This window comes from Flavisolibacter nicotianae (assembly GCF_003628535.1).
GTDB classification, from domain to species: Bacteria; Bacteroidota; Bacteroidia; order Chitinophagales; family Chitinophagaceae; genus Flavisolibacter; species Flavisolibacter nicotianae.
Window position 1 is genome coordinate 227730 of the sequence record NZ_RBCI01000002.1, and the last position, 230686, is coordinate 458415.

Genomic DNA, 230686 nt, shown 5'->3' on the forward strand with positions numbered 1-230686 from the left:
CGCGGCGTTCTTTTGCGATGGGGAAAGGAAGAGCTGGTTGGAATGGCGGGAATTTTCCCGGCTTCACGTAGGTCGATGTGATTGTGATTACAACATTTTTTCATGTGTCGTGGTTTTCGCAGCCTTTTTACCGTACATTTGCGCTCCCTTACCACCGAAAACCCAAACCATATCTTAACCTATGCAAAAGTTTTTACATTTCGAGATCACCATGGCTGTCAAAGACAGGCCGAAAACGTTCCAGGTCATTACCCTTATGCTATTGGCCTTTTCAATAACAGTTATCCTTGTTAACTCGGTTTCCCGCCTTTCTTCTCTTGATGTAGCAGGAAAACAGACCCTGGGACAAGCCCCCGTGACACCGTATGCCGGGTTTGTTACCTCGCCGGCCCACCACCTGGTCACGCTAAAAAAATAAAACCCTCCGAAGAGGGCTTTACTGCAACTGAATTGTTGTCTCGTTGCTTACAGGGTGTTGAAGTTTTACTGACCAGGGTAACGGGTTGGTGTTGTTTCAATAGGTCCTTATCAGTCACGTATAATCGTTTTCTTTTCCACCACTCTGTTTGTACTACCACCACCACTTAACAGGGCTACCAGCAATACCACAAACACAAGACCACCAATCACCCACAACCAGGGAAAACTGCTACCGCCGCCGCCTGATTTCGTAATATCCACATTTACATCGGCTCCACCATTCTGTGCCATTGCCATCACGCTCATCAAAGCGGATAAAACAAGAAAAGAAAGTCGTTTCATATAAGGTATTTTACTTAGTAGATTAAAAGACCGTGCCAGAATAGCCGCAATTCGTATGGACCAATCTGGGCGGCAAAGGTTTTGCTGCGTAAATAAAAAAACGCATATGAAAAAGTTCCTTCTGAGCTTCCTTGTTGTGGTTGCACTCGGGTTGACCGCTGCCGCGCAAAACAAGGAAGTAAAAGCCACTGACAAAAAAGTAAAAGTGGAAACATCTGTGGCCAAATCCAAGGTCAAAAAGACATCCACACCCAAGCAAAAAGTGCACAACATCCTTCATCCCAAACGCAAAAAGTACAGCGGTGTAAAAGTGAAACACGAAGCAAAGAAAGACTGATCCGGCCAATGCTGTTTTGCCAGCGAGGCTGCAGCCGCACCACCACTTGGTGCGGTTTGTTTTTAGTTGCCGGCAGTCCCTTCAATCGGTTTTCCGTTTAAAAAAGGATCCGTCGCGGGATGGAGAAAAATAGTACATGGCCGAGATCCCAAAGAAAGTCACATCACTGGCCGAATAACGGCCGCTGTAAAAGTACTGGCCAAAAACAACGTTGAAGTGCAGCCGGTCGTTGTGTGCATATTCGATACCGGATGTGAGCTCGGTCATGAAGTTTTCTCTTGCATGGAAAATTCCGCCGATGCCGGCGGTAAATGTATTGGTGAATTTGCCCTGCTGAAACACGTTGAGGTTAGGACGTAGCTCAAGATAAACGGAACTGTCCCTGCCGGGCATTGATGCCATGGTGGTTTTGCCAATGTCGATACCCATGCTGAAAACGCTCCACTGGCGGCCGATCTCGAGTGCAAGGTTGCTTTTTTCGGCAATGGTGCCAGCCGAATTGGTCAGGCTGGGCGCCAGCGAAATATAGGTCTGCGCGAAGCTGCAAGGCGAAAACAGGGTGCTAAGAAAAAGCAGGATGACAACCTTCATCGGCATGATTTGAACAGAAAAATAAAACGCTTTCTTTTCAAAAGAAAGCGTTGTCTTGCTGCTGCCGGCGAAAAGAAAAGCCGCTACTTAAACTGCAGGTTCAGCGAAACGATGTCCGAGTTCAGCCCGGTAGTCCGGTTGTAGTGCCCGTACCGCAGTTCCAGTGCACTGATGCGCTGCACATGAAAGACACCTGTGGCCGGCGTCAGCCGGAAGCCGGCGCCGTAGAAATGGCTGTTGAATGCCGACAGATCATAATTGCTGGTGTAATAGGTTTCCGAAGGCGAGTGAACTTTATACGGTGCAAAATAATTCACGCTGTTTTGTTTGTAATAGCGGTAAAACGGTGTCAGCGAGAAGAAAGGCGAAAGTTTCATCGATGTCTCGAACTGGGCCGTGTGAGCTGTAAGGCCCCAATCGTCGTGATAAAACCGGTAAAAGCTGCGCAGGATTAACTTGTCGCCCACGAAATAGTTGGCGCGGAAACCCAACGGGATTTTTAATCTTGTGTCCGGTAGGTTTTCAATCGCGACGTTCCCATCAGTGAAATAAATACGGTGAAAAGGCAGCCCCAGGTATCCCTGCTGGTAAACAACGTCGGCAATAAGGGCCAACTGCAGGCTGGGGTTGATAATCTGCGAGTATGAAAACGAGCCGCTGAACGAGTTGCGGCTGGCGGTGGCATAATCATCGCCTCTTTCTTCTTCACGGGTTGTGGGTATAACGCCGGAGCGCAGCTCAATGGGATAAATCAATTTCAGGTTGTCGAGATAAGCCTGCAGCCGGGCACTGAACTCGCCGTTGCGGTTGGCTGTTTTTTGGGCAAACAGCACATTTGCACCGATGGACCGGTAGTCGAATTCGTTGGAAAAGGAAAGGCCCGCGCCAACGGTCGTGCCCTTTGCATTGTTTTCAGCCATCCAGCTCAGCGAAGGATAAATGCGGGTGTCGGCGTGCGAAGGAGAGGAGATGGTGTAAGGATTAATCTTGTCGGAAGAGGCAGACGTATAATGGTCCATGCCCACTTCCAGGTGAAAGCTGTGTTTGATATCCTTACGACCCCATTTGACAAATTTCAGGTCGACGGTATTGGAATAGTCCGTGAGGTTTTCGGTGCCGATGCCACCTGTGACAGCGGAGTTGTTTCCGTCCTGCCGGTAGTAGCTCGAAACGAGGTTGGCTTCTTCAAACGTCAGTTTGCGAGGTTTGTACGTACTGGTATCTTTTTCTGTCTGTCCAAACAAAGCCACGAAACTGAGAAAAAGCCCGACTACGGATAAGCAGATTTTTTTCATGTAAAATCGTTGAAGTATATGTGTACAGGTTCGGCTTCGAGCAAAGAGTATCAAATGCCGTCCAATCGCTTGCTGCTCAGTTGCAGCCGCAGCCGCCGCCGGTTTTACCACCGTTGGCGCCGGATGCTCCTTCGCGGTAGGTTTGAAAACTCATTTCGGTTTTTTCCACCTTGCGGGCAGCCAGTGCCATTTCGTTGTCATTGAGTTTGTTCTTCTGGTATTCCTTTACCGTTGTGCACGAAGACAGCACAAAAATGACCAAAGCCAGAAAGGCTGGTAAAGCACTGGGGAAGCAGCGGGCCTTTTTCATTGTAAAATTTTAATGTTGTTTGACGTGAAAAGCCTGTTCTCTTCATCGATGATGATGCAACTCAATCCCCTGATCTGGTTGATCAGGTCCAATCCCACCTTTACGCCCATGATCATGACCGGCGTGGCCATGGCATCGGCGATTTCGGCATTGGGACTGATGATGGTGACACTCTTGATCCCGTGCACCGGCAAACCGGTTTTAGGGTCGATGGTGTGCGAATAACGCTTGCCGTCGATCAGCGCATATTTTTCATAGTTGCCCGATGTGGCGACGGACATGTTGGTCAGTTCAACATAGGAAAATGGTTGCCGTGCCGAGGCCGGATCAGCTATGCCGATGGTCCAGGGTTTTTCGTCGGGCTGGTATCCCCAAACCGTAAGGTCGCCAGCTGCATTCACCACGCCGCTTTGCACACCGCGTTGTTGCAGTACGGCCTTGGCCATTTCAGCCGCATAGCCTTTACCAATTCCGCCGAAACCAATCCGCATTCCTTTTTCCTTTAAAAAGACCGTGCCCTTTTTTTCGTCCAGTAGGATGTTGCGGTAATTAATCAGCCTGACCATTTCTTTTGCCGTGGCCGCATCGGGCAACGAGGTCATCTGCTGGTCGAAGTTCCAAAGCCGCTTGTCGATGGAGCCGTAAGTAATATCGAAAGCGCCCTGGGTAATTTCGGAAATGCGCTTAGAACGTTGAATCAGGTCGAACACTTCTCTGTCCACCTTTACGGGTTTTACCCCGGCAAAGCGGTTGATCAGTGCTGTTTGGCTTTCTTCGGTATAGGTCGTGAACAACGATTCGATACGGCGGATTTCTTCTACCGCTGCCGCGATGTGTTCTTTTGCTCTTTCGGGATTTTTTTCCACCACGGTAATTTCAAAGCGGTTGCCCATCAACTTGAGCACCTCTTTGTGCGCTGCAGGCGCCTGTGCCAAACGGCTATTGGTTGGCATGAACAAGCGTTTTCAGCTGGCCTGTAAAATCGTCGGGTGAAACATTCGGATAACCATCCCACGACTTTACCACCTTGCCGTCTTCTGTCAGCAAAAGCGTAAGCGGGAAGTTGCCTTGCGGGTTGTATTGATCAGCCAGTTTTTCGTTTAGTTTCTGCTGGTCTTTGGGGAGTTGGTTTTTCTTTAGGCGTGGAAAGTCTGCATTTACCAGTTCAAGGTTGGATTCGGCAAAGTCCTCAAACGGTTTGCTTTCAAAAATTTCCTTGTGCAGCCGGATGCAGGGAATGCACCAGTCGGAACCGGAAAACGAAAGCAGGATGTATTTGTGTTCTTCTTTTGCTTTCAGCTTTGCCTGGTCAAAATCGGTTTGCCATTTTGGGGCAAAATTCAGAAAGAAAAAAAGCGATAGAAAAGGGAAGGCCTTCATAAAAAATGGGTTTCCATAAAACTAACGATCACTACCCGCAAAAAAGTATAACGAAATGCAGATTAACAAACCTGTAATGGCAGCTTAGCGTTTTTTTTTACACCCCGGTGCATTGACCCGGTGAATGAATGCAAGGGAGTTGGAATGTTGAATTGCTGTGGAGTGCTTATTTTGTGTCAACCGAAGTACAAGAGATGTGACCCGATTTCGGTAACCACCGTATGTTCAGACACAGAGGAAAAAGCAGAACGCTGATACACAACCTGAGACTTGCTTCCCTTTTATCGTTCGTAGCCGGTATCGTCAATGTGAGCGGCTTGTTTGCCGTGCAACGACTCACTACCAATGTCACGGGTCATTTTGCCTATTTTGCCGATGAGATGGCCAAAAAGAATTTTACGACGGCCCTTGTTTACCTGCTTTACATCGTTGCCTTTTTTTTGGGTGCATTTTGTTCCAACCTGCTGGTCGAGATCATGTCCAAACAAACCATCCGTTTTGTCAATACCATACAGGTGGGAGTGGAGATGGCGATCCTGGCTTTCATTGCTTTTCTGCACCCGCAAACCGTTGCCGCCGCTGCAAACATCATTGCCTGCCTGCTCCTGTTTGCCATGGGAATGCAAAATGCACTGGTGACGACTCTTTCCAATGCCGTGGTGCGAACGACACACCTCACGGGCTTGTTCACTGACCTGGGAATCGAGGTTTCACAACTCTTTTTTTACAAAAAGACCGAGCAGCGCAGGCAGCTCGCCTCCTCCATTAAACTGCGGCTGACGATCATCTGCTTTTTCTTTCTGGGCGGAATCACCGGCGGCTTTGGTTACCTCGTGTCGGGGATCAGTGTTTTGTTGCTGGCGGTGGCTGTATTGGCCATTGCACTGGTGTACGACAGTGTGCGGCTCCGGATCGTTACGATCAAACGCCGGTATCGGAGCTGATGCCAGCCTTTTGCGACTTCAGCGACTGTTTGAAAAAAGGAGCGACCGGTGATCTCTATTCCGCCTTTGCCATGTAGAGCCAGGCTTGTTTCCCCGATGCCAGCACCACGCTTACCCGTTGGTAGTTGGCTGGTTCATACCTGTCTGCCTGCAGCAGTTCTTCGCTTGTGATTTCGAAAACCATTCCCCGAATGCCGTCGTTTGGTTTGTCGGAACGCACGGCAGTGGATTGGTTCCTGTCTTCGCCCTTGGCGAGAAACGCTTCGTCGCTGATCTCGATTGCGGCAACGCAGTAGCCATTCAAGGCATCGCTGGTTCCATGTAAACGTCTGCCGAAAAGCGCTAGTTGCACTGCTTCGTTTTGCAAGGTCCCGTATGAAAAAAGGAATTCGTTCATGGTGGTTGTGGTATCAGTCCCGGTCCCTATTCTCCCCGGTAAGGATCTTTGATTTTCTTCGCCTGGTACCGGAAGGATGAAAATTTTACCGCGCAGTTTTTCCCGGTTGGCGACTGTGCCAGGAAGCCGACCCGCACGTTGTTGGAGCCTTCGAATTGCAGGTGCCGCACCAGGTACCAGCTCTTGTTGTTGGTTGAATAGTACAGGGTGATCACGTTCCCGGCTTTGGCCACTTTGTAATAAACCTTGTTGGCATTGAGCTGGACGGAATTGCAATCGTCGGAAACCGTTTTGGTGACTACGCTAACTACCCGCCTGGCACCGGTGTAGTCTTTTTCAAAACAAAATTTCACCCAGTTCAGGCTGTCCTGCACCAGCACAATGGCGCCGCCGTCCCATTTGCTGGCAAACGCATGTTCAATAGACGCGGAGAGCACAAAATTTTCATCGGCCCTGAACAACAGTTTTGGCGCATTGTCGGTGTTGTAGCTCGCATTCGGATCCCTGAACATATCGGTTTTTTCGCCGGCCACGATGGTCAGCGTGGTGTTGTTCAGCGCATATTGTTCCGGTGGATTTTCCCATCCCAGTTTCCGCGGAAGGCCAACGATTCGCATGCTGTCTGCCGTTTGTGCAAGGCAAACCTGCGCTGACAGGAGAAGAAATAGCGTTAGCAGTTGGCAAGCAAAACGTTTTTTACGCATAGCTGCAATCGTGTTCTGTTTTTTCTTTTGAAGAAGGTTTGTTGCTGGTTAAAGATAATCCTTCAGGATAGATTGCCGCAAGGCAAGCCTGCGGTAATGATTAATGGTTGCTTGCGTTCGCAAGCAGATTCACAGTTCCCTGTTGAATTGCTGCCGCACACGGTTCGTGGCATTGAACAGGCACTGGTTTCTATTGGTTCATGCGTTTGCGGGCTTCCATGCACCAGGTGAATTCTTCCAAAAACAATTTGGCCCGCTTGTCGGTTGTTTCCTTGTCAACCGGCACGCCGTCTTTATTGTACGCATCCTGCACTTTGGGAACGCGGAAGACGGCCGGTGTCACGAGGGCGCCAATTTTCAGGAACAAAAAAGCAAGCGACGGACCAACCTGCGAGCCGCCAAAGGCACCGGCCGAAACGGTCGCAATGCCAATGGGCTTGCGCTTCCATTCGGGGTATAAAAGATCGATGGCATTTTTGAGGGCAGCCGGGTAGCCGCCGTTGTATTCCGGTGTGACGATGATCACGCCATCGGCCTTTGTGATTCGTTCGGCAAACTGCAGCACAGCAGCCGGTGGGTCTTTCATAAACCGCAGGCGTTCGTCGAAGACCGGGAACTGGTATTCGTTCAGGTCGATCAGGTCAACAGTGCCCAGCGAATGTTCCGTCACGTACTGTTTCAGGTACAAAGCCACACGGTGACTGTTCCTGCCAATGCGGACACTGGAAGAGAGTAGCGCAATTGAATACATACAAGATGGTTTGTCGGTGAAATGATTTTTTGCTGTTTGGAAAACAGGCTGTTGCAAACAGTTGGCCGATACGTCAAGGTAGGCATCTTTCTGCGAACCGGTGGTTTGTCTTTCTGCAATCCCGGGTCTGTGTGGCAAAGGATTGCCGGGAAATGGAGCTGCAAAAAACCGCTGAAAACGTGAACGGAGAGGGTGGTGGCAGCGCGGTCATAATTGCCCTTCCGCCTGTGACGGCAGGCGCCTGTCGAATTTGTTTACAGCTTATCTTCGCTTGGCTTACACAGGAAATGGTGTCTTCCTGACCCAACCGCTCCCCGAGCTAATGGCGCCTACAAATAGTCCTGTCATTACTCATAAATCTATTTGTAGGATGGATAAATACCAGTATTCGTTTGAACAGTTGAAAATTGCACGGCACCTGCTTTACTGGACGGTGCTGATTCTTCCCGTGGCTATCGTGGTGGGCTCTCTGGTGGCTTTGTTTCTTTGGCTGCTGGACCTGGCCACGGCAACACGCTGGCAAAACACCTGGCTGCTTTTTTTGCTTCCCCTGGCGGGCCTGCTCATTACCTTTCTCTACCGGTTTTACGGAAAAAATTCCGATGCGGGTAACAACCTCATTATGGACGAAATCCACAAACCGGGCGGCGGCATCCCCACGCGGATGGCCCCGCTGGTCCTGTTCTCAACCGTTGTAACGCACCTCTTTGGCGGCTCTGCCGGCCGGGAGGGAACAGCGGTTCAAATGGGGGGCAGCATTTCCTCTCTTTTTTCCAAATGGTTCAAACTAAAACACCGGGACAAGCGCATCCTCCTCATGGCAGGCATGGCAGCCGGTTTCGGGGCCGTGTTCGGAACACCCGTAGCCGGGGCGGTATTTGCCATGGAAGTGCTGGCCATCGGACGCATAAAATACGATGCCCTGCTGCCTTGCCTGATTGCTGGTCTGGTGGCCGATATTACCTGTTCTGCTTACGGCATTCACCACACGCAATATAGGATTGCTTTTGTGGGGCACACGCACCAGGTATGGTCCTGGCTCCCCGTTTCGTTTGACCTTTTGTTGCTGGGCAAAGTCATCGTGGCGGGAGTTGCATTTGGGTTTGCCGGCTTTCTTTTTGCCGAAACCTCGCACCTTCTCAAGGAAGGCGCTGCCAAATACGTTCGCAACAAATGGCTGCTGCCGGTGGTCGGAGCGGCCCTGGTTATTAGCACCAGCTATGCACTGGGAACCTTTGATTACCTGGGATTGGGCGTCACCAACCCGCGGGGAGGCGTCAGCATCGTTTCGGCTTTTACACCCGGCGGTGCCGCTACCTGGAGCTGGCTCTGGAAATTGCTGCTGACGGCCCTTACGCTCAGTACGGGATTTAAGGGCGGGGAAGTAACGCCGTTGTTTTTTATCGGGGCAACACTGGGAAATACGCTGGCGGCGATCAGCGGTTCGCCGGTCGATCTTTTTGCGGGTCTTGGCTTCATTGCGGTTTTTGCAGGAGCCACCAATACGCCACTTGCCTGTACACTGATGGGGATCGAGTTGTTTGGCGCCAACAACGTGGTGTATTTTGCCGTGGCCTGTTTTACCGCTTATTATTTCAGCGGCCATTCAGGCATCTACGGCTCGCAACGGCTTGCCGTATCAAAATTTCATCTCACCCACACCGGGGAGCGCACCCTGAAACAAATGAAGCAGGAAAAAGCGGCAGTAAGCAAAAGGAAACAATAACGGCTGGAAAAGCTGGAATGGCAAACCATACCAAACAATTCGCCAAAGCGTTTATATCTTGTCCCCGCTAAATGCCAGTCAATGAAAAAAATCCTGTCTATTATCCTTTGTCTGCCGCTCACCGTCCTTTCGCAGGACTTCCACTTTTCGGCAAGGCTCGGCCTCGCCAACTACCACGGCGACCTGACGCGAAAAACCATCAACCTTGCCGGTACAAAGCCCCTGTTTTCACTGGGCGCCCGGTACGACCTTTCGGAACACCTGACCGCCAGGACCTATTTCAGCTACACCTCGCTGCAGGCCGACGATAAAAAAGGAACAGACGAAATGAAGGCCCGCAACCTGAATTTTAAAACCAGGCTTTTTGAATGGGAACTGTCCGGCCAGTATAATTTTTTTAGCCTGAACAACGAATGGTGGACACCCTATGTGTTTGCCGGCATCGGCGTTTACCATTTCAATCCCTATACCACCGATGCGGACGGGGCCCGGGTCTTTCTGCAACCCCTCAGCACCGAAGGGCAGGGCATTCGGACGGGTTCGTCACCTTATAAGCTGACGCAATTCAGCATACCTTTTGGTTTGGGTGCCGATTATTCGCTAAACGAGGACATGCGCCTCGGGCTCGAGTTCGGCTACCGCAAACTGTTTACCGACTACCTCGATGACGTCAGTACCACCTATGTGGATCAGAATGCCCTGCTGCATGCCAAAGGCGACAAGGCGGTGGAACTTGCCTGGCGGGGCGACGAGGTAAACGGGGCTCCCTATCCAACCGACGGCACCCTGCGGGGAAGCCCGAAAGCAAAGGATGGTTATTACTACGTGGCGCTTACTTATACCGTCCGTTATTTCTTCGACAAGTACAAGGCTGTTGCGGGAATCCCTTCGGGGAAAAGGGATAAAAAAGTTGGCTGCCCTGCTACTCGGTTTTAGCAGAACAGCCAGTAGCCGCCTTTGGTTTTTTTGTAGAAAGCGACAAAGAAAGCCGTCGGCAGTATGCAATGGAAAACAGTGACAAGAATTGCCCATTGCCTGCTGCTTACTCTTAAAGACCTAAAAGCCGCCACGGCCCCCCAGGATTTTTCCCAGTAACCCGCCGGTGCTGCGCATACCACCGCCGCCACTGAGCATACCAATCAGCGAGCCAAGACCGCCGCCACCCAACATGCCCCCGAGGCCACCGCCTCCGCCGAGCATACCGCCCAGCGCACCGCCAAGGCCTCCTGTGCCGCCGCGCCGTCCGAGTCCGCGGGAGATCATGCTGCCGATCAGCATGGGTGCGGCAATGCTCAACACGCTTTTCAGTAACCCGCCGGCGTTGATACCGGCCTTTTGCAGCTTTTCCTGCAAGCCGCCCCCAAGCAGGGCTTGCGGTTGCGCCGGTTCGCCACCGGCTGGCGCAGGCGACGCCGGCTGCTGGGCCACTTCGTCGAGAACGGAAAGCTGCTCCTGGTTCAGGCCAAGGTAGCTGCTGATCTTGTGAATGCTTTGTTCTTCAGCTTCCGAGTAATCGCTGTCGGATTTGGCAAAGGCCAGCAGGTCGGTCACCAGCGAATATTTAAGCTGGCTGTTTTTCAACACATCCAGGCACTGGTTCAGTTCTTCACCCGAAAGTTCGGTGGCTGCCCGGCGCACGACATCCTGCTGTTCAGTTGAAAGTTGGGCCGCTTCGGCCAGTTGCTGAATGTAAGCCAGTTCTTCTTCTGATGCCTGCCTGTCGGCTGTGGCCAGCGACGCAATGGCGCCGAGGTAAGCGCCTTTTTCCCTGTCGCTATAGCCTTCCAAAACGGTTTGATGCTCTGACATGATGAATGATTTGTGGGATCACAGAAAAAATAAGACCGCGGTGGCAGGCGCCGGCCGGAAAGTGCAAAAGGCTGGCACAGTTGTTACGGGTAAGGTTTGGAAAAGATTTTTACGATACGTGCAGCCAAATGCACGCTTTTTTTGTTCTACTAGAAAAACACCTTTTATGCTGGCAACGTATAAGCTACCTCGCTTTCTCGATTACCTCTATACCAACTACCATCGTTATTACGAACTGTATGTCGGTCGGTTAATGGAACTTTTTCCCAGTGATGAAGAAACGGAGAACACCCTTTACATCCAGGACGAAGAAAAAACCAGCAAGGCCGATAACGAAGAGATCTATCACTTGTGGATGGCGTTTCATTGATTTGAAAACAGGCAAGGCAGGGCTCCGCTTTACAGGATGTGATTTGGTTCGCATGTTCTTTGCAGCAGTCGTTGTGGTACGCGTTGACTGATGACTGAACCCTGAACATGAAATTACCTTCTTCGCTGCGGGCTTTGCAGGCCTACAATTTCCGGCTTTATTTTTTTGGACAGGCGGTGTCGCTTGTCGGCACCTGGATGCAACGCATCGCTGTAAGCTGGCTTGTGTACAATGTAACCCATTCTGCTTTTTACCTGGGACTGATTGGTTTTGCCGGGCAGATACCCATGCTGGTACTGTCGCCTTATGCCGGTGCGTACGTGGACCGCCACAGCCGGTACCGTACTTTATTGGTTACACAGGTTGCTTCCATGATCCAGGCAGGGTTACTGGCGCTGCTGGTGTTTCTTGGCTACTACCATGTGCTCACCATCCTTCTTTTAAGCCTTGCGCTGGGCGTTATCAATGCATTTGATACGCCGGCGCGGCAGGCACTGATGATCGTGCTGGTGCAAAACAAAAAGGACCTTCCCAACGCCATCGCACTGAATTCTTCCATGGTGACCCTGGCGAGGCTGGCAGGGCCGGCGGTGGCAGGCATTCTACTGAGTTCATTTGGTGAAGACATTTGCTTTGGCCTGAATTTTCTCAGCTTCGTTGCCGTCATTGCTTCGCTGCTGCTGATGAAGCTCCATTTGCCCGAACGGAAGAAGCATCCGGATCCCATCCTGAAAGGATTGAAAGAAGGATTTGTGTACCTGCGCCGGCATCGTGGACTGCGCTCGGCCATTGCGCTGATGGCGTTTACCTCCTTTCTGGCGATGCCTTATACCAACCTCTTTCCCTTATATGCGCAAACCATTTACAAAGGCAATGTGGCCACCTTTAGCTGGATGAACAGCATCGGGGGCCTGGGTGCTTTGCTGGGTGCCATGTACATGGCCAGCCGCACGGAAAAAACCAATCTTTTACGCCTGATTGTTTTTTCGAGTCTCCTGTTTTGCCTCTCGCTTACCTTTTTTGCATACACGACACAATTGACCGTTGCCCTGTTGTTTATTTTGATCGGCGAAGGCGGCATGCTGGCACAGATTGCTGCCACCAACACCTATGTGCAGACCCGCGTGGAGGAGAGCATGCGTGGCCGGGTGTTGAGTTATTACGGGATGGCTTTCCAGGGAATGCAGCCTTTGGGAAGCCTGGTTGTTGGGTGGTCGGCGCATGCCCGGTCTGCGCCTTTCACCGTGATGCTCGAAGGTGTCCTGGGACTGCTTGCAGCCCTTGCATTCATTCCCACACTGCGGAGGATTCGAAAAAGAGAAGACCGCGAACGGTTAAGGAATAGTCCCGGGTAAAATGGCCTGCAGCCGGTCAGATCCATTTGTTCATGATGGAAAGAATGAGCAGGATGGCAACGATCAACATCAGGATCGAGAATCGCACTTCGGGTGAAAGTTTGGAATCTTTCATACAGCATCGTTCCTGCAAGGATTGTTCCACCGGAACTGTTTTTTCTTTTGCCGGAAAGAAAAGTTTTCGCCGACCGCTGTATCTTTCCTGCATGCTGCGATCCGGTTTTTTCGTTTTCCTTTTTTTATTTTTTTACATGGCAATGGCACAGCCGCAAACAGACAGTTCTTTTGCTTCGGTGCTTCACACAAATCAGCAAAGTTTGTTTCAACAGGTGTTGCGGAATCCCGAACGCTACCGCCTGCAGATCATCTATACACAGATCAACCGCGACCGGCAGAACAAGCCCGTGTTTGCCAATTATTATTTTCATTACGACCCGTCGCTTTATTTCAACCCGGCCTCCACGGTGAAAATGCCGCTGGCGTTTTTGGCGCTGGAGAAACTGAAAGGGTTGAAGAAAAAAGGCGTTGACAAAAACACAACCCTTCTTTTCGACACCAGCCAACCCTGGCAGCGGCCGCTGTACAAGGACACGTCGGCCGCCAATGGCCATCCGACAATTGCGCATTTTATCAAGCGGGCTTTTTTGATCAGCGAAAATGATCCCTATAACCGGCTTTATCAATTTGTCGGACAGGGCGAGACCAACCGCCGCCTGCACGAAATGGGTTACGCCGATGTGCGCATCACCCGCCAGTTCATGGGACTCACGCCGGAACAAAACCGGTATACCAATCCAATCCGTTTTGTGAATGGCAGTGGCGAAACCGTTTATGTCCAGCCACCGGCCTACAACACCGATTCGTTCGACTTCAGCAAGCCAATCAGGGTCGGCAGGGCCTACCTGGAACGGAACGACAGCCTGGTGAATAAGCCCTTTGATTTTACGGTACACAATGCGCTTTCGCTGGGCACGCTGCAACAGTTGCTGCAATCGGTTTTGTTTCCGCAATCGGTGAGGGAAAAACAGCGGTTCAATTTATCCAAAGACGATTACACCTTTCTTTACCGCTACCTCTCGCAGTTTCCGTCCGAAACAACCGATCCCAAATACGACACAGCAGCCTTTTACGACAGCTATGTCAAATTCTTTTTTCGCGACAGCACCCGCCGCCTGCCTGCTGGCGTACGGGTCTTCAATAAGGTCGGGTGGGCTTATGGTTTCCTGACCGATGTGTCGTACGTGGCCGATTTTACGCACGGCGTTGAATACATGCTGGCCGCAACACTGTATGTCAACAAGGACGAAATTCTCAACGACAACAAGTACGAATACGAAACCGTTGGCTGGCCGTTTTTGTACCAGTTGGGACAAACAATTTATCAATACGAATTGAAGCGTCCGCGAAAGTTCCGGCCCGATCTTTCAGCATTCAAATTGCACTACGAACACCGCGACCCGGCCGACAAGCGGCCATCATTGAAAGAAGTGGACAATTAAATTCACTCCGCCTTCTCTTCGCCCTTTTCTCCCAGCTTGACAATGTCGCCGCTTTTGAAAAGGATTTCTTTCAGCGTGGTACACCATTTTTCTTTTTTGCGCAACAGAAATTCGAGGTCCATGCCGAAGTGCTTGAACTCTTCCTGCTGGGCATTCTCCATGATGGCCTTGGCTTCTTTGTCTTTTTCAACCGAGATGCGCTGTTCGTACCAGTTGATGGCTTCCACTTCTTCGATCAGCGAAGCAAACATGCGGGCCAGCGTACGGGTTTCCTGCGACAGTTCTTCCGGTGGTTCGTGGTATTGGTCAAAAGGCATAAAAAAAGTTTGTGAGGAATGATAACAAACATCGGACCCGGCCACAGAAATGCATTGCGTTGACCGGTTGCAAATGGCAAGGACGCTTGTAAAGGCACGGCATTTGACGCGTGTGATGCATGCAGCAAAAATTTCAATCGAATGGCAGAGGCGACGGGTATGTGCATGTGCGTGGTGCAAGGGAACACAACCTGAAAAATGTCAGTCTTCAAATTCCCCGCGATGCGCTGGTGGTCTTTACCGGTGTTTCCGGTTCGGGTAAATCTTCCCTTGCCTTTGGAACCTTGTATGCCGAGGCGCAGCGGCGTTACCTCGAGTCTGTTTCACCCTATGCACGGCGGCTGTTTCACCAGATGCCCGTGCCGGTGGTGGATGAAATTGACGGCCTGCCGCCGGCCGTGGCCCTGCAGCAGCAACGCGGTGGCACCTCCACACGTTCGTCGGTAGGATCGGTGACCACCATCTCCAACCTCTTGCGCATGCTGTATTCCCGTGCCGGTGAATATCCCAGAGGTCAGGGCATCATTTACGCCGAAGCGTTTTCGCCCAACACACCCGAAGGCGCCTGCCCGCAATGCCACGGCCTGGGGCGCATTTACGAGGCTACCGAAGAATCCATGGTGCCCGACCCGGACCTCACCATCCGCGAACGGGCCATCGCCGCCTGGCCCACGGCCTGGGGCGGACAAAACCTCCGCGATATCCTCATCACGCTTGGTTACGACGTGGACATTCCCTGGAAAAAGCTGCCGAAAAAAGACCGCGACTGGATCCTCTTTACCGACGAACAACCACAGGTGCCGGTGTACCCCGGCTTTACGCATGAAGAGGTGAAGCGGGCCATCAAACGCGGCATGGAACCGGGTTACATGGGTACGTTTAGCTCTGCCAGGCGCAACCTGTTTTACACCTTTGCTAACACCCAAAGCGCCATGATGAAAAAGCGGGTGCAGCAGTTCATGGTGAGCAGCGATTGTCCCACCTGCAGGGGCAAGCGGCTGCGGCCCGAATCATTGTCTGTAAAATTTGCCGGTTTGGATATCGCCGACATGTCGCGGCAGCCCCTGAAAAAACTGCTTTCCCTTTTTCGGCCTTATGCCGATGGGAGCGCCGCCGGAATCGCCAAACACCTGAAAGAACAGCACGAGGAAAAAGGCATGGTGGCGCAGCGCATCGCCGAAGACCTGGTAGCAAGGTTGAATGTCCTGCTCGATCTCGGTCTTGGCTATTTGACCCTTGAGCGCAGCACGCCAACCCTGTCTCCCGGCGAGCTGCAACGGTTACGGCTGGCCACCCAGGTGCGCAGCAATTTGTTTGGAGTGGTCTATGTGCTGGACGAGCCCTCTGCCGGTCTGCATCCTTCCGATACGGAAGCTTTGTTGCGGGCACTGGACAGGCTAAAGGCTTCCGGTAATTCGCTCTTTGTGGTGGAGCATGAACTGGATGTGATCCGTGCTGCCGACTGGATCGTTGATGTAGGTCCCGCAGCGGGAGAAAAGGGCGGTGAAGTGTTGTACAGCGGGCCAATGGAAGGGTTGCGGGAGGTAAAGATTTCCCGCACACGGGAGCACCTGTTCAACGGCCACGCCTTTCCGGATACAACGTACCGGAAGCCAGCGGGATGGCTCAAACTTGCTGGCGTCACCCGCAACAATCTTTACAACCTTGACGCGGCCTTTCCCCTCGGTGTGATGACGGCCGTTACCGGTATTTCGGGGTCGGGCAAATCAAGCCTGGTAAGCCAGGTGCTGGTGGAACTGGTGGCGGATTGTCTGGGACACGAATTGCCAGCCGAAGAAGAGGAAGGCGATCCGCTGCAGCAGGAAACCGTGCAGACGTTGGGCGGCAAGATCACCGGCGGCATGGAAACCATCCGGCGCATGGTACGGGTGGATCAAAAACCCATTGGCCGTACGCCGCGTTCCAACCTGGCCACTTACACCGGCTTGTTTGATGGTGTGCGGAAACTGTTTGCATCCACCAAAATGGCCCGCAGCCGGCATTACGACGCCGGCCGCTTTTCGTTTAACGTGGGCAAGGGCCGTTGCGACAATTGCGATGGCGAAGGCTTTGTGATGGTGGAGTTGCTTTTTCTTCCCAGCGTGTACGCTCCCTGCCCTGTGTGCGGCGGCACCCGCTACAATGCCAAAACACTGGAAGTAACCTACAGGGAAAAAAACATTGCCGACGTACTGCGCATGACCGTGGATGAAGCGCTGGAATTTTTTGCCGATGAACCCCTGATCTGCCGTGCCCTGCAGATGCTGCACGAAGTGGGCCTTGGCTATTTACGGTTAGGCCAGCCTGCTACAGAGCTTTCGGGTGGCGAGGCGCAACGCATCAAGCTAGCCACTGAACTGCAACGTCTCGGCAAGGGTAATACACTTTATATCCTGGACGAACCCACCACGGGCCTCCACCCCTCGGATGTGGAAAAGCTGGTGGTGCAACTGAACCGCCTGGTGGATGCCGGCAATACAGTGATCGTGGTGGAGCACGACATGCACGTGATTGCGCAAAGCGACTGGGTCATCGACATCGGCCCCGGCGCCGGCGAAGAAGGCGGCCGCATTGTTGCGCAAGGCACACCGGTCGACGTATCCAAAATAAAGGAAAGCAAAACAGCACCCTACTTGGCGCGGACGCTGGATCCCCGGGCACAAACGTGATACCCAAACGTCAATAGGTGGTGCTGCTTTTGTGAGATGTAAAAAGTGAAACGTGAGACCGCAGTGAACGGCAATCGAAATGATCCTCCAGATTGACGTCTGGGGTCTAACGTTTCGCGATTGTCTGAGAGCGGGCTAGTGCCAGGTTGGTGTAGCCTCCTTCCCTGCAAGTAATTCTTACCGCAGCAAAGCCACCGTTCCTTTTTTGGTGATCGTTTGACGGGTATTGGGATCGGTGTATTGCAGCAGCCAGGCGTATACACCGATAGGTGCTTTGTTGTTGCGGATCTTACCGTCCCAACCCTCGTTGGGTTGCGATGTGTGGAAGACCACGCCACCCCAGCGGTCCACTACCTGGAAGCGATAGTTCACTGCGGGGCATTCAAAAGAGGGCTTGAACCGGTCGTTCAGGTAATCGTTATTGGGCGTAAAGGCCGTGGGCACGTAGGACACGCATTTGCAGGTGGTAAAATTTACATGAAAGCGTTTGTAGTCGAAAGAGCATTCGTTGCTGATGCGGATGGAGTAAAGCCCTGTGTCTTCAATTAGACGCTGCGGTGTTTCCATGTTGTTTTCCCACACATAGTCCATCGCTGTGGGCTGCGATACATCCAGTTGCAGGCGGTCGCCGAGGCAAAGACTCGTGTCTTTGACCGAGGCCGGTACCCGCACGGCGCTATTGTCCTGCAGGATGACCTGCTTGCGTGACGTATCGACTATACACCGGGTATACACATAAGCCGTTACATTGTAAGCTCCTGCCGCGGAATAAATGTGCTGTGGCGTCAGCGATCTCGAGGCATTCATCTCTCCGGATGCGGGGTCGCCAAAATCCCAGCGCACGGAGTCGACCTTGTTGAGCAGGAGCGAAAACGCCACCGGCTGATCCCTGCACGACTTGCGCTGCACCGTGATCCCGTTTTCTTTCAGCGAGAAGCTGCCGGACCGGATATAATTGTAGTTCAGAAACCGGTATTTCTGTCCCACTTCGACGGCATTTTTTTTATAGACCGCACCCGGTGCTGCCTTGTTGGGTTCTTCAATCACGGAGAGGTACAGGTCCTGTTCATGCGTGACCACATCCCGCATGCTCACGTAGATTTTTCCGTCGGGGCCTACCTGCAGGCAGCGGTAAATATTGTAGCAGTCGTGCGGCGTGCAGCCCGAGCGGTCGGCCCGGTCGTTCATTTTGTAGAGGGTCGCTTCAATCTGCGCCGGCGTGCCTGCATTGAGATCCAGCTGATAAATGTTGTGTTGTTCCAAACCCGGATCCGATTTTTCATGGGAACCAAAATAAAGCCTGGAGCCGTCGGGAGAAATTTCGCCGTCTTCGAGTGTTTTACCTGCCGGTATCCGGATTTTCCGCGGGTTGGAAACAAGGCCTGTGGCGTTGTTGAAGTCAAAAACAAAAATGGCGTTGGCGTTAATGGCCGGCATGATTAGCCGCTCACCGTTGGCGGAAAATTTAAGGTTGCTCCAGCCCTGGTCGAATGTAGGCGGAACAATGGCTGGCGCAAAGGCCGATGTGACAGCGTTCGGCTGTACGCCGCCTGCCGTTACCAGAAAGGCACTGAAAGCCCCGTTGTCGTAGCTAACGATCCAGGTGTCTTTCTGATTGCAGTGCGCCGTGCCTGCCAGCAGCAGCGCCTTGTTTTTTTTCAATACGGTAAAATAGTCGGTGGGAGACGAGGACGGGTAAACAATTGCGCCACTTCCAAAATTTGCCTGGGTGTTGATGGTGAGATAAAGCAGCTCGCCGGGATGCTGACCCTGGGTGGAAATGCCAAAAATATAGTACAGCGAATCGTTGGTGGGGTAAGGGCAGACCAGGGGCATGGCCTGGCCGGCCAAGGGCCAGCGCCAGTTGTCGGGCAGGATGGGCTCGTGGTTGCTGTTCCAGACGGTAAGGCCGTCGGTATAAAATTGCAGGTAACCGAATCTGCTGCTGATGGCCGATGCAAATCGCGGGGGCGGAAGACTGTCGGTGGTAATGGGCGTATAGCCAAGCGGGGTGGGGGGATCGGTGTTAAAGCTCAGTCCCGCATGGTGACCGAAAAGCCAGTTGTTGTTGATCTTTTGGGCATGTGTCCAAAGCGTGAAAACAGTCAAAAGAAAAAAAAGAAACCTGCCTCTCAAGTGCGTTTAGTTAAGGTCTGGAAATGGCAGCGCTGCTGCGTTTCTGCCTTTAAATGTAAGACGCAGCTGGCGATGTTGCGAATCGTGTTTTCCCGGCTGTGCATTTCCGTGAACGAACGGTCGTTAGGGACGGATGAATTGTAAAAAACCGGCTTCAATTGAAAGGTCGGCGGACCAGGGAGTTGCGCAGGCTTTTCGTAAGAAGCCGTTGCGCTGCTTTCGAAGGAATGATTTTTTTAATAGCTTCGGCCAATGGCTACGATCGAACACGAGAATGTTGTCCCGCCCCGGCGGCGCAGTAACGCTTTCCGGCGTGTTGGCTGCATTTTTTCGCTGGTGCTGCTCCTCCTCCTTTTTGGGTTTGTCTGGTGGCGATACTATTATACGTACAGCGACGGCACCCGCTTTGGATTGCTGCAAAAGTTTTCGCATCGCGGCAATCTGTTTAAAACCTACGAAGGCGAAATGATCCTGAGCAGTGTCAGTGGAAACCAGAATGTACCGGTGGCCTCGGAAAAGTTTTATTTCACCGTTACCGATAAAGAAGTGGCCCAAAAGCTGAACGACCTGCAGGGGCACCACGTTACGGTGCATTACATGCAAAAGAACAATGCCGCCTTCTGGCGTGGCGACAGCGAATACATTGTCGACAGTGTGCGGGCCGAACGCATAGACCAGTAAGCGAAAGCGCCTGTCTTTGTCTCGCGGTCATCCGCTAAACCGTGTGTGCCAGGACGTCAGGAACAAAAAACATTTCTTCAGCCAGAAGCCGTCCTGTCAATTGAAGCGACTGTTTTTTCACTTCATGCACCGGAATCTGCAGTCCCGTTGTTTGCCCGTTTTTCCGTGTGAATGAATGCTGTTTTTTGCGCATTCAATTCACACAAAATGAAAAAAATCCTCTACACCATTTTTCTCTGTGCTCCCGCTTTTTTTGCGCAGGCACAGCTTACCGATTTGCAAAAACTGGCCGACAGCCACACGCCTCGCTTTGGCGTAAAAGTGGGTACTAACTGGTCTTATCTTTCCGGCAGTGCCGACGGGTTTACGGCCAATAACAAAACCGGTTTCATGGTCAGTGCGTTTTATTCGCCGGCTTCTCACACGGGACGCGGCTTTCGTTCGGAACTGGTCTTTTCCCGCCAGGGTTACAGCTTCGATGATGGCGGCAAGAACACCAGTGTGCTGAACGACTACGTTTACCTGCCCCAGTTGGCCACCTTTGGCATTGGCAAATTTTTCCAGTTGCAGGCCGGCGCCCAGGTTGGCTTTTTGTTGAATTCGAAAATGAGCGGCGCCAAAGACAGCACCACCACGGGACTGATGAACCGCATCGACTACGGCTTTGCTGCTGGCGTGGAATTGAACCCGGTAAAAGGCGTGTTGATCGGGGGCCGTTACAACCTCGGATTGGGTAAATTATACAAGCAGTACGAGCAGGGCGGCAGCACCACGCCCATGCCCTTCCCGCTGCCATTTAACCCCGATAAAACCGATATGAAAAACGGTGTGGTGCAGCTGTTTATCGGTTACCGTTTTTAAACCCGTTATTTCACTTCTGGACCAACCCTCCTTTGCGGAGGGTTTTTTTATTTGGTACCTGCCGCCGGAAAAGAATATGTTCTTCCACTTCGATGATTTTGCCGGGAAACACAGGCGGTCACAACGCAAGAAGAAGAGCACCAATCATTTTCAACAAGGCGGTGAAAGATCCAATTTGTTTCGCTATCTTTCAGAGACCGATCTTCTTTCAGCACTACTGCTTACCTGATACCGTTTATTCTTCCCCGAAGACAGCCTTCGCAATTATTTTTTTAACCTAAACCGAAATGACCATGAAAAAGGTTTTTTACGTTTTGCTTCTGCTGCTATGCGCTGCTTTTTTCACACAACTCCACGCACAGGTTCATTTGAAGGCCGTGGCACCTCCCGGTGACCTTGGCGGACAGATCATCGGAGACTCAAAACAAAAAGGACATGAAAACGAAATCGAGGTGCTCTCGTACAGCCAGGGTGTTGCGGGCTGCACACCCAACCTTTCGAGGGGCGGCCTGAATGCCTGCAGGGCATCGGTTGGCAGCCTGAATTTCATGATGCAGTTTAACCCGGGACTGAACCAGTTGCGCTCCATGGTCCTTTCCGGCAGGCGCCTGCAAACGGCTGATTTTGTTTTTGAAAAAGCGGCTGGTGATCAGAAAATGGTTTACTACAAAATCCACATGGAAGATATTGCTGTTGTGGCCGTGCAGGAAAGCGGCAGCAGCGAACTACCCATGGTTTCGGTGGAATTTGCCGCAGCCCGCATTGCCTGGGCCATTTATGCGCAAGACCAAACCGGCCAGACAAAGCTGGTGAACAAGGTCGGGTTTAATGTTGCGACCAACACGTTCTGGTCCTACAGTTTTTGAGCGCAATGCCGGCGTTTTATTTCACGCTGACTTCTAAAACATTTCAGATGAAAACATTGAAACAACTTGCCTTGCTGGCCCTCTTTTTCCCAGCGGCTTGCCTGCATGCGCAACAGGCGAAGCAAACAGCAAAGGCTGTACGCGACCTGCCCTTTGCACAATCGATTCCCCGGCTCCGGCAGGCGTCCGATCTGATTGAGAGGGCAACCATTCCCGCCATTAAAAAACCGGTCGTTGTTCACCTTGATCTTGCGGCAGAAATAAAAACGATAAAGGATGAATGTCCTTACCTGCTGGCGCAACAGCCAACGCTGCAACTTTCCGGAGAAAGAACCGACAACCGGTCGGTCAATCTGGAATGGGAAACAACCAATGGCTGGAACAATTATTCATTTCTGCTCGAACGTTCGCTGGACGATACCCTGCATTTTGAAACCGTCAATTCGGTTTGGGCAAAACCTGTTGCCGGCATTAAAGACTGGTACCGCCAGCCCGACGAAAATGCCTACAACAAGATCTCGTATTACCGGGTGCAACTGCAGCTTCGCGACGGCAATTGGCTCTATTCGAACATCGCCCCGGTGAAAGGATATGCAACCGGCCTGCTGAAACTTTATCCCAACCCCGGTTCCGGTCCTGTGGTCATGACGCTTTACAGCGAAAAGGAAGGCGACGCTGTTGTCAAAACCTTCGATGCTGCAGGCAAACTGGCTGTTCAGCAAACCGAAGCGGTGGTGGCGGGATTCAATACAAGGGAATTGAACGTCTCGCGGCTGGCCGGTGGATTTTACACGGTGAAAGTGTTTCTGCCGGATAAAACGGAACAATCGGCACGCCTGGTCAGACAGTAGGGACGGCAGACGGGAGACGTCAAACGTCAAATGAAAGGGGAAATAAAAGTCGTTTTAACAGGTGGCTGCCCCCTTTGCTTGTACTTGCGTTCGTCCGGGGGCGTTGCAGCATGAAGTTGGTTTTTACGTACAGGGCGGGCTCTCTCCATCTCGCGAACGGCTGTCTCCCGTTTGGCGTCTCACGTCTCACATCTCACGGTCCTTAGTCCTCCTTACAGGACCTGTGGTGATGGGCAAACCATTATTACGCGGGGAAATAAATTTCAAACGTGGTTCCCTGGTTCACTTCACTGTGCGCCTGGATAATGCCGTGGTGATTGTCCACTACTTTTTTGCAGATGGTTAAACCAATGCCGGTGCCCTTGTAGCCCTGGCCTGTATGCAGCCGTTGAAACAGGCGGAAAACGCGGTCGGCATGCGACTGTTCGAAGCCTAGTCCATTGTCACTGAAAAGCAGCTTGACGTAGCGCTTGCTGGTCTTGTGTTCCGGTATGCCAATTTCGGCCACGTTCACCAGCGTACTGTCGATGGTAATGACGGGTGGTGTTTTTTCCTTTTTGTACTTCAGCGAATTGCTAAGCAGGTTTTTGAAAAGCTGCTTGATCTGGAAGGGCAGGCCTTTGATCACCGGCAGGTTGGCAAACCGGATTTCGGCACCTGTTTCCACAATTTCTTCATCGAGGTTTTGCACCACTTCCGTGACGATCTGATTGAGATCCACTTCCTCGAATTTCTTTTCGCTGCTGCTCGTGTGCGAATAATACAGAAGATCGTTGAGCAGGTTTTGCATACGGTCTGCCGACTGCTTGATCTTTTCAAAATGCACCTTGTTTTCCCTGTATGGCACCTCTTCGTCATTCTGCTCGATCATCGACGTATAGGTGAGGATTTTTCGCAGCGGTTCCTTCAGGTCGTGGCTGGCAATGTAGGTAAAGGAGTCCAGCTCTTTGTTGGACAGTTCCAGTTGATGGTTTTTCTGTTTAAGCTTGTTGTTCAGTTTTTTGAGGCGCACCAGGAGCTTTTGCGTCCGCTTCAGGTAGCGGCTGTTTTTTTCGTAAGAGAACACCAGGATCACCACGGCAAAAACAATCAGCAGGATAGCATAAAAAGGTGTGAGGAATGTATACCTGCGGTTTTCCTGCTCGCGGTTGCGGTGCCATTCGTCGGCATGTACTTCAATGCCCTGCACGTAGTGCCGGATGCTATCCATGGTGGCTTTGGTTCGCCGCAGCAGCATCTGTTTCAGTGCCGGTGTGAGACTGGGATCGTCAAATTGTGAAAACAGGTGAGTGAACGTGCCGAAGCGAACAGCGACAAAGGTTTGCAGCGCATTGAACCCCGGGCGTTCGTTCGGACCCGTCAATGCTTCGATGTCGTTCAGCAGGTTTTTGGAGCGGGCATAAGCGCCGTAATACGGGTCGAGAAAAAGCGAATCTTTTGTCAGCAAAAAACCACGCTGCGCCGTTTCGGTGTCGATCAGGGAACCGAGTAATTGTTCCAGTTTTATTTTCAGCAAATTGGTACGATTGATCTCCCGCTGCGATTCCAGAAGGAAGTGAATCTGTTGGTACAACAGGGCTGAAAGTGCCAACAGCGCAAGGGCTGTAAGAAGGAAAATGCGTTTTGCGGTTTTGCCGGATAACTGCATGATGGTTTTTGGATTTGGATGAATGCTTGTTGCCTAAGAACAAAAAACAAATCGTCATTCCATACACCACCGGTAACAGGGTATTCCACGATTCTTAAGCAGGGCGCAAAGAACAAAAATGGTTCCAAATTCTTTTCCCGAATACAAGGCGGCGGATTCCTGTTCGATGGTTGATGATCGACGTTCGGCGGCAAGGATTTTTGCGGATAGCCCCAAAACCAGTCAACAAAAGCCTTGCGGTTTGCAACAGATTGTGAATATCTTTAAGCTTATCAAAATAGAAATTTATGAGAAACAAACTTCTGGGCCTTTCTCTTGGTCTTGCGATTTTTACCACGTTTGCAGCCTGCGCACAGGGCGATAAGAGCAACCGTCCCAGTCCGCCTGCAACGGCCACGGGAAAAATCGGTAACGCCACCATCACGATCAACTACAGCAGTCCTTCCGTTCGCGGTCGCAAGATCTGGGGCGAGCTGGTGCCCTACAACAAAGCCTGGCGGGCCGGCGCCAACGAGGCAACCACGTTTGAAACAAGCCAGGCAATTAAAGTGGAAGGCAAAGACCTCCCGGCCGGCAAATACACCCTTTTTGCCGTTCCCGGCGAAAACGAGTGGCAGTTCATTTTCAACAGCGAAACGGGGCAGTGGGGTATCAAGCGCACAGGTGAGGCCAATTTCGACGCGGCTAAAAACGTGTTGACGGTTTCGGTAAAACCCAAGGCGTCTTCAACCATGAACGAAAAGCTGCTCTACCAGGTTACCGGGCAGGGCTTTGTGCTGAAATGGGATCGCCTCGAGGTGCCGGTCAGCATCAGGTAAAAAACGTTGCAAATTATTTTTTTGATCAAGTCTCCGGGAGGAGACTTTTTTGTTTTCCGGTGCCGCCGCCGGTTTGCCTTCACAGGCACAATTTGTGTTGACACAATACAAGACAAACAATTTGTAGACTGTAAAAAATTTGTATATGGCAGAACTTCATGTGCAAACGAAAAAAAACAATACGTCGAATTCGATGTGGATCTGGATCGTACTGGCCCTGGTTATTGCGGGAGCGGTGATTTATTATCTCGTCAGTCGCAACAAAGCCGGTACGAACACGGCAGCGCCGGCCAACACGACAGGTGCCATTGAACCGTCGGCCAATCCATTAAGTATCGAAAACATCCTGCAACAGCAAAACGCAGCGATGTACTTCTGTTAAGAACACATTTGATAACCGAAAGCAGTGCTTTCAAAAACGACGAACAGATTATGGATACGATGAAACACAGGCGTCTCCAGGAACTGGACCACTCCGATTTTGAACTGGTGAAAGGCGACCCCGACATCCGCGGCTGGGACGTGAAAAACGTCACGGGCCAAAAGATCGGTGAAGTGGAAGAGTTGATCGTGGATGCGCAAAAGAAAAAAGTGCGGTATATGGTAGTCGACCTCGACGATAACGAGCTGAAGCTGGAACACCGTAAAGTGTTGATCCCGATCGGCCTGGCAGAACTGCACAAAGAAGATGACGATGTGCTGCTGCCCGCCGTCACCATTGACCAGTTAGGGGCCCTGCCTGCTTACGATAAAGACAGTCTCGACGAAGAGACCGAGCGGCGGGTCTGTAACTCGCTGGGCCGTGACACGCAGGCACTGGCCAGCCGCATCATGGCAGCAGAAGAGCGGCCGCAGGTTGCAAAGACAGCGGAACACGACAAGGCTCCTGCTACAAGCCAGGACGATTTTTACCAGCACGATTATTTCCACGACGACAATTTGTACAAACACCGCCTGCACGAAACAACGGCGGCAAAAACTAAGGAAGAATCCGAGTACGAAAAAGGCCTGCGGCTCTGGGAGATGCGCAGCGAAGGGGGCATCATAGCCGGCAGTGAGGCAAAGCAAAAAGAGCGGGAGGTGAATGAAGAAGCCCACCTCGAAAAAGTGCGCAACCGGCGCAAATCGTACGAAGAGCGGCGCGGCTACCCCGAACGGGAGCGGCAACGCGACGAGACCGATTATCGAAAAGACAACACGATCATTGGCAGGATTCGCGACGAAGGATTGCGGGATGCCTAAACAAAAGCGGTAGCACTGTCTGCCGCTTTTGTTTTGAATACAAGAAAAGCGGTGCGGATTTTTTTGCACGACGGGTTCGTAAAACCTGCAGTCAATTTTATTTGCTGACGTACATCAATGGCATTTAACCATACCCCGCACTACCTTTGCCCGTTTAACCCTTGATTGTATGAGCAGAATAAAAGCCTTCGCAGCCTACGACGCTGCTTCTCCTTTACGTGATTATGAAATCAGCCGCCGCGAACCGGGTCCACACGATGTGCAAATCGATATTTTATACTGTGGCGTGTGTCACTCCGACCTGCACCAGGTGCGCAACGAATGGGGCGGTACCGTTTACCCACTGGTTCCCGGTCACGAGATCGTGGGCCGTGTGTCGGCCGTTGGCAGCGATGTCACCCGGTTCAAAGTCGGCGACCTGGCCGGTGTGGGCTGCATGGTAGACAGTTGCCGCGAATGCCCCAAATGCAAAAAAGGGCTGGAGCAATATTGCGACAACGGCTTCACCGGTACCTACAATTCTTTCGAACGCAATGGCAAAACCCTTACCTATGGCGGCTACAGCAAGGTGATCGTCACGACGGAAGATTTTGTGCTGAATATATCCGGCAAACTGGACCTGAAAGCCGTGGCGCCCCTTCTCTGTGCGGGCATCACCACCTATTCGCCGCTGCGCCACTGGAAGGTGGGCAAGGGCCACAAAGTCGGTGTGCTGGGCCTTGGCGGATTGGGACACATGGCCGTGAAGTTCGCCGTTTCGTTTGGGGCGGAAGTAACCATGCTTTCGCACTCCCCCTCGAAGCAGAAAGATGCCGAACGCCTCGGCGCCCATCGCTTTGCCCTGACCTCCGACAGCGAGACGCTGAAAAGCCTCGCCGGGTATTTTGATTTTATCATCGATACCGTGTCGGCACCGCACGATTACAATGTTTACCTCAACCTGCTCGATACGAACGGTGTGTTGATCTGCGTGGGAGCGCCACCCGACCCTGCGCAGGTAGCAGCCTTCAACCTCATTATGGAACGGCGCAGCATTGCCGGTTCGCTCATCGGCGGCATTCCCGAAACACAGGAAATGCTCGACTACTGTGCAGAGCACAACATTGTTTCCGATGTGGAGATGATCGCGATGCAGGATGTGAACGAGGCCTACGAACGCATGCTCAAAGGCGACGTGAAATATCGCTTCGTGATCGACATGGCGACATTGTAAGTATTTTTCTTTGCTGTGAAAGCTGCACCGCACCGGTGCAGCTTTTTTGTTTGTGGCAATGGGAGCCGTCAGCCATTTGCGATTCGCTGTCAGTTGTCAGCCAATAGTTATCAAATCTCCATGACTGCTTACTACCTACTGTCAACTGTCAACTGTCCATTGCCGAATGCTAACTGCAATCCATCCCTATTGAAAATTGGCGTAACTTTTCTCTTGCCAATCGACTGCACTCGTGGAAACGCATGTTACATCACGTTAAAACCTGTTTTATGCGCCACAAAACAGCTTACTGCCTTGCCCTGCTGCTTTCACTGTTTTTTGGTTTTGCCTCTGTTGCGCAGGCCGTCGCCGGCGTAACCGTGGGATCATCACGCCAGATCAGAACAACCAAAAGCGGGAACAAAGTGGATGTGCTGAAAACCGAGTTGCTTCGGTTCAACATTTGCCCGACACGCGGTACACTGGATCTGCTTGAAAAGCTCAACCCGCAATTAAAAACCGATACCTCCGTTGCGGAAGGAACTTCCGTTATACTGCCCCTGCTCAACGATGTGGACGATGCCGTGCAGCAGAAAATGACGGCCTTCCTGGCAGATGATAACGCGGTGAGCAAAACAGGGAATGCCCTGTTGCTGAAAAACAGCAAGGCCCTGCGCACCGTTCTTACGCCCTGGCTGAAAAACCGGCCGGATTCCAGCCCGTGGATGATCGAATTACGCGACATCAATTTGCTCTTGCAAAAAATAACGGGGCAAAAAACGCCTGTGCTCCGGAAGTATCACACCGATATTCTCAACAGCGAAATCGAGCGGTTCACCCGTTACCTTTCCGGTCAGCCGGCGAAGCGTCCGCCGGTGGGCTTCGATACAGCTTATGTCCGTTCGTTCCGGGATTATTTTTACCAGGTTGCCGGGCCTTATTATTCCGTTTTGCCATCCATGGGAATGCGGTCAATGCGAACAGGCGGTTCGGGACTTGCCGCGGTCAAGCCGGCTCGCTTTCTTTTTAACGGGCACCTGCCCGACGATGCGGCTACCGCTGTAGATGTATGGATTCATGTACTGGTGCCCGTCCTTATGCAAAGCAAGTTCAAATACATCGATTCGATGAATCAATACTGGGTGTATTGCCTGAGTCAATTTCAATTCGATAACCTGAACCAGAAGCTGGCAGCAATGACTCCTACGGAGAAAAGAACCCTGGCGGTGGACAGGCTCCGAACGTTCATTACCGTTGCCGACCTGGAACGGGTAAGGGCTCTTTGCCCTTCGCCGGCTTCGGTGACGGCCAAGCGCATCGACACCCGGTTTGCTTACCATTTTATCGTGGTTTCGCTGAACAAAAAAAACATTCTCATTCACGACTGGCTCGACCTGGCAAAGTATTCTTTTCAATTGCAGGACGGGAAATATGGCCTGGGCCTGTATCAAAACATTAACTGGGCTCCATGAGTCGACCACGCAATTTCAAACTGCGCCTGCTGCTGGTATCTTTTGCCGTTACGGTGGCGCTTTCGTTTTTGGCCCGCCTGTTTGCGCCGGCCGGTTTAATCAGTTGGCGGGAAACAGCTGCTGCCGCACTGGTTTCACTGCTTGTGTTTCATGGCCTCACCGTCTTCTTCGAAAACAAAAGCAGGAAGGTGGTTGTGCGATACCTTTTGCTGGCGCTCCTGGTTCTTTCTTCCGGCATTTATTTTTACGCGGCCAAAACCCTCCTGTGTGACGATGTCGTTGTCGGCACAACGTTGAGCGAAGACTTTGCCAACGAACGAAGCCTCGCCATGAACCAGGGGCGCACCAAATGCGACATCTTCGGCTACGTAGCCGAATCGGACCCGCGGCGGATCTGGACGGATGTGGATGATTCCAACCTGAAGCTGCGGGTTTCGTACGTTGCTTTCGTGGTTTTCCTGATCGCCTTTTTCACGCATCTGACAGAAGAGATTTTGCGGCGCAGCCTGTTCAAAGACAGCAGTGGTTTTTTGGAGGATGGCGATGCCGTTTTTATTTCCTACAACCACGGGAATGCGGCAGAGGCTATGCAGGTAAGAAATGAGCTGGTCAAAAACGGCATCAAAACCATCATCGATACCGAATCGATGCCGGCCGGCTACGCGATTGAAAAATTCATTGCGGAGTCCATTCAACAGTCACAGGTTATTTTATCGATTGTGTCGGAAGAAAGCATTCTTTCCGGGTGGGTGGCAACGGAAACCATCAACACGTTTTTTCTCCAGTTGTTCGACACGGACAAAAAGTTTATCGCCTGCTACCTCGACGAATCGTTTCTGAAGGACGATTTTCCGGAAAAAGCCTACGCCGCCATTGATGCAAAACTGGAAGCCATCAATCAAAAAATTGATGCGGGCAACCGGATAATGGTCAACCGCAGCGACCTCACAGATCAAAAAGACCGGCTGTTCAAACTCCGGCAAAATTTAGCTGATATTCTGCGTCGGCTAAAGGCCTCTAAATGCATCGATATCCGTGGTGAAAAATTCCGCGAAAATGTACCGCCACTGGTAAAAGAGATCAAGGCGGTGCTTGAGGCGTAAAGAGCAGTCAGCAATCGGCAATTGAATTTCCCCGACTGCTGACTGCCAACAACTGCCTGTTTTCTTTTTACGACGATTATTTGTCGTACGGAACCACGGTAGTGTTGTCTTTCACACCCAGGTCCGTCCACAACGTCGTGGCCATTTCGGCTAGTTGTGCCGACATGCCGGCCAGCGTGTTGATCTGTGCCCGCTGGTCCGGCGGCATTTTTTCATCACCCGCAAAATGCGCCATGGCGCCGTTGCGCAGAAGGGGCGATGCAAAGGCTGCAAGATCCGGCGGCACACCAAGGCGGTTGGTGAGGTAATACTGGAAATACCCGTCCAGGTGCTGGCTCAGGAAGGCAGCTGAATAATCTGTAAAGCTCATGTCGCCGGGAAGCGTCGTGGCGATGCTTTGCACGGTGTTGGTCCTGATCTCCAGTTTTTTGTTCTTGACCGTCACGATCCGGTAGGGACTTGGTGGTGTGACGAGCGAGCCGGTTTCGATGTCGTAGAGTTGCTTCCCATCCTGCACGTAACCTGTAATGTCATTGGCGTGGTAGTGGCCTGTGAAAATGATTCGCAAGCCGGCGTCCATCAGTTGCTTCACCCGTGTTTGCCAGTTGTCGACCACATAGCCCGGATCGAGTTGCGTTTGTCCGGAATAGTGCTCAACCAGGTTGTGGTGCATTAAGCCAAATACGGTTACGCCTTGCTGCTTTGCCTGTGCCAGTTTTTCCAGTGCCCAGGTCATGGTCGCGTCTTTGATCCGGCCGTCTGCCTTGTCGCCTTCAGGCCCGTAGGTCTCGTATTCGCTGGCATCGATGGAAAGAATCCACAGGTCGTTGTACGGCTTCGCCAGGTAGCTGAGCGAGGCCGGGTCCCGGTCTGTCTGATCGTAGCCAAAGTTTTTGTAAATGGTGGTAAAGTCGGCCACCTGCGTTCGCGGAAGCTGCGTGTAACCGGCACCGTCGTATTGCACGGCTTTGGCATTGTTGATATCGTGGTTGCCGGGGATCACGAACACCTTTGTTCCGCGGAGGCGAAGCTGATCGAGGTAGCCAGCAACAGCCTGGTGACTGACCAGTTCACCGTCTTTTGTCAGGTCGCCCGGAACAAGAAGAAGATCGGGTTGCAGGGTTTTTAAGTCGGAAACCACCTGTTGAAAAATCCAGGAGCTGAATTGCACCAGTTTGGGATCCTGGGCAAGGTAGTCCTGGAACGGAGCCTGGTTTTCGGCGCCGTTTCGCAGGAGCGACGGGTCCATGTAGTGGATGTCGGACACTACGGCGATCTTGATATGCGGGCCACCCTCGCCGGTTAACACCTTGCCCCCAGCGGCACTGATAGTGGAAGAAGGTTGCGGTTCAATGATCTCCTTCTTGCAGGAGAAGGCCAGGATGCTGAGGCAGATCATCCAAAGCCAGCGTTTTTTTGTCATAAAAGGAAGTTTTGAGATGAACATTTAGGCCGTGCTTTACCGGGCGGCCATCGCCGGAATGCAGTGGTGCGGAAGCGCAACGAAACCTGTCTTCAAAAGGGATTTTGTTTTGCCGGGCAATGAATGGTTGGCGGTACCGTCTCCTGCACAGGACAAGCAGTTCGATTTTGGTTGCTGCGCCCTGCAAGGACTGCCGTGAATCGTGGTAACGGGTTGCCAGGGCTACAAACATAGATTGGGGAGATGCCTGGCACAATGACCGCTGTCAGCTAACCGGCTGATGAAAAAACGGTGCCGTAAAGCCCAGCCGGAAGCAGGGAGAGGGAAACCGAAAAACAACTACTGGTTACTGTTAACCCGTTGCGGTCTCCGTATGTATTCGCATTGGATTACGTGCTTTTACGAGGGGCTTTTGCTTTGTTTTTTTGCACGCCGTGTCTTTACTTTGCGGCATCCTAATCCGATCCTATGAAGAAACATCTTGCAAAGCAGGCGTTGCTACTGCTTTCTGTCTTTACCCTTTCGAAAGGGTATGCTAACCAACTAACCGTTTGCAACAGCAGTTGCGACTACTCCACAATCAGCAGTGCTGTGGCAGCCGCCGGAAATGGCGACACCATCCTGCTAAAAGGACAAATCACCGAAGCTGGTATTACGATTTCAAAAAACCTCACGTTCATTGGCGAAGCAATGGCATCAACCATCGTGCAGGGAAGTGAAGTGCGGGGCACGGCTGTGCACCGGGTTTTTTACATCACCAATGGTGCTAACGTCACGTTTCGCGATCTCACCGTTCAGCACGGGCGGGAAGGAATGCCCGACCCGGCCAATGCCGGTGCTGCCGGTGGCGCCTTTTTGATTGATGGCAGCGGTACCACGCTGACCCTCGTGAATGTAACGGTAAAGAATAACGACAATGCTATTTCCGGTGGTGCCGGTGGTGCCATCGGCCTGTTTGGCTCTGCCACCAACCTGAATGTTTACAACTGCCGGGTAGAAGGAAACACCTCGCTGGGATCGGCCGGCGCTTTCTACCTCACCGCCACAAACGGCGCTGTCACGGCCAAGAATACGGTGTTCGACAACAACACCGCGGGAGGCGGATCGGGCGGCGCTATTTTCCTGGGCAGCACCATTCTCTCGTCGTTTGCCAACTGCACATTTTGCAACAACACGGCCAGCGGGACCGGCAACGGCGGAGCCGTTTACGGAAACGGTGTAGCGCCAGAGTTTACGAATTGCACTTTCAATAACAATACGGCTACTAACCAGGGCGGCGCCTTGCGGATTGGACCGGCCACACTAACCAATTGTACGTTTTTCCAGAACAGGGCTTCGGGCCAGGGTGGTGCAATCTACCGGGGCGGCATCAGCGGCGGCACCTTGTCGATCGTGAATTGCACGATCTACAACAACACGGGAGAAACTGGCGGCGGACTTTGTTACAACACATCAACCGGCGCGATCAACCTTGTGAACAGTGTGCTGGCCGCCAATACCGGCAGCGACCTGTTTGCCAGCAATTCTTCCAACCTTGGTGTCAATCAAAAAAACTATGTGGCGGGCAACAGCTTTGCCGCCGGCTCGGCCGACTTCGACTATACCAGCGGCGCGCTGAACATTTCTTCCGCACTGGTACCCAACGGGGGCTTAACGCCAACACTGGCCGTTGGCGCCGGCAGCGTGTTGATCAACAGCGGCGTCTCGTCGGTGAGCGACGTTACCGTTTTGCAAAAAGACCAGCGCAATTTCGACCGTGCCGGCATCGTCGATATCGGTGCTTACGAAACATCGGGCAGTGAAGGCGTCTCCATTTCGTACATGCCGTTAGCGAATACCAGTTCGGTTGCCAGCCGTTCTTTACGTACCACCATCTCCGATGAAACCAATGGGATACCGACGTCGGGTTCCTATGTTCCGCAGATCTATTACAAAAAGAATAATGGTAGCTGGTACAATTCTGCCGGAACGCTTTCGTCCGGGAACAGCACCAGCGGCACTTGGGATTTCACCATCAACTATGCCTACTTGGGCGGTGTAACCAGCGGCGATGTGATCAGCTATTTTATCACGGCACAGGACAACGCCACGGGATCGTATGCCAAATCGAACCTGAGTGGCCTGGTGGCCGCCGATGTACTCACGGTAAGTACGGTGCCAAACACCCCCGAGACCTACACGATTAGTGGTGCTACGCTTCCCATCAGGCTTCTGCGTTTTGCTGCCAGCCGGCAGGGCAACAACGATGCCCTTGTGTCATGGGACGTTTCGGAAGATCCCGACGCCGAATCGTACGAGGTCCTGCGCAGCAGCAATGTGGCAAACCTTCAAACGGTAGCAACACTTGCCGCGAAGGGCTTGTCGTCCTATTCATTCACCGACAGGAACCAGGCGGGAACGGTGTATTACCAGTTGAAAATGTTGACGGATGACGGGAAGGCCCGCTACAGCCAGGTGGTCAGCGTAAGTTTTGGCCGGAATGCAGCGGTGCAACTGCTGCCCAATTTTGTGACGGCCGGACGTGCCACGCTGGCGATCACTGCGCCATCCGCCGGCAAAGCCGAATACATTCTCGTCGATGTGGCCGGAAGACAGGTGCAGCGCAAACAATTGGCACTGACAACCGGGAGCAACAGCTTTACACTGCCGCTTGAAGCACTGGGCAACGGGCAATACTTCCTGCAGGTACAACTGGAGCCGGGTAAGGTGCAAACGCTTCCGTTGATCAAACAATAAGGTGGAAAAATGAATGAAAGCCCTGCAGCACATGCGGGGTTTTTTTATTGGCGGGTGAAGGACGTTTCTGCAGGATAAAAATCTTTTAGGCTGTCTTCCTTCTTTTTGTAGTTTCCGTTTCACTGGCTAGCCAGTTGTACACAAGTAAATGAGAACCCTGCTGACAATATTGATTCTTTCTGCCTTGACATGCAAAGGGCAGAATACTACGACTGACGTAAAAAACTCTCAAACATTCAAAAGCTTCTATTCTGCAATCAGGCATCAGTTTATTCTTATTGACAGTTTACGGGAAGCCAACTACGATTCAGTTGAGGCGGCAAACGACAAATTGGTTCAAATTATCAAGTCATACAAAGCAGCCATATTCAATTTTCCAGATACGCTTGACTATGACCTGATTTACCTGGCCAAGTCTTCTGATAAGAAGTTGGCATTACTATCATGGGACACAAGGACAGGCGGAACTCTCATTGCGTTTACGACGATGGCCATCTTTAAAACACCACAAGCAATACGGACCAAAATGCTTGCCGATACCACTAATGAGACTATGCCTTACACGTACATGCACTATAACTCCATACATACTATCACTACTGCTGACGCAAAAAATATTTATTTGGCCTGGGGTAACGGACAAGGTTCCACAGCACTGCCTTGGCAGGAATTACGAACATTTTCTATTACAGAAAATCAGCTAACAGAGCCAGAAATTTTTCCTGATAAGACTTCTAGTGTCTATGTTGAATTTGACTTACATGCTTTTAAAGACGACCAAAAAGTGCCAGTCATCAGAATAAAAAACAGCGGCAAAACATTTCAGGTTCCAATTGAAGGAGAAAGACAGGGCTTTTCAGGAAAATACAAAACTTATATTTTTAATGGAAAGGTGTTTACAGCAAAATGATTTGCAAGCATACAGCAGTATTTGCCGGAATACGGCAGGCGGATAGACGATAAACAACATGAATTCCCTTTAACTTTAAAACATAGGCTAAGCTGATGTGGGATAAATATTCGTACTTCGGTCAGCTCTAAAACGTGAACAACAAGCTAAATCAACCAATTTGAAACGAAAAGACTTTCTGCAAATGACAACAATGGGACTCGGTGCCCTGATGCTCCCGGACTACCTGTTTAGTAAGCCGGTAGATGCGGCCCGGTTCCTCGACAGCGGCATCGACACCAAAGCCAAAAAAGAGCTGGCAGATGCGGCGCTGGCCCGCGCCAAAAAGAGCGGTGCCACCTACGCCGATGTACGCATCGGCCGCTACCTCACACAGTCTGTCACAACACGGGAAGCGAAAGTGCAAAACATCGCCAACAACGAATCGTTCGGCGTGGGCATTCGTGTCATCGCCAACGGCACCTGGGGATTTGCCGCTACCAATGAGGTGACAAAGGAAGGCGTGCAAAAATGTGCCGACAGGGCCGTGCTGCTGGCAAAAGCCAACGCCAGGCTGCAAAAGGAGCCTGTAAAGCTGGCACCCCAAAAAGGCCTGGGCGAACGCTCCTGGAAGACTCCCATCGAAATCAATGCGTTTAAAATTCCGGTGAAAGAGAAGGTCGACCTGTTGATGAAAGTAAACAGCGAAGCCCTGAAAGCCGGTGCGAATTTTATCAACTCTGCACTCTTCTTCGCCAACGAACAAAAATATTTTGCGTCCACCGATGGCTCGTACATCGACCAGGACATTCACCGCCTGTGGCCCACGTTTACAGTAACCGTAGTGGACAAGCAAACAGGCAAATTCAAAACCCGTGATGCCCTGAGCGCACCCATGGGCATGGGCTACGAATACCTGACACCGAAAGCGTCGGAAAAAATCGCCGGTCCACAGGGCTTGGTCCTGTACCGTTATGCCTACGATATGGTGGAAGACGCCGTGCAGGCCGCCAGGCAGGCCAAGGAAAAGCACACGGCAAAAAGCGTAAAGCCGGGTGAATACGACCTGGTGCTCGATCCCAATCACCTCGGACTGACCATTCACGAATCGGTGGGACACCCGCTGGAACTGGACCGCGTACTGGGTTACGAAGCCAACTATGCAGGCACCTCGTTTTGCACGCTCGACAAATGGAAATCCGGCAACTTCAATTTCGGCAGCAAGATCGTCAACATCGTTGCCGACCGCAAACAGCCACATTTTTTAAACACCGTTGGCTACGACGATGAAGGCGTTCCCGCCAAAGAATGGGACCTTATAAAGGACGGCATCTTGGTCAATTACCAGGCAACAAGAGACCAGGTGCAACTGCTGGGGCAAACCGAGTCACACGGCTGCAGTTATGCCGATAACTGGGGCAGCGTTCAGTTCCAGCGCATGCCCAATGTGTCCCTTCGCCCGGGCCGCGAACAACTGAGTGTGGAAGACATGATCAAAGGCGTGGAGAAAGGCATTTACATCCTGGGACGCGGATCGTATTCCATCGACCAGCAACGCTACAACTTCCAGTTTGGCGGGCAGGTGTTTTACGAAATCGAAAACGGGAAGATCACCGGCATGCTGGACGACGTAGCCTACCAAAGCAACACACAGCATTTCTGGAACCAGTGCGTGCAGATCTGCGACGAAAAGGACTACCGCTGCTTCGGCACCTTTTTCGACGGCAAGGGACAACCCGGCCAGGTGAGTGCCGTATCGCACGGCTGCAGCACCAGCCGCTTTGCAAAGATCAATGTCTTGAACACCAATTCTTCTAAAACTGCTTAATCTGAAAAGATGTCAATGTTGAACGAACAGGAAGCTAAAAAGCTGCTCGATAAAATTCTTTCTTACGCAAAAGCCGATGAAGTAAGTGTGACCATCACCGGCAGCCGCGTAGGTAACATCCGCTATGCACGCAACACGGTTTCGACCAACGGCGAAACCGACAATCTTTCCTTTGCGGTGACATCTGTTTACGGCAAGCGTTCCGGCACCGCCACCGGAAACGAATTCGATGATGCCGCCCTGGAAAGAACCGTACGCCGTTCCGAAGAAATCGCCCAGCTGGCGCCGGAAAGCCCGGAGTTCATGACTGCTCTTCCGCCCCAGCATTACCAACAGGGAATGAACTATTCCGAAAACACAGGCCGCATCGATCCAGTATTTCGCGTTGACGCCGCGCTGGCCAGCATCCAGGAATGCGTGAAGAACAAAGCCACTGCAGCCGGCTACCTGGAGGACACCACGTCCTTTAAAGCGATTGGCAACAACAAGGGGTTGTTTGGCTATAACAAAGAGACGTCCGGCGAGTTTACCGTAACGGCGCGAACGGCCGATGAAAAAGGTTCGGGCTACGGCGTGAGCTATTTTACCGATGCGGCAAAACTCGATACGAAAGGCGCCACGGAAGTGGCCGTGAAAAAGGCGCTTGCCTGGAAAGATCCAAAAGAGCTGAAGCCAGAGAGGATGACCGTGGTGCTGGAGCCGCAGGCAGCTTACGACCTGCTGTCGCTGCTGGTTAACGCCATGGATGCCCGCAGTGCCGACGAGGGCAGAAGTTATTTTGGAAAACGCGGTGGCGGCAATCGCATCGGCAGTCAGTTGTTCCAGGATAAGGTGACGATCTTTTCCGATCCGTTTAACGCAGAGAATCCATCAAGCCCGTTTTTTGCCGATGGCCGTCCGCAGCAAAAAGTGACCTGGGTGGAAAACGGCGTGCTGAAAGCATTGCCTTATTCTCGTTACTGGGCCGCACAAAAAGGCGTGGACGCCGTGCCGCCGCCGGAAGGCTTCATCATGCAGGGTTCCGGCCAGTCGCTGGATGACCTGATCAAAGCAACGGACAAAGGCGTGCTGGTCACCCGTTTTTACTATATCCGCCTGGTGGACCCGCAAACGCTGGTGTTTACGGGACTGACCCGCGACGGGACGTTTTCCATTGAAAACGGCGAGATTAAAAACGGGATCAAGAATTTCCGTTTCAACGAAAGCCCTGCCGCCATGCTGGCAAACCTGGAAGCGGTGGGTAAGCCGGTACGCATTCAGAACAGCATGGTGCCGCCGATGCGGATCAGGGATTTCAATTTTACCTCGTTGTCGGATGCTGTCTAAAGCGGAAGGAGGAAACCTGCCCTTGCCGGTTTCGCCGATCCCCCGTTATCTTGTCGCCGCCAAAACAAATTGCCATGCAGGAATCTCTTTTTCCTTCAACAGTTACACAGAAATTATATAACGAACGGGCTATTCTGATCGGCACCTTCGTTGGTGGTCCGCTGGCCGGCGGCTACCTGCTCGCACGGAACTTTGCTGCACTGAACCAACCCGGCAGAGCCGGGAAAACATGGATGGCAACCATTGGCGTGTTGCTCCTGCTCATTGCTTCGTCCTTCATTCCCCTGGCAGACAAGATACCGCCTGTTGTATACGGTTTTGCGCTTGGATGGACAGCCCATTTTGTCGCAAGAAAATACCAGGGAAGCAACCTTGCGCTACACCGGGAGAACGGAGGCCAATTTTACAGCACGTGGCGTGCAGTTTTCACAGGAGTTGTTTCCCTGCTGCTCCTGGTTGGATTTGTACTGGGACTTTTTTATTTGCAAGACCAATTAGCCGGTTAAAAAAAACGCGATGACACAGGAACAAATCAGTGAACACATTATTGCCAAAGAAAAAGAATGGATGGAGGCGTGGATCATGAAAGACGAACACGTGTTCAACATCCTCTTATCCGACGATTTTCTCTTAAGCAGTGCCCGCGGACATTTCATGACCAAAAAAGAATGGATCAGCGGTGCAATGGGTGCATATACCTGTGAGAGCTTCGACTGGAAGGAGATCAGGGTACGGGTGTATGGCAATACCGCCGTGGTAAATGCGCTTGCAAAGCAGCGGGCCAAAGTGGGAGAGAGCGACTGGAGCGGCCGGTTCATGCTCACCGATGTGTGGGTGTTGCAAAACAACGAATGGAGGGTCGTGGCCCGGCAGGGAACAGGGCCGTTGCCGGTGGAGGAATAATGCCATCTTAAAAATGATGTATAGAATTTAGCAAGCAGTAGGCCGTATGCAGTTGGCAGTCGGATTGCCCCTTGCCTGTTGCTTCCTGCCGACTTGTTCCTACTCGAACCATCCAGTTGAAAATAGTTTTCTTGCGGGCTGCCTTTCCGGCGCCAGCCGGTCTTTTCTCCAGCAGCCCCTGCGGGATTGGTCGAAATTGTTTTTATTTTTTTTTGCCTTGCGGTGTGAAGTCTGTCGCAGGCGGGTTAATTTAGCACTGTATCGCCCCCTGTGCAGCCGCACGGGAACTTTTGCCTCGGTTTTATTTCAATGCATTTTATGGGTCAACGCCGGCCGCCGGCGTGTTCCGCTTGTCCGGTACGTGTACACGGGCAAGACCGGTTCGACATAATTGGAAAGATTCATTTTTCGCCAACGCAAAATCTGAAAGCCATGAGACTGTCTGATTTTCTCCTGTTAACCGAAGACCAAAAAAAATGGACTGTTCTGCACCAGGGTGTGCTCATTGGAAAACGGAGCAGCGCCAATTGCAGCGTCTTTCTTTTCCAGGTCAATCATTTTTACGCGGAAATGTTTTGCAACCGGCATAATAAAGCCGTCGAAGAATACCGTGTATTTGCAGGAACGGCAGCCTTGCATCCGTACCTGGAGTCGATACCACTGGACGATCTGTTCCGCTAGGGTAACGCACCGTTTTGCCTGCCGGGTAATGCCGTTGCAACAAAGCGAAGGTTGCGGGTTGCGCATGGAATGTTTGCTGTCAACGCGGCAGGAAGGAGTGTGCGCTATTCGCTGCTGGAGATTTCGGACTTTCCGTCGGAGGCAGACAATCCCTCGCTTTAATACGCCCATGGCTGCTGCGTTTACCGAAAAACCATCCCAAACTATTTAGCAAAAACCTACATTTGTTTCATCGCCTGTAACGCGGAAGACCCACGCATGTGGGATGCGGAAAAGAAAAAGAGGGGACCTCCGAAACAATCAATCGACATGACGCAAAAAGAAAAGCTACTCCAGAAATTTACCGAAGAATACAATCGTCTCAACGAACAGCAACGCACAGCCGTTGACCAGATCGAAGGGCCGGTGATGGTGATTGCCGGACCGGGCACAGGGAAAACACAGATCCTGAGTGCACGCATCGGGAAAATCCTGCTCACCGACGTGGGCACGGAACCCGGCAACATTCTTTGCCTCACTTATACCGACTCGGGGGCCGTGGCCATGCGGCGGCGGCTGCTGGGTTTTATCGGTCCCGATGCCCACCGTGTCAACATTGCCACGTTCCATGCGTTTTGCAACGATGTAATCCAGGACAACCTGGGCCTGTTTGAAAAAACAGCGCTTGACCCGATTTCCGACCTGGAGCGCATTGAGCTGATGAAGGAACTGATCGATGCATTTCCCAAAGACCACCCGCTGAAGCGTTACCGCGGCGATGTGTATTTCGAGATGACCAGCCTGCAAAGCCTCTTCAGCCTGATGAAGCGGGAAGGATGGACGGCTGATTTTATCTGCGGGAAAATTGATGCCTACCTCGATGACCTGCAGTACCGCGAGGAGTACATCTGCAAGCGGGCCACCAAAGAGTTTAAAAAAGGTGATGTACGCTGGGACAAGATCGCGGAACAAAAGGAAAAAATGGAAAAGCTGCGGGCCGCCTGCGGCGAGTTTACAAGGTTCCAGCAAATGATGCGCAGCCGCAACCGCTACGATTTCGACGACATGATCAACTGGGTGATCAATGCCTTTGAAACCGACGAAGACCTGCTGCGCAATTACCAGGAGCAATTTCAGTATATCCTTGTGGATGAATACCAGGATACATCGGGCAGCCAGAACAAGCTGGTACAGTTGCTCATCAACTACTGGGACAAGCCCAACGTTTTTGTGGTGGGCGACGACGACCAAAGTATCTACCGTTTCCAGGGCGCCAACGTGGAGAACATGATGGAGTTTGCCACGGCGTATGAAAAGGATTTATTGAAAGTGGTGCTGGTGAACAACTACCGTTCGACACAGCACATTCTCGATATCTCCAAAACACTCATTGATAACAACGAGGAACGGTTGGTGAAGAAGATCGACGGCCTGAGTAAAGAACTCATCGCCAGGAATGCGGAGCTGTCATCAGTCATCTCTCATCCGCCATCCATTCTTGAATACGAAACGCAACGCGACGAAATGATCGGCACGGTGCTGAAGATCGAAGAGCTGACCCAAAAAGGTGTGCCCGGTAACAGCATTGGTGTGATTTATCGCGAAAACAAATACGGTGATGAGCTGGTGAACTACCTGCGCCTGAAAGGCATTCCGTACTACAGCAAACGCAGTCTCAACATCCTCGACCAGCCGGTGATTCAGCAGCTACTGCTGGTGCTGAATTATCTCTGCGCCGAACACGATATCCCGTACAGCGGCGATGAAATGTTGTTTGAGATCCTGCATTTTGAATGGTTTCAAATTCCGTCCATTGAAATTGCCAAGGCCAGCATGCGGGTGTCGGAGCTGAATTATAAAGGACAGAAAACATCGCTGCGCCGGTGGCTTTGCGAAGAAGCTTCACGGCCGCAGATCGACCTTTTCGATACCGGCCTGCAAAGCGGGTTGAAAGAAGCCAGCGCAGTGATGGAAGGGCTCATCAAAGCCGTCTCGAACGAAACCGTGCAAACACTGTTGGAGAAGGTGGTTCGCGAAGCAGGCTTTCTTTCCTACATCGTTCACAACGAAGAAAAAAACAGGTTGCTGCAGTATCTCACCGGCTTTTACGATCACGTGAAGGAAGAGACGCGGCGCCACCCGCTGCTGCCGCTGCAGGAGTTCATGAACCGCATTGAGCTGATGCGCAAAGAAGGACTTGTTCTTCCGCTGGTACAGGTGAGCGGCAACGAAAAAGGCGTGAACCTGATGACGGCACACGGCTCCAAGGGACTGGAATATGACTACGTTTTTTTTGTTGGCAACGCATCGAATTGCTGGGAGAAAAAGCGCAAGCCATTCAGTGGCTTTTCGTTTCCCGATACACTGTTTGCCACGGGTGCCAAAGGCAACGACACGGAAGAACTGCGCCGCCTGTTTTATGTGGCGCTTACCCGGGCTAAACGGCAACTGTACATTTCCTACGCCAATTATACCAACGAAGGCAAGCAACTCGAAGCAACGATGTTTCTTGCCGAGATCCAGATGGAGCATAACCTGCCGCTGCAAAAAGTGCCGGCAGACGAAAGCCGGCTAGCGGAATTCAGCGTGCTGCAGTTCCAGCAGTCTCCGGCGCCGGAAGTGGCGCACCTGGACGATGAAATCGTAGACCGCGTGGTGCAGAATTTCGGCATGAGCGTGTCGTCGCTGAATGCCTACCTGAAATGCCCGCTGGGTTTTTACTACCAGAACATCGTTCGCATTCCATCGCCCCGCAACGAAGCCATGGAGTTTGGCTCGGCCGTGCACTTTGCACTGGAAAGCCTGTTCAACAAAATGAAAAAGACAGAGGTCTTTCCGGTGCTGGACGATTTTCTCCAGGACTTTACCTGGTACCTGAAACGTCACCGCGAAAGCTTTACCAAGGAGCAGTTTGCACGGCGGCTGGAGTATGGACTGGAAATCCTGAAAAATTATTACAACACCTATGTCACCCAATGGAACAAGGTGGTGGTAGTGGAGCTGAACATGCGCAACCAGATGCTGGATGAGATCCCGCTTCGCGGCGTGATCGACAAGATCGAGTTCAACGGGAAAGAAGCGACGGTGATTGATTACAAGACCGGCGATCCCGAAAAATGTTCCGACAAACTGGCCCGTCCCGGCAAGGAGCCCAACGGCGGCGACTACTGGCGGCAGGCGGTGTTTTACAAAATTCTTTTGGACCTCTACCCCAAAGACTGGAACGTGACCAGTATTGAATTCGATTTTGTTGAACCGGACAAAAAGAAAACCTATCGCAAGGAAAAAGTTTCTGTTTCTTCCATCGATATCGACCTGGTCAAACAACAGATCAGGGAGGTGTGGTTAAAGATCCAGCGCAAAGATTTTTACACCGGTTGCGGCAAAGACGATTGCCACTGGTGCAATTTTGTAAAGACCAACAAACTGGCCATTGCCCTGCACGAACTTAAGGAGGAAGAGGAAGTGAGACGGTTTATGCGAGCCGTGTAAAACCGCATCCCGGGCCTTGGCCCCTCGATCCCCTAAAGGCCTCCCCAAACCCCTCCAGGGAGGGGCTTACAACCGCACAGACCCTTGCTTTTGTACGATACTTCAAAGCCTCCATCATACTTTAAGGTGGAGGCTTTTTGCTGCCGTTGGGCGTCCTCGCCAACGGCTTTCTTTTTGCCCCGGCGGGGCATCGTGTTAATAGAAAGAGAGAGTAGTAAAGAGAACGAAGCTCCGTAGGAGCGGAATAAATTTTATGGTGCCGGCGACAAAATATCTATGAAGCTCCCGTTGCGTCGCACTCTTCAGCGTTCGGAACGCAGCCGGGCAAAAAAGAATTCCATCCCTCGAAGGGATGGAATTCTTCTGCAAACAAACGCATCTTGCATAAGCCGGTCCTGTGCGTAGCAGTCCCTTCTGCTTGAGGAGAGGGTAAGGTTTATTGCTTTGTCGTTCGCATCTCGTCCAGTTTTCTTCTCTCGGCTTCGATGGTTGCCTGCTGGGTTACCTGTGTTTCTTTGTTCTTGCGAAGCTCTTCCTGCAGGCCGGCGATTTTTTTATTCAGGTCCCTTTCTTCTTCCTGCAGGTTCTGGAGTTTTTTCTCTGCCTTCTTCACGGTTTCATCCTGCGTCTGTACATCAAGCGTGTGTTTGTATGTTGCCGTTTCGGAGGTAAAGCCGTTCAAAAATTTTTGGGCGGCCGTGTACACGGCAGGGTCCGTGGCATCGCTCACAAAATTTTCTGCGCCTTTGCTGGTGAGGAGGTACATGACCGACTGGTTGTCGCCCTTGCTGCCGCGGCGGTCGACTTTAAAATAAAGGTCGACCAACTGCAGGTTGTCGCCCTTCAGCGCCACACCTTTGAAGGCGTAAAAGCCATTCACTTTGTTTTGCTTCCAAAACAGCGAGCCTTTGCTCTCCGGCTCAAAGCCAATTTCTTTGAGCTTGGTGAGAATAGTGCCCTCGGCCACCTCCGCGCTGTACGGCAGGTAAAGCATCAGGGCCTGCTGGTTTGCTTTTGCGAATTTAACCGACGTGCTGACGGACTGCGCAGAGGCATGCAGGCCGAAGAAAAACAGTGCAGCAGAAAGGATGGTTTTCATCTATCGTTTTTGCCCTAAATATAATTGCTGTTCTCTTTTTTCGCGACGTATTTAACAAGCGTTATATCGGCGGTAAAAAACCGTCCCGATCACCGCAATAGATGCTGAAAGGCGCCTGTGGACCATTGCATCCGAAATGCGGGACGTCCACTTACCTTTAGCAAATCAATCTTGTGTATGACCAAAGAAACACTTCTCGCCGAACTGGAGCAAACCACCCAAGCTCTTTGCGACCTTCTGCTTTGCTTTACACCGGAGAGCTTTCATCAAAAGCCTTCCGGAAGCGGGTGGTCGGCCGCACAGGTGGCCGATCACCTGGTGAAGGTGTATGCGTCCACAAACGGGGCGCTGCACAGCGAATCCATTCCCACCAACCGTCCACCCGATGAAAAAATTGCGTTGCTGCGACGGGCAATGGAAGACACCGGCACCAAACGGGTAGCACCCGAACGAGTACAGCCGTCCGAACAGGGCGGTGATCCTTCCACGCTTGCCAGCCAACTGCAGGCGCAAGAAGAGGCCTTGCGTAAAGCCATCGCCGTGGCCGATCTAACGGAAGCCTGTACCCAATACCGGCATCCGTCGCTGGGCACGATGACAAAAATGGAATGGGTGGCGTTCAACAACTATCACACGCAACGCCACATCAAACAACTACAGCGCTTTCTTGGAAATGTACTTGCATAAAAAAAGGTGACGGGAGAACGTCACCTTTTTTGCGTTTGGTTCGCGGGCTTTATTTCTTTAGCGTGGTCTCAAACAGTTTAAAGACACGCTTGTATTCATCCGTCCAACTGCTTGGCTCTACAAAGCCGTGGTCTTCCAGCGGGTAAGGGGCCAGTTCCCAGTTGTCCTTGTGCAATTCGATGAGGCGTTGCGTAAGCCGAACGATATCCTGGAAGTGCACATTCACATCCACCATGCCGTGGCACATCAGCAGGTTGCCTTTCAGTCCCTCCGCATAGTAAATTGGCGAGCTGCGTTTGTAGGCGAGACTGTCGTTGTAGGGTTCGTTGAGGATGTTTGACGTGTAGCCATGATTGTAATGTGCCCAGTCGGTTACCGAACGAAGCGCCGCTCCCGAGTGAAACACGTCGGGCTGTGTAAACATGGCCATCAGCGTCATAAAGCCACCGTACGAGCCGCCGTAGATGCCGATGTTTTTCGGGTTGACACCGTGTTTTTCTACAAGGTATTTCACGCCGTCCACCTGGTCGCTCAGGTCTTTTCCGCCCATGTGGCGGTAGATGCCTGTGCGCCAGTCGCGGCCGTAGCCGGCACTGCCGCGGTAGTCGATATCGAGCACCGTGTAGCCATTATCGGCAAGCAGGTTGTTGAACATGTATTCGCGCTGGTAAGTGCTCCACCATTTGTGTACGTTTTGCAAATAACCGGCACCGTGCACGAAAATCACCGCGGGCCTGGACGGGTGCGGATTGGACGGTTTGTAAAGCCTTGCATAAACCTGTGCGCCATCACTGGCAGTAAAAGTGACGATCTCGGGATCCCGCCATGCATAGGATTTGAACTCGTCGGATTGCGCAAGGTTGGTTAGCTGGTGCCATTTCCTTCCCGGCTTTGCTTCCTGCAGGTACAATTCCCAGGGCTTGTTGGAATACGAATACCGGATGGCAAGCCATTTCTCATCCGGCGAAAGTGCAACATCGTTGTTACCGGTTTGCGTGGTCAGCCGTTCCGGTTTACCGCCGCTCACCGGCAGGCGGTAATACTGCATATCGCCGGGGTGCGGCTCGTTGCTGTTGAAATAAAAATAGGTTTTGTCCCTGGAGAGATGCAGGTTCGAGACCTCAAATTTGCCGCTGGTGAGTGGCGTGGTTTCGCCTGTTTCAACATTGGTTTTGTAAATGTGCGAATAGCCGGTCTTCTCACTTTGGTAGGCAAGCATGTTGTTAGTAATCCAGTACAGGGATACCGGAAAATCACCAACACCGGGGCCCGCCACCCAGGCTTCATCACGCTGGCGGTCGATCGTTTTTAATTTGCCAGTGACAGGATCCAGCAGGACAATCCAGCGATCCTTGTTGTCGGTGGAACGAATGTCGACAGCCAGGGCGGTCCCGTCTTCGTTCCATTCCAGGCTGCGAAAGCCAACGGTCCGGGCCAGCGGCTTTTTTTTCGCCGTGTCTTTTGCGGGATAGTCTTTCACATAATCCGGCATGTCGGTAATGCCGGGCAGGTTGTCGGTTTTAACCTGGTAAACGGTGTCTTTTTCACGATCAAAAAGATAAAGCTCCGTGGCACTCAGCGGCGCACCCACTTTTGTGCGTCCGGGGATGTCGGTGGTAAAACCCGTTTCGGTAACATAATTGGGAATGATGCTGTTCTTTGCATTGGCTGCCGGCCGGTTGAGGCGATAGGCAACAAAGCGGCCATTGGCGGAAATTGCCGGGGCGAACAAATTTTTTTCTTCGAGATAAATAGTGCGGAGCTCTTTTGGCTTCAGGCGCTTGTTGATGGCATCCGTTGAGTCTTTCTTTTGCTTTCGCTCACGCACCACTTCCGACATAGCAATTGCTTCCTGCTGCAGCCATTTTTCCTGGGTGTTCTGCACGGGTTCTTTGGGTGCGGTGCCGCGTTGAAAATTAGTGAGCTGTGTTGTCTGTCCTGTGGCGATATCCCAGGCGTAAAGATTTTGTGTCCGGCTGTAAACAAGTTTTGAATCGTTGTCGATCCACTGGGGCGACGATTCGCTTTCGGTGGTGTGGGTGATGCGCCGCTCTTTGTGGGTTTTGGCATCAGCATAAAACAAATCGCCGTCGAGGGTATAGGCATAGGCTGTCTTGTGCTTGTTGTACACGATGCTGTTCAGCGAGGGGATGCGTTGCCGCATTTCGTAGCCCGCTTTTTTAGGCGTTCTGTCGGTAAGGGTGATGTAGTAAACCGAGTCCGATTCGCTGTTCGTGGGGTTCCAGCTAAAGAAAAGAAACCGGCCATCGGCACTCCAGTACGCGTTCGACGGCGATGTGCCGATCCACTTTTGGTCACGCATGATTTTTTCCACCGTGAGCGGTGAAAGACCCTGTGCCGAAAGGCAATGGGTCAACAAAAACAACAGGGCAAGGGAAACAATTTTCTTCATTCGAATGACTGATTGAAATGGTGAGTTGAAATCCCTAAAAATAAAAAGATTCAGGGTTGAAAGTTCTACATTCGGTTTTTTAAATCCTGTTACAGCATGAAACATATTGCGACCGTTTTTCTTTTCTTTCTTTTCGCACCGGCACAACACCTGCTTGCACAAAACAGGGACTCCGTGATGGTGCAGCAGATTGTTCGCGAAGCGACCACCAACTCGCAACTACAGCCCCTGGCGCACCAGTTGCTCGACGGCATTGGTCCGCGGCTGGTGGGCAGTCCCAAAATGAAACAGGCCAACGACTGGGCCGTGTCCACCTATCAAAGCTGGGGTATCCCCGCCCGTAATGAGCAATGGGGCGAATGGCGCGGTTGGGAACGCAGCATCAGCCATATCGATATGGTGGCACCCTGGGTAAAAAGCCTCGAAGGAACGCAACTTGCCTGGAGTCCTTCTACGAAGGGCAAAAGCATTGCGGCCGAAACCATCCTGCTCCCCGAGGTTGCCGACTCGCTGGCTTTTGTGGCCTGGCTGCCGTCGGTAAAGGGAAAATTCGTGCTGATCTCCATGCCGCAGCCGACCGGGAGACCTGACTATAACTGGCAGGAGTTTGCCACCAAGGAATCGTTTGAGAAAATGAAAAAGGAAAGGGCTGATCAAACCGAAGCCTGGCGCAAACGCCTCCAACGCTTTGGCTATACAGGCCGCGGTGCCCTGCCCAAAGCACTGGAAACGGCCGGTGCCGCCGGCATCGTGATGAGCAACTGGAGCAATGGCTTTGGCGTGAACAAGATCTTCAGTGCGTCTACCAAAAAAATACCGACCGTTGACCTGTCACTGGAAGATTACGGCCTGCTCTATCGCCTCACCGAATCCGGACAAAAACCGAAGATCAGCGTGCAGGTCGATTCGAAGGAACTGGGTGTGGTGCCCACCTTCAACACCCTCGCAGAAATCAAAGGAACAGAGAAGCCCGATGAATACGTGATCCTTTCGGCACACTTCGATTCCTGGGATGGCGGTACCGGCGCTACCGACAACGGCACGGGAACACTGACGATGATGGAAGCCATGCGGATTTTGAAAAAAGTCTACCCCAACCCCAAACGCACCATCCTGGTGGGTCACTGGAGCAGCGAAGAACAGGGGCTGAACGGATCGCGGGCTTTTGTGGAAGACCACCCGGACATCGTGCAAAAGGTGCAGGCAGTCTTCAACCAGGACAACGGTACAGGACGGGTGGTTAACCTGTCCGGCCAGGGTTTTTTAAACGCCTACGACTACATCAACCGCTGGTTGTCGCGGGTGCCCGACAGCATCCGCAGCCAGGTTCAAACCTCCTTTCCCGGCGTGCCGGGTGGCGGCGGGTCCGATTTCGCTTCTTTCGTGGCCGTGGGTGCACCGGCCTTTTCGCTGAGTTCTCTCAACTGGTCGTACGGCACATACACCTGGCACACCAACCGCGATACCTACGATAAAATCGTATGGGATGATCTTCGCAGCAATGCCATCCTGACCGCCATTCTTGCTTATATGGCCAGCGAAGATCCGCAAACCACGTCGCGGGAAAAAAGTTTGCTCCCTGTTAATCCGCGCACTGGCGAACGCACAGCATGGCCGAAGCAGGCAAAGGCTACCCGCAAGGGAGGACTGGATTAATGAGTAACGAGTAATGAATAGAGCAATCTCTAATTCACTATTCAACGTTGGGGATTATTTCTATCATACGACAGCTACCCGTGATTGTTCCGGGTAGCTGTTTTAATTTCGGGAACTGTTATGATTCAATTTGATTTTACTGGTAAAACCGTATTGATCACCGGCGGTTCGAGAGGCATCGGAAAGTCCTGTGCGCAGTTGTTTGCAGGTGCAAATGCCAATGTGGTCATCACGTATAAATCGGCAAAAGCCGAAGCGGAAAAGATCGTGCGGGAACTGGGCACACCTGGTCTACACGCTGCCTTTGCGTTAGACGTGGCGCAGCCGTCGATGATTGAATCCGTCTGGCAGAAAATACTTCAGCAATACAACAGTATTGATATCCTGGTAAACAATGCCGGCATCTTCACCGAACACAAAATTCTCGAAACCGATTTCCGGCGCTGGCAGGATGCCTGGCAGCAAACGCTGGCCACCAACCTGGTTGGCGTGAGCAACCTTTGCTTTTTTGCTGCCCGCCACATGAAGGAAAAAGGAGGCGGCAAAATCGTAAACATCTCTTCCCGCGGTGCCTTTCGCGGCGAGCCCGATCACCCGGCATACGGCGCATCAAAAGCCGGACTGAATGCCATGAGCCAATCACTCGCCATTGCGCTGGCACCGCACAATATTAGCGTTGGCGTGATTGCACCGGGCTTTGTCGAAACCGATATGGCCAAAGAATACCTGGAAGGCGAAGAAGGAGAAAGGATCAAACGACAAAGCCCACTAAACCGGGTGGCAAGTCCCGAAGAAGTCGCACGTGCAGTCGCCGTGTTTGCCAGCAACGGCACCGAGTTTATGACGGGTGGGATCATCGATGTCAACGGCGCTTCGTATTTGCGCAGTTGACTGTAACGAGCAACCATGAAAATTTGCCGCATCAAAGAAACCTGTATCTACGTAACCGATCTTGATCGGACAAAAGCGTTTTATGCCGGTAAGCTCGGTCTTCCGGTTATTTCCGTTGTGCCCGATCGTCACATTTTTTTCAGGGCCGGCGAGTCGGTGCTGCTTTGTTTCATCGCGTCCAAAACAGAGCAGGAAGGCGAACTGCCGCCGCACGGGGCAAGAGGTAGCATTCACTTTGCTTTCGAAGTTAGCGGGGAGGACTATCCCGCCGTTTTGCAAAACATAAAACAGGCAGGCATCACCGTTTTACACGAGCATACCTGGAAACAAACCCTGCGTTCGTTTTACTTTCACGACCCCGATGGCAACCTGGTAGAAGTGTTGGAAGAAGGTCTTTGGGATGAATAGCGTTTTCACTCCGATGCCGGATAGCAGGATATGGGGCTATTTTCTGTCAACAATATCTCAATATTCCAATCTCCCAATATCCTGCCATGAAACTGAAACCGGGCTAAATCCTCCGGCCGGCGAAATTTCTTCTGTTATAGCCGCACTTTCTTCTGCCGAAACCTGTTTCTTTGCTGATCGGTAAAACGTTTCACCAGACCCCCTTTAGACTTTATGGCATTACTTGAAAAGCATTTGTTCGTCGACGAATCCACGATACCCGGTGCAGGAAAAGGCCTTTTTACCTCGGTTGCTATCCCCAAAGGAACCCGGATCGTTGAGTACAAGGGCCGGCGAACGACCTGGAAAGACGTGAAGGACGACAGCACCAACTATTACATTTATACCATCACCCGCAACAACGTGATCGATGCTCAGAAAACCCTGTCTGCGCTTGCACGCTATGCCAACGATGCCCGTGGCCTCGTCCGGGTAAAGGGTCTTACCAACAACTGTGTTTATGTAAACGACGATGGACGTGCCTACATTGAGGCGGTTAAAAACATTCCGGCCGGTGCCGAAATTTTTGTGGACTATACCCAGGATTACTGGAAGGTGCTGAAGGAAAATATCCGTGCCGAGAAAGAAGCGGCAAAAAAAGCGCAGAAAAAAGCGCCTGTTAAAAAGAAAGCAACGGCGGGAAAGAAGGCAGCTTAGTGGCAGGCGGGACTTGTCAAACGTCAAATGTGAAACTGTGGACTCTTTAGCCTGCGATGTACTCACGTTTCACCGGTTTATGTTCTGCCCTGCCAGCGGATTGCTATATGATAATTGGTCGCCTGTTTTGAAAATCAAACTTTTTAAAGACGCAGGCATGATCGTGAATCGGTTATTGGATCTTCACTATTGCTAATTGCTTACTGTAAATTACCTGCACGCCATTATCCGAATCATTCGGTTTAAAAAATTATCAGTCGTTCAACGTTGCCTTTTTTCGCGGGTCGCTCTGGCTTGGGGCCTCTTCCAGTTGAACGGGAACCCGTATGGCTTTTAACCCGCTGATCGACTGCAATTCTTCCACCTCCAGTAATTCGATTGTGCCCTGGACCAACGCCTGTGTTTTCAGGTAATCGATGTACTGCATGTATTCCTTGGCTTCGTCGTCGTGCGAATACACGATGGCAATGGTGCCCGGCTGGGTCAGGCGTTCGTTGGTGCCTTTGATCAGGGCTTTGTCAATTCGCTTTTTGAGAATTTCATAGTGCGCATGGTGTACGCCGTCCACATCGAATTTGCGTTCGGCATTGCGGAACCGAATCGAGATGGGCTCGTTGTACACCAACACCAGTTGCGTGGTTTGCAGCGGCAGGTGAAGGCTGGCACTCATGCGGTGCACCTGCCTGGCCGCTTCTGCCAGAAAGGTGAGTTGCCACAGCCGCAAATTTTTCAGGTGCACCGCATGGTATTCCCTGCTTGGAACGATGGACTGGCCGATATAGAGGTTGAAATCCACGCCGTCTGTTACAAACCGCTCGAAGTAATGCGGATACAGCGTTTGCATCGTTTCTTCTTCCTGCTCCAGGAAATGCACGATGCTGTTGTTGATCATGGTCACACTCTCTTCAAACTTCTGGCGGCTTTCGTTCAGCAGGCGAAGCGGGTTGTCGGTCCGGCGGAAATACTCCTCGATCTCCGGGGTAAAATCCGGTGCCACCTTGGCCAGGTACTGAAACAATTCGACCACTTCGGTTCGGAGGAACTGCTGGATAACCTGTTCGTCGGCGGCAAACAGGTAATTGGCAATGCTGCCCGTATAAGCATTGCTGCGGGTCTTTATTTCTTGTATCAGCGGATAGTTGAGTTGGTCCTGTACGCTGGTCAGCAGGTTGTTCACCCACTGGAGTTGCTGCAACAGGTCTTCCTGGATGGCCCGGTTTCGTTCGCCGGACGAATTTTTTATGTCGATGGCACCGTACAACGGGTAGACCTGTTCGAAAACCACCGACTCCATTTTGGCTGCGTCGCCGCTGTGTTGCTGCAGCAGGTAGCGGATGGCCGCGTTGTTGAATTTCCATTCTACCGACGACTGCACGGCCGTGAAATGTTCTTTCACCAGGGCCGTGATCCTGTTCTGCACCTGCTGGCGGTATTGCTGCATGGCTGTTTGCAGGATTTCGCGAACGTGTTCCAGTTGACGAAGCATGGTCTTCTCAATCAGCCTTCCTTTGCTGGTAACAATTTCCAGGCTGCCAATTACCTTTCCATCGTTGTAGAGGGCAGTGAGCAGGGCACTTTGCCACCCGTCGTTTTCGAGTTGCCGGTCCACCAGGTTGCCGTTGCCTTTTTCCCTGCGAACGTCCTGGTCATGCCAGTGGCGGGCCCGCCAAAAATAATTCGGACGTTTTTCCAGCGCCTGGGCCAGGTGTTGCGAAAACGCGATGACGTCGCCGGTATCGCGAATGGTGCGCAGTAAAATGCTCGCAAAATTCACCGTCGGCAATTCCACTTCGTTGTTCGCATCATAAAACGCCGTAAAGCCGATGTCGGCTTCCTCCAGCCGGAGCAGGTAGCGAATCTGCTGCTTTAGTTCGTGGAGCGACTGCGGGTTTTCGAGGCTGTCGCCTTTTTGCAAAATGTTCCGGATGTTGTTGACCGTTTCCCGTTCGGATACTTCGCGGATGCGGGTGATGACAAGGCCTTCGAACAGGAAGCGGTCCAGCGGTAACAAGGTGGCGAGTTCGGGATATTTCACCAGGTCGCGTACATGGTGGCATTCCAACAAAAAATCTTCGGGCAGGGGCGGGATGTCGTGCGAGGTGGAAATGTCGATGAAGCGGGAATCCCATTCCAGTTCGAAATAGTTGTGGATGTTGTGTTCCCGCTCGGGGTAGGCACAAAGGAAAGCCTGTCCGCCGATCAGCTCAATATCGTACCATTTTTTTAAAATGAGTTTGTAGGCAAGATTGACCTTAGCAAAGGCGATGTTTTTTTCCACCTGCGGATCCAGCGGCAGCACGTAGTTGTCGTTGCTATCCAGGTAGGTCTGCCGGAAGAACAACGACGCGTAAATCACTTTGCTTGAGAAGGGCATGGCCACGGCGTTGAGTTCTTTTTCTTTGCTGAAGCCGGCCGGGAAAATCGTGGTCATGGCTTCTTCGATCAGCGACTGGTGTGGCGTCAGCGCGGCATAGTCACTGATAGGCTGCAGCAATTCGGGAACCGCACAAAACTTCCGGTACAGGTCCGCGCAGATACGGGCCGCCACGGTGTCGCTGCCTTCGCTGGCTTCTTTCCATAACCGCAACAGGGGCTGAAAAGAAACACAGCTTCGCAATAGTGAAAGTTGATTGTAGATCGTCCCGGTCATTGGCGGCTAAAAGGTGCTGACATAAATGTAAGATTTTTAATGTGATGCTGCGTGCCGCGGTTGGCAAGGGCATAATGCCTTCACGAAAGCTTTGCGGTGTTTTTTTGCTAAACCATTCTTCAGCAGAGGGATGCATTCTCCGTCCGGAAAGCCTGTAAGGCTTGCCTGTTCGTAACTGCCGAACTCCAAACGTAGAGAAATACGAGGGGGCTGAAAGGCGAAACAGCGGCTGCACAGACAGCTTTGCACAAATGGACAGCGGTTTGCTATTCCATGCGGTCTGTTGCCCACACGAAAACCATTTTACAGGAACATGCGCTCCAGTTGGTTTTTGCTGAACTCGACATAGGTGGGACGTCCCGAGGGTGTGGCATTGGGTTGCCGGCAGGCAAACAGGTCTTCTGTCAATTGGTTCATTTCCTTTTCAGTCAGCACCGTGCCGGGCTTGATGGCTTGCTGCCAAGCCACAGTGCGAAGCAGCATTTCCCGACGCGGCAGTTTCAGTTCGCTGCTGAAGTGCTTGTAATGTTCCAGGATGCTCTCCAGGGCCGCCTTTTCGTTGCCGGCAAGGAGATCGGCCGGTGTACCCTGGATCACAAAGCTGCTTCGTCCAAACGGCTCGATGGTGTAACCCAGCTTTTGCAGGTCGGGCAGGAGTTCTGCCAGTAAAACGACGTCCTGCGGCGCCAGTTCCACCGACACGGGGAACAGGCTGTTTTGCGTGGCCACGGCCCTTCCCAATGTAGCTGCTTCGAAGCGTTCGTAAAGGATGCGTTCGTGCGCTGCCTGCTGGTGAACGAGGTAAAACTTTTCTGCCGTTGGCAACAAAATAAACGTGTTGAAAACCTGCGTGGGAGAACCGGTGGTGAGCGTCGCCTGTTGGTGCGTGGTGAGCTGTGTTGGCTCGGGCATCGCGGTTTCTTCCAATTGCATCAATTGTTTTGTGAGTGACACAAAACCGGAAGATTCGTTCTTCACCGTGGCCCATTCACCACCCACGATCCGGTGTGCCTGGTTGGCCTCGGTAAATGTTTGAAATATGGTGGACGACCGTGTCGCCGACTGTTCTCTTTCGGTAAAGGGCTTTTGCACGGCATCCAGTCCCTGGATGGACGCGTCAAGCTCAAAGTCGAGCGTGGGAGTGATGCTGAACTGCGCCAGCGAATGTTTTACGGCCGCCTGCACAAAAGCATACACGATCTTTTCGTCCTCGAATTTGATTTCCTGCTTGGTCGGGTGCACGTTTACGTCCACCTGCGTTGGGTCGAGGTCGATGAACAACACGTAGGCAGGGAACGAATCGCTGGAGATAAGGTCCTGGTAAGCCTGCATGATGGCATGGTGCAGGTAGGCGCTCCGGATAAAGCGGTTGTTGACAAAAAAGTACTGGTCGCCCCTTGTTTTCTTGGCAGTTTCGGGCTTGCCGATAAAGCCGTGCACATTGAGGTAGTCCGTGTTTTCTTTTACCGAGACCAGTTTAGCGCTGTAGTTGTTTCCCAGCAGTTGTACGATGCGCTGCTTCAGGCTTCCGGCTTCGAGGTGGAAAAGCTGCTGGCCGTTGCTGGTCAGCGAGAAAAAGATGTTGGGGAAGGCCAGCGCCACCCGGATAAATTCATCGATTACGTGGCGCATTTCGGCCGCGTTGCTTTTTAAAAAGTTCCGTCGTGCCGGCACGTTGAAGAAAAGGTTCTTCATGCAAATGCTGGTGCCCACGGGGGCGGCCACGGGTGTTTGCTTTTTTACGAGGCTGTTCTCGATTTCGATGCAGGTGCCCACTTCATCCTGTTCCCGCCGGGTGCGCAGCTCCACCTGTGCCACGGCTGCAATGGAGGCAAGCGCCTCGCCGCGGAATCCCATGGTGCGAATGTGAAAAAGGTCGTCGATGTTCCTGATTTTGGACGTGGCATGCCGCTCAAAGCACATGCGGGCATCGGTCTCGCTCATGCCGGCGCCGTTGTCCACCACCTGGATCAGGGCTTTGCCCGCATCGTTCAGGAACAGTTTGATTTCGGTCGCACCGGCGTCCACCGCGTTTTCCAGGAGTTCTTTCACGGCGCTTGCAGGGCGCTGGATGACCTCGCCGGCAGCGATCTGGTTGGCAATGTTGTCGGGAAGAAGTACAATTCGATCAGCCACAATTATCTCGTCTTATGTTTCAAAAATACAGGTTGGGTGCGGATTTGGAAAGAATAGGGAAGAATCCTTAGTGGCGAAAGGTTTTTCCACAAATGCTTTTGCATTTGCGGACCCATGCCTAATTTGCCCATCCAATCCAATGAAAAAACCAATGAAACACCTGTTCTACGGTGCTGCAGCCTTGCTGCTGTTTTGCACCGCCTGTCAAAAACAATCACTGACAGAAAATTTATCAACACCGGCCAGCGCCAACCCGTTGCCCGGCTCCGTGCAATACACCATACCCAAAGGCGGGCACTACGCCACCAACAACAATTACAAGCCGGTTGACCTGAGCGAACTGCGGTTCACGGTTCGCTTCGACAGTTCCTGCGTGTACCAGACCGCAGATCAGGCCAACCAGTGGGACATTAACAAACTCTATGGCTTTGCCGATAACAACGCCAACCACCAGGAGTTCAGTGCCCGGATTGGCTGGCGCTGGAGCGAAGGCGCCCTGCGCCTGTTTGCCTATACCTACAACAAGGCCGTTCGCGACTCGAAGGAACTCGCGGTTATCCCGGTTGGCCAGGATGTGCATTGCGCCATCAAAGTGGCGAAGGATCGCTATGTTTTTTCGGTGGACGAAAAAAGCGAAACCATGCCGCGGTTAAGCACCACGGCAACCGCACAGGGCTACCAGTTGTATCCCTATTTCGGCGGGGACGAAGTGGCGCCGCACGACGTGCGGATCTGGATCAGGGAGGAGAAGTGAGCACCGTGCTTTCAGCGGAAAGTCAATTATTGGGAATTGCTTTTTTGTTCAGAATCATCTGCTAAATTCGGACACCTGCATAGCGACTGAACAGTCGCTTTTAGCCGTTATTTATTCGTGAGCGGAAGAGTCTTGTAAACCAGGTCTCCGTTTTCCGTAATGCCGGTTATCGTCACCTCGTAATGTCCCGGAATATCGTTGGTGAAAAACGGAAAGGTGAATTGACCCGTTGCCAATTCGTTGCCGTTCCAGTACAAGTCAAAACGCCGGTCAACAAAAGAAGGATTGTTACTGCTTTTTTGGTTGTAACTGACCAATGGGAACAGGGCTGGTTTAGCATACCCTTGCCGGTAGAACTTATACACATTGCCCTCAGTGGTTACGAAGTCCTGGTGAATTTTGCTGGACGAATGAATGTGAATGACACCCGTTCCGCCTCTTAGTCCGTACATACTGGCGTCGGAACCTTTTAGCACTTCGATGAAATCAATTTCTCTTGGGTTCAACGTATTTAAAAACTGAATGACAGGGCTGGAGGCTGCACCTTCTCCGGCGGGCAATGACACCTGGACGCCATCCATGAACACGAGCGGTTCGGAACTGGCTGTTACACCGGCAAAACGGTCAGGGCCATAAAACACAACAAAGCCATTGATGATTTGAACACCCGGCATACGCAACAATCCGATACCGATATTTCCCATGCCCAATTTCACTAACTGTTCAGACGTCAGGACGGACCCTGTTGAAGAAATTCTTCGTGCATCCTCCGCATATGGCTTGCTTTGTGATTGTAAACTGACGGGGGTTAACCACCCGGTTCCTCCCGCAACCAGTGTCGTATCGGCGTGCTGCCGTAAAAATGCTGCTCTTTGTGTCGGCGAAACAATCACCCGTTGTTTTAAGAAAGCCGGTGTTTGAAACGGTGGAAAAGAAGTGGCCTCCAGCTCAATCCTTGGCTTTTCCACTTTGTTTTTTGTGGCATTCACCTGGATCATAAACTGTGTGCTGTCCATGTATGCTGAAAGCGGAAACGAAAACTGGCCGGCAGCATCTGTGGTATCCATTGCAAAAATGCCATTGCCCGCCTTAGACAGAAGGGTAAGGACCTCGTTCGGCACGGGGCTGCCCTGGGCAGTGAGTAACCGTCCGTTGATATCGAAGAAACGCTCCGTAACGGAGGTCGCTGTTTGACCGGGTTCCATTTTTCGATTCTTGTAAAAAGGCCGGCTGCTCAGTAACAGCAAATCAATATCCTCTTCCGATAACGTCGTCAGGTGTGCCAGGTCCCAGTTTGTAATGCCTGTTTCAATCGCTTTCTGAACAAGTGAATTACCCATCAACGCTTCCGGGGCAATCACAGCATCACTGTTGCTGACGGCCACCGTCAATGATGCCGTGACCGGCCGGTTGTCAGTTGTGGAAACAGTTGTTGAAAGAGTGGCCTGAGTTCTCCTGGCGTAGGTGGGTTTATCCAAACTTGCTGCCACATTCAAATTCCCCTCTTTCACATAATAACGCCGCTCACTCAAAAGGTTGAAATTCTGATCAAACAAAAGAAAAGTGGTTATTCCCTTTGGTAAAACAGTCGTTTGTATATCGGTTTCATACGAACCATACCCGATGCTTGCAAAGCATAAACTATCCCTTGCCACACCCAACAGATAGGTCACTGCATCTTTCCGGTAAATCGAGTCTTCCAAAATCGTTCTTAGTTTGAGCGTTTTACCGGAAACACCGGCAACCGATAATTGTCCTGCATAGCGATTGAATGATGGAAGCGGGAAGGTGTACTCCTTTTCTTTGTACGTAAGAACAGCTTTGTATTTCCTGTGGAAGTAAGGAAAAAAATCCGCCTTTGTAAGTCCGAATTTGTTCGCGGTAAACGTTGCAACAACGGTATCGCGGCTGTCTTTGATCGACCCGCTCAAGGGTAAGGGGTTGCCATTTTTGTCGTGTAAATAAAGGCCCAGTGTTGTGTTCAACCCGGTTACAAGCGAGCCTCCTTCCGGGAACATTTCAATGCTCACCTGCTGTTCGCCGGCAGCGCTGTTCAGTGATTTAGTAGCGACACGAACAGGCGCCGGGTTGACCAAGTTGATGATATACACAGGTGCCACAGCGGCGTTTTGCGGCTCACCATTGCTGATGGAACTGGTATAGGCTCTTACCCAATAATTGCCGGTGGGAAGCGCTTCGGGCAAAACCAGTTTGCCATCTGTTTGCTGCCCGCGGGCATTTAAAATCGACCTTGTCCAAACGCTGTCCTTTTCATCTACCAGATCAATCAACAGGGATCCGGACTGCGTGCTTATTTTCTCGGAAAAGGAATGAACCAAAAAAGCCCGGAACCATACCGCTTCGCCAGAGGCATAAATGGTTTTGTTGGTTGTCAGGTACGCTTTTTCGCTCTTGTCGGCCTTTATCTTTTTCAAGAATGTACCGGAAAAGGCATCCAGTGCATCCACGTTACTTTGCTGGCAAAAGGCAGTGCTGCCGTATAGCAGTAAAGGCAACAGGTAAACGTTCAACTTCAGTTTCATATAGCAAATTGTAAAGGATAGCAAAAGAGCATAAGGTAAAGAAAAATCCCTATAGGTTAAAGCAACCAGGCGATTGTTTGAAAACCTCTACCGGGAAGGCAAAGCTTTTCTACCAGGTGCGCTCCGTCGGACTGGAGCCCAGCGACGTTGTGCTTACCGGAGCTGCCGGTCAGCGACCTGCTCTTCGTGATGCCCGTTTCCCTATTTGCCACGGATCCGCCAACCAGTGGGGCATCAACAAGCTTTACGGATTTTTTTGAAGCACCGGGTACGAAGGCCTGAAGGATAAAAAAGCGCCTCCTGCCACTTTGTATCCTGGAGTCGGAGTGGTTCAGCGCATTCCCTACTTTTGCACAAATTTCAAAATGATGGACGCTGTGTTTGATTTTTCGAAACCCGTCGCGATCGGCTCCGACCATGCCGGCTTTGAATACAAAGCAGGAATCGTTGCGTTTCTGCAGGAAAAAGGCCTGGCTGTAAAAGATGTTGGTACGCATTCTTCCGAGTCGACCGACTATCCCGACTATGCCCACCCGGTGGCCGAAGCTGTGGAGAGCGGCGAAGCGGCCGTGGGTATTCTCGTTTGCGGCAGTGCCAACGGTGTGGCTATCACGGCCAACAAACACCAGGGCGTACGGGCCGCCATTTGCTGGCTTCCGGAGATTGCCTCGCTTGCCCGCCAGCACAACAATGCCAACATTATTTGCCTGCCCGCACGGTTTGTATCACCTGCCGATTCAAAAATAATGGTGGCAACTTTCCTGGAAACTGCGTTCGAAGGTGGCCGCCACCAGAACCGGGTAAGTAAAATTGCCTGTATGTAACGCCGTTTTTCTAACCCTAATTAACATCTTACATCCACAACAAAACTTCAAATTCGCCGCATGAAACAACTAGCGATCCTGCTGCTCCTCGGCAGCACTACACAGGTCTTTGCGCAAAAGGTGGCCAAGCCCGATGCGTTTGCAAAGACCATCACGGCCGCCGATGCCAAAAAGCATCTTTACACGCTGGCCTCTCCCGATATGGAAGGCCGCGAAACCGGTACTGCAGGCCAGCGCAAGGCTGCCGCCTACATCGAGAATTATTTTCAGCAACTGGGTCTCCAGCCCGGGAGCAGCACCGGCTACCAGCAGCCTTACACCCTTTACCAAGATACGCTGCTGGGGGCTACGGTGGAAGTGAACGGCAAAGCCTTCGAACTGGACAAGGACTTCGCACCCGGCTTTAACAACATCCAGGCGACCCTGAAACTGGGCGAAGTGGTGGTGATGGGTGCCGGTGCCGCCGACTCGCTGAAAGGTGCCGACCTTGCCGGCAGAGTGGTGATGGTGATTGGCAATGCCAACATGCCCTTCTTTTTACAACTGGCCAAAAAAGGCCCTGCTGCCATTCTCTCCGTTAGTCCCAACTTTCCATCCAGCCGTCCCACCAGCCGCAAGGGACGTGCAGGCATCCATGGCTTCCGCAACGCCATTGCGCCGCAGCAGTATGTCATTTCCGAAAATGTAGCCAAAGCCATTGCCGGCCCCGTATACGACGCGGTGAAAGCAGCCGGTAATTCGGTGCAACTGGCGAAAGCAGAAGTGTTGCTGGAAACAAAGAAAGCCCCGATCAATGGCACGGCCAGCAATGTAGTGGCCATGCTGCCCGGCACCGACCTGAAAGACGAGTACGTGGTGATCAGCGCACACTACGACCACGTGGGTATCGTAAATGGCAAGCTGCATCCCGGCGCCGACGACGATGGCTCGGGTACGGTAGGCGTGCTGGAAATTGCAGAAGCATTTGCCAAGGCCAAAAAAGAAGGCAAAGGGCCACGGCGCTCGATTGTGTTCCTGGCCAACAGCGGCGAAGAAAAAGGGCTGCTCGGATCGGAATACTACAGCGATCATCCGCTGTTCCCGCTTGATAAAACAACCGTTGACCTGAACATCGACATGATCGGCCGCAGCGACCCGGATCGTGCCAAAGGCGACTCTACCAACTATGTTTACGTGGTAGGCGACGACAAGGTGAGCTCAGACCTGAAACCGATCAGCGAAGGGCAGAACAAGAAATACCTGAACATGGAGCTCGACTACAAATACAACGATCCCAACGACAAGGAGCGCATTTACTACCGCAGCGACCATTACAATTTTGCCCGCTACGGTGTGCCCATCATTTTTTATTACGATGGCATGCTTCGCCCCGATTATCACAAACCAACCGATACGCCGGACAAGATCAACTACGACCTGTTGCGGAAAAGAGCGCAACTGGTTTTCTATACCGCCTGGGAAATGGCCAACCGGAACGCGATGTTGAAACGCGACCTGCCGCTGCCAACCGCCGGACGCTAAAAACAAAAAGCGACTTCACTCTGAAGTCGCTTTTTTGTTGAAGACATGGCACGAAACCGTGGCGTGGATAATGAATAATGAATTGTAAGAGTTGCATGTCGTTTCTTTCAATTAGACAGCGGTACTCTGAATCGCTTTAGCTGCATGAAACTCCGTTTCATGGCAAGTGAAAGGTTCCTTTTTCTTTTATTCTTACCTTCGAATGAGATGTCAAATGCAGTCAAAATATTGCCACACTACACATACGATGATTACGTGCAATGGGAGGGAAAGTGGGAGCTCATTGACGGTATTCCGCATGCCATGAGCCCTGCGCCGACGCCGAGGCACCAGGTGATTGCCGTGAATCTTTCGGCAGAATTTCGCGTCGCACTGAAACGATGCAAGTATTGCAAGGTTTCGCAGCCGGTTGACTACAAGGTGGCAGAGGACACGATTCTGCAGCCTGATATGTTGATTATTTGCGGGGACACTTCCAAGGCTTACCTCGACTTTCCACCTGCTTTGGTAGCAGAAATCTTATCGCCTTCTACAGCGTTAAAAGACAGGCACGGAAAATTTGCCCTTTATGAGCAGCAAAAAGTACCTTATTACATCATCATCTCTCCTGATTCAAACGAAGCAGAGGTGTATGTGCTGGAAGAGAGCAGTTATGTCTTAAAACAAAAAGGAAACGCTTTCACCTACTCCTTCTCGCTCGAGAAGGATTGTTCTGCAACGATTGATTTTTCCGAGATCTGGAAATAGGAGCGGAGACCTGAAACGATAAACGTGAAACAGGAGTGCATTCTAAGGTAAAATGTCTCCAGTTTCACGTCTCACATTTGTCGTTTTGCTTTCCTTGCCTACCAGCCGAGGATATAGGCAAACACGAGCGGCGCAACAATCGTGGCGTCGCTTTCGATGATGTATTTCGGTGTGTGGATATCAAGCTTGCCCCAGGTGATTTTTTCATTGGGGTGCGCCCCGGAATACGAACCGTACGAGGTGGTGGAATCGGAGATCTGGCAGAAATAACTCCAGAACGGGATTTCGTGCATCTCGAGGTCCTGGTACATCATCGGTACAACGCAAATGGGGAAGTCGCCGGCAATGCCGCCGCCCACCTGGAAGAAGCCAATGCCCTTGCCGCTGCTGTTGTCTTTGTAATAGTTGGCCAGCCACACCATGTATTCAATCCCGCTTTTCATCGTGCTGGCGTTGATCTCGCCTTTGTACACATACGACGCAAAGATGTTTCCCATCGTGCTGTCTTCCCATCCGCCGACAACGATCGGCAGGTTTTTCTCGGCCGCTGCAATCATCCAACTGTCTTTCGGGTCGATCTGGTAATCGTCTTTCATCACGCCGCTCAGGAGCAGTTTGTACATAAACTCGTGGGGGAAGTACCGTTCGCCTTTCTCGTCGGCCTCTTTCCAGATCTTGTGGATGTGGCGCTGAATCCGGCGGAAGGCTTCTTCTTCCGGGATGCAGGTATCGGTGACGCGGTTTAGCCCTCTTTCCAGCAAATCCCATTCTTGCTGCGGTGTCAAATCGCGCCAGTGGGGGATGCGTTCGTAATGGTTGTGGGCCACCAGGTTCATGATGTCTTCTTCGAGGTTGGCACCCGTGCACGAGATGATGTGTATTTTATCCTGGCGGATCATTTCGGCCAGGGAAATGCCCAGTTCGGCCGTGCTCATGGCACCGGCCAGCGTAACCATCATCTTGCCGCCTTCGGTCAGGTGCAGTTCGTATCCTTTTGCCGCATCCACCAGGGCCGCCGCGTTGAAATGGCGGTAGTGATGGGTGATAAATTGCGAAACGGGTCCTTTGTTCATTGCCTTTCCATTTTAGGCGGCAAATGTAGGCCAAAAAAAAATCCCGCCTTTGTGTAGACACACGCTGCGGGACAGTTTACACACCAAAACTAACGAGTTGATCCGTGAGGCAGAATTCGGCTAAACGCCAAAGACTTTTTTGTTTCGTGTTTGACGTTTCTCGTTTGCCATTTCTTGCCTAGGACTTGCGAACTTTTTTATACGTCATCCAGGAATTGCCGATCGATTTCAAGGTGATTTTTGTATCACCGTTTTCCACGGTGGCAAAATAGGATGTGCCGTTTTCGTCCGACATTTCAAACAGGTCGGAGATCCAGTAGCTGTCGTAAGATTTTTTCAGGTTGGCCTGCAAGGTAACGGGCAACTGTACGGGTGAAATGTTCTTGGTAGCGGCTACCAGGTTGGCGTTGACATCGTAGTAAGCAGTTACGTACTGGCCGCTCATGGTGAAGTCGGCTTTGTAGTACGTGCCGCAATCTTTCCACTGCACATCGGCAGCGTGTTTGAAGGATGCATTGAACGAGTTGACCACGGCAGCAGACAATTTAATGTCCTGCGCATTGGTGTCGATGGAACCGGTCGATAAAAGAGCGGTTAAGGCGATCAGAAGAAGTTTCATAACAATGGTTTTACTGGTTTATGAATGTTGTTTTTGTCGTCGGTTGTTCTATCAATGTGACGAAACAAAAGTAGATTGGGTTACATCCGTCGGCAAGCGAATTGTGACGACCGGAACGTCCTGTTAAGCCTCTTAACAATGGTTGCAAAATTGTTAAGTCGTATGAATTGTACTTTTATCGGGATGAACTACCTCGCCCATGCGTATCTGTCGTTCAACAGGCCTTCCGTGCTTGTTGGAAATATGATCGCCGACTTTGTAAAAGGGCGGCAGAAATTAGGATATACGGCAGCGGTCCAGCAGGGAATCGAGTTGCACAGGGCCATCGACAACCTTACCGATACGCATGCTGCCACTGCAAAAGCAAAAGAGATTTTCCGCCCTCACTATCGTTTGTACAGTGGGCCCATCGTCGATATCGTTTACGACCATTACCTCGCCACCGACGAAACGGTTTTTTCCGACCCGTCTTTGCTGGCATTTACAACTGGTGTTTATCAAACACTGGAAGACGAAGCCGTGCACCTGCCGCTTCGTTTTTTGCCGGTGCTTACCTACATGAAGCAGGAGAACTGGTTGTATCATTACCGTACACCCGATGGCATCCGCAAGAGCCTGCGCGGACTGGTGCGGCGGGCCAGCTTCATCCGCGACAGTGAAACGGCCTTTGCGCTTTTTCTTGCCCACTACGCAGAATTGAAGCAGTGCTACGAAGCCCTTTTTCCCGATGTTAAACAAATGGCAAAACAGGCACTGGACAGACTTTCTCCCGAATTTTAAGGTTGATAAACGTGGCCGATAGTTAGCTTTGTCGCCTAAAATCCACTCGAATGAATAAAATCCTATTCTGTTGCCTTTTGCTGCTTGCGCAAGTGGGTTTTGCGCAAACATCCGTGAACACAACGACAACTGGTCAAACGTCTCCTGCGTTTAAATTGCCGGTGCTCGACAAGTCGCCCATGGACATGAGTTACTATCCCGCCAATTATCCCGTGCTGCGCATCCAGGACAAAGCAAATGAGCCATTGGTGGCCCGGGTGATTTACAGCCGTCCGCAAAAAGAAGGAAGAACCATTTTTGGTGGCCTGGTCGAATACGGGCAGGTGTGGCGACTGGGTGCCAACGAAGCAACAGAACTGGAGCTGTACCGCGATGTAAAGGTGAAGGATAAGAAATTGCCGAAAGGCCGTTACACCTTGTATGCGATACCGACGGAGACCCAGTGGACCATCATCTTCAACAAAGACACGGACATCTGGGGCGCTTTCAAGTACGACCAGAAAAAAGACGTGCTGCGGGTGGATGTGCCGGTGCAAAAAAGTCCAACGGTGGTTGAACCATTTACTCTTTCGTTTAACAAATCGACCAACGGCGCGGATATGATCATGGCCTGGGATGAAGCCATGGTGACAGTGCCGTTCTCGTTTAAATAAATTGTTTTTTAAAGTGCAGCGTCCTGCCAGGCGGCGGGACGTTTTATTTTCTGACGGATGGCACCGGTAAATACAGATGGCTGTGTTCTGTGTACATCCGGGCATCTGAGAAAGTCCATTGCTTTAATCTGGTCCTAATTTCGCAGGTGACAGGTAAATCATAAACGATGACGATCAGGCAAACGATTTTGAAATGGCTTTATCCGCTGTTGATGTGGGGACGAAAAAAAAGCACGGGAGATAAACTGTTGCACAATGAAAACAAAACAGCAGCGCCGGTTTCCTTTTATTCGCTCTCTGCAGTGCTCAACAACGGCCGGCCGCTTTCCTTCGAATCCTTGAAGGGGAAAAAAGTGCTGCTGGTCAACACGGCCAGCGACTGCGGCTATACTGCCCAATATGCAGACCTGCAACAATTGTATGCGCTGGCCAAAAACAATCTTGCGATCATCGCATTCCCCGCGAATGATTTTAAAGCACAGGAAACAGGAAGCGATGCGGAAATTGCCCGCTTTTGTTCCGTCAATTATGGCGTGGAATTTCCCCTCGCCCAAAAAGCCGTTGTGGTGAAAAACAATGCGCAGCACCCCGTTTATCGATGGCTCACCACTCCTTCGCTGAACGGCTGGAACAGCCAGGCGCCAACCTGGAATTTTTCCAAATACCTGATCAACGAAGAAGGCCTGCTGACGCATTTTTTCGATCCGGCTGTTTCTCCTTTGGACCCGGTTGTGCGAAACGCTATCCGCGGATAAACTGGCACCGCATTCAATAGAACAAACAAAACAAATACATGAGCACAAGCGATTGGATTGGCACAGTTGGCGTATTCCTGATTCTGGTTGCCTATTTCTGTAGTACATTTCGGTGGATGTCGTCGCAGAGCCGCGTCTTTTTTGCCCTGAACACCATTGGGGCGGCCATGACCTGCTTTGCCTCGTACCTGATTCAATACTGGCCGTTTTTTGTGCTCGAAGGCACCTGGACAATTGTATCGTTTATCGGATGGATCAAGGCAAAAGAATGAATGTGTATTTTATCAGCGGATTGGGCGCCGACAGGCAGGCGTTTGAAAAAATCAGGCTTCCGGAGCGCTACCGTATTCATCACCTGGACTGGATCAAAAACGAAAAGAACGAAAGCCTGGAAAGCTACGCCAGGCGATTGGCAGCACATGTCGATACCAGCCGTCCGTTTGCCCTGGTAGGCCTGTCGATGGGCGGAATGATTGCCACCGCCATGACGCAATATATCCGTCCCGCAAAAACGATCCTGATCTCCAGCCTGGGGTCGCCGGCCGAATTTCCCCCGCTGCTGAAGTTTGCCCGCCTGACCCACATCCACCGGATCATCCCGGCTTTCCTGTTCAACCATCCCAATGTGTTTGCCCATTTTTTCTTTGGGGCCAAAAGCAAAAACGAAAAGCGCATCATGGACTACATCATCACCCGCTCCGATGCCCGGTTTGTGAAATGGAGTATCGGCGCCATTCTCAACTGGAACGGCAAGGCAAGGCCACACCATCTTTATCATATCCACGGCGAAAAAGACAAGATCCTGCCCATCCATTATACACGGCCCACTGCCGTGGTGAAAAACGGTTCGCACTTCATGGTGTGGACAAAAGCTGCGGAAGTTTCCCGCCTGCTGGCCGCGGCCCTTGCCTGAAGCGGCGCAAGCCGTTCGTGCCTCGCTAATCTTTCCTACTTTTGCTGACTGTTATTATGAAAATTCACAAAGAAGGTTTCGGATCCATTTTGGTTGCCGCTGTTGTTGCCGCCCTCGTCATTGTACCGACGGTGCTGTTCGTCTTGCCATCTTACCCCGTTCTCGGCTGGCTGACAATTGCCGTGATCATTGCATTGTTCCTGTTTATCATTTCATTTTTCCGCATTCCTGCCCGCTCCCATGCAAGCGGCGACGACCTGATCGTTGCCCCCTGCGATGGAACCGTGGTGGTGATTGAAGAAGTGGATGCTGATGAATATTTCACCGACCGCCGCCTGCAGCTTTCCATTTTTATGAGCCCGCTGAATGTGCACGTGAACCGCAACCCGGTGAGCGGCGATGTGATGTACAGTCAATACCACAAGGGAAAATACCTGGTTGCCTGGCATCCCAAATCATCTACCGAGAATGAGCGCCACTCGGTGGTGTACAAGCAGGACGGAAAGGAAATGCTGGTGAAGCAGATCGCCGGTGCGCTGGCCAAACGCATTGTCAATTACCTGAAGCCCGGCGACAAAGTAGAGATGGGCGAGGAGATGGGCTTTATCAAGTTTGGCTCCCGTGTGGACCTCCTGTTGCCGCTTGGTACAAAGATCGACGTGAAGATCAACCAGAAGGTGAAAGGCGGTGTAACGGTGCTGGGAAAATGGTAAGCAGAGCGGATTAAATTTCCTACCTTACTTATTCAAATAACGGGTTATGAAAAAATACTTACTCGTTTTTATTGCGCTTTTCCTCACAGCCGCCGTGGTGACTGCCACGGTGCTGAACAGCAGCAAAAAAGTCAATGCCAAAAAAGAGGCCCGGAAAGAATGCACGTACAAACGTTCGCATTGTTCGCGGTCGCTGTCGGTAGCCTGCTATTGACATGAAGTCCCGCTGCCGGCGGGACTTTTTGTTTTACAGCAAAATGGTATTCGGCAGATAAAGCAGGTGCGCAAGCACCTTTTTAATTTTTTGCCTGTGCACAAAATCCCATCTTTTTTTGCCGGAATATTTTACAGCAAATCTTTCAGTTCATTCAAATGGTAAATGGTGTAGGTGGGCTGAATGTCCTGCGCCACGCGGTTGTAGTTGACATGCACGGCATCCATGCCCACGGTAAAGGCGCCTGCAATATCCACATCCAGGGTGTCGCCGATCATCAGGCTTTCTTCCACGGCGGCGCCGGTCAGGTTCAACGCGTACTCGAAAATTTCTTTTTGGGGTTTGAGGCTGTTGCTTCCTTCCGATGTGACAACCACTTTAAAAAAAGGCGCAAGGCCGGAGCTTTGCAGCTTGGCATGCTGGGTTTCTTCAAAGCCATTGGTGATGAGGTGCAGACGGTAGCCTTTTTCTTCCAGGTAGCGCAGCACCTCGATGGTGTCGGGAAAAAGTATGGTGCGGGTGGGCAGCAGTTGCAAAAACAGTTCATTCATCTGCTGTGCCAGCTCTTCATCGTCGATATTGAAATCGAGCAGGGATAGCCACATGCGCTTGAGGCGCAGCTCGTCCTGCCGGATGTTGCCCGTGCGGTATGCGGCCCATAACCGGTCGTTGTGTGCCAGGTAATTTCGATAGAAGAGATCAAAATCGTGAATGCCTTTCTCCGGCAGGTGCAGGTCAACGTGCAGTTGTTGCAACGTCATGCGGGCATTGGCGTCAAAATCCCAAAGTGTATGATCGAGGTCGAAAAACAGGTGTTTGTATCTCAAAATAAAAATTCAAAAGTCAAAAGTAATAAGTCATCCTGGTTAAGATGCTTTTTGAATTTTTACTTTTGCCTTTTTCAAACAAACTAAACCCTTGCCAATATGAATGCCGTCATTACCGGTGCGTCCCGCGGAATTGGAAAAGCCCTGGCCCAAATCTTTGCCCTGCATGGCTACAATTTGTTTCTCTGTTCCAAAACCGAAAGCCATTTGCTGGCAACCATCGAAGAACTCAAGGCGGCTTTCCCTGCTGTTTCCATTGATGGCAAGGCGCTCGACCTGGGACAAAAAACCGGCGCCAAGCTATTTGGTGAATGGGTGCTGAACAATACCGATTCGGTTGATGTGCTCATCAACAACACCGGTACGTTTATCCAGGGCAATGTCTCCGACGAGCCCGACGGCGCCCTGGAGGAAATGCTGGGCGTCAATCTTTTTAGTGCCTACCATACCACACGGGCCATCCTCCCAAAAATGAAGGCGCAAAAAAGCGGGCATATTTTTACGATCTGTTCCATTGCCAGCCTCGCGGCCTATCCCGGCGGCGGCGCCTACGGCATCAGCAAATATGCCTTGCTTGGCTTTACCCGCAACTTGCGGGCAGAACTGAAAGAGCACGGCATTAAAGTAACGGCCGTCATTCCCGGTGCCGTGTACACCGACAGTTGGAAAGGCAGTGGTGTGGCCGAAAGCCGGATCATGGAAACGGAGGATATTACAAAAATGATCTTTGCCGCCACGCAACTTTCGCCCCAGGCGGTCGTGGAAGATATTGTGCTTCGTCCGCAACTGGGAGACCTGTAGTGTCAAGGGGGAATCAGCTACAGGCAATGGAGCGGGGCTGGATTGCTTAGAACTTATTTCAAATTGAAACGTTGTCAGGAATGGATGGCGCCCCTGACCAGCAATGTTCAGAACGGACAAGTGTGCGACGCAACGGAAGTCAAATAGATATTCTGTTGCTGGTAACAAAAAAATATGTCGCTCCTGCGGAGCTAAGTTGTCTCTTCTATGAACTTTTTCTATTAACACGATGCCCCTCCGGGGCAAGAGGGAAAAGCCGTTGGCAGGAACGCCCAACGGCAGCAAAAGCCTCCATCAAAATGACTGATGGAGGCTTCGTTGTATCGTGCAAAGGCAAGGATCTGTGTTTGGCGCTCCCTCTCCTTGAGGAGAGGGCCGGGGTGAGGTGTCACGGCCTTTCCTGGGCCCGCAGCCAGCGTTCGGGAAGCTCGTTGTTGCCGGCGGCCAGGTAGTCCTTGTACGAGCAGGCAATGAACTGCTTGTCGGGCAACTGCATCCACCAGCGGCCGGTTTTTTTACTTTGCAAAAACACGGTATCCACTTCCGAGAGGGCCAGGTGAAACTCGTTGAACAAATCCCTTTCCTCCAGCTTGGCTTCCCGCTTGTTGCGGCTAAAGCCGTCGAGAAAATACCAGAGCATCTGGCTGATTTGTTTGGCCGTCAGGTGCTCCACGTCCTGCTCCGGACGATAGCCGTAAAGGCCAATGCTGGTGAGGTTGGGACTCATGCCGGCGTATTGCATCAACACACAGGCCTCCTCGCCGTTCAGGCCATTGGGGGTAACATGGTTGGCGGGTGCAAACGACCGGGCAATGGCCGAAATGTCGAACGACATGATGCTGCAGTTACGGATCACCGGCTCCATTTCTTCGATGTGTTCTTTTACCGTGCCCACCCGGAAACAATCAAAGCGCAGCTTGTCCATGGTTTCCAACATGCGGGGATGCACATAGTAGCTTTGAAAGCCGATGTGGTTGTAGTGCTGCATGAAGTTGGGCTCGGCCGTCAGCAGCTCCATCAAAAAATTCTCGGCACGGAAGGGTGACTCCAGGTTGATGTCGATCAGGGCATCCACGCCAACGGCATCGATGGCTTTTTTGTCTTCGGCAAAGGCATGGTACTGTGCCAGCGTAAGGTCGTGTGAACCGCCCAGCACGATCACCGTTTTATTCGCCTGCTGCAGTTCGTGGATCACCATCTTCAGCGCCGCGTACGTATCGGTGTTGGCTTTTCCTGTTTTCACATCGCCGATGTCGGCCAGGCGAACATCCTGGTGCCAGTAAAAAAGATTGTAAAACTCGCTGCGAATGGAAAGCGGCGCCCCACTCGGGTGCAGCAGGGCCGCACCCCGCTGGTCGGTACAACCCACCAGCACAACGTCCACATCATCCAGGTCCGGGAACTCTTCATCGTACACTTTAATGGCCTTGCCCACCTGGCCCTCTTTGTAACCCGCATCGCCACTGATCTCGGAGCGGTTCACAGGATTTAGAAAATCTAAAATTGAATCGTACATGCTCTGCTTTTTGGTCAAACGTCAGATATCAGACGTGAAACATTGGAAGCCGCGAAGGTAAAGTGAACTCCTTTTCACATTTTATATTTCACGTTTGCCGTTTCACTTGTTCACATACACGGCATAGCCCCAGGGCTCGATGCCAAAACCTTTGTCGACCGGTTCCTTATCGCCTTTGAACACGTTGTTCCATTCTTTCTCGGAGGGCTGGTCTGTCCAGGTAAAGTTTTGCGGATTCCGGGACAGGTTGAGCACCACCAGCACTTTGTTGCCCCCCTTTTCCCGCTCAAACGCGTAGACCGCTTTGTCGTTGCTGGTGTGCAGTTTTTTGAACGAGGCGTCAACGGCCAGGGCCGGGTTTTGCTTTCGCAGGTTGAGCAGGGTTTTGTAAAAGCCGGCCCTTCCCAGTTTGCTGAAAGTGATGGTGTCCTTATAAAAAAAGCTCACGCTGTCGAGAAAGGGTTCTTCCTGTCCGCTGTACACCAGGGGAACGGTGTGCGCCATGGTTTGCGAAAACACGGCAAAGGGTGCATGCGAGGCGCCGGGCATGGTGGCGTAGTCGGCCTTGTTCCAGCTATTCTCATCGTGGTTGCTGGTAAAGTACATGGGAATGGCATTGGCCGGGTAGGCCGTGTCGTATTTGGCTTTGATGGTGTCCAGTGACAGGGCCGTTTTTTTACCGGCTGCTACATCCACCATGGTGTGAAAAGCCTCCCAGGGATAAAAGGCATCGAAGCCGTTTTGCAGCAGGTAAGGCTTGTCGCCTTCGGCGAGGAAGAACAGATTGGCCTTGGCGTTTTTTAACTGCGACGTGCACTTCTTCCAAAAATCTCCCGGAACGTTCCAGGCCACGTCGCAGCGAAACCCGTCCACATCCGATTCGGTGATCCAGTATTTCATCGCAGCGATCATGCTATCCTGCATCACAGGGTTTTTGTAATCCAGCTGGCGTACGTCGTCCCAGTCGAAGGCCACCGCCGGCTTGCCCGCGCTGTCTTTCACAAAAAAATCGGGATGTGCCGTCAGCCAGCGATGATCGGCGCCGGTGTGGTTGGGCACCCAGTCGATGATGACCTTGAAGCCCATGTCGTGTGCTTTTTTGACAAGGGCTTTCCAGTCGTCCATAGTACCGAATTCCGGGTTGATTGCGTCATAGTCGGACACGGCATAGTAGCTGCCCAGTGCTCCTTTGCGGGCTGTTTTGGAAATGGGATTGAGGGGCATGAACCACAGGGTTTGCACACCCATATCTTTCAGGCGTTGCAGCGAGGGTTCAAAGGCCCTGAACGTTCCTTCGGGGGTATACTGCCGAACATTGACCTCGTAAATATTTCCCTGTGCAATCCAGGCCGGGTGACCGTCCACACGGGCTGCCGAATCGCCGCCTTGCCCGGCCGAGTCGATGCCCGCTGTATGAGTGTTGGAGCTGTTGGTGCAGGAAGCCAAAAAAACGGCAGTGAAAGCCAGGACGAAAAGCACATGTCGCATAACGTGGAGTTTGCGCTAAAATAGGCAAAAGCACTTTGCCCGAGCCTTGGCACCTGGCTGCTTGACCAACCGATCCTAAAAAAGCCGGTCTTTCAACCGGCCCTTTTCGAAAACAGTTTTTCAGGGATTCAAAAACCGGCTGCTGTTCTTTTGCAGGTATTGCACCAGGGCGAGGCGAACATCGGTGCGGGGATCGGTTTTGCCCGAAGCGGCCGGGTATACTTTCACCACGTCCGGGTTTTTGGGCTGGAGAAAATCCATATTGGCCTCCTTGCCGGAGAGCAAAAATTCGGGCATAGCCACATGGTAAATTTTCCCGGCATCAATGGCTTTGCCGTTGAGCAGCCAGGCGTTGGTGTTTTGATCGAACTGCAGGTTTTCGTTGTAGTGCAAAAAGCCGCCGATGCCTTTGTTGGCCCGCCCCGCTTCCAGCAGGCGAATCACCAGGCTGCCTTTCAGGTCGGCTTCGCTGATGGCACCGCCAAAAGGCAGGCTGCGCAAAATATCGTACTGCGAAACGGGCAGTTGCACCACGTCGTCCACCCGAATGGAGCCGCCGTTGAGGACAACAACATCCGCCTGCGGTACAGCCTCTTTCATGGCAGCGACAATAAGACGCGTTAAGTTGGTTGAATGACTGCGCACTTCCGTTTCTCTTCCTTCCAGCGGTTCGCCTTTGCTGATCACAACGGCTTTGGCATCGAATCCCAGCGAGCTGTAATTTTCTTCGGCAATGCGGTTCCACTTCTGCACCACGTCGTTGGTGGCGCTGTCGAGCGGCATTGTTTCGTTGAGTGCCACCAGGCTTGTTTTGACGTTGTGCTTTTTCTTTTTGGTATTGACCTGCAGGGTCACTACGTAGGCATTCTTGGCATTGGCCAGCGCCTTGGTGATGGGCAGCTTGCCGATCCGGGCAAAGCGGCCGTCGTGTTCGTGTCCACCGATGATGGCGGCAAGGCCCGGTAGCTCTCTTGCCAGCCGTTCGTCTTCTTCCATCGACTGGTGGGTGATGGCTACCACGGCATCAACGGAATCTTTCAGGCGGTTGTACGCTTCTTTTGCTGCCTGCAGGGGATCGGTATAACTTACATAGTCGGCTTTGTTAAATGGAAGGGTAACCGCCAGGAGGCCGATCCTTGCCTTTGTACCGTCGGCATCGGTTAACTGCAGGATGCGGGTGGTGGGAAAGGCACCGGTGCCGTTTTTCACAAAAGGAGCAGTGCCATTGCCGGTCTTATGAAATGAATTGGTAGAGATCCATTGAAAGCGGGATTCGTTGATCCGGTCCTGCAGTTCGGCTTCCCTGATGTCGAATTCGTGGTTGCCAAACATGGCGATGTCAAGTCCTGCCGTGTTCAGCGCATCCACCATCTGCCGGCCGCGAACGGCCTTGCCCTGGTATTGCAGGCTGTTGTACACAGAGGGACTCAGGAAGTCACCGGCGATCACGAGGAAGGTGTTGCTGTTTTGTTGCCTGTATTGTTTTTTCAGCGTGGCCACACGGGCAATACCGCCCTCACGGCCACCGCTCAACGGTGCAATTTCATACACATCATTGATCTGCAGAAAGGTCATCGTGAGTTTGTGGTCGTCTTTTCCTTTGCCGTTGGGTTGGGTTGTTTTACAGGCGGAAAGCGTGAACAGGAGCACTACTGTAAAAAGAGTAGAGAAGGATTTCATTGTTGGGAAAGTTGAAACGCAAAGTAAAGTCTATTTCCTGTTGTGAACGGAAGCGTCGCGTTGCCGCATTCACTATTTCCCTTTCGTGGTACGGCACATTTTTTTTACCTGACTTGATATAAAACTTATTCTATGCGTTTGCAAGGCGAACAGGAAAGCGGGAACGTAGAAGATCGCCGCGGGATCGGCGGTGGCGGAATTGCTGTAGGCGGGGGCATTATCGGCGTGATTGTCTTGTTGTTTAATTTATTTACCGGCGGTAATGTCGATCCATCGCAACTGCCGATCAATACCGGCCAACAGACACGGCAATTGTCACCGGAAGAAAAGGCCGAACAGGACAAGCTGGCGAGCTTCTCAAAAAAGGTATTGCACACGACGGAGACCGTTTGGCAGAAAGTATTGCCGGAGCAAGCCAATATCAATTACCAGGATCCTACGCTGGTGCTTTTTACCGATGCGGTGCAATCGGCCTGCGGCAATGCCAGCAGCGCAACCGGGCCGTTTTACTGTCCCGGCGATGCCAAGCTTTATGTTGACCTGTCTTTTTTTGATGAACTGAGCAACCGTTTTGGTGCGTCGGGTGATTTTGCCATGGCCTATGTGATTGCGCATGAAGTGGGACACCATATCCAAAACCTTCTTGGCACTTCGGAGAAGATGGCACAGTTACGGCAGCAGGTGTCGGAAGGTGAGTACAACAAGTATTCCGTGAAACTGGAACTGCAGGCCGACTACTACGCCGGTGTGTGGGCTCACTATATACAGGGCCAGGGTTTGCTCGAAGCCGGTGATATTGAAGAAGCGCTAACGGCCGCCAACGCCATTGGTGACGACCGCCTGCAAAAGCAGGCAAGAGGTTATGTGGTGCCGGAGTCGTTTACCCACGGCACATCGGCGCAGCGGATGTACTGGCTTAAAAAAGGCTACCAGTCCGGCGACCTGCGGCAGGGCGACACGTTCAATGATCCAAGCCTGAAGTAACGGCCAACACACAAAGCCTGCTTTAGCAAGGTGTATTTTCATAGAGAAGGATGCCATCCCTCGAAGGGATGGCATCCTTCTTTGTTCCGTTACGTTCTGAACGTTGAACGGAGCCCTTCCTTCGTCAGGATAAACTGTGCAACGGAAGCCTCATGGCTATTGTGTCGCTGATACCATAAAATGTGGCGCTCCTTCGCAGCTTTGTAATCTCTACACTTTTTTTCTATTTACACATTGCCCCGCCGGGGCAAAAGGAAAAAGCCGTTTTCAAGGGCGCCAACGGCAGCAAAAGCCTCCACCTTAAAGTATAATGGAGGCTTTGAAGTATTGTGCAAAAGCAAGGGTCTGTGCGATGGAAAGCCCCTCCCTGGAGGGGTTTGGGGAGGCCGTTTTAAGATAGCGATGCCGTGAGGTGCAAATGCTTTTTGATTTCTTCTGTCAGTTCTGTTTTTGTGATGGGTACACCCATGATCTTATTATAGGCTTTGGCATCCACCAGGTACTGGTCGCGGATGATCTTCACCAGTTGCCCGTTGTTGATCTCGGGAATCAGCACGGTTTTGTAGCGCCTCAGCATATCGCCCAGGTTGCGGGGGAAGGGCCGCACATAGCGCAGGTGCGCATGGGCCACGCTGTGGCCTTGCTGCAGCAATTCTTCCACGGCTGTTTTGATCACGCCATAGGTGGAGCCCCATCCCAGCACCAGCACATCGCCTTCTTCGGGGCCGTTGTCCAGTGTTTGTTCGGGAATGTTGTAAGCGATCTTGTCTACTTTCTCCTGGCGAATCTTTACCATCAGCTGGTGGTTCTCCGGGTCGTAGCTTACGTTGCCCGTAATATTTTCTTTTTCCAGTCCGCCGATGCGGTGCTCCAGTCCGGCCGTGCCGGGCAGGGCCCAGGGGCGAACGCCATTTTCGTTGCGCTGGTAGGGCTGGAATTTGGCTTCGTTGTGTCCCAGTTCCGTTTTGAATTCCACATGGATCGGCGGCAGGTTTTCCGAGCTGGGATACTGCCAGGGCTCGGCCCCGTTGGCAATGTAGCCATCGCTCAAAAAGATCACCGGTGTCATGTGCTCTACCGAGATGCGCACCGCTTCGTACACGGCCTCAAAGCAATCGCTGGGCGTGGAGGCGGCCACCACGGGCATCGGGCTTTCGCCGTTCCGTCCGTAGTATGCCTGCAGAAGGTCGCTTTGTTCCGTTTTTGTCGGCAGACCCGTTGACGGGCCACCGCGCTGCACATCCACGATCAGCAGCGGAATCTCCAGCATCATGGCCAGTCCCATGGCTTCGCTTTTCAGCGCCATACCCGGCCCGGACGTCGTGGTCACACCCAGGAGGCCGCCATAGCTGGCGCCGATGGCCGAGGTGATGGCCGCAATCTCGTCTTCGGCCTGGAAGGTCTTGACCCCAAAATTTTTGTGCTTGCTCAGTTCATGCAAAATGTCGGAAGCCGGCGTGATGGGATAAGTGCCCAGGAAAAGCTGCAAGCCACTTTTTACCGACGCGGCGATCAACCCATAGGCCAATGCCTGGTTGCCCATGATGCTGCGGTAGGAGCCGGCTTTGATCTTTGCTTTTTCAACCTTGTATTGCGTGGTGAACGTTTCGGTGGTATCGCCGTAATTGTAACCGGCCCGCAGCACCTTCAGGTTGCTTTCGAGAATCTCCGGTTTTTTACCGAATTTTTCCTGCAGGAATTTTTCGGTGTTGGCCATGTCGCGGTCGTACATCCAGTACAAAAAGCCCAGGACGAACATGTTTTTTGCCCGGTCTTTTTCCTTGGTGCCCATCTGGAAATCCTTCAGGGCTTCACGGGTCATTTTGGTCACGTCCATTTTAATGACCTCGTAATTGTCCAGCGAATTGTCCTCGATCGGGTTGACGCCGTCGGGGTAATTGGCAAGGCGCAGGTTCTTGGTGTCGAAGCCATCGGTGTTGACGATGATCTTTCCGCCTTTTTTCAGGTTTTTCAGGTTGGTTTTCAGTGCCGCGGCGTTCATGGCCACCAGCACATCCCAATGGTCGCCGGGAGTATGAATGCTCTCACTGGAAAAACGAAGCTGGTAGCCGCTCACCCCGGGCAGTGTGCCCTGCGGCGCCCTGATCTCGGCGGGGAAATCGGGAAAGGTGGAAAGGTCGGCACCCAAAAGCGCCGTGTTGTTGGTGAATTGTGTACCGGTGAGCTGCATGCCATCACCACTGTCACCGGCGAATTTTATTACGACGTCCTGGAGGACTTCCTGTTTGCGATTCATCGGGCAAAAATAGTTTAGTTTGAAGTTAGGGATTTGTCATTTATCGTTAAGGTTTTTAACTTCCTTTGTCGATGGCCTGTATTCCTCTGTTTGCGTATGGGAAAAGTGGCCGGTGGAATGAACGGGGGACTTGCAGACTCTAAAACCACCGGTTTGAAAAAAGTCATTTTGGTCCTGATTTGTCTTTTTGCTTTTTCTGCAGCATAAAGCCAGGGTTCAGATACTACCCGTTTTCCTTCCAGGGAGCAATTGTTAAATAAAAGCTGGGCACAAAAGAGCGTGGGGTGGTTTATGGTTGGAACGGGAATTCCTGTGGCACTCGCCTGTCTTTACTTTCTTACGTTTCCTGATGATGCTCTTTCGGAAAAAGGCCTGGTGGGTGCGATATTGGCAGGGAGCACCGGTTATACGATCGTCAGGATTAATCTCATCAACAAAGGGGCACGAAACAAAGCCAAAGCTGCTACCTTGAGCCTGGACCTTCAAAATATGTCGTTTCCTTCCTTTTCCGGAAATAAGGCCCGTCTGCAGCCAGTGCTCTCCTTCCATTTCAAACTGGCATAACACGGCGTTGTTTGCCGCCCTTGCCTTTGCCGGGTTAGCGCTTCTGAAAAGGCAAACTTTCTGTTTTTCCATTGCAACGCAATTCCAGCAAATAGGTGCCGTTGGGCAAGGCGTGCACGTCGATTGCAAAAGCGGTGTTGTCTTTGACTACTTCATTTTGCTGTCTCACGATCCTTCCGGCTGCATCAACGATTCGTAGGGTAGCCGTTCCGTTCCCTGTAAAAGACTGGATGTACAACTGCCCTGTTGTGGGATTGGGAAAGAGTTGCAATGCTTTTGTTGTTTCACTTCTTTTTACTGCAACGGTACGACTGTAGGTGAAGGCCCCGTCGTTATCGTTCATTTTCAGTCGGTAAAAGCTGGTGCCGGTAAGCGGGTTGGCATCGGTGAACGAATACGATTTCGGCCCTGTACTGTTGCCGGCCGCAGGCACGGAGTCAATGTTTGTAAAATTGATGCCGTTGGTGCCTCGTTCAATGATAAATGCCTGCGTGTTTAGTTCGTTTGCCGTTTGCCAGACAAGGTAATTTGCAGCGCTTTGTTGCGTAACAGAAAATTGCAGTAGCGTAAGAGGTAAAGGCCCAGAAGAAGCTTCGTTGAACTTGGAGATAAACACAGCAGCATTGCCGGTACCCGCTGTGAGAATAAAGGTGGCTGGACCGGGATCTAAATCTGCTGCGACAGCAAATTCCCCGGTTGCATAAATATTACCAAACGCATCCAATATTAGGGCTGTTCCAAAGTCTGACGAGGTACCACCCATATTTTTAGCCCAGCGGAAATTTCCCGCAGAATCAAGTTTGGAAACGAAAATATCATAATGACCACTAACACCATTCGGAGTTTCAAATGCCGTAAGCAAGTAGGTGCCTGGGCCAGGATCAAAGTCTTCTGTGTCAACAAAACTTCCTGTCAAGTAAATATTTGCCGATTGATCCAGGGTGATTGACCGGCCGTTTTCATAGCTAAAACCACCGGTGGCTTTAGCCCATACAAGGTGCCCATTGTTGTCCAACTTTAAAACAAACATGGCACTGTTTCCCATTGTCGTCAAATAAACATGACTGCCAAACGGGTCGAAGTCAACCGTGCCTTGAAACCGTCCGGTCACAAACGCATTTCCAGCTTGATCAACGGCCAGCGAACATCCAAATTCATCCGAGGCACCGCCAAATCCTCTTGCCCATACAAGGCTGCCAGCGCTATTCAACTTGAAAACGAAAATGTCACTCGTAGGGCTAACCCCGGCCATTGAACCATAAGCGACAAGCCCAAAATCGGTTGTTCCATTAAAGCCCCCCGTTGTATAGCTGTTGCCAGCAGAATCGACGGCAATCGAATAGCTCATATCATACGAGCGGCCGCCAGTGCGAATTGCCCAGACGAAATTGCCTGCCGTATCAAGTTTGGAAACAAAAACATCCGGGCCGCCGCGAGACTGCAGGTAGGACGTGCCCTGGTTGGGATTAAAATCAACGCTTTCTGTAAAGTGACCCGTTGTATAAATGTACCCTGATCCATCCAATGCAATGGCAGCACCGCCATCGTCGAGGGGGCCGCCTATTTTTTTTGCCCAAACAAAATTTCCTGCGGAGTCCAGCTTCAGAATAAAAATGTCACCCGAGCCGGCAGAAATAAGATTGTAGCTATCTGCTCCCGGATTAAAGTCAACGGTATCGGCAAATTTTCCCGTGAGGTAGGCGTTTCCTAAAGGATCGACAGCTAAATCAAAGGCAAAGTCGCCATTGTGTGCATTTTGCATATAATCAGAAGTCGTGTCCTTGCCACCAATCTGTTTGGCCCATAGGAGGTTGCCGGAAGAATCCAGTTTGGCGATGAACGCATCGGCAAATCCGGCAGCGGTAAGAGTGAACGTTCGGGGGCCGGGATCCACGTCCATCGTACCGGAGAAATAACCGCTTACGTAGACGTTTCCAAATGAGTCGGCACCGATGGATTTGCTAAATTCCTGGCCTGTTGCATTCAATTGCTTTGCCCAGTGGAAATTGGGTTGTGGATAACATACGGTCGTGCCAAGCACCAGGATGGTGAGAATGAACAGGCGTGTTAGCGGAAGGGCTGCAGAATGCGATTGGGGAACATCCTGTTGAACGGTTCGATGATTTTTCATATTTCATGTTTAGATATGAGAAAATCCATTTCATTCAGGTGCCGGCAGAGGCTTTGGCATCAGAGAATTTGCCTGTTAAAACAACGAAAAGAGAAATGGATAAACGATGAGTACCGTCAAGCGAATCGGTGACAGTGGTTACAGGGACTGTTTTTCCAAAAAGGATGAAGCGGAATGATCGTGGGCAGGAATGAGGGCGCCGTTTGGCGTGTACGGGTTGCAAAAAGCTTACAACTCACCTTTCTGCTCCAAACGCTGTATTCGTTCGCGGACCTTTGCTTTCTCTGCCTGTACGTTGGCAACGATATCCTGGAATTCTTTGTCGTGCCAGAGGTTTTCGAAGAGTGGGTCTCGCAAAATGTAGTAAGGCGCTCCCCAGCCCCAAACAGAGTTATTGGAAGACGGCTCTTTTAATATTTCGTAAGCAGCCTTTTTGTTTCCCAGGAAAGCATACACACCCGCTAGGTCATACTCTTTAATTGGATGTCCTTTTGCTTTTTCATCTTCTTTGTACTTGTTGAGTGAACTATTCATCCATTTCGCTGCCTCTTCTTTTCTGCCCACTTTCCATAAGGCCACCGCATAGCGATGCGCATTGGGATGGTTGGAGAACGATCCGAAGACCTTTTCGTAAAGAGTAACGGCTTTGGTACAGTCATTCTTCAAATAGCAGTACGCCTCTCCTGCAAAGTAAAGTGCATTGCTGCTGCTGTCCTGCTTCAGGTACTCATAGGCATATTTGATGACTTCTTCACCGGTCCCCACCCGCATCAGTATTCTTGCCATGTCTAGAAATCCGCGGGCTTTTGCAACGGCATTCACATCCTGGTCAATGGCTTTTTGGGCATAATGTTTTGCCTTTTCAAAGTCGAGAATATTCTGATAAACAAATGATAAAAGGCCATAAACTTCTGGTGTCGTAATGGATTGAGGATCTAAGCGGAGCGCTTTTTTTAGGTAATGCAATGATTTCTCAACTGTATTATCTGAGTGGACGTAATATTCCGCTAAATGAAGGTTGGCTTCAAAATGATTGGGATTAAGGGTAATTGCCTTTTCCAAATAGCTCAACTGCCGGTCTTTCTTTCCTGTAAAGTCATAATATTCGCTGAGCAAAACCATGGGATCAACTGCATTATTGTCTATTGTCAGCGCCTTTTCACACGGAGCAGCAACCGAGTCGGGAAGCTGCTGTTTATTTATTTTTTTCTTCAAACTATTTATATAGACTTTTTCCCAGTAAGCTTTTGCTTTTAACGTGTAAGCTTCGGCAAGGTTCGAATCAATGGCAAGCGCCTGCCTGCACAACGACTGGATTTTGTTGTAGTCTGACTCAAGCTGCGGTAACGTATAGGCATATTTTACAAAATTGGTCTGTGCCTCGTAATAAAGATCCAGCGCTCTTTGGTTGGTAGAAGGCACACGAGCCAAGCGACCTTCCACCTCAGGCGCAATCTTTACCTTCAGCGCACTGGCGATTTCGCTGGCGATGTTTTCCTGCAAGCTGAATACATCGTCCAACTCGCTGGTAAAGCTGTCTGCCCAGATTTGCTGGTCGGCCTTTGCATCAATCAATTCGGTGGTGATCTTCACCTTGTTGCCAACACGCTGCACGCTGCCTGCCAGGATGTACGATACACCCAGTTCATCAGCGATGTTGCCGGTTGTCTTTTTACTGTCCCGGTATTGCTCCACCGACTGACGGGAGATGACATGAAAAGACCTGACCTGCGAGAGGTTGTTCAGCACCGCTTCCATCATGCCGTTGCAGAAGAACTCGTTTTCGCCTTTTTGCAAACTCTCGTTGTGGAAAGGCAAAATGGCAATGGCCTTTGTGGCCGTGTTGGCAGCCAGCACCGAAGGCGCGAATTTTTTGAAGAAGAAAAACGAAGCGGTACCGATCACTAATACAAGTCCCAGCCAGCGAAGCGCAGATGGAATCCGTTTTGTGCTGTTTGGTGCACGACCCTTACCCTGCAATGTTTCGTTTTGCGGAACGCTGATTCCTTCATTGCTAACGGCATAAATCGCCACCGGTTCTTTTACGTTCTTTAGCAAGAAACGTCCCAGGCAAACCGCTTGGATGTCTTTATGATTTTTGATGTCGTCGTACACTTTTGCCGAAAGAAAAATGCCGCCCGGAACAGCAAAGGACTCGATCCGCGAAGCAATGTTCACACCATCGCCATAGACGTCCGATTCATCCACCATTACGTCGCCGGCATGAATGCCAATGCGCAGCGGCACGCTGGGTTCTTCTCGCATCTGCTGCTGTACGGCCACCGCCGCTCTTGCCGCTTCGATGGAACTGGAAAAGATACAGAGAGCTCCATCACCCATCATCTTCTGGATGCGGCCACCGTGTGCTGCGGTTTCCTGTTGCAGGATGTGTTCAAACTTGTTGCGGATTTGCAGGGCCTGTTCCTCGTCTTCCTGCATCAGTGTGGTATAGCCCATGATGTCGGCAAACACAATGGCTACAAGTTGGCGGCTGGAGGACATAAAGAAGGTTGTCCTTTGTAAGTTACGGTTTTTGGGTTGCAATAGCTACATGAAACGGCGATGCTATTGATGACCAATGCAGCATTATTCCACTGCTAACTTTTGGGGAAAGTTGTTGTTTGAAACGTTGTGGACAGGCGCAGGGAACCTGCTCAATATCCGGATCTATGCCTCACTCAGCGTATTTGTACCCAACCCCTCTCACCGAGTGAAAATATTTCGGCGTACGGCTGTCTTCTTCAAAATACTTGCGGAAGCTTAAGATGAAGTTGTCGATCGTTCGGGTAGTTGGATAAACATTATAGCCCCATACCGCCTGCAGGATTTTTTCTCGCGGCACCACTTCGTTTTTGTTTTCGATAAGCAGTTTCAGGAGCATGGCTTCTTTCTTGCTCAGGTCTATTTTTTCGCCACGGGCCGTTACTGCCTGTTGCGCTTTAAAGTCCACCGTGTTGCCACCAAAGCTATAGGTTTCGCCGACGGTGGACGTTTTTTGCAGGCGCTTGTTTTTCTCAATCAGCTTTTGCACACGAAGCAGCAGCTCTTCCAGGTTGAAAGGCTTGGTGAGATAATCGTCCGCGCCTTTTTTCAGTCCGGTAACCCTGTCGGCGCCGGTATCTTTAGCGCTCAGGATCAGGATGGGCACTTCGGTGTTGGTGAGGCGGATGTTTTGCGTCACGCTGAAGCCGTCCACTTCGGGTAGCATGACATCGAGGATGATCAGGTCGAAGTATTCGTTTTGCACTGCTTTCATGGCCTGCAGGCCGTCAAAAGCGGAGGTCACCTGGTAGCCCTGTAACTCAAGGTTCATCTTCAGGCTTTCGTGAAGGTTTTCTTCGTCTTCTACCAAAAGAACGGAGGGTTTGTTGGGATCGATCATAATTGAGCGTTCAATTGAACTATAAATTTACTTCCTGTCGGCTGATTGTCTTTCACAACAATCTCGCCGCCGTGGTCTTTGACGATTTTGCGACAGATGTAGAGTCCAAGCCCGGTGCCTTGCGTTTTGCGGGTTTCTTCGTTGCCGATTCGATAGAACTTTTCAAACACCGCTTTCTTTTCTTCGTCCGGAATGCCGGCCCCTTCGTCTGCCACTTCCAGTGAAATGAGGTTGCCGCTTGTTGTGAGGGAAAGCGTAATGGGCTTATCCCTGGGCGAATACTTGTTGGCGTTTTCGAGCAGGTTGCTCAGCAAAAGTTTTAGCAGCATGGCGTCGCCACGGGTATCCACGTCTTCCTGGATAAAAGTGCGCAGTTCCCTGCTCGTGTAGCGGGCTCCAAAATTTTTTACCACGTCCTTCACCAGGTCCGAAAGGTCCAGTTCTTCTTTCGAAAAGCGGTAGGCATTGCCTTCGAGCTGCGACGAGATGAGGATGTTGTTGATCAGCGTATCGAGGCGCAGGGTTTCCTGCAGGGTCATCTGCACCAGCTTTTGCTTTTTTTCTTCTTCGAGGTGATACTTCTGCAGTGTTTCGAGGTTCAGCCGCGCAACGGCAATGGGCGTTTTCAATTCGTGGGTCACGGCCATCACGAAGTTTTGCTGCTGCTGCTGCAACCTGAACTGACGCCGCACGGAACGGTACACAAAGAGGGCGCCCAAAAGGATCAGGAGAAAGAACGCACTGCCCTCACCGAGGAATTTGTAAACGCCGCGTTTTTGGCTTTGTTCAATTGCCTGTAGCTGGCTTGGATAGTCGGGCCGCGACGCATCGAGAGCAGCACGCCGCAGGTCGTGGATGATGTTATTTTGATGCAGCAGGGAAAAAGCCCACCAGGCAAGAGCGGCTACGATATAGAGCAGAAGCACCCAATAGACGATGGTGACCATCTGCAGTTTGCGTTTGCTGTCGTGCGCCATGTCAGGGTCTTTTCTTTTCGAGGCGAAGACCAACATTCATGACTTCGGGTAAAGGATCTTCCCGCATGATTTGTTCGACCATGAACGTGTATTCGCCCGGCCTGGTAAAATGAAAGCCATCGCCGCCGGGTTGGAAAAAGGAAAACCTGCCGGCTTCTTCGCCCACACGGATCCGGTGCTCGAAAATATCATCCATGCCGGTGCCCAGCCATCCTTCCTTGCTCGCCAGCGGCAGTTCCAGCGCCAGTTTCTGCAGCGTGTCATTCGGGCCCTTCGCCCAAAGATTCACCCAGATGTTGTTGTACTTATACTTGTTGTTGTGCCGCAAAAGAAGGTAGAGCTGGTACGGGACAGTAGTGTCTTTTATCTGGAAGGTAAACTGCGGTTTAAAATTGCTGCGCCACTGGTGAGCGGGAACCGGGACCACTTTTTCGTAAAGGTCAATTTGGGTGCAGGAGAGAAGTTGCAGGCTGCAAGCGACAAGCTGCAAGTGCAAAAAAGAAGAAAGCTTGTTTCTCAAATTAAACATGCCGTAAAGCTAACTCGTGATGGCTAAAAAGTTTGAACAAAGCTTGCAACGTGCTGCTTTTCCTACAGCACGTTGAGCACCTGCTCTTTTGCTTTTTCCAGCTCATCCTTCATCAGCACGACAGACTTTTGGATGGTGGAGTCGTAGGCCTTTGCGCCGGTGGTGTTGATCTCCCGGCCAATCTCCTGCAGCACAAATGATAGTTTTTTTCCTTTGCTTTCTTCCGCGTCGTTGAGGATCGACGAAAAATAGTCGCAGTGATTTTTCAGGCGCACCTGTTCTTCGCTGATATCGATTTTTTCGATGTAGTAGATGAGCTCCTGTTCCAGGCGGTTGCCGTCATAATTTTCTTTGCCCACATTTTCCTCCAGCAGCTTGACAACGCCTTCGCGGATCTTTTGTTTGCGCAGGGGTTCGAGGCGTTCCACTTCTTCCTGCTGCTTTAAAATGTTGGCGATGCGAAGTTCAAGATCGGCCTGCAGCGACTTGCCTTCTTCACGCCGGTGCTCGTTCAGGTTGTTGATGGCTTCCCGGATAACGTCGGAAAGTTTTTGCCATTCTTCATCCGTCAGCGTATCGCTGTTGGGCGTAATGACTTCCGGAAGTTTGATGAGTGTGCTTAAGATCGTTGAAACATCAAGTCCCAACTCTTCTGATAAATGACGCAAGGGCTCGTAGTAGGCCTTCGCCAGGTTGGTGTTGATGCTTACCGGTTTGGCATTGCCCGTTTCCTTGAGGCTGATGGTGCAATCCACTGTTCCCCTGCCAAGGCCTTCCGACAGAAGCTTGCGGATGTCGAACTCGAAAGGTTTTAAAAATGCAGGCAGCTTCAACTGGAGATCAAACTGTTTTCCGTTGAGCGATTTGATGTCCACCAAAAACGTTTTATCACCTACGCTTTGCTCCGCTCGTCCGAAGCCCGTCATTGATTTAAGCATGTACAGATTCTTTAGGTAGAAGTAAATTTATTTCTTTTCAACCAATCCTCGCCGGTATAAATAGGGCAAACAAAAAGCCCCGCTTTTGGCGAGGCTTAATATGTAGATGGGTTAGTAAGTACAGGAAATCAAATTTCCTATCACAATATTAAAAAGATTTTTTACTAACGAAAAAAAAATCGCACAATTTTTATTCACATTTTTTTGTGCCGTTGTTAATTCATCACTGCCCGATCGTTTCGCGTAAGCATGTTTTGGAAACCTTGTTGGCGTGGTGAACAGACGTTGTTATTTCAAACGCAGGCGGCGTAGGTGCTTTCAGCGCTTTCAAAAAATGGAAAGCTGTCGCGGACAATCTGCATAGCGGCATGCACGAAGGCAACGTTCGCCATTACCTTTGGAAAAATTTTTTCTCGCATGCGATTTGAAAAAGCAGTTCCGTTAACCGAGATCGCCCGTTTGATTGGTGCCCGCATTGTTGGAAACAGCGGCGGTGCAGCAACAGGTATCAATGAGATTCACAAAGTCGGGGAAGGTGACCTGGTGTTTGTCGATCATCCGAAATACTATCAAAAATGCATCAACTCTGCCGCAACCTATATCATCATTAACCAGGAAACCACTTTCCCTCCGCACAAGTCCCTGCTCCTGGTAGACGAGCCGTTTGAAGCCTACCAAACCATCGTTTCGCATTACCGACCGTTTACGCCGCTGCAAAAAAACATCAGTGATACGGCCACCATCGGCGAAGGAAGCATTGTGATGCCGGGTGCTGTGATCGGTCATCACGTGCAGATCGGAAAAGGTGCACGTATTTTTCCGAACGCAGTCATCATGGATCATTGCGTTATCGGCGACAACGTGATCATTCAAAGCGGAACCGTGATCGGAAGCGATGCGTTTTACTACAACAAGAAAACGAACCGTGATATCCACTATAAAAAAATGCTGAGCGGCGGACGTGTGGTCATAGAGAACGATGTAGAGATTGGTGCCAACTGTACAATTGACCGTGGTGTGAGCGGAGATACCGTGATCGGTGCCGGCACCAAGATGGATAATCTGGTGCATATCGGGCACGATACGGTTGTGGGTAAAAACTGTTTGTTCGCAGCGCAGGTTGGCGTTGCCGGTGCTACCACCATTGAAGACGAGGTAATATTGTGGGGACAGGTTGGCGTGAGCAAAACGCTGACCATCGGCAAGGGTGCCGAAGTGTATGCGCAAAGCGGCGTGCCGGCCAGCCTCGCCGGCGGTAAAAAATATTTTGGTTCACCGGCAGAAGATGCCTTGGTCAAAAAGAAAGAACTGGTGTGGATGAAGCGCCTCCCGGTGTTGTGGGAAAAGGTGTTTGGGAACAAATGAATAGCGAACAGAAGAACAAGAAATATCGAATGTCGAAGGATGCCGCTGTGCATCCTTCTTTTTTAAATAGCATCGTTCCTGCATGCCGGCAAAATAAGAGCTACAAAACACTTCTGGAATCAGCCTTCCTTGTTCTGCTGTTCATTTATTCACTTCACATTTTTCTCCAGCCAGGTGCCGATGGTTTCCAGCACGCTTGGTGAAATGGTTTCTTCCAGTTGGCCGTACTCCGCCACCGTGCACTGGGTGCAACGTTGAAAAAGATGATTGAGGCCGCTCAGTTCAACAACATCAAAATGCCTTGTCTTGCTTTTTTGTAACAGTGCGTTCAACCCTGCAAGGTTGGGCCCGGCCAATACCTGTATGTCTCGGTTGCCATTCAGGGCCAGAACAGAAGCGCTGATTTTTTTGACATAGGCTGCCGGATCGTAGTGAAGGAAATAGGAGAACCAGGGCGTGCCAATCCCTTTTTGAAATGCCTGGATAAACGCTTCTCTGCTTTTTTTGTCGCGGATACCTGTGGTGGCTGAAACAACTTCTTTCGGTGTTTTCTTCAGCCAGTTGTTTACGATCGTATTTGCTGCCGCTTTTGCTGCAGATTCGGAAGTGGAAGACGTTAGTGCCAGTGCCAGCGGTTTGTAAAGAGAAAGGTAAGATTCGATGAAGTGTTTTGGCACGCCAGCCGTTTGCAGGATGGCCCCGTTTTGATGCGCCATCAGGTCAATGACTTTTTCCCCGGGTGCGGCCAGCAGGACCACGAAAGAAAGATCGTTTCGCTGTGCCGCTATCATTTCTGCAATCATGCCGCCTTCGCTGTGACCCAGCAAACCCAATTTTCCTTTGTCAACTTCTGGCAAGGCTTTCAGGTAATCCAAACCCACCAGGGCATCATTGGCAAAATCCTTTGATGTTGCATTTTTTATTTCGCCGGTCGTTTGTCCAATACCACGGTCATCGACCCGCAATACCAGGTAACCTTTTTTTGTCAGGTAATCGGCAATCACGGCAAAGGGCTTGTGGCCAAACAACTCTTCATCCCTGTTTTGCTGGCCCGAACCCGTGATGAGTAAAACGGCCGGGAACGGACCTGTGCCAAACGGTTTTGTGATGGTGCCTCCGTACTGAATGGATCTCGTCTAGTTAAAATAAACGACATCGGTACTTGCATAGGGAAACGGCGGCCTGGGTGTTTGCGGCCGTTTTACTTCCGCGGTAGTTTCGCCGGCTGCCGATTTTTTTAAGGCAAGCGGGAGACGGATACTCTGGATCCATTCGCCACTGAAAGTGGTGTCACTTGTTAATTTGCCGGACAGTTTTGCGCCGGCCGCGGCAACGTCCAGAAACAGGCTGTCGCCGGAATATTTTACATCGCTCACGGGAATGCCTTTTGCGCCCTGGTCGGGACTGTCCAGCGTGGCTGTGTATGTTCCGGCGTCTTCGTGAATGTGGACCACGACACGCAGGGAGGCTGCGGGTAAAACCAGCTTCCCTTCCCAGTTGCCGGCAATGTTTTTTTGCGCCTGCACAAAATCAAAAAAAAGCAAACTGTAAAAAGCCAAACAGAATTTTTTCATGAAAAAAGGGTAAACGGTTTACACGTGGTGTTTAAAAAGCCTGTACGAATACACAACGGGAATAAGAACGATGACCACCAGGATTCCGATGAAAACGGGGAAGATCACCGGTGGTAGTAAAACAAGGCTCGCCGCGGCAAGTACGATGCCCCCGGCAAACCAAAGCTTTCCGGCCAGTTCGTGTGTGCGCCGCCAGTTCTCGTCGCTGCTCAGGGTCCAGGGCAAGCGAATGCCTGCAAAATAGTTGGGACGGATATGGTTCATGTAGTTGCCGATGAATGCAAGCAAGAGGCCCAAAAGCGGGAACAGCAAACTTTGAATCACCAGGGCGCCTTTTGCCGACTCGATGATGATGACATTGAGGGCGGCCATGAAAACCACCATGCCGAAGGCCAGTTTGTTGAACGTGGTGGATGGCGGCATACCTTTCCGTTTAGGGTCGATGCGTTCAAGGTTGTTGAGCAGGAAATAGATGCCAACCGATACGACCGACAGCACCGCAGTCACCAACCATAGCTCCTCCTTGCTGCCCATGCGGTCGGGTTTGAAGTCGGCGCCAAAATGTGTGGGTACGGTTGGCGGAAGGGTCTTCCAGAAAATGGCCAGGTAAACGGCCGGCAGCAAAGCTACCAGCACCACCATCCAGGTGAGTAGGGGCTTTCTTTTCATAACCTTATTTCTTTTTTGTTTTGAATTGAATGAACCACTGTGCAATCTCGTCCACCACCGTTGTGTTGAGCGAGTAGGTGATAAACTGCGCCTGCTTTTCGGCAGCGACCAGGCCGGCCTGCTTCAGCAGGTCCAGGTGGTGCGAAATGCTTGGCTTGGAAATGTGGAAATGGTCGGCGATTTCACCGGCCGTTTTATCACCTTCTTTCAGGAGCTTCAGGATTTCCCGGCGGGTCGCATCGTTCAGGGCTTTAAACAAAAGGTTCATGGACCGGTGTTTTGATATTTAGACAAATGTCTAAATAATTCGGGCCGGTAAAAATTGTTTTATACCAATGGGCTATTTCCCGGTACATTTTGGCGAAGAAAAAAAGGAATTTGGCTAAAGGGCTTGCATTCGTGGCCGGCGTTTTTCAATTTTGGGCGCCAATTCAAATCCTTATGCAAAAAATCTTCAGCGCACATTCACTGAAAATGGGGTTGCGCCTGGTCCTGGTCGTACTGCTTTGTTTCATCCTGGTCAACCTGTTTTCCTGAGTCAACCCAGGTCCCTTTCCTCGTGGGGAGCGGACGGGAATTCGGATTGTTCGCCCGGGTTGTCAAGCTCCAGTTGGGGAGCTTTGGCCGGCGGCTTGTCCCCATGGTACCGGTTCCGGTTCCATAGCAGGTAAAGGCCGGCTGCTGCAATCAATCCGCCAAGGGCGGCTACCAGGATTTCATTCTTTTTCATGTCTGTTGCTCTCTTCTTCCGAAGTTAAAAATTATTGTACCATAATTTTACCGCAATCTTGCGGTATGACAACGATCTGTATTTGCGGAGCGGGCACCATGGGTAGCGGCATTGCACAAGTGGCGGCAACGGCCGGTTACGCCACCCTGCTTTTTGATGTGCAGGAATCTGCCGTACAGAAAGCCAGGGAGCGTCTGAAGGCCGACCTGGCAAGGCTGGTGGAAAAAGGCAAGCTGGCGGCAGAAAAAGCAGATGAAATCTTGGGGAGAATTGTTTTTCTTACCGATAGCGCTCAATGCCGCGCCGATGTCGTGATCGAAGCGATTGTGGAAAAGCCGGAGGCAAAAATTGCTCTGTTTCGCCAATTGGCAACGGTCAATACGGCGCAGACCATTTTTGCATCGAATACCTCTTCGCTTTCCATTTCGGCGATTGCCAAAGAGCTGCCGCATCCCGAACGGGTGGCGGGCCTTCATTTTTTCAATCCTGCACCATTCATGAAATTGGTGGAAGTAGTGCGGGGCGAACAAACGGCCGATGCGGTGGTGCAGCAACTGGTGCATCTCGCCAAAGTCCTTGGCAAAGTGCCGGTGGTATGCAAAGACTCGCCGGGCTTTATTGTGAACCGCGTGGCAAGGCCCTATTATATCGAGTCGCTGCGGCTGGCCGAAGAAGGCAAACTGTCTTACGAGGTCGTGGATCGACTGCTCGAAGGCGTTGGGTTTAAAATGGGGCCGTTTAAGCTGATGGACCTGATCGGGAATGATATCAATTATGCGGTGAGTTGTTCGGTCTACGAACAACTCGGTCAGCCGGAACGATTGAAGCCATCCTTTCTTCAGAAAGAAAAAGTAGAGAAGGGAGAGCTGGGAAAAAAGACGGGAAAGGGATATTACCCCTATTCGGCCCCCCCGCCCCACAAGAGGGGGATTGGCTAAGACTCATGGCCAGCTTATTCGATTATGCATTTCAATCTAAAATTTTATTGCTTTTCATGTTGGAAGAAACGAACGATAACAATGACTCGCAAAGGAGAGAGGAGCGTAGCGCTGCCACTCCTCCCTCGGGGGACGGGGCTATTTTTATCACGGGCGGCACCGGTTTTCTCGGGGCCTATATCATCAAAAATTTAGTGGAGAAAGGACATGTGGTCCGTGCCCTGCGACGCTCCTCGTCGCGGCTGCCTTTTTTTATTCCGGAGACCATTTGGAAAAAGGTTGAATGGGTGGAGGGAGAGGTGCTGGATGTGGTGGCACTGCAGGAAGGCATGGAAGGCGCATCCGCGGTTATTCATTCTGCCGCCATTGTTTCGTTTGTGAAAGAAAACCGCGGCGAAATGTACAAGGTGAATGTTGAGGGAACTTCCAATGTCGTGAACCTGGCGCTGGAAACCGGCGTCAAGCGTTTGCTGCATGTCAGCTCCGTGGCCGCTCTTGGCCGCACCCTCAATGCGGCGACGGTCAACGAAGAAAAAAAATGGGAAGACAGCAAGGCCAACACCCACTATGCCATCACCAAGCACAAATCAGAAGTTGAAGTGTGGCGGGGATTTGCCGAAGGCCTGCAGGGCGTCATCATCAATCCCAGCACGATATTGGGCTTTGGCAACTGGCACCAGAGCAGTTGCGCCATTTTTAAAAATGCGTACAGGGAATTTCCGTGGTACACAAGGGGCGTCAATGGTTTTGTAGGCGTGGAGGATGTTGCCGAAGCGGCGGTTTGCCTGCTGCAGTCCGACATCAACGAAAAACGGTTCGTGGTCAACGCGGAGAACATCAGTTTTCAATCGCTGTTCACGGCCATCGCCGAAGGCTTTGGCAAACGGCCGCCGCACCGCTATGCCAGTCCCGCCATGAGCGAACTGGCCTGGCGCATGGAAGCCGTAAAAGGGGCACTTACCGGTGCCCGGCCGCTTCTTTCCCGCGAAACAGCAAAAATTGCCCACAGCCAGACCGCCTTCGACAACAGTGCCCTGCTGAAGGCACTGCCCGGTTTCCGGTACCAGCCATTGGAAACGGTAATCAAAAACGCCTGTACCCTTTACCTGCAGGCAATGAAACAAGGTGATTTGACGTTATAACCCTTTTCTTATGAAACATCCTTTCCTTTTTGTCATTTCTTTTTTCAGCACGGTCTTGTCCTTTGCGCAGGGAACCATTTCCGGTACGGTAAAAGATGCTGAAACCGGCCAGCCGCTCGAAGGCGCTTCCGTTTTTGCCCAGAACACAACCAAAGGCACCCTCTCCGATAAGGACGGGGCGTTTCGGCTCTACCTCGATAAAGGCGGTTATGAAATCGTGGTTTCCTTTACCGGCTACACCAGCAAAACCATCAACCTGGAAGTGAACGGTGACCGGACCTTCAACCTGCAACTGGAAAAAGGGGAGAACGCCCTGAGTGAAGTGATTATCAAAAACAGTAACGAGGTGCCCGACGGCTGGGAGAAATACGGGAAATTTTTTGTGGATCATTTTATCGGCACAACACCCAGCGCCGACAGTTGCGAGCTGCTGAACCCACAGGCCTTGAAATTTTTGTACTTCAAGCGCAACGACCGGCTGAAGGTGCTGGCCACCGAACCCTTGCAGGTGCATAACAAAGCCCTGGGATATAATCTGCGCTACGAACTGGATTCGTTTGTTCACTTCTTTAACAGCGGCCTGAGTTCCTACCGCGGTAAATGCCTTTACCAGGCAATGGAAGGCGATACCACAGCGCAAGCGGCCTGGAACAAAGCCCGCAAGGATTCCTATTACGGTTCTCGGCTTCATTTTCTTCGCGCCTATTACGACAGCACGCTGACGAAGGAAGGATTCACCGTTGATCTCTATACGGCTGAAAGCCCCACCAAGTTTGGCCGCCTGCGCAATCCCTACGACACCGCTTATTATTCATACATCGACAGTTCGGCCAACGCGGAATTGTGGTTCCCCGAAAAAGCCAGTATCACCTACACGAAAAAAGCGCCGGAAAAACGATACCTGGAGCAGAATAAATTGCCGCTGAACGTGCCGGTCCAGATTTCGTATGTCGATCTGGCCGATGCCATCCTAATCAAGGCCAACGGTTATTTTACGGAGCAGAAAAGCTGGGTCAACCAGGGCTACTGGAGCTGGAAAAACCTGGCCGACCAGTTGCCGTATGACTACGACCCGGGCCCCCCTGCTCCCCAAGCGGGGAGTGGCCAGCTTAAGTAAGCGGTCTTTCTTGCCCGGTGTTGTTCTGAACGTTGAAGTGTGCGACGCAACAGACGAGGAGCAGCGACTCTTTGCTGGTGACATAAAAAGAAAAGCCTCGATCATACAAAATGATTGAGGCTTTATTGTATCGTAAGAAAGCAAGGGTCTGTGCGTTAGCCACTCCTCCCCTTGGTGGTAATGGGCTAGATCATCTTCACAAACGGGTTGGTCTTTATTTCGTCACCAATCGTAGTGGACTCTCCATGACCGGGATACACCACCACGTCTTCGGGTAGGGCATACAGTTTGGTTTTGATACTTTCTTCCAGAATGCCGAAGTCGCCGCCGGGCAGGTCGGTGCGGCCCACACTTCCCTGGAAAAGCACGTCACCGCTGATCACAAACTTCGCCTCCCGGTCGTAAAACGATACGCTGCCGGGTGAATGTCCCGGCGTGAAGAGCACCTGCAGTTCGTCGTCGCCAATGCGGATGGTTTGCCCTTCTTCAATAAACACAAGCTCACCGTCGTAGTTGTCGAAGGGTAGTTGCCAGGCCTGGCCGCTGGCCGGGCCGCGGTCGAGCACCTGCTTTTCATTGGGGTGAATGTGAAGGTGCAGCCCGTAGGTGCGGTGTATAAACTTGTTGCCGAAAATATGATCGAGATGGCAATGCGTGTTGAGCAAAAGAACGGGTTTCAATCCGTTTTGTTCAATGAATCCTTTCAGGGCCTGTTCTTCCGAGGCAAAATAACAGCCCGGGTCTATAATACAGCAGTCGCCTTTTTCGTTATAAAGCACGTAGGTATTTTCCTGAACGGGATTGAAGGTGAAGGGTTGAACCGTTAACATGCAGTTTTTTGTATTTTTAATTGCAATTTACAAACCTTAACAGGAAGCACTATTATCGAAAAATTATACCACATCCTTTATGATTAAATGGCGTCTCCGGACAGTTGTGATTGTTCTTTGCCTCCTTAGCTTTTCGTTTGCACAGGCCCAGGTGAACACCGTGGAGTTTGGTAAAAACCGGGTGCAGTATCAAAAATTCAATTGGCGTTATTACCAGACCGAAAACTTCAATACGTATTTCAGCCAGGACGGACTGGAGCTGGGGAAATACGTAGCGCAGGTGGCGGAAAAAGAATTGCCCCAGCTCGAGGAGTTTGTGGAGTACGGCCTGCAGCGCCGGGCCAACATCGTTGTGTACAACAACTTCGACGAGATGTACCAAAGCAACATTGGCCTGGGTATCGACTGGCAGGGCACCGGCGGCGTTACAAAGCTGGTGAACAACAAAATGATGCTTTACTTCGACGGCAACCGTGAGAACATGCGCCGTCAGATCCGCCAGGGAATTGCCAGCGTGCTGGTGCAAAACATTCTTTTTGGCGACGACCTGGGCGAATTTGCGGCCAACCAAACGTTGCTCGATTTGCCCAAATGGCTGACGGATGGCTACATCGACTATGCCGCAGAGGAGTGGAGCACCACGCTGGACAACCAACTCAAGAACGAACTGCTGGGTGGCGACTACAAGAACTTCTACCATTTCGCGTTTAAAAAGCCCTTGCTGGCCGGTCATGCGTTCTGGTATTATGTCGGCAACAAGTATGGCCGCCAGAAAACAACCTACCTTCTTTACCTGGCCCGCATTTACCGCAACCTGAACAGCGCCACCAACAAGATTGCCAAAAAGAAGTTTAAAGACATGTTGAGCGACTTCATGCAGGAGATGCCCGACATGTACCAGAAAGATTTGCGGGGCCGTAAATATGCACCCAAAGGTACCGTGACGGTAACCGAAGACGTAACGGACAAAAAAGACTTTATCCGCTTTAACGCCAACCCGCAACCGAAAAGTTTCATGTACGCGGTGACGGAGTTCAAGCAGGGTAAATACAGCGTGGTGCTGCACGAAAACTATTACGACAAGAAAACGCTGCTGACCTATGGCACCCGCACAAGGGAAGACGAGATCAATCCCAACTACCCGCTCCTGGCATGGGACGGGAAAGGCTCGCGGCTTGCGGTGCTCTACAGCCAGGAAGGAAAGATCAAGCTCTTTATTTACGATGTGGTGAACCGCATCAAACGCGAAAAGCTGGAGCTGCCCATGTTCGACCAGGTGCAGGACATGAAGTACATGCTCGATGCCAACACCCTTTTGTTCAGTGCTGTGCGGGGTGGACAAAGCGATATTTTTGTGTACAAGATCGACCGTGAAAAAGCGGAGCAGGTGACAAACGACGTGTACGACGACCTGGATCCCGCCTTTGTGGCCTTCCCCGGAAAAACAGGGATCATCTTTTCCTCCAACCGTCCGTCGCCCAATGCGCCAAATACCGACACGGCCATCACCGCCCGGCCGTACAATATTTTCCTGATCGACAACTGGAACAACGAGGCGGCCTTCAAACAAATTTCGCAACTGACCAATTTGAGTTTTGGCAATGCCCGCTATCCATCGGCTTATTCGCTGGCCCACTTTACGTTTGTCAGCGACGAAAACGGGATACAAAACCGCTACGCCGGTTTCTTCCGCTCCGAGAGAGCGGGGCTGGATACGCTGGTTTACATCGGTGATGAGGTGTTGCGCAACCCGCAACTGCCGGAAGTGGACAGTGTGCTGCGCAACTGGAGCAAGACGGATATTGACTCTGTAGGCTATGTTTCGGTGACCACTGACTCGGCCTATGTGTTCCCGCTGACCAACTACCAGGCAAGCCTGCTGGAAACCCGCACGGCCGGCGACAATTCGCAGGTAAGTGAAGTGATCCGCCAGGGAGATACCAAGTTCCTTTATAAGATTAAAGTAAACGAAGACGCCCTGCGCCGCCGGAATGTCACGGCACGTCCGACCGATTACCGCAGAAAACTCGAAGAGCGCCGGCGTATGGCCCTGAACAAATTGATGCTGGACCAGCCGTTTGCACCGGACACCACCAAAAAGCCGGGTGACTTTTTCAACAGTGAATTCGACAGCGAGAAAAAAGATTCTTCGCAGGTGGGCCGCGTGTTGCCAGGCCAAAACCCCCTTACCGAATCCGTATTGACAAGGGCCAGGGTGTTTGAATACCGGCCGCGGAAATTCTTCAATGATTACGTGGTGGCGGGGTTGAACAACACCCAGTTTGTCGTCAACAAGTACCAGCCTTACCAAGGTGGGATTGGTCCCATCGATCCGGCCAACAACAACCAGCTCAATGGACTGATCCGCATGGGAACCGTGGACCTGCTGGAAGACATCAAAATCTCCGGCGGTATCCGCATTGCGCCGAACCTGAAAGACAATGATGTGCTGTTTGAATTTACCAACCTGCGCAAGCGCCTCGACTGGGGTTTTACCTATTACCGAAGCAATGTGCAAACGGTGATCGATACCAATGCTTTTCAGCAAAACACTACAGCGCTGGTGAACCAGCATTCGAGCTATTACCTGGCCCGCCTCCGGTATGCGTTCGACCGGGTGCGCAGCATTCGCTTCACCGTTGGTCCGCGTTTCGACCGCAACGTATTCCCCAGCATCAACCTGCGTAACCTGAAACAGCCCGATCTAAAAAAGACCTATGGACAGGTATCGGCCGAATACGTGTACGACAATACGCTCAACCCGGCACAAAATATCTGGCATGGCCTGCGGTATAAATTCTATATCGACTGGTTCACGCAGATGAACAAGGTCCGCAACACCGAAGGCAAATACCTTTTCAACTTCGGCTTTGATGCACGGCATTACCTGCCGCTCTACCGCAACCTGATCTGGGCGGTTCGTGCAGCGGGTGATTTCTCCTGGGGTAACCAGAAAGTGGTGTACTACCTCGGCGGCGTGGATGGCTGGCTGAAATTTGGCGATAACCAAAAGGTCGATGCCAACGGCAATGTGACGTACCGCTATTTTGAACCCAACAACCCGCCTGATCCCGATGCCGACTATGCCTACCAGGCCCTTGCGGTGAACCTGCGCGGCTTCAAGCAAAACGTGGCCAACGGTAACAACAACGTGGTCATCAACTCCGAGATCCGTTTCCCGGTCTTCTCTACCTTGTTCAACCGTCCGATCAACAATGCCCTGCTGCGCAACTTCCAACTGGTGCAGTTTGTGGACCTGGGCACAGCCTGGAACGGCGGCTACGACAAATGGGAAAGGCCGTCGATGTTGTATGCCAACAACTCGGCACCCGGTGTGGCCGTGCGGATAAAAGCCGGGGGCATCGGGCCCTTTGCCGGCGGCTATGGCTTTGGCGCCAGAAGCACGCTGCTGGGTTATTTTGTCCGCTACGATGTGGCCTGGCAGATGGATGGTGTGTTTAAAGGCAAGCCGCAGATGTACCTGGCCCTGGGACTGGATTTCTAATTCACGATTTGATGATTCGAAAAGAGACGCTGTTGAGGCGTCTCTTTTTTTTATCTGTCAACTGTACCAACGACCACGTAAGCAGGATGCAGTGCGCAGTGGAAAACAGTGACAAGAATGGCCGGTTGCTGACCGCTGATTGCCGATTGCCAACTGCCTATACGCAGATCCATTTACGTAAGACGGCACGAAAGGGAAAATCCTGCATGCGGCGAAAGTTTTACGGCAATCAGTCGCGATTTCAGTCAACGGAAAATATATTTGAGCTGCCAACCACTCTTCATGAAACAAACGAACTGCTTTACTACGCTGGTCCTGTTATTCTTTTCTTTGAACCTTTTTGCAGGAAGCAAAAAACCCGTTATCGAAAAACAACCGGCATGGGTTTCATCGATCCCGGTCAATTATGCGGCCAATCAATTCGACCAAGACACCGAAGATGGTTATGCCGATCTTCACCTGGAAAAACAGGTGTCTTTGCAGCAGCAGGCGGTGTTTGTAAAAAAAGCCGTCCATATCCTTTCGGAAGCCGGCGTGCAAAACCAGTCGCAAATCTCGGTTGATTATGATCCGTCCTACCAGTCGCTGGCTTTTCATTCCATCCGCATTCTTCGTGGCGGTGAGGCCATCAACAAACTGGAGCTTGCCAAGATCAAGACCATCCAGCAGGAAAAAGAGTTGAACCGCTTTCTTTACAACGGCTCGCTGACGGCCGTTCTTTTTTTGGAAGACGTGCGGAAGGATGACATCATTGAATACAGCTATACCGTCAAGGGGTTCAACCCAATTTTCGGAAACAAGTATGCCGAACTGTTTCAGACAAAATACGGCGTGCCGGTGTACGGCCTCTCTTTCCGGCTTCTTGTTCCCAAAGAACGAAACATTGTCATTAAAAACAGCCTAACGGATCTGCAGCCGGTGATTTCCACCACGGCAACGGAGAAGGTATACGAGTGGACGATTGCCGAATCGGAAGCAGTGCATGCGGAATCAAATGTTCCTTCCTGGCACGATGCCTATCCGGTGGTGATGATCAGCGAGTTTGCGAGCTGGCAAGAAGTGGCCGACTGGGCTATGAACCTGTTTCCGTTTTCGGGCCCGCTGCCGGCCTCCCTGCAGAAGAAAGTGGCCGACATCAAAGCCGGCAATGCAACAACCGAAGCGCAGTTGCTGGCAGCGCTTCGCTTTGTGCAGGACGATATTCGCTACATGGGAATCGAGATGGGCGAGAATTCGCACAAGCCGCATGCGCCGACCCAGATCCTGCAACAGCGCTTTGGCGACTGCAAGGACAAAGCCTACCTGCTTTGCACGCTTCTGAAAGCGCTGGGTATCGAAGCCTACCCGGTGCTGAACAACACCTACTACAAAAAGACTTTACTAACCTGGCAACCCACACCTTTTGCATTCGATCATGCGACGGTTTGTGTGCAGCTGAAAGGCAAAACCTATTGGTTCGACCCGACGATTTCCTACCAGCGCGGACCACTGCATGCCATTTCCTATCCGGATTACCAGGTCGGGTTGGTGCTTCGTCCCGGCACGGCAGGCCTTACCTCTATCGCCTTGCAGGAAAGCGGTAAGACGAGTGTAAAAGAACTGTTCACGGTTACCAGCATGACAGGACCTGTCCGGTTGAAAGTGGTCACCGATTTTTCCGGTTCTTATGCCGATAACGTCCGCTACAGTTTCAAGAATAACAGCCTGAGTGAGATCCGGAAATCCTACAAGGAATTTTATTCGGCCTATTTTAAGAAACTGGAAATCGACAGTGTCACCTACCGCGATGAAGAAGAGACGGGCACGTTTATCACGACGGAATATTACACCATCGCGGATTTCTGGTCGAAGGAAAATGGCAAGACACGAGTGGTGCTGGAGCCTTACCTGATCAACAGTGTGCTGAAAAAACCAAAAGAACAGGAGCGCACCATGCCCTTTGCATTGGCTTTCCCCACACGCTACCACGAGGAGATTGAAGTGCAGTTGCCGGAAGCATGGCCGATTGAAGAAAGTTCGGTTGCCGTTGCAGATTCTGCATTTTCATTAACGTCTCGTTTTTACCAGCTCGAGAACGACAAAATTTCCATGGTGTACGACTACGAGAACCTGCAGGATCATATCAACCCGGAAGCAACAGGCCATTACCTGGAAACGATGAACAAGGCAGAAAAATCCATTGCATACGAGCTTTTCAGAACGCCGAGCACGTCGTCATCTTCGGCATTTACGACAACCTCGGACAAAGGCTTTACAACGGCTTACGTGCTGCTTGGGATCTGTGCCCTTGTTACCTATTTCTACCGGCGTCGGAACCGGGAGCGAAATCCTTGGAATTAAAACAGCAATGCCTTGCCATCATTTCCACTTAACGCAATCTGTGGCCAGGCAGTTGTTTCTTGCCCGCTACCACACCGCTTTGCTGATTTGTTTCAGGGCCAGGTAGATCAGCGACATGAAAACGGCATAGCAAACGATCATGCTCCAGTCGAAGCGATTGCGAAACGGATGAACAAGAAGGTAAATGAGGTCCTCTGTCAACTGGAAAGGACGGGCGACCACGTCCCAACTATTATAACGCAGGAAGCGGCCGATGTAAATACCAAAGGCATTCAGCAGCATCATCGGGTAAACAAACTGCCATTCTCTTAACCGTTGCCATTTGCACGCAATCATCTGCTCCATCTACCGGATGGATGTAGCGCCAAGCAGAATTCCATTCCACGCAAAGGAAAAGATCAGCGCCAGGTCGAACCAGAAGGGGACGACTTTCCTGTCTTCCAGGTGAAACAGGTCGGTGATAATGTAAAACGAATTGGGAAGAAAAAGCAGCCAGACCGTGAAAAGCAAAGCGAACAGGCTGTTGTTCTCAATCCATGCCGGGCGGCGAAGAGCGGTACGGGTTAGCAAATAAGGAACGATAGCCAGGAACAGGTTCCAGCCCATCCAGACGAACAGGTATTGCCCTGTATAATACACCCGGAATCCTGTCAGGCATAAACTGAAAAGACAGGAGAGAATCAGCAGTTTTTCCAGTTCGGTTTTCGCGGTGTAAAGACCGATAAAAGAAGAAGAAATTCGTTTCAGCTTTGTCTTCATTTCAAATTGATTTTTGCGCATCCGGTTCAACGAAATCGTGTGGCGGAGGTGTCGACGGCCAGCTTGCATCACTGATCGTCTTTCATGCAATAGCAGGGAACGGCGAGGTGCCGCCATCCTTTTCTTTTTTCACCTTCGATAAAATGCTTTCCAGCAGCGGAAGCATTTTGTTTAAACCTTTTGTTTTAATGATAAAGTTCCACAGCGGTTCAAATTTTTTCCAGCCGCCGGCGTAGGCAAAATGCTTGATGCAGTGCTTGAGTTGCTCGTGCTGCAGGCTGGCCTTTGCAATGTTGGACCAACTGTAAAACGACTGGTAGGCCCGGTCGTACCCCGCCTTTAATTCTTCGGCTTTAAGACTTTTTGTTTTGTACACCACCTGCCGTGTATCGTACCGATCCCAATCGCGGTGCAGGAGCCGACCGTCTTTTTCCATTTGCTGAAAAAGCCTTGTGCCGGGATAGGGCGTCAGGATATGAAAGGTGGCAGTCGTCAGGCCGTTGTTTACGGCCCAATCCACTGTTCGGTTGAATACGTCCTTGTCGTCATCATCCAACCCGAAAACAAAACTGCCGTTGATCATAATGCCCAGGGAATGCAGGCGGCGGATTGCATCGGCATAGTCTTTCCCGAGGTTTTGTTTTTTATTGCTCTGCCGGAGGTTTGCCTGGCTCAGTGTTTCAAAGCCGACAAAGACGGAACGAAGGCCGGCCTCCGCCGCTTGTTCAATCAGGTTGCCGCGAAGAATGGCGTCGATGGTGGATGCTCCCTGGAAAACGCGGTTCATTCCTTTCATGCCCTCAAACAATGCAGCTGCAAACTTTTGGTTGCCCAATAAATGATCGTCGAGGAAATAAAGGTGCCGTCCCGGAAGGCGATCGATTTCCGAAAGCGCTGCATCCACCCGCTGTGTGTAAAAGGACCGGCCGCCTTCAAAAAAAGCATCCTTGTAGCAAAAGTCGCAGTGGTGCGGGCAGCCACGCGACACGACAATCGAGTTGGGAACAAGATAAAGCTGCCGCTTGATCAGGTCGCGCCGCACCGGCAGAATTTCTTCAATCGTCCGCTCCCGGTTGTAATAGATTTTTTTGGGGCAGCCGGCGCGAAAATCGTTTAGAAAAACAGGAAACGTGTCTTCGCCGGGACCGATAAAAAGACTGTCGGCATGCGGTGCGGCTTCGGCCGGCAAAGAGCTGACATGAAGACCGCCCAAACAAACATAACTGCCTTTGCTGCGGTAAAGGTCGGCCAGTGCATAGGCGCGGTAGGCATTGGTGATGTAAACCTGGATCACCACAAGGTCCGGCGCCTCTTCCGTATCGACCGTTTCCACGTGTTCATCCCGGAGGTCGATTTCATCATCAGGCGAACAATAGGCCGCCAGGGTTGCCAGGCCTAACGGCGGAAACAAGGAATACTTGATCGGCCGCCAGTACGGACTCTTGGCTTCGGTTAGTGCGGGTAAAATGAATTTGATTTTCATATGCTGATTGATGGGAAAAGAGTGCATTCGTCTGGGTCGTTATCGACTCACCATTGAAATTTTTTAGAAAAACGCATGATGACGGCAAGTGTCAGGAACAAGCCAATGCTTCCCAGCAGAAGGGAATAATCCTGTAATTGTAAAATGGTAAAGACATAGCCATACAACAAAAGCAGGATGAAGGACAGCAACACGGCCAGTTTCCCCGAATGCAGAATGTCTTTGACAAACCAGCCAAGAAGTGCAATGGTTGCTAGCGATGCAATGGCATACGAAGGATTAAAACCAATGTATTCGGAGAACGAAAGCAGGAGCGTATAAAACAGAACCAGGGCAAGGCCGATCAGGCCATAATGAAACGGGTGCGCAGATTTCTGATTGGACATTTCGATCAGGAAAAATGCGGCAAAAGTGAGCAGCAGGAAGAGCAGTGAATATTTAATGCTGCGCATGATTTTCTGGTAACTGCCAACGGGCACAAACAGGTCGGCGCCAAATGCGCTTGCAGAAAGGGGCGAAGCCGAATCGGTGGCGCCAAGATGATAACTGTCGTCTTTCCATTGTTGCGGAAAATTTTGTTTGTGCGCCATACTTTTCCAGGTTGCGGAAAAGCCGCTGTCCTTAATGGTTGTAGTCTGCGGCAGGCTGTTGCCGGTGAAACTGGGGTGCGGCCAGGTAGAAGAAAGCGTGACCGTCGTTGACTTGGCAATGGGGGTAAACAACAGTTCTTCCGAGCCATTAAAAGAGAGCGACGAGGAGAACGTCAGGTTGTTGGCCTGTGCGGCCGTTAACGAAACCGGTGTGTATAAACCATCGCTGGTGCCATCGGTTTTTTCGTAAGGGGCAAGCGTTGCGGTGCTGTCACCCAGTTTCAGCCGCACTTCGTCGTTCAGCCCTTTGTTGTCCGAAATGCTCATTCGCACAAAGGCTTCGCTCCACAGCATGTCTTCCGGCGCAATGCCTAAGCGCTCCGGTGAAAGGGCATGGAAACGGCCTTGCAGGTTTACCTGTGACGAGTACAGCAGCACTTTGTAGATGCCCCTGTATTTTTCCTGTGGCGTTACCGTCGATTGGATGGTGAGTTCATCGGGCAAAAAATAAGCAAGGTGCTGTTCCCGCTTGACCTGTGCGCTCGTGTCTCTTTTGCTTTGCCAGAACGGAACCACCAGCACGGGCCCCACCAGGTTTTGCCGTCCGGCCCATTTGCTGCTGACTTCTGCGATGGCTTCCTTTTGCCGGCCTTCCCGTTCTTCAATTAGTTTTTCTACCTGGTAGGTTGGAATTTGAAGAACAAGAAGAATGATTCCAATGATGCCGCATTTAACCAGCAGTTTGCTGCGCGACCATACGGTTTGAACAACTGTTTCCATTTTGATTGTATTCATTGATGAGTGATTTGGTTTTTGTATAAATGATCCGGAGCAGGAGGAAGCCGAAGACGCCAAACGAGCAGTCGATCAGTCGCCAGCCCAACGGAATGCCGCGGAAATAGCCGGCTGCAAAGGCAAAGGGAATCACCAGCACACAGGTGATCAATCCAAACTGAATGATCCAAATATTTTTAACAGGATCCCGGTAAGGCCCAAGAAAAAGCAAGGCTAAAATGAAGTGCGCAAAAGCCAGCCAGTCGTATCCGTAAAAAAGAAAGGGGTATTCGTTGGCTACTTCGCGGTAGGCCAGCAACACCTTTTGTAACCACGCATGCAGTGTTGTATCCTGCTTCACCGATTTTACCAGGATACCTAGTTGCAGATCCACCGGAATGGCTGTGAGCCCGCTCAGAAAAAGGCAAACCATAAAAAGGAGAAGAAGCTGCCGGATTGTTTTTTGGGTTCTATCGTCGCGCATGTTCTGATGGTTTAAAAGCACTTTGTATTTCAAAGTGAAAGGATAAAAAAAATTTATTTCACGCCCCTGATCATGTTTTCCAATGCCTGGATATGATCCTTAAACGCCTTTTCCCCGGCTTTGGTGATGGCATAGGTGGTGTTGGTTTTACGGCCAACGAATCCTTTGTGCACTTTCAGGAAGCCACTTTCTTCCAGCGTTTGCAGGTGCGTGGCCAGGTTGCCGTCGGTGACTTCGAGCAACTGCTTCAGGTCATTGAAGTTGATCTCTTCGTTCACCGAGACAATGCTCATTACACCCAGCCGGATGCGGTTGTCGAAGATTTTGTTCAGGCCTGCTATGGGATTGTTTACTGCCATGGTACGTTACTGGGCGGGAGCCGGTTTGCGTTCATTTTTCCACCACATCACAAAGCCATAGACGATGTGCAGTACACCAAAACCAATGGCCCAAAAATGCAAGCCGTAGCCGATGAATTGCGTGGCGATCAGGCCTACAATGATTTCTGATAGACCGAGGTAACGGATATCACTGAGTGTGTATTTACTGCCGTTCACGAGAGCCAGACCGTAAAAAAGTAAGCTGGCGGGAACCACAAACCGCCATTCATTGTGTTGCAACATCGTCAGGAGAAAAAGCCCGCCGGTTGCCAGGGGAATGAACATGTTGATGGCAAGTTGCTTGGAGGTATGGTTCCAAAATTGTCCGTTTGTTTTTTGGGTTCGGCGCCAGGTAAAATAAAAGGCGGAAAGCAAGGCCAGGCAAAGCACGCCTCCTGCCAAAAGAAAGAGTTTCAGTTTGAGTTCCTGGAATTCGCGGCCGGAAAAATTGCCTTCCTGGTTGTAACGGTGGTAATAATCGCCGATCCACTGGTAGGCAAAATACGCACCGAGCAAAGCCCAAAAGCCGGCTGCAATGCCGCTTAAGCCACTCAGGGAAAGAAAGCGGCTGGAGCGCTGCATCATTTGCCGTATGTCCTGCAATGCCTCCAGGTGTTGGTCTTGTTTGATCATGTAAAAAGCACTTTGCATCACAAAGTAATAACGGTTTCTTGATCTTTCAAAATAAAGGGGCCGGTATTTTTTTGCCGCCGTAAAAAGCAGCACCGGGAAAGGAGGTGCATCACCCGGGGCAGTCAACGCATTCCCCTCATTCTGCGGTTAAGGATCGCAGTAAGATAAGGGCGGTGCAAAAACTACCAATTTTGATTATTGCGGGATCTGTTTCCTGCCAGTAGGTTTGCGCTTCAACCTTAACATAAAAAGTATGAGAAACAGATTTCGTACCGTCATTGTATGCGGGCTTTTTTTCGTTGGCACCGGCGCGTTTGCGCAGGAGAGTCCTGTCAGCCAGGTGCTTCCTTTCAAGAAAAATATTGTCAAAATCAACCTGACCTCGCTGGCCTTCAAAAATGCGTCCCTGCAGTTCGAGCATGTCACCAGTCCGAAGACTTCGTTTGCACTCGGTGTGAGTTTTTTGCCCAAAACAGGATTGCCTTTTGCGTCGACCCTGCGTGATAAATTTGGCGACAACGCCGATGCCGAAAGAGCCATTGAAACGACTAAGCTGAGCAACTTTGCCATCACTCCCGAGTACCGTTTTTACCTGGGAAAAGCGGCGCCAACTGGATTTTATATTGCGCCATTTGCCCGTTACCAGCATATGAGCTTTGAACAGGTATACAGCTTTACGGCCAGCAATGGCAAAATGCACTACCCGCTCATTGGTGGTACGATTAACAACATCGGTGGCGGCGTTTTGTTGGGAGCACAATGGAATTTGGGTTCGAACATGACCTTCGACTGGTGGATTGCCGGTCCCATTTATGGTTCTACCAGTGGCCTGCTGACCGGTACCGATGACATGAGCGACCTGTCGGCACAGGACCGTGCCAACCTGGAAAGCGACATCGAAAGCGTGGAGCTTCCTTTGACCAAGCTCGATGCCACCGTTGGCAATAACCGCGTCGATGTAAAATTAAGCGGGCCCTATGCCGGTATCCGTGCGTTTGGTTTTGCACTGGGGATAAAATTCTGATTGCTGAAAATGAATGGCAAAAAATCCCGGAGTGAAGGCCCCGGGATTTTTTTTTGCCTTTAGCCAGCGATGATTGAAAAAGTTCTTTCTTCATGGCGGAGCAACCTGCATGGTTGCCCTGGCGTTAAAGAATTTTTCATCACCCTGCTTTCTATTCCTGATTTGTCAATGACAAAAGATATTTCTGCAGCAAGCGGCCTGTTGCCGCCGGCTTGTAGGTTTCGTCGGAATAGTAACCGGTAGCCTTGTCTTCTTCTTCGTTCGCCGGTTGCTGAGGCCCTACCACTACCAGGTACTCTTTCTTTGCTTCGCCATCGAGGGCAAGGCGAACTTTAAAGAGCTGAAAAACGCGTTTTTTCCCTTCATACGGCGCAGTCCGTGCACCCAATGGTACAAGGGTAAAATCAGCGGGCTCATAGTCGTTGGTGAAAAGATGGTAGGCCTTGCTCTCAGCCAGTTTGGCTTCCGTAGCATAGACAGCCGGAAAAAGTTTACCCTTCCCGGCTTTCTTCAGGGCCTCGTAAAAATAAAACCGCTGGTCTACATCGGCTGCAACCGTGGTGAGGACAACCAGTGGTACCGTTTCGCCGGCTTGCAGCAAAGCCATGATCGCCTGTTGTTTTGTGTACGGATCTTTTAGCAATAAAAATTTTGACAGCAACGCTTTCGAAGACGGGGTGTTCAGGTGGCCCAGTAACGTGGTCCATGCCGCCAACTCCCACCGGTTTTTCTCGTTTTTCAAACTGTTCAGTGCCTGTGTTGCCGCTGTCAAGATTGAATCGGTATAGGGCAGCAGCGCATCACGGGAAAGCAGGTTGCTGTCGACCAGGTTGTTGGCCAGGTAGGGAAGGAAATTCGTCAACAGGCTGTCAGTGGACCGGCTCAGGAGTTGTGGGAACAAGGTTGCTGTTAATTGCAGCGAATCAGTCAGTGCACCTCGAAGCCGCCAGTAATACCCTTTTTGTGGCGGCATTTGCAACAACAACTGTTTGATCGCGGCATACGACCTGGCAGTCTTAGTTTTTGCCAGCAGATAGAGCAGGTCCAGTTTCAACTCGTCTTTTTCTCTTCCCAGCTTTGGATAAGTGGTTTCGATAAACTGCACCGTCGTGCTATCGGCCATTGGCAGAATGCTGCCGATTAATTGGTCTACCGTGTTGTTGAGTCCCTCCAGCGTGTCGCGGTAGGAGACCAGCAAGGCCTGGTGCAGCAAGGGCAGGTCGGAAGCATTGAACGATACTAGTTTGAAAATGGCCTGTGCATTTGCTATCTGAGCCGAATCGGTGCTGGCAAGCGCCTGGAGCAATTGTCGGCTTCGGGAAGTATACATGGTTGGCGCTACTCCATCAGTCAAACGAAAGCTGTTAAAGAACGCATCGTGATCCGGGTTGACGCTGTCTTCGGCCGAATAGCTGCCGAACAGCGTGTACAACGTGTCCCTGCTGATAAACATTCGCACCCGGCGCTGCAGGGAACCTTGCAGCGGCTGCACCACAAAGTCGATGCCTTTCAGGTTGCCAACCGAGATCCAGTTTTTTCGAAGCACGGTATCTCCATCTGACGAGTAATCGCCGATCTTGGAATTGAAATAGGACGTATCCGATTTGATCCAGTATAACGAATCAAACACGTCTGTCATCACCTGATAGGTCACTGCATTGGCAGGGTTGGTCGATGTGTAAACGCGAAGGCGGGGACGCAGGCTGTCGGTTTCCTGTGTTTGAAAGTCCGACGGCGAGGTGGCCGAAAAGCCCGCGGCGCCGTGCGTGGAAAATGTTGTTCCCCTATACGGCAAAAGTTCCATGGACTCCAGGTAGTGCTGGACATCGGTACTGTCGGCTCCCTTCGGTGCACCCGCAATAAGGGTGTACACCCGGTTGCCGCGAATTACATGCAGGGTATGGTAGGTGCCATTGACTTTTTTTATGAAATAGTTCAGGTAAAGAGCGGGCCGGCCGTGATAGGTGCCAATGGTTGAAGCGGTGATTTCTCCCACACCCTCCATTTCTTTTTTGACCTGTTCAAAATATACCGAGTCTTTCGGCAGATAATAGCCCGGCTTTAATTGCTTTACCTGGGCCAGATAATAATAACCAGTTTCGGGGTCGACGGCCTGGTGTGAGAGAAAAACCCAGTTGGATTTCTGGGCCACGCCAGCGTCGAGGGCAGGCAGCGGCTCGGGCCGGCCGGGCATGCGCACCTTCAGGCCTTTTTCGGCAAGGGTGAAATCCTGCCAGTTGTTTTTGATGTTGGTTTGACCGGGAATGAACGAGTTGAAAAACCGTGCGGCATCGGTGGTAAACAGGCGGTCCTTTCGGGGCGAACCCACCAGCAGTAGAAACAGAACCTTGTCTTTTACATAGGTCTGTATACGGAAAGAGGATTCTTCGTTGTTAAGGACCGTTTCTTTTCCCTGCAGGCCGGCTATAGAGACAGCCGTAAGACGGTATTGTGCTTTGCTATCACCCATGTTTTTTGCCATGTTTTTCACGATGTCGTCAAGCGGCATGCTGCTGGCCGCATAGCTGGTGCTGTGGCCCACCATGTAAAACGTGTTGTTGGGAAGATCGAAGCACATTTTCATGTTCACCAGATTGCCAAACATTTTAATGTCGGCGCCTTTAAAAGGCATCTGCACGGTATAAATCCCTGCATCGCCGGTAATGCTTTTCCAGGGTCTTTCCTTCAGGTGCTGGGCGTAATCGTTTCCGAAGGTAGTGCTGGAAGAAAAGACGGGATCCACCGAAAAGCCGCGACTGCGCAACAGTGCGATCACCCCGGAGTCGCCGGGCAGGTGGGCGGCGCCGACAGCGAAAAAAGACGACCGAACCTGCGAAAGGCTGTCCATGCGATAGGCCATTTTTACATTGCGCCGGGTGAGCACCAAATCCCGTATGCGGGTACCGTAGTTGATCATGTGATCCAGTTTTTCCAGGTCCTGCGACGTGTACGTGCGGATCATTTCTTCAATGCCTTCGTTCATCTTCTTTTCCGGCGCCAGCACTTCTTCCGGCTTCAGGTCGCGGCCCACTTCATCCAGGACGTCCAGCTGGTCGCCGATGTCCTCAATGCCACCGGTCCATTTATCCTGCCGCAGGGCAAGGCCCAATAAAAAGCCGTCGACGATCGTGGGCATTTCACCTTTCTGCAGGTATTTCTGCATGCGGTAATCACGGATTTTCTTGAGTTGTTTTTTCGACACCGTGTTGCCTTTGACACCAAACTTTTTCAGCAGGCTGTCGGCCGAGCCGGAAAGCTTCGAGCGGTCGATTGATACGGCTTGTTTGGAAAGAAAAAAGTCTTCTTCTGCTTCACGGGCCTTGTTGCTCATAAGCGAATCCATGAACGCACTAAAATCCACTTCCGTGGCAAAACCGGCGGTCGTCTCCAGGGCGTGGTAAACCGAATCGCCAAACTGGAACAGGCGTTTGTCCTGCAGGTGCATGGTGCCATAGAGATAGGAAGGGGTTGATAGGCCGTTGCCGCTGATGCGCCAAAGAAGCGTGCTGGGTATCTTTTGTGAAAAGCCTGACAGGTAGAACAGGCAGGCACAACTGGCAAGAATGTGCCGGAGGTAAGCAGTAGTCATGGTTTGAATTTGACGCAAGATAACCGGAAAGCCGGAACCGGCAAGTCTTAGAGAGCATTGGCTGCAGCCAGGATCACACGACAGGCGGCCGCCAGTTCTTCTCCGGAGATGGTCAGCGGCGGCGAAATGCGCAGGCAGTTCGGCGCAAACAGGAACCAGTCGGTGAGCACACCGTTTTCAATACAGGTATCGATGATTTGTTTGCACTGGTCAAAACTTTCAAATTCCACGGCGGCCCACAAGCCAAAAATGTGCAGGGTTTTTATTTTCGGGTGAACCAGTTGTTCTTTCAGCAGCCTTTCTTTTTCGGCAACAGAGGACGTTAGGTTTTCCTGCAGCAAAGCCTCCATGGCGGCCTTGCCGGCGGCACAGCAAAGCGGGTGGCCACCGAAGGTGGTGATGTGCCCGAGCACCGGGTTGTCGGTAAAGCAGTCCATTCTTTTTTTGTCGGTGATGAAAGCACCCAGCGGAAGCCCGCCGCCCAGCGCTTTGCCAAGCAGCAGTACATCCGGTTCCACGTCAAACTGCTGGAAGCCCCACAACTTTCCTGTGCGGCCAAAGCCGGCCTGGATTTCGTCTAAAATAAAGAGTGCCCCGGTGTCCCTGCATTTTTGTTGCAGCGCCTGCAACCATTCTTTTTGCGGGGGCAAAATGCCGGCTTCCGCCTGTACGGTTTCGGCGATCACGCAGGCAGTGTTTTCGGTGATCCATCCAAGGTCGTCGAACGAATTGTAAACAAGATGCTGTACGTCGGGAAGCAGCGGCCGGTAGGCATTGCGCCAGTACTCGCTGCCAATGATGCTCAGCGCACCCTGCGTAGAGCCGTGATAGGAATTTTGAAAAGCGGCGATCCCGGTTCTACCGGTCACCCGTTTGGTCAGTTTCATGGCGCCTTCCACGGCCTCGGCGCCGGAATTGGTGAAATAAACAGAGTGGAGCGAATCGGGCAGGTTTTCCGCCAGCAGTCTAGCATACTGTACCTGCGGGCTTTGCACAAATTCGCCGTATACCATCACATGCAGGTATTCGTCGGCCTGCTGTTTGATGGCTTCAACGACTTTGGGATGGCGGTGACCGACGTTGGCCACACTGATGCCGCCGATCAAATCGATGTATGTCCTTCCTGCCGAATCGGTGAGACTGCAACCTTCCGCTTTTACAATTTCAATGGCCAGCGGTGCCGGGGAGGTTTGTGCCACATGCTGCAAAAAAAGCTGCCGTAAGTTCATCGCGGCAAAAATAACCGCGGATTACGCGGATTTCGGATGGATTGAACGGATTGTTTTCTGTTCGGCTTTGCGTTGCACGGCCGTCCTGTATACATGAATTAGTTGTTGGACCACCTTGCAGAAGCGATCATCGCTTCAATCAAACGTTTGCAATGGGTGGCTGTCAGCTTTTGCCGCTATGGTCCAACGGAAACTGTAGCCTCGATGCCCGGCAGGCAACCATTCCTTTCTCCTTCGCTTCGTGCAAAAAAAAAAGTCCCGCACCTGCGGGACTTTTTATACGAAGAAAAATCTTCTTACCAAATATGGATTCTCTTTTCCGGGGCAACATAAAGTTTCTCACCGGGTTTCACGTTGAATGCATCGTACCAGGCGTCCATGTTCACCACGGCACCGTTGGCACGGTACATACCGGGAGAATGCGGATCAGTCAGGATCAGTTGCGCTTGCGTTTCCGGTACTGCGTTGTTGCGCCAGATCTGCGCCCAGCTCAGGAAAAAGCGTTGGGCCGGCGTGAAGCCGTCAACAGCCTTCGCGTCTTTGTACTGCTTTGTTTTGGTAAAGGCTTCGTAGGCAATGTTCAATCCACCGATGTCGGCCAGGTTTTCACCCAGCGTCAGCCGGCCGTTCACGTGCAGGGTGTCCAGCACGGCGTAGGCATTGTATTGCTCCACCACCTGGTTTGCCTTTGCCTTAAACTTCGCTTCGTCCTCTTTGGTCCACCAGTTTTCGAGGTTGCCGCTGGCCGCATATTGAGCGCCCTGGTCGTCGAAGCCGTGAGTCATTTCATGACCGATGACGGCACCAATTCCACCATAGATGATGGCATCGTCGGCACCAAAATCAAAGAACGGAAATTGGAGAATGCCGGCAGGAAAGGCGATCTCGTTGTTCACCGGGTTGTAGTACGCATTGATCGTGGGAGGCGTCATGCCCCATTCGGTACGGTCCACAGGTTTGCCCAGGCGGTTTACTGTGTAATAGTTGTAGCTCCACACCGAAGCGCTACGCAGGTTGCTGACAAAATCGGTTGGCGTTACCGTGACACCCTGGTAGTCTTTCCATGTATCGGGATAGGCGATTTTCTTGGTGAAGGCATTCAGCTTTTGCAGGGCTTTTTGCTTGGTGGCATCGCTCATCCAGTCCAGGCGCTGGATGCGGCTGGCAAAGGTTTGCTGCAGGTTGTTCACCATTGCCACCATGCGGGTTTTGGCTTCACCCTTGAAATATTTCTGCACGTACAATTGTCCCAGCAGGTCGCCCAGCGTGTTGTCGAGCAGGGAGCTGATTCGCTGCCAGCGTGGTGTTTGTTCTTTCTGGCCGGTCAACACCTGTGTCAGGCGGAAGTTTTCGTTCACGAAAGCGCTGCTCAGGTAGGGGGCTGCGCTGCGCAACACGTTCCAGCGCAGGTAGGCTTTCCAGTCCTGCAACGGAAGGGCTGTCAGCAGGATGTCGGCAGTTTTCAGGAACGAAGGATTGGTGACCAGGAGGCTGTCGGCCGCTTTGATATTCATTTTCTGCAGCAGGGTACTCCAGTTCAATCCCGGTGTTTGCTGCGTCAGGTCTTTTACGGCAAACTTGTTATAGGTTTTGTACGGGTCACGCATTTCTACACGGCTCATCTGGGCCTTTGCCAGCGCGGTTTCGATACGCAAAATGGCATCGGCATCGTAAGTGGCCGTGGCGGAATTTTCTCCGACAAGCGAAAACATTTTTTCCACGTGGTCCCGGAACGCCTTGCGGATGGTTTGGCTGCGGGCATCATCCTTTATATAATAGTCGCGGTCGGGGAGGGAGGTGCCGCCCTGGCCCAGTTGAACGATGTATTGGTTCACGTTCTTGCGGTCCTGTCCCACGAACATGCCAAACAGGGGAGAGGCAATGCCTTTGGTGCGAAGCGTGACAATTTCCGTCAGCACATCCTGCTTGTTGTTCAATGCGGCAAGACGGTCCAGGTCTTCTTTAATGGGCTGGTAACCTTTTGCCTCGATGGCTGCCGAGTCCATGCCACTGCGGTAAAAGTCGCCGATCATTTGCGAAAGGCGGTCCTTGCTACCGCTTTTGGCCGCTCCTTCCAGTAAGGTATGAAGGCGTTGCGAGCTTTCTTCCCGCAGCACATCAAACGAACCCCAGCGGGTCTTGGACGCCGGGATGGTATTCTTTTTCAGCCAGCCGCCATTGGCATATTGGTAAAAATTGTCGCCCGGTTTTACCGACAGGTCCATGTTGGCCGGGTCAATGTACCTGGGCTTTTTGTCATTGGTGGTAAAGGCCACAGCGGAGGTGGCAACTGCACCAATGAAAAATGCCTGTAGCAGTGTTCTCATGTGTTGTAAGATTTTTAGGGTCACGAAGTTACAAGAACGCTGGGGACTTGAGGTTAAGAAAGGTGAATAAAGTGCAAGGCCTTTGGGCGGATTGGATACATTTGTTTTTTATGATTAAACGTCGCAGTGTTTTTCTTTTTTTGCTGGCATTTACTTTCCTTGCCTCCTGTAGCCTTTCCCATCAAATTCAACAATCAGCGCAGAAACGGATCCTGAACGATTCGGCTTTGCATACAGCCCATATTGGCATCAGCATTTACGAGCCGGCAACCGGCAAACGGTGGTACGATTACCAGGGCGATAAATATTTTGTGCCGGCCAGTAATACCAAGCTGGCGACCTGTTATGCGGCGATGAAATATCTTGGCGACAGCCTGGTGGGAGCACGGTTCGAGAGTGGAAAGGATGGTGCAATGGAATTATTCCCCTCCGGCGATCCGACGTTTCTTCACCCGGACTTTCCGTTTCAGCCGGTTTACGAACGCCTGAAAAAAGCAACGGTGCTCCGGTGGAACCTCACCGGTTGGCAGGATGAGCGGTGGGGCAGTGGCTGGAGCTGGAACGACTATGCCGACGATTACATGGCGGAACGATCTCCCTTCCCGGTTTACGGCAACCTGACAAAGGCCTACCTAAAAGAGGGAAGCCTGCAGTTTCTGCCGGCGCAGAAACTGGTATGGCCCGAAGGCCAGGCCCCTGCATTTCCAAAATTCAGCCTGACAAGGGCCTTGAATGAAAATGTTTTTTACGGCACTCCTTCGACCGGTCTTTTTAAAACCACCTGGTTTCCCATGCGGATGGACCCCGCATTTGTATCCAAACTGTTAAAAGATACACTGCACCTGCAAAACGTTTTGACGTTTGAGGCGCCGCCGGGATATGCAGACCGGGGAAACAAAACGGTCATTCACTCCCAGTCCACCGACTCCCTGCTCAGGCCCATGATGCACCGCTCCGATAACTTTTTTGCAGAGCAGTCCTTGCTCATGGTCAGCAACGAGGTGCTGGGAATAATGAACGATGCCCGGATCATTGACACGCTCCTGAAGACCGACCTGGACGACCTGCCGCAGAAACCACGATGGGTGGACGGTTCCGGGCTGAGTCGCTACAATTTATTTACGCCGCAGGATTTTGTGGCGATCCTCGGGAAGATGAGGAGCAATTTCGGGATGAAACGGCTCCGGGAAATCCTGCCCACCGGCAACGAGGGAACCCTGGCAGGCTATTACAAATCCGACAGCACTTTCTTCTACGCCAAGACCGGCACCCTGTCCGGCGTAGTGGCAATCAGCGGCTTTTTGACCACGATCAAGGGAAGGGAGCTCATCTTCTCAGTCCTGGTAAATAATCACCAGGCATCGGCAACCCAGGTGCGACGGGCGGTAGAAGGCTTTCTTCAAACCCTGCGAAAGCGGTACTGAACCTGCATTTGGGCAACCTGTGAAAACTCTTAACTCTTTGTTTTTCCTGTTTGTTTATCAAATCTTTTCCATCACCTTTGCACAACTTGTAAAAATTTAAATACGAAAGAGCAGTATGGGACTTTTTAACTGGTTTACACAGGAGATTGCCATTGACCTGGGTACTGCAAATACGCTCATTATACACAATGATGAGGTGGTGGTGAATGAACCGTCGATTGTGGCCCTTAACAGAAACAATCCAAAAGAAGTATTAGCCGTGGGCAAACGTGCCCTGATGATGCACGAGAAAACACACGAAAGCATACGCACAGTAAGACCCTTGAAAGATGGCGTGATCGCCGATTTCAATGCTGCCGAGCTGATGATCAGGGAGATGATCAAAATGATCTATCCCAAAAAGCCCCTGTTTCCCCCGAGCTGGCGCATGATGATCTGTATCCCGTCGAGCATTACCGAGGTGGAAAAACGGGCCGTACGCGACAGTGCCGAACAGGCCGGTGCCAAGGAAGTTTACCTGATTCACGAACCCATGGCCGCAGCGCTGGGGATTGGAATCGATGTGGAAGAACCGGTTGGTAATATGATCATCGACATTGGCGGCGGTACCACCGGGATTACGGTGATTGCCCTTGCCGGTATCGTTTGTGACCAGTCGATCCGCATTGCCGGCGACGAATTTACGGCTGATATCATGGAAGCCCTTCGCCGTTACCACAGTCTTTTGATTGGTGAACGCACGGCGGAGCAGATCAAAATCCAGATCGGTGCTGCCATGAAAGACCTCGACAACCCGCCGGATGATATCCCGGTAAACGGTCGCGACCTGGTAACCGGTATTCCCAAGCAGATCATGGTCAGCTACCAGGAGATTGCCGAAGCCCTGGACAAGAGCATTTTTAAAATTGAAGAAGCCATTCTGAAAGCGCTGGAGCAAACCCCACCCGAGCTGGCCGCCGACATTTACCGTCGTGGCCTCTACCTTACCGGTGGCGGTGCCCTGTTAAAGGGTTTGGACAAGCGCCTGAGTGCCAAGATCAAGCTTCCCGTTCACGTAGCCGACGACCCGCTGAAAAGCGTCGTGCGGGGTACAGGGCTGGCGCTGAAGAATTACGACCGATATCCTTTTGTAATGAGATAAAAAACAGCCACAAGCTGGCGGCTGCAAGCTACAAGCCTTGTGGCTGACAGCTTGTGGATTGCCGCTTCTCTCCATGCTTAACATCTTTGCATTTCTTCGCCGGTATTTCACCTTCATCGTTTTTGTGGTTTTGCAGTTCGTCTCGTTGTGGATGCTGTTCAGCTACAATCGCTTTCACCGGGCTGCCTTCCTGGGCGTCGCTTCCGAAGTGACGGGACGCGTCAATACGCAGGTGGATAAGCTGGACGATTATTTTCACCAGGGCGAAGAGGCCCGGCGGGTACACCGCATGAACGACTCCCTGCTGAATTTACTGAAGTCGAACTTCGAATTCCAGGATACCACCCAACGCCTGGTCGTGGATACGTTGCACTTCGATTCCACCGCCGCCATCCGCCGCTATACCTGGCGGGATGCCAAGGTGGTGTACAATACCATTAATTCCGAACAAAACTACCTGCAGCTCAACCGCGGCAGCCGGTATGGCATCCGCGATGAGATGGCCGTATTGAATTCGGATGGTGCCGTTGTGGGTGTGGTGGTCAACGTGAGCCCTAACTTCAGCCAGGTGATGAGCCTTTTGCACGTGCAAAGCTCTGTGAGTGCGGCGCACCAGAAGAGCGGTACGCTGGGCAAGGTGGAGTGGGATGGGAAAGACCCCAAATATGTCTGGCTCAAAGGTGTCTCGCGAAGCGTGGATGTAAAAGTTGGCGACAGCGTGGTGACCAGCCGCTATTCGTACAACTTCCCGCCCAACCACCTGATTGGGACCGTCAGCCAGATCAACAGCGACCCGTCTACCGGGTTTTACCTGTTGAAAGTAAAGACGGCGGCCAATTTCTCTACCATCCAACAGGTGTTCGTCGTGGAAAACCTGTTGCGGGAAGAGCAGTTGCGCCTGTCAAAGGAGACGGATAAAAAAATGGAACAACAAAAAAACAAACAACGGTGAGCGACCTGGTAAGAAATTTCATCCGGCTGATAGTGTTTTTGCTGGTGCAAGTTTTTGTGCTGAACAAAATCCCCTTCCTGCACCAATTTGTTGTGCCCTACCTCTATTATTTATTTATTCTCTGGCTGCCGTTTTCTCTTCCGCGGCCGGCTCTTTTGATCATTGGTTTTTTTACCGGGCTGCTGCTCGACTATTTCATGTGGCAACCCGGTTTGCATGCCGCCGCCTGTGTGCTCATTGCCTATATCCGGCCATTTATCATTGGCCTGCTGATACCGAAAGACACCAATGAATTCAACTACCGCGAACCGTCGCCACGGGCCATGGGCTGGGCGCCCTACACGGTATATGCCCTGGTGATGACCCTTGTGCATCACAGCTACCTCACCCTGTTGGAATGGCTGCAGTTCGGCACCTTCCTGCAATTTCTGGTCAAGGTGCTGGCAACAACGGCCATCAGCATGCTCCTGGTCTTTACAGCCGAATTGCTCTTCCCGCGAAAAGTAAAGTACCGAACCAATACGGCGTAGGCAACAGGCGAACAAGGAAGATCGGATGGTGAAGAAGCTTCTCTGTTCATTTTTCTTTTGACTTAGCCTTCCTACAAGTTGAAGGCAATGATGAACGGGAAACACCTCTAAAATCTTCCTTCCTTGTTCATTTGTTCGGGGAGTTTTAGTCTATCCTTAGGAAAGGCGCTTTCCTGCATCACCGCGAAAGGGCTTATGTTTGCCCCGCATGCGAAAGGCTTCATTTTTCACCGCTACGTTACTGCTTTTCATCGCGGCTGCCTGGACAGCCGTTTCTACCGGCTGCGCCAACATTATTCCCCCTTCCGGCGGACCCAGGGACACCCTCGCCCCGCGGTTGGTTTCGGCACTGCCCAAGGACTCTACGCTGAATTTCCGGTCCAACCGGGTAACGTTGAACTTTGACGAATACGTTGACCTGCAGGAAGTGCAGAACAACTTGCTCTTCACACCCACCTTCGAGGTGAACCCCGAAGTGTCGGTCAGGGGCAAAACGGTAACCGTCCGCTTTCGCGACAGCCTTCTTCCAAACACTACCTACCTGCTGAATTTCGGCAATGCCATCCGGGACATGAACGAATCCAACCCAATTCGCAATTTCATCTACACATTCTCTACCGGGCCTGCCCTCGACTCGCTGACCCTGTCGGGAAAAGTGACGCTGGCCGAAAACGGCAAAACCGATTCGATGCTGATCGTGATGTTGCACCGCAATTTGACCGACTCGGCCGTGGTAAAAGAACGGCCGGTGTATGTGGCGAGGGTGGATGCCAGCGGGAATTTCCGCTTTCAAAATTTGCCAAGGGACACATTTGCCATTTATGCGTTGGGAGAGGCCGGCATCGTGCGGCGCTACCAAAACAAGAACCAGTATTTTGCCTTTGCCGACAGCGCGGTGGTGCCCGGTGCTTCCCGCGACCTGACGCTCTACGCCTACCGCGAACAGCCAACGAAAACCACAACGGCGGCCCCGGGGCAAACCCGTGGTGCGGCTGCGGCAGACCGGCGCCTCCGGTTTACCAACACGTCCGGTACGCTGGACCTGCAGCGTGATTTTGTGCTCACCTTTCAAACGCCGTTGCGCCGGTACGATTCCACACAGATGGCGCTAAGCACCGACAGTGCCTTTACCCCGGCTCCGTTTATCACCTTGCTCGATACATCCCGTACGCAGCTCTCCATCCGGTCGCAGTGGAGAGAAGGGACGCCCTATCACCTGGTGCTGGGAAAAGATTTTGCCGAGGACACGGCCGGCCGGCGACTCCTGAAAAGCGACACGCTGAATTTTTCCACCAAAAAAATCGCCGATTACGGCCAGTTGCGCCTGCGCATCCGCAATGCCGATACGGCCCGCCGGCCCGTGTTGCAGTTTGTGCAGAGTGGCCAGGTGGTCTTTTCGGCACTGCTTCCGCCGGGGGGTATTTTTACGGCAAGGCTTTTCAATCCCGGCGACTATGAACTGCAGGTTTTATACGACGCCAACGGCAACGGCAAGTGGGACCCGGGCCATTTTTTTGGCACCAAACGGCAACCCGAAATTGTGGTTCCGCTCAAGCAGGGCATCAATGTAAAAGCGGCCTGGGACAACGAATTTGAGCGGTCTTTATAAAGCCTTTTTAACACCGTTTGCGGGGGCAAAACTGTACATTTGTACACTATGCAATTCTCTTCTTCTCTCCTCGAAAATGCCGTGAACGAGTTTGCAAAATTGCCCGGCATTGGCAAGAAAACCGCCCTGCGCCTGGTGCTCCATTTGCTGAAACAGGAAAGCGAAGATGTGCAGCATTTCAGCGAGGTGGTGAGCCGCATGCGCAGCGAAATCAAGTTTTGCCAGCGCTGCCACAACGTGGCCGATGCCGATATCTGTTCCATTTGTGCCAACAGCCTGCGCAAGCAGGAAATGATCTGCGTGGTGGAGAACATCCGCGACGTGATTGCACTGGAAAGCACCCAGCAATACAGCGGTACCTATCACGTACTGGGCGGTGTGATTTCTCCGCTCGACGGCGTTGGTCCGAATCAACTGAACATCGACACGCTGGTTCACCGTGTGCAGAAAGAAGAAACGGCCGAGGTGATTTTTGCGCTCAGTCCAACCATCCAGGGCGATACGACGATTTACTATATCCAGAAAAAACTGCCGGCAGCTACAAAGGTGACCACCATTGCCCGCGGCATTGCCTTTGGCGGCGAGCTGGAATACGCCGATGAAATGACGCTGGCCCGCAGCCTGCAAAACCGTTTGCCAGTCGACAGCTATGTCAGCAGCCGGTAAAGCGCCGGTCCCGCTAAAAGGGCGAGGCAGGTGGCTGCGATCTTTTACAAGTATTCGTTTATTTTCATCTTTTCTTTTTTTATGTAACGAGCAACGGGCTATCGATGGGACTTTTGTTGCGTCGCACACCGCATCGTTCGCATGGCTATTCAGCAAATGCTGTCTTGTCAAGACAAGCTGCTGCACCGAAAGCATAAGAGAGGACAGAAAAACGAGCCAGATTCTGCTCTTCAGGGAGACAGGTGATTTGCCTTATATTTGCACCACAGGCGGATTTGTTTATTGTTCGGCCTTAATTGAACTAATAAACGCAGAAACTCTCCAACCAAGTTTTTCCTGACGTTTATTGGTCCAGTACACGTGAGACGTGAGAAGTCAAACGTGAAACAAAATAGTCTGGTCAGGCTACGTTCACTCCTGTTTCACCTCTCACGTTTGACGTTTCACGATTTAAATTAATGCAATGGCAAACATTCAAGACTTACTCAAACAACGCATCCTGGTAATTGACGGCGCCATGGGCACCATGATCCAGCGCTATAAACTCACTGAACAGGACTACCGCGGCGAACGATTCAAGGACTGGCCTTCCGACCTGAAAGGCAACAACGATCTTTTGTGTTTAACGCAACCGCAGATCATCAAAGCCATTCACAAGGAATACCTGGCGGCCGGCGCCGACATCATTGAGACCAATACGTTCAATTCGCAAAAAGTTTCATTGGCCGATTACGGCATGGAAACCCTGGCGTACGAGATCAATGTGGCTGCTGCAAAAATTGCCCGTGAAGCCATCGCGGAATTCAATTCGCCGGAGCCCAAGTTCGTGGCCGGTGCCATCGGCCCGTTGAACAAAACACTTTCCCTGTCGCCGGATGTAAACAACCCCGGCTTCCGTGCGCTGAGTTTTGACGAAGCGGTAGCAGCCTATTACGAGCAGGTAAAAGGATTGACAGAAGGGGGCGTAGACCTGCTTTTGATTGAGACGATCTTCGACACCCTCAATGCAAAGGCTGCCATTTTTGCCATCAAAAAATATTTCCGCGATACCAAACAGGAAGAACGGCCGATCATGATCAGCGGTACCATCACCGATGCATCGGGAAGAACCCTGAGCGGGCAAACGCTGGAAGCGTTTTACAATTCCATCCGTCATGCACGGCCGCTGAGCATCGGCTTGAACTGTGCGCTGGGTGCGCAGGAAATGCGTCCGCACGTTGAGGAACTGAGTCACCTTGCCGAATGTTTTACCTCGGCTTATCCCAATGCCGGACTGCCCAATGCCATGGGCGAATACGACGAACAGCCGGAAGACACCGCCCACTTTATCGAAGACTGGGCAAAAGAAGGTTTTGTAAACATCGTAGGCGGCTGCTGCGGTACAACGCCGGATCATATCCGGCACATTGCCGACCATGTAAAGAAGATCAGGCCACGTCCGTTGCCGGTGGTGGAGACAAGCGTGCAAACAGAAAAAGAAGAAGCGGCCATCTCTTAAATTCAAACGTGTGTAAACAACCCCTGGCGCTTTGATGCCTGCGTGGTTCAAAACAATATTATGAGCGAAGCGACGATCATCAAACCCTATCTGCGCCTTTCCGGCCTTGAGCCGCTAACCATCCGTCCCGAATCGAATTTTGTGAATGTGGGTGAACGGTGTAACGTAACCGGTTCTAAAAAATTTGCCCGCCTCATTCGTGAAAACAAATACGAAGAAGCGCTTTCCGTTGCCCGCCAGCAGGTGGAAAACGGTGCGCAGGTGCTCGATGTAAACATGGACGACGCACTGCTGGACGGCGTGAAGGCTATGACCACCTTCCTGAATCTTTTGCAGGCAGAACCGGACATTGCGAAAATTCCCGTCATGATTGACTCATCCAAATTCGAGATCATCGAAGCGGGATTGAAATGTGTGCAGGGCAAGTGCATTGTGAACTCCATTTCGATGAAAGAAGGTGAAGAGAAGTTTATTGAACAGGCCTTCATTTGCCAGGCATACGGAGCGGCTGTGGTGGTGATGGCGTTCGACGAGCAAGGGCAGGCCGATACCCTGCAACGAAGAATTGACATTTGCGAAAAAGCCTACAAAATCCTCACGGAAGTCGTGGGCTTCGATCCGCAGGATATCATCTTCGATCCCAACATCTTCGCCATTGCCACCGGGATTGAAGAGCACAACAACTATGCAGTTGATTTTATCGATGCCACCCGCATCATCAAGCAAAAGATGCCGCTGGCAAAGATCAGCGGTGGTGTGAGCAACGTTTCGTTTTCCTTCCGTGGCAACGACCCGGTGCGGGAAGCCATACATGCCGTGTTCCTCTACCATGCCATCAGGGCCGGTATGGACATGGGTATTGTGAATGCGGGTCAGTTGATCGTGTACGATGAAATTGAACCGCAACTGCGGGAACTGTGCGAAGACGTGGTCCTGAACCGGAGAGAGGATGCAACGGAACGCCTGGTTGCCTTTGCCGAAACCGTCAAGGCAAAAGACAAGGCTGAAGTGAAAGACGAGGCCTGGCGTTCCACCTCGGTGGAAGAACGGCTGAAACATGCACTGGTCAACGGGATCACAGACTACATCGATGGCGATACCGAAGAAGCGAGACAAAAATATCCAAAACCACTCGATGTGATCGAAGGGCCGCTGATGGCCGGGATGGACGTGGTGGGCGACCTGTTTGGCAGCGGTAAAATGTTTTTGCCGCAGGTGGTGAAAAGTGCAAGGGTGATGAAAAAAGCCGTTGCTGTTTTAACGCCATTCATTGAAAAAGAAAAAGAAGAGAAAGCCGCAAGAGGTGAAATTTCACCTTCCGGTGCCGCCAAAGTTTTGATGGCAACCGTGAAAGGCGATGTGCACGACATTGGTAAAAACATCGTGGGTGTTGTGTTGGGATGCAATGGTTACGAGGTAGTGGACCTGGGTGTGATGGTGCCGGCAGAAAAAATCCTGGAGACTGCACAAAAAGAAGGCGCGGATGTGATCGGACTCAGTGGGCTGATCACGCCGTCGCTGGACGAGATGGTGCACATTGCCCGTGAGATGAAACGTCGCAATATGAAGCAGCCGCTTTTGATTGGCGGTGCCACAACTTCACGTACCCATACGGCAGTAAAAATTGCTCCCGAATATGAGAACGGTGTTGTGCACGTGCTGGATGCCTCCCGCAGTGTAACGGTGGTGAGCAACTTGCTGAACAAGGAAGGCAAGGCGCAATTCCTGCAGCAAACCCAAAACGAATACCTAGCCCTGCGCAACCAGTTTCTCAATAAACAAAAGCACAAAGTACAGATCCCTTACGAAGAGGCGGTGGTGACCAAGGAATATTTCGACTGGAAAAACTACAAACCAACCAGGCCCGCCACCGATGGCATTAAGGTGTTGAAAGAATTTGATCTTGGCACCATTGCCAGGTACATCGACTGGGGGCCGTTCTTTATTGGATGGGAAATGCCCGGACGTTTCCCGGAAGTGCTCAGCGATAAAATCTTCGGTGCGGAGGCGACACGTTTATACAACGATGCGCAGAAGATGGTGGAGAAAATCGTTGCCGAAAAATGGTTCTCGGCCAATGGCGTGATCGGCTTCTGGCCGGCTCATTCAAACAACCGCGATACCATCACCCTGCAAACGGCAAACGGCGAAGTGAAGTTGGAATCGCTGCGCCAGCAGATGAAAAAAGCGGTTGGGCAACCGTCTTATTCCCTGGCCGATTTCGTAGCTCCCGACACCTTCTCGCAAGACTACATGGGTGCCTTTGCCGTAACCATTCAGGGTGCACGGGAACACATTGATCGTTTTGCCTCCGAATACGACGAATACAACAAGATTCTGGTGCAGATCCTTGCCGACCGTTTTGTGGAAGCCTTTGCCGAATGCCTGCATGAAAACGTGCGAAAAGAGTATTGGGGCTATGCCAAGGATGAAAACCTGACAAACGAAGAACTGATCAAAGAAGGCTACAAAGGCATTCGCCCGGCGCCGGGTTATCCTGCCTGTCCGGACCATACAGAGAAATTGAAATTGTTCTCTTTGTTGAATGCAACCGAGAACATCGGCATTGAACTTACAGAAAGCCTGGCCATGAACCCGCCGGCTTCTGTCTGTGGCTGGTATTTTGCACATCCCGGAAGTCATTACTTCGGCATTGGCAAGATCGGTCGCGACCAACTGGAAGATTATGCCAAGCGCAAGGGCATGAGCCTCGAAGAAGCGGAAAAATGGCTACGGCCGGTGCTGGAGTAAAATGCATTCGTTCTCAAATAAAAAGTCCCGCTGCTGGCGGGACTTTTTATTTGTATTGAGGTTATTGTTGCTGGTAGGCTCTGCCTGATTGGATCAGGCGCTGGCGTGCGGTATTTCCCGGAACGGCAATATGTGTTGCCGGATCGTACTCTTTTCCCACAGCCGGAGAACCTTGCGGCACCCAGATGTTCACAATGGTATTGGTATAGGAATAAGGAAGGTAACGGACATAATAGCCATCGGGATGAAACGACCAGCGACCGCTTGGAATATCCAATGAGCCTTCGCCCTTTGGTGCAAGACCGGCCAGTACGGCCACTCTCTCCATTTCGTCATAACTGCTGCTGGCACTTGTCAGCATGCCACGCAACTGGTTTTCTGCTTCCAGGACGGCTTTCACGCCGGCCGGCAAACCATCCATGCCTTTTTGCATCAGGGCATTGGGGATCAGCCCAATGGCGCCGCCATTGAGTTGCACCAGTTGTTTGGGGGTCAGCAGAAGGGCTGCGACGGCTTTTAGTTTGGTTTGCAGGTCATCGAATTTTGCACGGGCTATGATGGACCAAAGCAGTAGTTGAATATCGTGCTGGTCGATCTCGGGGTGGTTAACGGAGTTTCGCACAATCGCCTTCACCACTTCTTCCTGCGGACCTAAGGGCGGAGCAAAAAGGTACCCGTCACCGCCGCCAGGACCGTGGGTGCCGGCCTTCAAGCAATAACTCTGGTCGTGCAACTCGTAGTATCCGGGCTGCAGCACAAAGCCGCCGTTGGGTGTTCGCTGCAACGTCATCAGGCTTCGTTTTGCTTCCCTTGGCGTAAATTGATCAAGGCTGTCGACCGCCCACCTGGCATCGGTGAGAGAGGTGGTGATAGGGGCCGGTTTTTTCAATATATCCTGAACAGGATTGCTATCCAGTTCGCTGGCGGCTTTCTTCAGAATGTTTTTGAACTGTGCGTCTGCACCCAATCCAAACAGGCAGAAAGCGGAGAGGAGCGTTACGATGTGTTTCATATGCATGGTTTTGATGGTTAATATGGGTCATCAGTTGATAGATTCGCGAAGCCTTTCCACTTCACGGGCATCCTTGTACGCTCTTACAAGCGCAACCACGATCAGGATTTTCAGTATAAACCCTTTGACGATGTTGGTGGGATCCACAAACATCATCCCGATATGAATGACAACATAGGTAGCCAGCGCCGTGATGAATGCAGCGGCTGGCTTTTTGTAACTCCACAGCGCCAGTGCCAAGAAAATAACACCGATGCCCGCATCGATCATGCCGGCAACCAGGGCCACGGTTGGATCCTGTGTGGACGCGTATTCCCAAATGCCGATGCCGGCCTGCAGTGCCGCAATGACATAAAGCCAGATGCGGGCTGTTTTTAAACTTTTTTCATATGGCTTTGTATCTGCCAGGTCGCTGAAGATGGTTTCCTGTGGTTGCGATAGATCCGGTGAAAAGACATCGTTGGGTGATTGTTGTGTTTCCATTGTTTTGGTTGTTTCACTAAATATAAGTCATCTCTGCCGGCACCGCAACGAGTGGTTATAAAATCTCCCGTGCCTTTAATTCTTCCCGCAGTTGTGCCGGGCTTTGGAAGCGAATGGTGGGTATGCCAAAAGCCTGTGCGGCTTCCGCATTGCGCAGATTGTCGTCAATAAAAACGGCTTCTTCCCGGTTAATGGCAAAGCGGTCGAGGATTCGCTGGTAAATCTCCGGGAAAGGTTTACGGGTTTTTTCTTCTCCGCTTACCAGCCGTCCGTCGAACCAATGAAGAAAGTCGTATTTGCGCAACGCAACGGGGAAGAGTTCTGCGCTCCAGTTGGTGAGTGCATACAGTTTGTACCGGCCGCTTTCCTTGAGTTCACGGAAGATCTCAACGGTTTCGGGAATGGGACCGCCCAGCATTTCTTCCCAGCGGCCGTAGTAGGCTTCGATCTCGTTCTGCCATTCGGGGTGTTGGTCCACCAGGAGTTGGGTGGCTTCTTTCAGCGAACGTCCCGCATCCTGTTCTTCGTTCCATTCGGAAGTGCAAATGTGCCGGAAGAAATGGCGGCGCTTTTCTTCGTCGTCGATCAGCTTGTCAAAAACATAGGCGGGGTTCCAGTCAATCAGGACGCCGCCAAGGTCAAAAATGAGGGTGTTCACTTTCATCTGGTCTTATAAAATTTGGAGTGATTGCAATTCGGAGCGCAAGGCTTCCGGTGTGGTGAATAAAACGGCTTCAAGGCCCAGCCGCCGGGCAGTTTCCACGTTGTGCTGGTTGTCGTCGATAAACAGGGCTTCCTCCGGCTTGATCCGGTACCGGCGGAATAAAAGGTGGAAGATGTCTTCGCTCGGCTTTATCATCGATTCCTCTCCGCTGATCACTTTACCATCGAACCATGCGAGGAATGGAAAATCCGCTGCCGTGCGCTGGTAGAGTTCCGCATTCCAGTTGCTCAGTGCGTATACCTTGTATCCCTTTTTTTTCACTTCGTCCAGGATCTGCACCGAACCGTCAATAGGCCCGGCGAACATTTCTTTCCAGCGGTCGTAAAAGGCGCGGATGGCGGGTTCCCAGTCCGGATGTTCTTTTACGAGGGATTCGGTGCCAGCCTGCGGTGAGCGGCCTGCATCCTGCTCGGTATGCCAGTCCATCGTGCAGACATTCTTCAGGAAAAAATCGACCTTCTCTTTGTCGTCGAAAATTTTCGAGTAGAGATTGGCAGGGTCCCATCGTACCAGCACATTGCCCAAATCAAAGATGATCGTATTCTTTTTCATGCGTCTTCCCTTCTTTCGCCGCCGGACATGCCCAAAAGCCGGCTCGCCGTGGCGTTTTTTGAAGGCGTGAAATTAGGGACAAAAGTTTTCGGGTTTACCTCTTCGCGGGTTGGACGTGATGAGTGGCCATTTGCATCACAAGCCAATAACCCGTGAACAAGTGAGCCTGTAAATTTTTCGCTCAGGCGGCCGGCTGCCGGCGCACCATTTTTTCAAACAACCACCATTTCGGTTTATAGGGCATCACCTTGTAATTGCTGCTGATGTATTTGGCGATGTGGTCCATGGCTTCGTCGATGTTGTCGGTATAAAGCACGAGGTTCATGTCCTCCCTGGAGATGGTGCCGCGGTTGGCCATGTCCTGCATCGCTTCCCACAATTCCTTGTAATACTCTTTTCCAAACAGCACCATCGGGAAGCTGTTCAGCGATTTGGTTTGAATGAGGGTAAGCGTTTCAAAAAATTCATCCATGGTGCCAAAGCCGCCGGGCAGGATAATAAAGGCATAGGAATATTTAATGAGCAGGGTCTTGCGCACAAAAAAATGCTCGAACGTAAAAGACCGGTGCACGTATTTGTTGACCACCTGTTCGAATGGCAAGCGGATGTTGCAGCCGACCGACAGGCCGTCATTTTCGTAAGCGCCCCGGTTCGCCGCTTCCATGATGCCGGGACCCCCTCCCGTCATCGTGGTGAAGCCGGTGGCGGCAATGCGTTTTCCAAATTCGCGGGCTTGCTGGTAATAGAGATTGTCTTCCTTGAATCGGGCCGAACCAAAAACCGTAATGCAGGGACCTACATAGTGCAGGGTGCGGAAGGCTTTAATGAACTGGGTAAACACTCGCCAGGCAAACCGTAACTCGAAACGGCGGTTCCGGGGTCCCTGGAGGTAAAGCGGTTCTTTGGGTGGGATAACGGGTTTCTTTTCCATAGCAGGTTATTGTAAAGATAAGTCACCAGTCCGCAGTTGGAAGGATGCAGCAGGCGCTAAATACATGTTACCTGAACAGTCAGTGGCACAAGAAACCTTTGGGGCTATTAACTGCTCGCTCATTATAATTCCTCTTCCCGCTCCAGCATCAGGATGGCGCTCTGCGGCACAATAAAGTATTTGTCTCCTTCGTACATCACTTCCGTTGCGCCATTGAGTAAAAAAACAGCAAGGTCGCCTTCCTTTGCCTGCAGCGGAATGTATTTCACCTGTTCTTCCTGGGTCTTCCACGGTTCTTCTTCGGTAGGAGAAGGAATGGCATAGCCGGGTCCCGTTTTAATAATGTAGCCCTGCTGCACCTTCTCACGCTCCTGCACGCCGGGCGGAAGGTAAAGCCCGGTCTGGGTTTTTTCGTTTGGCCGGGTAGGACGAACCAGGACCCTGTCGCCAATGATGATCAGTTTTTTGAGCCGGTTATCGGGAGTGATATGCATGGACTGCATTTTTACGGTTAGTAGAGACTACAAAAGTAGGGTGGAAGAATTTTTGCATGCAATTCAGGAAGCGGATTTGTAAACAGAAACACGTTAATTTTATACGCAACAAAAAACCAATCTCATGGCTGATAAAGACAAACGAGCGAAGATTTTATTATGCGAGGACGATCCGAACTTAGGCAGTGTTTTGAAGAATTACCTTGAGTTGAACGACTATGACGTGACCCTGGAACGCGACGGCCGCCTTGGGCTGGCTGCGTTTCAACGCGAAAGCTTTGACCTTTGCCTGCTGGATGTGATGATGCCCAACATGGACGGCTTTACCCTGGCAGAAGAAATCCGGGACATAAACCCTGATGTGCCCCTGTTTTTCCTGAGCGCCAAGACGATGAAGGAAGACATTATCCAGGGCTATAAGCTGGGTGCCGACGATTACATCACCAAGCCCTTCGACAGCGAAGTGCTTCTGCACAAGATCAAAGCCATTTTAAAACGCAACGAAGAGATCAACCGCGAAGCCGAAAACCGCGAGTACGACCTGGCTTCCTATCACTTCAACCCCAAGCTGCGTGAGCTGTCGCATGACGGCAAAACACAAACGCTTTCGCCCAAGGAAAACGAGTTGCTGAAAATGCTTTGCGAGCACATGAACGATTTGCTTCCGCGGGAGCAGGCCCTGAAGCGCATCTGGGGCAGCGATACCTACTTCAATGGCCGCAGCATGGACGTGTACATTGCCAAGCTGCGCAAATATTTAAAAGACGATACCAATATCGAGATCGTCAATATCCACGGCAACGGATTCCGGCTGGTGGTAAAATAAAGTTTGCACGATACAAGTTTGAAAGCCTTCGTCCTTCATGGGCCGGAGGCTTTTTCTTTTGCCCGGCAGGGCGCCACGTATGCAGCAGGAAAAAGCATCGGCGGGGAGAAACCTGTTTTTGGGAGGGACTTTTTGCTGCCATCCGGCGATGCACGCCAATGGTCCCGGATTCTGCTGGGAAGGCTTTGTCAGGAAGGAACAACCTTTGAGCGGAGCAAGGCCCGCATTTCCGAAAGCTGTTCTCCGCTGAACGCCTTTTTAGGCACCAGGAAAAAAGACGTGGCGTTGAAGTACAGGTGGAAAAAATACGGTGTCTCCAGGTAATGGCTGACGGCTTTCCAACTCCATTGCCGGCCGCCGCGTTCGTTGCCTAGGGAAAACCCTTTTTCTTCAAAGTCCATGGTAAAGTGATCCTGGAAGGTGGCCGCCCGGCGGTACACAATGCCGGGCAAAATGGCCCAGAAAGAAATCATCAGCACCAGCCATAAAACGGTGCTGACAAAAAAAGCCAGCGGCAGAATTTTCTTGAAATAAAAAAGGGCTGCCGACAGCAAGGCAAAGACATTCACCAGGATGATCATGATCCGGATTTCCTTGCGGCTTAAAAAGTGGTAACGCAAGGCTTGCAGCACTTGTTTTTTATCGTAACCAAAACTGACGGTCATGCAAAAAATTAGAGGCGTAAAGATAAGCGAGTAGGGATATAAAAAAACCCCGCAGGAAGCGGGGTTTTGCCTATGAAGGAAAAGCTTACTTGTTCATCATTTGCTTGGCTTCAATGCTTAGCGTGGCATGCGGTACGGCACGCAGGCGGGCCTTGTCGATCAGCTTACCGGTGACCCGGCAAATGCCATACGTTTTGTTTTCGATCCGCATGATGGCTTTTTCCAGGTGGTCGATGAATTGGATCTGGCGGCTGGCCATCTGGCTCAGTTGCTCCCGTTCCATGCTCATGCTGCCATCTTCCATGGTCATGTAGCGGCCTTCGTCCAAATCGCCGCTCTCGTCCTTGCGGGTAATCAGACCCTGTAAATAAGCCAGCTCTTTCTTCGCAATTTCTAGTTTCTTGTTGATCAACTCTCTGAACTCTGCCAATTCGGCGTCACTGTAGCGCATAGTGGGTCCGTTTTCTTCTTGTTTTTGTGAATTGTCCAATATGGATCGGGTGAAATCAGGCTCATACTTGATGGCCTTGTCCGTGCTTGTCTTCGGAATGACAACTTTCACAGGTTTTGCCGGCACCTTCGGAGCAGCGGCCGGTTTATTTTCCAGCGGCTTTGTTGCTGTTTTAACCGTTTCGTGGTTGGGTGCTGCCACTTCGGGTTTCTTTACCGGTTCGGCCTTGGGCTTCTCCGTTTTGGCAGGTGCCTTCGGCGCGGCCGGTTTTGCGGCTACGGCTTTTGCCGGGGTTGTCGCAAGCTTCTTCGGGGCTGCAGGGGCCGGTTTTTTTGCGGCTTCTTTTTTCGGAACAACAGCCGGCTTTTTCGCCGTTGCTTTTACAGCGGGCTTGGCAACAGGCTTTGCTGCAGGCTTTGCTTTCGCTGCGGGCTTGGCGGTTGTCTTGACCGGTTTTGCCGGAGCCTTTTTTGCGGCCGGCTTTGCTTTGACCGGTACAGGTTTAACAGCTTTTTTTGGAGCGGCTGCTTTCCCGGTAGCCTTTTGGGCAGGCTTTGCCGGCGCTTTTTTTGCAGGCTGGGCAGCTTTGCCTGACTTTTTGGTTGCTACCTTTTTTGTTGCCATACGGTTATTACCCTTTTTTTAAAACGATGACTTTCAACTGGTTTTCGTTAACCTCGATCTCAATGCCATCGGCAATCGTTGACGTAATTTCCAGCGTGTCTGCCAGAATTTCCGCGCAAATATAGTTATTAAATTTACTAAGTGAAGCGGCGATCCCATTGTTCGCTGCCACTTTAACGTCGATTCTGTCGGTCACATCAAAGCCACTGTCCTTACGGATTTTCTGGATTCGGTTGACAAACTCACGGGCATTGCCTTCGTCTTCCAGTTCCGGGGTGATGTTGATGTCCAGGGCCACGGTCAGCGGGCCTTTGCTGGCTACGGACCATCCCGGGATATCTTCACTGGTGATTTCCACCTCGGCCAGCGTCAATTCAACAGCCTCATCGTTAATGGGCAATGAATATCTGCCTTCTTTTTCAAATAAAGAAATGTCGTGCTGGGAAAAATTTTGCAGGGCCGTGGATACCGCTTTCATCCTGGCTCCCAGCTTTTTACCTAACGCAACGAAGTTGGGTTTGATCTTCTTTTTGATGAAGCCTTCGGTGTCTGTCAGGTACTCCATTTCTTTTACGTTCACTTCCGCTTTAATTAGGTCTTCCACCTTCTGCAATTGCTGTTCCATGGTTGGGCTCAGTACCGGAAGGAGCACCTTTTGCAAGGGTTGGCGGACCTTGATATTGGCCTTTTTCCGCAGCGAAAGCACGAGGGAAGAAGCATCCTGCGCCAGTTGCATCCGCTCTTCCAGCTCCGTATCGATCAGCTCTTCCCTTACTTCCGGGAAAAGAATATGGTGAACCGACTGCCCGTGATGTTTCCCGGTCACGGCGTTTAACTGGATAAAAATTTCATCACTAAAGAAGGGCGAGATGGGCGCCATCAGGCGAACAACGGTTTCCAGGCACTCGTAAAGAGTTTGGTAGGCTGCAATCTTGTCCTGCTCGTAGTCGCCCTTCCAGAACCGGCGGCGGCAAAGGCGCACATACCAGTTGCTCAGGTGCTCGTCCACAAAATCTTCGATCAGCCGGCCGGCCTGCGTCGGCTCGTATTCGTCCAGCGCCGCGGTTGCCTGCTTTATCAGGGTTTGAAGGGAAGAAAGAATCCAGCGGTCGATCTCCGGCCGTTCCGCCACCGGGATGTAGTCTTCCTTAAAGGTAAAACCATCCACATTGGCGTACAGTGCAAAGAACTGGTATGTATTATATAAGGTACCGAAGAATTTCCGCTGTACCTCTTTGATTCCTTCAATATCGAACTTCAGGTTGTCCCAAGGCGAGGCGTTGGTGATCAGGTACCAGCGGGTGGCATCAGCGCCAAACTGCTCGATGGTCTTGAACGGGTCTACCACGTTGCCGAGGCGCTTGCTCATCTTGTTGCCGTTTTTGTCCAGCACCAGGCCGTTGGAAACCACCGTTTTGTAGGCCACGCTGTCAAACAGCATCACGCCAAGGGCATGCAGGGTGTAAAACCAGCCACGGGTTTGGTCCACGCCTTCGGCAATAAAATCGGCCGGGAAATTTTGCGTAAACTTCTCCTGGTTCTCAAAAGGAAAGTGCCACTGCGCATAGGGCATGGCGCCACTGTCGAACCAAACGTCGATCAGGTCCGGTTCGCGGCGCATGGGCTTGCCGCTGTCCGACACGAGGATCACCTCGTCCACGTAGGGCTTGTGGAGATCCAAGATGCCGTTGTGCAGGTAATGCGTGTTCACGTCGCCACCCAACACCTCGCTGGCCTTGCGGATCTCGGCATTCAGTTCCTCAATGGAACCAATGCATTTTTCCTCCCGGCCGTCTTCAGTCCGCCAGATGGGCAGGGGTGTTCCCCAGTAGCGGCTGCGGCTCAGGTTCCAGTCCACCATGTTTTCCAGCCAGTTGCCAAAGCGGCCGGTACCGGTACTTTCGGGCTTCCAGTTGATGGTCTTGTTCAGTTCCACCATCCGGTCTTTCACGGCCGTGGTACGGATGAACCAGGCATCCAGCGGGTAGTAAACCACCGGCTTGTCGGTGCGCCAGCAATGCGGGTAGCTGTGCTCGTATTTTTCGACCTTGAAGGCCCTATTCTCTTTTTTCAACTTGACCGAAATGTCCACGTTCACGTCGACATAAGCCGGGTCGCTTTTATAGTCTTTAATGTAGCGGCCGGAAAATTCGCCCAGGCCATCCACAAATTTTCCCTCCCTGTCAACCAGGGTCAGGATACCAATATTGTATTTCTTTCCCACCCGGAAGTCGTCCGCACCAAAGGCCGGGGCGGTATGCACAATGCCGGTACCGTCTTCGGTGGTAACAAAATCGCCCAGTAAGATCCGCCAGGGTTTTGCGCCTGGGGTGATGGCCTGCACCGCCGCCAGGGAATTGGCTTCATCCGGCAGCAATTGTTCGTATTCGAGGCCTTCCAGTTCCGAACCTTTGAATTCGGCCAGGATCTTCCAGGGAAGCAGTTTTACTTTTTCATCGTAACTGTCAAAGTCACCATTCTCGCCTTCGGGCTTGAAATATTTGCCCAGCAGGGCCTTGGCCAAAATGACATTAACCGGCAGGTGCGTATAGGGGTTGAAAGTCTTGACCAACACGTAGTCGATGTTTGGCCCCACGGTCAATCCCAGGTTGGAAGGAAGGGTCCACGGGGTGGTCGTCCAGGCCAGGAAGAAAATTTCGCAGTTGGCAGTTGGCAGTTGGCAGTTGGCAGCCTGGAAAAGAAACGCACTTTTTTCATTTCTTACCGCCTTGAACATCGCCACGGCACTGGTGTCTTTCACATTGCGGTAGGTTCCGGGCTGGTTCAGTTCATGCGAGCTTAAACCGGTGCCGGCAGCCGGCGAGTAGGGCTGGATGGAAACGCTTTTGTACAGCAGTCCTTTTTCATACAACTGTTTCAGGCACCACCACAGCGTTTCGATGTATTCGTTGGTAAAGGTGATGTAAGGGTGTTCAAGGTCAACCCAGTAGCCCATTTTGGTGGTCAGTTCGTCCCACTTGTCTTTGTAGCGGAGCACGGCTTCGCGGCACTTCTGGTTGTATTCTTCAATGGAAATTTTCTTGCCGATATCCTCTTTGGTGATTCCCAGTTCCTTCTCCACCCCAAGTTCCACGGGCAGGCCGTGGGTATCCCAGCCGCCTTTGCGCTCCACTTTAAAACCCTGCATGGTCTTGTAGCGGCACACGAGATCTTTCAATGTACGGGAAATGACGTGGTGGATGCCGGGCATGCCGTTGGCGCTTGGCGGGCCCTCGTAAAACACAAAAGGCTGGGCGCCTTCCCTTACTTCCACGCTTTTTTGAAAGGCGTTTTCACGCTGCCACCTGTCCAACACTTCTTTTTCGATCGCAGGCAGGTTAAGATGTTTGAATTCTTTATACCGATTGGCCATAAAGGGCTCCTTCCTTGTTTAAAATGTGTGCAAAGGTAAGAAAATACACTCCCTGTGGTTTGCGAAAACTGGGGAATTGGCGGTGATGGCTATTTGCTACTTGCCATTGGATCAACAGCAAAACCAGCTTTTTGTTTCCGGTTTTGCAGGGCCCCGCCTGACTATAGAGGAGCTTCTTATCGTCCTTCCTATTTGCAAAATGTCAGGCCTGTGTCATTTTTCGTATGACCTGACTTCTGTCCTGTCGCTATTTGATTTATATCACTGCCACACGCATGCTGAACGGACAGTTTTGCGCCTGACGATTTTTTTATGATGCATCTCAAGACAACGACAAGTTTTTCCACTTTCCGTAAAGCCTTTTTCCCGATCCGGCAGCAAAAAAAGGCCGGTCTCGGCTCTCTTTGCAAAAAAATATTGACCGTGAGACGAGTTGTTCTTTTTTCCTTGCTGACATTTAATTTATATACCCTTGCACAGGCCGGAACTGCGGCGCCCCGTTTTGCTGCCGCTATCGATATTCCTGCTGCAACCATCACGGGCCAGGTGAAGACCGCCGATGGTCGGCCGGCAGCTTTTGTAACCGTGCTAATAAAAGAAAATAAAAAACTGACCCTGACCGATGAAAACGGAAATTTTGTAATCAAAGGCCTCAAAGAAGGAACCTATACGCTTGAGATCACCATGGTCGGTGTAAAGCCGCAAATCAATACCGTCCAGATAAAAAAGGACGAGACGCTTTCTCTTTCGTTTATGCTGGAAGAAAATGCAGGCGAATTGTCGGCCGTTGTGGTGACCTCTGGCCGTTCGCTGAACAACCGGCCCGTATCGATTGGCAAGATCACGATTCACCCAATGGACCTGCCGCAAAGCATGGCAGTGGTGGGGCAGGGGTTGATCCGCGAGCAGCAGGCGCAACGCCTGGGCGATGTGATCAAAAATGTGAACGGCGTCTATGTAACCACCACCCGCGGCGCTGTGCAGGAAAGTTTCGGGGCTCGGGGCTATGGCTTTGGCAGCAGCAACCTGTTTAAGAACGGTGCCCGCATCAACTCCGGTGTAATGCCGGAAATGAGCTCGCTGGAAAGAGTGGAAGTGCTGAAAGGCAGCTCGGCGATCCTGTTTGGTCAGGTGGCACCCGGTGGCATTCTGAACATGGTCACCAAACAACCCAAATTCGACGGCGGCGGCGAAATTTCCTTCCGTGCCGGGAGCTATGACCTGTACAAGCCTGCATTTGATATTTACGGACCCCTGTCTTCTTCGGTTGCTTACCGGGTTAACGGAACCTACGAATCGGCCGGCAGTTTCCGGGACCAGGTCACGTCCAGCCGCGCCTATATCAATCCCTCTCTTCTCTTTAAATTAGGAGAGAATACGGAGCTGGTTACCGAAGGCGATTACCTCTTTCACCGCTTTACGCCGGATTTTGGCATAGGCAGCCTGAATAATACAACGATTCCATCGGTGCCCCGTTCCCGTTTCATGGGCACGTCCTGGCAGTACAATAAAACAAAACAGGCAACCGCAACCGCAACACTGAAGCACCGGTTCAGCGATGCCTGGAAACTCAATGCCTCTGTCGCTTACCAGTTATACCAAAGAGATTATTATGGTGTGGAACGAATCCAGGCGGCTTCGAACGGCGACTGGACACGACCGCTGGGTAAAATTCTTTCACGCGAAGATTATTCTACCGGCCAGGCGAACCTCAATGGAAAATTTGCTACCGGCGACTGGGAACATAACCTGCTGACCGGCGTAGATGCCGATCATTATATCACCGTAAACAACGATTTCCGTTTCCCGGCCGTTGCCGGGCTGCCCGCAGGTGGTTACGACAAGATTAATATCCTCGATCCCGAAAAATACATGCAGCGCACCGATGTGCCCGAGGCTACGCCCATCCGCAAACGAAATGCGCCGGTGGATCGGTTCGGGGTATATGCGCAGGACCTGATCAAGATTTCTTCCAAATTCAATGTGCTGGCAGGCCTTCGCTGGTCGTACGTGGCAACAAAAGGCATTGATAGCACCAACCTGCTTACCGGTGCGCAAACAATTGGGGCAAGCCGTTACGACCAGGCCTGGTCACCCCGTCTGGGACTTGTTTACAAACCGTCTGCGAACACGTCTTTCTTTGTTTCGTACGCCAACTCCTTTGTGGTGAATACGGGCCAGGATGTTGAAGGGAATCCTGTCAAACCTTCTCTGATTGATCAGTACGAAGCGGGGGTGAAGAATGAGCTATTCAACGGCCTGCTTTCGGCAAACGTGACCGTGTACCGGATCAAAAACAATAACCTGGCACAAACGGCACCATTCCGGATCGACGGTACGCCCAACACGGACGCGGGGATTAAACAATTGACCGGCCAAACCACCAGTGATGGTGTGGAAGTGGACCTGGCGGCACACCCGGTGAAGGGGCTGGATATCCTTGCCGGCTATAGTTATAATTATATGCGCTACACCAAAACGGATACGACGGTTGGCAGTTTTAAAACCGGCGAACGCCTGGTGAACAACCCGGCACATACTGCCAACGGAAGTATATTTTACACCTTTGGCAACGGGTTGTTGAACGGGCTGAAAACCGGTGTAACAGTGGTGTACACCGGCGATCGTTTTGGTGGATGGAACACGGATGTCGTATCAACCAACCCGGTGAAATACCGGACACGCATTTTCCCGGTTGAAGGTTTCACCACGGTTGACCTTTCTGCCGGCTATACGTACAAAAAGATTTCCCTGATGGGCAAAGTGCCCAACCTCACCAATGCACTGAATTATTATGTGCACGAGAACTACAGCATCAACCCCATTCCGCCAGCCCAGTTTGTGGCTACCGTATCGTATAAATTTTAAGGAAATTATTTTTGAAAAGGCAAGACCCCGGAGGTTTTAAAATCCTCCGGGGTCTTTTGCGCTGCGGAAAAAGATTGGTAAAAAGATGTTTGAGCAGGCAGCGGAAAGCATGAACAGGTGTAGGGAATGAGAACGTTTTCGTTGACGCGTAAGAGGCGCTTTATAAAAGGCGCCTCTTGTTGTTTGAAAGCGTTTGGCACGAAGCATGCACAGTGTATTGTTCTTTTGGAAAAACGATTTGCCCTGCCAATTTTCCTGTCCTGATTGTGCCATTTATTCAATTCGGGCCGTTGCGGATTATTCTGTTCAGGAAGACTATTTTTGACGCCATGAAAATCATCAGCTACAATGTCAACGGCATTCGTGCAGCCATGAAGAAAGGCTTCGTGGAATGGCTGCAAACCCATCCCGCCGATGTGATCTGCATACAGGAAAACAAGGCACAGCAAAGTGATGTGGACGCCAAACTGTTCAATGATCTCGGCTACCACGATCACTGGTTTTGTGCGCAGAAAAAGGGCTACAGCGGTGTGACTGTTTTTTCTAAAATTCATCCGGACAATGTGCAATGCGGAACAGGCCACCAGGTAAGTGATGACGAAGGCCGGGTGATTCAACTGGATTTTGGAAAGGTGAAATTGATCAACGCCTATTTCCCGTCCGGTACCTCCGGCGACGAGCGGCAGACCTACAAATACCAGTGGCTGGATGAATTTTACGATTATGTGCAGGTGCTGCGGGAAAAGAACCCGTACATTATTCTTTGCGGCGATTACAATATTGCCCACAAGGAAATCGATATTCACAATCCGGCAGGAAACAAAAACACCTCCGGCTTTCTGCCCGCCGAAAGAGCCTGGATGGATAAGTTTTACAGCAATGGCTGGGTGGATGTGTTTCGCCATTTCAGGCCGGAGCCGCACCGTTATTCGTGGTGGAGCCAGCGTTTTCCCAAAGTGCGCCTGGAAAACAAAGGATGGCGTATCGACTATATTTCTGCAACGGAAAAATTAAAGCCCTTCTTAAAAGATGCGGAGATTTATCCCGATGTGAAGCACAGCGATCACTGTCCCGTGTATGCGGATATCGACGTGGAAAAAATCAACGAAAAATAACCGTGATGTCAGAAGCGATCATCTATAATGTAACGGTGAAAGTGGACGCCTCTATTGCCGATGCCTGGCTGCAGTGGCTGAAGGACGAACACATTCCGCAAATGTTGCAAACCGGCTGTTTTACCGGCGCCAAAATCGTTCGCCTGCTGGAGGTAGACGAAAGCGAAGGACCGACGTACGCCATTCAATACAGCGCCGAAACCAAAGCCGATTATAACCGGTACATTACGATGCATTCGGCGGGCATGCAGCAAAAGTCGTACGGCAAATGGGGCGATCGTTTCATTGCGTTCCGAAGCGTCATGCAAGTGGTCGGCTAAGATTCTGCGTCCGAAATGCAATTCGCAAGCCTTGTCGAATCATACATTCTCTACCTGTATTGGATTAAATCGTGTGCCGGATGTGGACGGTGGTGTTTTGTGCGTGGTCTCGTGAAACGCTGATGCAGCAAGGCTTTGCGCCGATGTGCGTAAAAGCCGAAACGTACTTATGCGCAGGTCATTCGGCTGAAACCCTTAACCACGGCGGCTTACAGCCTGCGATGCTTTTTGAAAAAAGGACGAAAATTATTTTGTTGCTATGGAAAACCGTCTAAATTTGTTCCATTCAATTTTGAATTAAAAAAATAACTATGAACAAAGCTGAACTGATCGCGAAGATTGCCGAAGATGCTGGCATCACCAAAACACAAGCCAACACTGCCCTGGATTCTTTTGTGGAAGCTGTAACCAAAACCCTGAAAGGTGGTGGTAAAGTAACCCTGGTGGGTTTCGGAACATTCTCTGTTTCGAAGCGTGCTGCCCGCAACGGCCGCAACCCCCAAACAGGTGAGGTAATCAAGATCAAAGCTCGCAAAGTTGCCCGCTTTAAAGCTGGTAAAGAGCTTTCTGCCAAGTTGTAACCAACTGCAAAACCGTATTAAAAGTCCCGCATTTTTTGCGGGACTTTTTTATTTTCTCCGCCATGGCCTTGGCTGCGGCCATTTTTTTCCGACATTTGCCACCTAAAATTTTGATATGGGAAGAGGTGATAAAAAAACCAAAAAAGGAAAAACCTTCAAAGGTTCTTTCGGCAAGTGGAGACCGGCAAGCAAAAAGAAAATTTCTGCAACCGCTCCGCAAGTGAAGAAAGCAACAGAGGAATAAGCAATTTGCAATAGGCAATTGGTAAAGTGTTTACAGAAAGATCATGGCCAATTGTCTATTGCCTATTCCTCATTGTACACTACGGTGCCAACCGCTCAATCTTCCAGGCGCCATTTTCTTCCATCGTATACTGTATCCTGTCGTGCAGGCGGCTGTAACGGCCCTGCCAGAATTCGATCATCACAGGCTTTACCATGTATCCGCCCCAGTGTGGTGGACGCGGTACGTCTTCATTGCTGAATTCCGCTTTTCTTTCGTCAAATTTTTGTTCCAGCCATTCCCGGTTCTCGATCACCTGGCTCTGTGGCGAAGCCCACGCACCAATGCGGCTGCCGATCGGACGCGACTGGAAATAGGCATCGCTTTCGGCCGCCGGTAATTTGGAAACAAGGCCCATGATCCGTACCTGCCGTTCCAGTTCCTTCCAAAAAAACACGAGGCTTGCTTTGGGGTTTTCGTCTAATTGAGTCCCTTTAAAACTTTGGTAGTTGGTGAAAAAAACAAACCCGTTTTCATCAAATCCTTTGAGCAAGACAATCCGGGCCGAAGGAAGTCCATCGGCCGATGCCGTGGCAAGAATCATGGCGTTCGGCTCCGGCACTTCGGCGGCAAGGACCTGCGTCCACCACCGTTGAAATTGTTGAATGGGATCGGCCGCAATATCTTTTTCCAACAGGGTTTCCGATGCGTATTCTTTTCGGATATCAGCAATGGCTTTGTTCATGCAGGCGAAGGTAGGCATGGGTTTGCTGCGGTCTGGGTGATTTCCCTCAGGGCTTAGGAGATAAGCTGTTCGAGGTTGGAAGAACTTTGTCTTTCAATTCAATCTTGGGACAGGCTGTTATGCAAAGGCATGCGGAATGGGAAAGGAAACGCCGGTATTGTGTTCAACCGCAAACCTCGAACAATGGAAACTGAACCTCGAATATTTCTCCGCTTTTCCCGTTAACTTGCCCCGGTGAAACTGTTTTCCCCGGCCATATCGCGACTTGCCCGCCTACGCCTCTGGTCCATCGAACAATGGATGGCCGAACCGGCAAAGGCACAATATGCCGTGTGGCAGGATCTGCTGGCTGCGGGGCAATACACGGAATTTGGCCGTAACCACGGCTTTTCCCACATACAATCGCTGGCCGATTATAAAACCGCGATACCCTTGCAGCGCTACGAAGACCTCAAACCCTTTATCGACCGCATGATGAAAGGAGAGGAAAATGTGCTCTGGAACACACCCATTTCCTGGTTTGCCAAAAGCAGCGGCACCACCAGCGAAAGGAGCAAATTTATTCCTGTCAGCGAAGAGAGTTTGCAGGACAATCATTACAAAGCCTCGAAGGACGTGTTGTCGCTTTATTATATCTCGCATCCCGAAAGTGACCTGCTCACCGGCAAGGGGCTGGTGATTGGCGGCAGTCACCAGATCAATCAATTCAACCAGGATATTCAATATGGCGACCTGAGTGCCGTCATCCTGCAGAATTCTCCGTTCTGGAGCAACTGGATCCGCACGCCGGACCTGGCGATTGCGCTGATGGACGAATGGGAAGAAAAACTTGAAAAGCTGGCTCAAAGCACCATCAGCGAAAATGTGACGTCAATGGCGGGTGTGCCTACCTGGCTGATCGTTTTATTGAAGCGCATTTTGGAGATCACCGGCAAAGAAACCATTAAGCAGGTGTGGCCGGCGCTGGAACTGTACATGCATGGCGGCGTGAGCTTTGTGCCTTACCGGCAACAGTTTGAAAAGCTGATTGGAGCACCAATCAACTACATGGAAATGTACAATGCGTCGGAAGGTTTCTTCGCGGCGCAGGACGACCTGACGCAGGAAGGCATGCTGCTGCTTTGCGACCACGGAATTTTTTACGAGTTCATGCCGGCATCCGAATGGGACAGCGCCCATCCGCGGACCATTCAACTGGATGAAGTAGAGCTTGGGAAAAATTATGCGCCGGTCATTACCACCAACGGCGGCCTGTGGCGCTACCTTTTGGGCGACACCATTCAGTTTACTTCTTTACATCCTTTCCGCATCAAGGTTTCCGGCCGGATCAAGCATTATATCAATGCCTTTGGCGAGGAAGTCATCGTTGATAATACCGACAAGGCGCTGGCGCTGGCCTGCGAACGAACCGGGGCCGCCGTTTCCGATTATACGGCAGCACCCATTTACTTTTCCGAAGCCGGCAACGGCGCACATGAATGGCTGCTGGAGTTCGACCGCGAGCCGCAAAGCTTGGTGCAGTTTGTTGCCGAACTGGATGCGGCGCTTCAGCAAATCAACAGCGATTACGAAGCCAAGCGGTACAAAGACATTGCCCTCCGGATGCCGGAAGCGACCGTACTTCCAAAGGGAAGTTTTGCAGCCTGGCTGGGCAGCAAAGGCAAACTGGGCGGCCAGCACAAAGTGCCACGGTTAAACAATGACCGTACCGTACTGGAAGAAATCAAAGCGTTTGCTGCGGCTTCCATTCCGAAATAATCTGCACAGCATCAAACAGCAATCCTTTACTTTGCCGGACTAAAAATCAACCGATATGAGACTTCTGGAAAACAAAGTTGTGATTGTGACCGGCGCTGCTCGCGGCATTGGTGAAGGCGTTGCCCTGAAGATGGCCGAACATGGAGCGCATGTGGCCTTTACCTATGTTAGCGAAAGCAGTGCGGAAAAAGCAAAAGCACTGGAAGAAAAACTGGTATCACTCGGTATAAAAGCAAAGGCCTACCGGAGCAATGCAGGTGAGTTTTCAGAATGCGAAAGCTTTGTGTCGGACGTGGTGAAAGAGTTTGGTTCGGTGGATGTCTGTGTCAATAACGCCGGTATCTCCAAAGACAACCTGTTGCTGCGTATGACGCCGGAGCAGTGGGATGACGTGATGAACATTAACCTGAAAAGCGTTTTTAACATGACCAAGCTGGTTATCCGTCCCATGATGAAGGCAAAAAGCGGCAGTATCATCAACATGAGTTCCGTGATCGGGCTTATGGGCAACGCAGGCCAGGGCAGCTATGCGGCTTCGAAAGCCGGTATTATTGGATTTACCAAATCGGTAGCCAAGGAACTCGGAAGCCGTAACATCCGCTGCAATGCCATTGCGCCGGGTTTTGTGGAAACCGATATGACTTCTTACCTGAAAGAAGGCGAACAGGCCGAAAAATACAAAGCCGGAATTCCCCTCGGCAAATTTGCTACGACGGAAGACATCGCCAATGCCACCCTATTCCTGGCCTCGGACCTGAGCGGTTATATTACCGGTCAGGTGCTAAGTGTCGATGGCGGACTGTATATGTAAAAAAATCCCGGCAGGCTGCGTTTCAACGGATGATCTTCCGTACAAGCGCAGCCTGCTTTGTTTTTTATCGCCAGCAATTTTCGTGAGTCCCCATTGGCGTATAAAATTCTCGTTTGGAGCAAATCGGCTCTTTCCCGTTGGTGTCACTTTCCCAGCAACTGCTTTTACCTGCCCGGCCTCACGGTGCGGTTGTCCATTCGTGAATGAAAACGTTTGGATGAGGGCCGCTTTTCCTAAAAGAAAAATTGATCTTCCTCGAATCACTTTTGTATTCCATATACCAAATAGAAACGGACAGTTTAAAAAAAATCATTTGGTGTGATCGCCAGAACATGGTAAATTTAATTGACTCTAATTTCCCCTGTTAAACCGTTTGGGTTCTGTAGTAAAACCAACGTAAACCACAACCATCGTTCTCATTTGTTTCAGTATGAATGTTTTTTGTTGCCGTTCATCTACACTGCTGCCCGGGAAATGCGCCACGTAGCCGAATGTTGGTTGGCAACGGATTTGTATTAGTCTATGACATTTCTCAAAATGACGTATTTGTGAATTGTTGTGGCGGCCTTTGAGAATCGAAATTGATTTTTATAAATTCGCAAAACAGATAATGTGTTCCAGATTTGAGAGCATTTTGCGAACTGTAAAAAGTAAACTCCTTATCCTCATAAAAAGCTAACTGGAAATTCCTTTTTCCGTTTGTACAGTTTCTATGGGCATTGTCGGTTTTGTCAGAACGAACCTGTTACCGGGATCGGCGAAGCCCTAAATAAAAAAAATCAAGTTCACCCAAACCCGTCTTATATGAATACAAACCCCGTTTGGTATGCTGTCTATACCAAACCCAAATGGGAAAAGAAAGTTGCGGAACTTTTGACCCGGAAGGGAATTGAAAACTATTGCCCTCTCAACAAGGTGATGAAGCAGTGGCACGATCGGAAGAAGCTGGTGGAAGAACCTTTATTTACCTCGTATGTTTTCGTTTGTATAACGCCGGCAGAACTGACCGAAGTGAAGAAAACCGATGGAATCATCAACTTCGTTTATTGGCTTGGAAAACCAGCCATGGTCAGAGAAGAGGAAATTGAAACCATCCGCGACTTTTTGTGCTCTTACCGTGAAGTTCAGCTTGAAAAAACCAGGATAAAACCGGAAGACTCCATCCAGATCATCAACGGGCCGCTGATGAACCGCGAAGGAAAAGTGCTGGAGGTTCACCAGAAAACAATCAAGGTGATTTTGCCCTCGCTGGGGCATGCACTGGTTGCCCAGGTGGAAAAAGCAAGCGTGGAAGTCATTACTGCCAAGGAAACAAATTTCAGGCAGGAGCTTTCCTCACCTTCTCTCAAAAATTTCAAGATCGCCTAACACGCCGGGAATTGAGTCTTTTTAACCCGGCCAACCTGTAAACGGGGCATCACTTCTTTGGTTAGAAGGCGAAGCCCCGTTTTCCCTGGACCAGCCCGGCGATTCCCCGTCATCTTTTCGCAACCTGTCAACCGCAGTTTTTGGTGGAGATCAGCACCTCTTGTGGTGCTTGCTGTTTCTGCTGGCGGCTGTAAGCCCAGGTCCTTTTTCAAATAACCGGCCGGCAGGCCTGATATGTTTCTTGGTGTAAGAACAAAAAATTTGATTTCAAACCATTACTTACCGCATGATGAACAATCGTTACTCCCGCATACTACAGTTCTACGAAATCACGATGGATTTTACCACGCTCAACATTGTGTATTTTCTGACACGCTACCTGATGCGGGACAGTATCTCCCTTGCCAGTACGGAATATTCCTATTTCTGGCTATGGCTCAATACCGCCTGGCTGCTTACCAGTTGGCTAAGCCAGTTATACGGGGAAAATTCCATGGCTTCCTTCGAAGGCTTTTCCCGCCGAAGCATGCATACCTATTTTTACTGGGCCGTACTGGTTTTGACCTACCTGTTTTTTACCCGCCAGTTAGCGATATCCCGGTTGTTTATCCTGGTGATCATGGTGAGTTACGGATGCATGCTTTTGCTGAACCGCCTGCTGTTTTTGATGGTGCGAGGCTATTTACGGGAAAAGCAGCTCTTTTGCCGAAAGGTCATTATCCTCGGCTACAACGAAACTGCCAAAAAGCTTACGACCTATCTCGAAGACGAAGACAACCTAACCGAGATCGTCGGCTATTGTGAAAAGGAAGAGAATGTGAGCGAGCTAACGCATTACCCTGTGCTGTCGCGGCTGGAAAACGCGATGCAGGTTGCCATGCAATACAACGTGGAAGAAATCTATTCAACCATCGCTCCCGAACACAATTTTGCTATTTACCAGTTGATGAAAGAGGCCGAGCAGGCCTGCATTCGCTTTCGTTTTATCCCGGACATGAGCTTTTTCATCAACCGGTCCTACCATGTCGAATACATGAAGGATATACCGGTGCTGACCATGCGCCGCGAACCGCTGGAGGACAGCCTCAACCGGATGAAGAAACGCATCATGGATGTGTTGGTGAGTTCCTTCGTGATTGTTTTTTTACTGTCGTGGATGATTCCCCTGCTGGGATTGCTGATCTGGCTGGAATCTCCGGGACCGATTTTTTTCCGGCAAATGCGCAGCGGCCGCAATAACAAGCCGTTTAAATGCATCAAGTTTCGCAGCATGAAGCGAAGCCAGGACGCCAATTCGAGGCAGGCAACGAAGAATGATGATCGACTTACAAAAATTGGCCGCTTCATTCGTAAAACCAGTCTCGACGAATTTCCGCAGTTCCTCAATGTGTTTGTGGGAGAAATGAGTCTCGTAGGGCCGCGGCCACACATGCTGAAGCATACCGATGATTATTCCAAACTGCTGGAGGAGTACATGGTGCGTCACTTTGCCAAACCGGGCATCACCGGCTGGGCACAGGTGAATGGTTACCGCGGCGAAACGCGAACACTCGAGCAAATGCAGGGAAGGGTTCAGTACGATATCTGGTACCTTGAAAACTGGAGCCTTTGGCAGGATGTACGGATCATGTTTCTTACCGTCATCAATATATTTCGCGGGGAGCAAAATGCCTTTTAGCAGGGCAAATGCCGCGTGGTGTTTTTGTTAGTGCAGGATCCTGATCTTCTTTTTTTGAATGTAAAAATGCCACAACATCATAGTGGCAATGGAGCGGTAGGGTTTCCAGTTTATGGCTCTTTTTTCCCACTCTTCTTTTGACCGTTTTTCACCGTTCACCATTTCCAGTGCCCTCACCAGTGCCAGGTCACCCAGGGGGAAAATATCTGTTCGTTGCAAGGCGTGCAGGAGATAGATGTCAACCGTCCAGTCGCCGATGCCCTTGAGGGCTTTCAGCTCTTTTCTCACCACCTCATCCCCCTCTTGTTCAAACCGTTTTAAACTGACTTTTTTCGACAGGAGTGCCTGCGCCAGTTCTCTTGTATACACGATTTTTTGCCGGCTGAAATAGCAGCTTCGCAACTCTTCGTCGTTAAGTCTCAGGAAGGCAGCAGGACTCGGATTCGGCAATCTTGCTTTTAATCTTTGATAGGCTGCATACGCAGAAGCCAGCGAAACCTGTTGCTCCAAAATCGTCAGCACCAGGGTTTCAAACCGGTTGGGCCGCGTCCACATCGGTGGGTAGCCATACTCGGACAGGATCCACTGCAGGTGCGGATCGTGTGCTGCCAGTTGGTCGCAGAGAGAAGTGAAATTCTGTTCGTGAAACTGCTGCATGCCTTACCAGGTGGTGTTGGGATAAACTCTTTGCAGGTATTGCATTTCGGCAAGAAGGTAGCCCAGGTGCTCCGTGTGTTGGCCGCTCTTGCCACCACTTTGCGACCAGGATTGTTTCGGCGGTTCAAGGGTCGCTTCTGCAAACACGGCCTCCACTTTTTTTAACCAAGCTTCCCGCAACAACAATACGTCTACTCCAAATCCTTCTGTGGCGGCCGCCTGCTCGTAGCCGGCCGCAGTAAAAAATTCTCCTGTAAACATCCACAGGTCGGCCAGGGCTTCCTGCATTCGCCGGTGGCTTTCTTCCGTTCCATCGCCAAGACGCACGACCCATTCGCTGCTCCAGCGCAAATGATAGGCCACTTCCTTGCTGCTTTTTTCCGCGATCGCCGCTAACTGCGGATCGCTGCTTTGCAGCAGTTCCTGGTAGAACAAATGCTGAAATGCACTGAAAAAGAACTGTCGCAAAACGGTAAACGCCCAGTCGCCTTTTGGTAGCTCTGTGAGCAGCAGGTTACGATACTGGTGTTCATCGCGAAGAAAGGCCAGGTCGTCTTCCTGCAATTCGCGGTGAAAGCTTTTCCAGGGTCGCGGAAGGGAGCCCTCCAGCGAATTTTTATCGTGATCGGAAAGGCTGTTGTATAACGCAGCCGCATGCTGGTAATAATTGCGTGCCTGTCCCAGCAGATCCAGGGCAATATTGGTGATCGCAATGTCCTGCTCCAGCACAGGGCCGTGGCCCGTCCATTCGCTGTTGCGTTGCGCAAGGATCAGGGCATTGTCGGCAAGATGGAGGGTATAAATAAATAGCTCTTTGTTCATGCAAGTAAAAGGCAATCGTCAAAAGTAAAAAGGCAAAAGAGGAAGGAAGCGTTTTTGAATTTTGCCTTTTCCCTTTTGACTGGTTCGTTACATGTGATTTACTTCATCCGGAAGGTCGTAAAAGGTAGGATGGCGATAGACCTTGTCTTCGGCCGGTTCGTAAAAGCTTTCCGCTTCATCGGGGTTGGAGGCATGAATGTATTTGCTTTCCACCACCCAGATGCTCACGCCTTCCATGCGTCTTGTATAGACGTCCCGTGCATTTTCGACGGCCATCTGCGCATCGGCTGCATGCAAAGAGCCGACGTGCTTGTGATCGAGACCTTGTTTGCTGCGGATAAACACTTCCCAAAGCGGCCATTCGTTTGCGGCTGCTTTTCCCGTGTCGCCGCCTGTTGGCGCTTCTTTGTCACCGTAATCGCCGTAGTAATATTTCCTGAAATAGTTCATTGCTGATTTTATTGAAGTCGAAATTCAAATGTGAAAGTCAAAACAGTGGACGTTTCTTTTGAATTTTGCTTTTTTACTTTTAATAGACTACGCTGCCTGTTGCTTGTTTCTTGCAGCCCTCTTCTCCGCATGTGCTTTCGCGGCTTCCCGCACCCAGGCACCATCGTCCCAGGCCTTTTTCCGGGCATCGAGCCGTTGCTTGTTGCAAGGGCCGTTGCCGCTGACCACGTTCCAGAATTCTTCCCAGTTGATCTTTCCAAAATCGTAGTGACTGCGCTCCTCGTTCCATTTCAGATCGGGATCGGGCAGAGTCATGCCCAGCAATTTTACCTGCTCGGCGATCATGTCCACGAAACGCTGGCGCAGTTCGTCGTTGCTAAATCGCTTGATCTTCCATTTCATGCTTTGTTCGCTGTGCAGACTTTCGCTGTCGTGCGGACCAAACATCATGAGGCTGGGCCACCACCAGCGGTCGATGGCGTCCTGCACCATGGCCCGTTGTTCCGGCGTTCCCCTGCTCAGCACCAGCAAGGATTCGAATCCCTGGCGCTGGTGAAAGCTTTCTTCTTTGCACACCCGGATCATGGCGCGGCTGTAAGGTCCATACGAAGTCCGGCACAGCGGCACCTGGTTCATGATGGCGGCACCATCCACCAGCCAGCCAATGGCGCCCATGTCGGCCCAGGTAAGCGTGGGATAATTAAAGATGGAAGAATATTTGGCCTTGCCGCTGTGTAACTGCCCGATCATTTCGTCGCGGCTGATGCCCAGCGTTTCGGCAGCGCTGTAGAGATAAAGACCGTGGCCGGCTTCGTCCTGCACCTTCGCAATGAGAATTTGTTTGCGTTTGAGGGAAGGCGCACGGCTGATCCAGTTGCCTTCGGGCAGCATGCCAACGATCTCGCTGTGCGCATGCTGCGAGATCTGGCGGATCAGGGTTTGCCGGTATTTCTCCGGCATCCAGTCTTTGGGTTCAATGCGCACATCGGCGTCGATCTTTTCCTGGAAGTGGGATTCGAAATTCTGTACAGGCATAATGCAATCGTTCTCTGCAAATTTAATGCAACAGCAGGCAGCCACATGTTAATTGATGGTAAGTTTTGATGCCGGTTAGATTGCTGTTCAGGGGTTGGCTGCGAGTTGCCTTTTGACCGGAATAAAACGGCTGCGAACGCTCCAAATCAGTTTTGCCGCTTCCCGAAGATCTTCGTAATTTTTACCAACTAAAACCATCTAACATGAACTTTCAAACAATGAGCAAACAGCGAAAAATGATTCTGATAGCAGCGGCTGTCGGAGTGATTGCCATGTTCTTACCCTGGTGGTCCATTTCTCTGGGCATTTTTGGAGGCGGAAGCGTAAACGGCATGCACGGTGAGGGCCTTCTTGTTTTTCTCTGTTTTTTGGCAGCCGGCGCATTCGCTTACATCGGTGATCAGACAAAAAACCTGGATCGCACCAACTGGATGCTGGCATTGATTGCCGGCGGTATTGCTTCGCTTGTGATGATCATCCGGTTTCTGAGCTGGCTTGATATTCTGAGCGCACTTAGCTTTGGTTTTTACCTTGCCATGGCTGCTTCATTTGCCATTGTTGCATTTGCCTATACACACCGTGCAGCAGGCGAAACCCTGCAAGGCGGGTTCGATACATTGAAGAACAAGTTTACCAATCAGCCTTCGTCCACACCAAGCGATGCCACACCAACCACCAAAGTGATCAACCCCACCAGCAGCGATCCATCAAAGCCGGTTGTTTGATTTTTTAAACCGGATTTGTGGGGTGGGATGAGATGCGCGGGATCACCTTTACCCAATATGCAACGAGGCGCTCTTTCACAGAACGCCTCGTTATTTATTGGCCCTATTATCAAATATCTTTTAATATCTAATATCTTACTATCCCAATATCTCCCTAGCTACTTCGTATCAAAATCAATTACCACTTTTTCCGTTTGCGGATGCGACTGGCAGGTGAGTATGTAGCCCTTTTCCACTTCATCGGGTTCGAGGCCCCAGTTCACATCCATCGACACGTTGCCTTCCACTAGTTTGGCCTTGCAGGTGGTGCATACGCCGCCTTTACAGGCGTAGGGCAGGTCGGCGCCGTGTTTCAGGGCGGCATCCAGGATGCTTTCGCTTTCATAGGCCAGGTCGAAATCGAACCAGATTCCGTCAACCTTGATGTTGATGGCGGCTTTAGGACCTTCGTCCGAAACGGTGCCCGGTTGCTGGCTGCTTGTTACCTGTTTTTGGCCTGGAACGGTAAAGAGTTCGAAATGGATTTTTTCTGCCGCAACGCCCCTGCCGGCCAGGTAGCCCTGGATGCAGAAGATCATCTCCTCGGGTCCGCAGAGGAAAAATGCATCGCTGTTTTCCAGGTCAATGACCTTATCGAAAAGAAGCGCCAGTTTCTCCGTGTCGATGCGGCCGGAATTGATTGGCACATCGGTTTTTTCGCGGCTCAGGATATGGTAAACCCGGAAGCGATCAATGAATTTGTCTTTCAGCGCCTCCAGTTCTTCTTTGAAAATGATGGAAGCCTTTGTTCGATTGCCGTACACCAGCGTAAAGCTGCTTTGCGGTTCCGTGAGCAGGGAGGTTTTGATGATCGAAAGAATGGGAGTGATGCCGCTGCCGGCAGCGAAGGCAACGTAGGCCTTCTTTTGTGCGGCATCGAGCGCTGTATAAAATTTCCCCGTGGGCGGCAACACCTCCAGTTGGTCGCCGGCTTTTAATTCTTCGTTGGCCCAGGTGGAGAACAGGCCGCCTTCCACTTTCTTTACCGCCACCTTCAGCCTGTTGTCGAAAGGGCTGGTGCAGATCGAATAGTTGCGGCGTAATTCCTGCCCGTTCAGTGTTTTCCGGATGGTGAGATTTTGACCCTGCACGAATTGAAACGTGTCTTTCAACCCGGCCGGTACAGCAAATTCGATGGAGACGCAATCGTCTGTTTCGCGTTCAACTTTTTTAACAGCTAAAGAATGAAAATGGATCATAGCGCAACCGCAAAAGACCAAAGATAAAGGCTGTGCAGGATTGCGATGCAGGTTGGCGGCACGTTCCATGCGTTCCGTTCTTCCACGCTGCCAGGATTCATTTTGTTAAAAGATCAAATTGACCGTCTGTCAGTCAGGGGCATGAAGGATGACCGGGGCGGCTCATGCCGCTGCGGCTTTGGGTTTTGTGAGCAGAAAAGCCGTAGGTTTGCACGCCAATTTTTCCGTACGAAGTACAAACGGGGTGCAACGGTGCAAGCCTTTTTCCCCGCTCTGTGCTTTGTGCCGCGTACTTCAAAATCAAATTATGTCGCTTATTGTTGTGGGCACCATGGCCTTCGATGCCATTGAAACGCCTTTTGGGAAAACAGATCAGATCATCGGCGGTTCGGCTACCTACGTGGCGTATTCCGCGTCCAACTTTGTCAAGCCTATTCAGCAGGTCTCCATTGTCGGCTACGATTTTCCCGGTGGGGAAATGGCCGACCTGCAGGCCCGCGGCGTGCAGCTTGACGGCGTGGAAATCGTCAAGGAAAAAAAATCGTTCTTCTGGAGCGGCCGTTATCACATGGACATGAACACCCGTGATACGCTGATTACAGACCTGAATGTGCTGGCCGACTTCAACCCGCAAATCCCCGATGCCTACCAGGGCGCCGAATTCCTGATGCTGGGAAACCTGATGCCCAGGCTGCAGAAAAGCGTGATTGAGCAACTGGCGCAGCGTCCGCGGCTGATAGTTTTGGATACCATGAATTTCTGGATGGAAACGGCCCTCGACGACTTGAAGGAGGTGCTGACCATGGTGGATGTGCTAATGGTGAACGACGGCGAAGCCAGGGAGTTGAGCCACGAGTTCTCGCTGGTGAAGGCCGCCAAAAAAATTCTTGCGATGGGTCCCAAATTTCTCATCATCAAAAAAGGCGAACACGGCGCCCTGCTCTTCCATGGAGAGCAGGTGTTTTTTGCACCGGCGCTGCCGCTGGAAGATGTGTTTGACCCAACCGGTGCCGGCGACACATTTGCCGGGGGGGTTATCGGTCACATTGCCCGCACCAAGGATATTTCTTTCGAAAACATGAAGACCGCCATCATCGTGGGTTCGGCCATGGCTTCTTTCTGCGTGGAAAAGTTTGGTCCCGAACGGTTAAAGGAAATTACCAAAGAAGATATCGACAAACGCCTGGCACAGTTCCAGGAGCTGGTCAGCTTCGACATTGAACTGGTCTGAACCAGGATGCCTGTGAAATAAATACGCTAGAATAAACTCTCGTGCAAAAGCCGTTCTGAAAAGAGCGGCTTTTTATTGTACTGACGTCATCCCGCAAATCCCTGTTCAAAATAATTTTTCAAACTGCTTCCTGTACAGTTTTCGCTGCTTGCCGTAATAGAAATCACGGTACTTCTCCGGCCGGGCCGTTTGAAACGACTCGAGATAAATGGTGCTCCTTTTTTTCTTTTTGTTGTTGGTGGAAATGGTGAACTCGATGTTTTTCAGGGTGTCGCCATCCAGCACATAGTAAGGAATGACGTAAAACGGCGTTGATATCCGTCGCAGGTAAATGGCCGAGTCTTTCGAGTGCGGAACAGGCGTCCAGCTGACAGTCGAATCGTTTGGCGAGGACAGGCCGTAGTAAAGATTATCCCCGTTGCGGACAGGGTAATAACGCACCTCTTCGCGGTAGACGGCGAGGCCTTTGTCTTTGAGTCCCTGCACCAGTTCTTCTTCAGTTTTGGCTGATTGAAAATGTTCGTAAAAACCCATCTCGTTTTCGCGACGTCCATAACCCAGGCCTTCACGATAGGGAACAGAAGTGGAACACAGCGAAACAAACGTGATCACAGCCAATGCAGTTCGCAGGCCTGCCTGCAAGGTTGCCTGCAGGTTGTAGCTGACCGGTTTTATTCTGCCGGCCAACGGCAAAATGGCCAAAGCAAAAAGGTCTGTATAATCCACCGTCCGTCCAATTGGCAGCGAGAGTTGCTCATTGAAAAAATGAATTACCGGACCAGACAAAGAACTCTTCCACCAAACAAAAAACAAGGCAGAAAACAGGAGATGAAATGTCTTGTGGGCAGGAAAAAACACGGTTAGAAAACCCGGCAGTACCACCAATCCCGCAACGTCGGAAAGCTTGCCGGTAAGCCAGTTGGGATAAGCGGACTTCCAAGAAAGGTCATTGGCCAGCAAAACAAAAAGGCTGACCAGGAAGAGAGGGTGAAGAAGTAACGAGGCAGTTCGTTTCATCTCCGAATGTATCAATTCAAAGGTCTCGCCAGCACGATTGTGTTTCGGAAACTTTTCTTCCGGCCTTCAAGGGTAAAAATCTCGGTGAAGACAATGTAAGTCCCAATTGGCAACCTGTTGCTATTTTCACCAAGACCATCCCAGGTCCAGGTTCCGCTTGTTGCCAAAAGATCATTTTTGACCAGGTGCTTCACCATGCGGCCAGCCGCGTCAAAAAGAAATACATTGGCAACGTATCCTCTTTCCGCTACCTGGTAAGAAATCTGTGCGATGTCATCGCGGCCGTCGTTGTCGGGAGAAAAAATGGCGGGGGATATGCTAACTGTTGCCTTCACTGTTTCTGCCTGCCTGTACTGCGAGTTTACATAACCCGGTGTACCGTATCCGGCCGTGGAAGCGGCCGAGTGCCAGTTGCCGGCGCTTTGTGAGGCTGCGTCCGGATCGATGCGTTCCAGGGCCACGCCTGCGTCGTCGCTGATAAGGGCAAAATGCCATTCTTTCGCGTAGACCACTTCATCGATCTGCGTGCCGTTATCGCCTTGCAATACGACGGTTCCCTTGTCGTTGGGATAAGAGGGAAGGCTTGCCAACTGCAGAACGGCGTCTTCGTTCCGCACGAAATATTGCAGGGCAAGAGCTGCCTTGTTTTCTGTCAGTGCGAGGTAATCGCCCGGGAAAAGATAAAATGGTGAGACGCTGATCTTTTTCAATGCCGCTACTGCGCCGCTGCTATTGCGGTTGGCAAGCGACAGGGTTGATACATCAATCACCTTGTTGCTCCTGTTGTAAAGTTCCACGTAATCCGGGCTGCCGGGCCGCGGGTGAAACAGGATTTCGTTGATCACCACATCAGCCGGCGATACCGGCTGCGGACGGCCCACCCTTGCCCGATTATAGCTGCCAATGCTGTTGCCTGCACAGTCGCTTACGTTGCTCGTCGTTACCTCCAAAACGGCACCCGGCTGCAACGCTTCAGTTAACCTTAGTCGCACCGATTGAAACAGTGGCGGCACCGGTGTTGCGGCAACAATAGTATGGCCGGGAAGGCGGTAGTTGGCTGTGATCGCGGCACTGGTGCTATCCAGGGGTTCATCAAACACAAGGTTCACCGTCACACTGTCTTCCACAGAGGCATTTTTGAGCTGCGGTGGCCGGGAGTCTGCATGGCTGCCATTCACCGAATTCGGGCTGCCCGGCGTTCCGCCGCGGGCATGGGTGCTGGCCTTCCAGTTTTCCATTCCGGTGCAGGGGTTTTGTGGGTCGATTATTTCCAGGCTCCAGCCACCGGCGGCTTTTGTTTCGTCGCGGTACCAATCGGCGGCATATCCCACAGCATGGATGATCTTGTTTTGCGGCGAACGCAGTATAAGGGTGTCACCGTCGTTGTCGAGCGACGGAAAGGAGGCAATGCCAATCGTTCTCCCATATGCAGAAAGGGGGAGTGCATTGCCGGTGGAACAAAGAATGACCAGGCTGTCGGGTTGCAAAACCAACGGCGTGAGAAGGATGACAGTGGAGGTTTTGTCGCTCAGTCGCCAGCCATTCAGCGGTAGGGCAAACGACGATGTGTTTTTGATTTCGATGTATTCGGCGTTGGGCAGGCCAACAACGGGTGAGGGATCGGCCATGATCTCGGTAATGACCACGTCGAAGCGGGCAGGTTGTTGGGCAACAGCGGCCAGGCCGGTCGTGAGGGCAAATGCCGCCAGCAGTGTTTTGGCCCTTTTCATGTCAATCAAAATAAAAATTATTTGGATAGGGCGGAAGAGATTTGGAAGAAACCGGTTTGTGCAATACATTCGCAAGCACATGAACGGAGCAAAACATACAAAACGCACAAAGAAACAGGTTCTCGACAGGGAAGGTCTGTAACGTTTTTGTATGTCGATATAATTACAAGCCTTCCACAAACGGAAGGCTTTTTTATTACGAGTTAAAACCATCAAACAAACAAAACATGAAAGTTGCAGTAGTTGGCGCCACCGGTCTTGTCGGTACAAAAATGTTGCAGGTTCTGGCAGAGCGCAATTTCCCCGTAGACGAATTGATTCCCGTGGCCTCCGAACGTTCGGTAGGAAAAGAAGTTGAATTCAAGGGAAAGAAATACAAAGTGGTAAGCATGCAGGACGGCATCGACGCCAAACCTGCCGTGGCGATTTTCTCTGCCGGCGGAAGCACGTCGCTGGAATGGGCGCCCAAATTTGCCGAAGCCGGCATTACCGTGATCGACAATTCCTCTGCCTGGCGGATGGATCCCACAAAACCCCTGGTCGTTCCGGAAGTCAATGCCACGGTACTGACGGCGAAAGACAAGATCATCGCCAACCCCAACTGCTCGACCATCCAGATGGTGGTGGCGCTGCAGCCGCTGCACAAAAAATACCGGATCAAGCGGGTGGTTGTTTCCACTTATCAAAGCGTGACCGGTACCGGTAAAAAAGCCGTTGACCAGTTGTACAACGAACGCGATGGAAAAGAAGGCGAGATGGCCTACAAATATCCCATCGATCTGAACGTGATCCCGCAGATCGACGTTTTCCTCGACAATGGCTACACGAAAGAAGAGATGAAGATGGTGAACGAGACAAAGAAAATCATGGGCGACGACAGCATCCGCGTTACGGCAACGACGGTACGGATCCCCGTGGTGGGTGGACACAGCGAAAGCGTCAACATCGAATTTGAAAATGATTTCGACCTGGACGAAGTAAAGCGCCTCCTGGCTGAAGCGCCGGGTGTTATCGTACAGGACGATCCGTCGCAGCAGCTTTACCCCATGCCCCTGTGGGCCCATGAAAAAGACGAAGTGTTTGTCGGCAGGCTTCGCCGCGACGAAACGCAGCCCAACACACTGAACATGTGGATCGTCAGCGACAACCTTCGCAAAGGCGCCGCTACCAACGCTGTGCAGATTGCCGAGTATTTAATGGAAAAAGGAATTCTGCAGAAAGAAGCGCAGTTGAGCAAGGCGCTGTAAGCAAAGTGAAACGTCAAACCTGAGTCGTGAAACCGAAGAGGATCGAGATAAAGTCCACTCCGGTTTCACGTTTGACGTCTCACGTTTGACGTTCTTCATACACCGTGCTCACCGCAATGGCCTCGTTGGCTTTCAGGTCGGCTTCTACTTGTGCGATCTTCATGCGGATGGCCTGAACAGGTGCTTTGCCCAGGGGCAGCCGAAGTGCTTTGTGATCGCCATACACGTAGTCCACGATTGCCTGCGCCGCTTTCACCGGATCGCCTTCCTGTTTGCCGTTGTTGCTCTCCACATACTGGTACATGCCGCCAACCGGCGTGCTTTGATATGCTTCTATTTTTTGCTGTGCGGCTTTCATGGAACCGGCCAGGAACTCGGTGCGGAAAGGCCCGGGTTCTACAATGGTAACCTTTATGCCAAACGGTGCAACCTCCTGCGCAAGCGCTTCACTAAAACCTTCCAGCGCAAATTTGCTGGCGTTGTACACGCCAAAACCGGCCGCTGCACGAAAACCGGCCTGCGAAGAAATCTGCACGATATGCCCGCTGCCTTGCTGGCGAAGGATAGGTAAGAATTGTTTTGTCACCGCGATGGCGCCAAAAAAGTTAGTTTCCATCTGTGCCCTGATTTCTTCGAGAGAAAATTCTTCAATGGCGCCGATGGTGCCGTAGCCGGCGTTGTTCACCACAACATCGATGTGGCCGAACTTCGCCAATGCGCTTTGAATACCACTTTTGATTTGTTCTTCATTTGTCACGTCCAGAAGAATGCCCAATCCGTTATCGCTGGTTTGTTGCGTGAACGCACTGGCCTGTTCGGGCTTGCGAAAGGTGGCGGCTACTTTATCGCCTTTGCGGAGGACAGCCTGTACCAATTCTCTTCCAAAGCCGCTGGAAGCACCGGTGATAAACCATGTCTTTGCCATAAGATTTATTTTGCTGGTTAAGATGGAACAAAGTAAGCAAGGGATTGTTCTACTGCAGGCAGCCGGGTGAATAATTTCCCCGCAAAGCGATTTAATGATTTGATAACAATGGCCCATTGCAAATGATTCAGGCGGCCAATATCTTTACGCATTCAATTCCTCCGCAATGGAATCCGACAGTGACGACAGTAACCAGAACGCTTCTTTTTTCAACAGCTTTCCTAAATCTAAAGTCCACCAGCTATCTTTAGTCGCTAAGCGGGATATTTCTGCTTACATGCGCCACATCACCGATGTGTGTGACCCTCCCTTAGGCCACTAAATCAAACAAACATTGCTGACGTTATGCGACTGCTTTCAGAGGCCCCGGCCTGTTGCAAGTGAGTTGCGGGCAAACGTGTACACTAAATTTTTTTATAGACAACCTAAACTAAAACAAACATGAATTTCGAGTATTTATTCCTCCATTACTGGTGGGTAGCCGCCATTTTACTTGTTCTGATTTGCTACAAACTCTTCTTTCGCCTCTTTGGCGTCATCATCGTGCCCGAAGACAAGATTGGATTGGTCACTAAAAAATTTGTTCTTTTTGGCGAGAACAGAGAACTTCCGGAAGGCCGCATCATTGCGGTAAACGGTGAAGCCGGCTACCAGGCCCAAACCCTGCCGCCGGGTATTTATTTCTGGTACTGGATCTGGCAGTACGAAATCACGCTGCAGCCTTTTACCGTCATCCCCGAAGGAAAGATTGGCCTGATCATGGCCAAGGATGGTAACGAGCTGGAAACAGGCCGCATCCTGGCCCGCCGCGTGGCTTGTGATGCATACCAGGACGCCGAAGCCTTTATTAAAAACGGCGGACGGAAAGGCCGGCAGACAGCGTTCATTACGGCCGGTACCTATCGTATCAATACCTTCCTGTTTGATGTGATCGTGACGGATCTGACCAAGATCGAAGACAACATGGTCGGTATCGTGACCACGTTGGATGGTTTGCCGATTGAAGAAGGCAATATTGCCGGTAAATACATTTCGTCGCACAACAACTTCCAGGACGCCGATACCTTCCTCGACAACAACGGTAACAAGGGATTGCAACCACAGGTGATCCTGGCCGGTTCCTATTATCTCAATCCCTGGTTTACCAAAGTGGAGATGATTAAAATGACAGAGATCCCGATTGGCTATGTGGGTGTGGTGATCTCTTACATTGGCGACGAGGGAAAAGATTTGAGCGGTGAAGAGTTTCGTCATGGCAACATTGTCAGCAAGGGACAAAAAGGGGTGTGGGCCGAACCGCTGGGACCCGGTAAATATCCCATCAACTGTTACATTATGCGGGTAGAGTTGGTGCCAACCACGAACCTGGTGCTGAACTGGGCTTCGGCACGTACCGAAGCACACCAGCTGGACAAGCATCTCTCCACCATCACCGTTCGTTCAAAAGACGGGTTCCCTTTCAATCTCGACGTGTCGCAAATTATTCACATCCCCACCACGGAAGCGCCGAAAGTGATTGCCCGTTTTGGTAACATGATGAATCTTGTGGGACAGGTGCTGGAACCAACCATCGGTAACTACTTCCGCAACTCCGCACAGGATTCGGATGTGATCGACTTCCTGAAAAGCCGCAAGGAAAGACAGGAATCGGCAAGGGAGCATATCAGTCGTGTGCTGCAGCAATACAATGTGTATGGCGTGGACACGCTGATCGGCGACATCGTTCCACCGGAAAGCCTGATGCGAACCTTAACAGAACGGAAACTGGCCGAAGAGCAAAAGGTAACTTATGAAACGCAGATGAAGGCGCAGGAAACAAGGCAGGCACTGGAAAAGGAAACCGCCATCGCCGAAATACAAAAAGACATTGTAAAAGCCGACCAGGGGGTGCTGATTGCCCAGCGCATTGCCGATGCATCGGTAAAGAAAGCCGAAGGGGAAGCCTCCAGCGTAAAGATTGCGGCGAGCGCCGATGCCGAACGGACCAGGTTGAATGCCGGTGCGGAAGCAGAACGGACAAGATTGTTGTCAACAGCCGAAGCGCAAAAAGTAAAAGCGCTGGCCAGTGCGGAAGCCGAGCGCATTTCTCTTACCGGTACGGCCGAAGCCGAGAAAATTCTGGCAATTGGTAAGTCAACCGCCGAAAGTTACAAGCTGGCTGTCGAGAGTATGGGTGGAGACAACTTCACGCAGTTGAAGGTTGTGGAGTCCATTGCCAAAGACAAGGTGAAGATCATTCCCGATGTGTTGATTGCCGGAAACGAAGGTGGTACCAATGGCACCATCAGCGGTTTGCTTGGCTTGAAACTGATGGAAGACTTATCGAAGAAGAACGGAAAGAATGGCAGGCAATTGGATTAGTAAGTTGTAAGTAGGAAGTAGCAAGTAGCAAGTAGCTCCTTTGCTCGTTCAATCATTGTAAAACAAAACCTCTTCATCTATCGAAGAGGTTTTGTTTTGTCCGCCTGTTTGCAATAAATGGCTGCTCGCTACTTCCTACTTACAACTCGCCGTCTCACTCTATTGTTCGATTGATAAAATTTAAGAGTGGTTGTAACGTCTCAAAAGCGGCCAGCGTTTTTTTATGCAGGGATGCTTTGGTTAATTCTTCGTCAGCAATGCTGGTTTCGGCAATAAAACTTTTCAGGCGCAGGTAGTCGGCCGCCGGGTTATCCTTTTCATATCCTTTCGGCATCGTGGTTAAGCTGACTTCGCCGGCTTTATAAACATCAGCGTATGTCTTTTTAAAATTTTTCTCTTTGATGATGGCCTGGAACTCTTCCCAGTTGTAATCAATTTCCTGCCGCATGTTTTTCAGGGCAGGAGCCTCGGGCATCCACAAGCCACCGCCGATAAAACTTGCTCCCGGCTCCAGGTGAAAATAGTAACCGGCAAAACCGGACTTCCGTCCACCGCGTTTGATGCTGGCGCCGAAGTTGGATTTGTACGGCGTTTTGTCTTTCGAAAAACGGATGTCGCGGTTGATGCGGAACAGGCAGTCCCTCGACGATAAACCCGTGATGGTGGTATCGGATTTCTGCAGGGCATCAATCACCAGTTGAATGAAATTGGAGAAATCGATTTTCGCCGCTTCGTACTGTACCCGGTGGGCGTCAAACCAGGGTTTGTTGTTGTTCTTCTTTAGCTGCGTAAGGAATTTGAGCGTTTGCGGTTCGAGCATGATTTGCCGAAGTTACCGCAGGGCAAAGAAAGAGGCTATAGAAAAAAGGCGGCAAAGGAAAATGCTTGCCGTGTGTCTATTTGCCGTCGTCGGCACCGGGAAGGTCGATCACAACTGCCCTGTACGTGTCAACGGCCATGTTGATGTCGTCATCCGAAAGTTCGCAGGTGAGGATCGCTCCCGACAAAATCAGCACATTCAGCAGGTGAACTCTGGCCCGGAACGTCCAAAGCGCAACCATCGAAGGGAATTTCAAGGTGATTTTCTTCATGGCAGGTGGCATTGCTTTCGTAAAAATAAAACCGCTAAAGGCTGCCGCAGGCTATTGCATTGTTAAAATCGATAGCACTTTCTTATAGCTCTTTTTACAACGAAGAAAAATTCTAAAATGAAATCATCGGTATCTTCACCTGTTTATCAACCGCTTTACTATGGGCAGTCTTTTGATGGCCATCCTGATCCTGGTGATCGTTGTTTCGATTTTTTACCGAAACAACGATCCCGATGAAACAGATCGAAAAGAACAGGTGGTGATTGCAAAATTGAAAGAACAATACCGGCAGGCACTGAAATCGGGTAACCGGGCCGCGGCCCTGGAGGCGGGCCGCACGTATTACCGCTACCTGCGCAACAGCCGTGAACTGTCAAGCCAGGATGAACAGGCGATCGCCAAAGACCTGGCAGCGATGGAATAATTTCTTTTTGTTTGCGCACCTTCCAGTTTGATAAATTACCTGCCTGGGAGTTTTTATTCAAATGAAATTATTCAACAGCGTTGCAGTACCAGCGGAAATTGGTTCCGGAGACAAAAGCACGCAGCGAAAACAACTTTTGTCAATTCTGCTTATTTTGAGCCGATGATAAAAATCCTTCTGTCCGTCCTTGTTGCTTTAACCGTGGCCGGTTGCAACGGCGGCGCCTGTACATATGAAGACATGCCTTTCAGGGCCAGGATCGTTTCCATTGAAAAACGAACCATGCAGTCGGCCTATAACCTTGACCCGGCCAATACTGATTTTGGAATGGCTGTAAAACTGGCAACCAACATTCCTTCCCAGGACACACTCTACCTGGATGAGATGGTGAAACAAAAAACAGATGCTGCGTTTGTAGCACAGCATCACCTTTCCGAGGGTTTGGTGCTCGAAGGCATGGCCCATGTGCGCACGTCAGGAACCTGTGCACCCGGTGGTTACCGGTTTTCTGATTCGACGCTTAATCTGTCGATGAGGGAAAGAAACTAGATAGCGAAAACGAAACCATGCCTTCTCTTTCCCCAGTTCATAAACTTTTCTTCTTTTCTTCTTTCCCGATGCGTCTCCCACCGTAGAGGATTGCACTTTCGGCAAACTTGCGTGGGGACGCATCGGCTCCAGTTAAGTGTATTTGCAACTACGGCAGGCATTGTGTAGTTTTCTATTCATGTCTGTGCATACACCTGTCCGGAGGTCCTGTATTTATTTTCTCACCTTTACCTGCTATCGCTGGCTTTCGCTGATCGAACAAGTTAGTGCATATGATGAAGTGTATAAATTCTTCGGCATCCTAAACCAAAGTGGACACCAGGTTTTGGGCTACGTTATCATGCCGAACCATGTGCATTTACTGCTTTATTTCAATTACAGCGGTCAATCACTGAACACCGTTGTTGGCAATGGCAAGCGATTTATCGGTTATGAAATTATCAGGCGATTGAAACAGCATGGGGCAGAAGCTTTGCTCTCGTTGTTGCGTGAAGGTGTGAGTGAAATGAAAAAAGAGCGGGCACATTTGCACGAGCTCTGGCAGGGAACATTTGAGGCAAAGCCATGTCGAACGGAAAAATTTATCTTACAAAAGCTCAATTATGCACATGCGAACCCTTGTCGTGGCAAATGGAAACTGTGCGATGATCCAAACGACTATGCGCATAGTTCAGCTGCCTTTTATGAATTGGGAAAAAGAGAGAATCCACTGGTGAAAGATTACAGGGATTATTTAGTACTTGTGACGGAATAGCGAATGCTGCTGAAACCGATGCGTCCCCGCAGAAGCTTTTTTGTTCAAGATAAAGTCTGCTGCGGGAGACACATCGGGAAAGTGAAACGGAATAATCTGTCATTGCGGGATTACCGTGACTATCTGACCTTGGTGACGGAGTATGGGTAGTTGCTAAAGCCGATGCGTCCCCACGGGAAATTCTTTATGATGGACGATGCTGCGGTGGGAGACGCATCGGGAAAGTGAAGTGAAAATATATTTAACGAAAAAAAACTTGCTCAGGAGAGATAATTAAACGTTTTGTTCTCAACTTTCAGTTCTACCTTGTGAGAGATTATTAGACTAGATTGGAGATTATTATATGCAATTCAATGTGCATGGTGATAATAACACAATTGTTATCTATCACATCAATCAACAACCTGTTGCAAAAGCAAAGGGAAAGTCTAAGAACGTTCAAACATTCACAAAGATTCTATTTTCATTGATAGATCTTATTGTGAAGATTGTTCCGATCCTATTCCTGACAAGTTGTTGAAAGAGAAAAGAAGCCCTGTTTATTCAGGGCTTTCTTTATTTGGTTGGAAATTCCTTGCTTTCTTTTCTTTCCCGATGCGTCTCCCACCGTAGAGAATTGCACTCTCCACAAACTTGCGTGGGGACGCATCGGTCCCAAAGAACTTCCATGCAGTTGAAAAAGCCCGCTGCAGGGACGCATCGGGGAAGAAAAAAGTCAAAACCCAAAAGCGATTGCACTTTGAATTTTGACTCTCTGAGCCAACTATCAGATTCGAACTGACGACCCGCACTTTACGAAAGTGCTGCTCTACCAGCTGAGCTAAGTTGGCTTGCGTTACAAAAATAATCGTGCTGTTCTTTTTTACAAAGGACTGTTTCGAAACTTTCCACCCGAAATTTGTGCGATACAAAAAATACATGGTTACCCTTCCTTCGATCCTCGACAACGATTTTTACAAGTTCACCATGCAGCAATGCGTGGTCAAGCTCTTCCCGAAAGCCAAGGCCCGTTACCGCTTTATCAATCGCGGCAGGCACCGCTTCCCGCCGGGATTCGCCGCAGCCCTGCGGGCTTCGGTGGAAACGATGGCCGGTCTGAAACTCAGTTCTGGTGAAAAGCGCTGGCTATGCCAGGTCTGTCCCTATTTTGATCCTGTTTACCTCGACTTTTTGCAGGGCTATCGCTACGATCCATCTGAAGTGCGTATCGAGCAGGAGGGAGAAGAGGTACATGTATTTATCGAAGGATATTGGTACCGCACCATTCTTTGGGAAGTGCCCCTGCTGTGCCTTATCTCCGAAAATTTTTATGCCTTGCAGAACGGGCAGCGGGAAAGCGACGAAACGGTTGTCGCAAAAACCAAGCAGAAGATCGAAGGCTATGCAAAAATGGGTGTCACAGTTGCCGAATTCGGCACCCGCCGCAGGCACTCCTTTCACGTCCACGACCTGGTGGTGAAAACGCTGAAGGCGCACGGCAGCCCTTTTGTCGGTACCAGCAATGTGCACCTGGCGAGGGTGCACCAGACAAAGCCCATCGGCACGCATGCACATGAATGGTTCATGTTTCATGCCGCGAAATACGGTTTCAAGATGGCCAACACCATGGCCCTGGAGCACTGGATCGATGTGTACCGCGGAGACCTGGGCATTGCCTTGTCGGATACATTTACCACGGATGAATTTTTTGAAATCTTCGACAAGAAATTTGCCCGCCTCTTCGACGGCGTCCGGCACGACAGCGGCGACCCGCTGGTGTTCGCGGATAAGACCATCAACCACTACAAAAGCCTGGGCATCGACCCGCTTTCCAAGACCATCATTTTTTCCGATTCGCTGAATTACGACCGTGTGCAAACCATCGCAGAACACTGCAACGGGCGGATCGGGATTTCCTTCGGCATCGGTACCAATTTTACCAACGATGTCGGACTGAAGCCCATGAACATCGTCATCAAAATGACGGAGGCCATGCCCGAATCGGAAGCCTGGACACCCGTTGTCAAACTATCGGATGAGCCCATGAAACACACGGGGGACGAAGCCAGTATTGCATTGGCAAAAGCGGCCCTGCAGATCAACTGATTTCGTTCACAGATCGTTCGGTAACATCGTTCGTAGTTTGAAAAACCTTGCCCGACACACGACTTGTTTGGTTACTGTACCGGGTGCCAAACGTACCCTTTCAGTTGGTAGTGGGTAAGTACCGTTTGTGCCGTTAACGACACCTTTACGTCCGGGAGCAGTTCCTCTTTTTTTACTTCGAAAAATTCCATGGCCTGGCCGCAGGCAATAAATTTCGCACCCATCTTTTGCAGGTCGGCGATCAGCTTTAGATTGGGGTTGTCTGTTTTGTATTTTTTTTGGTAGGCTTCGTTTGTTTTCAGGGCATTCAGGGCGGCCGCATGCACCACGATCACCGGCAGGATTCGTTTGGCCGGAATACCGGAAGCCACGTGGAGGTTGATGACCCTTGCCACTTCATCCAAACTTGAGTTGATATTTTTGGCGGTGGAATCGGGGTTGTTGACTGTTACTTCAAACAGGATCTTGTAGTTGATGTTCGGATCCGGCGTTTCCGTTACCTCGCTTACCGGGATGATGCCACTGTACTCGTCTCCTTTCAGCGCAGGAAACTGTTCCCTGGCTTCAATGTTTTTCCATTTTGTCTTCTCTGCAAATTCTTTTTCCACTTTCAGCGAATCGGCATGGAACTGTGCCCGCAGCTCCGTTTCTTTTGCCAAAAGAATACTGTCTTTTGCACGAAGCAAACTGTCACGCATGAGTTTTTGTGCTGAAGCAAACAAAAGGGAAAAGCATGGCAGTAGCAGAAAGAAGAAGCGTTTTCTCATATACAGTTTGATTTGAGTCTGAATATAGGATGAAAGGACAGAAGAATTTTCCGTTTTCGGTCGCCGTTTCTTTTTGCCTACCAGCGCAGCGGTACGTGGATTTGGTTTTGGCTAATTCGTTTTCATCGGTGCGTATACGAATAGCCGGTCACGCAATTCAACGGTGCTGTCCTTGCTCTCGCTTATCTTTAAGAATTCAAGTTTTTTGTATGAAGAAGCTCCTCCTGTCACTCGTTTTCATTTCCTGCTTTTCACCCTGTTTTTCGCAACAAACCCAAAAGCCACCTTTGCATGGCAAAAACTGGATGGCAATAACCGGTAAGCCCCTGGCCGCGGAAGCCGGTGCCATGATCTTTCAGAAAGGTGGCAACGCGGTGGATGCCGCCTGTGCGATGCTTGCCGCCACCTGCACCATGTGGGATGTGTTGAGCTGGGGCGGCGAAACGCAGGCGCTGCTCTACAATCCAAAAACCAAAAAAGTCATTGCCATCAATGCCCTGGGGGTGGCGCCAACCGGTGCCACGCCGGAATTTTTTAAGAGCAAGGGCTTCAACTTCCCACCCGAGTACGGCCCACTGGCCGCCGTGACACCGGGTACGCCGGGCGGACTTTGCTACATGCTGGCCAACTACGGAACCATGACCCTGGAACAAGTGCTGGCGCCGGCCATGCAACTGGCTGCGGGTTATCCCATCGAAGCGCAAACGGCCAACAGTTTTGAAAAGGAAAAAGAGCGGATCAAGCAGTGGCCGTACAGCAAAAAAGTATTTTTCCCGCACCTGGGCGAAAAGCGGGAAGCGCCGGAGGCAGGAGAGATTTTCGTACAGAAAGAACTGCTGCAAACATTGACGAAAATGGTCGAAGCCGAACGGGCGGCCCGAAAAAAAGGACATAGCCGGAAAGAGGCCATCATGGCGGCCAACGACCGTTTTTACAAAGGCGACATCGCCAGGGAATTTGCCCGCGGCAGCCAGGAACAGGGGGGCCTAATTACGACGCAGGATTTGGCCAACTGGAAACCAGTGGAGGAAGAGCCGATGAAGACAAGCTACAAAGGAATTGATGTGTACAAGCTGCAGCAATGGACACAGGGACCAATGCTCCTGCAGGCCCTGAATATTCTTGAAAACTTCGACCTGAAGAGCATGGGCTACAACAGTATCCAATACATTCACACCCTGTACCAGGCCATGAGCCTTGCCTTTGCCGACAGGGACTTTTATTACGGCGATCCGTCTTTCACGCCGGAAGAGCCAATGAAAGGGTTACTGAGCAAGGACTACGCAAAGCAACGGGCTGCGCTGATCCGTTTCGATAAAAACAACCCGGCCATCGGTCCCGGCGATCCTTACCCATTCGAGGGAAAGAAAAATCCCTACGTGGAGCTGCTGAAAAACAGGGGATACGAGATGGATACCAGCGGCAGAAATTTTGCGCCGGCGCACGATGTGCGGAACAGCCTGGGCCTAAATGATTACCAGCACAGTCTCTGGCTGGGCACCACCAGCGTGGAAGCGGCCGACAAGGAAGGCTGGGTGGTTTCCATCACACCCAGCGGCGGCTGGAACCCGGCTTGTATTGCCGGCAATACAGGCGTGGGCATGAGCCAGCGCATGCAAAGTTTTGTGCTCGACTCGACACTCAATCCTTTCAACGTGGTGCATCCGGGCAAACGTCCGCGGGTGACGCTGACACCATCGCTGGCAATGAAAGACGGCAAGCCTTTTCTTGCCTTTGCCGTGCAGGGCGGCGATACGCAGGATCAAAACCTGCTGCAGTTCTTCTTAAACATCGTCGAATTTGGCATGACGGTGCAACAGGCCACCGAAGCAGCCAATATCAATACCAACCAGCTCTGGCTTTCGCTGGGTGGTGAAAAAACAAGCGACCGCACGCCGCGTCCGGGCAGCATTTTGCTCAACAGCAAAACACCAGAACCTGTTCGCGAGGCGCTGAAAAAAATGGGTTATACCCTGAGTTTTACCGATCGAAGCAGCGGTCCAATCAATGCTATTTATTTCGACTGGAAGCACGGCAGCTTCTGGGGCGGCTCCAGCAATCACGGGGAAGATTATGGAATTGGATGGTGATTAGCTGAGACGGCAAACGGGAGACGTGAAACAGGAAAAACATGCGACAACAAGCTCTCCGAAGGATAGCTTTTGCCCAGGTACTCTTAGGCAAACGTGTCAACACGTAAACCTGTGAACTGTTTTTGTTTCATGTTTGCGGTCACTTGCCAATTAGCCCTGAAACGATGTTGATGATCAGCGCAATGATGGTGGTATTGTAAACAAACGAAAGCAAGCCATGCGCCAGGGCCAGCCGGCGGATAGGCCGCCTGGTAATATTGACATCGGCCGTTTGAAAGGTCATGGCGAGAATAAAAGAAAAATAGGCGAAGTCTAAAAAGTCCGGCTGTTCGTTACCCGGGAACTGCAGGCCGCCTGCATAACCAAATTCTCCTTCTTCCGCTTTTTGCGGTTTGTCGTAAAAAAGGTGCGCATAGCGAATGGTAAATACCGAGTGGATGAGGAGCCACGAAAGAGTGATGGCGACGAGCGATAAAACGATGTGCAGGCTTAAGCCAATTTTGTTCCCTGTCGGTTGGTCCTTGAGTAAAAGGATGACGGCAAAAAGAGAGATAAACGCCGCGCCAACGACAATCAGGAAAACTACCAGCCAACTGGCGTCTTGCTCCTGGGCAATCTTCGCTGTCTTTTTCGGATGTTGAAGAAGGATGGTGACCCACGAGAAGAAAAGTGAGGTGGCGGCGAAACAGATCCAGCCATACAAAAACGCAGTGCCGTTTGCCTGCGATTTTTCTACAAGAAAGAAAACAAGCACGCCCATGGCCAGCGATATGAGCAAGCGATAGGTCCGGTCCAGTTTGTCAACAGTGAGTAAAAATGTTTTCATGATGGCGATGCGCTAGTGTTTGCCCACACAATTTAAACACTTGTCGTCAGCAACCGGCCGAATGCGAAACGGTTCAGGAAACAGTTTTTCGTTCTTTTGCGCTTTGCATGTACAGCCAGTGGGCCACCACGGGTGCGGCGTTGGTAACAAGGCCGTCGAAATTTCCTTCGTTGAGATACAGGTCGATCAGTAATTTATTGTCCAGTGACCACACGTAGGCTTTTTTCCCGGCGGCGTGCACCTGGGCTACATCCGCAGCCCGGTAACCACCGGTGTATTGCGGCGCCCATACCTGTGCGTTGATCTCGCGTACATCATTCCAGTCCAGTTCTGTCAACGAAGGGGTGTTCTGATGATCCGGAAGTTGTTTAAAACAATCCCGCAGGTAGGTATCTGGGATGCCGATGTAGATACGCAGCTCGCGGCCCATAGCGGCAGCCCGTTCGTGATAGTCGCGCTGCAGGTTCCGGATCATTTCCAGGTCGCATTCTTTTTTGATGTCGAGCCAAACTACTTCGAGTGGTGTCTGGTACAGGACGGTGTCCAACATTTCCTGCAGCGTCGGGACTTGGCCACCTTTTCGCAATTCCAGGGCTTTTACTTCGGCCAGTGTGTGGTTGTGCAGCAGGCCGCCATAGATCTTGTGGCGGATGGTGTGGATCGAAAAAAAACTGTCGTGAAAAATGACCGGCACCTTGTCCTTTGTCATGCGCACATCGATCTCGATCCCGGTGGCTCCAATCCGGGCTGCCAGCCTTGTCATCTCCAGGGTATTTTCCGAGACATGCAAAAAATCCACGTTGCGGGCACCACCGCGGTGCGCAATGATGTCAAGCGGCGGCACGGCCGGCAAGGGTTGTTCAAAGTGAAACGAAAGTTCCTTAACTGGCGTCCTGTTGCCGTAGCCAAAGAAGCCGTGAAATGCAAACTGCCCGTTCGGATTTTGCAGGGCGTTGACGCCATTTTTTAGTACCAGTCGTACCAAGCCGGTACCATTCGCCGCCGCCCTTCGCCAGTAGCCGTTCAGCAGGATATCGTCGCCCTGGCGTTTGCCTGTGGTAACGATATAGGTGCCGTTCTTTTCGCAGAAGAAGGAGAGGTGGTATTTTGTTTTCCTTCCATCGACCGTATAGCTCCATTTCAGCACGGCGTCGTTGCCAAAAAATGTATTGCCGTAGCCGATGTTATAGATGCCCTGCAGGTCGTTGCACGAAGAGGCGTCCAGCGGAACGGTGTCGGGCTCGAAAAATTGCTTCCACCGGCTGCGGGGCTTGGGAACCAGGCGTGTGTGGTACGCAACATAGGCGATTGCACCCGCCAGCAAAACCACCGTGATCAGTATCGATCGAATTTGCTTTGCGCCCTTCATAACACAGCCTTTTTTTCAATTGCTTGCAAGAAACAGGCCGCCGCGCCAGCTGGCGGTCCTGTTGTTTTCAGTTGCAAGGTCTGCCAAATTCAATCGCCTGTGGCTTGTTGTTTGCACAGCGAAATGGATGGACAGCGTGCTTGAAATTGTAAAAGCGTATGCGGACAAAGCGCACGGGAACCAGCAGCGCAAATATTCGCCGGAGCGGTTTATTGAGCATCCTGTGCGTGTTATGGAAATCTGCCGGTGCCATACCGGCAAACAGACCTTGCTGGCGGCAGCCTTACTGCACGATGTGCTGGAAGATACGCCGGTGACAGAGCAGGACCTTTACCGTTTTTTGCTGGGTGTGATGGCGGAAGAAGAGGCCAGCGAAACCACGCTACTGGTGGTCGAACTGACCGATGTGTTTACCAAGGCGGCGCACCCGCAATGGAACCGCAAAAAGCGGAAGAAAAAAGAAGCGGAACGTATCCGGACAACCAGCGGCGATTCGCAAACGGTGAAGTATGCCGACATCATCGACAACTGCCGCGGAATTGCAAACCAGGATCCCGATTTTGCCGGCGTCTTTCTGCGGGAATGCCGGGACCTTTTGCGGGTGATTCAAAAAGGCGAGCAGGCACTTTATCGCGAAGCCATTGAAACGGTGCATGCAGGTTTGCAACAGCTTCGCCTGCACGGACCATCGAGGGGATGAAAGCCTAAGTCACCACAGGAAATCATACCTGGCGTGAGTGACTGGCGCCGGTCAGCGCTCTTTCCAATTCCGTTACAAATTTTTCAAATTCGGGCCAGGCCGTGCCGCTGGTTTCCCTTGCTTTTTCGTAGGCAGCAGCATACTTTTCCCGGGTCTCGTTCAGCGCTGCCGACAGCGCGGTGTTGCCGCTTGCTTCGGCTGCTTTAGTTGCCGATGTAAGGAGCTGACATATCGCTTCAAAGTTTCCTTCGCTGCTTCGCAGTTCGCGAATCTGTTCTAAAAAATCATCGGGAGATTGGTTATCAGGCATAGACTGTCAATAAAAGACTTGGTAAAAAATCACGCACCGGTTTTCCGTATAGACTCTCCGTTGATACAGTAGCGAACACCGGTCGGCGTGTGTTTGTGTTGGAACAGGTGCCCCAGGTGCAGCCCGCAAGTGCGACAAAGAAGTTGAATTCGACATCTCCCGTATGTGTGCAGCGGGTTTTGCTTTACACCGCTTTCCAGTGCCTGCCAGAACGAAGGAAAGCCACAGCCGGCATCGAACTGTTTGTCTGCATCAAACAAAGGCGAGCCACAGGCTGCACAGACATATGGGCCTGTGGCCTCTTCGTTTGAATTATGATCGGTGAAATGGTTTTTCAATGACGGGGAACTTTGGCAGAAAAGCCGGGTGAAACAGACTTACGCTTCTTTCCAGATAGAAGCGGCGTGACGGCGGGAGTCATAGTTGGCGCTGGCTGCAACCTGGCCGGGTTTTTCGGAACGCACCAAAACAGGACGACTCATGATCTTTCTCCTTCTTCTCTCTGCACTGTTTTCTTTTCTGTTTTCCATATACTGTTTTGTTTAAGAAAGAAGAAAACAAAATAGTGCCAAAAATTTCGCAATGTGCCAGCCCGCAGGTAATCTGTTCGCTTTGTTGTATTTGTTTTTACATTCGTTCGTATATCCCTTAACAAATTTTTGTCATGAAGAAAACTGTTTGTGCTGCCGGGTTGCTTCTCCTGTTGTTGCAGGTGCAGGCGCAGAAAAAAAACCGTGTGCCTGTTGCCGGTACCAATCCGCCGGCACTGGCGTCGATTAAAGAAGCCGACCTGCAACGTGATTTGTATGCAATGGCCGCCGATCATTTCCGCGGTCGTGAAGCCGGTACGCTCGACGAGCTAAGGGCATCCATGTGGTGGGCCGAAGAGCTGCGCAAAGAAGGACTGCAACCTGCCGGTGACGATGGTACGTATTTCCAATATTTCAACCTGTACCGCAACCGCATTTCTCCTGCCAGCACGGTTGCCATCAACCGCACCGTGCTGGGTTTGTGGAGCGATGTGTTGATTGCACAAACCGCACCGGCCACGCTGTCTGTTCCTGTTGTTTATGTTGGCAAAGGAGCAAAAGAAGACCTGGATAAAGCCGACATCAGGGGAAAGGCGGTTGCCATACAGGCATCCACCGAAGGACTCAATTTGCAGGTGTCGCTGCCGGAGCGGCGCTACATGGGCTATGTGTTGAACAAGTACCGCACAGAGTTAACCAACAGGGGGGCGGCCGCCATTATTTTTCTTGCCGATGCCATGGGCGAAAAAAGCTGGAGCCAGGTGGTGCCCGCCATGAGCCGCGGGCTTTATGATGTGGAAGGCGGTGCCAATGCGACCGTCAGCGCAAAACCGCCGGTGCTATGGCTGCACGGCAATGCCGTAAACAGGCTGCAGAACGGGGCCACGCTAACGGTCAACATCACCGTTGAAAGTTTTCTTTATCCATCCGTCAATATTGTTGCCAAGGCAGAAGGAACGGACAAGGCCTTGAAGAACGAATACGTGTTGTTCAGCGGGCACCAGGATCACGACGGGGTGCGGCAGCCCTATGGAACCGACAGTATTTACAACGGCGCCGACGACAACGCAACCGTGAGTGTGGCGCTGATGGCCATTGCCAGGGCTTTTAAAAAAGCACCGGGCAAACGCTCCGCTCTATTTGTCTGGCATGGGGCCGAAGAACGGGGCTTGCTGGGGTCGCGGTGGTACAGTGCGCATCCAACGGTTCCTGCAACCTCCATCGTGGCCGTATTGAACGGCGACATGATGGGACGAAACTCGCCGGACAGTGCCGCCTTGCTTGGCGCCCAGCCGCCGCACCGCAATTCACCCGACCTGGTGGCGATGGCGATGGAAGCCAATAACGAAGGACCGAAATTCAAGCTGGATACTTTGTGGGATAAACCCACACATGTGGAGGGCTGGTATTTTCGCAGCGATCACCTGCCCTATGCCCGCGCCGGTTTCCCCGCGGTTTTTTACACCTCGCTTTTACACCCCAATTATCACACACCGATGGATGAAGCCGACCGCATCGATTATGGCAAACTCAAACGCATGACCGAGTGGATGTACCGCACCGGTTGGAAAGTGGCCAATGCCGCCAGCCGCCCAAAAGTGGACGAAGGATTTAAACTGGAACGATAGGTTGCCGTACATCATTTTGAAAAATGCACGGACGGTATTGAGTTGGCACTCGGGCAGAGGGCAATTGCAGATGTATGTTGGCTGATGGCTGAATGCGGATTACCAACTCTTCCTGCTATCCAGGCCATTCAATTGAAAAGGGTATTACACCAGGATGTGTGCGACGTATGGGATGGATGCGATAGAAATTGGTTCAGAAACAAAAAGAAGCGTTTCCTTGTGAACGCTTCTTTTTGTTCAATCCTGTCCATCTTATGCATCCCAATACTCCGGTTCAGAGACAGCTATTTACAATTTCGCGCCATTTGGGCAACTTCCGTTGTATCGGATAAATGCGAAAGCAGGGTGGCGCTGTCGGCGTTGGGATATTTTTGCTGCACCTGGCCATAAATGCATTTGCAAAGAACGTACGCCTGCTGCTCGCCGAGACGTACTTTGGCATTGTCGACGCAGGGCGCCAGGAATTCAAGCGCATTGCGATCCATGCCTGTCTGGCTTGTGTCGCCTGCAGCAGTGAGGGCTGCCGCTGAATCTTTTTTGCTTTCTGTCGTTGCAGACTGGTTGTTGCAAGCCAACAGGAACAGGCCGCTCAAAAGAAAAATCAGTTTATACATAATTGCTTTTTTAGTGAAAGGGTTCTTCTGGTTGCTGCAAATAAAATACCACGGGGCAGCTGGCGGCATGCGCTACTGAAAGTCTTTTGGATCGAACGTTGGCGGACTTTGGTACACGTAGAGCGAAGATTTGGCCCTGACAGTGATCTCTCCGTCCTTTTCCTGCAGGTTTATTTCCACATTTGCCGCATCGCTGTAGCGCTTGTTGCCTTCTTTTTCGTTAAGCGGTATGTAAACCGGTGCGCCGGATGTGGATTTTGTTGTCTGCGCAATGTTGGTGATGGTAAGATCATGACGAAGCAGGGGTTGCGAAGGCAGCACACGCCGGAAAAAATCCTTGATCACCCAGGCGTTGGCGAGAATCTTTTTGTTGTCCTGCTGCAGGAGGCTGTTGTTTTCTTCGGTAAACGGGAAAAAGGCGGGGTTGTCCAGGTGCACCCATTCGCGACCAAAAACAAAATTAAAACGGCCAAAGTCCGGCTGAAAGCGGAACCTGAACACGTCACCACTTTTAATGGCAACCGCTATCAGGCGGGAATTTTTGTTGATCAGGGGGTTGTCAACCCCGAAATAAAATAGGAGCACATCGTAGGTGGTTTCGTTCCGGATGGTCATGGTGCTGTTTCCATCGTTGGCCGGCATCTTTGTGACATCCGGTATAGGCGTGACGCCTGTTTGTAAGGATGCTCTTTTGCCTTTATTTTCCTGCAGGGTTGCAAGGTAGAAAAATCCCTTCAGGTTCTTTTCATTGACGCTGCTTCTCAACTGGTCTTTGGCCGATGTGGTTTCTACGGCATCCATGTATTTGTCCTCGGTTTGCAGTGGCCGTTTGTTCCCCGGGTTGAATTGCAAAACAAGAAAGACCACCGCAACAATGACGAAAAGACCCCCACCGGCGTAATACATCCAAGTACGGTTAGCCGGCTTTTGCCTGCCTTTTTCCGGAACGATTGCCTGGACAGAGAAACCATCTTCGTACTGCTGCAATTCCACTTGCAAGTCCGGTTCCGTTTTAAGCTGGCGAAGACTGGCGCAAAGGGCTTTCAAATAGGCAGGAGAGGCATCGAGCCGGAAGCGCTTCAGTACCTGCACCAGAGCGGTGAGTACAGCAGTGCGCTGCACATCGCAGGCCGCAGGCAAGTGATTGATGCAGTGTATCCAATTCGGCGAAAAAGCAAAATCCAGAACGGTTTCATTCCGCACAAACTGCTCCCAGCTTAAAAGCGCCACTGTTTGTTCAAGGTGATGCAGGTAGTCGTTGATGGCCTCACATGCAATGGCCTGGTGCGGTGGCAAAACAAACGAACGGTAATCCAGCAGCTTTTGCAGGGTTTGGTAATCATCGTTTTTTTGCAGGGCCTCTTTCGATGCAATTCGAAATGCCTGTGCAAAGGAGCTTGAAATAAACTGTACAAAGGCAGGATTATAGCTCAGGAAAGCCGCTTTGCTCATCTTTTCCGCATCAAACACGCCTTCTTCCAAAAACTGCAGCAAACCTTCCTGCTCGTAAATGGTGCGGTGAAACGCCCACGTGGCCGGTGTAGTATGCTGGAGCAACTTTGTTGCTTCATCCCTTTCCGCAGAAGTGCCGAGGCGGTTCAGCGCCATCTCGATCGTGTCGGGAGAAAACCTGGTGCTTTCTGCCGGTGTAAGTGAAAGTAAGTTGATGGGGGAGCTGTATGTCGTTTGAGCAGGCAAAGCAGTGTGTTTGGTTTGGTAATAAAACAGCCCTGAAAATAAAATCTATTTCACTGAATTGAAAATTGCAGCGGTTCTTTTTCTGCCGAATGGGATTTCGACCCGTACAAGTGTGCCCTTTCTTCGTCAAGGTAAACTGTGAAAGAGAAACACAATCGTTGTTCTATTGCTGATAATGTAAGAAAATAGTACGCTCTTACTGAGCTAGGTTCTCTCTTCTAATTCTTTTTCTATTAACACAATGCCCTGACGGGGCAAAAAGAAAAGCCGTTGGTAAAGACGCCAACCAGTAGCAAAAAGCCTCCATCAGAATGACTGATGAAGGCTTTGAAGTATTGTGCTTAAGCAAGGGTCTGTGTAAATGCCACTTCCCCCTTGGGGGACAGAGGGGGCTTACTCTTCTATCTTTTCGTCTTCCACATTCTTCAGTACTTCGGCCGTGATCTTGCGCAAGGGGTTTTTGTTGCGTTCGTCGTATTCGCCTCGGCGTTTGATGATGTCGATGCATTCAAAAACAGCCGTCATAAAAGACGTGTGGTCGGCGATGTTCTTGCCCGCAATATCAAAGGCTGTTCCGTGGTCGGGAGAGGTGCGGACAAACTGCAAACCGGCCGTATAGTTCACGCCTTCACCGGCTGCAATGGTTTTGAACGGAATGAGTCCCTGGTCGTGGTACATGGCCAGCACCGCATCGAACTGCAGGTAGCTGCGGCGGGCAAAAAAAGCATCGGCACTGTAAGGGCCAAAGGCGTTCATCCGGTGCTTGGCTTCTTTCACAGCCGGTAAAATGATCCTTTGTTCCTCGTCGCCAATCAATCCTTCGTCGCCGGCATGCGGGTTCAGTCCCAGCACAGCGATCTTGGGTTTGTCGATGCCAAAGTCGCGGCGCAGGCTGTTGTTGAGCAACTGCAGTTTGGAAAGAATTGCTTCACGGGTAATGTTTGCTGCCACGTCTTTCAGTGCCAGGTGTTCGGTCACCAAGGCCACCCGCAGGTTGTCGGCATACAGGAGCATCAGCACATCCCTGGCATTGCCAACGGCTTTCAAAAAAGGCGTATGGCCGGTATAGGCAAAAGCTTCGCTTTGTACATTTTTTTTATGGATAGGGGCGGTTACAATTCCCTGGATATGTCCTGCCTTTAGCGCATCGGCGGCAGCCAGCAGGGACTTTACGGCGTACATGCCACCGGCATCGGTCAGTTGTCCCGGTGTGATGGTCATTTCTTCTTCCCAGCAATTGAAAATATTGATCTGCTTTGGACTGAGTTTGGAAAAATCCTTGATGATCTGGTAATTGAAATGGGCCTCGGGCACAGCCTTGCGGTAAAAATTCAGCAGCTTGTTGGAGCCGAAGATCACCGGCGTGCAGTATTCGAGAAGACGGAGGTCCGAAAAGGTTTTGATGATCACTTCCGGGCCAATGCCGTTGATGTCGCCAATACTAATTCCTATGACGGGTTTGTTCATAATGAAAATAAGGACAAAGAAAAGCAATCGGGCTTAAACTTGCGAGGGCTAATTTTGCGCCGATGTACACGCTGAAAAAATCGCTGGGACAGCATTTCCTGAAAGATGAGAACATCTGCCGCCGGATTGTGGACGAACTGACCAAACACCCTTTTCGCAACCTGCTGGAAGTAGGGCCGGGCGGAGGTGCGCTGACCAAATACCTTATCCAGTTGCCCGGCGTAAACTTCAAAGCCGTAGAGCTCGACGAAGAAAAGGTTGTGTATTTAAAAGCCACGTATCCCGTCTTGCAGGACAAAATCATTCACCAGAGCTTTCTCGATATCGAAAAGCCGTTTGATGAATCGTTTACCGTTGTGGGCAACTTCCCCTATAATATTTCGACCCAGATCCTTTTCAAGATCCTGGAATGGGAGACCGGCGTGGATTGCGTGATCGGCATGTTCCAGAAGGAAGTGGCGCAGCGGGTGGCGGCCAGGGAAGGCAGCAAAGTATATGGCGTGACCTCGGTGCTGGTGCAGGCATTTTACGACGTGGAATACCTGTTTGACGTCAGTGAAAACTCCTTTAACCCGCCGCCGAAAGTGAAAAGCGGCGTGATCCGCCTGCTGCCGCGAAAAGCACCGCTCGAAATAAAGAGCCGCAAGGCATTCTTCAACCTGGTGAAAACAGCCTTCAACCAGCGGCGCAAGACACTGCGCAATGCCTGCAAGGGTTTGTTCGACAGCGCAGTTCTGCAGGATCCCATTTTTGACAAACGTGCAGAGCAGTTGAGCATCGAAGCATTTGCACAATTGAGTTTTCAAATGAAGTGAAATGGCAAATGACAGAGGTGCGACAGGAGATCACAAAGAAGTCATTGTTTGTCTTGTCTCACCGCTGCCGTCTCCCATTCACCTTCTTAATACAACCTTGAATGAAAGTCATTATCACCGCACCTGTACACGATTACCTGCTTCGAACCTTGCAGCAGAACGGATACGAAACGATCTACCTTCCCGCTGTCAGCTATGCCGAATTGAGTGAACTGGTTGGTGAGGCCGACGCCCTGGTGGTGACGACGCGGATCAAAATCGATCCGGCCCTTCTGGACAAAGCCGGCAGGCTGAAATGGATCGGCCGCCTGGGCAGCGGCATGGAACTGATCGACGAAGACTACGCCGCACAAAAAAACATTCGCCTGATCAGCACCCCCGAAGGCAACCGCAATGCCGTGGCCGAACAGGCGCTGGGGATGTTGCTCTGCCTGATGGCCAACATCTGCCGTTCGTTTAGCGAAGTGAAAGACGGCAAATGGCTGCGGGCCGAAAACCGTGCCGTGGAGTTGCGGGGAAAAACCGTTGGCATCATTGGCTATGGCAACACGGGCTCGCAGTTTGCCAGGCTGCTGGCACCCTTCCATGTAACGGTGCTGGCACACGACAAGTACAAGCACGATTATACCGACGGCTATATCAAAGAGGCCACGCTGCAGGAGGTGTACGAGAAGGCAGACGTGGTCAGCATGCACATCCCGCTAACGGAAGAAACCTATCACTATGCCAACGAGACGTTTTTCAACAGCTTCCGCAAAGCGCCGTATTTCCTCACCACCTGTCGCGGGCCGGTAACGGATACGGAAGCACTGATCAAAGCCATCCGGGAAAACAAGCTGGCCGGTGCCGCCCTCGATGTGCTGGAAAACGAAAAGCTGGCGACCTATACCGAAAAGGAAAAAGAGCAGTTTGCCTTTCTCAGCGCGCAGCCGAATGTGATTGTCACACCGCACATCGGCGGGTACAGCCACGAAGCTTTTTTGCGCATGGCCGAAGTGTTGGTGGAGAAACTGGGCCTGGCCGGGAAGTGATTTGGCCAGTGGCCCTCTTTTGAACCTTCTTATTTTTGTTTCATGCCTGCTTTTGCCCCTGCCTATATCGAAGAAATGAAAGTGGTGTACCATGCCGATGTAAGGCCGTACAAAAGCCAGTTGCACAAGTATATGCAGGCCGTGCCGGAGCGGCTGGTGATCGTTTACCAGAAAGAAGAGGACAACTATTGCATCCTGGGAACCGATGCAGCCTACGAAAACTGGGACCACTATACCAACTATGTTTTTCCCAAACTGGAAACGGCACTTGAATTTCCCGGCACCATCTTCCGGATCGACGACATTACCTGGCAAAAGGTCTGAACCGCCCCTGCCGCTGCCTTTGCCCGGGAGCGGTGGTTTTTTGGGCAGGATAGAGGTAAATAAAATTTTCTTTTATATTTGTGACATGTGAGGCAACGCTCCCCAGCAGGAGCGTTGCTATTTTTTTCATTTCTATCTAAACCTGTTTGATATGAGCGGAGTACATTACGTAACGAAGGACACGTTGGAGCAGATGAAAGCCGACCTGCAGCGCATGAAGGCCGTTGACCGTCCCGCGGCGGCAAGAGCCATTGCCGAAGCCAGGGAAAAAGGCGATCTCCGCGAGAATGCCGAGTACGATGCCGCCAAAGAAGCGCAAGGCTTACTGGAAGCCAAGATCGCGGCCATGGAAGGGCAGATTGCACAAACCCGCATCCTCGATGAAGCCAATGTGGACACGAGCAAAGTGTCGATCCTGACCCGGGTGAAACTGACCAACCTGAACACGAAAAAACAGGTAACCTACCAAATCGTCAGTGAAACGGAAGCCGACCTGAAGGCCGGTAAAATTTCCGTGACTTCCCCCATCGGCAAGGGCTTGCTGGGTAAAACCGTTGGCGAAGTAGCAGAAGTGTCTGTGCCGGCTGGTGTAATGAAGTTTAAGGTTGAGGATATTACTGTGTAAGGCGATAATGGGATAATTCGATAATGTGCAAATGTGCAAATGTGCAAATGAGTTGGTATTTGCACGAGTGATTTCAACCGGTTCTTTGCAGGAAGATGATTTTTTGGAGATCAGCAACCCCTCTCAATTGGGCTTCCGTTGCGTCGCACTCTTCAGCGTCCGGTAAATCTCCCGCACAAAAACACATCCCATTATCCCATTATCGAATTATCCCATTATCCCATTTGCTAATTTTCACATTTCCCTCCCATGACCATCTTTTCCAAAATCATCCGCGGCGACATTCCCTCGTACAAAATTGCCGAAGACGAAAGGTTCTTTGCTTTTCTCGACATCTTTCCCCTGCGGGAAGGACACGTGCTGGTGGTTCCCAAAACAGAAGTGGACAACCTGTTTGACCTGCCGGAAGCGTATCTTTCGCAACTCCTCCTGTTTGCGCAGCCCATTGCCAGGGCCATCGAAAAAGCCTTTCCCTGCAACCGTTGCGGCATCTCGGTCATCGGCCTGGAAGTGCCGCACGCCCATGTGCATCTTATTCCGATCAACTCATCCAACGACCTGAATTTTACGCAACCCAAACCCAAGGCTGCCGACAAGGACCTGCAGGCAGCACAGGAAAAAATCTTATCATTTCTAAACCCGACAAAATGAGAAACACCGCTCGTATTTTTTTGATGGCCGCATTGTTTTTTGCTGCCAAGGGCCTCCATGCACAGTCCACCAGTCCCGATACCATGGTGCACCGGATTTTTGCTTCACTGAAAGCAAAGGACGAAAAAGCGTTTGTGGCGCTGTATCCCAATCCGCAGCAGTTTGGCCGCTTTATCCGCAACCTGATGACGCAGACCTTCAAGTCGGAGCAGATGCAGCAAATGCTGGCCAATGACGAAAAAGCCAAAAACCTGAACGTCGACAGCCTGATCGAAGCACAGGTGGCAACCGTGACCTCGCCGGCCATGTTTGCACAGATGGAAAAACAATTCGGCCAGATGTTCCAAAAAATCATTGAAAAAGGAGAGAAGAAAGGCGTGAACTGGAGCGATGCCACCATGACCGGTTACACGGTCGATTCGTCTTCGGCAATGGAGCAAACCTCGCCCATGCAACCGGCAGGCATGAAAACCATCAAAGGCATTATTGATTTTACCGCCGGCGGCCGGCCCTACCAGGTTGCCTACGACAAAGTGATTTTTCTTCCAACTGAAGGCGCCTGGTTTGGTGCCGATTTTACACAACTGGCCCGCAAAGGCGAGAGTCTTGCACCCGATAAAGAAGAGGAAGCAAAGGACGAAGCGGCGACACCAGCGCCCAAACAAAAAACAACAACGGCAAAAGGAAAAGCGCCGGCAGCGAAAGCCAAAACCGGCAAAGCACCTGTTCGCAAAAAATCTTAAGTGGTGATCCGGTGCCCGTTGGCCGAAACAAATTGCTCCCAACTGGCCTTTGATTTTTTCCGGGCCAGTGGTTTCGACACCATCTTCAGTCCGGGGATTTTGCTGCTGTAGTGATGGCAGATGGCCACCGCCAGTGCATCGGTGGCATCAAACTGCGCCGGTTTTTCCGGCAGGCCCGTGATCTGCTGCAGCATCTTCCACACCTGTTCTTTATCCGCGTTCCCGTTGCCGGTAATGGATTGCTTGACTTTTTTGGGCGAATATTCGGTGATGGGAACGCTTTTTTCCATAGCTGCCGCAATGGCCACACCCTGGGCCCTTCCCAGTTTCAACATGCTCTGCACGTTTTTGCCGTAGAACGGTGCTTCAATGGCAAATTCATCCGGGTTGAAGGCGTTCATCAGTTGCGTTACCTTCTGGTGAATTTTCTGCAGGCGGTAGTAATTGTCTTTGCTGCTGGTCAGTTTGAGGACATCCATTTCACGAATGGTGATGCGGTCGGCAACGACCTCAATTACACTATATCCCATGAAGAGGGTTCCCGGATCGATACCTAATATTGTCAAAGGCTTTTGCAAGGAGTGGTTATTTTTACCGCAAGGATGCGAAACAAAACTATCAAAATTTTCCTCAAATACTTTTTTGGCCCTCTCTTATTCGTTGGATTGTCGTTTTCCATCTTTCAGCAAATTCGCCATCAGCCGCACCTGGCGCAGTCGTGGGAGCAAATCAAGGCATCATTTGCTTCTGTTAAAATCGTTTACCTGTTCCTTGCCTGCTCACTGATTTTTGTGAACTGGGGACTGGAGTCGTGGAAGTGGAAGCTGCTCGTGTCTACCGTGCGGCCCATCGGTTTTTGGCCGGCTTACAAAGCGGTGCTCTCGGGTGTTTCGTTTTCGGTGAGCCTGCCCAACCGCGTCGGCGAATACATCGGCCGTATGATGTACCAGCCGGAAGGTGGACGGCTGAAGACGATTTCGCTGGCCATCGTGGGCAGCGTGGCGCAACTGTTGGTTACACTCTTTTGTGGTCTGATAAGCCTTGTTGTGCTGAAAAAAGAACTGCTGCAGTTGTACCCGGAGGCCGTGATCGGCTACCAGTTCCTTGTGTATGGATTGCTGGGTGCAACAGGGCTGCTGGCCTTTGCTTACTTCAATGTAAGTGCGGTGGTAGCCTTTTTCAGTCGCTGGCTCAGCCTCCATCACTTGCTCTACCTGGTCGAGTCGCTGCAAAAGTTTAACGCTTCTTTTCTGGCACGAATACTTTTGATTTCGTCTCTTCGTTACGTTGTATTCTTGCTGCAATACCTGGCGATGTTTTCGCTTTTCGGCGTGGCCATCGCCCCGGGAATTGCCGTTTCGGTGATGAGCGTTGTATTTTTAGCCCTTGCCGTCATTCCGTCCATTGCCTTGGTGGAAGTGGGTCTGCGGGGCGAAGTGAGCCTGCGGCTGCTGGGCATTTTCAGCGCCAACAGCCTGGGGATTGGTCTGACGTCGGTAACCATCTGGTTCATCAACCTGATTGTGCCGGCGCTGCTGGGTACCCTGTTTTTGTTGAATGTAAAACTGCTGTCAAAGAATGAAGAGACTTCGTAAACTTTTTTTCGTAGCCCTGTGCCTGTTAGGCGTCGGTGCCGGAACAAAAATATCCGTGCCTTCTCCGGAACTTTGTGGTGCCCGCAACAATACCACGCAAAACGGCGAGCAGATCTCGTACATCGTGTACTACACGGTAGCCGGCATTTATGTCAACGCCGGCAATGCCACGTTTACCAATGCAGTGGAGCGACTGAACGGTAAACCTGTTTTCCACATCACGGCAACCGGCGTAACCAACACATCGTACGACTGGATCTTCAAGGTTCGCGACAAATACGAATCGTACATCGATACGGCAAGCATGCAGCCCCTGAAATTTGTTCGCGATGTCAACGAAGGCAAGCACAAACACTACGAGAATATCACCTTCAATCATACGGCCAATACCGCGGTGACGCAGCAGGGCGTGTTCAAGGTGCCGGATTGTGTACAGGATGTGATCAGTGCCGTATACAGTGCCCGCAACATCAACTTCGATCAATACAAAAAGGACGACCGCATTCCGTTCAAGTTGTTTCTCGACAATGAAGTGTACGACATGTACATCCGTTATCTCGGGAAAGAGGAAGTGAAGACGAAATACGGTAAGTTCAAAGCCATCAAGTTCAAACCCCTGCTCATCAAAGGAACCATTTTTGAAGGCGGTGAAAAAATGACCGTTTGGGTCAGCGACGATGCCAACCGCATTCCTCTTCGCATTGAAAGCCCCATCGTTGTGGGAAGTGTCAAAATGGACATGATGAGTTACCGCAACCTGCGGTATCCCTTGTCCAGTTTGAAGAGTTTCAGCGGGCAGAATGTCACACGGTGAGGCTTGTAAAATGGTGAACGTAAAAGCCGTTTCAAAATCGATCAGGAAGATGGCGGGCTTTTTATCAGAAAATAATTCTGTCTTTTTTCTCGTAGAAGAAGCCTGAACCCATTGTCACTTCTCTATAAACACAGCGCTCCTTCGGAGCGGGAAGCTAGGCTTCTTTAGTTTGTAAAAAATGCATGCTTCTTCAGTGAAGAAAATGAACTGCACCAAAGCTGTTGACTGTACAAAACAATATCGCATTTATCCCAGCTCCGACAACGGAAAGAATTCCTTCGGCCGGATGCCTTTCTCCGTTTGCTGCAGGTTGCAACACTCGTGCTGCGCATCGTGCTCAAAAAACAACAGGTAATCCTTCTCTACCGCTTCGGTCAAAAAGCTTTTCTTCTCGTGCAGCGTCGTCAGCGGGAACATGTCGTAGGCCATCACGTAAGGAAGAGGGATGTGTCCTGCGCTCGGCAGCAGGTCGGCCATGTACACGATCGTTTGATCCTTGTAAGTGATTTGCGGCAGCATCATGCCGGCCGTGTGGCCTTCGACAAAGCGCACCGAAAAACTGTTGGCGAACGGCTGTTGGGGCAGGGGCCTGGATGCATCCCAGTCAACGTTCGGCAGCTCCATAAATTTCAGTTGCCCGCTTTCCTGGATGGGTAAAATGTTTTCCTTCAGGAACGAAGCTTTCTCCCGGTCGTTTGGCTGCGTGGCCCATGCCCAGTGTTCTTCATTGCTCCAGTACGTGGCATTTTTAAATGCAGGCACCAATTTGTCGCCTTCGCGAATGATGGAGCCGCCGCAATGATCGAAATGCAGGTGCGTTAAAAAAACATCGGTGATGTCGTCGCGGTGAAAACCGTGTTTTGCCAGGGAGCCATCCAGCGTATCGTTGCCGTGTAAAAAATAATGGCTGAAGAACTTTGCGTCCTGCTTGTTGCCGATGCCGTTGTCCACCAAAATGAGCCGGCCTTCGTCTTCGATCAGCAGGCAGCGCATGGCCCAGGAACAAAGATTGTTTTCATCGGCGGGATTGATCTTGTTCCAGAGCGATTTGGGCACAACGCCAAACATGGCCCCGCCATCCAGTTTAAAATTGCCTGTGGGAATGGAATAAAGTTTCATGCTGCAACAACAGTTTTTTGTTTCATGTCGACAAAGAGCAACAGGATGCCGCCAACAATAAAAAAGATCATCAGCGCCAGCACCGAATTGCGCAGACCGCCAAACACCTCGCCAATAAAGCCAAACGACAGGGTGCCGATCACTGTTCCGATTTTATCGCAAACGTCGTAAAAGCTAAAATAGGAAGCTGTGTCTTTAGTGGGCGGAATCAATTTGGAATACGTGGAACGCGACATCGATTGAATCCCGCCCATGACCAGGCCAACGATGGTAGCCAGCACATAAAACTGCATGGGGGTTTGCACAAAATAGGCAAACACGCAAATGCCGATCCAGATCAGGATGATGACACCCAGCGTCAGGATGTTGTTGGTGCGGACCGACAGGCGGGCAAACAACATGGCTCCCGCAATTGCCACCAACTGGATCAGCAGCACCGTGATGATCAGTTCCGACGACTGCAGGTGCAGTTCGGCAGAAGCAAAATAGGTGGCGAGGTACATCACCGTTTGCACGCCCATGTTGTAAAAGAAAAAGCTGCGTAAAAAGCGTTTGGTAACGGGATAATCCTGCAACTGGTTCCATACTTTTTTCAATTCGTGAAAGCCGTTGGTGAAAATGCTGTGCTCGGGGTGCTGGTTCGAAGCCACAGAACGCGGCAGGTGACGAAAGGTGATCTGCGCAAAACCGGTCCACCACAAACCCACGGCAAGAAACGAAAGCCGTGCGGGCCAGGCGCCCCAGCCCAGGTTTTTTGCGTCGTTGAGCATGATGAAAACAAGACAAACGACCATCAGCAGCACACTGCCGATATAGCCCATGGCAAAGCCTTTGGCGCTGACACGGTCCTGGTCTTCTTCGGCAGCAATTTCCGGCAGGTACGAATTGTAGAACACGATACTGCCGCAAAAGCCGATGGAGCCGAGAATGGAACAAACAATGCCAAAGGGAACGTTGTCTTTCGTGAGGAAGGTGAGTGCGATACAGGCAGCCGATCCCAGGTAACAAAAAAATTGCATGAAGCCTTTTTTAGTGCCTTTGTAATCGGCGATCGATGAAAGCACAGGCGAAAGAAAGGCAATGACCAGGAAAGAAAAAGAAATGGCGTACGAAGCCAGTGCTGTTTTATCATAGGTGCGGCCAATAAAATGCACCTGGTCAGGTGCAATGGCCGTGTAATAGGCCGGAAAGATGGCAGACGTAATAATCAGCGAATACGCACTGTTGGCCCAGTCGTACATGGCCCAGGCATTGATCACTTTCTTGGGAGCTGTTTGCATAAGGTCATAAAAATAAAAAAGACATCGCAGCCGGATGTCTTTTTCCTTGCAGGGCCAATCGAGACGGTTTGCCCATGCGATAAAAACTTTGTTTACTGGTTTTGTGATGGCGCCGCAGTGCCGGCATCTGTTTCTGCCGATACAGGAGCGGTTTCGGTGCCCGTATTGCTGGTTTCTGCCTGGCTGTTTTCAAAACGGGCCACGTCTTCATCCGTTAGTTTGGGAACTTTTTTGTAGTCGGCATATTCGGTTGTGGTCAGCCAGAGTGTTGCTTTTTTCAATTCCGGGAGATTGTGCTGGATGAGGTACTGCCAGTAACCAAACACCGGCAACACGGTTTCTTCGTTCTCTTTGATAAAGTCTTTGTTGACGATGATGCGGACAACGGGAGTCTCTTCGTCTTTCCTTACCAGGATATCCGCCTCTTTGTCGGCCGTCAGCAACCCTTTTTCCAGCAGGAAGGCGGCCAGGTTTTGCATGGGCTTTTTGGTGAAGTCGCCGCTGTCGTAAGTGATCGATGTTTTGCCGGATTTGGCCACAGCCACAGGGCCAAGGGTTTCCTGGTCTTTCAGCCTGTCGTCGGTAAAGGCAAAACGGGCATCGGCTCCATTAAATACCTCATTCGACAGGTTGGCCTGCAGCTTCCACATGTTCAGCTTCAGGCCTGGATCCATTGTTTTGGAATCCATCACCAGGTGCACAATGTAGGTGTCGCCGTTTTTGGTCACCTGTGCGGAGCTTTTTTGTTTTTTGTCGAACAATTTGTTTTCCACAAGAAAGTCGCCCACTTTTTCAGCGTCTTTTTGGGTCACGCCTTCGCCTTTGTAAAAGACCTCGCTTTTACCGACGGCGACTTTTTTGCCGTAATCATCACAGGACGAAAGCAGGAGTACGACGGGAACTAGAAGAAACAGTATTTTTCTCATAAGGTGGCAAATTGAAAATGTTGCATAAGCGGTTAAAAGCGCCAAAATAGCGCCGCCAGTCAGCATGTGCAATTACCAATATTGAGTATCAGGAAAGACGACCCGCGAAAATCAGCGCCAGCAACAGGACTCCGGCCACAATACGATACCAGCCGAATAATTTAAAACCGTGTTTTTGCAGGTAGGAAATAAAAAATTTAATGGCCAGCAAAGCTACCACGAAGGCCACAACATTTCCGACCGCCAGCAGCTTGATCTCTTCGGACGAAAAACTGCCTTTGTCCTTGTACCAGTCGTAAAGGTCTTTGGCTGTTGCGGCAAACATGGTTGGCACGGCCAGGAAAAAAGAAAATTCCGCCGCCAGTTTCCGTGTCAGTCCCTGCTGCATGCCGCCGATGATGGAAGCGGCACTGCGGCTGACGCCGGGGACCATGGCCAGCACCTGCCAGAGACCAATGGTAAAGGCCCGGGGATAGGTGATGTCGGAATCTTTTTCGTATTTGGGATTGCGGAATACATTGTCGATAAACAAAAGCACTACGCCGCCCACCAGCAAACTGATGGCAACGGTCAGGTTGCTTTCCATCAGGGCCTTGATCTTTTTGGAGAACAGCGCTCCAAAAACGAGGGCGGGGATCACGGCGACGATCAGTTTGATATAAAACTGCCAGCGGGAAAAATCAAAAAATTTCTTGTAGTACAGCACGACCACTGAAAGGATGGCGCCTAATTGGATCACCACCTCGAACATCTTGGTGAACGCTTCTTTTTCGATGCCCATCAGCGAGCTCGTAATGATCATGTGGCCCGTGGATGAAATGGGCAAAAATTCGGTGATGCCCTCGACGATGGCAATCACGATCGCTTGAAAAAGGTTCATCAGTCGGCGGTTCCGGTGTTTTTGGGTTGACGGAAAATGGCATAGATCTCAACGGCGAGGCCCAACAAAATAATGATAGGGGCAATGGTAATGCGCCGGCTGCTGTACACCTCAGAGGGATTAAACACAGTGGGGTCTTCGCTGCCGCCACCGGCCATCAGTACAAAACCGAGGATCAGGATGGCAACGCCAATCAGCATCCAGGTGAAATTTTCCTTGCCAAACAACTGGCCGGCTTTGGGTTTCGCCACCGGCGATTTGGCTGGTATGGCTGGGGGTTTTGCCGATGCGGAAGGTCTTGTTGCTTTCATTGATTCTTTTGTTGAAGGGAGCAAAGTAAGGAAAGTTTGGAGTTTGGGGTCTGGAGTTTATCGTTGGTTGAGAATTTTTAAGTTTTCTCATTTGATGCTTACTGCGATCACAGAGCCTGGTGCGCCTGAAAAACCCCAAACTCCAAACGCCAGACGCCTAACCCTAATACAGTTCATCCAGCTTCATGCGCAGGTACTTCGATACGCTGCGCCAGGTGCTGAGAAAGGTAATGGTAATGCCGATGATCATCAGGGCCAGGAACAACAGAAACAGCGTGGAACTGGAACGAACGCCGCTCAGCCAGGGAATAAAGTTCTCGGCAACCAGGATCAGCACATAGATCAGCACAATGGCAATGCCGGCGCTGATGGCACCGTTCACAATGGCCCGGATCGTCAGCGGGCGGGCAATGAATTGCCGTGTGGCACCCACCATTTGCATGGTCTTGATGAGGAAACGGTTGCTGAACATGGCCAGGCGGATCGTATTGTCGATCAGGAAAATCACCACAATGGATAGAATGATGGCAATGCCCAGGATGATCAGGCTGATGTTGCGGAAGTTCTGGTTCATGTTCGATACCAGCTCTTTGGGATAAGAGACGTCCGACACCAGTCCGGTGGATTGGCCTTCTTTGATCTCTTTGCTGATCTTCTCCAGCGAGTCGGACTGCACGTATTCGTTCTTCGGCTTGAAATAAATGCCGTCGGGGAGGGGATTGTAGTCGAGAATGGTGCTGAAGTCTTCGTTGCCGTCCTGCAGGTATTTTTTCTTGGCCACGTCCTTGTTCACGTATTCGTAACTGCGTACATAGGGACGGGAAGCAATGAACTGCAGGAGCGCCGCGCTGTCTTTGGGCGAAACTTTGTTGGCCAGGTACACCTTTACTTCCACGTTTTCCTTGAAATATTCACTCAGCTTGTTGGTGTTGATGATCATCCAGCCAACGATCCCCAGGAGAAATAACACAAGGGTGACGCCAATGATGCTCATGACATAGGACGGTTTTCCTCTCTTAGACGACGCTTTGCCGATTTGTGACATGCTGTACTCTTTTTGAAGTGGGCAAAAATAAAGGATTGCGCCGTGCCTCCGGTCTGGTCCCCGGCATTTGGGCCGAATAAAAGGCCGAAACAGTTATTTTTGCCTTTCCCTAACGATTGCCTGCTTGAAATATTGTCATCTGAACCGGTATTTGTGGGATGATTGGGATTGCCAGGATGAAAAGAGCCGTTCCTCGCCGAACGACTTTTCTTTTATAGAAAGGTTCTTCTTTTTTCTGGTCCTTTATCGGCCGCCTGCCGGTTCGGGCAGCTTCATTACTAAATTGAACGTTGAATGAGCGAAAGTGTAAACAAAGGAACAACAAACGCCGTGGAATACAATTTCAGGGAAATTGAGCAAAAGTGGCAGCAGGAATGGATCAACAGCGGTGCGTACCGGGTGCCCAACCGGTCGGACAAGCCCAAATACTATGTGCTGGACATGTTCCCTTACCCGAGTGGCGCCGGCCTGCACGTGGGCCATCCGCTGGGCTATATCGCCTCTGATATTTTTGCCCGGTACAAGCGGCTGAAAGGCTTCAACGTTCTGCACCCGATGGGCTACGACGCCTTTGGGCTGCCGGCAGAGCAATACGCCATCGAACACGGGGTGCACCCGGCCGTGAGTACGGCAAAGAATATTGCTACCTTCCGCGGCCAGCTGGACAAGATCGGCTTTAGCTTCGACTGGAGCCGCGAAGTCAACACCTCCAATCCCGGTTACTACAAGTGGACACAATGGATTTTTTTGCAGTTGTTCAAAAGCTGGTACAACCGCAAGACGAACAAAACAGAATCCATCGACGGCCTGGTAAAAATTTTTGAAGCGGAAGGAAACTTCAACCACCCGATCCCCAATTCCCAGTTCCAGATCCCCGACTACCCGCACGTCACCTTTACTTCCGATGCCTGGTACAGCTTTACCGAAAAACAAAAGCAGGCCATCCTGATGGAGTACCGCGTGGCCTATTGCGGCTACGGCGAAGTGAACTGGTGCGAAGTACTGGGCACCGTGCTGGCCAATGACGAAGTGGTGAACGGCGTGAGTGAACGCGGCGGCTATCCCGTGGTGAAGAAAAAGCTCCGCCAGTGGTACCTGCGCATCACCGAATACGCCGACCGTTTGCTGGAAGGCCTGCAGCGGGTGGATTTCAGCGATGCCATGAAGGAAATGCAAACCAACTGGATCGGCAAAAGCAGCGGTGCGGAAATTGACTTTGCCATTGCCGGTCACGATGAAACGCTGCGGGTGTACACCACCCGCCCCGATACCATTTTTGGTGTGGACTTTATGGTGGTGGCTCCTGAGCATGAACTGGTGGAGCGAATCACCACACCCGATCACAAGCAGGCGGTGGAAGACTACATAGCGTATGTAAAAAGCCGCAGCGAACGGGAACGCATGGCCGAGAAAAAGATCAGCGGCGTGTTCACCGGTGCCTATGCCGTGAACCCGTTCGACGAAAGAAAAATTCCTATCTGGATCTCCGAATATGTATTGGCCGGCTATGGCACCGGCGCCATCATGGCGGTGCCCAGCGGCGACGAACGCGACCACAAGTTTGCCAACCATTTCAACCTGCCCATCACGAACATCCTGGGCGATGCCTACAACGGGCAAGAAGCCAATCCTACCAAGGATGCGGTGCTGAGCAACAGCGGCTTTTTGAACGGCATGGTAATGCGTGACGCCATCGATGTCGTCATCAACAAACTGGAGGAAATGGGCATCGGCAAGCGCAAGGTGAATTTTAAAATGCGTGATGCGGCTTTCAGCCGCCAGCGCTACTGGGGCGAGCCCTTTCCCATCAAATGGAAAAACGGCATTGCCTACCCGCTGGATGAAAGCGAGCTGCCGCTGGAATTGCCTTACGTGGAAAGCTACGGTCCCGGTCCCGAAGGCGAAGGCCCGCTGGCCAATATTCCCGAGTGGACGGCGCAGGACCTCGAGACGAACACCATGCCCGGGTATGCCGGTTCCTCGTGGTACTTCCTGCGCTACATGGATCCGCACAACGACGAAACGTTTTGCGATAAAAATATTAGCAGCTACTGGAACCAGGTGGACCTGTACGTCGGCGGAACGGAGCATGCGGTTGGCCACCTCCTGTACAGCCGCATGTGGACGAAATGTTTGTTTGACCTGGATTTGATCACATTCGACGAGCCGTACAAGAAGTTGCTGAACCAGGGGATGATCCAGGGGAGTTCACGGTTTGTATACAGAGTAAGAGGAACGAATCAATATGTTTCTGCTGGCTTGAAAGAGCAATATGAAGTCGACAGCATTCATGTGGATGTGAACATTGTGGACGGCGTGGAACTGGACACGGAAGCATTCAAAAACTGGAAGCCCGATTTTGCCGACGCAGAATTTATCCTGGAAGACGGCAAGTACATCTGCGGTGTGGAGACGGAAAAAATGAGCAAAAGCAAAGTGAACACCGTCAACCCCGATCACATTGTAGAGCGCTTTGGCGCCGATACCTTCCGCATGTACGAAATGTTCCTCGGTCCCGTGGAGATGAGCAAGCCCTGGGATACCAAGGGCATTGAAGGCGTGCACCGCTTTTTGAAAAAACTCTGGCGCCTGTTTTTTGATGAGATGAAAGGCAGCGTGGTGACAAACGACAACGCCACACCTGAAGAACTGAAAGTGCTTCACCGCACCATCAAAAAGATCGCGGAAGACACGGAGCGTTTTTCCTTCAACACCTGCGTGAGTGCCTTTATGGTTTGTGTCAACGAACTGACGGATCTGAAATGCCATAAACGCGACGTGCTGGAGCAATTACTGATCCTGTTGACGCCGTATGCGCCCCACATCAGTGAAGAGCTGTGGCACCAACTGGGACATACAACCTCCATCCTGGATGCTTCCTACCCGGCGTTTGAAAGCAAGTACCTTGTGGAAACGACCAAGGAATATCCTGTTTCCATCAACGGGAAGATGCGCACCACGATGGTGCTGGACCTGGCGGCCACGCAGGAGCAGGTGCAGGATAGCGTGCTGCAAAATCCCGTCGTGCAAAAATGGATGGAAGGCAAGCCGCTGAAGAAACTCATTTTTGTGAAAGGGAAAATGATCAACGTGGTGATCTAAAGTAGAAATGACCTGTTTCATTTTTTTGATAAAGCACTTCCGCAAGTGCTTTTTTTATGCAGTTGTTTTTATGCTGATGCTTATGTAAGACGTGAAAAGTGAAACGGGAGACCGCAGTGAACGTCAATCGAAAAGCCTCTATAGTTTGACGTTTGACGTTTCTCGTTTCACTACAACTAGAGCAGGCTGGTATCATACCAGGATTTATAGTTCCTTTGGAGAAATTTTTCCCTTGAAAAAAGCTCTCTTTCTTTTTGTCGCGATGGCGTCTGTCCTTGCTGGTCTTGCGCAGGACCTGCGGGTAATGACCTACAATATCCGGCTCAACACGGCTTCGGACAGCCTCAACGCATGGCCCCACCGGAAAGACAACCTGGCTTCGCAGGTCCTTTTTCACGATGTGCAATTGCTCGGCGTTCAGGAAGCCCTGCACAACCAGATGGTGGACCTGAAGGAGCGTTTACCACAGTATAAATTGGTTGGCGTGGGTCGCGACGATGGCAAAGAAAAAGGTGAGTACTCGGCGATCTTCTACGATACATCGCGGTTACAGGTTCTGCAGTCCAGCACCTTCTGGCTGTCGCTGACGCCGGAGGTACCGGGCAGCAAAAGCTGGGATGCCGCCATCACCCGCATCGTCACCTGGGCAAGGTTCAAAGACAAAAAAAGCAACAAGATTTTCTATGCGTTCAATACGCATTTTGACCACCTCGGAAAAGAAGCAAGGCGGGAAAGCGCCAGGCTATTGCTCCGAAAAGTAGCGGACATTGCCGGAAAGACCCGCGCCGTGGTGACCGGCGATTTCAACGCCACGCCAAATGACGAACCGATTCAGGTGGTGACGGAAGAAAGCAACGTCCTGCACCTGACCGATTCAAAAGCGCTTTCTATCACGCCGCATTACGGGCCGGAGGGCACCTTCAACGGCTTTGCTGCAAAAGAAAGAGACAACCTGCCCATCGATTACATCTTTCTGAAAGGACCGTGGAAGGTGAAGAAACATGCCACGCTTTCGCAAACCTGGAACGGCCGTTTTGCTTCCGATCATTTTGCCGTGTTTGCCGTGATTGAATAAACGAAACAGCGGTGCTCATGTGTTGCGGAATAAACAAACCGAGTCTTACCGCCTGAAGCGAATCACGGCACTGCTTTCCTCCGTGCTTGCCAGGTTGGCCGCATAGCGCTTGTCACCCACCATCGCGACCATGTAGGAGGTGTTGGGTGGAATGGCGCCCAAATTCTCCGCAACCATCGTCATTTCGCTTTCGGGCTGCAGGTCCGTGACGGCCAGTTTCAGCGTGTAGGGTTTGTCGGAAAGTTTGATGTGGGAAAACAGCATGCGGCCATCGAGGAAGAGTGAGATGCTGTCGCCGTCCACGATGGCGTTGTCGTAAAACTGCAGCGTAATGCTGTCGCCTTCGGCTTTGATTGTTGTGAAGATTTTTTTCTTGCGGGTGGTGAATTTTTCCTCGATGGTTTTGGGTGTCGTCGCAGCGATCGCGGGCTGTTCCGGTGCAGGCCTGGTGTCCACTTTCTTTTCCTCGGGAACAATCACCCTACCCGGCTTTGACGCTCTGGCCACAGGCGGTTCCCGGAAAACCGGTTCCTGTTTTGTGCGAAAGGCAACCAGCGACACGCTGTCGATCACATCGGGATCGTTGGTGCCGGCGGTAAAGTTTTCGATCACCCAGTCCCATTCGTCATGAAAACGCGGATCCCTGTCGGTTTTCTGCAGATGAACGGTGCCGTCCTTGATTTCTTCATTCTTTTCATTCGATGAGCCGTCCAGCAGCATCACGCCGCTGCCGGGACAGTTGAAATCGGCGCGGGAAAGCAGGGGCGTTTTGCCGGGAGTGCTCAACAGCCCGCCTTCTTTTTCTTCGATCAGGCGGTCGTCCCACCACACGACCTGGTTGGCGGCTTCGTCAAAATAGCCGCGGATGCTGTAACGGCGGTAGTTGCCCGGCGAAGAATAGTAATACGATGTGCCGGTAATGCTGTCGCCGCTTTTGATGATCTTTACTTCGGTTTTTTGTCCGTTGATTTTTCCCTGCCATACGCCGGTGACCATTTGGGCTTTGGTAGACAGCATAAGTAGCAGCAGGCTAAAAAACAAGAAGGCTTTTAAGCAGGATTTGGAGTGTTGTCGGAACGTCATGTCTGGCTAAAACGACAAAAAGCCAAAAATATTTTAGGCAACGTAAAGGACGCCATCCCTTCGAGGGACGGCGTCCTTCAAGGCCTATTCTTCCTACCTTTAGAGACATTAAAGAAAGCCTCATGCCCACACCCACGATACCCCTCATCGCCGCCCTTCGCGAAGCCGCACAAAACCTGCGCAACGGTGCCCACTATGCCTGGGGAAGCCACGGCTCCTGCAACTGCGGTCACCTGCTGCAGGTGGTCACCCATCTAAGCAAAGAAGAAATTATCCGCCACGCCCAAACGGTTTACGGCGAGTGGACGTAAATCGCCGAAGACTACTGCGGCGTGACCAATGCGCCAGCCTACCTGCTTGTTTCCAAACTGGAAGGCCTGGGTCTTACACCCACCGATATTCACAACCTGGAATACCTGGAAGACAAAACCGTTTTGCAAAAACTGCCCGGCGGCTTCCGCTGGCTGAAGAAAAATCTGCGGGAAGATGTGATCCTGTATTTCGAAACCTTTGCCGGCCTGCTGGAAGAGCAATTGATCAATGCCGTACCGCTGCCCGAAGTGGCGGAGTGGCAACTGGCAGCCGTATAGTTTTACAGGCGGTTTTTTCGGCGCAGCATTCGGTTGTATTTTGGCGGCAAAAGCAACCAAATGAAAATTTTCTCCGGCTGCCTGCTTTCACTTCTTTTGACAACGGCAGCTTTCTCGCAGAACAACGAATCATATTTTCTTTCACAACCTGCTCTCACTCCTGATGGGCAAACCGTCGTTTTTAGTTTTGAAGGCGATATCTGGAAGGCCAGCCTGTCCGACCGGCAGGCCTACCGGCTCACCGCCATGCAGGGCTACGAAACCGGCGCCAAAGTTTCTCCCGACGGCAAGTGGATTGCCTTCACGGGCCGGCAATACGGCAACGCCGACATCTACTTGATGCCTATCGGCGGTGGTGATATCCGCCAGTTGACCTACCACAGCGGCACCGATGAAATGAGCAGTTGGGGCTGGGATTCCAAAACCATTTATTTCACCAGCAACCGCGCCGGCCAGCAATCGGGTTTCAAAGTCCCGCTCAGCGGCGGCACACCGCAACGGGTGTTTGGCAATTATTTTTTCCAGTTCGATCACAGCCTCGTGGAAAACCCGGTGAGCGGCGAGATCTTTTTCAACGACACCTGGGAAAGTAGCAACCAGGCCCACCGCAAGCGCTACAAGGGTCCGTTCAATCCCGACATTCAATCGTACAATCCCAAAACAAAAAAGCTCACCAAATACACTACGTGGGAGGGAAAGGATTTTGGTGCCACCATCGACAAAAAAGGCAATGTGTATTTCATCTCCGATGAGGCCAACGGCGAGTACAATCTCTACACGCTGGACAAGGGCAAAAAGGTGGCCCTGACGAAGTTTCCCACCTCCATTAAAACACCGTTTGTGGATGCGGCCGGCGACAAGGTGGTGTTTGAAAAAGACTACCAGTTGTGGCTCTACGACGTGCCGTCGAAAAAAGCGGAGAAGATTGACCTCTCGCTTTTCCGCAACAACGTTCTCACCAAGGAAAAAGATTTTGATGTGGTGGGGGCCATCACCTCGTTTGATGTATCGCCGGATGGTAAAAAGATGGCCTTTACGGCGAGAGGCGAGATCTTCGTCAGCGATATCGAGGGAAAATTTATCCAGCAAGTCAGCAAGGGTTCGGCCGAGCGGGCCGTAGAGATCAAATGGCTTAGCGACAACAAGACCCTGCTGTACAACCAAACCACCAACGGCTACCGCAACTGGTACACCATTGCAGCCGATGGCAGTGGAGCGCCGAAGCAACTGACGGCCGACAAAAAGAACAACCGCAGCATCGTGTTCAATAAAAAGCGCACCATGGCCGTCTATCTCAGTGGCCGCGACGAAGTCAAGTTCCTCGACCTGAAAACCCTGCAGTCAAAAACGCTGGCGAAAGACGAGATCTGGGGCTTTCAGAACAGCGACCCCGGTTTTTCCCCGAAGGATGATTACGTGGTGTTCACGGCCCGCCGCAATTTTGAGCAGGACATTTTCCTGCACGACCTGAAAAAGAACAAAACCTTTAACCTGACCAATACTGCCATCACCGAAGCCAGCCCGCTGTGGTCGCAGGATGGCAAGTACATTTATTTTACTTCTTCGCGGTTGAAGCCTTCGTACCCGCTCGGCCTGCAAAGCCCGAAGATCTACCGCGTGGCGCTGGAAAAACTCGACGATCCGTACCGCATCGACAAGTTCAACGAATTGTTCAAAGAAGAGAAGAAAGATTCGGCTACCAAAAAAGACACGGCCGCTAAACTGGCGCCGCAGGTTCCCGACAATTCACCGCTCGTGATCGACATGGACAACATCATGGAGCGAATCGAATTGGTCTCGACGCCCTTTGGCGATCAGTACCTGCAGGCGCTTTACCAGAAAGGCGACAAAACAACGGTGCTCTATACCAGCAACCAGGGCGAAGGAAAAAATGCCTTGTGGAAAACCGTGCTGGCGCCGTTTGAAACCATCAAAACCGAAAAGATCGCCGGCACCGACAACACCAATGTCAATGAAATCGTGGACGTATCTGACAAGCTGTTTGCACTCCTGAACGGTACCATTCACAAACTGAACCTGGAGACGAACAAGGCCGAGCCGATCGCCACAACCTATGCCTTCCGACGCAATTTGCAGGAAGAGTTTGCGCAAATCTTTGAAGAGATGTGGGCCGATGTACAGGAGAATTTTTACGACGAGAATTTTCACGGCATCGACTGGGTGAAAATGAAAGAAAAATACCAGCGCTATGTGCCCTACCTGAACACCCGTGCCGACCTGCGCACAATGATGAACGACCTGCTGGGCGAACTGAATTCTTCGCACCAGGGCTTCAATACGTTTGGCACCGACGAAACCGTGAGTTTGCAAAACACCACGATGGAAACGGGGATCGTGTTTGACAACGATTCGCCCTACAGCGTCGATCACGTGGTGAAGCGCAGCGCGGCCGACCGGAAAGGCATCGACATCAAACCCGGTGATGTATTGGTAAAGGTCGCTGACCGGCCGGTGGATCCGTCGGTGGATCGCAACCTGTATTTCACCCGCCCGTCGCTGGACAAAGAGATCAAGCTGACCTTTGCCCGCAACGGGAAAAACATCGATGTCAAACTGCACCCGCAGGCTTCCTTGTTCGGCAATTTGTACGACGAATGGATCGACAACAACCAGAAGCGGGTCGACGAAAAAAGCAACAGCCGCATTGCCTATGCCTGCATGAAAAACATGGGACAGGGCGAGCTGGAAAATTTCCTGGTGGACATGACCAAAGAGTTGGTGGACCGCGATGGACTGATTTTGGACCTGCGCTACAACACCGGCGGCAATGTGCACGACGAAGTGTTGAATTTCCTCAGCCGCAAATCCTACCTGCAATGGAAGTACCGTGAAGGCCAGTTGACAAGACAAAGCAATTTTGCCCCCAGCGATAAACCTATTGTTTTACTGACCAACGAACAATCGCTGAGCGATGCGGAGATGACCGCACAGGGTTTCAAAGCTCTGAAGTTGGGAAAGATCGTGGGCAACGAAACCTATCATTGGATCATCTTCACCAGCGGGATGGGGCTGGTGGATGGCTCTTTTGTGCGCATGCCGTCGTGGGGTTGTTATTCACTGGAAGGAAGCGACCTCGAAAAAAGCGGCGTGAAGCCCGATGTGCTCGTGGTCAATTCCTTTGAGGACAAGATCAGCGGCCGCGATCCGCAGCTGGACAGGGCTATCGAGGAAATTATGAAGCAGTGGAACAAGCCTGCAGCAGGTGTTGTAAAGTAAAAACGATTGCAAAAAAAGCAAAAGCCCGGTCGATGTGACCGGGCTTTTTTATGGGCTGTTGGCTGCGAACGAAGGAGTTTTTTCGCTTGCCTATTTTGCGTAAGTTCACAAGAAGAAAATTTGCGTCTTGTATGAGAAAATTGTTTGCCCTTCCGCTGCTCCTGCTGGCGGCGGTCGACCTCCCTGCACAGGAAACACTGCTACTGCGGCACCCCTCCGTTAACAGCGACAAGATCGCTTTTGCCTATGGCTCCGACATTTGGGTGGCGGGCCGCGACGGCAGCAACCCGCAGCGCCTCACCATCAATCCCGACGTGGAATACAATCCCGCCATTTCTCCCGATGGCAAATGGGTGGCCTTCAGCGGCAATTACGATGGCAACATCGACGTGTATGTCGTATCCATCAACGGTGGCAGTCCCAGGCGGCTGACCTATCATCCCGGCACCGACGTGGTGCGTGGATGGAGCGGATCGAAGGTGATGTATGCCTCCGGAAAAGCTTCGGCCACACCCCGCTACTCGCGGTTGTTTCTGGTGGATGCACAAACCGGCGAAGAAGACGTGATGCCCATGCCCGAAGCCACGGAAGCCAGCGTTTCTCCCGATGGAAAATACACGGCCTACATCAAGGTCAATGATCCGTCGGATGGCAACCGCAACTACCGGCCGTTCAAGCTTTATCGCGGCGGCCTGATGCCAAGGGTTTGGCTCTTCAATAACAGCACTTACGACGTGGAAGAGATCCCCGGTTCGAAAGGCGCCAACAACATGCGTCCGGTGTGGGTGGGAGACGTGGTGTATTTCCTTTCGGACAGGGACAACCGTAACGTGAATGTCTACAGCTTCAACACCAAAACCAAAGAAGTCAAAAAGCTCACCGACTACAAAGACTATGACGTGAAAACCCTGCAGAGCGATGGCCGGGACCTGGCCTTTGAGCAGGGCGGAAGGCTGCACCTGCTCAACATTGCGTCCGGTAAAACCACCGACCTTAAACTGTCGCTGAATGCCGACATGATCACCAAGCGGCCGCATTACGAAGACGGAGAAAAATTCATCCGCAGCTGGGATATTTCGCCAACCGGTGTGCGGGGACTGTTTGAAGCCAGGGGCGAAATCTTTTCGGTGCCGTTGGAGAAAGGCGATGTCCGCAATATCAGCCGGTCGCCGGCCAGCAATGAGCGTTCGCCGGCCTGGAGTCCCGACGGCCGCTGGGTAGCCTATTTCACCGACGAAGGCGGCGAGTACAGCCTCAAAATCAGGGACCAGAAAGGCGGCAAGGACGATATCCTCATTCCACTGGGTGAGGGCAATTTTTATTACAACCCGCAGTGGAGCCCCGACAGCAAAAAGATCCTGTACAGCGACAAGCACATGAAGCTGTATTACGTGGACATCAACGACAAGAAACCCGTTTTCATTGATGAAGATATTTACGACCGCCCCGATGCCTTTTTCTACTCGTCGTGGAGTGGCGACAACAACTGGATCACCTACAACCGCAAATTGAAAAACAACCTGCGGTCCATTTTTGTGTACGACGTGGTCAACAGGAAAACGCACCAGCTCACCGATGGCACCAGCGAAGCCGGTTATCCCACGTTCAGCAAGGACGGCAAATACATTTTCTTCACGGCCAGCACCAACTACGGCCGCAGCATCGGCTGGCTCGACATGAGCTCGTACGAAAACCCTGTTCGCAACAGCATTTACGCCATTCATCTTGCGAAAAATACGCCGTCGATCCTGACACCTGAAAGCGATGAAGAACCCATCCGGAAGAGCGGCGATACAGCCGCCAAAAAAGAAGCGGCGCCCAAAACCGTCCGCATCGATTTCGACGACATCGACCAGCGCATCGTAGCGCTGCCGCTGCCGGAGAAGAATTACACCAACCTGCAAGGCCTGGCCGACGGCAAGTTGTTCTTCGTGCAACGGGAGCCCGGCGCACAGGCCGCCAGTGTTGCGGTGTACGACATCGCCAAACGCAAAGCGGAACCGTTTATTACCGGCGCCGGCAATTTTGCGCTTTCGGCCGACGGCAAAAAGATCATGTACAATGTGGGCAACGCCTACTACATCGTTTCCTCGGCCACCAAGCCAAACGGCACGGATGGAAAGCTGTCCCTGGCGGATATGAAAGTCTGGAGCGAGCCGGAGAAAGAATGGGCGCAAATGTTCAACGAAGTCTGGCGCATCGAACGTGATTTTTTCTATGTGGAAAACATGCACGGCGCCGACTGGAAAGCGATCAAAACGAAGTACGAAAAATTCCTGCCCTACGTGGCGCACCGCGAAGACTTGAGCTACCTGTTCAACGACATGATGGCCGAGCTGGTGATCGGGCACAACTATGTACAGCAGGGCGATTACCCCGATCCTATCAACGTGAACACGGGCATGCTCGGTGCCGATTATGAACTGGCGAATGGTAAATACCGCATCAAGAAAATCTACAGTGGCCTGAATTGGAATCCCAGCTTCACCTCGCCACTGACCCAACCCGGCGTGAACGTGAATGAAGGGGACTATATCCTGGCGGTGAACGGTGTGCCGGTGGACGGGAAATCAGACATCTACAGTGCGTTTCAAAACACGGCCGGCAAGCAGATCTCCATTTTGGTGAATGCGAAGCCAACAACCGAGGGGGCCAAAGAATACACGGTTGTTCCCGTGGCCAATGAAAATAACCTTCGCCTGATGAACTGGGTGGAAGAGAACAAGCGCAAGGTGGCAAAGCTGAGCAACGGGCGGCTGGCCTATGTGTACCTGCCCAACACAGGCGGTGACGGCTACACGTTTTTCAACCGGTATTATTTCTCACAACTGGATAAAGACGGCGTCATCGTGGATGAGCGCTTCAACGGCGGTGGCAGCGCAGCCGACTACATCATCGATATGCTGAATCGCAAGGTGACCAATTACTGGAAGAACCGCGATGGCGATATCATGAAAACCCCGGAAGCCGTGATCGACGGACCGATGGCGATGGTGATCAACGGCTATGCCGGCAGCGGCGGCGACCTGATGCCTTTTTTGTTTAGGGAAAAGAAACTTGGGCCATTGGTCGGCACCACCACGCATGGCATCCTGGTGGGCATCTACAACTATCCCGTATTGATGGACGGCGGAACGGTGACGGCGCCCCGTCTTGGTATCTTCAGCAAGGACGGGAAATGGATCATCGAAAACGAAGGCGTGGCACCCGATGTGGAAGTAGAGCAACTGCCCAAAGACGTGATCGCGGGGCGTGATCCGCAGTTGGAAAAAGCGGTGGAACTGGTGATGAAGCAACTGGGTCCGAAAAAAGAAATCAAAGCCCCGCCACCACCGGTGCGGGCCATCAAATACGACAGTCATTAAGGAAAAGGGCAGGTATCCTGCCCTTTTTTCTTGAAGGTTGAGACGTGTGATCTCTGTCAGGCGATGCAACCACTTTTTTTGTGAATTTTGTAGCGCATTCCGTTCGCCGGATGCAGAAAAGCTATGCCGGAAAAAAATCTTGAAAAGTTACTCCTTGCTCACGCCGGAGAATTTCACCCCGTGGTGCCTTTGAAAGAAGGCGATAGGGTAGTGCACCTTGATTTCACAGAAAACAACAAAGAGCTGACGGATGAAGTTTCGGCCAATACAAACCGGTTCATTCAATACATCAACAATAAACTGGCAGCGGTCGATGCCCTTTACGGCATCGGTGGCTACAACGAGAACCGTACGGTTTACCGCCACAGCGAGATCTTTGATGGAAAGGAAGGAGAGGAGCCGCGTCGGCTGCACCTCGGCACCGACATCTGGGGCAAACCCTATACGAAAGTCATGGCGCCACTCAACGGCATTGTACACTCCTTTGCCTTCAACAATGCATTTGGTGATTACGGTGCCACCATCATTCTGACACACAACCTGGACGGCGAGACGTTTCATACGCTTTATGGACACCTCAGTTTGAACTCACTGAAAAACTTACAGGAGGGTGACCTCGTTAAAAAAGGCGATGTGTTTGCCGAATTCGGGATACCATTTGAAAACGGCCAGTGGCCGCCGCACCTGCATTTTCAATTGATCATCGATATGCAGGGAAAGAAAGGCGATTATCCCGGCGTGTGCGCACTGTCGGAACGGGAAACCTTTATGGCCAATTGTCCCGACCCGGATTTGATTCTGGGCATGATGGAATCTGCAAAACCTGCCTGATCACCGTTCTGTTGTTTACAAATATGAACACACGGAAAACCCAATCAGCAGCAATACGCCTGAAATCAAAAAATAATAGTGACCATCCCCTTTGCGGTTTCTATTCCTGATCATGCCGAACAGGAAATTACCTGCCGTAAGCAAAACCATGAACATGCCCGTGAAGGTATATCGCGGAAAGAAGTAAGTCGGCGATTGCGAAGCCAGGTCAACGAGGAAAATGACGGCCACCAACACAGCGTTGACTAGAATTGGTCGCCAGAGTTTGGGGTTCATAGAAAGGATGTATTTGCGGGTTAAATGTTCCGGTTTAGCGATGAACAGACCGAAAAGCCCACAAGCAGGGAAATCCCCACGGCCGTAATGAGTCCCAGTCCCCGTTGCTTAGATGAATTGGTGAACAGCATCACCAAGCCAACAAAAAGCTCCCCAATCAATGAACCCCAAAATACAAGGAACAACATGGGGTCCAAAAATCCCGTGCAAAACAAAAGTGTGTTTACCCCGAATACGACGAAAAGATATTTTTTGTACTGATTCATTGATTGGCTGTTTAGAGCGGAGAGGCAGGCGTTTTTTCGTTGATCAACTGCCGTAGGTACGTTTCTTTTTCATCGCGGTAAAACAGGTTCATGGTTTCAAACGGAATGAGACGTCCGTCTTTGTGAACAATGTGCACACAACTTTTTTTGATTGCCCGAACGTCAAAATCCCAGGCGTCGATAAAGCGCATGATGATAACGCGGAAAAGATTGTTGTATGTCAATCCCGGCGCATGTACTTCGGGCAGGCAGCAAAGCAACTGCTTGAACTTTTCTTCCGTTTTTTCCACCGAGATACCCGTGCTGAAAATGTCGAGCATTTGCTGGTGCAGGGCTGCATCCTGCTCGTACACGATAGTGTTCTTGCTGTTGTTCAGCAAAGCTTCCGGATCGATATATCGTGTCATTGGAAATACCTGGCCGTTCAGCTTTAAGGCATAGCCCATCGCCAGTGCATCGGGATTACAGGGTACAGGCAGCAGGTCGTTGGGCTGAAAGACAGTCGTTTGATCCAGTATTTTCTGCCGCACATCCGTCAAGGTAAGACGGTCTGTTGCGGGATCAAAATGGTCCAGTCGTCCGGCCTGTTGGGTGGGCTGAAAAGTGACACCCCTGACACAGGGCTGCTTCAACGCGAAGTCAATAATCTCCCCGATCTCATCATCGTTCACGCCTTTTTGAAGCGTGACAACAAGCGTGGTGGAAAGATTGAGTTTGTTCAAATGCTCCAGTGCCTTCTGCCTGACGTCCGTCAGGTCTTTGCCGCGTAATTGCTGCAGGGCTGCCGGTTTAAACGAGTCAAATTGCAGGTAGATTTCAAAATCAGGCTGATACTCCGCCAGGCGCATTGCAAAGTCAAAATCCTTTGCAATGCGGATACCGTTGGTATTTACCATCAGGTGCTTGATGGGTTTTGTTTTGGCGATGTCGAGGATCGCAAAAAAATCAGGGTGAATGGTTGGCTCGCCCCCACTGATTTGTACCACATCGGGCTCACCCTCATTGGCCACGACCGCGTCAAGCATGCGTTCGACTTCTTCCACTGTCCGGTGACGGCCGTAGTGCGGTGAGCTCATGGCATAACAGGTCGGACAGGTGAGGTTGCACCGGTCGGTGATTTCTACTATCGTCAGGCAGCCGTGTTGCTCATGGTCGACGCACAGGCCGCAGTCGTATGGACAGCCGTAATGCGTTGACGTGTTAAACTTCAACGGCATTTCGGAAGGCTTGTTGTAGTTCCGGATGTTCTTGTAATAGTCGCTGTCGGTTGCAATCAGTACCTTTTGAAAGCCATGTTCGGTACAGTTCTTCAGCATGAACACGTTCTTGCCTTCGAATACAATCTTGGCGTCAACACGTTTCAGGCAAACAGGGCATAGGCTGATGGTAAAGTCATAATATGTGTAGGGACGTTCAGGCATAGGAAGCAAAAAGTTTTTTGGGTTGTAGGAGAACAGGAAGATAATAAGCCAAGCCAGCAATGCAAGTCAGTTGTATCGTGGAAATGCCGGATAGTACCGTGTAATGCGGCTTGACATAATCCAGTAGAAAGCGGAAGGCAAGGTAGCTGATCATAAAAAGCTTGAAGAGGGCACCGCTTTCAAGCTGTTGTTTTTGCTGCAGTATTTTCAGTGCGATCCATAACAAGAGTAAAAAGCAGATTTCATAAAGCGTTACGGGATGCCTCGGCACATTGTCGCCAAGCTTCATGGCCCAGGGAAGTGAGCTTTCATTGCCATATGTTTCTTCATATACGCCCATGCTAAAGCAGCCGATACGCCCAATGATCAGGGCAAGAATCATCGGGTACACAAACAGGTCGCCGGAAGAGCGTTTTTCGCCAATGAGCTTTTTCACGATTTCCACGCCGAACAGGCCGCCCAGAAAGCCGCCCACGACTGTCTTATTGTTGTAGAGATAGTCAAAAAGATGCGGGGTGAGCGCTAACTCGTACGGCCGTTCAAGTGAACCGACCAACCGGGAACCAACCAGTGCGCCGAAGATGGCACCGGTGATCACCCAAATGCGGGAAGAAGCGGGGAATGCATCACCGTGTTTGTTTCGTAAAAAAAGAAAATAACGGAACCCGGTAAAGAAAGCCATCGTTTCCATGATAGCATGCATGGAAAGGGTCGCGGAGCCGATTTGAACTGTAAAGGGGAATGTCACGCAATTACTCTTTGGTCCAGGTTTGCAATGTAGGGAAAACACTGAATTGCAAAAGACCCTCGCCTTTTGCATAATACAATTTGTAGATCCCCGGGGGCTTGCCAATGGTTGTATCACACAATACTTCTACAACATTCGCATAGGTTCGACTGCCAATTGCAAAGGAGGGGAGCAACCGGCTTGCGGTATTCCCGTTCAACGAAGCACTGGCCAGGCCATTCGCTTGCAGGTTATAAAGTGACAGCGTCGCGTTGTTCAACCGGAAGGAAATGGAACGAATATGACCCGTCGTGCTGAAACGGATCGAACCTTTCGGCCGTTTCAGCGTGTCGAGCTCGCGGGTCTCGAACACCTTGTTTGCTTCACAGGAAGGCGAAGGGCCAAACGCGCCGCCCCTTGCCTGGTAGGGCGCTGTCTCCTCAATGTTGTTCAACGTGAATGTATCTGCCTGGTTAGTGGTACGAAATATCAATTGCTGATTGTGGCGGTATGGAAACCAGCTGTCGAGTGTATCGTCTTTGTAGCCGGGACAGTCAATTCGTTTGCTGCAATCTCCGCACGACAAAAACAAAACTGTGCAGCAAACAACAAGCAGGCCGGTTGCAAATGTTTTCATGACCGGTAATTTATTACTTATCCGTCAGAAGAAAGAAGCTTGCAAAAACTTACGTCACGATTTTTAGGTTGAACATTGGCGTTCCAACCGCTTGCATAATGCTACCAAAAGTGGCACATAGGCTTCCACCACCCGTGATTTTTCAATGCCACCGCGATCAGGAAAGCTGTCGGCGTCCCGGTTCAAATTACCTGGCAGAAAATGCGTCGCTTTATTCTTTGTATCCTGGCTGTTGCTGCAAAATGAGCAGGACGTGGTTGCTTTTGTTCGGCAGCGTTGTTTTGGATGTCAAATGATTTCAACTGTTAAGACTTCAGCAGTTTGAACGCATGTGTCCACCGGTTATACAAAAAGCCGGGAATGCACCACAGGATGCACAAGGGCTCAATGGCTCGTGCCGCTTCGGCCTTGCCCATGTCTTCGGTATCCCAGCCGAATGCTGTCAGGATTTCGGTGACCGTTTTCCTGGCGCCATCGTCGTTGCCGCAAATAAACATCGTGGGCCTGCCTTCGGTGTACTGCGGTTTGTACATCTGCGCATTGCCAACGCTGTTGAAGGCTTTTACCAGGTGTGCGTCGGGTAAAAGCGCTTGCAGTTTTTCCATAAGCGAAGTATGGCCGTCGGTAAAAAAGGAGAGCACCCCGTTGACGGGCGGCTCCTTGGCAATGGGATTGGTGACATCAATGACCGTTTTACCCCTGAAGTTTTCAAGGCCGCTTTCCTGTACGGCCTGTTCGGCCGCAATACCTGCAACAGCCAGCACCAGCAGGTCACCGAAAGCAGCCGCTTCGGCAAACAAACCGGCCTTGCCTGACGGATTTTTTTTCGCCCATTTCACCACGTCCTCTTTCTGTGGATCCCTTGTGCCGATCATTACCTGGTGGCCTTCGGTTAAAAAGGCGGTGGCCAGTACCCGGCCCACGATTCCCGACCCGATAATCCCGATTTTCATATGCGTGTTTTAGGCCGAAATTACGCTTTGATTTAAGCATTCCTTGGCGAAAATCGTTGCTAAATTCCTTAGCTTTACGTCCATAAAATCAGCTTCAGGTTGCAGGCTTTTCGCGGCAGGCATGTGAAATATCCTGTAGCTTGCGGCTCGCAGCTTGAAGCTTTCCCTACTATGGCAAATCCTAATTTAACGTCCGGAAAAGAAGGACTCTCGGCAACGGAAAAAGAATTCGAAAACGGTATCCGGCCGCAGCAGATCGAAGAGTTCTCCGGTCAGCCGCAGATTATTGAAAACCTCCGCATCTTCATCAAAGCGGCCAAGATCCGCGGTGAGGCGCTGGACCATGTGTTGTTTCATGGTCCTCCGGGTCTGGGTAAAACCACCTTGTCACGCATTGTCGCAAACGAGATGGGCGTCAGCATCAAAGAAACCTCCGGGCCGGTGATCGAAAAACCCGGCGACCTGGCCGGTTTGCTTACAGGCCTTCAGCCCAATGATGTGTTGTTTATCGATGAAATCCACCGCCTGAGCACCGTGGTGGAAGAATACCTGTATTCGGCCATGGAAGATTACAAGATCGACATCATGATCGACAGCGGTCCCAATGCCCGCAGCATCCAGATCAACCTCTCGCCGTTTACGCTGATTGGTGCCACCACGCGGAGCGGTTTGCTCACGGCCCCGCTGCTTTCGCGGTTTGCCATCAAGTCGCGACTGGAATACTATGATGCCGAAACGCTGAAAAAGATCATCCTGCGTTCGGCAAGCATTTTAAATGCCGACATCTCTACCGAAGCGGCCGGCGAAATTGCCCGTCGCAGCCGCGGCACGCCGCGTATCGCCAATGGCCTGCTGCGCCGCGTACGCGATTTTGCCCAGGTGCTGAACGACAGCACCATCGACCTTGGCATTACACAACACGGGTTGCGAGCCCTGAACGTGGATGAACACGGCCTGGATGAAATGGACAACCGTATCCTGGCGGCTATCATCGAAAAGTTCAAGGGAGGGCCGGTGGGCATCACCACCATCGCCACGGCCGTAGGCGAAGAAGCGGGAACACTGGAAGAAGTGTACGAGCCGTTTTTGATCCAGGAAGGGTTCATTATGCGTACGCCGAGAGGCAGGGAGGTGACGGCAAAAGCGTATGCGCATCTGGGTAAAACGCCGCCGTTGCGTGGCGCATCCGGCAACTTGTTTGGTGGTTTAGCCTGAGCGTGAAGGCAAAGTAAAAAAATAAAAAAAGTGTCCTGAACGTAAGACACCTTTTGAATTTTGACCCTTTATTTTTGACTCATCAAAGTTCCTTTTCCATCACAAAGTGCGGGATGGTGATTTCCTGGAACTCGTCGCCTTTGCGTTTGTAGCCCATCTTTTCGTAAAACCCCGAAGCGTCTTTGCGGGCATGCATCGTAATTTTTTTGTAGCCCCTGTCCCTGGCCAGGTTTTCGGCAAACTGCATCAGGGCACGGCCGATGCCTTTTCCCTGTACGTCATTGACCACGGCCATCTGGCGAAGGCGTACGGTTTCGGGATCTTCCTCCACCAGCATGCAGCAACCCAACATCCGGTCTTCTTCGTAAGCTGCCATGTGCATGTTTTGCTTTTCCTTTTCCAGTTCGTCTTTTGAAAAATGAAGTCCCAGCGGTTTGCGCAAAATCTCGTCACGCAACTTCAGCATCTGCTTGTATTCCTCCGTGCCGTAATCGATAATTTTTAATGCCATGTATGAGCGGGTTGACGTTGTGCAATACTACAAATATCCGTTTACTCGGCCAATTCACTGCCGGTCGCCGGCATTTTTTGCAGAAAAGGAAGAAGGCAGAACGCGGCAATGTTTGGTGCAAGGGCCATTGGATAAAAGAGCGGGCGGCGAAGATGGTTTTGCCGCCGGCCTTCAAGGAAGGAAGCCTGCAGCATCGCCAACTGTTTTACAGATGTTTTTGATCGGCAGTTGTTTTTTTCCAAAAACCTATATTTTTGCACCACTATAACCAAATTTTTACAATATGTCAGACATTGCAGCAAGAGTAAAAAAAATCATCGTAGATAAGCTGGGCGTTGATGAAGCAGAAGTTACGAATGAAGCTTCTTTTACCAACGATTTGGGTGCCGACTCGCTGGATACAGTTGAATTGATCATGGAATTCGAAAAAGAATTCAATATTTCAATCCCCGACGAGCAAGCCGAAACCATTACCACTGTTGGTCAAGCTGTTTCTTACCTTGAAGAACACGCAAAGTAATTGCCGTTCTACTATAGAACTTCATACCAATTCCGCCTTCATGTTCCCGTAACAGAAGGCGGTTTTATCTTTACAGGGAAGTCAAAACTCAAAAGAGAAAAGTCTTAAAACAGGCGTTTCGTTCGAAATATCTTTTGAATTTTGCTTTTTTACTTTTGACTTTATTACTATGAGTGCAGGAAAAACGATAGAACTGAAACGCGTAGTCGTCACCGGGATGGGAGCGCTGACACCGCTGGGAAATACGATTACAGACTACTGGAACAATTTACGGAATGGCGTAAGCGGCTGCGACTACATTACCCTGTTCGACGCATCAAAATTCAAGACTCGTTTTGCCTGCGAAATCAAAGGCTTTGATCCCACCAACTTTTTAGACCGGAAAGAAGCCCGCAAACTCGACCGCTTTTCTCAAACGGCCATTGCCGCTTCCGACCAGGGTGTGCAGGACGCCGGCATCGACAAGACCAACGTGAATGTCGACCGGGTTGGCGTCGTGATGGGGTCGGGAATTGGCGGCCTGATTACCTTCCAGGAAGAGGTGATGAATTTTGCCAAAGGCGACGGTACGCCGCGTTTCAACCCTTTCTTTATTCCGAAGATGATCCTGGACATTGCTGCAGGTCATATTTCGATGCGCCACGGCTTCCGCGGACCCAACTTTGCCGCGGTGAGTGCCTGTGCGTCGAGCACCAACGCCATGATGGAAGCCTTTAACCTCATTCGGATGGGCAAGGCAGATATTATTGTAACAGGTGGAACGGAGAGTGTGATCAGCGAAGCCGGTGTGGGCGGGTTCAATGCCATGAAGGCCCTGAGCGAACGCAACGACGATCCCAAAACAGCCAGTCGTCCGTACGACAAGGACCGCGATGGATTTGTGATGGGCGAAGCGGCGGGAGTGCTCATCTTTGAAGAATACGAACACGCTGTCCGCAGGGGCGCAAAGATCTATTGCGAGATCGCCGGCGCCGGTGCAACGGCCGATGCACATCACCTGACAGCTCCCCACCCGGAAGGACTGGGTGCAAAGAACGTGATGATCCAGGCCCTGGCCGACGCCGACATGCAGGCGTCCGACATCGACTATATCAACACACACGGAACCTCGACGCCGTTGGGCGATGTGGCCGAAGTGAAAGCCATCGTGGACGTTTTTGGCGAGCACGCCTTTAACCTCAATATCTCCTCGACAAAATCCATGACCGGTCACTCACTGGGTGCAGCCGGCGTTATCGAGGCGATTGCCTGTATCATGGCTGTGCAAAACGATATTGTGCCGCCAACCATCAATCACTTTACCGATGATCCGGACATTGATCCCCGCCTGAACTTTACCTTTGGCGAAGCCCAAAAGCGTCCGGTACGGGCTGCGTTGAGCAACACCTTCGGCTTTGGCGGTCACAATGCCTGTATGATTTTCAAAAAATATGCGGGGCAGTAAAGAGCCTGCCGGGTATTGATTTAATCTTTAATTTCATTCGTGGACTTTTGGAAATCGCTTTATAAAAAAGACGGCAATCCATCCTTTAAGAAAAATTTGAAAGGCATGCTGGGCTACGCTCCCGGCAACCTTTCCTTGTACAAAACGGCGCTGACTCACCGCTCCATCAAAGACGGCATCGACGAAAACAACGAACGCCTCGAATACCTGGGCGACGCCATCCTGAGCGCCCTGGTGGCCGATTACCTCTTTAAGCGTTATCCCTACAAAGGCGAAGGCTATCTCACCGAAATGCGCAGCAAAATGGTGAACCGCCAGCAACTGAACGACATTGCCCTGAAAATGGGACTCAAAAAGGTCACGGTTTTCAACAAGTCTGATGCCTCGCTGAAAAGCAGCCAGATCTTTGGAAACACGCTGGAAGCGCTGGTGGGTGCCATTTACCTCGACAAAGGGTACAAGAAAACAAGCAAGTGGGTGGCCGAACGCATCATTCTGCCCCACATGTTCATGGACGACCTGGAAAACCTCGAGATCAATCACAAGAATAAATTGTACGGCTGGGCCAACAAGAACGGCAAAAGCCTCGAGTTCGAGACGGTGGACGAAAAGATGGAAAACGGTCGCCGGCTCTTTACCATCGCTGCCGTAGTCGATGGAAGGGCTATTGCACAGGGCAAGGCGTTTAATAAAAAAGATGCATCCCAAATCGCTGCGCAACTCGCCGTAGAGAAATTGGGAATCGTGAATTCGGATAGCGTGGGGGGGATGTAGTTATGTCAAACGTCAAATGTCAGACGTGAGACAATAGCCATTCGTACCAAAAAACACGTAAAGGCTGTTCATCGGAAAGATAAAAACGAAATGTTTCTCCTGTTTCACATTTGACGTTTGACCTTCATCAGTGCAGGAAAAACGTTACAATTCCCACCAGGATTAAAACCGCTCCGCTGATCCTCTTCTCGTTGTGTTCGATGAATTCTGCCGGCAATAAATTCACACCCCTGATGCCCAGGCTGACCAGCATCCAGATACCCAAAATGCTGATGACGGCATAGGCACCTGCCATTGAAAAAACGGCACCCATGCCAAAGGCTCCGGCCGACAGAAAAAGACTTTCCACTTCGAGGCAGGGCGAAAGAAACATCATGCCGACAAAAATAAGGATCCACCTACGTCGTGATTTTTCATAATCCTGCACATCTTTCTGGGCGCTGTGGTGGTGGTGCGGCATATTCACGGTAAAATAAATCAAGCCGAACACGATGAGCAGCACCGCCATGGCCATATTAATCGTCCGGCCATATTGCTCCTGCAATTCCTTGCCGATAAAACCCAGGATGAGACCAAGTATGACCGTGCCAAAAACATGCGCCGCCGCCGCCATCAGGGTAATGCTGTTGAGTTCTTTCTTTTTCCATCCTTCGGCTTTGGCAACCGCCACGAGCGGCAACCAGTGGTTGGGGATCAGCGCATGAACGGCAGCAAGAAGAATGGTTGCGGTAAGAAGACTTAGCATCGTGAATGGTGAATGGTCAATGGTGAATGGATCGTTTCAGGCGTCATGTCTTTCTTGCTGGATGGTCGGCAAGTTACAGCGGATCGTTGTTATGACCGTGGTAAAATGAAGGCACCATTTTGACCATTCGTCACCGACTACCGCAGCAGCAGTTCGCAGGGCTTCAGACCTGTGTGTTTTTTGAAGGCCGTCGAAAAATGCGAAATCGAGGAATAGCCCAGTGAGGCGGAAACATCAGTCACGGACTGGCCCTTTTCGTACAGCAGGTATTTTGCATGTTCCATCCGTTTGCTTTGGTAGAACTCGAAGATGGTTGTGCCAAACATTTCTTTAAAGCCCTTTTTCAGGTAGCACTCGTTCATGGCCACCTTGCGGCTAAGTTGTTTGATGGTAATTGGCTCGCCGATCTGCTGCAGCAAAATCTCCCTTGCCTTTGCCACCTTTTCGCGGTCGGTTTCGTTGTTCAGGAACTTGCAGGCGATCACTACGGGTTCGCTGTTCTCCATGCCGTCGAGGCAATAGAGCAGGAGCATCTGCGTTTGTGCATTCACAAAAAGGGTTTCGAGGCCGCCGTTGTACGGGTGGTTCAGCATGCCTTCGAGCACCTGGCGGGTGCGGCCGCAAAGAAGCAGCGGCCGACTGAACGAAGAGGTATATGTAAACGATAGGAGTTTTTCGTAAAAGGCCGGCTCACCGGCTGGTAGCCCGGCAAACTTCTCCAGCAGCTTTTGCGAAAACGCAAACGAAACAAAATCGACGCTTTCCGTTTTTTCTTCGCAGTTGTGCGAAAGGTGCGCTTTACACTGGTTGCACTCGTTCTGGTACTTTTTGCAATACATATTGCCGAGAAGGCAGAACCGCAGTTCCAGGTAATTCTTGTGCGGGTTGGACGCATCGTAGTGGTAACGCAGCTGCGCCTTTTCCTGGCCTTTCCAGCCCTGGGGTTTGGCAAACCGCTTCATGGCATAGTGCACAGAGCCGGGAACATGACGGCTCCCCTCAAACAAAACGGTTGTGGTGAGGGTGGCGGCTTCCGCTAAAATCTCTGTGGCGTGAACGGTTTGCATGCAGCGGCAAAAGTACGCCTGCCGGCGGCAGCAAAGAAGGAACAATCTCATCGCTTTGTCATTTTTAGAGGCTGTTAACAAGCGGACCGGTGTGCATGCGGCCGTACTGAAGGCAGGCAGGGCTGGTGGTGGAGGCCCGGGTTTGGCAAGCGTAAAAGTGGAAATCAGTGTCAACTTCTCTTCGTGTCAACTCGCCGACTCTTCGACCCCGTTCTTGAAGAACGAGACAAATAGTTTCATACTTTCGCCGCATGCAGTCGAATTATTCCGAAGTGCAGCAGACCCTTGCAGCAGAAGCCTCCATCAGCGGTGTTGGTATTCATTCGGGCCAAACCGTTGAAATCCGATTAAAACCCGCAGAACCCAATACAGGCATCGTTTTCAAACGGGTGGATTTACCCAATGCGCCCATGGTCAAAGCCGATGTGGACAATGTTGTTGAAACCAACCGAAGCACGACGATCGAAGCCAACGGCGCCCGGGTCGGCACCATCGAACACCTGATGGCCGCCCTCGTGGGCAACGGTGTCGACAACGTCGTGGTGGAAATCAATGCGGCCGAAGTGCCCATCCTCGACGGAAGTGCCGAACCGTTTATCGAAACCATCCGCAAGGTGGGTGTGACGAAGCAGGACGCTCCGAAAGTCTATTATACCCTCCAGCACAACATTGTGTTTGTGGACGAAAATAAAAAGGTGGAGATGGTGGCGCTGCCCTACGACGGCTACCGCATCAACACGCTGATTGATTTTAACTCGCCGGTGCTGGGCACGCAGCATGCCGACCTGAGGCACCTGTCCGACTTCAATACGGACATTGCTCCCTGCCGCACGTTTTGCTTTTTTCACGAGCTGGAATTCCTGATCGATAATAACCTGATCAAAGGCGGCGATATCAACAATGCCATCGTGGTGGTGGACAAGCCGGTCACCGACACACAGGTGCAGCGCATTTCCAAAGCATTCCAGAAAGAGGATGTCAAGGTTTCGGAAGGCGGAATTCTCAACAACCTCGAGCTGCGCTTTCCTAACGAACCGGCCCGTCATAAACTGCTGGACGTCATTGGCGATTTGGCACTGGTTGGGATGCCGTTCAAAGCGCACATCATTGCCAACCGTCCCGGTCATGCCAGCAATGTGGCGTTTGCCAAAAAGATCAAGGAACACCTGAAGAAATTCAAGAACAAGGCCGCCATTCCGCCTTACGATCCCAACAAGCCCCCGGTTTACGACATCCACGCGATTGAAAAGAAATTGCCGCACCGCTATCCCTTCCTCCTGATCGATAAGATCATTCACCTGGATGAAAAAGTGGTGGTGGCCGTAAAGAACGTCACCTACAACGAACCGTTCTTCCAGGGACATTTTCCCGGCAACTGCGTCATGCCCGGCGTGCTGCAGGTAGAGGCGCTGGCGCAAACGGGTGGCATCCTCACCATTCCCGACGATCCCGATCATACCTACGACACGTATTTTCTCAAAATCGACAATTGCAAATTCAAAAACAAGGTGGTGCCCGGCGATACGCTGATCCTGAAAATGGAGCTGATGAATCCTGTGCGCCGTGGTATCTGTGAAATGAGAGGGACCATTTATGTTGGTGAGAAACTGGTTGCCGAAGCAGATATGGTTGCGCAAATTGTAAAGAAACCCAAAGAAAGAGTATGATTTCCCCGCTCGCATCCATTCATCCCAATGCAAAAATCGGAAGTGATGTTATCATTGAACCCTTTGCGGTCATTCACGACAACGTGGTGATCGGCGATGGCTCACATATCATGTCGAATGTCGTGCTCATGTCCTATAGCCGTATCGGAAAGGGGTGCAGAATATTTCCCGGTGCCGTGATCGGCGCCGTTCCGCAGGACCTCAAATTCATCGGCGAAGAAACCACGGCCGAAATCGGCGATTACACCACCATTCGTGAATGTGTAACCGTCAACCGTGGCACAAAAGATAAATTTAAAACGGTTGTCGGAAAGCATTGCCTGCTGATGGCCTATGCCCACGTGGCGCATGACTGCATCTTAGGCGATCATGTCATTTTAGCGAATGCCGTGCAACTGGCTGGCCATGTGGAAGTCGGCGATTACGCCATCATTGGCGGCCTGGCCGGTGCCCACCAGTTTACCCGCATCGGGGCGCATACCTATATTGCAGGCCATACCGTTATCCGCAAAGACGTTCCTCCTTATGTAAAAGCAGCCCGTGAGCCCATGAGCTACATGGGACTGAACATCGTGGGCCTACAGCGCCGGAATTTTTCCGCCGAAACGATCGACACCATTTCGAAGATCTATCACCTGCTCTTCGTGGGCAATCACAGCATGAGCGGTGCCATCGAAAAGATCAGGGCCGAAATTCCCGATGGCGATGTGAAAGAAGAAATCCTTCAGTTTATTCAGGGCTCCAAAGCCGGGGTGATTAAGCGCTATGCAAAAAATGGCGTAGATGAAAATTAACCTCCTCAACGCCGGCAAACGCTACAACCGCGAATGGATCTACCGGGGGGTTACACTGGAATTTTCATCCGGTAGCGCCTATGCCATCACCGGGCCGAACGGTTCGGGTAAATCCACCCTGCTCCAGGCGGTCGGCGGCATGCTGCAGCTGAGCGAAGGCAGTTTGCAATATGCAACCGGCAACGGGCCATTGGCAAATGAAGACGTGTACAAGGAAATTTCTTTTTGTGCGCCTTACCTCGATGTCATAGAAGAAATGACCCTGCTGGAGTTCCTCCATTTTCACAACCAGTTCAAGCCATTTTTGGAGTCGTTTACCGCAAAAAAAATCAGTGAAGAAATTGGTTTGGAAGCAGCGGCCGGCAAGCAGATCCGATACTATTCGTCGGGCATGAAGCAACGTGTAAAACTGGCGCAGGCGATCTTTTCGGACACGGCCATTGTTTTGCTCGACGAGCCGTGCAGCAATCTTGACAGCAAAGGCATTCACCTGTATCACTCCCTCATTGCTACCTATTGCAAAGACCGCCTGGTGCTGGTGTGTTCGAACGACGAAGTGGAATACAGCTTTTGCAACGAAGTGATTTCCATTACGGACTTTAAAAATCACACGATTTCTTCTCGTCGTGGTATTCAATAAGCTTGTTCAGCATTTCTTTAAACTGAGCAAGACCCTTTTTCCCCAAAACCTGTTCGTATTCTTTTTCCAGCGACAGCACCCTTTCCTTGGCGGAAAGAACCAGTTTTTTCCCCTTGGGTGTCAGGTAAATGATGGAGCTGCGCTTGTCCTTGCCATCCGGTTCGGTGGCGATGTAATGGGCTTCCGCCAGTTCTTTCACCACTTTGCTCATGGCCTGTTTGGTCACCCGGGCTTTTTTGGCCAGTTCATTGTTGGTAATTCCTTCGGGATGGATGTTCATGATCAGCGGCATGTAGCCCATTTTGAAATCGGCATAGCCGTGTTCACAAAACTCCGACATGGCCCAGGCATCAAAATGGCGTTTGATATGACTAATGAGCTTGCCGACGCTTTGGTTTTTCTGGTGGTGAAATTCCAGCAGCCGCTTGTCTGTCTCCTTTTGGTTCATGCGGCAAAGATAGGAAAAAGAAAAATAGTCAACTAGTTTGACTATATAGTAAACTTGGTTTACTTTTGCCCTCCAATTCGAGAACAATGGAAAAAGTTACAGTTGAAACAGAACGCAGGCGGATCAAGCCCATTTATATCATCCTTCCGCTGGTGCTGCTCATCGGCGGGTTTTTCGGGTATAAAAAGATCCGGCATGCCACGATGTATGAGAGCACGGACAATGCACAGATCGAAAGCAACGCCGTGCCGGTGATCAGCCGGGTGGCCGGCTATATCGACAGTGTTGCGGTGAGTGATTATGCCGAAGTAAAACCGGGACAGTTGGTGGTGAAGCTGGACGACAGGGAGTACCAGATCGCCGTGTCGCAGGCCCAGGCCGACCTGGCCCAGGCCCAGGCCGATCTTGCAACGGCAAGGGCGGCCCTCTCAACAGTCGGTTCATCCGAAAACGTGGCTTCGGCCAATGCCGACGTGCTGCGCACACGACTGCGGAAGGCCGAACAGGATCTTGGCCGCGACGAAGCCCTGTTTGCCGATGGTGCCATAACCCGCAAGCAACTTGATGACAGTCGTTCCAACGTGGAAACAGCCCGCAAGCAACTGGTAGCCGGCAACCAACAGACCGTGCAGGCATCTGTGCAGGGCAATACTGCCAATGCACAAATCCAGAAAGCGCAGGCCCTGATTGAAACAAGAAAAGCCGCGCTGGAAAAAGCCAAACTGCAACTGACCTATGTGGAGATCTATGCGCCTGCCGGGGGCCGGATCGGCAAGACCAACCTGCAGCCGGGACAGTTTATTCAGCCCGGCCAGCCCCTGTTCACGGTCGTGAACAGCGAGCAGTTCTGGGTGGTGGCCAACTTTAAAGAAACGCAGCTGAAAAGCCTGAAACTGGGACAGCCCGTTGAAATGACCATTGCAGGTTATCCCGACCGGAAGCTGACCGGTAAGATCACATCCTTCAGCGAGGCAACCGGTGCCAAATTTTCACTTCTTCCTCCCGACAATGCGTCGGGCAACTATATCAAAGTAACCCAGCGTGTGCCGGTGCGGATCGATATCGATAACGTGGCGCAGGTAAAGGATATCCTGAAGGCAGGACTGAGCGTGGACCTGGACGTGAAAGTGAAATGATGCGTAATGAGTGATCGGTTGTCCAACGCGGCCGTGCACTCGCAAACTTGTGAACGCGTAAACTTTTTTTGATGCAAGCAGCAGCATTACATCCACCCGCAGTGAAAACGCCGAAAGGGTTTGCACGGTTTATTATCGTGCTGACAACGGTGACGGCGGCGGTGATGGAGTTGATCGATACATCGATTGTAAACGTGGGGTTGAACCAGATTGCGGGCAGCCTGGGTGTAACCATTGAGGATATCAGTTGGGTGATCACGGCCTATGCCATTGCCAACGTGATCATCATCCCGCTGACAGGTTTCCTGGCCGAATACTTTGGCCGCAAAACCTATTACATCGTTTCGATGATCCTGTTTACCATTGCTTCGTACCTATGTGCGGAATCAAGCTCGCTGGTAGAACTGGTCATCTGGCGCTTTGTGCAGGGGGTGGGCGGCGGTGCCTTGCTCTCTACGTCGCAGGCCATTTTGTTCGATGCTTTCGAGCCCAAAGACCGGCCGATGGCTTCGGGCCTGTTTGGGATGGGATTGATCCTGGGCCCCACGCTGGGTCCTACACTCGGCGGCTATATCATCGAAAATTATAGCTGGCCGCTCATCTTCACCATCAACATTCCCATCGGCATTATCGCGACTCTTTTGTCGTTAAGCTTTATTGGGAAAAAAGAAGGCGAGGGGAAGAAGAAAGACCAGATCAAGATCGACTATACCGGTATCGCCCTGCTGATGGTGGGCATCGGGTGTTTGCAGTACGTATTGGAAAGAGGCGAAGCGGAAGACTGGTTCAACAGCCATTTGATCCAGGTTCTTTCGGCCCTGGCCTTGTTTGGCCTGGCGGGATTTATCTGGCGCGAACTGGTGGTCAAGCACCCGGCCGTTGACCTGCACGTATTGAAGAACCGCAACCTGGCCTTTACCACCATCTTCACCTTCGTGATCGGGTTGGGACTGTTTACGTCCGTCTTTGTTTATCCCGTTATGGCGCAACGCATCATGGGCTGGACGCCGTACGAAACGGGCCTGTCGCTGTTGCCGCCAACATTAATCGGCGTGGTGATGATGCCGGTGATTGGCCGCCTGATGGCGAAAGGGGTTTCGCCACTACCCTTTGTGATCATTGGATTCCTGCTCTTTGCCGCCTACGGTTTTTTAAGCGGCGGTGTAACGCCGGAAGCCAACAGGTGGGATTTTTTCTTCCCGCTGATTCTTCGTGCACTGGGCCTTTCGTTGGTGAACATTCCGCTGATCAACCAGGCGGTTGCCGGGCTGAAACCCAAAGAATATGCGTCGGGCATTGCCCTCAACAACATGATCCGGCAACTGGGCGGCGCCTTTGGGATCGCCATGGCCAACAACTACATTGCCCACCAGTACATGCAGCACCGCACCGACCTGCTGAGCAGCAATATCGTTGCCAACAACCCGGTCTATAACCAGTATGCAACGTCTGCCACACAAATGCTGGCATCGAAAACGGGCAATGCGTACGGCGCATCGCAACAGGCGTTAAAGCTGCTGGATCTGCGTATCGACAAGCAGGCGTATTTCCTGTCCTACCTGGACACGTTTCACATGATCGCCATCTTCTTTGTGGCCGTGTTGCCGCTGGTCGCGTTTTTGCGAACGAAAAAGAATGCAAATGCCAAAGAAGCCATGAAAGCGGCCGCGGAGGCACATTAGTATAAATGACGGATGATGGATGACAGGCGTGCGTCAGCGCAGCTTCATCCACAATAAAACAGTAGAAGTGTTATGAAAAAAATGAGTCTGAATATTTTGCTGGTAGGCCTTGTCGGCACTGCGCTGGCCCAGCAGACCAATGGCGAATTGAAAGGATTGATCAACCAGTCGTTTGGTTATTTTCCCCGCTTCCAGGAGTTGCAGCAGGGGGTGCAGGTGGCCGAGCAGAGAGCGGAACTGGCGGGTCTCGCCACCAAACCAACCGTGAGTGCCAGCGGCAGTTACACCTACGTGGCGCCGGTACCCAACATACCTTTCCCCGATGGAAGCGGCGGCACAAAAAACTTTAAGCTGCAGCCCAACCATAACGTCAATACCGGTGTTTCCATCCTGGAACCCCTGTATGATTTTGGCCGGACGCGGCTGGCGATTGAGCGGGCACGGCTCGATGTTCAGCAGGCCAAGAACAATGTTGAATACAACAAATCGCAACTGGCCGCCCAGGTCGCCAATGTATATTATACCATCATTTACCTGCAGCGTGCCATCGACATCCAGGATTCGGTGATCGGCGTTTTGCAGGTGAACAAGCAGGTGATTGAAGACAAATACAAGAGCGGTGACGCGTTGAAGATGGACGTGCTCACCATGCAGAATAACATTGACATTGAACAAAACCGGAAAGCCGACCTGCAAAACCAGTTGCAAAAGCAATACAACCTGCTGCAGTTTGCAACCGGGCAGGCCTTGAATCCTTCGGCCCGCAATTTTGATTTTTCTGTCGGAACGGTTGATTCTGCCGGTGCCTTGCAAACGGCACAAACCAGCAACGTCGAGTTCCAGATGGCGCAGCAACGCATCCGCCAGGCCGAAGCCGATGTGGCCATCAGCCAGCTGGCCAACAAGCCAAGCATTAACCTGAATGGAACAACCGGTTTCCGCAACGGTTTCCAGCCGGATATCGGGCAGTTCAAATTCAACTATGCGCTGGGTGTAGGTGTCAACGTTCCGCTGTTCAATGGCGGCCGTGATAAAAAACAAACCCAGATCGCCCAAAGCATCGTAAAGCAAAACCAGTTGGCCGTGGAAAGCCTCAACAATCAGTACAGCCGCGACATTAAGCAGGCACTGACCGACGTGCAAACCAACCAGGAACGGCTGCGCACAACGGCCGAACAGGTTTCCATTGCAAAAGAAGCATTGCGTGTAGCGCAATCGAGATACAAGAATGGCATCAGTACAAACGTGGAATTGCTCAATGCCAATACCAACCTCCAGCGGGTGGAATTAGCGCAGGTACAGTACGAGTACCAGATGACCCTGGCACAGATTGAACTGGCAAGATTGATGGGAGTGAAGTATTGGTAAGACGGCTTCCTCGATCCCTCAAAGGCCTCCCCGCCCTCCAAAGGAGGGAGTGGCCCGGCACAGACCCTTGCTTATGCACGGTACTTCAAAGCCTCCATCATACTTTAAGGTGGAGGCTTTTTACTGCCGTTTGGCGTCCTTGAAAACCGCATTTTCTTTGCCCCGGCGGGGCATCCTGTTAATAGAAAAAAGAATTCGAAGAGAGAACGAAGCTCCGTAGGAGCAATGTATTTTTTATGGTACCAGCAACAGAATAACCATGAAGCTTCTGTTGCGTCGCACACGTGTACGTTCCCAACAATGTTGAGCAAGAAACCATTCTCCGTAGGCGAGCTTACGCAGCTGGGCCACTTCCCCTTTGGGGACCGAGGGGGCCTCACCACCGCTCTTCTTCCGACGTTTCGTCCGATGAGCGGAACCGTTCTTTCGTGGCCCGTTTTTCCAACTGCCGCCGGATCAGCAGATCGGCGAGCAGGCTGCCCGCGTCTTCGGTGGGGTTTTCCTGCAACACGGCTTTGACGTTTTTTTCCGGCACATCTACGCGGTAGAGCAATTGCACCAGCGCCGCAAAATCGTGGAGCACCAGTTCGTTGAGGTAAACAGCCAGTTGTTTTTTCACCGATTCCCGTTCGCCGACAGTAAGATTTGTATTGAGTTGGGCCAAAAGCGGGAAGACATCCATCCCTGCAATTTACCTTATCTTGTCCCGATAATCAGCCGCTGATCCTGAAAAATGGCAGACCGCTACGAGAAGGATCGTAAACTTGAAGCTTCAACCAACTGCACGTATGAAGAAAGCACCCGCACTTTGTGTTCTCCTTCTTTTTGTTGTTTCCGTCGCTTTTGCACAGGGAAGTATTAAAGGAAAACTGCTCGACAGTGCCGGCAAAAACCCGTTGGGCCTTGCTACCATTACTGTTTTTAAGGCTGCTGATACGGCCCTCATTACCTATCGTCTCAGCAACCCGGAAGGGGAGTTTAAGGTACCCGGCCTGCCGCTGAACCTTGCCTGCCGCATCGTGGTGACCTACACAGGTTACGAGGCGTTTCGCAAAGAATTTACGCTGACCGGTGAAGAGACGCTGGACATGGGAAACATCAAACTGCAGCCCACCGCCAAATCGCTCGACGAAGTGATCGTGGTGGCCGAACGGCCACCCGTAACCGTAAGAAAAGATACCATCGAGTTCAATGCTTCTTCATTTAAAACCCTGCCGACGCACCTGGTGGAAGACCTCCTGCGCAAACTGCCCGGCGTACAGGTGGACAGGGATGGCAACATCACGGCCAACGGCAAGCGGGTGAACCGCATTATGGTGGATGGAAAAAGTTTTTTTGGCGACGATCCCAAAATGGCCACCCGCAACCTTCCCGCCAACGTGATAGACAAAGTACAGGTAACAGATGACAAGGACGAAATTGCCCGCAACAGCGATGGCGACCTGACCAACGTGGGACAGGTCATCAACCTGACCCTGAAGAAAGGCGTGAAAAAAGGCTGGTTTGGAAAGCTCTATGGCGGCGCCGGTACCAATGACCGTTATGAACTGGGTGGCATCGCCAACATCTACCGCGATACGATGCAATTGAGCCTGTTGGGTTTTAGTAACAACATCAACCGCAGCGGGTTTTCGTTCAAGGAGATCCAGGACATCGGCGGCTTTAACCGCAGTGGATTCAACTCGGTCATGATCTCCAACCGCAGCGGGCAAACAGGCTTTGCACTCAACGGGATTTCCTTTGGTGGCCTCGACGCCGGCATTGCCCGCACGACAGGTGGCGGTTTCAACCTGAACCACGCACCCAACAAAAAGAACTCGTTCTTTCTGCAATATTTTTTTGGCAACACCCATAACAATGTGCAACAGCTCACCAATGTGCAGCAGTTCTTCAACGACACAGCCGTAAACACGCTGACCACTACGGGAAACAACCGTGTTGCCAACACGCACAACCTCGGTGCCGGCGCCAACCTCAAGCCGGATACGCTGACGGACATTACGTTCCGCTCCGGCTATGCCTATTCGACGAGTGCCGATGCCATCGCCGCGTTGATCAACGTGACCAACAACCTGCTTGGACAGGTCAGCAGCGGCACCGGTTCGCAGTTCAACAAAACCTACTACAGCAGCTACAATCACAGCCTGACGCTGACGCGGCGATTCAGGGAGAAGAAGGGACGTACACTCAACCTGAGTCACTTCCTGACCTACACCAGCAACCTGCAACGCTATATTACCGAAGCCGAGAACGACTATTTTTATCCCTTTCCCTACGACAGGGATTTTGCGCAACTGCGCCGCCAGGATCTGCCCTCGCTTTCCGCCAACACCAACCTGAATTTCAGCGAGCCGCTTTCCAAAAAGATGACCCTGCGATTCAACAACCAGTACAACTACATCAAGGACGAACAGGATATTGCAATTTTCAACCGCGATGGAAATGCGAAGTACGAGTTGCCCGATGACACGCAGGCGAAAGGGTTTCAGCGTTACCAGCACCGCGTCAATTCTTACCTGGGACTTTCCTACAAGATCAAGCAGGTAACGCTGTCGGCTGGCGTGAACGGCCTGTGGCAAACCATTCACAACAACTTTACAAAAGTGGTCAGTCCCGTGAACACCACGCTGTTCAACGTACTGCCTTCGTTCCAGTTCAGTTGGAAACAACTGTCGGCACAGGTCAACCAAAGCGTGACGGCGCCGTCGGTTTCGAACCTGACACCTGTACCCGACAGCACCAACCCGTTTTATATCCGCTACGGCAATCCTTACCTGAAGCCGGCGAAGCGCACTTCGTTTTATATAAACAACTTCATCTTCCTGCAAGGCAGCAGCACCAGCTTTAACTTCTTTGCCAACGGCAATTTTACCGACAACGACGTGGTGCTGAAAAAAACCGTGGCAGCCAATGGTGTGCAGACAACAATGCCGGTGAATGCCAGCGGTACGGTGAACTTTTATGGCAGCGTCGGTTACGGGAAAGAATTCAAAAACAAGCAGAAGTTTATTTTCTCTTTCCGCTTTTCGCCTTACGTCAATTACGACCGGCGCAAGCTGATTGTGAACAACAATGTCAGCACCGCATCGAGCCTGCAATTTGGACCCAACTTCAATTTGAGCTTCAACTGGAACGACAAGGTGGAGATGCGTCCGATGTACAGCCCCGGCATCAGCCGCACCACGTATACGGATCCCGGCTTCAAGAGTTTGAGAGCAGTGACGCATTACCTCGAGAACGAATTGATTGTTCGCCTTCCGGCCAAACTGGTATGGGAGACGAACGTCGCCTACCGTTACAACAGCGAAGTGGCCCCGGGACTGCCAAAGGAAAACCTGTTGTGGAATGCAGCCGTTACACTGCTGATGCTGAAAGGCGACGTGGGCATGTTGAAGCTAAGCGTGTTCGACATCCTAAACCGGAACAACGGCTTCTACCGCTTTACCTCCCAAAATCAAATTACCGATCAACGGACAAATGTGTTGCAGCGCTATGGTGCGCTGACCTTTACCTACAATATCCGCAACATGGGTGCACCCAAAAAAGTGGGCGGACGAGACAGGCTGTTCTTTTTTTAGAACTTCTCGATCACACCCAAACTAAACAGGGCAAAATCATATTTCACCGGGTCGTCTGCGTCAAAACGTTTCAGGTGGCCCGTTAGTTCCAGTGCCGTCAGCCAGTCGGTCTGTTTGCGGGTGATGAGGCCGACCTGTCTTGCCACTCTTGCCACGTGCAGGTCGACGGGACAAACCAGTTGCGCAGGCGAGATGGTTTGCCAAAGGCCAAAATCAACGCCGCAGTTGTCCCGCCGCACCATCCACCGCAAAAACATGCAAAGCCGTTTGCAGGTCGATCCACGGGCCGGCGTGGCAATGTGTTTTCGGGTGCGCTGCGGCGCTTCTTCCAGCGAAAAAAAATAGGTGTGAAAACCGGTCAGTGCGTTTTCAATGGTTTCATCGCCTGGCTGCATCCATTGGGCAAATGCCGTTTCCAGCGAGTCGTGGTGCGAATAATGGTGCCGAAAAAAATCAATGCAATACAGAAGATCGGTGGTGTTGAACGTGCGGTGTTTGAAGGCCAGCAAGCGCTTCAGGCCATCAATGCCGGGATCCAGGCAAAAGGCATGGGGTGCATTGTCCATCAGCAGCATCAGCTCCGTTGTTTTGTTGATGATAGTGGTGCGGTTGCCCCAGGCAAAAATGGACGCGAAGAACGCCGCGATCTCGATGTCCTGTTTTTGCGTAAAGCGATGCGGAACCGAGATCGGGTCGTGCGGAATAAACGAAGGCCGGTTGTACTCCGCCACTTTCCTGTCCAGGAATTCTTTCAGCTTTTCGGTCACGGCGCAAAGCTAGGCATTCAGCATGCAGGTGCTGCTGCAAAAGCCGTCACGATCTTTTCCCATTCTTTCAGAAAGAGCAGGTGCCCGCTGTGGCGGAAAATGTGCAGGTGCGATTGGGGCAGTTTTTTCAGCAGGTAGCCGGCGGTAGCCGGTGGCCACACGTTATCCTGTTCACCTGTCCAGATGTGCACGGGGCAGGTGATCTTGGTATAATCAATTTTAGCCCTGCCCAGGGCCCTGGCTTCGTAATAAACGCCGGCGCCCCGCTGTGCAAAGCCTTGCCTTGTTGCTTCGAGCAAGAGAGCGGAAACGGATTTCTCACCTGCTTCTTTTTTATCTGCCTCGGTCATACTGCGGATTGATTGCTTCAGCAGCGCAGCCGGGTCTTTTTCTGCCAGGCGGCCAACCTGCCGGAACAGGCACTTTGTTACAAATGGACAATAGTGGTTCAGGAAGGTGATTGCTTTCCACCTGTCGGGCAGGACCGTCAATGCATCCCGGTTGGCAAAAGGGATTGCACTGTTAAGCAGGTGAAGGGCTGTAACGGTTTCCGGGTAGGCCTGGCTGTAAGCCTGTGCAAACAGGCCACCGGAACTCCATCCCGCCACCACGCACTGCCGGACCTGCAACTGCGAAAGGATTGCTTTTGCGTCGGCGGCTACCGTGGCCGGTGTGTATCGTTTGAAGAGAGAGGAACTGCCCACGCCTGGCCGGTTGGGACAAACGAACTGCAGGTCCAGTTGACGAAGCAACTCTCCGGAAGAAGGAAGGGCCTCGGAGGAGGAGCCGAAGCCATGAAAAAAGAGGACCGTTGTCGTGCCGTTTCCCAAAATCCTTGCCTCGATGTTGCGGCCGTCAACGGTGAACAGGTTTGTCATTTTGCCGGTGCATTTTGCAGGTATTGCACAGCCGCTTCCAGTACGTCGTCTTTCCCCGCTGCCACGTTTTTGGCCGTCGGGTGTACAACGATATCGGGTTGAATCCCCACACCTACAAACTCGGTACCGTCGCTGAAAAAATCACGCTTGGAACAAACGGCTGCCGTGCCGCCGCCGGGCAGTGTAAAAAACACGGGTTGGCCGGTGCTGCCACCGGAAGGTTCACCGATGACAAGTCCTCTTTGCATGCTTTTAAATGTAGCCGTAAAATCTTCAGCGGCCGAATAGGTTGCGGCGCTTGTCAGTACCACAACGGGCTTACTGAAAAATTTATTTTTATACGGTTTCCAGTCGTCTTCAGCAATTGTGCCTTTTTCAATGTCGCCCCAGGAGCGGCCCACAGGGCGGTATTGGCGAAGCACGGTTTTGCCGGTGTAAAATGGTTTGTCGGTAAGGCATCCGAGAATTTCAAACCCGTTGCCGCCGTTGCCGCCACCGTTGTTGCGCACATCAATAACCAGTGCACGGGTGGGTGCGATAAAAGCAAAAAGGCTGTCGAAGGCGTTTACAATTTTCTCATCATTAAAGGAATTGATTTGCAGGTAAGCTATGTTGCCTTTCAGGATTTGGAAAGTAAACAGCGGCAATCGATCCCAATAGCGCTCAACGGCTTTATACGTGAAGACCTGCGTCAGGCATTTTCCTTCCGGTGTTTTAAACGAAAGTGTTACAGTGGCGCCTGCGCTGCCCGGCGTCAATTCGTAACGGTAAATGCGGTCGGTACTGTCTTGCGCCGTGGAAAAATGCAGGAAAGGACTGATGTTTTTTTGGATGTGCTCAGTAATGGGTGTTCCGTTCCAGGCGGTCAGTTCCATGCCGGGCAGAATGCGTTGTTCTTCTTTTTTATCGGACGTGTTGCGCACCACGATAGCCCGGTTTTCAATCCAGCGGATCTCCAGCGGTACAATGCCGTTGCGTTGCTTGATGTAGCGGAAAGGGAGATTGACGCTGGTATGGCCATCCCGCAAGTGCTGATAAAAGTTTTGCAGCACCCGGTAGTAGTCGACCAGCGATGTGGTGGCCGCCACCTTTGGGATAAAGGTGGTGTAAAGGCTGTCCCAGTTTAGTGCAGGCACCAGGTCGAAGTTGGCGAAATTGTATTTGGCTTCGGACCAGCACTTACTCAGGCCTGCAATCTTTTGTTCGGCGGTCAGTTGTGCTTTGGCTGCCGAGTCTTTCATCAAATCCGAAAAGTTGATTTTCTCCCAGCGGTTATGGTTAAAGCTTGTATAAGCGGTACTGTCGAATTTCTTTTGCGCAAATGCCTGGAGCGCAAATACAGTCGTTAAAAGAAGAAAGATCTTTTTCATATTCTGCAGGGTTTATGGGTTATCGAATGGAGGGAAGAAAGGCCAGGATTTTTTCGGCATACCACTGCGGTTCTTCCTGGAAGGGCGCATGGCCACCAATGTAATGAACAACCGTTTGGTGGGGAAAGCGAAAGCTCTTGTAATGATCGGGACCGATCGCGTAATCCTGGTCACCGGTCATCACGAACACGGGACATTTGATGCGTGCCGTTTGCGGTGTGTAGTCTTTCCAGTAGGCCGGAATCGACCAGCATTGCGTGGCAAAGTCGCGGTTGAATTTACCGGCCGAAAACGTTATCGAGTCGTTGAACTTTTTTTCATAGGCGTTGCGGAACATCAGCTTGTACCAGATGTCTTTTTTCGAAAGTTTTTCGTGCACTTTCCAAACGCGTTCGTTCAGGGGCAGCGATGCATTTCTGAACGCCGACTGGTCTTTCATGTCCAGCACCTTCAGGCCAAATTCCAGGTGGCTCGTCATCGCGGCCTGCATGTTCAGCGTGCAGTGGATATAGAGAAGAGCCGAGATGCTCGCCGGGTGTTGAAGGGCATAATTGGTGATCAGGATTCCGCCAAACGAATGGCCCATCACCGCCCACTTTCTAATGCCCAGGTAGTGCCTGATTTCTTCCATGTCTTTGATCATGCGCTCCAGCCGGTAGTCGCAGTTCCTGGCAGAGTCGGAACGGCCGCTGCCGCGCTGGTCGAAATAAATCATCTGCATCTTTTGCTCGATGAGGGGAGCGCCGGCCATGGCTTCGTAGTAGTATGAATTGGAACCGGGTCCGCCGTGCACGAACAGGCAGGGCTTCCCTTCGCCGGCAATGCGTACGTAGAGTTTAACGCTGTCGGATGTGGTAAAATAGAACTGTCTTTCGTTTGCTGAAGCCGACGTTAGCAGGAGCAGGAGAAGCAGGCAGGAAAGAAGGGTTTTCATTTTGTTTTGTTTGATGATACAAAGAGACTGCGGGCAGTGCCGTTTTTCAAATCAGTCCGGACGAATGACGCATGAAGGCGGATGAATGACGCTGAAGGGAAGGGCTGTTTCCGGCGGTCGTGTGCAAAGCCAGTTGCCGGCATACCAGCAAATGAAGCGGGATTGAAAGGAGTGCAAAAATGGTCGCCATAGCAATCGGGGGAAACGCATTGCTGCCACCTGCGGTGTGCATCACGCTGTTCGTAAGATGATACACGATATTGCCCGCCCAGTGCACGCCGAACGTGTACCAGATGTTACCGGTCAGCAACAGCGGGAGCGCAAGTTGTATGCCCAGCACAAGCGCATAAAGAAAATAGACCGGTTCATCAAGTCGGTGAATGTGATTGAGGCCATAGACAAGCGCCGACACGGCGACCACCAGGGATTTCGTCCACCTGTGCCCGGCATGACGGAAGATATAGCCGCGGGTGAGCACATCTTCCGTTAGCGACGAGATGGCGCAGCCAAAAATCAGCAGGGCAGCCTGCGGCAGGAACTGGTGCAGGGGCGGAACGAAGCTGACGACCTCAATGTCCAATAAGAGACAACTGAGAAAAAGCAGCGTGCTGACGGCAAGACCAGTGAGCAGGCCTGTGAGAAAATACACGGGAAACGATTTCTTTACCGCCAGGCCCCAGCCGTTCATGGTTTTGTCGCCCTGCCATTTCGAGACGATAAAACCGGCGAAGAAAAACAAGCCGGAGATGGTCAGGAAACCTGTGGCGCTGTTGCGGTACAGGATAAAATATTCGGCCGTGTGATAGCAGGCAAAAAGCAGGACAAACCCGGCGATGATTTTAAAAACAGGCGGTTTCATGTGCGTTGTTTGACACAAAGAGAGACAGGATACAAGGGCAGGAAAAACAAGAGTTGACGAATGACGGAAAGAGGTTGCTGAGTGTTGGTTTTTGAACTTTTTCAGGATTCTGTTTTCAGACTTATTTTCAGGCCTCTTCACACCCCGGAGTTTTTAAAACTTCTGGGGTGTGAAAAAATGTGCCGGCCAAAAGTCAAAATTTCCGCTGGACAGGTTGCCTGTGCAATTCAATAAAGGACGTGATTGACCCGAACCAATCAAGTAGTTCTTCGTGTTTCAACAGGCTGTTTTGAGAAACGATCTGCCGGTATGAGGAAAATGGCCAGTCTTCAACATGCCTGCAGAAGCCATGATGAACCGGATTGGCGTGTATATAGTGGACAAGCTTTGTATAGTAGGCGGGTGTATTGATCAGGCGGCGGCTGAACGGTTCGAGAAACAATTTGCCAATGCGGCCTTGTTGCATGTTAAACGCTTTGGTATCGGCATTGAAAAAATTACTGAATTGCTGCAGGACATAAACAGGTTTCGAAGATGCGGGTCGAGCCTTCGTGCCTTCACGGGTTTTACCATAATCTTCGATGGTTTGTTCTGTTTTGGTGGCAATGAAAAAGTGAACATGATTGGCAGGAGACAGTAGCAAAAAATATCCCCAACAGGACCGATGTGTTTTGAAAACAGGTGCAGGAAATACCGGTAATTGTCGGCGGTAAGAAAAAGTTGTTCCTTACCTGCGGCATGGTTAAAAACATGATAATACCTGTCGGGGTGGAAAGCCGCTTTGAAGTCTTTTCCCATTATCAAAGAATAAAGAGAAAACCTTTTTTTGCAAGCCGCCGCCTATTTCCCCAGCCACTCTTTGAACTCCACCACCTTGTCCAAACTCACAAACACATCTTCCTTCATCGCCGGCGACAGATCCAGCTTGATCCTGCCTTTGGAGTACACATGGATATTTTCAATGGCAGTCAGCTTTACCATCATCTGCCGGTTGATGCGATAGAAAACTGCAGGGTCGAGCATCAGCGACAACTTGTCCAGGCTAAAATCAACCGGGTAACGGTGGTTGTCTTTCGTAACCAGGAAGGTAATCTTCTCCGCGCTGTAGAAATAGTGAATATCATCCACCTCCACCGTCATCAGGCGGGAACCGATGGAAACCAAAAAACGGCTTTTGTAGTCGGGCTCTTTTTTCTGCAGCGAGTGAAGCAACTGCTCCAGGCTTTTGCCGCTGGCTTGTTTTTCGGAATGAATGCGTTTGAACTTCTCGATGGCCTTCACCAGCTCTTCGTAGTTCAGCGGCTTCATGAGATAGTCAACGCTGTTGACCTTAAATGCCTTGATCGTGTATTCGTCAAAGGCCGTGGTGAAGATCACCGGCACATCGAGGTTGACCGATTCAAAAATGGAAAAGCTTTGCCCGTCCTCGAGGTGGATATCCATAAAAACCAGATCCGGATCTTTGTTTTCGCGGAACCATTGCACCGCTTCGGCTACCGATGGAATCTCGGCCAGCACGGTGATAGAAGGATCGTATTTCGCCAGCATGGCTTGCAGCCGTTGGGCAGACAGGTGTTCGTCTTCGATAATGATTACGTTCATCGCTTCGGTTTTAACAGTGGAACTTGTACACGGAAACGGTCGGTGTGGTGAACCGTGGGTTTTCGGTCGGTGAGCATGGCGTATCGCTTGCGGATATTTTCGAGCCCGATACCGGTGGAGCTTTCGGCCTGCTCTCGCTGTTGGATGTTGTTCTCCACCTGCAGGGTGTTGCCGGCAGCCGATACATTGATTACAAGCGGTTCCTGCGCCGACATGCGGTTGTGCTTTACGGCGTTCTCCACGAGCAATTGCAGTGTCAGCGGCGGAAGCAACAGGTCGCCTGTACCGGCAGCAATCGTTTTCTCCAGCCTGATCTTTTGATCGAACCGGATCTGCAAAAGAAAAAAGTACGCATCCAGAAAACCCAGTTCTTCGTCCAGGCTTACGAGCTCCGCTTCTTTTTGTTCCAGGATATAGCGGTAGGCTTTCGCCAGGTGCTGAATGAATTGATCGGAGAGTTCGGCATTGACATGCACCAGCGACGAAAGCACGCTTAAGCTGTTGAAAAGAAAGTGCGGGTTTACCTGGCTTTTCAGCGCCTGCAACCGCACCTGGGCAAACTCCCGTTCCAATTGCTCGGCCTGCGCCTCTTTCTGCCGCGCAACCTGGTAAATATTCAGGCCCGATAAAAATGTGTAAATGAAAATGGTTCCCAGCATGTAAAGGCCGATATAGCGGCGAAAGGTCCAGAGATTTGGGTCGGCCGGGTTGCCGTTCACCAGCGGCTGCTCGATGTATTTGACAAAGCCAAATAAAAACCAGTAAGTCAGAAACAAAATGAGGATGATCTCCACGACGTAGCGCA

General features: G+C 51.4%; 212 protein-coding genes, 1 tRNA gene, 1 pseudogene and 1 riboswitch (1 of these 215 running past the window's edge). Of the genes and pseudogenes, 112 read left to right on the top strand and 102 right to left on the bottom strand.

The window, feature by feature from the left end; all coding sequences use genetic code 11:
• The first annotated feature begins 181 nt into the window (after window positions 1-181).
• On the top strand, window positions 182-418 hold the full coding sequence (locus tag D6024_RS05975) for a hypothetical protein (RefSeq protein WP_121353685.1): 237 nt from the start codon (window positions 182-184) through the stop codon (window positions 416-418).
• A gap of 110 nt (window positions 419-528) precedes the next feature.
• On the opposite strand, the gene D6024_RS05980 is transcribed toward D6024_RS05975, so the two are convergent.
• Entirely contained in the window at window positions 529-762 is a 234-nt protein-coding gene (locus tag D6024_RS05980; protein ID WP_121353686.1) for a hypothetical protein, read from the bottom strand.
• A gap of 106 nt (window positions 763-868) precedes the next feature.
• Here D6024_RS05980 and D6024_RS05985 point away from each other — a divergent pair, with 106 nt between their 5' ends.
• Entirely contained in the window at window positions 869-1099 is a 231-nt protein-coding gene (locus D6024_RS05985) for a hypothetical protein (RefSeq protein WP_121353687.1), read from the top strand.
• Between the two features lie 81 nt (window positions 1100-1180).
• On the opposite strand, the gene D6024_RS05990 is transcribed toward D6024_RS05985, so the two are convergent.
• The 5 genes from D6024_RS05990 to D6024_RS06010 all read right to left on the bottom strand — a co-directional run bounded on the left by D6024_RS05990 (window position 1181) and on the right by D6024_RS06010 (window position 4675).
• Window positions 1181-1690 carry a hypothetical protein gene (locus D6024_RS05990; protein ID WP_121353688.1) on the bottom strand — a complete coding sequence of 170 codons (510 nt, stop codon included), beginning with the start codon at window positions 1688-1690 and terminating at the stop codon, window positions 1181-1183.
• 83 nt (window positions 1691-1773) lie between these two features.
• A complete protein-coding gene (locus D6024_RS05995; RefSeq protein ID WP_121353689.1) occupies window positions 1774-2985 on the bottom strand; it encodes a DUF3570 domain-containing protein in 1212 nt (403 codons plus the stop codon).
• Between the two features lie 76 nt (window positions 2986-3061).
• Complete coding sequence (locus D6024_RS06000; protein WP_121353690.1) at window positions 3062-3295, bottom strand: DUF4266 domain-containing protein; 234 nt, start codon at window positions 3293-3295, stop codon at window positions 3062-3064.
• On the bottom strand, window positions 3292-4248 hold the full coding sequence (locus D6024_RS06005; protein WP_121353691.1) for an FAD:protein FMN transferase: 957 nt from the start codon (window positions 4246-4248) through the stop codon (window positions 3292-3294). The genes D6024_RS06000 and D6024_RS06005 overlap by 4 nt, the downstream gene beginning before the upstream one ends.
• The gene (locus tag D6024_RS06010) at window positions 4235-4675 is read right to left on the bottom strand and encodes a thioredoxin family protein (protein ID WP_121353692.1); all 441 of its coding nucleotides are present in this window, start codon (window positions 4673-4675) and stop codon (window positions 4235-4237) included. The genes D6024_RS06005 and D6024_RS06010 overlap by 14 nt, the downstream gene beginning before the upstream one ends.
• Window positions 4676-4896: 221 nt before the next feature.
• Between D6024_RS06010 and D6024_RS06015 the strand changes: the two genes are divergently transcribed.
• Window positions 4897-5619 (top strand): YoaK family protein, encoded by a 723-nt coding sequence (locus D6024_RS06015; protein WP_121353693.1) that lies wholly within the window; start codon window positions 4897-4899, stop codon window positions 5617-5619.
• Window positions 5620-5674: 55 nt separating this feature from the next.
• Here the strand turns inward: D6024_RS06015 and D6024_RS06020 are convergent, their stop codons facing one another.
• The 3 genes from D6024_RS06020 to D6024_RS06030 all read right to left on the bottom strand — a co-directional run bounded on the left by D6024_RS06020 (window position 5675) and on the right by D6024_RS06030 (window position 7471).
• Window positions 5675-6016, bottom strand: a complete 342-nt coding sequence (locus tag D6024_RS06020) for a gamma-glutamylcyclotransferase family protein (protein WP_121353694.1) — start codon at window positions 6014-6016, stop codon at window positions 5675-5677.
• A 26-nt stretch (window positions 6017-6042) separates the two neighbouring features.
• A complete protein-coding gene (locus tag D6024_RS06025; RefSeq protein ID WP_162944581.1) occupies window positions 6043-6633 on the bottom strand; it encodes a DUF1349 domain-containing protein in 591 nt (196 codons plus the stop codon).
• A 277-nt stretch (window positions 6634-6910) separates the two neighbouring features.
• Window positions 6911-7471 carry an NADPH-dependent FMN reductase gene (locus D6024_RS06030; protein ID WP_121353696.1) on the bottom strand — a complete coding sequence of 187 codons (561 nt, stop codon included), beginning with the start codon at window positions 7469-7471 and terminating at the stop codon, window positions 6911-6913.
• 274 nt (window positions 7472-7745) lie between these two features.
• Window positions 7746-7810, top strand: a riboswitch (Fluoride riboswitch).
• Between the two features lie 31 nt (window positions 7811-7841).
• Here D6024_RS06030 and D6024_RS06035 point away from each other — a divergent pair.
• Entirely contained in the window at window positions 7842-9197 is a 1356-nt protein-coding gene (locus D6024_RS06035; protein ID WP_121353697.1) for a voltage-gated chloride channel family protein, read from the top strand.
• Between the two features lie 81 nt (window positions 9198-9278).
• Window positions 9279-10133 (top strand): DUF6089 family protein, encoded by an 855-nt coding sequence (locus D6024_RS06040; RefSeq protein ID WP_121353698.1) that lies wholly within the window; start codon window positions 9279-9281, stop codon window positions 10131-10133.
• Between the two features lie 120 nt (window positions 10134-10253).
• Here the strand turns inward: D6024_RS06040 and D6024_RS06045 are convergent, their stop codons facing one another.
• On the bottom strand, window positions 10254-11006 hold the full coding sequence (locus D6024_RS06045; RefSeq protein ID WP_121353699.1) for a TerB family tellurite resistance protein: 753 nt from the start codon (window positions 11004-11006) through the stop codon (window positions 10254-10256).
• Between the two features lie 166 nt (window positions 11007-11172).
• On the opposite strand from D6024_RS06045, the gene D6024_RS26565 reads away from it, so the two are divergent.
• From D6024_RS26565 to D6024_RS06065, 3 genes are all read left to right on the top strand, one after another.
• Window positions 11173-11376, top strand: a complete 204-nt coding sequence (locus tag D6024_RS26565; protein ID WP_162944582.1) for a hypothetical protein — start codon at window positions 11173-11175, stop codon at window positions 11374-11376.
• Between the two features lie 107 nt (window positions 11377-11483).
• Window positions 11484-12731, top strand: a complete 1248-nt coding sequence (locus tag D6024_RS06055; RefSeq protein WP_121353701.1) for an MFS transporter — start codon at window positions 11484-11486, stop codon at window positions 12729-12731.
• Between the two features lie 251 nt (window positions 12732-12982).
• Window positions 12983-14230, top strand: coding sequence for a serine hydrolase (locus tag D6024_RS06065; RefSeq protein ID WP_205573233.1), 1248 nt, complete (start codon window positions 12983-12985; stop codon window positions 14228-14230).
• 2 nt (window positions 14231-14232) lie between these two features.
• Here the strand turns inward: D6024_RS06065 and D6024_RS06070 are convergent, their stop codons facing one another.
• Window positions 14233-14547, bottom strand: coding sequence for a ferritin family protein (locus D6024_RS06070; RefSeq protein ID WP_121353704.1), 315 nt, complete (start codon window positions 14545-14547; stop codon window positions 14233-14235).
• Between the two features lie 119 nt (window positions 14548-14666).
• On the opposite strand from D6024_RS06070, the gene uvrA reads away from it, so the two are divergent.
• Window positions 14667-17216, top strand: coding sequence for an excinuclease ABC subunit UvrA (uvrA, locus tag D6024_RS06075; RefSeq protein WP_121353705.1), 2550 nt, complete (start codon window positions 14667-14669; stop codon window positions 17214-17216).
• A gap of 177 nt (window positions 17217-17393) precedes the next feature.
• On the opposite strand, the gene D6024_RS06080 is transcribed toward uvrA, so the two are convergent.
• Complete coding sequence (locus D6024_RS06080; protein WP_121353706.1) at window positions 17394-19352, bottom strand: T9SS type B sorting domain-containing protein; 1959 nt, start codon at window positions 19350-19352, stop codon at window positions 17394-17396.
• A gap of 252 nt (window positions 19353-19604) precedes the next feature.
• Between D6024_RS06080 and D6024_RS06085 the strand changes: the two genes are divergently transcribed.
• From D6024_RS06085 to D6024_RS06100, 4 genes are all read left to right on the top strand, one after another.
• Window positions 19605-20033 carry a hypothetical protein gene (locus D6024_RS06085; RefSeq protein WP_121353707.1) on the top strand — a complete coding sequence of 143 codons (429 nt, stop codon included), beginning with the start codon at window positions 19605-19607 and terminating at the stop codon, window positions 20031-20033.
• A gap of 207 nt (window positions 20034-20240) precedes the next feature.
• A complete protein-coding gene (locus D6024_RS06090) occupies window positions 20241-20894 on the top strand; it encodes a porin family protein (protein ID WP_162944583.1) in 654 nt (217 codons plus the stop codon).
• Between the two features lie 293 nt (window positions 20895-21187).
• Window positions 21188-21760, top strand: a complete 573-nt coding sequence (locus D6024_RS06095) for an Hcp family type VI secretion system effector (protein ID WP_162944584.1) — start codon at window positions 21188-21190, stop codon at window positions 21758-21760.
• 47 nt (window positions 21761-21807) lie between these two features.
• Entirely contained in the window at window positions 21808-22611 is an 804-nt protein-coding gene (locus D6024_RS06100) for a T9SS type A sorting domain-containing protein (protein ID WP_162944585.1), read from the top strand.
• Window positions 22612-22855: 244 nt separating this feature from the next.
• Here the strand turns inward: D6024_RS06100 and D6024_RS06105 are convergent, their stop codons facing one another.
• Window positions 22856-24259, bottom strand: a complete 1404-nt coding sequence (locus D6024_RS06105) for a sensor histidine kinase (protein ID WP_121353711.1) — start codon at window positions 24257-24259, stop codon at window positions 22856-22858.
• A 287-nt stretch (window positions 24260-24546) separates the two neighbouring features.
• Between D6024_RS06105 and D6024_RS06110 the strand changes: the two genes are divergently transcribed.
• From D6024_RS06110 to D6024_RS06135, 6 genes are all read left to right on the top strand, one after another.
• The gene (locus D6024_RS06110) at window positions 24547-25077 is read left to right on the top strand and encodes a DUF2911 domain-containing protein (protein WP_121353712.1); all 531 of its coding nucleotides are present in this window, start codon (window positions 24547-24549) and stop codon (window positions 25075-25077) included.
• Between the two features lie 145 nt (window positions 25078-25222).
• Window positions 25223-25459 carry a hypothetical protein gene (locus tag D6024_RS06115; RefSeq protein ID WP_121353713.1) on the top strand — a complete coding sequence of 79 codons (237 nt, stop codon included), beginning with the start codon at window positions 25223-25225 and terminating at the stop codon, window positions 25457-25459.
• Window positions 25460-25509: 50 nt separating this feature from the next.
• Entirely contained in the window at window positions 25510-26319 is an 810-nt protein-coding gene (locus D6024_RS06120; protein WP_162944586.1) for a PRC-barrel domain-containing protein, read from the top strand.
• A 169-nt stretch (window positions 26320-26488) separates the two neighbouring features.
• A complete protein-coding gene (locus tag D6024_RS06125; protein ID WP_121353715.1) occupies window positions 26489-27532 on the top strand; it encodes an NAD(P)-dependent alcohol dehydrogenase in 1044 nt (347 codons plus the stop codon).
• A gap of 269 nt (window positions 27533-27801) precedes the next feature.
• Entirely contained in the window at window positions 27802-28983 is a 1182-nt protein-coding gene (locus D6024_RS06130; protein WP_121353716.1) for a hypothetical protein, read from the top strand.
• Complete coding sequence (locus D6024_RS06135) at window positions 28980-30086, top strand: toll/interleukin-1 receptor domain-containing protein (protein WP_121353717.1); 1107 nt, start codon at window positions 28980-28982, stop codon at window positions 30084-30086. The genes D6024_RS06130 and D6024_RS06135 overlap by 4 nt, the downstream gene beginning before the upstream one ends.
• Before the next feature lie 76 nt (window positions 30087-30162).
• Here D6024_RS06135 and D6024_RS06140 read toward each other — a convergent pair whose 3' ends face one another.
• Window positions 30163-31509: a metallophosphoesterase family protein gene (locus D6024_RS06140; RefSeq protein ID WP_162944587.1), complete on the bottom strand. Its 1347-nt coding sequence runs from the start codon at window positions 31507-31509 to the stop codon at window positions 30163-30165.
• Between the two features lie 468 nt (window positions 31510-31977).
• On the opposite strand from D6024_RS06140, the gene D6024_RS06145 reads away from it, so the two are divergent.
• The 8 genes from D6024_RS06145 (at window position 31978) to D6024_RS06185 (ending at window position 43343) form a co-directional block, all read left to right on the top strand.
• Window positions 31978-34245, top strand: a complete 2268-nt coding sequence (locus D6024_RS06145; RefSeq protein ID WP_121353719.1) for a T9SS type A sorting domain-containing protein — start codon at window positions 31978-31980, stop codon at window positions 34243-34245.
• Between the two features lie 148 nt (window positions 34246-34393).
• Window positions 34394-35155: a hypothetical protein gene (locus tag D6024_RS06150; protein ID WP_121353720.1), complete on the top strand. Its 762-nt coding sequence runs from the start codon at window positions 34394-34396 to the stop codon at window positions 35153-35155.
• A gap of 160 nt (window positions 35156-35315) precedes the next feature.
• Entirely contained in the window at window positions 35316-36962 is a 1647-nt protein-coding gene (locus D6024_RS06155) for a TldD/PmbA family protein (RefSeq protein WP_121353721.1), read from the top strand.
• Window positions 36963-36971: 9 nt separating this feature from the next.
• Entirely contained in the window at window positions 36972-38288 is a 1317-nt protein-coding gene (locus D6024_RS06160; RefSeq protein WP_121353722.1) for a TldD/PmbA family protein, read from the top strand.
• A gap of 74 nt (window positions 38289-38362) precedes the next feature.
• Window positions 38363-38794 carry a hypothetical protein gene (locus D6024_RS06165; RefSeq protein WP_121353723.1) on the top strand — a complete coding sequence of 144 codons (432 nt, stop codon included), beginning with the start codon at window positions 38363-38365 and terminating at the stop codon, window positions 38792-38794.
• A gap of 10 nt (window positions 38795-38804) precedes the next feature.
• Window positions 38805-39191, top strand: a complete 387-nt coding sequence (locus tag D6024_RS06170) for a nuclear transport factor 2 family protein (RefSeq protein ID WP_121353724.1) — start codon at window positions 38805-38807, stop codon at window positions 39189-39191.
• Window positions 39192-39623: 432 nt separating this feature from the next.
• On the top strand, window positions 39624-39872 hold the full coding sequence (locus D6024_RS06180; protein ID WP_121353726.1) for a hypothetical protein: 249 nt from the start codon (window positions 39624-39626) through the stop codon (window positions 39870-39872).
• Window positions 39873-40181: 309 nt separating this feature from the next.
• Window positions 40182-43343, top strand: coding sequence for an ATP-dependent helicase (locus tag D6024_RS06185; protein ID WP_121353727.1), 3162 nt, complete (start codon window positions 40182-40184; stop codon window positions 43341-43343).
• 436 nt (window positions 43344-43779) lie between these two features.
• On the opposite strand, the gene D6024_RS06190 is transcribed toward D6024_RS06185, so the two are convergent.
• The gene (locus tag D6024_RS06190) at window positions 43780-44442 is read right to left on the bottom strand and encodes a hypothetical protein (RefSeq protein ID WP_121353728.1); all 663 of its coding nucleotides are present in this window, start codon (window positions 44440-44442) and stop codon (window positions 43780-43782) included.
• A gap of 177 nt (window positions 44443-44619) precedes the next feature.
• Between D6024_RS06190 and D6024_RS06195 the strand changes: the two genes are divergently transcribed.
• Window positions 44620-45129: a DinB family protein gene (locus D6024_RS06195; protein WP_121353729.1), complete on the top strand. Its 510-nt coding sequence runs from the start codon at window positions 44620-44622 to the stop codon at window positions 45127-45129.
• A 49-nt stretch (window positions 45130-45178) separates the two neighbouring features.
• Here the strand turns inward: D6024_RS06195 and D6024_RS06200 are convergent, their stop codons facing one another.
• Complete coding sequence (locus D6024_RS06200) at window positions 45179-47542, bottom strand: S9 family peptidase (RefSeq protein ID WP_121354132.1); 2364 nt, start codon at window positions 47540-47542, stop codon at window positions 45179-45181.
• 96 nt (window positions 47543-47638) lie between these two features.
• Between D6024_RS06200 and D6024_RS06205 the strand changes: the two genes are divergently transcribed.
• The 4 genes from D6024_RS06205 to D6024_RS06220 all read left to right on the top strand — a co-directional run bounded on the left by D6024_RS06205 (window position 47639) and on the right by D6024_RS06220 (window position 51193).
• Window positions 47639-49198, top strand: coding sequence for a M20/M25/M40 family metallo-hydrolase (locus D6024_RS06205; RefSeq protein WP_121353730.1), 1560 nt, complete (start codon window positions 47639-47641; stop codon window positions 49196-49198).
• Window positions 49199-49318: 120 nt separating this feature from the next.
• Entirely contained in the window at window positions 49319-50089 is a 771-nt protein-coding gene (locus D6024_RS06210; RefSeq protein ID WP_121353731.1) for an SDR family NAD(P)-dependent oxidoreductase, read from the top strand.
• A 15-nt stretch (window positions 50090-50104) separates the two neighbouring features.
• Window positions 50105-50497, top strand: a complete 393-nt coding sequence (locus D6024_RS06215) for a VOC family protein (protein ID WP_121353732.1) — start codon at window positions 50105-50107, stop codon at window positions 50495-50497.
• Window positions 50498-50710: 213 nt separating this feature from the next.
• Complete coding sequence (locus tag D6024_RS06220) at window positions 50711-51193, top strand: SET domain-containing protein (RefSeq protein ID WP_121353733.1); 483 nt, start codon at window positions 50711-50713, stop codon at window positions 51191-51193.
• A gap of 253 nt (window positions 51194-51446) precedes the next feature.
• Here D6024_RS06220 and D6024_RS06225 read toward each other — a convergent pair whose 3' ends face one another.
• Together D6024_RS06225 and mutL are read right to left on the bottom strand one after the other, a co-directional pair.
• A complete protein-coding gene (locus D6024_RS06225; RefSeq protein ID WP_121353734.1) occupies window positions 51447-53843 on the bottom strand; it encodes a hypothetical protein in 2397 nt (798 codons plus the stop codon).
• A 303-nt stretch (window positions 53844-54146) separates the two neighbouring features.
• Window positions 54147-55979 carry a DNA mismatch repair endonuclease MutL gene (mutL, locus tag D6024_RS06230; protein WP_121353735.1) on the bottom strand — a complete coding sequence of 611 codons (1833 nt, stop codon included), beginning with the start codon at window positions 55977-55979 and terminating at the stop codon, window positions 54147-54149.
• A gap of 151 nt (window positions 55980-56130) precedes the next feature.
• Here mutL and D6024_RS06235 point away from each other — a divergent pair, with 151 nt between their 5' ends.
• On the top strand, window positions 56131-56733 hold the full coding sequence (locus tag D6024_RS06235; protein ID WP_121353736.1) for a hypothetical protein: 603 nt from the start codon (window positions 56131-56133) through the stop codon (window positions 56731-56733).
• Between the two features lie 107 nt (window positions 56734-56840).
• On the opposite strand, the gene D6024_RS06240 is transcribed toward D6024_RS06235, so the two are convergent.
• Window positions 56841-59276, bottom strand: coding sequence for a TonB-dependent receptor (locus D6024_RS06240; protein ID WP_121353737.1), 2436 nt, complete (start codon window positions 59274-59276; stop codon window positions 56841-56843).
• A 77-nt stretch (window positions 59277-59353) separates the two neighbouring features.
• On the opposite strand from D6024_RS06240, the gene D6024_RS06245 reads away from it, so the two are divergent.
• The 4 genes from D6024_RS06245 (at window position 59354) to D6024_RS06260 (ending at window position 62368) form a co-directional block, all read left to right on the top strand.
• On the top strand, window positions 59354-59536 hold the full coding sequence (locus D6024_RS06245) for a hypothetical protein (RefSeq protein WP_121353738.1): 183 nt from the start codon (window positions 59354-59356) through the stop codon (window positions 59534-59536).
• 105 nt (window positions 59537-59641) lie between these two features.
• Window positions 59642-60100 (top strand): ribose 5-phosphate isomerase B, encoded by a 459-nt coding sequence (gene rpiB / locus D6024_RS06250; RefSeq protein WP_317125261.1) that lies wholly within the window; start codon window positions 59642-59644, stop codon window positions 60098-60100.
• A 60-nt stretch (window positions 60101-60160) separates the two neighbouring features.
• A complete protein-coding gene (locus tag D6024_RS06255; RefSeq protein WP_121353739.1) occupies window positions 60161-61621 on the top strand; it encodes a M28 family peptidase in 1461 nt (486 codons plus the stop codon).
• 228 nt (window positions 61622-61849) lie between these two features.
• Window positions 61850-62368, top strand: coding sequence for a Uma2 family endonuclease (locus D6024_RS06260; protein WP_162944588.1), 519 nt, complete (start codon window positions 61850-61852; stop codon window positions 62366-62368).
• A 98-nt stretch (window positions 62369-62466) separates the two neighbouring features.
• Here D6024_RS06260 and D6024_RS06265 read toward each other — a convergent pair whose 3' ends face one another.
• Window positions 62467-63441, bottom strand: coding sequence for a deoxyhypusine synthase family protein (locus D6024_RS06265; protein ID WP_121353741.1), 975 nt, complete (start codon window positions 63439-63441; stop codon window positions 62467-62469).
• A gap of 178 nt (window positions 63442-63619) precedes the next feature.
• Window positions 63620-64060: a hypothetical protein gene (locus D6024_RS06270; protein ID WP_121353742.1), complete on the bottom strand. Its 441-nt coding sequence runs from the start codon at window positions 64058-64060 to the stop codon at window positions 63620-63622.
• Window positions 64061-64222: 162 nt separating this feature from the next.
• Between D6024_RS06270 and D6024_RS06275 the strand changes: the two genes are divergently transcribed.
• The 7 genes from D6024_RS06275 to D6024_RS26570 all read left to right on the top strand — a co-directional run bounded on the left by D6024_RS06275 (window position 64223) and on the right by D6024_RS26570 (window position 68088).
• Window positions 64223-64840, top strand: coding sequence for an acyl carrier protein phosphodiesterase (locus tag D6024_RS06275; protein ID WP_240409972.1), 618 nt, complete (start codon window positions 64223-64225; stop codon window positions 64838-64840).
• 50 nt (window positions 64841-64890) lie between these two features.
• Window positions 64891-65493 carry a DUF2911 domain-containing protein gene (locus D6024_RS06280; protein ID WP_121353744.1) on the top strand — a complete coding sequence of 201 codons (603 nt, stop codon included), beginning with the start codon at window positions 64891-64893 and terminating at the stop codon, window positions 65491-65493.
• A gap of 167 nt (window positions 65494-65660) precedes the next feature.
• Complete coding sequence (locus tag D6024_RS06285) at window positions 65661-66248, top strand: glutathione peroxidase (protein ID WP_121353745.1); 588 nt, start codon at window positions 65661-65663, stop codon at window positions 66246-66248.
• A gap of 38 nt (window positions 66249-66286) precedes the next feature.
• The gene (locus tag D6024_RS06290) at window positions 66287-66520 is read left to right on the top strand and encodes a CBU_0592 family membrane protein (protein WP_121353746.1); all 234 of its coding nucleotides are present in this window, start codon (window positions 66287-66289) and stop codon (window positions 66518-66520) included.
• Complete coding sequence (locus D6024_RS06295; protein ID WP_162944589.1) at window positions 66517-67161, top strand: alpha/beta fold hydrolase; 645 nt, start codon at window positions 66517-66519, stop codon at window positions 67159-67161. The genes D6024_RS06290 and D6024_RS06295 overlap by 4 nt, the downstream gene beginning before the upstream one ends.
• 56 nt (window positions 67162-67217) lie before the next feature.
• On the top strand, window positions 67218-67874 hold the full coding sequence (locus D6024_RS06300) for a phosphatidylserine decarboxylase family protein (RefSeq protein WP_121353748.1): 657 nt from the start codon (window positions 67218-67220) through the stop codon (window positions 67872-67874).
• A 46-nt stretch (window positions 67875-67920) separates the two neighbouring features.
• Entirely contained in the window at window positions 67921-68088 is a 168-nt protein-coding gene (locus D6024_RS26570) for a hypothetical protein (RefSeq protein ID WP_162944590.1), read from the top strand.
• Between the two features lie 131 nt (window positions 68089-68219).
• On the opposite strand, the gene D6024_RS06305 is transcribed toward D6024_RS26570, so the two are convergent.
• Window positions 68220-68915 (bottom strand): YjjG family noncanonical pyrimidine nucleotidase, encoded by a 696-nt coding sequence (locus tag D6024_RS06305; RefSeq protein WP_121353749.1) that lies wholly within the window; start codon window positions 68913-68915, stop codon window positions 68220-68222.
• A gap of 99 nt (window positions 68916-69014) precedes the next feature.
• On the opposite strand from D6024_RS06305, the gene D6024_RS06310 reads away from it, so the two are divergent.
• The gene (locus D6024_RS06310; RefSeq protein ID WP_121353750.1) at window positions 69015-69716 is read left to right on the top strand and encodes an SDR family NAD(P)-dependent oxidoreductase; all 702 of its coding nucleotides are present in this window, start codon (window positions 69015-69017) and stop codon (window positions 69714-69716) included.
• Between the two features lie 388 nt (window positions 69717-70104).
• Here D6024_RS06310 and D6024_RS06315 read toward each other — a convergent pair whose 3' ends face one another.
• The 3 genes from D6024_RS06315 to D6024_RS06325 form a co-directional block, all read right to left on the bottom strand.
• A complete protein-coding gene (locus tag D6024_RS06315; protein WP_121353751.1) occupies window positions 70105-71232 on the bottom strand; it encodes a formimidoylglutamase in 1128 nt (375 codons plus the stop codon).
• A 102-nt stretch (window positions 71233-71334) separates the two neighbouring features.
• Window positions 71335-72720, bottom strand: a complete 1386-nt coding sequence (locus D6024_RS06320) for an alpha-amylase family glycosyl hydrolase (RefSeq protein ID WP_121353752.1) — start codon at window positions 72718-72720, stop codon at window positions 71335-71337.
• Window positions 72721-72840: 120 nt separating this feature from the next.
• Entirely contained in the window at window positions 72841-74400 is a 1560-nt protein-coding gene (locus D6024_RS06325) for a bifunctional metallophosphatase/5'-nucleotidase (RefSeq protein ID WP_121353753.1), read from the bottom strand.
• A 132-nt stretch (window positions 74401-74532) separates the two neighbouring features.
• Here D6024_RS06325 and ypfJ point away from each other — a divergent pair, with 132 nt between their 5' ends.
• The gene (ypfJ, locus tag D6024_RS06330) at window positions 74533-75384 is read left to right on the top strand and encodes a KPN_02809 family neutral zinc metallopeptidase (protein ID WP_121353754.1); all 852 of its coding nucleotides are present in this window, start codon (window positions 74533-74535) and stop codon (window positions 75382-75384) included.
• Between the two features lie 391 nt (window positions 75385-75775).
• On the opposite strand, the gene D6024_RS06335 is transcribed toward ypfJ, so the two are convergent.
• A complete protein-coding gene (locus D6024_RS06335; RefSeq protein WP_121353755.1) occupies window positions 75776-77641 on the bottom strand; it encodes a 2-oxoacid:acceptor oxidoreductase subunit alpha in 1866 nt (621 codons plus the stop codon).
• A 291-nt stretch (window positions 77642-77932) separates the two neighbouring features.
• Between D6024_RS06335 and D6024_RS06340 the strand changes: the two genes are divergently transcribed.
• On the top strand, window positions 77933-78205 hold the full coding sequence (locus D6024_RS06340) for a hypothetical protein (RefSeq protein ID WP_121353756.1): 273 nt from the start codon (window positions 77933-77935) through the stop codon (window positions 78203-78205).
• Between the two features lie 34 nt (window positions 78206-78239).
• On the opposite strand, the gene D6024_RS06345 is transcribed toward D6024_RS06340, so the two are convergent.
• From D6024_RS06345 to D6024_RS06370, 6 genes are all read right to left on the bottom strand, one after another.
• Complete coding sequence (locus D6024_RS06345; RefSeq protein WP_121353757.1) at window positions 78240-80336, bottom strand: SBBP repeat-containing protein; 2097 nt, start codon at window positions 80334-80336, stop codon at window positions 78240-78242.
• 228 nt (window positions 80337-80564) lie between these two features.
• Window positions 80565-82838: an adenylate/guanylate cyclase domain-containing protein gene (locus D6024_RS06350; RefSeq protein WP_121353758.1), complete on the bottom strand. Its 2274-nt coding sequence runs from the start codon at window positions 82836-82838 to the stop codon at window positions 80565-80567.
• 172 nt (window positions 82839-83010) lie between these two features.
• Entirely contained in the window at window positions 83011-83718 is a 708-nt protein-coding gene (locus D6024_RS06355) for a response regulator transcription factor (RefSeq protein WP_121353759.1), read from the bottom strand.
• Complete coding sequence (locus tag D6024_RS06360; protein WP_121353760.1) at window positions 83715-84695, bottom strand: sensor histidine kinase; 981 nt, start codon at window positions 84693-84695, stop codon at window positions 83715-83717. Before D6024_RS06360 ends, D6024_RS06355 begins: the two co-directional genes overlap by 4 nt.
• 1 nt (window position 84696) lies before the next feature.
• Complete coding sequence (locus D6024_RS06365) at window positions 84697-85224, bottom strand: gliding motility lipoprotein GldH (protein WP_121353761.1); 528 nt, start codon at window positions 85222-85224, stop codon at window positions 84697-84699.
• A 62-nt stretch (window positions 85225-85286) separates the two neighbouring features.
• Window positions 85287-86162, bottom strand: a complete 876-nt coding sequence (locus D6024_RS06370) for a YicC/YloC family endoribonuclease (RefSeq protein ID WP_121353762.1) — start codon at window positions 86160-86162, stop codon at window positions 85287-85289.
• A 417-nt stretch (window positions 86163-86579) separates the two neighbouring features.
• On the opposite strand from D6024_RS06370, the gene D6024_RS06375 reads away from it, so the two are divergent.
• Window positions 86580-87527 carry a UDP-3-O-(3-hydroxymyristoyl)glucosamine N-acyltransferase gene (locus D6024_RS06375; RefSeq protein WP_121353763.1) on the top strand — a complete coding sequence of 316 codons (948 nt, stop codon included), beginning with the start codon at window positions 86580-86582 and terminating at the stop codon, window positions 87525-87527.
• Between the two features lie 149 nt (window positions 87528-87676).
• Here D6024_RS06375 and D6024_RS06380 read toward each other — a convergent pair whose 3' ends face one another.
• The 5 genes from D6024_RS06380 to D6024_RS06400 form a co-directional block, all read right to left on the bottom strand.
• Complete coding sequence (locus D6024_RS06380) at window positions 87677-88654, bottom strand: alpha/beta hydrolase family protein (RefSeq protein WP_121353764.1); 978 nt, start codon at window positions 88652-88654, stop codon at window positions 87677-87679.
• 9 nt (window positions 88655-88663) lie between these two features.
• Window positions 88664-89101: a hypothetical protein gene (locus D6024_RS06385; RefSeq protein ID WP_121353765.1), complete on the bottom strand. Its 438-nt coding sequence runs from the start codon at window positions 89099-89101 to the stop codon at window positions 88664-88666.
• An 18-nt stretch (window positions 89102-89119) separates the two neighbouring features.
• Window positions 89120-89770 (bottom strand): SdpI family protein, encoded by a 651-nt coding sequence (locus D6024_RS06390; RefSeq protein WP_121353766.1) that lies wholly within the window; start codon window positions 89768-89770, stop codon window positions 89120-89122.
• A gap of 4 nt (window positions 89771-89774) precedes the next feature.
• Window positions 89775-90038 carry an autorepressor SdpR family transcription factor gene (locus tag D6024_RS06395; RefSeq protein ID WP_121353767.1) on the bottom strand — a complete coding sequence of 88 codons (264 nt, stop codon included), beginning with the start codon at window positions 90036-90038 and terminating at the stop codon, window positions 89775-89777.
• 270 nt (window positions 90039-90308) lie between these two features.
• Window positions 90309-90500, bottom strand: a complete 192-nt coding sequence (locus D6024_RS06400) for a hypothetical protein (RefSeq protein WP_121353768.1) — start codon at window positions 90498-90500, stop codon at window positions 90309-90311.
• 65 nt (window positions 90501-90565) lie between these two features.
• On the opposite strand from D6024_RS06400, the gene D6024_RS06405 reads away from it, so the two are divergent.
• Genes D6024_RS06405 through D6024_RS06415 form a run of 3 tightly spaced genes read left to right on the top strand, consistent with a single transcriptional unit; the run spans window position 90566 to window position 93697 of the window.
• On the top strand, window positions 90566-91438 hold the full coding sequence (locus D6024_RS06405; protein WP_121353769.1) for a 3-hydroxyacyl-CoA dehydrogenase NAD-binding domain-containing protein: 873 nt from the start codon (window positions 90566-90568) through the stop codon (window positions 91436-91438).
• Window positions 91439-91494: 56 nt separating this feature from the next.
• Window positions 91495-92580 (top strand): NAD-dependent epimerase/dehydratase family protein, encoded by a 1086-nt coding sequence (locus D6024_RS06410; RefSeq protein WP_121354134.1) that lies wholly within the window; start codon window positions 91495-91497, stop codon window positions 92578-92580.
• 10 nt (window positions 92581-92590) lie between these two features.
• Entirely contained in the window at window positions 92591-93697 is a 1107-nt protein-coding gene (locus D6024_RS06415) for a carboxypeptidase-like regulatory domain-containing protein (protein WP_121353770.1), read from the top strand.
• A gap of 185 nt (window positions 93698-93882) precedes the next feature.
• Here D6024_RS06415 and D6024_RS06420 read toward each other — a convergent pair whose 3' ends face one another.
• Window positions 93883-94527, bottom strand: coding sequence for an MBL fold metallo-hydrolase (locus D6024_RS06420; RefSeq protein WP_121353771.1), 645 nt, complete (start codon window positions 94525-94527; stop codon window positions 93883-93885).
• 79 nt (window positions 94528-94606) lie between these two features.
• Here D6024_RS06420 and D6024_RS06425 point away from each other — a divergent pair, with 79 nt between their 5' ends.
• Together D6024_RS06425 and D6024_RS06430 are read left to right on the top strand one after the other, a co-directional pair.
• Window positions 94607-98032, top strand: a complete 3426-nt coding sequence (locus D6024_RS06425) for a hypothetical protein (protein ID WP_121353772.1) — start codon at window positions 94607-94609, stop codon at window positions 98030-98032.
• 282 nt (window positions 98033-98314) lie between these two features.
• Window positions 98315-100372 carry a DUF3857 domain-containing transglutaminase family protein gene (locus tag D6024_RS06430; protein WP_121353773.1) on the top strand — a complete coding sequence of 686 codons (2058 nt, stop codon included), beginning with the start codon at window positions 98315-98317 and terminating at the stop codon, window positions 100370-100372.
• A 66-nt stretch (window positions 100373-100438) separates the two neighbouring features.
• Here the strand turns inward: D6024_RS06430 and D6024_RS27200 are convergent.
• The 6 genes and pseudogenes from D6024_RS27200 to D6024_RS06465 all read right to left on the bottom strand — a co-directional run bounded on the left by D6024_RS27200 (window position 100439) and on the right by D6024_RS06465 (window position 105475).
• Window positions 100439-101248: pseudogene (locus tag D6024_RS27200) on the bottom strand (DUF1361 domain-containing protein).
• Complete coding sequence (locus D6024_RS06445; RefSeq protein WP_121354135.1) at window positions 101214-102614, bottom strand: B12-binding domain-containing radical SAM protein; 1401 nt, start codon at window positions 102612-102614, stop codon at window positions 101214-101216. The pseudogene D6024_RS27200 and the gene D6024_RS06445 overlap by 35 nt, the downstream one beginning before the upstream one ends.
• Window positions 102615-102661: 47 nt before the next feature.
• On the bottom strand, window positions 102662-103999 hold the full coding sequence (gene creD / locus D6024_RS06450; RefSeq protein ID WP_121353776.1) for a cell envelope integrity protein CreD: 1338 nt from the start codon (window positions 103997-103999) through the stop codon (window positions 102662-102664).
• Window positions 103935-104462 carry a hypothetical protein gene (locus D6024_RS06455; RefSeq protein WP_205573234.1) on the bottom strand — a complete coding sequence of 176 codons (528 nt, stop codon included), beginning with the start codon at window positions 104460-104462 and terminating at the stop codon, window positions 103935-103937. The genes creD and D6024_RS06455 overlap by 65 nt, the downstream gene beginning before the upstream one ends.
• Window positions 104463-104515: 53 nt before the next feature.
• Entirely contained in the window at window positions 104516-104821 is a 306-nt protein-coding gene (locus D6024_RS06460) for a winged helix-turn-helix domain-containing protein (RefSeq protein WP_121353777.1), read from the bottom strand.
• Between the two features lie 6 nt (window positions 104822-104827).
• On the bottom strand, window positions 104828-105475 hold the full coding sequence (locus D6024_RS06465) for a hypothetical protein (protein ID WP_121354136.1): 648 nt from the start codon (window positions 105473-105475) through the stop codon (window positions 104828-104830).
• Between the two features lie 253 nt (window positions 105476-105728).
• On the opposite strand from D6024_RS06465, the gene D6024_RS06470 reads away from it, so the two are divergent.
• Complete coding sequence (locus D6024_RS06470; protein WP_121353778.1) at window positions 105729-106499, top strand: DUF3575 domain-containing protein; 771 nt, start codon at window positions 105729-105731, stop codon at window positions 106497-106499.
• Between the two features lie 151 nt (window positions 106500-106650).
• On the opposite strand, the gene D6024_RS06475 is transcribed toward D6024_RS06470, so the two are convergent.
• The 3 genes from D6024_RS06475 to D6024_RS06485 all read right to left on the bottom strand — a co-directional run bounded on the left by D6024_RS06475 (window position 106651) and on the right by D6024_RS06485 (window position 113644).
• Entirely contained in the window at window positions 106651-110088 is a 3438-nt protein-coding gene (locus tag D6024_RS06475; RefSeq protein WP_121353779.1) for a TraB/GumN family protein, read from the bottom strand.
• Window positions 110089-110135: 47 nt separating this feature from the next.
• Window positions 110136-111317 (bottom strand): aspartate aminotransferase family protein, encoded by a 1182-nt coding sequence (locus D6024_RS06480; RefSeq protein WP_121353780.1) that lies wholly within the window; start codon window positions 111315-111317, stop codon window positions 110136-110138.
• A gap of 296 nt (window positions 111318-111613) precedes the next feature.
• Window positions 111614-113644, bottom strand: coding sequence for a M13 family metallopeptidase (locus D6024_RS06485; protein ID WP_205573235.1), 2031 nt, complete (start codon window positions 113642-113644; stop codon window positions 111614-111616).
• A 110-nt stretch (window positions 113645-113754) separates the two neighbouring features.
• On the opposite strand from D6024_RS06485, the gene D6024_RS06490 reads away from it, so the two are divergent.
• From D6024_RS06490 to metH, 8 genes are all read left to right on the top strand, one after another.
• Complete coding sequence (locus tag D6024_RS06490; RefSeq protein ID WP_162944592.1) at window positions 113755-115068, top strand: D-alanyl-D-alanine carboxypeptidase/D-alanyl-D-alanine-endopeptidase; 1314 nt, start codon at window positions 113755-113757, stop codon at window positions 115066-115068.
• Between the two features lie 115 nt (window positions 115069-115183).
• Window positions 115184-116209, top strand: coding sequence for a rod shape-determining protein (locus D6024_RS06495; protein ID WP_121353782.1), 1026 nt, complete (start codon window positions 115184-115186; stop codon window positions 116207-116209).
• Between the two features lie 73 nt (window positions 116210-116282).
• The gene (mreC, locus tag D6024_RS06500; RefSeq protein WP_162944593.1) at window positions 116283-117161 is read left to right on the top strand and encodes a rod shape-determining protein MreC; all 879 of its coding nucleotides are present in this window, start codon (window positions 116283-116285) and stop codon (window positions 117159-117161) included.
• A complete protein-coding gene (mreD, locus tag D6024_RS06505; protein ID WP_121353784.1) occupies window positions 117158-117691 on the top strand; it encodes a rod shape-determining protein MreD in 534 nt (177 codons plus the stop codon). Before mreC ends, mreD begins: the two co-directional genes overlap by 4 nt.
• A gap of 208 nt (window positions 117692-117899) precedes the next feature.
• Complete coding sequence (locus D6024_RS06510) at window positions 117900-119300, top strand: Ig-like domain-containing protein (protein ID WP_121353785.1); 1401 nt, start codon at window positions 117900-117902, stop codon at window positions 119298-119300.
• A 48-nt stretch (window positions 119301-119348) separates the two neighbouring features.
• Window positions 119349-119966 carry a recombination mediator RecR gene (gene recR, locus D6024_RS06515; protein ID WP_121353786.1) on the top strand — a complete coding sequence of 206 codons (618 nt, stop codon included), beginning with the start codon at window positions 119349-119351 and terminating at the stop codon, window positions 119964-119966.
• A 463-nt stretch (window positions 119967-120429) separates the two neighbouring features.
• A complete protein-coding gene (locus D6024_RS06520; RefSeq protein ID WP_121353787.1) occupies window positions 120430-121464 on the top strand; it encodes a homocysteine S-methyltransferase family protein in 1035 nt (344 codons plus the stop codon).
• Window positions 121465-121524: 60 nt separating this feature from the next.
• Window positions 121525-124215, top strand: coding sequence for a methionine synthase (gene metH, locus D6024_RS06525; protein ID WP_121353788.1), 2691 nt, complete (start codon window positions 121525-121527; stop codon window positions 124213-124215).
• A gap of 61 nt (window positions 124216-124276) precedes the next feature.
• On the opposite strand, the gene D6024_RS06530 is transcribed toward metH, so the two are convergent.
• The 6 genes from D6024_RS06530 to D6024_RS06555 all read right to left on the bottom strand — a co-directional run bounded on the left by D6024_RS06530 (window position 124277) and on the right by D6024_RS06555 (window position 128411).
• A complete protein-coding gene (locus D6024_RS06530; protein WP_121353789.1) occupies window positions 124277-125227 on the bottom strand; it encodes a hypothetical protein in 951 nt (316 codons plus the stop codon).
• Window positions 125228-125257: 30 nt separating this feature from the next.
• The gene (locus tag D6024_RS06535; RefSeq protein ID WP_121353790.1) at window positions 125258-125710 is read right to left on the bottom strand and encodes a hypothetical protein; all 453 of its coding nucleotides are present in this window, start codon (window positions 125708-125710) and stop codon (window positions 125258-125260) included.
• A 55-nt stretch (window positions 125711-125765) separates the two neighbouring features.
• Window positions 125766-126374 (bottom strand): HAD family hydrolase, encoded by a 609-nt coding sequence (locus D6024_RS06540; RefSeq protein ID WP_121353791.1) that lies wholly within the window; start codon window positions 126372-126374, stop codon window positions 125766-125768.
• A gap of 6 nt (window positions 126375-126380) precedes the next feature.
• A complete protein-coding gene (locus D6024_RS06545; RefSeq protein WP_121353792.1) occupies window positions 126381-126986 on the bottom strand; it encodes an HAD family hydrolase in 606 nt (201 codons plus the stop codon).
• Window positions 126987-127167: 181 nt separating this feature from the next.
• Window positions 127168-127917 (bottom strand): LOG family protein, encoded by a 750-nt coding sequence (locus D6024_RS06550; RefSeq protein ID WP_121353793.1) that lies wholly within the window; start codon window positions 127915-127917, stop codon window positions 127168-127170.
• Between the two features lie 122 nt (window positions 127918-128039).
• Window positions 128040-128411 (bottom strand): co-chaperone GroES, encoded by a 372-nt coding sequence (locus D6024_RS06555; protein WP_121353794.1) that lies wholly within the window; start codon window positions 128409-128411, stop codon window positions 128040-128042.
• Window positions 128412-128535: 124 nt separating this feature from the next.
• On the opposite strand from D6024_RS06555, the gene D6024_RS06560 reads away from it, so the two are divergent.
• On the top strand, window positions 128536-129237 hold the full coding sequence (locus D6024_RS06560) for a response regulator transcription factor (protein ID WP_121353795.1): 702 nt from the start codon (window positions 128536-128538) through the stop codon (window positions 129235-129237).
• Window positions 129238-129425: 188 nt separating this feature from the next.
• Here the strand turns inward: D6024_RS06560 and D6024_RS06565 are convergent, their stop codons facing one another.
• Window positions 129426-129902 (bottom strand): YcxB family protein, encoded by a 477-nt coding sequence (locus tag D6024_RS06565; RefSeq protein ID WP_121353796.1) that lies wholly within the window; start codon window positions 129900-129902, stop codon window positions 129426-129428.
• Window positions 129903-129987: 85 nt separating this feature from the next.
• On the bottom strand, window positions 129988-130353 hold the full coding sequence (locus D6024_RS27205) for a TraR/DksA family transcriptional regulator (RefSeq protein ID WP_240409973.1): 366 nt from the start codon (window positions 130351-130353) through the stop codon (window positions 129988-129990).
• Window position 130354: 1 nt separating this feature from the next.
• Between D6024_RS27205 and D6024_RS27210 the strand changes: the two genes are divergently transcribed.
• Window positions 130355-130999: a hypothetical protein gene (locus tag D6024_RS27210; protein ID WP_240409974.1), complete on the top strand. Its 645-nt coding sequence runs from the start codon at window positions 130355-130357 to the stop codon at window positions 130997-130999.
• Here the strand turns inward: D6024_RS27210 and ileS are convergent.
• Entirely contained in the window at window positions 130985-134350 is a 3366-nt protein-coding gene (ileS, locus tag D6024_RS06575) for an isoleucine--tRNA ligase (protein WP_121353798.1), read from the bottom strand. The genes D6024_RS27210 and ileS overlap by 15 nt on opposite strands.
• A gap of 423 nt (window positions 134351-134773) precedes the next feature.
• Here ileS and D6024_RS06580 point away from each other — a divergent pair, with 423 nt between their 5' ends.
• The 6 genes from D6024_RS06580 to D6024_RS06605 all read left to right on the top strand — a co-directional run bounded on the left by D6024_RS06580 (window position 134774) and on the right by D6024_RS06605 (window position 139478).
• The gene (locus tag D6024_RS06580) at window positions 134774-137218 is read left to right on the top strand and encodes a TonB-dependent receptor (protein WP_240409975.1); all 2445 of its coding nucleotides are present in this window, start codon (window positions 134774-134776) and stop codon (window positions 137216-137218) included.
• Window positions 137219-137547: 329 nt separating this feature from the next.
• On the top strand, window positions 137548-138333 hold the full coding sequence (locus D6024_RS06585) for an exodeoxyribonuclease III (protein WP_121354139.1): 786 nt from the start codon (window positions 137548-137550) through the stop codon (window positions 138331-138333).
• 5 nt (window positions 138334-138338) lie between these two features.
• A complete protein-coding gene (locus D6024_RS06590) occupies window positions 138339-138653 on the top strand; it encodes a DUF4286 family protein (protein WP_121353799.1) in 315 nt (104 codons plus the stop codon).
• Window positions 138654-138733: 80 nt separating this feature from the next.
• A complete protein-coding gene (locus tag D6024_RS06595; RefSeq protein ID WP_121353800.1) occupies window positions 138734-138928 on the top strand; it encodes a hypothetical protein in 195 nt (64 codons plus the stop codon).
• Window positions 138929-138964: 36 nt separating this feature from the next.
• Entirely contained in the window at window positions 138965-139234 is a 270-nt protein-coding gene (locus tag D6024_RS06600; protein WP_121353801.1) for an HU family DNA-binding protein, read from the top strand.
• 115 nt (window positions 139235-139349) lie between these two features.
• Window positions 139350-139478 (top strand): 30S ribosomal protein THX, encoded by a 129-nt coding sequence (locus D6024_RS06605; RefSeq protein ID WP_121353802.1) that lies wholly within the window; start codon window positions 139350-139352, stop codon window positions 139476-139478.
• Window positions 139479-139557: 79 nt separating this feature from the next.
• On the opposite strand, the gene pdxH is transcribed toward D6024_RS06605, so the two are convergent.
• Window positions 139558-140202, bottom strand: a complete 645-nt coding sequence (gene pdxH / locus D6024_RS06610; protein ID WP_121353803.1) for a pyridoxamine 5'-phosphate oxidase — start codon at window positions 140200-140202, stop codon at window positions 139558-139560.
• A gap of 234 nt (window positions 140203-140436) precedes the next feature.
• Here pdxH and D6024_RS06615 point away from each other — a divergent pair, with 234 nt between their 5' ends.
• The 4 genes from D6024_RS06615 to D6024_RS06630 all read left to right on the top strand — a co-directional run bounded on the left by D6024_RS06615 (window position 140437) and on the right by D6024_RS06630 (window position 145817).
• On the top strand, window positions 140437-141960 hold the full coding sequence (locus tag D6024_RS06615) for a GH3 auxin-responsive promoter family protein (RefSeq protein WP_121353804.1): 1524 nt from the start codon (window positions 140437-140439) through the stop codon (window positions 141958-141960).
• A gap of 55 nt (window positions 141961-142015) precedes the next feature.
• Window positions 142016-142771 carry a 3-oxoacyl-[acyl-carrier-protein] reductase gene (fabG, locus tag D6024_RS06620; protein WP_121353805.1) on the top strand — a complete coding sequence of 252 codons (756 nt, stop codon included), beginning with the start codon at window positions 142016-142018 and terminating at the stop codon, window positions 142769-142771.
• An 804-nt stretch (window positions 142772-143575) separates the two neighbouring features.
• On the top strand, window positions 143576-144139 hold the full coding sequence (locus D6024_RS06625) for a UpxY family transcription antiterminator (protein WP_121353806.1): 564 nt from the start codon (window positions 143576-143578) through the stop codon (window positions 144137-144139).
• A gap of 286 nt (window positions 144140-144425) precedes the next feature.
• Window positions 144426-145817, top strand: a complete 1392-nt coding sequence (locus D6024_RS06630; protein WP_240409976.1) for an undecaprenyl-phosphate glucose phosphotransferase — start codon at window positions 144426-144428, stop codon at window positions 145815-145817.
• Between the two features lie 27 nt (window positions 145818-145844).
• On the opposite strand, the gene D6024_RS06635 is transcribed toward D6024_RS06630, so the two are convergent.
• The 4 genes from D6024_RS06635 to paaA all read right to left on the bottom strand — a co-directional run bounded on the left by D6024_RS06635 (window position 145845) and on the right by paaA (window position 148781).
• The gene (locus tag D6024_RS06635) at window positions 145845-146474 is read right to left on the bottom strand and encodes a DNA-3-methyladenine glycosylase family protein (protein WP_121353807.1); all 630 of its coding nucleotides are present in this window, start codon (window positions 146472-146474) and stop codon (window positions 145845-145847) included.
• Window positions 146475-146477: 3 nt separating this feature from the next.
• Complete coding sequence (gene paaC / locus D6024_RS06640) at window positions 146478-147296, bottom strand: 1,2-phenylacetyl-CoA epoxidase subunit PaaC (RefSeq protein WP_121353808.1); 819 nt, start codon at window positions 147294-147296, stop codon at window positions 146478-146480.
• Between the two features lie 87 nt (window positions 147297-147383).
• Window positions 147384-147746 carry a 1,2-phenylacetyl-CoA epoxidase subunit PaaB gene (gene paaB, locus D6024_RS06645; RefSeq protein WP_121353809.1) on the bottom strand — a complete coding sequence of 121 codons (363 nt, stop codon included), beginning with the start codon at window positions 147744-147746 and terminating at the stop codon, window positions 147384-147386.
• An 87-nt stretch (window positions 147747-147833) separates the two neighbouring features.
• Window positions 147834-148781 (bottom strand): 1,2-phenylacetyl-CoA epoxidase subunit PaaA, encoded by a 948-nt coding sequence (paaA, locus tag D6024_RS06650; protein ID WP_121354141.1) that lies wholly within the window; start codon window positions 148779-148781, stop codon window positions 147834-147836.
• 203 nt (window positions 148782-148984) lie between these two features.
• On the opposite strand from paaA, the gene D6024_RS06655 reads away from it, so the two are divergent.
• The gene (locus D6024_RS06655) at window positions 148985-149506 is read left to right on the top strand and encodes a hypothetical protein (RefSeq protein ID WP_121353810.1); all 522 of its coding nucleotides are present in this window, start codon (window positions 148985-148987) and stop codon (window positions 149504-149506) included.
• 158 nt (window positions 149507-149664) lie between these two features.
• On the opposite strand, the gene paaE is transcribed toward D6024_RS06655, so the two are convergent.
• Window positions 149665-150813, bottom strand: a complete 1149-nt coding sequence (gene paaE, locus D6024_RS06660) for a 1,2-phenylacetyl-CoA epoxidase subunit PaaE (protein WP_240409977.1) — start codon at window positions 150811-150813, stop codon at window positions 149665-149667.
• Between the two features lie 238 nt (window positions 150814-151051).
• Between paaE and D6024_RS06665 the strand changes: the two genes are divergently transcribed.
• On the top strand, window positions 151052-151975 hold the full coding sequence (locus D6024_RS06665; RefSeq protein WP_121353811.1) for a PfkB family carbohydrate kinase: 924 nt from the start codon (window positions 151052-151054) through the stop codon (window positions 151973-151975).
• 105 nt (window positions 151976-152080) lie between these two features.
• On the opposite strand, the gene D6024_RS06670 is transcribed toward D6024_RS06665, so the two are convergent.
• Window positions 152081-152992 (bottom strand): hypothetical protein, encoded by a 912-nt coding sequence (locus D6024_RS06670; RefSeq protein WP_162944594.1) that lies wholly within the window; start codon window positions 152990-152992, stop codon window positions 152081-152083.
• A gap of 11 nt (window positions 152993-153003) precedes the next feature.
• Window positions 153004-154722, bottom strand: a complete 1719-nt coding sequence (locus D6024_RS06675; RefSeq protein ID WP_162944595.1) for a lamin tail domain-containing protein — start codon at window positions 154720-154722, stop codon at window positions 153004-153006.
• A 227-nt stretch (window positions 154723-154949) separates the two neighbouring features.
• On the opposite strand from D6024_RS06675, the gene D6024_RS06680 reads away from it, so the two are divergent.
• Entirely contained in the window at window positions 154950-155969 is a 1020-nt protein-coding gene (locus tag D6024_RS06680) for an aspartate-semialdehyde dehydrogenase (RefSeq protein ID WP_121353814.1), read from the top strand.
• Between the two features lie 79 nt (window positions 155970-156048).
• Here the strand turns inward: D6024_RS06680 and D6024_RS06685 are convergent, their stop codons facing one another.
• Window positions 156049-156894, bottom strand: a complete 846-nt coding sequence (locus tag D6024_RS06685) for an oxidoreductase (protein ID WP_121353815.1) — start codon at window positions 156892-156894, stop codon at window positions 156049-156051.
• A 441-nt stretch (window positions 156895-157335) separates the two neighbouring features.
• On the opposite strand from D6024_RS06685, the gene D6024_RS06690 reads away from it, so the two are divergent.
• Window positions 157336-159255 (top strand): SPFH domain-containing protein, encoded by a 1920-nt coding sequence (locus D6024_RS06690; RefSeq protein WP_121353816.1) that lies wholly within the window; start codon window positions 157336-157338, stop codon window positions 159253-159255.
• 154 nt (window positions 159256-159409) lie between these two features.
• Here D6024_RS06690 and D6024_RS06695 read toward each other — a convergent pair whose 3' ends face one another.
• On the bottom strand, window positions 159410-160075 hold the full coding sequence (locus D6024_RS06695; protein WP_121353817.1) for a DUF2461 domain-containing protein: 666 nt from the start codon (window positions 160073-160075) through the stop codon (window positions 159410-159412).
• Between the two features lie 76 nt (window positions 160076-160151).
• A complete protein-coding gene (locus D6024_RS06700) occupies window positions 160152-160346 on the bottom strand; it encodes a hypothetical protein (RefSeq protein WP_121353818.1) in 195 nt (64 codons plus the stop codon).
• 160 nt (window positions 160347-160506) lie between these two features.
• Between D6024_RS06700 and D6024_RS06705 the strand changes: the two genes are divergently transcribed.
• The 3 genes from D6024_RS06705 to D6024_RS06715 all read left to right on the top strand — a co-directional run bounded on the left by D6024_RS06705 (window position 160507) and on the right by D6024_RS06715 (window position 162073).
• Window positions 160507-160770, top strand: a complete 264-nt coding sequence (locus D6024_RS06705; protein WP_121353819.1) for a hypothetical protein — start codon at window positions 160507-160509, stop codon at window positions 160768-160770.
• 162 nt (window positions 160771-160932) lie between these two features.
• A complete protein-coding gene (locus tag D6024_RS06710; protein WP_121353820.1) occupies window positions 160933-161319 on the top strand; it encodes a hypothetical protein in 387 nt (128 codons plus the stop codon).
• Between the two features lie 280 nt (window positions 161320-161599).
• Window positions 161600-162073 carry a transposase gene (locus D6024_RS06715; protein ID WP_162944596.1) on the top strand — a complete coding sequence of 158 codons (474 nt, stop codon included), beginning with the start codon at window positions 161600-161602 and terminating at the stop codon, window positions 162071-162073.
• Between the two features lie 757 nt (window positions 162074-162830).
• Here the strand turns inward: D6024_RS06715 and D6024_RS06725 are convergent.
• Window positions 162831-162903, bottom strand: a tRNA-Thr gene (locus D6024_RS06725).
• Between the two features lie 70 nt (window positions 162904-162973).
• Between D6024_RS06725 and pncB the strand changes: the two genes are divergently transcribed.
• Entirely contained in the window at window positions 162974-164158 is a 1185-nt protein-coding gene (gene pncB / locus D6024_RS06730) for a nicotinate phosphoribosyltransferase (RefSeq protein WP_240409978.1), read from the top strand.
• A gap of 71 nt (window positions 164159-164229) precedes the next feature.
• Here the strand turns inward: pncB and D6024_RS06735 are convergent, their stop codons facing one another.
• Complete coding sequence (locus D6024_RS06735) at window positions 164230-164925, bottom strand: DsrE family protein (RefSeq protein ID WP_121353823.1); 696 nt, start codon at window positions 164923-164925, stop codon at window positions 164230-164232.
• Between the two features lie 209 nt (window positions 164926-165134).
• Between D6024_RS06735 and D6024_RS06740 the strand changes: the two genes are divergently transcribed.
• A complete protein-coding gene (locus D6024_RS06740; RefSeq protein ID WP_121353824.1) occupies window positions 165135-167015 on the top strand; it encodes a gamma-glutamyltransferase family protein in 1881 nt (626 codons plus the stop codon).
• A 142-nt stretch (window positions 167016-167157) separates the two neighbouring features.
• Here the strand turns inward: D6024_RS06740 and D6024_RS06745 are convergent, their stop codons facing one another.
• Window positions 167158-167844, bottom strand: a complete 687-nt coding sequence (locus D6024_RS06745; protein WP_205573236.1) for a DUF1345 domain-containing protein — start codon at window positions 167842-167844, stop codon at window positions 167158-167160.
• A 73-nt stretch (window positions 167845-167917) separates the two neighbouring features.
• Window positions 167918-169213 (bottom strand): glycerophosphodiester phosphodiesterase, encoded by a 1296-nt coding sequence (locus D6024_RS06750; protein ID WP_121353825.1) that lies wholly within the window; start codon window positions 169211-169213, stop codon window positions 167918-167920.
• 127 nt (window positions 169214-169340) lie between these two features.
• On the opposite strand from D6024_RS06750, the gene D6024_RS06755 reads away from it, so the two are divergent.
• Window positions 169341-169913, top strand: coding sequence for an HD domain-containing protein (locus D6024_RS06755; protein WP_121354145.1), 573 nt, complete (start codon window positions 169341-169343; stop codon window positions 169911-169913).
• 22 nt (window positions 169914-169935) lie between these two features.
• On the opposite strand, the gene D6024_RS06760 is transcribed toward D6024_RS06755, so the two are convergent.
• The 3 genes from D6024_RS06760 to D6024_RS26575 are packed head-to-tail and all read right to left on the bottom strand — an operon-like array spanning window position 169936 to window position 170753.
• Entirely contained in the window at window positions 169936-170223 is a 288-nt protein-coding gene (locus D6024_RS06760; RefSeq protein WP_121353826.1) for a hypothetical protein, read from the bottom strand.
• Window positions 170224-170252: 29 nt separating this feature from the next.
• The gene (locus tag D6024_RS27570; RefSeq protein WP_121353827.1) at window positions 170253-170561 is read right to left on the bottom strand and encodes a peptide-methionine (R)-S-oxide reductase; all 309 of its coding nucleotides are present in this window, start codon (window positions 170559-170561) and stop codon (window positions 170253-170255) included.
• A gap of 39 nt (window positions 170562-170600) precedes the next feature.
• Entirely contained in the window at window positions 170601-170753 is a 153-nt protein-coding gene (locus D6024_RS26575) for a hypothetical protein (protein WP_162944597.1), read from the bottom strand.
• 134 nt (window positions 170754-170887) lie between these two features.
• Here D6024_RS26575 and D6024_RS06770 point away from each other — a divergent pair, with 134 nt between their 5' ends.
• Entirely contained in the window at window positions 170888-172381 is a 1494-nt protein-coding gene (locus tag D6024_RS06770; protein ID WP_121353828.1) for a M28 family metallopeptidase, read from the top strand.
• A 284-nt stretch (window positions 172382-172665) separates the two neighbouring features.
• On the opposite strand, the gene D6024_RS06775 is transcribed toward D6024_RS06770, so the two are convergent.
• From D6024_RS06775 to pdxA, 3 genes are all read right to left on the bottom strand, one after another.
• Complete coding sequence (locus D6024_RS06775; protein ID WP_162944598.1) at window positions 172666-172995, bottom strand: hypothetical protein; 330 nt, start codon at window positions 172993-172995, stop codon at window positions 172666-172668.
• A 72-nt stretch (window positions 172996-173067) separates the two neighbouring features.
• Window positions 173068-174693, bottom strand: a complete 1626-nt coding sequence (locus tag D6024_RS06780; RefSeq protein WP_121353830.1) for a hypothetical protein — start codon at window positions 174691-174693, stop codon at window positions 173068-173070.
• 393 nt (window positions 174694-175086) lie between these two features.
• Window positions 175087-176160: a 4-hydroxythreonine-4-phosphate dehydrogenase PdxA gene (gene pdxA, locus D6024_RS06785; protein WP_121354146.1), complete on the bottom strand. Its 1074-nt coding sequence runs from the start codon at window positions 176158-176160 to the stop codon at window positions 175087-175089.
• 62 nt (window positions 176161-176222) lie between these two features.
• Between pdxA and rsmA the strand changes: the two genes are divergently transcribed.
• The 6 genes from rsmA to D6024_RS06815 all read left to right on the top strand — a co-directional run bounded on the left by rsmA (window position 176223) and on the right by D6024_RS06815 (window position 180349).
• Window positions 176223-176975 carry a 16S rRNA (adenine(1518)-N(6)/adenine(1519)-N(6))-dimethyltransferase RsmA gene (gene rsmA, locus D6024_RS06790; RefSeq protein ID WP_121353831.1) on the top strand — a complete coding sequence of 251 codons (753 nt, stop codon included), beginning with the start codon at window positions 176223-176225 and terminating at the stop codon, window positions 176973-176975.
• Between the two features lie 101 nt (window positions 176976-177076).
• Window positions 177077-178006 (top strand): NAD(P)-dependent oxidoreductase, encoded by a 930-nt coding sequence (locus D6024_RS06795; RefSeq protein WP_121353832.1) that lies wholly within the window; start codon window positions 177077-177079, stop codon window positions 178004-178006.
• Window positions 178007-178048: 42 nt separating this feature from the next.
• A complete protein-coding gene (locus tag D6024_RS06800; protein WP_121353833.1) occupies window positions 178049-178330 on the top strand; it encodes a hypothetical protein in 282 nt (93 codons plus the stop codon).
• Window positions 178331-178481: 151 nt separating this feature from the next.
• Entirely contained in the window at window positions 178482-178955 is a 474-nt protein-coding gene (gene greA, locus D6024_RS06805; protein ID WP_121353834.1) for a transcription elongation factor GreA, read from the top strand.
• A gap of 249 nt (window positions 178956-179204) precedes the next feature.
• On the top strand, window positions 179205-179606 hold the full coding sequence (locus tag D6024_RS06810) for an HIT family protein (protein ID WP_121353835.1): 402 nt from the start codon (window positions 179205-179207) through the stop codon (window positions 179604-179606).
• Window positions 179603-180349: a hypothetical protein gene (locus tag D6024_RS06815; protein ID WP_121353836.1), complete on the top strand. Its 747-nt coding sequence runs from the start codon at window positions 179603-179605 to the stop codon at window positions 180347-180349. The genes D6024_RS06810 and D6024_RS06815 overlap by 4 nt, the downstream gene beginning before the upstream one ends.
• On the opposite strand, the gene ruvC is transcribed toward D6024_RS06815, so the two are convergent.
• Window positions 180346-180927 carry a crossover junction endodeoxyribonuclease RuvC gene (ruvC, locus tag D6024_RS06820; RefSeq protein WP_121353837.1) on the bottom strand — a complete coding sequence of 194 codons (582 nt, stop codon included), beginning with the start codon at window positions 180925-180927 and terminating at the stop codon, window positions 180346-180348. The two genes, D6024_RS06815 and ruvC, sit on opposite strands and share 4 nt — an antisense overlap.
• A 24-nt stretch (window positions 180928-180951) precedes the next feature.
• On the opposite strand from ruvC, the gene D6024_RS06825 reads away from it, so the two are divergent.
• Together D6024_RS06825 and D6024_RS06830 are read left to right on the top strand one after the other, a co-directional pair.
• Complete coding sequence (locus D6024_RS06825) at window positions 180952-181944, top strand: lysylphosphatidylglycerol synthase domain-containing protein (RefSeq protein WP_121353838.1); 993 nt, start codon at window positions 180952-180954, stop codon at window positions 181942-181944.
• Window positions 181928-182758 (top strand): DUF3108 domain-containing protein, encoded by an 831-nt coding sequence (locus D6024_RS06830; protein ID WP_121353839.1) that lies wholly within the window; start codon window positions 181928-181930, stop codon window positions 182756-182758. Before D6024_RS06825 ends, D6024_RS06830 begins: the two co-directional genes overlap by 17 nt.
• A 246-nt stretch (window positions 182759-183004) precedes the next feature.
• On the opposite strand, the gene D6024_RS06835 is transcribed toward D6024_RS06830, so the two are convergent.
• The 6 genes from D6024_RS06835 to D6024_RS06860 all read right to left on the bottom strand — a co-directional run bounded on the left by D6024_RS06835 (window position 183005) and on the right by D6024_RS06860 (window position 188319).
• The gene (locus D6024_RS06835) at window positions 183005-183877 is read right to left on the bottom strand and encodes an MBL fold metallo-hydrolase (protein WP_121353840.1); all 873 of its coding nucleotides are present in this window, start codon (window positions 183875-183877) and stop codon (window positions 183005-183007) included.
• On the bottom strand, window positions 183874-185157 hold the full coding sequence (locus tag D6024_RS06840) for an MFS transporter (protein ID WP_121353841.1): 1284 nt from the start codon (window positions 185155-185157) through the stop codon (window positions 183874-183876). The genes D6024_RS06835 and D6024_RS06840 overlap by 4 nt, the downstream gene beginning before the upstream one ends.
• A 92-nt stretch (window positions 185158-185249) precedes the next feature.
• The gene (locus D6024_RS06845) at window positions 185250-186083 is read right to left on the bottom strand and encodes a hypothetical protein (RefSeq protein ID WP_121353842.1); all 834 of its coding nucleotides are present in this window, start codon (window positions 186081-186083) and stop codon (window positions 185250-185252) included.
• A gap of 88 nt (window positions 186084-186171) precedes the next feature.
• On the bottom strand, window positions 186172-186963 hold the full coding sequence (locus D6024_RS06850) for an undecaprenyl-diphosphate phosphatase (RefSeq protein WP_121353843.1): 792 nt from the start codon (window positions 186961-186963) through the stop codon (window positions 186172-186174).
• Window positions 186963-187274, bottom strand: coding sequence for a DUF3098 domain-containing protein (locus tag D6024_RS06855; protein ID WP_121353844.1), 312 nt, complete (start codon window positions 187272-187274; stop codon window positions 186963-186965). The genes D6024_RS06850 and D6024_RS06855 overlap by 1 nt, the downstream gene beginning before the upstream one ends.
• A gap of 163 nt (window positions 187275-187437) precedes the next feature.
• Complete coding sequence (locus tag D6024_RS06860; protein ID WP_162944599.1) at window positions 187438-188319, bottom strand: cell division protein FtsX; 882 nt, start codon at window positions 188317-188319, stop codon at window positions 187438-187440.
• Between the two features lie 294 nt (window positions 188320-188613).
• Here D6024_RS06860 and leuS point away from each other — a divergent pair, with 294 nt between their 5' ends.
• Window positions 188614-191421 (top strand): leucine--tRNA ligase, encoded by a 2808-nt coding sequence (leuS, locus tag D6024_RS06865; protein WP_449401680.1) that lies wholly within the window; start codon window positions 188614-188616, stop codon window positions 191419-191421.
• 232 nt (window positions 191422-191653) lie between these two features.
• Window positions 191654-192496, top strand: coding sequence for an endonuclease/exonuclease/phosphatase family protein (locus D6024_RS06870; RefSeq protein WP_205573237.1), 843 nt, complete (start codon window positions 191654-191656; stop codon window positions 192494-192496).
• 45 nt (window positions 192497-192541) lie between these two features.
• Here D6024_RS06870 and D6024_RS06875 read toward each other — a convergent pair whose 3' ends face one another.
• Window positions 192542-193513, bottom strand: coding sequence for a hypothetical protein (locus D6024_RS06875; protein WP_121353847.1), 972 nt, complete (start codon window positions 193511-193513; stop codon window positions 192542-192544).
• Between the two features lie 188 nt (window positions 193514-193701).
• Between D6024_RS06875 and D6024_RS06880 the strand changes: the two genes are divergently transcribed.
• The 5 genes from D6024_RS06880 (at window position 193702) to D6024_RS06900 (ending at window position 201602) form a co-directional block, all read left to right on the top strand.
• Window positions 193702-193890 carry a hypothetical protein gene (locus D6024_RS06880; RefSeq protein WP_121353848.1) on the top strand — a complete coding sequence of 63 codons (189 nt, stop codon included), beginning with the start codon at window positions 193702-193704 and terminating at the stop codon, window positions 193888-193890.
• A 21-nt stretch (window positions 193891-193911) separates the two neighbouring features.
• On the top strand, window positions 193912-194169 hold the full coding sequence (locus D6024_RS06885; protein WP_121353849.1) for a hypothetical protein: 258 nt from the start codon (window positions 193912-193914) through the stop codon (window positions 194167-194169).
• Between the two features lie 60 nt (window positions 194170-194229).
• On the top strand, window positions 194230-197406 hold the full coding sequence (locus D6024_RS06890; RefSeq protein WP_121353850.1) for a S41 family peptidase: 3177 nt from the start codon (window positions 194230-194232) through the stop codon (window positions 197404-197406).
• 131 nt (window positions 197407-197537) lie between these two features.
• Window positions 197538-200771, top strand: a complete 3234-nt coding sequence (locus D6024_RS06895) for a S41 family peptidase (protein WP_121353851.1) — start codon at window positions 197538-197540, stop codon at window positions 200769-200771.
• Window positions 200772-200894: 123 nt separating this feature from the next.
• Window positions 200895-201602 carry a peptidoglycan DD-metalloendopeptidase family protein gene (locus D6024_RS06900; protein ID WP_121353852.1) on the top strand — a complete coding sequence of 236 codons (708 nt, stop codon included), beginning with the start codon at window positions 200895-200897 and terminating at the stop codon, window positions 201600-201602.
• Between the two features lie 15 nt (window positions 201603-201617).
• On the opposite strand, the gene D6024_RS06905 is transcribed toward D6024_RS06900, so the two are convergent.
• The 5 genes from D6024_RS06905 to D6024_RS06930 form a co-directional block, all read right to left on the bottom strand.
• Entirely contained in the window at window positions 201618-201878 is a 261-nt protein-coding gene (locus tag D6024_RS06905; RefSeq protein WP_162944600.1) for a hypothetical protein, read from the bottom strand.
• A gap of 277 nt (window positions 201879-202155) precedes the next feature.
• A complete protein-coding gene (locus tag D6024_RS06915; RefSeq protein ID WP_121353855.1) occupies window positions 202156-203565 on the bottom strand; it encodes a radical SAM protein in 1410 nt (469 codons plus the stop codon).
• Complete coding sequence (locus D6024_RS06920; RefSeq protein ID WP_240409979.1) at window positions 203558-204313, bottom strand: prolipoprotein diacylglyceryl transferase; 756 nt, start codon at window positions 204311-204313, stop codon at window positions 203558-203560. Before D6024_RS06920 ends, D6024_RS06915 begins: the two co-directional genes overlap by 8 nt.
• Window positions 204314-204317: 4 nt before the next feature.
• On the bottom strand, window positions 204318-204929 hold the full coding sequence (locus tag D6024_RS06925) for a hypothetical protein (protein WP_121353857.1): 612 nt from the start codon (window positions 204927-204929) through the stop codon (window positions 204318-204320).
• 305 nt (window positions 204930-205234) lie between these two features.
• Complete coding sequence (locus tag D6024_RS06930) at window positions 205235-205882, bottom strand: NADPH-dependent F420 reductase (protein ID WP_121353858.1); 648 nt, start codon at window positions 205880-205882, stop codon at window positions 205235-205237.
• Between the two features lie 171 nt (window positions 205883-206053).
• On the opposite strand from D6024_RS06930, the gene ruvB reads away from it, so the two are divergent.
• On the top strand, window positions 206054-207097 hold the full coding sequence (ruvB, locus tag D6024_RS06935) for a Holliday junction branch migration DNA helicase RuvB (protein ID WP_121354148.1): 1044 nt from the start codon (window positions 206054-206056) through the stop codon (window positions 207095-207097).
• A gap of 82 nt (window positions 207098-207179) precedes the next feature.
• Here the strand turns inward: ruvB and D6024_RS06940 are convergent, their stop codons facing one another.
• The gene (locus tag D6024_RS06940; RefSeq protein ID WP_121353859.1) at window positions 207180-207608 is read right to left on the bottom strand and encodes a GNAT family N-acetyltransferase; all 429 of its coding nucleotides are present in this window, start codon (window positions 207606-207608) and stop codon (window positions 207180-207182) included.
• A gap of 283 nt (window positions 207609-207891) precedes the next feature.
• On the opposite strand from D6024_RS06940, the gene D6024_RS06950 reads away from it, so the two are divergent.
• The 3 genes from D6024_RS06950 (at window position 207892) to rnc (ending at window position 210346) form a co-directional block, all read left to right on the top strand.
• Entirely contained in the window at window positions 207892-208128 is a 237-nt protein-coding gene (locus tag D6024_RS06950) for an acyl carrier protein (protein WP_072835589.1), read from the top strand.
• A 187-nt stretch (window positions 208129-208315) separates the two neighbouring features.
• A complete protein-coding gene (gene fabF / locus D6024_RS06955) occupies window positions 208316-209572 on the top strand; it encodes a beta-ketoacyl-ACP synthase II (protein WP_121354149.1) in 1257 nt (418 codons plus the stop codon).
• A gap of 39 nt (window positions 209573-209611) precedes the next feature.
• The gene (gene rnc / locus D6024_RS06960; RefSeq protein ID WP_240409980.1) at window positions 209612-210346 is read left to right on the top strand and encodes a ribonuclease III; all 735 of its coding nucleotides are present in this window, start codon (window positions 209612-209614) and stop codon (window positions 210344-210346) included.
• A gap of 127 nt (window positions 210347-210473) precedes the next feature.
• On the opposite strand, the gene D6024_RS06965 is transcribed toward rnc, so the two are convergent.
• Both D6024_RS06965 and D6024_RS06970 read right to left on the bottom strand, forming a co-directional pair.
• Window positions 210474-211091 carry a hypothetical protein gene (locus D6024_RS06965; protein ID WP_121353861.1) on the bottom strand — a complete coding sequence of 206 codons (618 nt, stop codon included), beginning with the start codon at window positions 211089-211091 and terminating at the stop codon, window positions 210474-210476.
• 137 nt (window positions 211092-211228) lie between these two features.
• Complete coding sequence (locus D6024_RS06970; protein WP_121353862.1) at window positions 211229-212209, bottom strand: helix-turn-helix domain-containing protein; 981 nt, start codon at window positions 212207-212209, stop codon at window positions 211229-211231.
• Between the two features lie 200 nt (window positions 212210-212409).
• On the opposite strand from D6024_RS06970, the gene D6024_RS06975 reads away from it, so the two are divergent.
• From D6024_RS06975 to D6024_RS06985, 3 genes are read left to right on the top strand one after another with little or no spacing between them, the layout of a single operon-like run.
• Complete coding sequence (locus D6024_RS06975; RefSeq protein ID WP_121353863.1) at window positions 212410-213825, top strand: bifunctional UDP-3-O-[3-hydroxymyristoyl] N-acetylglucosamine deacetylase/3-hydroxyacyl-ACP dehydratase; 1416 nt, start codon at window positions 212410-212412, stop codon at window positions 213823-213825.
• Window positions 213822-214619, top strand: coding sequence for an acyl-ACP--UDP-N-acetylglucosamine O-acyltransferase (lpxA, locus tag D6024_RS06980; protein WP_121353864.1), 798 nt, complete (start codon window positions 213822-213824; stop codon window positions 214617-214619). The genes D6024_RS06975 and lpxA overlap by 4 nt, the downstream gene beginning before the upstream one ends.
• Window positions 214609-215259: an ABC transporter ATP-binding protein gene (locus tag D6024_RS06985; protein WP_121353865.1), complete on the top strand. Its 651-nt coding sequence runs from the start codon at window positions 214609-214611 to the stop codon at window positions 215257-215259. The genes lpxA and D6024_RS06985 overlap by 11 nt, the downstream gene beginning before the upstream one ends.
• Here D6024_RS06985 and D6024_RS06990 read toward each other — a convergent pair.
• A complete protein-coding gene (locus D6024_RS06990; protein ID WP_121353866.1) occupies window positions 215219-215707 on the bottom strand; it encodes a MarR family winged helix-turn-helix transcriptional regulator in 489 nt (162 codons plus the stop codon). The genes D6024_RS06985 and D6024_RS06990 overlap by 41 nt on opposite strands.
• Before the next feature lie 86 nt (window positions 215708-215793).
• Here D6024_RS06990 and D6024_RS06995 point away from each other — a divergent pair, with 86 nt between their 5' ends.
• The 3 genes from D6024_RS06995 (at window position 215794) to D6024_RS07005 (ending at window position 219893) form a co-directional block, all read left to right on the top strand.
• Entirely contained in the window at window positions 215794-216843 is a 1050-nt protein-coding gene (locus D6024_RS06995; protein ID WP_121353867.1) for an HlyD family secretion protein, read from the top strand.
• Window positions 216844-216914: 71 nt separating this feature from the next.
• On the top strand, window positions 216915-218525 hold the full coding sequence (locus D6024_RS07000; protein WP_121353868.1) for a DHA2 family efflux MFS transporter permease subunit: 1611 nt from the start codon (window positions 216915-216917) through the stop codon (window positions 218523-218525).
• A gap of 72 nt (window positions 218526-218597) precedes the next feature.
• Complete coding sequence (locus D6024_RS07005) at window positions 218598-219893, top strand: TolC family protein (RefSeq protein ID WP_121353869.1); 1296 nt, start codon at window positions 218598-218600, stop codon at window positions 219891-219893.
• Window positions 219894-220269: 376 nt separating this feature from the next.
• Here D6024_RS07005 and D6024_RS07010 read toward each other — a convergent pair whose 3' ends face one another.
• Complete coding sequence (locus tag D6024_RS07010; protein ID WP_121353870.1) at window positions 220270-220575, bottom strand: hypothetical protein; 306 nt, start codon at window positions 220573-220575, stop codon at window positions 220270-220272.
• 106 nt (window positions 220576-220681) lie between these two features.
• On the opposite strand from D6024_RS07010, the gene D6024_RS07015 reads away from it, so the two are divergent.
• The gene (locus D6024_RS07015; protein WP_121353871.1) at window positions 220682-223471 is read left to right on the top strand and encodes an outer membrane beta-barrel protein; all 2790 of its coding nucleotides are present in this window, start codon (window positions 220682-220684) and stop codon (window positions 223469-223471) included.
• Here the strand turns inward: D6024_RS07015 and D6024_RS07020 are convergent.
• The 5 genes from D6024_RS07020 to D6024_RS07040 are packed head-to-tail and all read right to left on the bottom strand — an operon-like array spanning window position 223468 to window position 228279.
• Window positions 223468-224238 (bottom strand): TIGR02757 family protein, encoded by a 771-nt coding sequence (locus D6024_RS07020; protein ID WP_121353872.1) that lies wholly within the window; start codon window positions 224236-224238, stop codon window positions 223468-223470. The genes D6024_RS07015 and D6024_RS07020 overlap by 4 nt on opposite strands.
• A 17-nt stretch (window positions 224239-224255) precedes the next feature.
• Window positions 224256-225116: an alpha/beta fold hydrolase gene (locus D6024_RS07025; RefSeq protein ID WP_121353873.1), complete on the bottom strand. Its 861-nt coding sequence runs from the start codon at window positions 225114-225116 to the stop codon at window positions 224256-224258.
• On the bottom strand, window positions 225113-226486 hold the full coding sequence (locus D6024_RS07030) for a S41 family peptidase (protein ID WP_121353874.1): 1374 nt from the start codon (window positions 226484-226486) through the stop codon (window positions 225113-225115). Before D6024_RS07030 ends, D6024_RS07025 begins: the two co-directional genes overlap by 4 nt.
• A gap of 19 nt (window positions 226487-226505) precedes the next feature.
• Window positions 226506-227420: an alpha/beta fold hydrolase gene (locus D6024_RS07035; RefSeq protein ID WP_121353875.1), complete on the bottom strand. Its 915-nt coding sequence runs from the start codon at window positions 227418-227420 to the stop codon at window positions 226506-226508.
• Between the two features lie 46 nt (window positions 227421-227466).
• Entirely contained in the window at window positions 227467-228279 is an 813-nt protein-coding gene (locus D6024_RS07040; RefSeq protein WP_121353876.1) for a CPBP family intramembrane glutamic endopeptidase, read from the bottom strand.
• Between the two features lie 349 nt (window positions 228280-228628).
• Here D6024_RS07040 and D6024_RS26580 point away from each other — a divergent pair, with 349 nt between their 5' ends.
• On the top strand, window positions 228629-228919 hold the full coding sequence (locus D6024_RS26580) for a hypothetical protein (protein ID WP_162944601.1): 291 nt from the start codon (window positions 228629-228631) through the stop codon (window positions 228917-228919).
• Between the two features lie 200 nt (window positions 228920-229119).
• Here the strand turns inward: D6024_RS26580 and D6024_RS07050 are convergent, their stop codons facing one another.
• Both D6024_RS07050 and D6024_RS07055 read right to left on the bottom strand, forming a co-directional pair.
• Window positions 229120-229881 (bottom strand): LytR/AlgR family response regulator transcription factor, encoded by a 762-nt coding sequence (locus D6024_RS07050; RefSeq protein WP_121353878.1) that lies wholly within the window; start codon window positions 229879-229881, stop codon window positions 229120-229122.
• Window positions 229878-230686: the 3' portion of a sensor histidine kinase gene (locus D6024_RS07055; RefSeq protein WP_121353879.1), read on the bottom strand. 241 nt of this gene lie beyond the right edge of the window; 809 of the gene's 1050 nt are visible here — the last part of the coding sequence; the start codon falls outside the window, past its right edge; it ends in the stop codon at window positions 229878-229880. Before D6024_RS07055 ends, D6024_RS07050 begins: the two co-directional genes overlap by 4 nt.

Excerpts from the sequence above, each read along its gene's own strand:
- D6024_RS07000 (WP_121353868.1), top strand. The coding sequence starts at position 216,915 with ATGCAAGCAGCAGCATTACATCCACCCGCAGTGAAAACGCCGAAAGGG.
- D6024_RS06695 (WP_121353817.1), bottom strand. The coding sequence starts at position 160,075 with ATGCTCGAACCGCAAACGCTCAAATTCCTTACGCAGCTAAAGAAGAAC.
- D6024_RS06045 (WP_121353699.1), bottom strand. The coding sequence starts at position 11,006 with ATGTCAGAGCATCAAACCGTTTTGGAAGGCTATAGCGACAGGGAAAAA.
- D6024_RS06200 (WP_121354132.1), bottom strand. The coding sequence starts at position 47,542 with ATGAAGAAAATTGTTTCCCTTGCCCTGTTGTTTTTGTTGACCCATTGC.
- D6024_RS06120 (WP_162944586.1), top strand. The coding sequence starts at position 25,510 with ATGGATACGATGAAACACAGGCGTCTCCAGGAACTGGACCACTCCGAT.
- D6024_RS06475 (WP_121353779.1), bottom strand. The coding sequence starts at position 110,088 with ATGACTACTGCTTACCTCCGGCACATTCTTGCCAGTTGTGCCTGCCTG.
- D6024_RS06685 (WP_121353815.1), bottom strand. The coding sequence starts at position 156,894 with ATGGCAAAGACATGGTTTATCACCGGTGCTTCCAGCGGCTTTGGAAGA.
- fabG (WP_121353805.1), top strand. The coding sequence starts at position 142,016 with ATGAGACTTCTGGAAAACAAAGTTGTGATTGTGACCGGCGCTGCTCGC.
- D6024_RS06100 (WP_162944585.1), top strand. The coding sequence starts at position 21,808 with ATGAAAACATTGAAACAACTTGCCTTGCTGGCCCTCTTTTTCCCAGCG.
- D6024_RS06925 (WP_121353857.1), bottom strand. The coding sequence starts at position 204,929 with ATGAAAACATTTGCAACCGGCCTGCTTGTTGTTTGCTGCACAGTTTTG.
- paaC (WP_121353808.1), bottom strand. The coding sequence starts at position 147,296 with ATGAACAAAGAGCTATTTATTTATACCCTCCATCTTGCCGACAATGCC.
- D6024_RS06395 (WP_121353767.1), bottom strand. The coding sequence starts at position 90,038 with ATGAACCTTTTGTTTAAAGCCCTGAACGATGCGACCCGCCGGGAAATC.
- D6024_RS07005 (WP_121353869.1), top strand. The coding sequence starts at position 218,598 with ATGAAAAAAATGAGTCTGAATATTTTGCTGGTAGGCCTTGTCGGCACT.
- D6024_RS06215 (WP_121353732.1), top strand. The coding sequence starts at position 50,105 with ATGAAAATTTGCCGCATCAAAGAAACCTGTATCTACGTAACCGATCTT.
- D6024_RS06110 (WP_121353712.1), top strand. The coding sequence starts at position 24,547 with ATGAGAAACAAACTTCTGGGCCTTTCTCTTGGTCTTGCGATTTTTACC.
- D6024_RS06065 (WP_205573233.1), top strand. The coding sequence starts at position 12,983 with ATGGCAATGGCACAGCCGCAAACAGACAGTTCTTTTGCTTCGGTGCTT.
- D6024_RS06390 (WP_121353766.1), bottom strand. The coding sequence starts at position 89,770 with ATGAAAAGAAAGCCCCTACTCACCTGGATGGTGGTGCTGGTAGCTTTG.
- paaB (WP_121353809.1), bottom strand. The coding sequence starts at position 147,746 with ATGAACTATTTCAGGAAATATTACTACGGCGATTACGGTGACAAAGAA.
- D6024_RS06270 (WP_121353742.1), bottom strand. The coding sequence starts at position 64,060 with ATGAAACTTCTTCTGATCGCCTTAACCGCTCTTTTATCGACCGGTTCC.
- D6024_RS06290 (WP_121353746.1), top strand. The coding sequence starts at position 66,287 with ATGAGCACAAGCGATTGGATTGGCACAGTTGGCGTATTCCTGATTCTG.
- D6024_RS06940 (WP_121353859.1), bottom strand. The coding sequence starts at position 207,608 with ATGGCATTAAAAATTATCGATTACGGCACGGAGGAATACAAGCAGATG.
- D6024_RS06880 (WP_121353848.1), top strand. The coding sequence starts at position 193,702 with ATGCCCACACCCACGATACCCCTCATCGCCGCCCTTCGCGAAGCCGCA.
- D6024_RS06345 (WP_121353757.1), bottom strand. The coding sequence starts at position 80,336 with ATGAAAAATCATCGAACCGTTCAACAGGATGTTCCCCAATCGCATTCT.
- D6024_RS07035 (WP_121353875.1), bottom strand. The coding sequence starts at position 227,420 with ATGAAAACCCTTCTTTCCTGCCTGCTTCTCCTGCTCCTGCTAACGTCG.
- D6024_RS06095 (WP_162944584.1), top strand. The coding sequence starts at position 21,188 with ATGAAAAAGGTTTTTTACGTTTTGCTTCTGCTGCTATGCGCTGCTTTT.
- D6024_RS06740 (WP_121353824.1), top strand. The coding sequence starts at position 165,135 with ATGAAGAAGCTCCTCCTGTCACTCGTTTTCATTTCCTGCTTTTCACCC.
- D6024_RS06510 (WP_121353785.1), top strand. The coding sequence starts at position 117,900 with ATGCGAAAGGCTTCATTTTTCACCGCTACGTTACTGCTTTTCATCGCG.
- D6024_RS06150 (WP_121353720.1), top strand. The coding sequence starts at position 34,394 with ATGAGAACCCTGCTGACAATATTGATTCTTTCTGCCTTGACATGCAAA.
- D6024_RS06320 (WP_121353752.1), bottom strand. The coding sequence starts at position 72,720 with ATGCGACATGTGCTTTTCGTCCTGGCTTTCACTGCCGTTTTTTTGGCT.
- D6024_RS06625 (WP_121353806.1), top strand. The coding sequence starts at position 143,576 with ATGAATACAAACCCCGTTTGGTATGCTGTCTATACCAAACCCAAATGG.
- D6024_RS06590 (WP_121353799.1), top strand. The coding sequence starts at position 138,339 with ATGTCAGAAGCGATCATCTATAATGTAACGGTGAAAGTGGACGCCTCT.
- D6024_RS06020 (WP_121353694.1), bottom strand. The coding sequence starts at position 6,016 with ATGAACGAATTCCTTTTTTCATACGGGACCTTGCAAAACGAAGCAGTG.
- D6024_RS06835 (WP_121353840.1), bottom strand. The coding sequence starts at position 183,877 with ATGAAACTTTATTCCATTCCCACAGGCAATTTTAAACTGGATGGCGGG.
- D6024_RS26580 (WP_162944601.1), top strand. The coding sequence starts at position 228,629 with ATGATGAACCGGATTGGCGTGTATATAGTGGACAAGCTTTGTATAGTA.
- D6024_RS06425 (WP_121353772.1), top strand. The coding sequence starts at position 94,607 with ATGATTAAATGGCGTCTCCGGACAGTTGTGATTGTTCTTTGCCTCCTT.
- D6024_RS06635 (WP_121353807.1), bottom strand. The coding sequence starts at position 146,474 with ATGCAGCAGTTTCACGAACAGAATTTCACTTCTCTCTGCGACCAACTG.
- paaA (WP_121354141.1), bottom strand. The coding sequence starts at position 148,781 with ATGCCTGTACAGAATTTCGAATCCCACTTCCAGGAAAAGATCGACGCC.
- D6024_RS06180 (WP_121353726.1), top strand. The coding sequence starts at position 39,624 with ATGAGACTGTCTGATTTTCTCCTGTTAACCGAAGACCAAAAAAAATGG.
- D6024_RS06470 (WP_121353778.1), top strand. The coding sequence starts at position 105,729 with ATGAGAAACAGATTTCGTACCGTCATTGTATGCGGGCTTTTTTTCGTT.
- D6024_RS06485 (WP_205573235.1), bottom strand. The coding sequence starts at position 113,644 with ATGAGAACACTGCTACAGGCATTTTTCATTGGTGCAGTTGCCACCTCC.
- D6024_RS06465 (WP_121354136.1), bottom strand. The coding sequence starts at position 105,475 with ATGATCAAACAAGACCAACACCTGGAGGCATTGCAGGACATACGGCAA.
- metH (WP_121353788.1), top strand. The coding sequence starts at position 121,525 with ATGAGCGAAGCGACGATCATCAAACCCTATCTGCGCCTTTCCGGCCTT.
- D6024_RS26565 (WP_162944582.1), top strand. The coding sequence starts at position 11,173 with ATGCTGGCAACGTATAAGCTACCTCGCTTTCTCGATTACCTCTATACC.
- D6024_RS06775 (WP_162944598.1), bottom strand. The coding sequence starts at position 172,995 with ATGTATAAACTGATTTTTCTTTTGAGCGGCCTGTTCCTGTTGGCTTGC.
- D6024_RS06035 (WP_121353697.1), top strand. The coding sequence starts at position 7,842 with ATGGATAAATACCAGTATTCGTTTGAACAGTTGAAAATTGCACGGCAC.
- D6024_RS06030 (WP_121353696.1), bottom strand. The coding sequence starts at position 7,471 with ATGTATTCAATTGCGCTACTCTCTTCCAGTGTCCGCATTGGCAGGAAC.
- D6024_RS06295 (WP_162944589.1), top strand. The coding sequence starts at position 66,517 with ATGAATGTGTATTTTATCAGCGGATTGGGCGCCGACAGGCAGGCGTTT.
- D6024_RS06275 (WP_240409972.1), top strand. The coding sequence starts at position 64,223 with ATGAATTGTACTTTTATCGGGATGAACTACCTCGCCCATGCGTATCTG.
- D6024_RS06530 (WP_121353789.1), bottom strand. The coding sequence starts at position 125,227 with ATGAAACACATCGTAACGCTCCTCTCCGCTTTCTGCCTGTTTGGATTG.
- D6024_RS06585 (WP_121354139.1), top strand. The coding sequence starts at position 137,548 with ATGAAAATCATCAGCTACAATGTCAACGGCATTCGTGCAGCCATGAAG.
- D6024_RS06445 (WP_121354135.1), bottom strand. The coding sequence starts at position 102,614 with ATGAAAATCAAATTCATTTTACCCGCACTAACCGAAGCCAAGAGTCCG.
- D6024_RS06700 (WP_121353818.1), bottom strand. The coding sequence starts at position 160,346 with ATGAAGAAAATCACCTTGAAATTCCCTTCGATGGTTGCGCTTTGGACG.
- D6024_RS06815 (WP_121353836.1), top strand. The coding sequence starts at position 179,603 with ATGAGAAACACCGCTCGTATTTTTTTGATGGCCGCATTGTTTTTTGCT.
- D6024_RS06405 (WP_121353769.1), top strand. The coding sequence starts at position 90,566 with ATGACAACGATCTGTATTTGCGGAGCGGGCACCATGGGTAGCGGCATT.
- D6024_RS06915 (WP_121353855.1), bottom strand. The coding sequence starts at position 203,565 with ATGCCTGAACGTCCCTACACATATTATGACTTTACCATCAGCCTATGC.
- D6024_RS07050 (WP_121353878.1), bottom strand. The coding sequence starts at position 229,881 with ATGAACGTAATCATTATCGAAGACGAACACCTGTCTGCCCAACGGCTG.
- D6024_RS06600 (WP_121353801.1), top strand. The coding sequence starts at position 138,965 with ATGAACAAAGCTGAACTGATCGCGAAGATTGCCGAAGATGCTGGCATC.
- D6024_RS07030 (WP_121353874.1), bottom strand. The coding sequence starts at position 226,486 with ATGAAAAAGATCTTTCTTCTTTTAACGACTGTATTTGCGCTCCAGGCA.
- D6024_RS06400 (WP_121353768.1), bottom strand. The coding sequence starts at position 90,500 with ATGAAAAAGAATGAAATCCTGGTAGCCGCCCTTGGCGGATTGATTGCA.
- D6024_RS06630 (WP_240409976.1), top strand. The coding sequence starts at position 144,426 with ATGATGAACAATCGTTACTCCCGCATACTACAGTTCTACGAAATCACG.
- D6024_RS06770 (WP_121353828.1), top strand. The coding sequence starts at position 170,888 with ATGAAGAAAACTGTTTGTGCTGCCGGGTTGCTTCTCCTGTTGTTGCAG.
- D6024_RS06015 (WP_121353693.1), top strand. The coding sequence starts at position 4,897 with ATGTTCAGACACAGAGGAAAAAGCAGAACGCTGATACACAACCTGAGA.
- D6024_RS06965 (WP_121353861.1), bottom strand. The coding sequence starts at position 211,091 with ATGCTAAGTCTTCTTACCGCAACCATTCTTCTTGCTGCCGTTCATGCG.
- D6024_RS27205 (WP_240409973.1), bottom strand. The coding sequence starts at position 130,353 with ATGCGCTACAGTGACGCCGAATTGGCAGAGTTCAGAGAGTTGATCAAC.
- D6024_RS05985 (WP_121353687.1), top strand. The coding sequence starts at position 869 with ATGAAAAAGTTCCTTCTGAGCTTCCTTGTTGTGGTTGCACTCGGGTTG.
- D6024_RS06145 (WP_121353719.1), top strand. The coding sequence starts at position 31,978 with ATGAAGAAACATCTTGCAAAGCAGGCGTTGCTACTGCTTTCTGTCTTT.
- D6024_RS06550 (WP_121353793.1), bottom strand. The coding sequence starts at position 127,917 with ATGGAAAAGAAACCCGTTATCCCACCCAAAGAACCGCTTTACCTCCAG.
- D6024_RS06985 (WP_121353865.1), top strand. The coding sequence starts at position 214,609 with ATGAAAATTAACCTCCTCAACGCCGGCAAACGCTACAACCGCGAATGG.
- D6024_RS06315 (WP_121353751.1), bottom strand. The coding sequence starts at position 71,232 with ATGTACGATTCAATTTTAGATTTTCTAAATCCTGTGAACCGCTCCGAG.
- D6024_RS06255 (WP_121353739.1), top strand. The coding sequence starts at position 60,161 with ATGAAACAACTAGCGATCCTGCTGCTCCTCGGCAGCACTACACAGGTC.
- D6024_RS06705 (WP_121353819.1), top strand. The coding sequence starts at position 160,507 with ATGGGCAGTCTTTTGATGGCCATCCTGATCCTGGTGATCGTTGTTTCG.
- D6024_RS06070 (WP_121353704.1), bottom strand. The coding sequence starts at position 14,547 with ATGCCTTTTGACCAATACCACGAACCACCGGAAGAACTGTCGCAGGAA.
- D6024_RS06000 (WP_121353690.1), bottom strand. The coding sequence starts at position 3,295 with ATGAAAAAGGCCCGCTGCTTCCCCAGTGCTTTACCAGCCTTTCTGGCT.
- leuS (WP_449401680.1), top strand. The coding sequence starts at position 188,614 with ATGAGCGAAAGTGTAAACAAAGGAACAACAAACGCCGTGGAATACAAT.
- D6024_RS06560 (WP_121353795.1), top strand. The coding sequence starts at position 128,536 with ATGGCTGATAAAGACAAACGAGCGAAGATTTTATTATGCGAGGACGAT.
- D6024_RS06905 (WP_162944600.1), bottom strand. The coding sequence starts at position 201,878 with ATGAACCCCAAACTCTGGCGACCAATTCTAGTCAACGCTGTGTTGGTG.
- D6024_RS06430 (WP_121353773.1), top strand. The coding sequence starts at position 98,315 with ATGAAACAAACGAACTGCTTTACTACGCTGGTCCTGTTATTCTTTTCT.
- paaE (WP_240409977.1), bottom strand. The coding sequence starts at position 150,813 with ATGGAACGTGCCGCCAACCTGCATCGCAATCCTGCACAGCCTTTATCT.
- D6024_RS06185 (WP_121353727.1), top strand. The coding sequence starts at position 40,182 with ATGACGCAAAAAGAAAAGCTACTCCAGAAATTTACCGAAGAATACAAT.
- D6024_RS06850 (WP_121353843.1), bottom strand. The coding sequence starts at position 186,963 with ATGAACCTTTTTCAAGCGATCGTGATTGCCATCGTCGAGGGCATCACC.
- D6024_RS06840 (WP_121353841.1), bottom strand. The coding sequence starts at position 185,157 with ATGCAAACAGCTCCCAAGAAAGTGATCAATGCCTGGGCCATGTACGAC.
- D6024_RS06010 (WP_121353692.1), bottom strand. The coding sequence starts at position 4,675 with ATGAAGGCCTTCCCTTTTCTATCGCTTTTTTTCTTTCTGAATTTTGCC.
- lpxA (WP_121353864.1), top strand. The coding sequence starts at position 213,822 with ATGATTTCCCCGCTCGCATCCATTCATCCCAATGCAAAAATCGGAAGT.
- D6024_RS06460 (WP_121353777.1), bottom strand. The coding sequence starts at position 104,821 with ATGGCAGTAAACAATCCCATAGCAGGCCTGAACAAAATCTTCGACAAC.
- D6024_RS06680 (WP_121353814.1), top strand. The coding sequence starts at position 154,950 with ATGAAAGTTGCAGTAGTTGGCGCCACCGGTCTTGTCGGTACAAAAATG.
- D6024_RS06970 (WP_121353862.1), bottom strand. The coding sequence starts at position 212,209 with ATGAGATTGTTCCTTCTTTGCTGCCGCCGGCAGGCGTACTTTTGCCGC.
- D6024_RS06555 (WP_121353794.1), bottom strand. The coding sequence starts at position 128,411 with ATGCATATCACTCCCGATAACCGGCTCAAAAAACTGATCATCATTGGC.
- D6024_RS06135 (WP_121353717.1), top strand. The coding sequence starts at position 28,980 with ATGAGTCGACCACGCAATTTCAAACTGCGCCTGCTGCTGGTATCTTTT.
- D6024_RS06480 (WP_121353780.1), bottom strand. The coding sequence starts at position 111,317 with ATGAACTTACGGCAGCTTTTTTTGCAGCATGTGGCACAAACCTCCCCG.
- D6024_RS26570 (WP_162944590.1), top strand. The coding sequence starts at position 67,921 with ATGAAAAAATACTTACTCGTTTTTATTGCGCTTTTCCTCACAGCCGCC.
- D6024_RS06170 (WP_121353724.1), top strand. The coding sequence starts at position 38,805 with ATGACACAGGAACAAATCAGTGAACACATTATTGCCAAAGAAAAAGAA.
- D6024_RS06895 (WP_121353851.1), top strand. The coding sequence starts at position 197,538 with ATGAGAAAATTGTTTGCCCTTCCGCTGCTCCTGCTGGCGGCGGTCGAC.
- D6024_RS07010 (WP_121353870.1), bottom strand. The coding sequence starts at position 220,575 with ATGGATGTCTTCCCGCTTTTGGCCCAACTCAATACAAATCTTACTGTC.
- D6024_RS06930 (WP_121353858.1), bottom strand. The coding sequence starts at position 205,882 with ATGAAAATCGGGATTATCGGGTCGGGAATCGTGGGCCGGGTACTGGCC.
- D6024_RS06890 (WP_121353850.1), top strand. The coding sequence starts at position 194,230 with ATGAAAATTTTCTCCGGCTGCCTGCTTTCACTTCTTTTGACAACGGCA.
- D6024_RS06825 (WP_121353838.1), top strand. The coding sequence starts at position 180,952 with ATGCGAAACAAAACTATCAAAATTTTCCTCAAATACTTTTTTGGCCCT.
- D6024_RS06490 (WP_162944592.1), top strand. The coding sequence starts at position 113,755 with ATGATTAAACGTCGCAGTGTTTTTCTTTTTTTGCTGGCATTTACTTTC.
- D6024_RS06760 (WP_121353826.1), bottom strand. The coding sequence starts at position 170,223 with ATGCCTGATAACCAATCTCCCGATGATTTTTTAGAACAGATTCGCGAA.
- D6024_RS06795 (WP_121353832.1), top strand. The coding sequence starts at position 177,077 with ATGAAAGTCATTATCACCGCACCTGTACACGATTACCTGCTTCGAACC.
- D6024_RS06040 (WP_121353698.1), top strand. The coding sequence starts at position 9,279 with ATGAAAAAAATCCTGTCTATTATCCTTTGTCTGCCGCTCACCGTCCTT.
- D6024_RS06125 (WP_121353715.1), top strand. The coding sequence starts at position 26,489 with ATGAGCAGAATAAAAGCCTTCGCAGCCTACGACGCTGCTTCTCCTTTA.
- D6024_RS06655 (WP_121353810.1), top strand. The coding sequence starts at position 148,985 with ATGAACTTTCAAACAATGAGCAAACAGCGAAAAATGATTCTGATAGCA.
- D6024_RS06540 (WP_121353791.1), bottom strand. The coding sequence starts at position 126,374 with ATGAAAGTGAACACCCTCATTTTTGACCTTGGCGGCGTCCTGATTGAC.
- D6024_RS06800 (WP_121353833.1), top strand. The coding sequence starts at position 178,049 with ATGCCTGCTTTTGCCCCTGCCTATATCGAAGAAATGAAAGTGGTGTAC.
- D6024_RS06090 (WP_162944583.1), top strand. The coding sequence starts at position 20,241 with ATGAAAAAAATCCTCTACACCATTTTTCTCTGTGCTCCCGCTTTTTTT.
- D6024_RS06495 (WP_121353782.1), top strand. The coding sequence starts at position 115,184 with ATGGGACTTTTTAACTGGTTTACACAGGAGATTGCCATTGACCTGGGT.
- D6024_RS06225 (WP_121353734.1), bottom strand. The coding sequence starts at position 53,843 with ATGACCGGGACGATCTACAATCAACTTTCACTATTGCGAAGCTGTGTT.
- D6024_RS06005 (WP_121353691.1), bottom strand. The coding sequence starts at position 4,248 with ATGCCAACCAATAGCCGTTTGGCACAGGCGCCTGCAGCGCACAAAGAG.
- ruvB (WP_121354148.1), top strand. The coding sequence starts at position 206,054 with ATGGCAAATCCTAATTTAACGTCCGGAAAAGAAGGACTCTCGGCAACG.
- D6024_RS06115 (WP_121353713.1), top strand. The coding sequence starts at position 25,223 with ATGGCAGAACTTCATGTGCAAACGAAAAAAAACAATACGTCGAATTCG.
- D6024_RS06995 (WP_121353867.1), top strand. The coding sequence starts at position 215,794 with ATGGAAAAAGTTACAGTTGAAACAGAACGCAGGCGGATCAAGCCCATT.
- D6024_RS06220 (WP_121353733.1), top strand. The coding sequence starts at position 50,711 with ATGGCATTACTTGAAAAGCATTTGTTCGTCGACGAATCCACGATACCC.
- D6024_RS06520 (WP_121353787.1), top strand. The coding sequence starts at position 120,430 with ATGGCAAACATTCAAGACTTACTCAAACAACGCATCCTGGTAATTGAC.
- D6024_RS06160 (WP_121353722.1), top strand. The coding sequence starts at position 36,972 with ATGTCAATGTTGAACGAACAGGAAGCTAAAAAGCTGCTCGATAAAATT.
- recR (WP_121353786.1), top strand. The coding sequence starts at position 119,349 with ATGCAATTCTCTTCTTCTCTCCTCGAAAATGCCGTGAACGAGTTTGCA.
- D6024_RS06300 (WP_121353748.1), top strand. The coding sequence starts at position 67,218 with ATGAAAATTCACAAAGAAGGTTTCGGATCCATTTTGGTTGCCGCTGTT.
- D6024_RS06265 (WP_121353741.1), bottom strand. The coding sequence starts at position 63,441 with ATGAACAAAGGACCCGTTTCGCAATTTATCACCCATCACTACCGCCAT.
- D6024_RS06735 (WP_121353823.1), bottom strand. The coding sequence starts at position 164,925 with ATGAGAAAACGCTTCTTCTTTCTGCTACTGCCATGCTTTTCCCTTTTG.
- D6024_RS06535 (WP_121353790.1), bottom strand. The coding sequence starts at position 125,710 with ATGGAAACACAACAATCACCCAACGATGTCTTTTCACCGGATCTATCG.
- D6024_RS06990 (WP_121353866.1), bottom strand. The coding sequence starts at position 215,707 with ATGAACCAAAAGGAGACAGACAAGCGGCTGCTGGAATTTCACCACCAG.
- D6024_RS06810 (WP_121353835.1), top strand. The coding sequence starts at position 179,205 with ATGACCATCTTTTCCAAAATCATCCGCGGCGACATTCCCTCGTACAAA.
- D6024_RS06605 (WP_121353802.1), top strand. The coding sequence starts at position 139,350 with ATGGGAAGAGGTGATAAAAAAACCAAAAAAGGAAAAACCTTCAAAGGT.
- D6024_RS06675 (WP_162944595.1), bottom strand. The coding sequence starts at position 154,722 with ATGAAAAGGGCCAAAACACTGCTGGCGGCATTTGCCCTCACGACCGGC.
- D6024_RS06350 (WP_121353758.1), bottom strand. The coding sequence starts at position 82,838 with ATGTCCTCCAGCCGCCAACTTGTAGCCATTGTGTTTGCCGACATCATG.
- D6024_RS06565 (WP_121353796.1), bottom strand. The coding sequence starts at position 129,902 with ATGACCGTCAGTTTTGGTTACGATAAAAAACAAGTGCTGCAAGCCTTG.
- D6024_RS06360 (WP_121353760.1), bottom strand. The coding sequence starts at position 84,695 with ATGGCGCACGACAGCAAACGCAAACTGCAGATGGTCACCATCGTCTAT.
- D6024_RS06745 (WP_205573236.1), bottom strand. The coding sequence starts at position 167,844 with ATGAAAACATTTTTACTCACTGTTGACAAACTGGACCGGACCTATCGC.
- D6024_RS07025 (WP_121353873.1), bottom strand. The coding sequence starts at position 225,116 with ATGACAAACCTGTTCACCGTTGACGGCCGCAACATCGAGGCAAGGATT.
- creD (WP_121353776.1), bottom strand. The coding sequence starts at position 103,999 with ATGAATACAATCAAAATGGAAACAGTTGTTCAAACCGTATGGTCGCGC.
- ypfJ (WP_121353754.1), top strand. The coding sequence starts at position 74,533 with ATGCGTTTGCAAGGCGAACAGGAAAGCGGGAACGTAGAAGATCGCCGC.
- D6024_RS06025 (WP_162944581.1), bottom strand. The coding sequence starts at position 6,633 with ATGCGAATCGTTGGCCTTCCGCGGAAACTGGGATGGGAAAATCCACCG.
- D6024_RS06355 (WP_121353759.1), bottom strand. The coding sequence starts at position 83,718 with ATGATCGATCCCAACAAACCCTCCGTTCTTTTGGTAGAAGACGAAGAA.
- D6024_RS06410 (WP_121354134.1), top strand. The coding sequence starts at position 91,495 with ATGTTGGAAGAAACGAACGATAACAATGACTCGCAAAGGAGAGAGGAG.
- pdxA (WP_121354146.1), bottom strand. The coding sequence starts at position 176,160 with ATGAACAAACCCGTCATAGGAATTAGTATTGGCGACATCAACGGCATT.
- D6024_RS06690 (WP_121353816.1), top strand. The coding sequence starts at position 157,336 with ATGAATTTCGAGTATTTATTCCTCCATTACTGGTGGGTAGCCGCCATT.
- D6024_RS06235 (WP_121353736.1), top strand. The coding sequence starts at position 56,131 with ATGAAACACCTGTTCTACGGTGCTGCAGCCTTGCTGCTGTTTTGCACC.
- D6024_RS06420 (WP_121353771.1), bottom strand. The coding sequence starts at position 94,527 with ATGTTAACGGTTCAACCCTTCACCTTCAATCCCGTTCAGGAAAATACC.
- D6024_RS06595 (WP_121353800.1), top strand. The coding sequence starts at position 138,734 with ATGTGGACGGTGGTGTTTTGTGCGTGGTCTCGTGAAACGCTGATGCAG.
- D6024_RS06365 (WP_121353761.1), bottom strand. The coding sequence starts at position 85,224 with ATGTTTAATTTGAGAAACAAGCTTTCTTCTTTTTTGCACTTGCAGCTT.
- D6024_RS07015 (WP_121353871.1), top strand. The coding sequence starts at position 220,682 with ATGAAGAAAGCACCCGCACTTTGTGTTCTCCTTCTTTTTGTTGTTTCC.
- D6024_RS06670 (WP_162944594.1), bottom strand. The coding sequence starts at position 152,992 with ATGAAACGAACTGCCTCGTTACTTCTTCACCCTCTCTTCCTGGTCAGC.
- D6024_RS06055 (WP_121353701.1), top strand. The coding sequence starts at position 11,484 with ATGAAATTACCTTCTTCGCTGCGGGCTTTGCAGGCCTACAATTTCCGG.
- D6024_RS06710 (WP_121353820.1), top strand. The coding sequence starts at position 160,933 with ATGATAAAAATCCTTCTGTCCGTCCTTGTTGCTTTAACCGTGGCCGGT.
- ileS (WP_121353798.1), bottom strand. The coding sequence starts at position 134,350 with ATGGCCAATCGGTATAAAGAATTCAAACATCTTAACCTGCCTGCGATC.
- D6024_RS06130 (WP_121353716.1), top strand. The coding sequence starts at position 27,802 with ATGCGCCACAAAACAGCTTACTGCCTTGCCCTGCTGCTTTCACTGTTT.
- D6024_RS06830 (WP_121353839.1), top strand. The coding sequence starts at position 181,928 with ATGAAGAGACTTCGTAAACTTTTTTTCGTAGCCCTGTGCCTGTTAGGC.
- D6024_RS06285 (WP_121353745.1), top strand. The coding sequence starts at position 65,661 with ATGACGATCAGGCAAACGATTTTGAAATGGCTTTATCCGCTGTTGATG.
- D6024_RS06860 (WP_162944599.1), bottom strand. The coding sequence starts at position 188,319 with ATGTCACAAATCGGCAAAGCGTCGTCTAAGAGAGGAAAACCGTCCTAT.
- mreC (WP_162944593.1), top strand. The coding sequence starts at position 116,283 with ATGCTTAACATCTTTGCATTTCTTCGCCGGTATTTCACCTTCATCGTT.
- D6024_RS05995 (WP_121353689.1), bottom strand. The coding sequence starts at position 2,985 with ATGAAAAAAATCTGCTTATCCGTAGTCGGGCTTTTTCTCAGTTTCGTG.
- D6024_RS06855 (WP_121353844.1), bottom strand. The coding sequence starts at position 187,274 with ATGAAAGCAACAAGACCTTCCGCATCGGCAAAACCCCCAGCCATACCA.
- D6024_RS06140 (WP_162944587.1), bottom strand. The coding sequence starts at position 31,509 with ATGACAAAAAAACGCTGGCTTTGGATGATCTGCCTCAGCATCCTGGCC.
- D6024_RS06845 (WP_121353842.1), bottom strand. The coding sequence starts at position 186,083 with ATGAGAAAAATACTGTTTCTTCTAGTTCCCGTCGTACTCCTGCTTTCG.
- D6024_RS06085 (WP_121353707.1), top strand. The coding sequence starts at position 19,605 with ATGGCTACGATCGAACACGAGAATGTTGTCCCGCCCCGGCGGCGCAGT.
- D6024_RS06370 (WP_121353762.1), bottom strand. The coding sequence starts at position 86,162 with ATGCTTAAATCAATGACGGGCTTCGGACGAGCGGAGCAAAGCGTAGGT.
- D6024_RS07040 (WP_121353876.1), bottom strand. The coding sequence starts at position 228,279 with ATGAAACCGCCTGTTTTTAAAATCATCGCCGGGTTTGTCCTGCTTTTT.
- D6024_RS06750 (WP_121353825.1), bottom strand. The coding sequence starts at position 169,213 with ATGAAGGGCGCAAAGCAAATTCGATCGATACTGATCACGGTGGTTTTG.
- D6024_RS06875 (WP_121353847.1), bottom strand. The coding sequence starts at position 193,513 with ATGCTGTCTACCAAAGCCCAAATGGTCACCGGCGTATGGCAGGGAAAA.
- D6024_RS06195 (WP_121353729.1), top strand. The coding sequence starts at position 44,620 with ATGACCAAAGAAACACTTCTCGCCGAACTGGAGCAAACCACCCAAGCT.
- D6024_RS06165 (WP_121353723.1), top strand. The coding sequence starts at position 38,363 with ATGCAGGAATCTCTTTTTCCTTCAACAGTTACACAGAAATTATATAAC.
- D6024_RS06755 (WP_121354145.1), top strand. The coding sequence starts at position 169,341 with ATGGACAGCGTGCTTGAAATTGTAAAAGCGTATGCGGACAAAGCGCAC.
- D6024_RS06545 (WP_121353792.1), bottom strand. The coding sequence starts at position 126,986 with ATGAAAAAGAATACGATCATCTTTGATTTGGGCAATGTGCTGGTACGA.
- rpiB (WP_317125261.1), top strand. The coding sequence starts at position 59,642 with ATGATGGACGCTGTGTTTGATTTTTCGAAACCCGTCGCGATCGGCTCC.
- D6024_RS06385 (WP_121353765.1), bottom strand. The coding sequence starts at position 89,101 with ATGAAAAAATTCTGTTTGGCTTTTTACAGTTTGCTTTTTTTTGATTTT.
- uvrA (WP_121353705.1), top strand. The coding sequence starts at position 14,667 with ATGCAGCAAAAATTTCAATCGAATGGCAGAGGCGACGGGTATGTGCAT.
- D6024_RS05990 (WP_121353688.1), bottom strand. The coding sequence starts at position 1,690 with ATGAAGGTTGTCATCCTGCTTTTTCTTAGCACCCTGTTTTCGCCTTGC.
- D6024_RS06280 (WP_121353744.1), top strand. The coding sequence starts at position 64,891 with ATGAATAAAATCCTATTCTGTTGCCTTTTGCTGCTTGCGCAAGTGGGT.
- D6024_RS06105 (WP_121353711.1), bottom strand. The coding sequence starts at position 24,259 with ATGCAGTTATCCGGCAAAACCGCAAAACGCATTTTCCTTCTTACAGCC.
- D6024_RS05975 (WP_121353685.1), top strand. The coding sequence starts at position 182 with ATGCAAAAGTTTTTACATTTCGAGATCACCATGGCTGTCAAAGACAGG.
- D6024_RS26575 (WP_162944597.1), bottom strand. The coding sequence starts at position 170,753 with ATGGAAAACAGAAAAGAAAACAGTGCAGAGAGAAGAAGGAGAAAGATC.
- D6024_RS06900 (WP_121353852.1), top strand. The coding sequence starts at position 200,895 with ATGCCGGAAAAAAATCTTGAAAAGTTACTCCTTGCTCACGCCGGAGAA.
- D6024_RS06325 (WP_121353753.1), bottom strand. The coding sequence starts at position 74,400 with ATGAAATCCTTCTCTACTCTTTTTACAGTAGTGCTCCTGTTCACGCTT.
- D6024_RS06310 (WP_121353750.1), top strand. The coding sequence starts at position 69,015 with ATGAATGCCGTCATTACCGGTGCGTCCCGCGGAATTGGAAAAGCCCTG.
- D6024_RS06240 (WP_121353737.1), bottom strand. The coding sequence starts at position 59,276 with ATGAAACTGAAGTTGAACGTTTACCTGTTGCCTTTACTGCTATACGGC.
- D6024_RS06975 (WP_121353863.1), top strand. The coding sequence starts at position 212,410 with ATGCAGTCGAATTATTCCGAAGTGCAGCAGACCCTTGCAGCAGAAGCC.
- D6024_RS06205 (WP_121353730.1), top strand. The coding sequence starts at position 47,639 with ATGAAACATATTGCGACCGTTTTTCTTTTCTTTCTTTTCGCACCGGCA.
- D6024_RS06950 (WP_072835589.1), top strand. The coding sequence starts at position 207,892 with ATGTCAGACATTGCAGCAAGAGTAAAAAAAATCATCGTAGATAAGCTG.
- D6024_RS06340 (WP_121353756.1), top strand. The coding sequence starts at position 77,933 with ATGGTTGGAACGGGAATTCCTGTGGCACTCGCCTGTCTTTACTTTCTT.
- D6024_RS06210 (WP_121353731.1), top strand. The coding sequence starts at position 49,319 with ATGATTCAATTTGATTTTACTGGTAAAACCGTATTGATCACCGGCGGT.
- D6024_RS06665 (WP_121353811.1), top strand. The coding sequence starts at position 151,052 with ATGTCGCTTATTGTTGTGGGCACCATGGCCTTCGATGCCATTGAAACG.
- rsmA (WP_121353831.1), top strand. The coding sequence starts at position 176,223 with ATGTACACGCTGAAAAAATCGCTGGGACAGCATTTCCTGAAAGATGAG.
- D6024_RS06455 (WP_205573234.1), bottom strand. The coding sequence starts at position 104,462 with ATGCGCGACGATAGAACCCAAAAAACAATCCGGCAGCTTCTTCTCCTT.
- D6024_RS06335 (WP_121353755.1), bottom strand. The coding sequence starts at position 77,641 with ATGAATCGCAAACAGGAAGTCCTCCAGGACGTCGTAATAAAATTCGCC.
- D6024_RS06190 (WP_121353728.1), bottom strand. The coding sequence starts at position 44,442 with ATGAAAACCATCCTTTCTGCTGCACTGTTTTTCTTCGGCCTGCATGCC.
- D6024_RS06375 (WP_121353763.1), top strand. The coding sequence starts at position 86,580 with ATGCGATTTGAAAAAGCAGTTCCGTTAACCGAGATCGCCCGTTTGATT.
- D6024_RS06415 (WP_121353770.1), top strand. The coding sequence starts at position 92,591 with ATGAAACATCCTTTCCTTTTTGTCATTTCTTTTTTCAGCACGGTCTTG.
- D6024_RS05980 (WP_121353686.1), bottom strand. The coding sequence starts at position 762 with ATGAAACGACTTTCTTTTCTTGTTTTATCCGCTTTGATGAGCGTGATG.
- pdxH (WP_121353803.1), bottom strand. The coding sequence starts at position 140,202 with ATGAACAAAGCCATTGCTGATATCCGAAAAGAATACGCATCGGAAACC.
- greA (WP_121353834.1), top strand. The coding sequence starts at position 178,482 with ATGAGCGGAGTACATTACGTAACGAAGGACACGTTGGAGCAGATGAAA.